The sequence below is a fragment of the Paenibacillus sp. FSL H8-0457 genome, from assembly GCF_038051935.1.
Taxonomy (GTDB): Bacteria; Bacillota; Bacilli; order Paenibacillales; family Paenibacillaceae; genus Paenibacillus_AQ; species Paenibacillus_AQ lautus_A.
Map to the genome: position 1 here is coordinate 6,547,672 of NZ_CP150293.1, position 230,686 is coordinate 6,778,357.

A 230,686-nucleotide genomic window follows, 5' to 3' on the forward strand; every position below is an offset into this window, starting at 1 on the left:
AATTTTTCTCCAGTACGGAGACGAGGAAGTTCGAATGGAGGTCTCCAACGATGGCATGGTCCAAGAGGAGGCGAAGCCGATCGCTGCGGCAGACCGTCATGGCATCGGGATAAGCGGCATGCTCGAACGAACCAAGGTGGTGGGAGGAGCGCTGGAGGTCAGAAAATCCGTGCCTTTTACCGTCATCACCCGGCTGCCTGTCTACCGGAAGCGCGAGATTATGTAACTGACATGACGGCAGCACCCTAACTTAGAAAGGATCGTGGCTATCCATGATATCCGTATTGATTGCAGATGATGACCCGTTCATTCGGGAAAGCTTGAAACTGTTGGTGGGGATGGATCCGGATATCGAAGTATCGGCTGTCGCGGAACACGGGGAGGAGGCTCTATCGTTATTGATGGACGGACTTCATGCCGACGTCGTGCTCATGGACATCCGGATGCCGGTATGCGATGGCGTGGAAGGAACCCGGCGTATTCGTGAGCGATACCCTGATGTACGGGTGCTGATGCTGACTACCTTCGATGACGATGATTATATCGTGGAGGCGCTGCGGAACGGGGCCAGCGGTTATCTGCTGAAGAACATTCCGCCCGATCGCATCATTCAGGGGATCAAAACGGTGCATGACGGTAACATGCTGATACATCCCGATATCGCCCGCAAGCTGACCGGCATGCTTCGTCCAACCCCGCAGCCGGTCCCGAGATCCGCTGAGCTGGAACAGTTCGGGCTCACCCCTGCCGAGAAAAGGGTCGTCGCCCTTATCGCGGAGGGCCTGTCCAACAAGGAAATTGCCGCGCAGCTTTACCTAAGCGAAGGCACCGTCAAAAACTACGTCACCGAAATTCTGGGCAAGCTGAATCTTCGGGATCGGACGCAAATCGCTATCTTTTATTTAAAAAAGGTGCAGGGCTAGTCCTGCCTATCCATTACATAACGGCATGAAGCTAAAAAACGGGCCCTTGTCCATATTGGACAAAGGCCCGTTTGCCGTATCACGATGAAGGGAATCCGGCTTCTTCGGAACCGCCGGACGTCTTGCTGCCGGAGGCCCCCCGCTTGCTGCGAATATGAAGTTTATTCGCCAGCAGCGTGATCAAGCTTACCGGCTTCAACCCCACTGCAATGCCATCCCTCGGGTCTGGCGCCACGATAGCTCCCAGCTGATGATGATCCCCTGCGTAGATCGCACGCTGGAGAAATTTGCTCTCCCCTTGATGGTTCTGAACCTCCAGCTTGCAGAAGGCCGGATTCTGTCGCAAGGCGCTGTGCAGCTGCTCCTTGCTGTGAATCAGCTTACCGTTCACCTTGAGGATCGTCTCCCCTGCCAAAATGCCGAGCTCGCTTGCCGGACTGTCCGGCAGCACGGCGAGAACTCGCAGTCCACGTACCGGATGCACAAACATCGGGCTGCGCTGCTGTTCTTCGTATCTGCTGTACCATACCAAGCCCTCATGCAGCAGCAGCGCCGCTAATGCGGCTACGATGGTAAGCGGCGACCACCACTCGGCCAGCAGGCTCAACGCCAGTACAATCGCTCCATAGAATATGAGACGCTTCGACGTGATCCCTGCCTTCTCCTGCGGGAGCATGCTCTGCGTCATCTCTCCGAATCCGATCACGACCGGAAGGGCCATCATGGTAAAGCCCGTACTCCAAGCATCGCCGCCAAAGAACGGTGTCCACGGCAGCACGCTGCCCCCGCCAACCGCCGGAACGAGCAGGAACAACGGCAGGGGCCAGAAGCTCTGCATATGATAGCCGCCGACAAGCTTGCCGCGCTTGCCCTCCAGAAACAGCGGGGTGGCAAATCCCGACCCTTGTAACTTTACCAGCAAAGCTTCCGCAAAATGCAGGACGGCGGACAACGCCAGCAAGGCCGGAATGTCCAAACCAAGGATCGTTGCCGTTACCTGATGAATCCAGCCTTCCGGCTGCCAATTCGGAAACCAGCCCAACACAAACTGAATGATCCCGAGCAGACCGATGGAATAGGCAAAGCATAAGTACCGGATATGAAACAGCATCAGGATCAGCGAAGTCACCCATATGCATATAATGGCTTCCAAGCTTAATGATATCCCCAAGAAGGCCACCACGATGGACACGCCGATGCCTGCCGCCAGTCCCCCTAGAAACGTACGCCAGGTCTGCAATCCCCAGGAATGCAGCTTCACATGGAACAGCTTGCGCTCCACCAATACCTGCCTCCGGTAAAACAGCATGACAAACAAAATCGAAATATAATAAAAGGGCTGCGTCAGCAGTTGTATGCCTGCATCTATCCCATACATCAGCAGTTGTTTCAATGTCTCCAACGGCTTGCCACGCTCCTTTCGGTTCCAAGATGCTTCGAAGTGTACGCTTTCTGATATCTCCAAAGAAAAAAGAAGGCTAACGTTCAGCCTTCTTACTTGTTCGACGCCTTAGCGGCGATTTCCTTCCGAACCTCGGCAATTCCGCGATTCATTTGGTTATCCTCTTTCGGATCCTGAATCTTCTCGATCAATGCCGCTTCCAATGCCTCGGCTGTAGCGCTGTTAATGATGCCGTCCGCTTTCAGCTTGTGCTTGCTCTGGAAGCTCTTGACCGCCTTCTCCGTATTCCGGTCGAAGTAACCATCCGTGCGTCCTGCCGCGTAACCAACCGCTTCAAGCATAATCTGCGCGTTCTTCACATCCGTGCTGTTCGTGTCGTACGCATAGGTTTTCTTCTTATCGATCGGCGCAACGGTAAAGTATTCAGGCTGCGACACCTTAATATCCGGCTCGATTCCCTTCTCATGGATCCAGGTACCGTTTGGCGTCAGCCATTTGGCAATGGTTACCTTGAGCAGGCTTCCGTCGCCAAACTGCTTGTCAAAGCTCGTTTGCACGGTCCCTTTTCCGAAGGAGTGCTCGCCCATCAGGGTAGCTCCGGCGGACTGCTGCAAGGCGCCTGCCAAAATCTCGGAAGCGCTGGCGCTGCCCTTGTTCATCAGCACCGTAATCGGGTACGATTTCGCCACGCCATTGGAAGGATGCTTCTCCCGCTTCTTATCCTTGTCTTCGACCTGAACGATCAGCTCGCCTTTAGGCACGAACTGCTCTGCAATGTCAATGACAACGGACAGCACGCCGCCGGGATTGTTCCGGACGTCGATCAGCAGTCCCTTCATGCCTTGGCTTTCCAGCTTCTTGAGCTCTTCCTTAAAGCGTTCGCCCGTATTCAGCGAGAATTGGGAAATCTCGATAACGCCGATTCCGCCCTTCTCCATCCGTGCCGACACGGTTTCCAGATCGACGTCATCCCGAACGATAACATACTCGATCGGCTGCTCGGATCCTGCCCGCTTGATCTGAAGGACGGCCTTGGAGCCCTTCGGACCGCGAATCTTGTTAACGGCCGCATTCAGCTCAAGGCCCTGCAAGGATTCGCCATTGACGGAAAGGATGGTATCCTTGGCCCGAATGCCGGCTTTATCCGCAGGCGATCCCTTGATCGGGGATACAACGACGACGCTGCCGTCTACGGAGGACACTTCCGCGCCAATCCCCGTGAAGGAGCCCTCAATGCTTTCTTCAAACTGGGCCGCCGTTTCTTTGCCCATATAGTTGGAATACGGATCTTCCAGCGCTTCCATCATCCCGTTGATGGCGCCGTCGATCAGCTTCGACCGATCGATATCCTTGTAATAATTGCTTTCGATGAGGTCAATCGCTGTCCCCAGTTTCTTCGCTTCAGACTGCTCCAGTCCATTCCTGTTCGCGATGCTGGCCAGCAATCCCTCGCCGCCGTCTCCGGTCTGACTTGGAGCAGGCAGCTGGGTCAAAGCCATCGTTAACAGTCCGCCGCACAGCATGGCAGCGATGACCAGAAAGACAGCCGTTCGTTTTTTCAGCAAGTACTTCACCGCCTTTGTACGTTTCAACTGCTACACACAGGGGAATCCCGTCCACCTAGTATATGATTGGCTTGCCGGGAATATTTATACAGCGGTATTGAAGGTTATATGGTTTGCGTCATCATTTCTGTTACAGATAAGGCGAAGGATTCACCGGCGATCCGTTGACCCGAACCTCAAAATGAAGATGCGGTCCCGTGCTCTGACCCGTGGAGCCTACTTCGGCAATCTTCTGCCCTCTGGACACCTTGTCGCCTTCGCTGACTTTAATGCCGCCGTTGCGGATATGACCATACAAGGTCCATACGCCGCCCCCATGATCAACAATAACACAGTTTCCGTAACCGCTCCACCACTCGGCCAAGATGACCGTGCCGCTCTCGGCTGCCCGGATCTCGGTCCCCTGCGGAACCGCGAAATCCTGACCCGTGTGCATCTTGCCAACCTCGCCCGTTACCGGATGGACGCGCGGTCCGTAACCGGAGGAGAGTCTGGCCCCGGAGACCGGTATCGCAAACGGTCCGCCGTTGCCGGTATACCCGCCGCCGCCTTTGCTGCCGCCGAGGGTTGTCGCCTTCGCTCTCTTCGCCGCCGCCGCTTTGGCAGCCGCTGCTTTACGGGCCGCTTCTTCGGCAGCAAGCTTATTCTTTTCCTTCTGCAGGTCCGAGCGCTTGCTTGCCAAGGCAACTAGCATTCTATCCTGCTCTTCGGTCAAGATGTCCGCATCCTCGATATCCTGATCGTACTGGGCCAGCAGAACGCGCTTCTCCTGTTCCTTCTCGTTCAGGATGCTCTTGCGGTCCTCCATCTGGCCGTACAGGTCCTTAGCGGTTGCGTACTGCCCTTCTAGTTCTTTCTTCTTGTCGATAACCAGCAGCTTGTCCTGCTTATGCTGTACCAGCAAATCCTGGTCCTGATCGACGATGGTCTTCAAGGAATCGGCACGCTCAATAAAATCGCTGAAGCTGGTTGCGGAGAGCAGCACATCCAGATACGATACTTGCCCATCCATATAGATGAGGCGAATCCGGGATTCCAGCAGCTTCTCGCGGGATGCGATGCGCTCCTCCGCCGCTTCAAGCTCCTTGGTCGTTGTTCTCAGCAAATCCTCCGTCTCCTCGATCTTGACGGAAATCTTCGTCAATTCATTACTGACGATGCTGATTTGCTCCATTACGTATTTCAGGTTCTTCGTCGTTTTATTCTTATAATGCTGGGCTTCTTGTTTATCATCCGCAGCCTTGCTCTTCTGCGCCCGCGCTTTCTTGACCTGCTCCTGAAGCACCCTCAGCTCTTTGTCTACATCGGCTGAAGTCTTCTTCTCGGCTTGTCCGACGGTCGGTTGGATCATAACAGTGGCCAGTAATAAGGCTGCTACTCCTGCGGCGATTTTCTTCAAGTTTCGCTCCCCATCCTTTACCTTGTTTTATACTTTCAAAAATTTACGTATCGACATGGTGCTGCCCCAAATGCCAATGACGATGCCCAGGGCCACGATGATGGTCCCGAGCAGCAGCCACAGATCTCCCAATGGAATCAGGCTCTGCGCCAGCGTCAAATCCGTCTGCGACGCGGCGTACAGGCGATTGTAGCCTATAAACAGCAGCGTAACCGTAATGATCGAGCCCAGGAGGCCGATCATGGCTCCTTCCACGAAGAACGGCCAGCGGATGAAGTTGTTGGTCGCGCCAACAAGCTTCATGATGCCGATCTCGCGGCGACGGGCCAAAATCGTTACCCGAATGGTGTTCGAAATCAGAAACATGGACATCAAGCCGAGTCCCGCTACGAAAATAAAGCCGATATTCCGCACCGTTTTCGTAATCTTGAACAAGGTTTCTACCGTGCCCTCCCCGTATTTGACCCGCAGGATCGGCTCTTCCGCATACTTCTCGTTCAACGCGGTAATCTTGTCGGCAACGAACCCGACCGTGGTCGGTTCGATAACGGAAACCTCGAATGCGTCCGGAAGCGGATTCTGGTCCGCTTCGCTGAAGCCTTCCACCCATTCGGAGCCGAGGCTTTCCTCAAGCTCCTTCATGCCCTCTTCCTTGGACACGAATTTGATGGCGTTGACTTCCGGCATGGCCTCGATCTCGCCTTTGATGGTTTCGCGCAGCTTCTCGTCCACATTGAGATTCAAGTACGTATTGATTTGCACGTTGCTATCTGCTTTATCGGCTAATGCGTTCACATTCATGACTAACAGCATGAAAACGCCCAGTATAAATAATGACACCACGATGGACGTAATCGATGCGACCGACATCCATCCATTCCGGAAAACGCTCTTCGCCCCTTCCCGCAAGTGCCGCAAGAAGGTTCTAAAATTCATACCCGTACTCTCCTCTCTGCTGGTCGCGGACGATCTGTCCGTGCTCAATCGCAAGTACGCGCTTACGCATCGTGTTCACGATATCCCTGTTGTGGGTAGCCATTACGATGGTGGTTCCCCTGAAATTGATTTCGTCCAGCAGCTGCATGATGCCCCAGGAGGTTTCCGGGTCCAGGTTGCCCGTAGGCTCGTCCGCAATAATGACGGACGGGTTGTTCACGATCGCCCTGGCGATTGCGATCCGCTGCTGCTCCCCGCCGGAGAGCTGGGAAGGCTCGCGGTTCGCCTTGGCTTTCAGGCCCACCAGATCCAGCACCTCCATAACCCGTCTCTTGATGAGACGCTGCGGCGCTTCGATAACCTCCATGGCAAAAGCTACATTTTCGTAAGCAGTCAGCTTGGGCAGCAGACGATAGTCCTGAAAAATAACCCCGATATTTCGGCGAACATAGGGGATTTTGCGCTGCTTCAGCTTCCCGATATTAAATCCGTTAACGGAAATTTGGCCTTTGGTCGGCACTTCTTCTCTATAGATAAGTTTCATGAATGTCGATTTGCCGGCACCCGACGGTCCGACAACATAGACGAATTCATTGCGGTTAATGGTAACGGAAACTCCTTGAAGCGCATGGGCGCCGCTTGGATAAGTCTTCCATACGTCCTGCATTTCGATCACTTCATCACTTCCCAATCCATAATTAGCCATTATACTTTCGACAGTTTCCATCGAATTCCTTTAAAATCCAAGAAAAATCCTCACGACATCGTCTATTGTAACAAATTTGTTACCTTTTGAGTACCCGAAAGTTTAAGCCCACCGTGACATATACATGAACAAGTGCATGTACTGCGGCCAATACGAAGTTAAGAAGGTGGTTTCAAATGAAAAAAATTCATCTCGGTCTCATCTTTGTCATCAGTATCGCTCTTCTCCTCTCCGTCGGTTTCGGTCTATTGACGATGTACGCGAACCAAAAGGAGCTGCCGAAGGGAGTCGTTCTCTCCGGCTGGCAGGTAGGGGGGCAACCCGCCGACGAGGTATTGTCCGAGCTGGAACAGCGGCTCCATGCCATGACTAGCATCAAGGTGACGCTGGAGTCGGAGGCCCTGAAAGGGCACGCGGAAAACTTCAGTCTCCAAGAAGCCGGCGTTCGGTTCAGCGCAGCCGATTTCAGGGAAGCCATCGCCAAGCTGTCCGAAGGATCGCTATGGGAACAGGTTCTTTACCGGCGGCAGTTTCAGCTGGAATGGCATATATCCACCGACTGGAATCGCGACGTATTGAAAGGGCGGTTAAACGAAGACTGGCAAAAAGAACGCTTTGGAGAGCCTGTCAACGCAGTGCGGAGCATTTCCGAAGACGATGTGGTCCGGTATACCCCGGAGAAAACCGCGTACCGCATCGATTGGCCTGCGTTCTATGAAGGGTTCAGCGCAGCGCTTCCGAACGAGTCCCACTTCACGGAACCGTATCCGGAAGAAGCCATTGCGGTGCAGCTGCCTCTTATCCGTCAAAAGCCCCCCGTTACCGTAAAGTCGCTGCAGGACGAGGGCATTGAGCGAAAAATCGTTGAATTCTCCACCGGTCTTGGATCCAGCGGGCCCGGACGCGTACATAACGTAACCGCTGCCGCCAAAGCCGTGGACGGCATGATTCTGAAGCCCGGCGATGAGTTCAATTATGCTCATATCATTGATGTTGCGAAGAAGGAGTATGGATTTGAGGAAGCTCCCGTCATCGTGAACGGCAAGCTGGTGCCCGGTATCGGGGGCGGGATCTGCCAGGTATCCAGCACAGTGTATCATGCCGCCCTGCTGATCGGGCTGGAGATCACCGAAAGGCGGAATCATTCCCTTCCGGTCAGCTACTTGCCCAAGGGACAGGACGCCACCTTTGCCGAAGGGGCGATCAACTTTCGCTTCCGAAACAATACAGGCAAGCATCTGCTGATCCTGTCCGAGGTATCGCACGGCAATTTAACGCTGAAGATGTTCGGCACCTTCCCGGAAAATACGGAATACGAACTGGTATCCACCACGATCGAAACCTTGCCTTCGCCGGAAAAGGTCATCCACAACAACTCGCTGCCGCCGGGATTGAAGCAGGTGGTTCAGAACGGAAAACCAGGTTATGTGGTAGAAACCTACCGAACCAAGAAAGTGAACGGGAAAGTCGTGGAGAACGTGAAAATATCCAAGGATACCTACCGCCCCCAGAACAGCATCGTTGCCATCAATCCGACGAACGAGGTCCCGCTGCCGGATGCGAACGAAACGCCCAAAGAGGAAGTCGTTGAGGACGGTATCAGCGCCCCGTAAATCGAAGCTGACACGAAACAGCCCGCATTCGCGAATCGAACCGCGAATACGGGCTGTTTTCCTTGCCGTTATTTTAATGTCGTGCATCGATTTTATAATAGCTTCCGATTTCCGCCTGGGCATCTGCGCTGAACGTCTCGGTATATTCCACCCGGCCGATGGAGCAGCCCTTTCCGATATGGACTCTCCTGCCCCTGACAATGGCCGCGCTCGTATTCTCCAGACGGATATCCTCGCCTTCAACCAGCTCGGCATTCAGATATCCGATCCGTGAGGAACGGAACCATTTGGCCAGCACCGTTGGAGCTACGAAGACCGTGCGGCTTCGGAGTTCGTTGACGCGCGAGGCTTGCGCAACGAGCCTCAGCGTCAATTCCCGAGCTATCACGGATCCGCTCACGCGTAGTATGCCGCGGACCGTCATCTCTTCGGCTTCCAGGTTGCCGCCAACATCCAGGGTACCGTTCACGACGCCTTTTACCGCAAACAGATCGGCTCCCGTGCTCAAGCCGCCATTGATTCCGATGCGGCTGATTCTAACGCTTCCGCCGGCATCCAAGCTTCCATTCACCCGGACGTGCTCCATCTGGACATGATGGGACACCTTCACATGGCCGTTCACTCTAGCCTGCCTTCCGAGCAGGCTTCCGTTTATGACCGCGCTCCCGTTGCAGCTTAGCAGATGGCAATCCGTGTCGCCATGAATGACGCCTTCACCGTTTATCCGAAGCTTGCCGACAATACCGCTGCCAACGACACCGTCACCCGTTATGGAAACACCGGGTCTTTCTACGGCTGTTCCGTCATGCACCATATCGCTGCCTCCTTGCCATCTATTCGGCCTATGCCCGGATGCTCGGCCCGATGTCGCCCTTAAAACCGCCGGGATGCTCTGACCTGGGCTTCCGGATGCTGCGTCAATTCATCCCGGTATTCCACTTGCCGAATCTCGCACCCTGGGCCGAGAATCACCCGGTTGCCGCGGACGATATCGGCTTCGACATGCTCTAGATCCAGAACATCGCCCTCAATAATGCGTGCCTCCAGCCGCGTTCCCCGTAATGGCAGGGACAGCATCTCCCAGAGACGCTTTCCTTTTTTGCGGATCGTGATCCGGTCTCCGACGATTTCCTGCGCAAGGCAGCGGCCCAACAGCCGAATATCCGCTGTTCCTACATGCAGGCGGCCATCGATCTTGAAGCCCCCATGAAACGTGGCCGTCTCACTCCGCACGTCACCATGGCTTCTCAAGTTTCCGGTTACATCAAGCCTCTTCGATTCGGAATCACCGTGAATGCTGCAATGCCCCCCGATAAAAATGGACCGGCTGCGCACGCCTCTCTTCACGCTCAGGCTGCCGGCTACATGCAGCTCCTCAGCGTCCACCGTCCCCTTAATGGTTCCCGAACCGTTCACGCGAATCTTGTCGGCAGCTACGTCGCCGTTCAAACTCATCGTTCCGTTGCCTGTTAATTCCCGGCAATCCAGATCTCCATTCACCTGCCCGGCACCATCGATTCGCACCTTGCCGTATTGGCCGCCGCTTGAGCTGCCGGTTCCCGTAATCTTCAGATCGGACAGTTTATCGTCATGTGGTATCATGAGCATACTCCTCCAGATTCACAAATAGGATCATCATGCTATATCTTAACTGGACACTCGCTAAACTTCTAAATCTATGCCATTGAATCCTCCACCAGATGGAGCCATAATCTCCCTCTAAGATAACACAACGCAGCGCATCATAGAACAGCCCGATGGCTGAACCTCGCCTCGGTCTGAAGACCGAGGCGTTTTATGCACGGATTCATTCCATCCGTTTCAATTCGGTCGCTGACACCGCCTTTATGCTCCTGGAGAATGGCGAAGCTTCCGAACGCAGCAGACTTTAAATCCGTTTTCGCCCGCCGCAGACGATGACTTAGATTTACTTGGAGCAAGGGAGATCGATTGTGATATGATCCTAATAGGCTCGTCATTTTGATCTCTCATTTTCAAAAATGAAAGGGGATACATAATCCATGGCTCTTATGCAATGTCACTTTTACTCGGAGGTGCTCGGTCTCAGCACGTCCATGACCGTCATTCTCCCTCAGCAAACCTCTTCACAAATCGGCATGACGAATCATGCCAAAAGCGGTCTGCATCCGACGCTCTTCCTCCTGCACGGCCTGTCCGACGACGATTCCATCTGGCTGCGCAGAACCTCCATCGAACGCTACGTGGCCGAGATGGGCATTGCCGTCGTTATGCCGCAAGTGCATCGCAGCTTCTATACGGACATGGAATACGGCGGCAAATACTGGACCTTTATCAGCCAGGAGCTGCCGACCATCGCCCGCTCCTTCTTCCCGTTATCCCACGCGAGGGAAGATAACTTCGTCGCCGGGTTGTCCATGGGCGGCTACGGGGCGTTCAAGCTTGCCCTTCGCTGTCCCGAATCCTTCGCCGCTGCTGCCAGCCTGTCGGGCGCGCTCGACATGGCGGGTCATATTAATAGGAACGAGGCTTTGTTTGAGCATCGTTTAGTCTACGGAGATCGGGACATTACCGGCACCGACAATGACCTGTTGCGGCTGCTTCAGGAAGTGGACCGCTCGGAGGGACCGAAACCGCTGCTGTATCAATGCTGCGGAACGGAAGACTTCCTCTACCAAGACAATCAAGCGTTCCGCAAAGCCTGCGAAGCAACCTCCCTGGATCTCACGTATCAGGAAGGGCCGGGCGGCCACGATTGGGGATATTGGGATACCCATATCCAGGATGTTCTGAAATGGCTTCCGTTGAAAGCCTGATGAACCCATAATATGCACGCCATGAACGAGCCAGCGGTACATTCTCGGTTCCATGGGGTGTACTGGGTGTACTTCTCTTCGTGAGAGGATTTTAGGCAATCCCTCATTCAACGGATCTCATCGTTACACAACAAAAGGTGGATCGGCAAATGTAACATTTGCCGATCCACCTTTATTTTTGCTGCGTCAGGTTTTCTGTATCCTTACTCTACATTCCCCTGACGGAGACCCAGCCATTCTTCTGTGACCTGAAGGGTCTGCACGCTGCGGTCAATCGCCGCCTTCACCTGCTCGGTTGCCGTGCCGCCGTAAACGTTACGCGCATTGACCACCGCCTCGGGTTGAAGCACGCCGTAGATGGAGTCGTCAAACAGCTCGGAGAACTGCTTGAATTCATCCAGCGTCAGGTCCAGCAGGTATTTGTTGTTCTGGATGCAGTACAATACGGTCTTGCCGATCACTTCGTGGGCCTGGCGGAAAGGAAGCCCTTTGCCGACCAGGAAGTCCGCAATATCCGTTGCATTGGAGAAGTCGGTGTTCACTGCTTCGCGCATGCGGCCTTTGTTGACCTTCATCGTGGCGATCATCGGCGCGAACAGCTGCAATGCGCCTTCCAGCGTGGCTACCGTGTCGAACATGCCCTCTTTGTCTTCCTGCATGTCCTTGTTATAAGCAAGCGGCAGCGACTTCAGCACGGTAAGCAGACCCATCAGGTTGCCGTATACCCGTCCGGTTTTGCCGCGGACAAGCTCGGGCACGTCCGGGTTCTTCTTCTGCGGCATAATGCTGCTGCCCGTGCAGAACGCATCATCCAGCTCGACGAAGTTGAACTCGGTGCTGCTCCAAAGCACCAGCTCCTCGCTCAGGCGGGACAAGTGCATCATGATGATGGAAGCATCCGAGAGGAATTCCAGGATAAAGTCGCGGTCGCTGACCGCATCCAGGCTGTTCTCGTAAACGCCGTCGAAACCGAGCTGCTCGGCCACGAAATGGCGGTCGATCGGGAACGTTGTGCCCGCAAGCGCGCCTGCCCCGAGCGGCAGCACGTTAATGCGCTTATAGCTGTCGATCAGACGGTCGATATCCCGCTGGAACATGGACACGTAAGCCATCAGATGATGCGCGAACAGAATCGGCTGCGCACGCTGAAGATGCGTATACCCCGGAATAATCGTATCCAGGTTATCCTTCGCTTGCCCGATCAACGCGGTCTGCAGCTCGTGCAGCATGCCGGTCAACGCCACGACGCGGTTGCGCAAATACAAGTGCATGTCCGTTGCCACCTGGTCGTTTCGGCTGCGGCCCGTGTGGAGCTTGCCGCCGACAGGTCCGATTTCCTCGATCAGATTCTTCTCGATGTTCATATGGATATCCTCATCCGATACGGAGAACTCGATGCTGCCCTCACGGATGCGCTCCAGCACTTTGCCCAATCCTGCCTTGATCGTCTCTACGTCTTCCGCCGGCACGATGCCGCATTTGCCCAGCATGGACACATGCGCAAGGCTTCCCTGGATGTCCTCCTCGGCCAGCTGCTTGTCAAAACCGATGGATGCCGTATATTCCTCCACCAATGCGTTGGTCTGCTTCGTAAAGCGTCCGCCCCATAACTTGCTCACAACACTTGCCCCTCTCTGATTTAAGGCAGAGGGCCGCTTCCCGCTTAAGAGGTCCCGTTCATCCCGTTGCACGAGAATCGACGGAGCTCTCCAGCATGAAAACGGCCTTCAGCCTGTTCATTACTAGTACGTCCATATCCATACGCTTATATTCGAACAATTACCGGATATAAGACATAAGGCTTCATATCATGTATCCTTCGGCCGCGTTGTTACCGCGCTCTATCCGATGCGCTTGTTCCGTTAAACGGGCCCTCAGACTGTTTTATTGATTTTGATTCACGCCGGTTGCCACTTTCAAACGCAATGCGTTCAAGCGGATAAAGCCGGTAGCATCGCCTTGATCGTAAGCTTGCGTCGGATCGGCTTCCATCGTGGCGATGTCCGGGTTGTACAGGCTCACCGGACTCTTCACGCCTGCGCCGATCACATTGCCCTTGTACAGCTTCACGCGCACCGTTCCCGTAACGTTCTTCTGGCTCTCGGTCACCAGCGCCTGCAATGCCAGACGCTCCGGCGCAAACCAGAAGCCGTTATAAACCAAGGTGCTGTAGCGGGTAATCAGGCTGTCGCGCAGGTTCATCACTTCACGGTCCATCGTGATGGACTCCATCTTGCGATGAGCGGTGAACAGGATCGTGCCGCCAGGAGTCTCATAGACGCCGCGGCTCTTCATGCCGACAAAGCGGTTCTCCACCATATCCACGCGACCGATGCCGTGCTTGCCGCCCAGCTCGTTCAGCTTCTCCATCACTTGCAGCGGGCTCATCGACTCGCCGTTCAGCGCAACGACATTCCCTTGCTCGAACGTAAGCTCGAGGTATTCCGCCTCATCCGGCGCATCCTCAGGCGATACGCTGAGCAGGTACATATCCTTGCTGTCCTCCGCGCTTGCATCGAACCAAGGATCCTCCAGCACGCCGCTCTCGTAACTGATATGGAGCAGGTTGCGGTCCATGGAGTAGGATTTCGCAGCGGATGCCGTTACCGGAATGCCGTGCGCTTCCGCGTAAGCGATCATCTCCGCGCGTCCCGGGAAGGAGTTGCGGAACTCCTCGATGCGCCAAGGCGCGATCACTTCAATGTCCGGTGCCAAGCCGGCAACGCCCAGCTCAAAACGAACCTGGTCATTCCCTTTGCCCGTAGCGCCGTGCGCAATCGCCGTCGCGCCTTCGGCACGTGCGATATCCACCATGCGTTTCGCGATCAACGGGCGCGCGATGCTGGTGCCGAGCAGGTACTGCCCTTCGTACATGGCACCCGCCTGGAACATCGGGAAGATGAAATCATTCGCAAATTCGTCGCGCAGATCGTCGATGTATACTTTGGAGGCGCCGGTCGCCAGCGCTTTTTCCTCAAGTCCGTCCAGCTCTTCCTTCTGGCCGATATCGGCCGTGAAGGCAATGATCTCCGCATCGTAGGTTTCTTTCAGCCACTTCAGAATGACGGACGTATCCAGACCGCCGGAATACGCCAGTACGATTTTTTGTTTTGCCATGGTTTAACTCCCTCTCTTTGTTACTAACAACCCTGTCCTTCATTATACTAAAGATAACGTCCATTGACGCATTTTCATATAGAATGTTCGCTGGTCATCGGCGGCTTTATGCCATCAAAGCAACCATCAAAGCCTTCTGGGCATGAAGACGGTTCTCGGCCTGATCGAAAATGACGGAATTGGCACCGTCGATCACGCCTTCGCTGACCTCTTCGCCGCGGTGGGCCGGAAGGCAGTGCAGGAACAAGTAATCAGGCTTCGCCGCTTTCACCAGCTCCTCATTCACCTGGTAGTCCGCAAAGGCGGCTTCCCGCTGTGCCTGCTCCTCTTCAAAGCCCATGCTTGCCCATACATCCGTGTAGATCACGTCCGCATCCTTCGCGGCTTCGAGCGGGTCTTGGGTAATCGTGATTTTGCCGCCCGTTTGCGCCGCGATTTCCTCGCTCAGCTTCACGATGCTGGCATCCGCCTCGTAGCCCTTCGGACTGGCCACGGCCACATGCATGCCCATCTTGGCACCGCCGATCAGGAGCGAATGCGCCATGTTGTTGCCATCGCCGATAAAGGCCATTTTGAGGCCTTTCAGCTTGCCCTTGTGCTCCAGTACCGTCTGCAAATCAGCCAGCACCTGACATGGATGCGCCATGTCGCTCAGGCCGTTGATGACCGGAATCGAAGCATATTTCGCCAGGTTGACCACGTTGTCGTGCCCGAAGGTACGGATCATCAGGCCGTCCAGATAACGGGACATCACCTGCGCCGTATCGCTGATCGGCTCGCCGCGTCCGAGCTGAATATCGTTTTTGCTCAAAAAGAGTGCATGTCCGCCCAGCTGGAACATCCCAGCCTCGAACGAAACCCGCGTCCGCGTGGACGACTTCTCAAAAATCAAGCCGATCGTCTTGCCTTTCAGCGGCTGATAGACTTCGCCGTTCTTCTGCTTGCGCTTGATCTCGATTGCCGAATCGAGCAAGAACTGAATCTCTTCCGTCGAGTATTCGTCCAGCTCGATCATATCCCGCCCTTTCAGGCTTAATTCCTTCAATTGTCCGCTAGCGGCCATATTCTTCAGTCCTCCTTAACCATGCTGTTATTGTCCGTAATGCTGCTGCACGATTCTTCTATGCTTGGCTAACCGCCGTATGTTCATGTATAAGTTCCGTAACGATCGACACCGCTTGGTCGATCTCTTGTTTCGTGACGTACAGATTCGGAAGCAGCCGGATCACGTTCGGTCCTGCCGTTACGAACAGCAGCCCGCGGCTCTGTCCTTTCAGCACCAGCTCGCCAACCGATTCGACGCATTCGATGCCGATCAGCAGGCCTTTCCCCCGGATCGCCTTCACAAAAGGATGACTGCCCAGGCTCTCATTCAGCTTCGTCATCAAATATTCTCCGGCTTCGGCCGCGCGCTGCGGCACGTCGTCCTCCAGCATCGTCTCGATGGTGGCCTGGATGACGGCGCTGGCAATCGGCGTGCCGCCAAACGTCGTGGCATGGCTTCCTGCCGTGAAGGCTTCGCGCAAGTAAGCTTTGCCCAGCATCGCGCCGACCGGGAACCCGGAGCCGAGCCCTTTGGCCACGGTGAAAATATCCGGCTCGATGCCGTAATGCTCGTGCGCAAACAGCTTGCCGGTCCGGCCCATGCCCGTTTGCACCTCGTCCACGATCAGCAGCAGTCCGTGCTTCTTGCACAGCCCGGTGACGGCTTGAAGGAATTCCGGTTCCACCGGATGCACGCCGCCCTCCGCCTGCACCATCTCGATCATGATGGCTGCGGTTTTGTCGTTAATGGCTGTTTCCAGCGCCGGAAGGTCATGCAGCGGAACGCTTTTGAAGCCTGCCGGAAGCGGAAGGAAGCCTTCCTTCACCTTATCCTGGCCGGTGGCCGTCAGCGTAGCCAGCGTCCGACCATGGAAGGACTGGGTAAACGTAATGACCTCGTAGCGTCCCGTTCCCTTCACCTTCTGATGGTAGCGGCGTGCCAGCTTAATGGCAGCTTCGTTCGCTTCGGCCCCGCTGTTGCAGAAGAAGACCGCATCCGCGCAGGTGTTGGCTGTCAGCAGCTCGGCTGCTTTTTCCTGGCCCGGAATGTGGAACAGGTTCGAGACATGCCACAATTCATCCAGCTGGGCTTTCAGCTTCTCTTTCACTTTTACCGGGGCATGGCCGAGATTCGTTACCGCCAGTCCGGCCATAAAATCAAGATACTTGTTGCCTTGATCATCCCATAGCCAGCTGCCCTCCCCTTTGACCAGGGCGATTGGGTATCTGGCGTACGTTTGGAACAACGAGCTTTCATTAGCTGCTTTGATACCGCCTGCTGCTTCTTTTCCCATAGCCTTCACACACTCCTTTGCATTTAGCATAGCTTCGTGGTTCGCATTTGAACCATCCTACGATATGAACATCCATTAAGCTTAACCGGCACTGCGAATTCAGATCATTCCTCCGATCCCTGTTGCCCACAGATTTTTATGGAATCATGCAATCAAGGATAAATTCCGTGGACAAAGGGGCCCGCTTCGCTTCTCCGGAATGATTCCGCCTTCTCCGTTGAAGTTTTTTTATTGTTCCGGTTTGAATATCAAACCGTGCCTTATTACATCCGCACGATGCGCGTGCCCAGCACTTCGCCGCCAAGCACCCGGCTCAGCACGTTCGGCTCGCTTCCGTCCACGATGACAACCTCGCTCACTTTGCCGTGAATGCAGCTGATGGCTGCTCTTACCTTCGGTATCATGCCGCCATAGATTTCGCCCGTTCCGATCATATCCTCGATCTCCTGCACCGTCACGGTCGGAAGCACCCGCTTCTCGCCGCCCGATCCCTTCATGATCCCCGGCACGTCGGTGACAACGATCATCCGGTTAACGCCCAGATGAGAAGCCACGGCACCAGCTGCGGTATCGGCATTGATGTTATAGCGCTGACCGGATGGATCCACGCCGATCGGCGCAACCACCGGCATGTACCCCATCTCCAGCACGCCGCTCAGGATCGATGACTTCACCAACGTAACGTCGCCGACCCAGCCAACCTCCGCATGGTTCGTTACCGGTTTGGCCTCGATCAGCCCGCCGTCCGAACCGGACAAGCCGATGGCAGAACCGCCTACGCTTTGAATCCGTCGTACGATCTGTTTATTGATGGTGCCCGCAAGCACCATCTCCACGACGTCCAGCACATCCTCCGTCGTCTTGCGCAGCCCGTTCACAAACTCGGTCTCGATGCCGAGTTTCTCCAGGTTGCCGGAAATTGCGGGACCGCCGCCGTGCACGATAACAGGGTTAACCCCCTTATCCTGCAGATTCTTCAAATCCTCGAAGAAGCTGTCCGGAAGGGCCGCGAGCGTGCTGCCGCCACATTTCATCACAAACGTATCCGCGCTTGAGGTTTGAACCGGCTGCGAATTCTCCTGATCGATCGTGCTCTTCATATTCATCTCCTCCGTCCTGATTTTTTGTTATCTAAGTACGATAAGCCGCATTAATGCGGACATAGTCATAGGTTAAATCACAGCCCCAAGCCGTAGCCGACCCGCTGCCGATATGCAGCTTCACGTCGATATCCACGGTGTCGCCTTGAAGGTAAGCCAGCGCCGCATCTTCGTCAAAAGGAACGGGCCTTGACTGCTCCAGCACCGAAATCGGGCCAATGGCAATATCCACCGTCTCCGGATTGACCGGACGGCCTGCGCGGCCCACCGCCGCAATGATCCGTCCCCAGTTGGCATCCGCACCGAACACCGCCGATTTGACCAGGCTGGAGCCGATGATGGTCTTGGCGATCGCTTGCGCGTCATCGTCGCTTTCGGCGCCGTTCACGCGAACCTCGATCAAGCGGGAAGCTCCCTCTCCGTCACGCGCGATCGCCTTCGCCAGCTGCTGGCACACATAGTGGAAGCCGGCTGCGAATGCATCCCAATCCGGATGCTCCGGCGTTAGCACGTCGTGCCCCGCCAGGCCGCTGGCCATCGCAACCAGCATATCGTTGGTGCTTGTATCGCCGTCCACCGTAATCATATTAAAGGTCAGGTTGGTCGTTTGGCGCAGCAGCAGCTGCAGCGCTTCCTGACCAATGACCGCATCCGTCGTCATGAATCCGAGCATGGTCGCCATGTTCGGATGAATCATCCCCGATCCCTTCGCCGTGCCGGCGATGGTTACCTTCGTGCCATTAACCTGTACGGTAACGCAGGCTTCCTTTTTTACCAGATCGGTTGTCAAAATCGCTTGGCTGAAGCTTTCAGCCCCTTCGCTTTCGCCGCTGAGCCGTGCAGGCAAGCCGGCAATACCGGAGGATACTCGGTCCATCTTCAGCAGCTCCCCGATGACACCCGTCGAAGCAACGGCCACATCGTTCACGTCCAGGCCGAATTGCGCAGCCGTATCGGCGCGCATCGTGTAAGCATCCTCTTCGCCCTGCTTGCCCGTGCAGGCATTGGCATTCCCGCTGTTCACGACAATCGCGCGAAGCTTGCCGTCCTCCAAGCTTTCACGCGTTACCTTCAGCGGTGCCGCTTGGAACAGGTTCGTCGTATAGACGGCAGCCGCCACGGCAGGCACATCGCATACAATGACGCCCAGGTCGTTACGGTCGGTCTTCTTAAGTCCACAGTGGAGCCCGGCAGCCTTGAAGCCTTGCGGCGTTACGATGCTGCCCCCATCGATAATCGCAAACGTATTCTCTCCCATGTCTGTATCCCCAGCCGCTTACGGATAAATCGGCGTAAACGTAAGTCCGAGGCTCTCCTCCCATCCCATCATCAAATTCAGGTTCTGGATCGCCTGCCCGGCCGCACCCTTCACCACATTATCAATGACCGATATAATGGTCACTCTGTTCGTACGCGCATCCACCGCAAAGCCGATATCGCAGAAATTCGACCCGCTGACTTCTTTTGTTGCAGGCCATACACCCAGATCACGGATTCTCACAAATTTACGACCCTTGAAATACTGGCGGTACAGTTCAATGAAATCCTCTTCCGTGTAAGGACCGTTCAGCGTGGCATACATGGTGCTCATGATCCCCCGCGTCATCGGTACCAGATGCGTCGTAAAGGTGACCGTGATCGGTTCGCCCGCTACCTGCGTCAAGACCTGCTCGACCTCGGGAATATGCTGATGCTTATTCACCTTGTAGGCTTTGAAGTTCTCGTTGATCTCGGCATAATGCGTCATCAGGCTCGTTCCCCGTCCTGCACCGGACACGCCGGATTTGGCGTCGATAATAAGGGATGAAGCATCGATCCAGCCCGCGCTGATGGCCGGAATCAGGCCCAGCAACGTCGCGGTCGGATAACAGCCCGGATTGGAGATGAAATCCACATCGCGAACCTCTTCGCCAAACACTTCGCAAAGGCCGTATACGGCCTTTTCCAACAGCTCCGCGCTCGGAGCCGTGTGTTTATACCACTGTTCATATACGGCTCCATCTTTCAAGCGAAAATCGCCCGAAAGATCAATGACCTTCAAGCCTGCATCCAGCAGCTCGGGTACCAGCTTGGCACTGACGCCCGAAGGCGTAGCCGCAAATACCAAGTCGGCCACTTCGGCGATTTCCGCCGGGTTAACGCCATCCAGGTTGCGTGTGATGATATTAGTCAAATGCGGAAATCCGTCCGATATCGGTACGCCTGCCGTCGATGAAGAGATTACCGATGTAATCTCAACGCGCGGGTGCGCTTGCAGCAAGCGGATCAATTCCACGCCACCGTAGCCGGTAGATCCAACAATAGCAACTCTTACTGTATTTGTGTCCGTCATATCCTCATCCCTCTCCCCAAGGAACAGCTGAAGGACCTTATGCAAGGTCCCATTCATCCATCCTTCATCTCTACGCCATGCTCTTCCGTTTCCTGCGTCAAAAGCGATATGTGCTTCCAAGGTATTCATTGACTTTATCCGTCTCATAAATATGTATTATTATACGACCGTATTCATATAAATACAATGGATTATTCAAATTTGGTCCAAACTGCTAACGGGCTCCGAGGCAATGTCTATCGAGATGGATCGAACTCTTCTTTCAGAATGGAATAGAGCTTGAGGTCCCAATGCTGCCCCTTAACCTTGATCCCCTTCCTCACCGTCCCCTCATAGGACATGCCGATCTTCTCCATTACGCGCTGAGAGCCGATATTCCCCACCAAACATCGAGCCTGCACGCGTACAAGCTCCATACGGCCGAAACCAAGCTTGAGCAGCGCGGAGGCCGCCTCGGTCATGATGCCTTGCCCCCAACAATCCCGTGCCAGTACATAACCGATCTCCGCGGCCTGCTGCTCGGGCTTCCACCATACAAAATCAACCGTCCCGACCAGTCGCCCGCTCTCCTTCAGCTCGATCCCCCACGGGGCAATATCATGCTTGGCATACTGAGCCAGTATGAATTGAATAAACCGCTTGCTGTCATCGATCGAGCGATGGGTCTCCCAAGTGACGTATTTCGCCACCTCATCGTCTGAGGCATAGGCATACATCTGATCGGCATCCTGCATCGATACTCTGCGAAGGCGCAGGCGGTCGGTTTCCAGGACCGGCAAACTGCCGTAGATCTGTTCGATTTCCATTCGTAAGTCCCCCTTACTTGTTCTATAAACTAAGACTTCACGCTCCCTATTACTTTTAACCTAATAAATATGTCTATCGACCTAAACGGTGCTTTGATATAATCCTCTTAAGGAAATATGTTCCTACAACTTAGATTCCTGGAGGTAAAACCATGATATTCAAAAGAACGACGGGCCTATTATGTCTTCTCTTACTGATCTGCCTCACGTGGCAGGCTCCTCATCCCAGTTTCGCTGCCGCTTCAACCACCCAAGCCAAAACCAAACCTGCGCCAATGTTAATCCTCAACAAGAACACGGCGGCTTATTTGAAAAAGGGAGTCATCCCGGGCTTTGGCGGCGTCCAATTCGGCATGACCCAAAATCAGATCGCTTCCAAATTGGGAAAACCTGTGAGTTCATTCTACCACTACGGCGGCGAGTTTTGGAAATTCAAAAATATTTCGTATGCCGGATTTAATTTCGAAAACCCTTATACAGGCTCTAACGGCATGTGGTGTTTGTTGATAGGTAAAGAAGGCTTCCCGAACCAAACCTTTGCAGACGTCAAAAAGCATTTAGGCAGCGCCTACGAAATGTATTATAACGACATGGAAGAGGCGTACGAGATGGTCTACACATTCGGCAAGACCCGCATCTCCTTCATGGCGGACACCTCCAAGGCAAAGATTACGCTGGTTCAGATCAGTCGTTAAAGATCCCATTACATAAAAAAAGAAGTAACCCATGTTCAGACTACGCCGTCTGTCGAATGGTTACTTCTTTCTTATAGAGAGTATGCTGACGAGCCGCGAGGCTACGCCTTAATATTGCGGAATCCTTCGCCCAATACCTCATGGGCATTGCTAATGATGACGAAGGCATTCGGATCCACCGATTGGACCACCGTTTTGAGACGGGGAATTTCGCTCTGTCCGACGACGACCATAAGGACCGTCCGGTGTTCGCCCGTATAGCCTCCCTCTGCGGTCAGCTTGGTTAAACCGCGGTCAAGGTCCTCGAGAATGGCCTTGGTAATCGGCTCCGAATAATCGGATATAATGTAGGCCACCTTGGTGAAGCTAAAGCCCAGCTCAATGGCATCAATCACCTTGCCTGTTACGTACAATCCAATCAGCGCGTATAACGCCTGCTCCAGTGAAAGCACGAGGGCTGCCGACGAGATTACGATCGCATCCAGCAGTACGACGCAGACGGAAAAGCTGAGGCCGCTGTATTTTTGCAGGAGCTGCGCCACGATAGTCAACCCGCCGGTTGACCCCCTGCCGCGATAGACCAGCCCCATGCCGATACCGACGCCGATACCGCCATAAATGGAAGCCAGAAGCGGGTTAGAGGTTGGAATCGGCCAGTCCTTGGTCAAAAAGACGAACAGCGGCAAAATCACGCTTCCCAGCAGGGAGCGGATGCCGTAGTCGCGTCCAAGCAGCCAAAAGCCAAGCACGAACAACGGAATGTTCAGCGCCCACTGCGTAAAGGCCGGTTCAATGCCGAGCCACGCTTGCGCAAGAACGGACAAACCCGACACGCCGCCCGAGGCGATGTGATTGGGCAGGAAAAACAGATTAAACGACAGCGCCATAATAAAGGAGCCGACGATAATAAAGATTGCGTCCACCGTCTGCCGGAGCGGACCGTTGATCGGAATCAAGGGTTCTCTTTTTCGTTTGTTGATCGATGGATTGCCAGCGGATTGCGCCATAGTTCTATAAATCTCTCCTCAACGTCCTTACTCGACTTCTTGCTTGATCTGGCTGCGCAAGTACCCGTCGATGAATCCATCCAGATCCCCGTCCATGACGGCTCCAATATTACCGGTCTCCACCTGTGTACGATGGTCTTTAACCATGCTGTACGGATGGAAAACATACGAACGAATCTGGCTGCCCCATGCGATGTCGGACTGCTCGCCGCGGATTTCTGCCAATTCCTTCTGCTGCTCTTCGATCTTGCGCTCATAGAGCTTGGAACGAAGCATGGTCATTGCACGCTCGCGGTTCTTGATCTGGGACCGTTCATTCTGACAGGTTACGACCACACCCGTTGGCAGGTGAGTGATCCGTACGGCCGAGTCCGTCGTATTGATATGCTGACCGCCGGCACCGCTCGCACGGTAAGTATCAATCTTCAGGTCCTCCGTGCGGATGTCCAGTTCAACCTCATCGTTAATCTCAGGAACGACGTCGCAGGACACGAAGGACGTATGCCGTCTGCCCGAAGAATCGAACGGAGAGATCCGAACCAGTCGATGGACCCCTTTTTCAGCCTTCAAATATCCGTAGGCATTATAGCCTTTGATCAACAGGGTTACGCTTTTGATTCCCGCTTCATCGCCAGGGAGATAATCCAGCGTCTCCACCTTGAAGCCGCGCTTCTCGGCCCATCGGGTGTACATGCGGTGCAGCATTTGGCCCCAGTCTTGCGACTCGGTACCACCCGCGCCGGGATGCAGCTCAAGAATCGCATTCATTTTATCGTAAGGCTGGTTCAGCAGCAGCTGAAGCTCAAATTCCTCCACGCGCCCAACCAGATCCTTGATCGTCTCACCGATCTCTCCCGCAAGGGAGTCATCGCCCTCTTCATCCGCCAGCTCGATCATCACGACGGCATCATCGTAATCCGCCTGCAGCTTCTGATATTGATCCACGGATGACTTCACGGCATTCATCTCGGCGATTAGCGCCTGAGCCTTCTCATTATCATCCCAGAAATCGGGAGCCGCCATCTTCTCCTCAAAATTCTCAATCATTTCCTGTTTGAGATCTAAGTCAAAGAGACCCCCTAAGATTGGTTAGTTTCTTGCTGATTTCACGCAGGTCCTGCTTCACACTTGGATCGATCATGAGTCCTCGTCCTTTCTTATCTACACGTAATAATTTCAGTATACCCTCTCCTCCATGGAAAACGTTCCATTTCAAGAGAAATTTACGTTGCCGTACCAGGAATTTCGCTGTTTATTCAGATAAACTCCCTTAAGCGCAGCAGGGGTATCCGGATCACCGTGGAAAAGACCACCATCACCCGGTTCATCTGCCGCTCTTAAGGGAGCCAGAAAAATCCGCGCCCATCACCTGGACGGGCTATCTATACGATTCATCGCCTTTGGGACGGATCGCTTACGCGTTCTGTCCATGGCAATGCTTGTACTTCTTGCCGCTGCCGCAAGGGCATGGGTCGTTCCGGCCGATCTGTTCAGCCACTTGGACCGGTCGCTTCTCGGCAGGTTCGCTGCTGCTGTTCGTGGAGACTTTGTTCTCGTCCACAACCGCTTGACGTTCCTGGTTCGTTGCGATTTGAGCTTTCATGATATAGGTCGCCACTTCTTCCTGGATCGTAGCGATCATCGCATTAAACATTTCGAAGCCTTCGAATTGGTATTCGCGAAGCGGATCAGTACCGCCGTATGCACGGAGGTGGATACCTTGACGCAGCTGGTCCATCGCATCGATGTGATCCATCCACTTGCTGTCTACCGCGCGCAGCACGATAACCTTCTCGAACTCGCGTACCATTTCTTCGCCGATGGCTTGCTCGCGCTCTTCGTATTTCTTCATCACGCGATCGAAGAGATACTCGGTAAGCTCTTCGGCTTCTTTGCCCCACAGATCCTCGCGGGTAACGGCACCCTCGTCCAGCAGCTTGCTGTTCACGTAGTCTGCCACTTCCTGCAATTCCCAGTTCTCCGGAATGTCATCGCTGCAGTGTGCCTGCACGACGCGGTCAATGACCGGCTTGATCATCTCTACAACGATTTGCTTGATGTCTTGGGATTCCAAGATCTCGCGGCGCTGCTTGTAGATGATCTCGCGTTGCTGGTTCATGACGTCATCGTATTGGAGAACGACTTTACGCATGTCGAAGTTGTTGCCTTCTACCCGCTTCTGCGCGGATTCAACCGCACGGGTAATCATTTTGCTCTCGATCGGCTGGTCTTCTTCGAAGCCAAGACGCTCCATCATGTTCAGCACGTTGTCCGTACCAAAACGCTTCATCAGCTCATCGCCGAGGGACAGGTAGAACTGGGTAGAACCCGGGTCACCCTGACGACCGGCACGGCCGCGCAGCTGGTTATCGATCCGGCGCGATTCGTGACGCTCCGTACCGATAATGTGAAGTCCGCCAATATCCTGCACGCCTTCGCCAAGCAAAATATCCGTTCCGCGTCCCGCCATGTTCGTCGCGATCGTTACCGATCCCGGCTGTCCGGCGCGCGAGATGATTTCCGCTTCCTCCGCATGGTATTTCGCATTCAGTACTTTATGCTGGACGCCTTTGCGCTTCAGCATTTCAGACAAACGCTCGGAGTTCTCGATGGATACCGTACCCACCAGAATCGGCTGGTTCTTTTTATGGCGTTCCACGATCTCGGTTACTACTGCCTTAAACTTGCCATCTTCGCTCTTGTAAACCACATCCGGCATGTCGACACGCTGATTCGGTTTGTTCGTAGGAATTTGAAGCACTTCAAGACCATAGATCTTCTTGAATTCTTCTTCCTCCGTCTTCGCCGTACCGGTCATGCCCGCCAGCTTGCGATACATCCGGAAGTAGTTCTGGAAGGTAATCGTTGCAAGAGTCATGCTCTCGTTCTGAACCTCAATGCCTTCCTTCGCTTCGATCGCCTGGTGGAGACCGTCGCTGTAGCGGCGTCCCGCCATCAGACGACCCGTAAATTCGTCAACGATGACCACTTCGTCGTCGGTAACAACATAATCCACATCGCGGCGCATGATCACGTTCGCTTTCAGCGCTTGTACAATGTGGTGGTTTAATGTTACGTGATTGTGGTCATACAGGTTTTCGATCCCGAAGGAACGCTCCGCAAGCGCCACGCCTTTCTCCGTCAAGGCTACGGATTTGACCTTAATGTCTACCGTATAATCCTCTTCTGCCGTCAGACGCTTCACGAACCGGTCGGCTGCAAAATACAGCTCGGTCGATTTCTGAGCTTGTCCCGAGATGATGAGCGGCGTACGCGCTTCGTCAACCAGAATCGAATCCACTTCATCAATGATACAGAAATAAAGCGGACGCTGAACCATCTGCTCTTTGTAGAGGACCATGTTGTCCCGCAGATAGTCAAAGCCGAACTCATTGTTCGTTCCATACGTAATATCGCAAGCATAGGCCTGCTGTTTATCCGGGTGCTCCATGCCGCTCAGGTTAACCCCGACCGTCATTCCCAGGAAGTTATATATTTGCGCCATCTCTTGGCTGTCACGTTGTGCCAGATAATCATTGACCGTTACAACGTGAACCCCTTTGCCAAGCAGGGCATTTAAGTAAACCGGTAGCGTACCTACAAGGGTCTTACCTTCACCGGTCTTCATCTCTGCAATTCTGCCTTCGTGGAGGGCCATCCCCCCGATCAACTGCACGTCATAGTGACGTTTGCCAAGCGTCCGTCTGGAAGCCTCGCGGACTGTCGCAAACGCTTCGGGAAGCAATTCCTCCAGCGTCTCACCTTTCTCGATCCGCGCACGGAACTCCTCGGTTTTGGCTTGCAGCTGCTCATCGGAGAGCTTCTCAAAATCCGGTTCCATTTTGTTGATTACATCGACCGTCTTCATGAGACGTTTGACATCACGCTCGTTGGTGTCGCCGAAAATCTTTTTGACAAGTCCTAGCATGGTTAACCCCTTTCGTGCAAAACAAGTGATAGAATCAACTTCATTAAATGCCAAAGGGTTAAATGATGAAATCGATTCATTGATTCCTTATGATGGTCCCATTTCATGCAGGCTAAAAAGCCCGTCCCATAAAATGAGGGTTTGCATAAATTGTAACAGTTTGTAAGGGATGCCGCAACAATATGTGCTATTACAAGAGGTGTCTGTTACGCGAAGCCTTACTGTATGAGACGCAGAGAAGCCCAAAAAAGTTGCGTGGAGCATTTCCTCGGCGCGCAGCAATGGAATTATCTTCATCCCCGAAATGAAATTCTACATCTAATGAGGAAGGAAAATCGATGTCCATTGTACGGAGTAAACAGAGGATGAAGCCTGGAGCCATCGACTGGAGCTATCGCTGAATTATCGGCTAAATGGGCTTTAATCCACCTATAGAGGAAGTTCCTAACCGTGGTTGTGTCTGGTGCTGTTTAAGGCGGCCCCCGTAGTCCACTAAATACCCTTTCATCTAAAAAAAGGTTGCACTATTCAGCATACTCCGATGGGGTTACCATCAAATGCCATCCTTTTTACGATCCTTACGCGTCTCGAAGCCTTATATCCAAATAAAGAGCCCCACCCGCTTGCACGGATGAAGGCTCATCTTACATTTCGATTTCATTTTAAAATTCGAACCGGGCCAGTTGCCTCCGCATTCCCTTAGGAATGCTGCCGCTTAAAACTCAGTCCCGCTCGATCAATCCGTACTTGCCGTCATCACGTTTGTAGACGACATTTACTTCTTGTGTGTCAATGTTGGAAAATACAAAGAAATTATGGCCTACCATGTTCATCTGCAGGATCGCTTCTTCCACGTCCATCGGCTTCATGGTAAAACGTTTCGTACGGACGACTTCGTATTCGTCCTCGTCATACTCCACTTGCTCTGCATCCACCTGACTGGTAGCCGCTGCGCCGTTCTCCGCAATGAGCGTCTTCAGTCCGCCCTCTTGCTTGATCTTGCGGTTCAGCTTGGTTTTGTGCTTGCGAATCTGACGTTCCAACTTGTCCACAACGGCGTCAATGGAAGCGTACATATCATCGCTTCGGTCTTCCGCACGAAGTACCACACCGGTAAGCGGAATGGTCACTTCCACCGTGTGCAATCCTCGAATGACACTCAGGGTGACGTATCCTTCGGAGGTGGGGGGTGCATCAAAATACTTATCTAGCCTGCTGAGTTTCTTGTCAACATAGTCTTTCAAAGCATCGGTCACTTCAATTTGTTGACCTCGGATAGTGAATTGCATTGGGCACTCCTCCTTTGCACCCTCATTATACCATTTTGTTATGGCTATGTAAAAAGACAGAATTGTGAATTTCAGCACAATATTTTTCGGAGGTCGGATACAAAAAAAAGACCCCGGAAGTTCCGGAGTCTTGGGCTAGCGAATCTCCAATTGTTAACCATCGATTACCGTTTATGTAGGTCGGCTATGCCGGGATGATTATAATTTGATTACGTTAGCTGCTTGCGGGCCACGAGCGCCTTCAACGATCTCGAATTCTACGGATTGTCCTTCTTCCAGAGTCTTGAAGCCCTCGGATTGGATCGCGGAGAAATGTACGAATACGTCGCCGCCGTCCTCAGTCTCGATGAAGCCATAACCTTTCTCTGCGTTGAACCATTTCACTTTACCTTGCATGCACTAACATTCCCTTCATTGTCAAATAAAGTGTGACACTAATTGTCCACATTTCCGACTATAGCACCCGACTTATCCAGTGTCAATTACCAAGGAAAAGGTTTTCTTTTGCAGAAAACCGGGAAAAATGTCGACTTGGCTTCACGACTGAGTTGGCGAGCGCAAATAGTCTGCGGACAAAATATGTTTATCGTTATTTAACCAGGGAGGGAGGGGGTGAAACAACTAATTGCCAATAAATCTGGTAAAGGAATCAAGCTATGGTTCGCACGCCACCGACCATCATCTGCCACTGAAAATCCGTCTCCTGGAAAAAGGAACATTCTTCAAGGAAATTGAAGAGTCTGTACCTTTTTTGCTGTATAATCAAGATATCCTGAAAAGCAAGTGAGAGCGGATGAAACGATGACTATATCTACGTCTCATCCGCTACCATCCTTTCCGCAAGCAAATCGGTGCTAAAATTTTCGGAACCTGTGCAATCCCGGATTTAGTTTAATGCTGCATTAGTTTGTTGAGAATACTCGCTTATGTTCCACCTTAAAATCGTGGAACGTGACTACTTAAATGTAACTTAAGTTTTTAAAAGTATTTTGGAGGAAATGACCTCCCCGAAAGAATGTTTGACTTAAGACCATAGAAATATAGCTCAACAGGAGGATATATGGAGAATTTGATTTCATTGTGCATGATCGTAAAAGACGAGGAAGAGGTGATTTCACGCTGTTTAGATAGCGTGCAAGGACTTGTCGATGAGATCATCATTATTGATACCGGTTCCGTTGATAATACAAAGACAGTCGCTCGAAGGTATACTAACCATGTCTATGACTTTGAATGGATCAACGATTTTTCTGCCGCCAGAAATGAATCATTACGTAATGCCACCGGAAAATGGATATTGGTACTAGATGCAGATGAATACATGAACTCATCCGATATCGAGGGATTAATAACCGACCTGCGGGCAACGCCCACTGACAAGGATTCTCTTAAGTCATTCATGCTGCCTATCCATAATTTTACCGGACAAACCGTTGATCCCTCCAGAGTAATGATCTCGCAAGGGGCTCGAATATTCGAGAATCAAAAAGGGATATACTACAGCAACCCTATTCACGAGCAACTCACCTCGGATCACCGTAAAATTACATTTAATAATCTCCCTTATCCGATCTTTCACGACGGATACACAGAAATACGAGTGGAGAATCACAACAAGACAGAGCGCAACCTGTCCATTCTAGAGTCTATGAAGACAGAAGAAAAACTTCGCGATCCTTACTTTTGTTTTATATTGGGAAATGCCTGTACGAGCGACAATCAACTGGAAAGAGCCATCCAGCTTTATCGAACAAGTATTGCTTCGAGCGCTCCTAGTCATTCATGGTATGTCCATCTGCTAGATAGCTTAATTTCCACTGAAATAAAATTAAATAATTATGTCGAGGCATACCATCTCATTCTACAGGCAATGACAGAATACCCCGAAATTTCCGATTATTATTGCCATCTTGGTATTCTTTACGAACAATTCGGGATGTTTCAACAAGCTATCCATAATTTCGAACAAGCTTTAACCCTCGCCGAAATGGCTGTCCGTCAAAATCGTCCCTATTGGAATGTTCAACCTTCCTACGGTTCTTCAGTTCCGCTGCAAATGTTGTTCAATTTGCATGTTCAATTAGGAAACAAGACGGACGCTGTTCGATACGGTGTCCAATTGCTTCAAATTCAGCCTAAAAACTATACGATTCTGCAACAAATATGGGAGCTGCTTATCCAGGCTGAGCAAGACGAAGAAGCCATTATCCGATTGTTTCAAATGGTTTATCCTAATCCTACAGCCATTGAATACGCCGCCTTATTTCTCGTTGCACTACGAACCGGCTCTCGATCGCTAAGTTCATATTATCATAAGAAACTGGTAATAGATGTTTCTCCTAATGATGCTTTGGCCTATCATTTACTACAACATGAAGAAAAACCGTTCAAACTTACGATTGAAATGAAGTTAGATGCTTCCATCGCCTTAATGGCCGCCGTTCTATATAATGATCCACAATATTTAACAGCTATTACTGAATACCGGGAGTCTGCACTAGAGCTTTGGAGCCATCACAATGCGCTTCTAGCAAGTCCGGATATTCCTCCTCAATTAACGGATGCCGCATCCGAGTTGCTTGCTAAGACACTTTTCATTTTATTAAGATATTCATATAACGACATTTATTTTCACTGGCTTCAATCGATGGCAACCGCAGATACAATTAATATACTTGCTAATCTAATGTACGAATATGGCTACTATGAACCAGCAGTTGAATTGTATGCGATTCTATTGGATAACGAGGCATTATCAAACAAAAGTATGGTTAATATTGGACAATGGCATTTTATCAGTAATAATTCTGATGATGGCTATTTGTTCGTAAATACTGCGTTTGATCATGAAGAAGATTTATCTATAATTGGCTGGGTTTTTAACTATTGTTCCAAAAACCAATATGAACAGTTTCTTAAACGATATCTCGAAACTTTTCCTAACTTTAATCTTCCATTCTTGATACAACCAGCAAAGAATTTATAGTACCACCGAACAAAGAAGATCGGGTTGAGGTATTTACCTCAACCCGATCTTCTTGTGTTGTACGTTATTAATTATAAGTATAAGTTACGGTATTGCTCTCGAGCGTGTCTGGATTTACAACCTTCACTAAAACTTCACCTGTGTTGCCGGTTGGTACTGTAACTCGAATTGTAGTCGAACTCGTGTATACGACAGTAGTCGCTTCTACAGATCCGAAATACACTTTTGGTTTATTCTTAAAGTATGTTCCATAAATGTATACGACGTTGCCTGCTTTGCCTGTTACAGAAGAGAGACTAGTAATAACTGGAGCAGCTGCGGCCGGAAGATCAGTATAAGTAAATGCAAAAGTAGCTGATTGCCCACTCGACAAGCTCACAACTAATGGCACTTGTCCCACCGTTGAGCTAGCCGGCACTGTCACTCTTAAACTAGTTGAGTTAACATAAGCAGTGGTTGCATTGACGCCATTAATACTTACGGCAGCGGATGTATCGAAATTGTTGCCGTTAACATAGATAGTCGCCCCGCCTGCACGGCTTGCACTTGCAGGAGAAATGCTAGTGATCTCAGGCAAGATTGGTAAGTACTCAAATCCGCCTGCCAATGTTTCCGTTCCGCCATCCTTATTCGTAACAGTAACATCAACAACTCCAGTCAATGCTGTCGCCGGGACTACTATTTTAAGCTGGCCCGAATTAATATAAGTTACGCTAGCATTTATACCGCCAAGGGTTACAGTTGCGCCACCACTAAAATTCTCACCGTCGATATAAGCTATATAACCACCTTTGATGGATCCTTGATTAGGGGTCACAGCTGTAATATGAGGTTCAGAGATGATCGGCATCGTATATTCATAACCCTCTGGTAATAATGCAGCTTGATCATTATTCGATACTATAATATCAACCTTCCCTGCCGTTGCAACAGCTGGTACAGTTAGGCGGAGGGTCGTTGAATTCACATAAGTCGCATTGACTTCCTTTGTACCAAACGTAACTTTAGTTACGCCATTTACGAAATTGGTGCCGTTAACATATACCGTATTCCCGCCTGTTATTAAACCAGTGTTCGGTGTTACTGATGTGATCGTAGGTGTCGGATATTCAATTGCGGTATAAGTATAGCTTTGTGATTTTGTGTACACTGCTCCTTCAGCAGTACGAACGGAAACATCTACTGTTCCTGCTGCATCGCCTGCCGGAACAGTCACTCTCAATTGAGTTGCCGATATATAAGAGGTTGATGCATCTTTTGAACCAATAACAACTTTCATACCGCTTTTAAAGTTTTTGCCGTTCACATAAATCGTATTTCCACCTGTTACCACACCATTGTCAGGTGATATCGAAACGATTTCCGGATCTGTTGATGGCGGAGCATCATAGGTAAATCCTCCTGTCACAGTAACGGTAGTTCCATCCGGATTCGTAAGCGTAACGTCAACTGGACCAGCCTCTGCGCCAATCGGCGATTTGACAGAAATTTGATCGGATCCATAATAATAGAAGAGTGGAGCCGTTTTATCGCCAAATTTCACAGTCAGGCCACTCATGAAATACTGTCCCTTAATCGAAACGATCGTTCCACCTACAAGCGGTCCATTAGCGGGAGTTATAGAAGTAATAATCGGATCAGTCTTATATTGATATTGCGCTTTCGCAACTTGATTATCCGGGTTTGTTACACTTACATCTACCATCCCTTGCTTCCCTGCAGGCACAGTTGCCGTAATTTCAGTGCTGCTGACAAAAGCTACATTTGTAGCAGCAGTAGAGCCAAATTTCACTGTTGCTCCAGACACGAAATTTTGACCTGTAATGGTAACTGTCTCACCGCCGTTCGGATGTCCGAAAGGTTCTGTTACAGCGGTTATTACTGGGGCTGGCAGTTTAACCGTAATATTAACGCTTGGAATGCTCTTCGTCCGGTTAGCTCCAGCATAATCTTTGTAAGTGATACTTGAGGTATTCAACGAAGCCGGGAAAGTGCCCGCTTTCATTTTATCGACTGGACGGATCTTGTACTTGAATGTTAATGCGCTATTTTTCAATTCATTGAATTTCCATGTCAATGTATTGCCTGTCACCGTAGGTTTGGGAATATTATCCTCGAAGGATCCAGGTACAATCTCAAAATCGTTACCAACTATATCTGTCACAGTAACATCATAAGCGCTCGCCATGCCAATTTCTTTAACGATAGCTGCATAAATCTGGTTAAGTCCTTTTGAACCAAGAACAAAGTGATGATGAGTTGCCGTTGTAGCCATATTTTTCATAAGGACGTTCGGAGCACTAGTAATAGGATCTTCGTTAGGATTCAGAAGAGCAATTGTATAGAATATAACCCCTGCATCCTTTGCAGCTTGTGCCCTCTGAAGCGCGTAATCAAACGGATCCGTGTTCTTCGGCGATTCCGTCGCCGCTCCATCCGTCATCAGTACAATTACCGGCTGAGCTTCTGTACGGTGGTCAGCCAGCAATGCGACCGCTGCATCGATTGCATTCCCTGTAGCGGTTCCTCCCCCAGAATTAATTGTATTAATATAGGATTTGGCTGCATCTTTATCCACCGTGAATGGAAATGAACTTGCGGAGGAGGAGAAATCAACAACCGCTACTCTATGCTTAGTCATATCCATCAGATCGACGAACCCTTTTGCCGCTTCTTTAGCATTCGTCATTTTGTCTTCCCCATTATTAGGGCCATACGTCGGGGCCATACTGCCCGATTTGTCAATAATAAGTACAACGTCATTAGGCATGACTACATTAGCAGGCGGAGTTCCTGTAATGTTGAGTGCAATTTCCGTTTCCTCTTGTGTTGTGATTTTTGTTGGATTTGCTGATTTGGTAACCGATACATAATCATTGATCGCAGCCTCCCCTTGTTGCGGAGCGGCGATTAATCCATATAACGCGAACCACACAGCGAAGATGATCGTGAAGCATTGTTTAAACTTCTTCATAGGCGTTTTCTCCTCTATTTAAAAAAGTAATAGCAAAAGGTTCGATGTTTACTTATTGCTGGCTATCGATAAAGTATCCCACATGCTGCCTATATTCGCCAAGATAAGTATTTTTAGACTTTCGACTCTCATTAATTCGGTTTAGTTCCATTCTCGCTGCCTGTCGTTTCTGCGCGAAGGCTTCATTATTCATCTTCTCTAATTCGATGCATTCCAGTAGAATGCTCTTATCTGACTCCGTATATGAGAAGCCTTTCATTTGAGACAACTGATCGATCTGCTCTCTTAGTTGGGCTTGATCATATTGAAGAGAATGAAGCGATTCATAGTCCGCTTCATTCTCTAGATCCAAATCGCTTATCGCTCGAGTTATGTCCCTTAATTCCAACAACAAATTCTCCGCGGCGCTCGATTTCATTGAACTCCCACCTGCTCGCCATTCGAAATTAATTTCAGGGCTTCAGCCCAAGTATCTCGAAGCTCGGTAAGAAGTTGGATGCAATCCTCTGCCGATTTAACGTCAAGCTTGACATTCGCTTCGAATAGTTTCTCATTGATATAGGTGTATAAGCTGTACAACTGCTTCGATATTTCATACTCCATGTTTAGAGTCGATTGAAGTTCATCTATAATGTTTTGCGCTTTCACGAAATTCAAGTGCTTCCCTTCCATATCATGAATCTCTATACTCTGAACAGCCAACTTTAAATACTTTATACAACCGGTATAGAGCATTAATGTGAGTTGACCCGGCGACGAAGTTTGAATTTTCGTATGCAGATAGTTGTATTGTGCCTGTAAGTTAATTTTTCTCACCTTTTTTCGTCAATGATTGCCCCAACTGAAAGCTCCTTCAATTTCTCAACAAGATCGATAAACTTCTCAGAAGGTATTTCGTGAATGACCTCTTTGTTCTTGTCCAAAATTTGGACAATTACTTGATTCGTACTTTCATGCACTTTGAATTGAAACGAGTGTTCGGTACCTTGAGCTGCCCGGTTTGCTTTGTCAATCGCATTAACGAGGGCTTGCTCACTAACCGACAAAATGGTGTTCTTGCTCTTTGACTTCAACTCTTGATACTCTCCACTAACACGAACAATTGGAACAGTTTCTTTTATCTTTGATGACTGAACTGGCTGCGCATGAGTTGTTATCTCCATTCCCTCACAGCCTTCCTTTTATGCAAATTGTTGTGCTAACCAACTAGACTGAGCATTGCTTTGCGATATCGCCTTTTCCATTGCAGCGAACATTTGATAGTAGCGATCTTCACGTTTATTAAGTTGTTCGTTTTTACGCTCGACTTGGTTATCAATTTTGTTCATTTGAGAAATCAATCCCATGCTAGTTACATTACCACCGCTTATCTTCCTCGTAACAGAGGCGACCGCTGTGTTCATTGCATCATATGCACGTTGAAATATCCCTTTTCCTTGAGGATCAGTACCTTGTGCCGAGAACAGAGAAATAACCGCTTCCGGGTTCTTCTCTACCGCTTCGCGCAGTTTGTTCTCGTCTAGGATTAGCTTACTATTCGTTTCTGATGATGCACCAACAATGTACTTAGGCGTTGTAATTCCGATCTCACTCAATGTATCAAATTCAGGATCAACTCCCGATACTACCGCCGAAGTCAAACCTTTCAAATCACTTAATGCACTTTTCAAAGCATCATCTTTACGCAGGATCCCGCTCTTTGCTTTGGTTTCCCAGTTTTTAATATCCGTTTCGCTTAACGCCGCCTTCTCTTCGGAAGTGAGCGGTTGAAAACCACGGTTCACTTTTTCTGTCAATGCCCCGCTAATGGATGAAATCGTGTCGTTATATTTGCTTACAAAGTCTTTGGCCTTGGCAATGATCTCATCCGTACTTAAACGTACCGTATTGCCATTTCCGTCAGATTTATTCCATCCACCAGAAAACCGCAAAGAAGATACCGATTCGCGCAAGGTAGAGAACTGTAAATTGAAGCTGGTATACTTCTCCACCTTCCACTCCATCGTCTGCTTCTTCTGTAATAGTTTGTTAACAGGGATTCGTTCAGCCTTCATGAGCTCTTTAATCATTGTATCGGTGTCTAGTCCTGAAGCTATTCCGCTAAGGCGTATTGGCATATGTATACCCCCTCTTGTTTATTGAATTGACCTCTAACTCTATATATCGAATGAACTTACTATAAAATTTAGATTTGCATAAAATATATCTGTTCTATTTATGTTCAGCCTCTTACAGAAAAAGAGGTCCACAAATCTCGTGGACCTCTTCCGGTATCAAGCAGAATCTTAACGAAGCAATTGCAATACGCCTTGCGGTGCTTGATTCGCTTGTGCCAGCATTGCCGTGGAAGCTTGTTGCAGGATGTTGAATTTCGTATACTTCATCATCTCTGCAGCCATATCCGTATCACGAACACGCGATTCTGCAGCTTGCAGGTTCTCGGCATTAACGCTTGTGTTGTTGAATGCATGCTCCAGACGGTTCTGGTAAGCCCCCAGCGTGGAACGAGCTGTGTTAACTGCTGTGATCGCAGCATCTACTACTCCACGTTCAGTTGCACCAGTCGCTTGGTCAGTAATGGTACCGAAAGTAAGGGCAGTAAGGTCAATACCAGACAAATCAAGAACGATTGCATCTGCGTCACTGCCAGCGCTTTGAATCGTAACATTACCAGCAGATCCGTCAAGCAGCGTAATTCCGTTGAACGAGAAGTTCGTCGCATTGCGGTTAATCTCTTCGCCTAATGCTGCATACTCAAGTTGAATAGCTGCGATATCATCGGTGCTATACGTTCCGTTGGACGCTTGAGTAGCAAGTTCCTTCATACGAGTCAGCATGTCGGAAACCTCGTTCATCGCGCCCTCAGCCGCTTGAACCATCGAAATACCGTCTTGCGTATTACGCATACCTTGATTCATGCCTTTGATTTGCGCACGCATTGTTTCAGAAATCGAAAGACCTGCAGCGTCGTCAGCAGCACGGTTAATACGGAAACCGGAAGACAATTTCTCACTGGACTTACCTTGTTGAATGTTGTTGAAGGACAGGTTGCGGTGAGAGTTCATCGCGTTAAGATTGTGGTTGATAATCATTGATTATTCCTCCTTGAAATATGGATTTCACATCCTTGTGAATTGGGCTTTTCGCCCTACAATATTTATCGGAGCTTTCTTTGGAATGTTTATAGCAAATTTCAGATTTTTTATTGTTTTTTTATTGTTTTTAATAAATTTACGTTTTTCACAGTTGCACTGGCTTCTAAATTGGTAGCCTGGACCTCTTCAGCAAGCTCTTTTCTCAAAATAGAGACTTCCGCTGGCGCGCTGATCCCTAACTTTACGCTTTCTCCATCAATGGAGGAGACAAAAATTTCAATCTCATTGTTTATTAAAATGGTTTGCCCACGCTTTCGGGAAAGTACCAGCATTATTTTTCTCCCCCTTCTCCTTGATCATCCGCGAACAATGGACTGTTCGTCTTGTACGCTGTTTGTTCATGAAACACATGCTGTAAACCGACTCTTCTGGAAACATTAATTATGAGAGGAGCCATTAGATTTATTGTAGACGCTTGCTGGGGATCCCGGATAGTAACAATAGATAACACTAAAATTTCTTCAGGTCTTTCTGTATTCAATCTTTTCTTTAACAAATCACTTAACTGTAATTCATAGTTTTTATACCATTGAAATGGGGGCGTGACAAGAAAAGATAATTCCGGATTTTCAATGCTATTTAAATAGGCAAACGGCGTTTCTTCCACTGCTTCCATGACAAAAGTGTCCAATTCATCAAACCCTAGGATGCTTCCTTGGAAGGAAACTTGAATCCCGTTAAACTGACTAAGCATTTGATCGCCTCCTATAAAAAAAGCTACAGCCTATAAGCTATAGCTTTATTTTAACTATAAAAGTCATACTCATTCACCCACATACTCAGTGAATTTTTGTTTCTCATATAAATATTAGCAACAGCCGCTTCAAAGGATGCTTGGGGACGTTGCGGCGTATATTCAATTTGCGTAACTTGATCGCTCCATTGAACATCCAGTTCAGTTGGAGCGTAATGAACGTCAACATTTGCAACAGAAGCTTGCCCATTATACTCAATGGTTGACTTCTCTTGGATTCGGTCTGCCATCATATCAGCAATCCTACTTCCCGGTTTTGTAAATTGGGCTAATCGGTTCCCTTCCTCCACAATTCGTGACACGTTGGTAAGGTACTCCTGATCCATCTGACTAAATACCATATTGCACCAGTCAAAATGATTCCCTTTCCCTAAAGCCATCCAGGCTTTTGAACTATCCACCGTCAACTTCGCTGGAGTACGTTGAATGTCCATTTTTGCCGTTTCTGTCTCGATCTTCAAATCGCCGGGGGGAGACTCGATACTTAACTTCGCTTTACTCGTCTCTATACCGATGGAAGCATAGGTTTGGCGAATTGAAAGCCTTAATAAATCCATCTTCCTACCCCCGTTTCTCTATATAATAATATTATTACCGAAGATAGTCTAGCAAGCTTATCTGCATGATCTTCGCGCTAGTTGCTAGTGATGCTTGATACACGCTTTCATCTTGCTTAAGCTTCATAATTGTTTCAGCGTAATCAGCATCTTCTACCTTTGCTTGCATAGCGGTTAGATTTATCTCCAGATCGCCTAATCGATTGAAAATAAGGTCCACCCTGTTTGTCTTGGCTCCAATCTCTGATCTCGCCTCGTTAATCTTTGATAAGCGGCTGGATAAGTTATCCAATTCTGTTCGAGCGGCAGCTTTATCATCGATAGTTAATGCAGCTTGAACTCTATTCAAAATACTGAATAGATTATCTGGGTCTGATGGTTCCCCAAATACATCCTGACCTGTAACGTTAATATTTAAGGTTGCCCCTTCTGTAAACTTATATGTGATTCCATGAAGATCTGTACCCTGAGTAGGTGCTAGAACTTTGTCGTATGGCGCTTGATCAGTTAACTGGCCATTAAAGATATACTTATCGTTAAATTTACTATTGCCTAATGAAATGAGTTGCTCGTAAATTTGTTTCAGTTCAATGTTAATTGCATCTAATCCCTCTTGGGGATTAGTTCCATTGACAGCATTAACAATTAATTCATTGGCCCTTTGAGAAATCTCATTAACTTGACCGATCACCGTATCCGTATATTCCAGCCAAGAAAGTGCCGTGTCCGCATTTTTCTGATATTGATCATTAAACGATAACTCGCTCCGATATCTTAATGAATATGTAATCCCTACAGGATCGTCAGACGGCTTATTTAGCTTCATGCCTGTAGAAAGCACATTCATATTGCCGTCCATTCTCACTAAATTCGTATTAATATTTCGGATCATTTGCAGGTTCATCATACCTGGTGTAACGCGTAAAGCCATGAACTATCGCCTCCTCTATCTACCTACAACGCCCATGCTGTTAATGATTTTATCCAGGTTTTGATCCACAGTGGTCATAAAACGGGAAGCAGCTCCATAAGAGTGCTGCAACTTGATCAGGTTCGACATTTCTTCATCCAAAGAAACTCCGCTTACCGATTGTCTTCTGGAATCAACCTGATCTACTAGCAGCTGGTTATTATCTTGTTGTCTTAAGGCTTCCCGGCTCTGTACGCCTAATTGCCCCATAACAGCCCGGTAGTAATCGTCTACGGTACCTGTCGTTATACCATTGTTACTTGCTATGGCGTTAAATGTAAACGGCCTTTCTCTGAGCTGAGACATCAATAAAGCAAGCGTATTATTACCTTTCACTACTTCATCCCCATTAGTGCCCGCAACAACTCGCAGTGAGGAAGCAATTTTATTAGGATCCTGGACAATGGCATTATTAACGCTAAACGAGGCAGCCGTGATAGGCCCACCATCCTTCGAGCTAAAGAAGTCTCCGGCAGCCTGAGCGGGTGAAGTAAATAGATACCCAAGTTTATGAAGTCCATTCAAGCCTTTGACAGTTACTGTCGTATCCGCGGTTAATGTTCTTGTAGTCCCGCTATAGGTTACACCATTTAATACGGTTCCTTCAGGAAGTACCGAACCTGCTGGAATCGTAATGCTTACATCCCCGTTAGCTATCGTATTGGCCAGCTCGTTCAATTGGTCCAAGTAATCCTTTACGATACCGTCCCTGGATTTAATGATGCCGAAAAGTTCCCCACTATTCAGAGTATTACCGGCATATGCGGTCTCTAGTTGAGCAGGGGTAACGGGAACAGCTGCATCCCCTGCAACAAGTTCAAGTCCCCCAACGGTAACCCGATAGCCCGTCTCTTCCTCTACCACAGTGACGTTAGCCATGCGAGAAAGCTCGTCGATAATGAGGTCTCTTTGATCCCTAAGATCATTGGCATTATCACGAAAACCTTCAATGCGGTTAATCTCATAATTCAGCTGCGCCACTTGAGTGGTCAGGGTATTAATATGATCTGCATTTACAGCAATCCCTTGGGTTAGATCAGCCTGCATATCCGTAATTTTCTTGCTGGTTTCGTTAAAAGCTTCTGCCATCGCCAAAGCATTTTCCCTGACAATCTTTCTTGAAGTTACGTTCTCAGGGTCTTTACTGAATTCAGACCAAGCCTTCCAAAAGTTATCAATAACCGTTGTTAACCCAGACTCAGAAGGTTCGTTAAAAATCGTTTCCAGTTTAGAGAGCGTTCCTGCTTGTACTTCCCAATCACCAAGAGAGCGATTGGCGTTCCAGTATTGTTGATCCAAAAACTGATCTCTTACACGTTTGATATAATTAACTTCGACACCTGTGCCCAGCTGGCCAGGAGATATCTGATTATACATCCCTGGCATAGCCAGCGGACGTGAAGCGATCAAGCCTACAACTTGCCGTGAGTACCCCGGAGTGCTGGCATTTGCTATGTTATGACCGGTCGTGTTCATACCTGCCATCTGAGCAAAGAGACTGCGCTTCGCGGTTTCAATCCCGTGAAATGTAGATACCATGTGTTCTCTCCTTAATAAGTGCCACGCTACGCTTTGGCATCAAAAAAATTGTTTTTATTCGAAAGAGCCGGTGGAGTGTCCGTAGGCTTCTTATAGATCATTTCCTCATCCACACCAACGATTATATTTAAAGAGAAGTCAATAAAATGCAGAGACTGCTCAAGCAACTGGGTCGTTAATTCATTCTGCCTTTTTAATATCATGGCGTTACTCAGCAAGCTATCACGGATTTGCATAAGCTCTTGCTTTTCGTTCGGATCAAATACAAGCCGCGATAGCTCGGTTACGCTTAGACTCAATTGGGAACGTATTCCCTTTTCCTGCAAGAAAAAATTCACTTGCTCCACGCGTTGCTGTTCCAGTTCGTTCATCTGTCTTAACAACCGATTTTCAATCGTCATCAGCCGAGTCAAGTTCGACGAATCATTATCAATGATTGCCTGTTGTTTCTCTTTACCGACGTCTATCATTTCAAGATGGACATCATTTAACTTCGTCATTGCTAGAATGACATTCTGTACACTCACTTGGACTCACCTGATTTATTGTAGGATTGAAAATACGGGAGTAATTTGTCTGCCAAACGATCAACCGGCACTTCATATGTGCCGTTGGTTACAGCTTCCTTCAAACGCTGGATTTTCTCCGCGCGTTCCGGATCCTGTACTTTACTCTGTGCACTCAGTTCCATCGCCTCCGGGGAGATTGATACTTCATCCTTGCGGCGTTTCTTCTTATCGATATGCTGCATCTCCCGAGATTCAATATTCCGTTGATACGAATTGATGCCGTTCACACGTCCCGATTCGTTAATCTTCACGCCCTATTCACCTCACTTAAAATAAAAGACCGATAAGCTTTACTAAGTTTATCGGCCGGATATGAAACATTGTTAATAGTTCAAAAGTTAGTATTTGCGCAGTTTATCGACTGCACTATAAGTCTCTCTGTCTTTGCGGGACCCAGGCTGATGTTCCTGGTCGCCAGCAGCCGCCTGCCTTAGCTCCCTCGTTAATCGGGTCCGGCATGACTCGCACATATTGCTCTCGCGAATCAACGTTCCGCACACTTCGCAAGGATACGCCAGGTTCGGCGCGTTCGCAATCGAGATCCGGCCTTCCTTGATAAACTTCGTAATCTGTCGCACGGATACTTCCGTAGCCTCAGATACCTCATGGATGGTTGCGCCTTTTTGCTCACGCAGGAAGGTTGCGCATTTCTCGTATTCCTTCTCAATCACTTTCATGCATTCGGGACACATTTCCCGAATATTCACCGTATATAACTTGCCGCACCGAGGGCAATTCCCCAAATTCATGCTCAACAACCTCCATGCCACATAGAACCTTTGATACCCCTAGATTACATTATCTGAGGGCTTACGTCTATCATTCGAAAGGAGAATCCACATATTTTTCCTATTTCGGTTGTTTATGAGCGGGCCCAGGTTAAACTATGAATCTCGATGGGCATTTCCAAGAAGGATTCATATCCTCGCAAAACCTGCGCGCAAGCGTTAATCGTACTCCCGGTGGTATAGATATCATCGACGAGTAATATACGAAGAGGCCCTATGATCGGTAATATCTCCTCTGGAGAACCGATATTCGCTGCGCCCCGCTTACTTATAGACCACAACACTTCAGGTGCGTGCTGTAACGCGCCAAAAACACCCTCCATATCCTTTAGCCGGTCCACCCGGCTCTTAAAACTCTGTTTATTCGTGTGACGGTTACGTTCCAGCAGCGGAGCATAAGGAGTTTTAATACTAGCGGCAAGCCCCATAGCCAGCACTTCCGCTTGATTGAACCCCCTCTCCCGCAGCCTTTCCTGGCTAACCGGAACCGAAGTAACCGCATGTATGCTCCAGGTTACACTACGAGCGTTCCGCAAACGATGATCAAGCATATAGACGTTCGCCTCTCGATGGAACATCGTATAGGCTCGCAGCAGCATCTCGACCAAAAGAGGCGCGTACCGCTCATTCCCCCTATATTTATACTGGGCCAGCCACTCCCTCATCTGCGCGTCATAGGTTACCGCACTCCGATTCAAAACAAAGCTCCGATCGTTCACGCCTAATCGAGTACAGTCAGGACAACCGATTCCCCGCCCGCATCGCAAGCATCGGGGTTTGAAAATCCATGGGATCTGCCGATAACAAGCATGGCATATGCCCGGAAGTTCCTGGTTACATGAACCCGTTTTCCCGCAAGTGAGACAGATTTCGTCAATTGGTTTTAGCAAACGATGCATGTGTCCGATCAACTGACTAAAAACGTTGGATATCAAATACAAACCTTCCTTTCTTGGTTAGATTGAAAAAAGAATGCCCCTCAGCGGATAAAAGACTGCAGAGTGGACAAACAGTACGTACATATCGCCATTGCGGCCACTGATATAACCTTTATTTCGCTTATTATTGAATGAGTTAAATGATTCAGGATTAATATTTACTTTCGCTTTGACAGCGAACTCTCGATTCGGATGTAAATTAGTCACTAAATCCCCCATGCACAGGAGCTGTTGAAGCTCTCGATCCATTACCATGTCCCCAACAGTCATCTCGGTCATCTATTATCCCGTTATGTAAGGTGGTTTGGAATTATAGGAATCTGAGAACTATGAGAAGCACTGGGAATCTAAGGGGATCTAAGAGAATCTAAGAAATCCAATAGACTATAAGAGTCTATGGAAGACTACGAGTATCCATGAGAGACGAGAATGTATGGGAGCTAAAAGTATCTATGTGAATCTATTAGATTCCATAAGGTACCATGAGATTAACATCAGGAGGACGAGAACTATAATTAACGCCCACACGCTTACTCCCAGTCACCCCTCCTATTTACCCGTCAACTCTTGAACTGTACGTAAATACCCGCCTTTACCAGCGATTCGGTTCATCGCCTTGATTTGCCGAACTGCCGAGCTTTGGCACCTGGTCCATTGCGGCGCAGCAAACACTACCCTACCTGCTGGATCATCCTTGGATCGGCCCGCACGTCCAGCCATCTGTATCAAGGCCGCTTCATCAAATAGCTCGCTATCTGCATCCAAAATAAAAACATCACTCTTAGGAACCGTTACCCCACGTTCAAGAATGGTTGTTGTCACCAGCAAGCGAATCTCGCGGTTTCTGAAGGACATCACTTTGCCCGCCCGCTCCGGGTCGATGGATGAAGTCCCTTCAATCGGCATATTGGCAATCGCCTTGCGGAGCAGTTCCAGAATAGGATCAATATGCTTGATCCGGGAAACGAACAGGAACACTTGAGCTCCGCGTCTCAGAGAGGCGCTCAGGCTGCGAACCAGGAGTGGGGAAAGCTTTTTTTCTTGAAGACAGCGGCTCACCGCAAACATTTTCAGTTTCTGAGGAACGGGTAACGGATGACCATGGAAGCGTGCGGGAACTTTCGCATGTGGCAATCGGCCCGCAGCTGCCTCTCGTTGTAGAGGTGTTGGCGGGGTGGCTGACAGATAGATATATCTCCCCCCTGGTTTGCAAGCACCCTTGGCCGCGTAATCCAGCATCGGATCGTTATGGTAGGGAAAGGCATCAATCTCGTCGATCACGACCAGATCAAAAGCTCCCCTGAATCGCAGCAGCTGATGCGTCGTTGCCAGCGTGATGCTCCCCCGCTTCCAACGCTCCGGACTTCCGCCATATAACGTGACCACCGTCTCTTGGGGAAATGCCTTGGATAACCGAGGTGCCAACTCCAGCACCACATCCCGCCTTGGCGCGGCGACCAAGACGCGCCCGTCCGCATCCAAAATGGACTGCAGCAGCGGAAAGATCATTTCGGTCTTTCCGGCACCGGTCACCGCCCAGATGAGAAACCGGGCGGCAGCCCCCGCGGAGCCCCCTGCGGGCGGCTCCGCCAAAAACCGCAGCGCAGCGCCAGCAGCGGCGCTCTGCGCTGCGCTAAGCCCCCACCGGCCCAAGGCCGCGGTGGGGGAACCCCCGGCCGTGCCCCGCCCGGCCGCCCCTGCTGTGCCATGCCGCAGCAGGGCCCAAGCGCGGCTGCGCCCCATTGCGAGGCAGGCCTCGCAATAGGCGCAAGCCGCCGAGCCGCACGCGGCGCATGCCGTGCGGCTCTTGGCCTCGCTGCCGCAACGCCGGCAGCGTAGGGCCATGGCCCGGCGGCGGAGCCAGCCGGGCCCTCTGCGCGGGGCGGGCTGTGCCAGCCCCGCTTCCAAGCGCAGGCGGCCCAACAGGACGCCAAGCTGGGCCGCAGCGCGCCAGTCGCCGGTGCCCACGGCGACCTCCCCTAGCAATGCCTCGACCTCGCCAGCAAGCAAGGCTCGTCCGGCCATGCACTCGATCAGCAGCTCAGCCTGCTGCACCAGTGCATCCCAGCCCACTAGCTCGGCTCCCTTTTCGATCAGGGAACTTAGATATGTCCCATCCAACAGTTGGGTTTCCTGCAACAAGGCGCTCCATTTCGACCTATTTCCCTCCGGCTCTTGCAGTAAAAACGGGCTTAATGCCTGATACATATATCTCAGCCAATCTGGCCTCTCCCATCGATCCATGTCTGGAATCGGCTGAAATCTCGCTTGGATTTCAACGGCCCATCCCAGTGGTACTCGAGAGGACAGCAGCACCAATAACGGTGTACCAACCCTTTCGTCCGCCTTTCTCATTCTTCCATACCACCATTGAAGATCCACCCTCATATCCAGCGAGAGATAGCATTTCCATTTCTCTGCTTCTCGAATGGCATAAATGGCAATCTGCATGACATCAACTCCAATATTGAGACGTATAAACAGCTCAAAAGATCATGTATGGATACTGGAACTTGGTAGTTCACAACATGCTTCAGTTGCTTTTCAGATCTTTTTATAAAAAATTTGGTGGATCTAATACCAGTCGGGGAAGCATTGTATGAAAGATTCGATAGAGTTCCGTGAATAACTATTTAATTAGGTTTCTTTCTCAAATACCTATCTTCCATTATCCTCAACCACTCCAAACCATTAGCCCGCACTGCTAATAGAAGATAGATTCTCAAACCCGAGTTTGAGTTAGTTCCAAATCAATATAGATGCACAATCGTCCTGATCTAACTGCAGTGACTTCCATTTCATATTTGTTTCTCTCCTCAACGCTCAGATCACCCAACTTAAACAGTTCCGTTTCACAACGCCTTTTGTCGAATACTGTCATAACTACGATTTATAAGCATCTAATCTCTACATCTTCCACCCCAATACGCCAATAAACGCAAAAAGCACACCCCTCGCTATACGCTCGGAGTGTGCTTCACGCCTTCAACAATATGAGTATCCTCCCGGGAACCAAAACAACTTGCCGATGTTTATCCCTGTACATATGGAATCTGAACAGCCTCCATCGGGTTTCTCAGATCGACCCGTATGACTTCGTCTTCATTCGGATCGACATCCGTTTCTTGTGATGCCGGATCACCGGATCTCCAAGTCCCGTACACCAGTTCAATTCCGGACAAATGAGTCAATCTCTTGACAATCTTTAACGTATCATCATACGACTGGTCATCAAGGACGGTAACGCGCACGCGCGTCCCGCTCAGCAGGGCATACCAGGAAAGGGCTCTCAAATACCATTCCACCTGCCGCTCATGGTTGGACGTGATCAGCACATAATGTCTGCGCCGCCCCGTGCCTTCACTAGCTCTTCGGAGATGACGGGCATGCACGATATGAACCAGAGCAACAGCGATCCCGTACACCGCGAGTATCCACAGCAATTGGGCAACCATGAGACTCACCTCCTTCTCTTATCAACAATATATGCTGACCAGGAAAGGACGGTGACAGTTATGTAACCGGTGCCCACACGGAACTTGTCGGGAACGGCTTATTGCCATAAGGAAGACGTTTCGACATTCCCTCTACAAGATAGTCCACCGTTCTTGCGATACCTATAAAGCCCTCGCACTTTAATCAATAACAGGCAGCGGTATAAGCAGTTCTTTATTATGTATGCTAGTTACCGAAAGAGTTCAGCCATGCTGTAAACCCCTAATGATCATAACAAAAAGGAACCGCCCTTGGCAGTTCCCTCCCTATGTAAGACGCGTCCGTGCATTCGGATCGGCGATTACAACGTCACCCAGCCATACTTGATCGAGTTGATAACCGCTTGCGTACGGTCGTCCACTTCCATCTTCTGCAGGATGCTGCTGACGTGGTTTTTTACAGTTTTTTCACTAATGAACAGGTATTCTCCAATCATCTTGTTGCTCTTGCCTTCGGCCATTAGTCTAAGCACTTCCGCTTCGCGCCTTGTCAATGGGTTGTTCTCGCCTGCCACAAACTTGACTCCAGCTTCACGCGAACCGCTCTCCGCCATCGCGCCTGCTTCGTTTACATACGTCATCCGGCGGAGCTGGTGGATCAGCTTGCCCGTTACTTTCGGATGGATAAATGCATATCCTTCATGTACCGAACGAATCGCATTAATCAGTGACTCGGCTTCCATATCCTTCAGGAGGTAACCGTTCGCTCCCTTACGGAGCGTTTCGAACACATAACTTTCGTCGTCATGAATCGACAGAATAATAACTTTGATCTCAGGAAACATTTCACGTAATTTCTCGGTCGCTTGAACGCCGTTTTCGGTCGGCATGTTGATGTCCATCAGCACGATATCCGGCTTCACTTCGTTGCAAAACTCAAGCACTTGAATGCCGTCGCCGCATTCGCCGATCACGTCAATGTCGTCCTCCATATTCAGTATGCGTTTCAGACCCTCCCTAAACAGCTGGTGGTCATCCGCTAATAATACTTTGATAATCGTGTTCTCTTTCTCCAAATGTTCCATCCGATTACTCCTTTCTCTTTTCTACGTTCGTCGGGATATGAATCACGATCTTGGTTCCTTGATTCTCGGCTGAATCGATCTCCATTCTCCCTTCGAGCAGCTCAACCCTCTCCCGCATGCCAATTAACCCAAAGTGGTCCTTGCTTTTCTGCTCCAGCAAATCGACATTGAATCCCAGGCCATTGTCCTGTACCACGATTTTGACCAATTGCGCCTGGTAGGTGATTTCAACAAGCACATAAGTCGGGTAAGCATGTTTTGCAGCATTCGAAAGTGCTTCCTGCACCAACCGGTAGATGGCCGCCTCCATCGCAGAAGAGAGACGATGCTCTTTCCCCCGTGTCTCGAAGATCGTGCGGATTTTCGATTTCTCTTCATAATCATGCACATATTTACGCAGTGTGGGGATTAATCCTAGATCATCGAGTGCCATTGGACGCAGATTGAAGATGACTTTTCGCATTTCCTCCAGGCTCGAACGCACCTGGCCCTTCAAATCTACTATTTCGTCCTGCACCATCTTAAATTCCTGCTTTGCAAGCATTCTTTCTACAATTTCCGTCCTAAGAACCAGATTCGCCAGCAATTGTGCAGGTCCATCATGAATCTCTCTGGATATGCGCTTCCGTTCCTCTTCCTGCGCCAGAATAATTTTGAGTCCAATGACCTGCCTGTTCTTCGCAGATTCGATGATTCGAGATACCTGGCCCAGCTCGCCGGACAAGTATTCCAACACCACGCCCATCTGAGATCCGATCGATTCTGCGCGCTCCACCGAGTTCTCGACATTGCGAACCCGCTTCTGCAGCTCATCTCGTCTAGCCTTCAGATACATTTCCTTCTCCCGGTAGATCATGAGGTCAAGCTGAAGCTGCGTTGCTTTCTCATACGCCTGCTTGATGTCCTCTTCCTTGTACCGGACGAAATCCCGGCTGACCTCGGTCAGCCGGATCCGGGAACGGCGGTAGTTCAGCTCCAGCTGATCCACCTTCTCTAAGGTTTCCGTCGTTTCTTTTAATGTCCGCTGCAGTTCATGATTGAGAGACGCGAGCTCCTGCCGCGACGCCTCCAATATTTCGAACATTTGGTATTTGCTGTCCTCCATCACTTTGATGGCATTTTTTATGACACGGTCGATGGCATCGGCTTGATAATCCACGCACTCTACTCCATTTCTAACGTTTCATATACATATCATACCATATCATGATTCGATCGTAACGGTCTTCGTGTTCTTGTCCCATTTTACTTTAAGGCCTAATTGCTCGGAAACGAGACGAAGAGGGACCAAAGTCCTACCGCCTTGAACCATAGGTGCCACAGCCGCCGAACTGCGTTTACCGTTGAGGATGAATTCCTTTTTGCCTACCGTCAATTCCATGAGCATGCCGCCTCTCAGAACGCCTACCCGCTGCGCGGATTGGTTCCAGGTCGCTTGCCCGCCGAAGGCGTCGAGCACATGCTTAATCGGAACATAGGTCGTTCCGTTTTTCAGGATTGGCGCGGAATCGATTGCCACTTTCGAACCATTCAGCATGAGCGATTTTTGCCCAATGGTCATGACCGCTTTACCGGTTGGAAGTCCTTCATTTCCTGACAGGGACGGCATCGTGAAGCGAATATCGTCAAAAGACACGGCCCCAGTCAAAGCACGCTCGTCCTGACCCTCTTCCACGTTCACGACATACAGACGCTTCATTTGAGCCGGGAACGCAATGTTATATCCGCTCAAATCGATGCTCAGCGTCTTCCAGCCGCTCCAATCAATCGCCTTAGCCAGATCGACGTACACGGTTTTTCCGTTATTGTCCTTGAGCTCGGCACGCAGCCAGTTCAGGCTGTTATCTCCCTCCACGTCAATCGTCATCGACGTTGCCTGTGCAGGAATCGTTTTGCCTGTCGTGCCATTCAGCTCGGCATAAGCGTACATTTTTTGTCCCAGCCCGCCTGTCATATCATAGGTTAGGTTCAAGACTTTGGAGGTTGCCTTTGTTCCGCTGCCATTTTGGATCGCTGCCGTCCCGGTAACTGCAGGCACGTTGGTCGTGAACTTCACCGGGTAATTTACATTTTCGAAGTTCTCCCACGTGCTCTCGCCTGCTGCCGACAAAATAACGACTGTGCTAAATCCGTCATAACGTGCGATGGCATAACCGACTTTCGTATTGCTGTTCACGGAGGATACGGTCAGGCGGCCGTCTTTGACACTGCCTTTGAATCCGATAAACTCCCATTTCAGCGCGCTGCTCGGAACCTCCAAGCTTTGGCCGTTGCTCGTTACGGCGGTTACCGGTACGGAAACGCTCGTTCCAGCCTGCAGCGGTGCACTGGAAACGCCTGTAGTCAGGGCAACGAGATCATCCGCACCCAGCACCTTGACTTGCATCGTCGCTTTGGTGCTGCCGCTTACCGCCGTCAGGGTCGATGTGCCCGGCTTCGTTGCTTTTATGCTTTGGCCGTTCACCGCAAGGTTGCCATTGCTGGATTTCCAGGTCGGTTTAATCGAGCCAGCCTCAATCGGATTATAGTAAGTATCATAGCCTTTGAGTTGATATGTTCCAATTTGCCCGATCAGCAGTGCGTTGCTGCCGCTTACCTTCAAGCCCTTCAAGCTGCCTTTAGGTGCCGTCGAGAACACGCCGAGTGCATTAACGATGCTTCGCTGCGTCGTTCCGTATTCCGTGTTGAAGGTCAGCTGGGTATTCATCTCGGCTAATGGTCGGTTGACCATCGTTGTCGATCCGCCGCCGTCGAGGTTCATTCCCTTCCATACGCCAACCTTCGTCATGAAATCCTGTAGCTGCTGCAGCGTCATGCCTTTGCTGTTATCGTTGCTCTCCGTGGCGATCAGGTATGCGTAACGTCCGTCTTTGGAGTAACCCACCGCCGTACGCGCACGATTGCCTCCCAGATCATTCACGTTTCTTGAAAAGGACGTCGCTTTGCCGTTATCCACCAGGATCGTATGGCCGCCAATCATCATCTGCAGATTCGTAGGATCCAGCTTTTGACCGGTCTTTTTCGATACGAGCGCATAATCCGCTTCTAACCTCTGGCCTACGGCCAGGTTGTTCTTCACGAACTCGGCTGCTGCGCCGTGCGTACGAAGAATGTAGCTTCCTTCCGGAACTGCCGTAGGTATTCCGGCCATCACCGAAATATCCGTAATGACTCCGTCGGTCACCATCACTTCGGTCGGTGTGCTAGAGCTGTTTTTCGGACGCTCGAGAGCCTTCCATGCACTTGTGTATATATAAGCTGCGTTCACATGGCTATAGTTCGATCCGGTTCCCTCCGGCGTGTATGCGGTTTTGTTCATGCCTGCCAGCGGGAATGTGGTTCCGTTCTCAGCGGTAATGCTTCCCGAAAAAGCAAATTCGTCCAGGATCGGCTTTCCGTCATTCGTTACGGCAAAAGCATACATGCCTTTAAGATCCGAAGGCGACGACATCAAAAGACCATTCGAGACCTGAGCGCCCATCGGGGCTCCTTCTCTGCCGGTGTTAAAGAAATCCCCGTTGATCGCTGCTACTGCGCCGTTTTCCTTCGCCATCCCGCCCGTGCTTTGTCTTGTTGTAAATTGATTGCCTTGCCCTGTCATGACATCCAGCTTCACATATTTGTTGTTGAGATCCACCCGGATGACATTCGCCAGCGATTTCGCGCCGGCACTGTTGGTATACTGATACTTCATCAAAACCGCGCCGGACGTAATGATTTCCTCACCCAGCTTCTTCGCTGATGTGGTTGCCGCGTATGCTACCGGGTAAGTTGATAGATTTCCTATCACCGGTATTCCGCTGCTCAGCACAGGGCCCACCCAGATGACCCCGGCCAATGTGATAATCAACCATTTCTTGCCCACGCCTGATTTTGCAGACTTCAGTGTTTTCCCCTGACTAACCATGTAATCGTAACTCTCCCATCTCTCGTTCAACACGGATGCCGAACATATAAAGTCTCTATTTAATAGACTTCATTTTTGAGGAAAAGTTACGAATTTGTTATAAAAAAAACACTTTCGCGTATCGTACACCAAGTCTTAGCAAAATTGTAGCGGCATTTTTTAGGAGCCTATGTAAATCAATCCTATGTTACTATATTTTCATCTAAAAGTAACTAGTTTGTCATAAAGTATATTCCTCTATTACCATTTATTAATCAAAAAAAGCCGACACCTATACTAGACATCAGCTTTATAATTATTGCATTTTTGTCATAAATTCAAATCCTTCTTAAGTTTCATCGCTACATCTTGAGAGGATTTTAAACACAAAAAGGCATGTGCCTTTTTTCAAAAGAAAAATGGTATGGCACATGCCTAAACTTTATATCCGGAACATATCTTAAAAATACCTTAGTTTACGCCAGCTTGTTCTTTCAGCGTTTCGGCTTTGTCAACGCGTTCCCAAGGCAGATCCAGGTCGGTACGTCCAAAATGTCCGTACGCCGCCGTTTGCTTGTAGATCGGACGACGAAGATCCAGCATGCGGATGATTCCAGCCGGACGCAGGTCAAAGTTGTTGCGCACAAGCTCAACCAGCTTCTCTTCGCTTACTTTACCTGTACCATATGTGTCGACACTGATCGACACTGGGTTAGCGACACCGATGGCGTAAGCCAATTGGATTTCGCACTTGTCCGCGAGTCCTGCGGCAACAAGGTTTTTAGCCACGTAGCGCGCCGCGTAAGCAGCGGAACGGTCGACTTTTGTAGGATCCTTACCGGAGAATGCACCGCCGCCATGACGAGCGTAGCCGCCATAGGTGTCCACGATGATTTTGCGGCCTGTCAGACCGGCATCGCCTTGAGGACCGCCGATGACGAAACGTCCGGTAGGGTTGATGAAGTATTTGGTTTCTGCGTCCAGCAATTCAGCCGGCACGACAGGAAGAATGACTTGTTCTTTAATATCCTTCTGGATTTGCTCCAGCGTTGCTTCTTCAGCATGTTGAGTCGATACCACGATCGTATCCACGCGAACCGGCGTGTTGCCGTCATACTCGATCGTCACCTGAGTTTTACCGTCCGGGCGCAGGTAATCCAGCGTACCGTCTTTACGAACCTCGGACAAACGACGAGCGATACGGTGAGACAATGCAATTGGAAGAGGCATCAATTCTGGCGTCTCGTTCGTTGCAAAACCAAACATCAGACCTTGGTCACCAGCACCGATGTTCTCGGTTTCCTTGTCCACTTGGGAAGGATCACGATTCTCCAGTGCAGCGTTTACCCCCTGTGCAATATCGGCCGATTGCTCATTCAGCGATGTCAGCACCGCGCATGTATTGGAATCAAAACCGTATTTTGCACGGGTATACCCGATTTCCTTCACGGTATTGCGTACGATGGATGGAATATCCACGTATTCAGATTTAGTGCTAATTTCACCAATGACCAAAACAAGACCAGTCGCAACGGAAACTTCACAAGCTACACGTGCGTTTGGATCGTTAGCCAAAAAAGCATCGAGTACCGCATCAGAAATCTGGTCACAGATTTTATCCGGATGTCCTTCAGTTACGGACTCAGATGTAAATAAACGTCGCCCTGTTAAAGACATGAGATCAACCTCCCATATGAATAGTATGTGATATATCAAGAGGTCCTACACAAAAAATGAACCTTTTCCGACAGGAAAAGGTTTGAAATGTACAATCCTCAACATGCATATTAACTTATTTGTTACCAGGTGTCAATCCAGTTAGTGAGCTGTTTTTCAAGGATTTTCCTGGGTTTTTCAAACGGATGTAATCAAGAATAAGTTCCGTCTTATATCGAAAAATGACTACAGTCTGCCGAAGAGGCTTTGCTCGGCGTTCTGAACCAAACGCTTCGTGATCTCTCCGCCAACGGATCCGTTCTCGCGGGATGTCAGATGCCCCCATCCAGCACGACGGCTGGAGGAACCTCCTCCGATCGCTCCAAGCTCTGAACCGAATTCCGTATCCGCTCCATACGAGCTGCTGCCATATCCCACCGGTAATCCAAACTCAGCTGCGATTTCGTATTTCATTTGCTTCAGCATTTCACGACTCTCCGGAACCACTTGACGATTACGACTGCTGCGTGCCATGAAAATACACCTCCTGTATTGGTTTTTACAGAAGTTATTATTTGTCGAGAACACAGCGTCAACACGTATAAAACGTTGTCACAACTGGCAATAATTATAAGAGGATCATACCGAACGAAAGTTAACACGTACTTGGTGGAAGAGGCAATATTAGCAGGGGCTATTGCCCCTAGTTGCTGACACTATTTAATGGTGTAACCGCCACGTACCATGACAATCAGATTGCTTGTCTGGCCTTCTTTCACCTGGATACCGCGACCTTCACGTGGGAAGGAAAGCAGATGGTTCTTAGGCGCCGTTTCGCCGTTTAACAGGTCTTTACCATCGGTAAGATCCGCAACGCCGCTAGCGACTTCTGTGTAGATCACAGCGTTGCCTGAACGCACGATGAACTCCGTTCCGGCATCGGCGATTAGAATTTTGCCTGGCTTCAATGCAACGTTCTTGACTTCATCGGCACCTTGGGATGGTTGGGTAGGATTGGTTGGGTTGGTATTCCCCCCACCACCGCCATTGAGTGCTTGCTGGATTTGTTGGTCTACGTAGCTTTTAGTGACGACCGGGTCGTCGGTGGTGCCTGGGGTGGTACTGGCGCCTGTTACTTGGAAATTCAGAAACGAACCTACAAAAATACTGCTTCCTACAATAAGCACTCCGAGTCCCATTTTGTAAGCTTTTCGCATATTATTTCTCCTTTAAAGCATGTAATAAAAAACTGCCCGGAAAGAATTCCGGACAGTTCTTTTGTAACAAAGAGATTATTACTTCTTGATGATTTCTTTGTAAATAGCGTCTGCAGCGTTGCCGTTTGCATCAACGATATATTTACCTTTTGCAACAGAAACTTGACCACCAATAGATGGATTGTATGGCTTTTCAAGTTCTACACGAACAACTTTCGCGCTAAGGTTAGTAGCACCTTTTACAGTAACTGGGTTACCGTCAACATACACTTTGAATGCATCTGGAGTGTAGTAAACTGTAACATTTTCGTTGAATTCTACATCTACATAGACAGATCCAACAACGGATGTTGCTCCAACTGCTTCTGGTACGATACCATCGCTGATAACTTTATTATCTGCGGAAGTAATTTTCGCAACTCTGTGGCCAAGGTTATCAGAACTTTGAGGAGTTTCAACAGTTGTCAGAAGTCCCAATGCCGCTGGATCCAATTTACCGTTCAATGTGAATTCCACTGTTGTTACACCGTTATCGAATGACGGCTCACCAGCAGTTCCTCTAAGGGCTCCGAAGTAGAAGTCGCTTGAAACAACAGATGTAATGTTTCCGCTAAATTCAACTTTTACTTTGTCAAGAGCAGTTGCTTTAACAGACTTCACAGGAATAGCCACGCTAGCAGAGATGTCAACCTGGAGATCTGTAAGGTAGTTTCCGTTAAGATCAGCAACGTTAACTACGCGCAATTTTGCACCATTCAAATCAGCAGGGTTAAAGTCCTTCTTAGGAATAGTCAAACGAACTGTTTCAGCATTTCTCAATGAAGGAGCTGAAGCATTTTTAGTTGGGAATGGTTTATACACATTACCAGTAACATAACTGTACTTGTTAATATCCAGAGCAGAACCGTTTCCATCTACTGCTACAGCTCTGTTGAACTGAACATCAATGTAGACGTCATCATTATCAGAAGTGCTATCTACCCATGCTCTCACAAGTTGAAGTGCATCGGAGTTAGTAACATCAACCGAAAGAGTTTGTGGTAACATTGTGTTTCCGATGGAAGCAGTATCACGAATGTTAGCTACATCCAGAGTGTATTTGCCAGCTGGCAGTTTACCAATAGACTTAACTACTACACGGTTGTTATAAACTTTGCTTCCTTTAACTTCAAAGGTAGGTACAGTAACTGGTTTACCGTTGTTGAAACCTTTGTCAGTTACAACTTCACCTTTAGAGTTTTTCAGAACGAAGTTATCTTTATTTTCGATGTCTTTTGCATTTACGTCTTTAGAGAATTCTACAGTCAAGAGGGTGGTGTTATCTACTACATCTACTTTAACATCAGTCACTGTAGGACGTGTAGTATCAAGCACTGGAGTAACTTTCGCCTCACGGTTTGCAGAATTATCACTGTAATCTCTTACGCCATCGAGGTAGATCGTGTTCTCACCCAGGCTCAACTTTTTGTTTTCAGAGCTGAAAGTAAGAATAACAACATTATCCTTGATTTCGACTTTATCAGCGGTTTTGCTGGAAGAAGTATGATAAGCCTTATCTACAGATTTAACGGACTCATTGAATTCAACTTCAACTTTAGTCAAATCTTTAGTTTTTACAGATACCACTTCTGGAGCAGTTTTATCTTCAGCTACAGTGAACTTAACATCTGTAGGGCTTACTTTGAAATTCGCAAAATCCGTTACGCCTTGAATGTTCAAAGTATGCTCGCCTACTGCAAGATCAGTAGTGATGAAAGCAACGTTAGGATAAGTGAATTTCACCCAACCAGATACTGCTTTACCATCAATTTTATAGTTAGAAATGTTGGAAGCTGTTGTAGCTTGAACCGGCTCGGAGAATACTACTTTAAATGCCTTTGTTCCGAGACCTACAACTTCAGTTACTTCTGGAAGTTGAGTATCAACCGCTCTGATTGTTACAGTTTCTTTGAAAGTTCTGGAACCGTCAGAGTTTTTCACGCCGTTGATTTCAAATTTAGCATCTTTTTGCTCAGGAAGTTTGCCACCGTCTTGAGCAATCAACAGAGATACACTGCGCTTATCAGCGGACAACTTAGCAGATTCGAAAGTTACACCAGTAACTTTGTAGTTATCTTCGTTCTCTGCAGTTTTAGCTTCAACTTCACCATCGAACTTAACAGTAAGTTCTTTGTAGTTGGTAGCAGATACGGAATCGATCTTAGTAGCTGCAGTTACAACCCAAGTTACGCTATGTGTGTAGTCGTAGTTGTTGTGGGAGAACTTAACTTCTGTAGCTGTGTTAGCTTTCAAAGCAGTTTCCAAAGTCACTTTAACAACTTCGTTGTTAGCAAGTTTGAATTCAACTACTTTGCCGTCTTCTTTAACTTCGTAAGAAACTACAGCTGGTTTTTGTTGAGCCAGGTAGATGGAGTAAGCAACGTCAACCAGTTGGGAACGGGAAGCGTTCGCTTTAGGGTTCGCTTTAGCGTCTACCAGACCAGCGTTGATTGCTGCTTGCACATAACCTTTAGCCCAGTCAGAAGCGTTGTTGTTCGTTTCAGTTGGGATGTCGAGTTTTTGTGCAGTAACGAGAACCTTCGCCATTTCTTGAACGGTGATTTTACCGTTGAAGTCGAAGATCATTTTCGTTGTGTTTTTACCTTCCATCAGACCTGCAGCGTAAACTGCTTCTACGTAAGGAGCTGGCCATTTGTCAGCTTTGTAGTTTTTGTCTTTGAAAGATGCTTTGCCTTCGATTGGCTCAAGACCCATGATACCAACCAGGACTTTAGCGAACTCAGCGCGAGTCATTTCTTTGTCCAGGCCAGCAGTTCCGTCTGGATAACCAGTGAAGATCCCTTTTTCTTTCAGTACATCAAATTTCTGTTGAGTGTTGAGTGCGTCGTCACCGAATGCAACAGAAGCAAACATGGAGAATGCCATTGCTGTAGACAGTGCTACGGATAAAATTTTCTTCATAACCTTTTTTTCTCCTCCTTGAATCATCACTTGATTATTTTCTTTAATTTGGTAGCTCTTATCACTCATTTGTCCTGCACCTCCTTTCCCGAGTTGAGCATAAATCATAAATGATGTCTGTGACGATATCACAGAATCTTGTTAACGAGAGAACACTACATACTAGAATAGATTCCTAATCCTACCTAGGTATTATACAACGAGTCCCCAACACCGTAAAGAACATTTTTCTAATTAATAGACAATCTTCTTGCATCGGATAATCTTGGTTACTTCGTTGGCTCTACATTATAAACGTTTGATTTTCCAAAAAGTTGCGGCAGTTGCAAAGTTTTTTTAAAAAATTTTTTCAAAGTTCCCCCACTTCATATAACAGGCCTTCATTTACATATTGCGACAACAAAAAAAGACGCCTTATCGGCGTCCTTTGTAGAATGCTAGCGAATCTTCATAGCGAGCTGGATAATCCGCGCGCGCATCTCCGGATTGCTGTGCAGCGTGCTGTACATCTGATCGATCTCCGCTTTATTCGTACGATATGTCTTATCATGTTTAATTGTAGTATGTGACCATTGGATCAACGCATTCTCAGCCGCTGTCATTTCGTTAAATGAATCATGAAAGCCTGTCTCAACAACGAGTCCCTCCATGACTTCCTGAGTTATCTCATCATGAGTGGCACGAGCCAGCTCAATCTTCTTCTCCATCACTTTGGCTTTTTCCTCGAACTTGGTCTTCGCCTTCATGTAGTCGAGCTGCGCTTTTGATAATATCGGCTTCATAAATTCATCTTCACCCTCTAAAAATAGTATGTGCTTCCGCTATTGTAGCGTATTCTACATGAAATTACAAAACAATAGATATTGGTAAACGGTTTCCGCGGGGCATATAACGCCCATAAGATCTTGTTAATTATGACATATATAACCTGTTCAGTAATAGCTGCGCAGGAAAAAACGAGAGCACTGCCAATAGAAATTGGGCATCGGCTCTCGTTCCTTTTGTCATGCAAATCCTAACTTATGAATAATGGATTACAGCATTTTCAGCTTGCTCATCATGCGTTTAACGACGGTTGCCGTATCGGCACGATTCAGCACCGCATCCGGGTTGAAGTTGTAAGTCGGCTTTCTCTCGCCTTCCTTCAGGCTGTTTGCAACGCCGGTCAGAATGCCGGCCTTGCTTACGGCAAGAATGGCTGGGTAGGAGTAGTTCGACTTGATATTGCCCACATCTTCGAATTGCTTCTGAAGCGCTGCTTTATCTTTTTCGATTTCACCCATCTTCAGGTTCAGTGCGCGTGCGATCATATTGGCCGCTTCCTCGCGGGTCAGCTCCATATTCGGAGCAAAGCTTCGAGGCGCAATGCCGCGGATGATCCCTTTTCTGGCTGCCGTCTCGATGTAACGGTAATCCCACTGCATGCTGTTGACGACACTTTCCTGATAAATGTCATCAAAGGTCAGCTTGTTCTTGTCGGTATCGTAATCCAACGGAATATCCAGCAGCTTCACGATAATCGTAGCAAATTCGCCGCGAGTCATCGGATCGTATACGCCGAACGCATCCTGCTTGGACGCTTTCATGTATCCTCTGGCCAGCATCAATTCGATATCGTTGCGGGCCGTCTTATGCGAGATCGCATCGGAATAGCTGTAACGCAAGGATTTAACGGCATAGTAACCGAAGCCCTTGAATGGAGCGGTAATGGTTTTCTTCTTGGCGTCTACTTTTCCGCCGATGTTGATCCAGGTTCCTTGGGACGGGTTGTACCACCAGATGCCCAGGTTGCTGGAAGCCGAATTCACCAGCGCGGAGTCGTATTTCAAGGTAATCGTACCTTTTTGGGAGAGCTCCATCCAGTTCTGCGGAATCAAGCGTTGATGGAATTCGTGCCCTTTTGCGTACGGATGCGTTGCCGCTTTTACATTGAAGTCTTCCACGTTGCTGCTGTAGGCATTAAGCGAACCTGCATCCAGCCAGTAAAGCGGAGACGCATATCCGAAATGCGCAGCCGGCGTGAAACGGAACGCATTGTTGTTATCCCCAGGAATCAGGGACAGGCGTCCGTCCATTTCTACGCCGTTCTCGATTTCGCCGATCCGGTTATAGGCTTTAATCGTACGACCATCGATCTGGTTGGCAATGCCGAACAGGATGTCATGCTCGCCGAGCAGGTTGATCGTTGGCACTTCAGCCGTAGGGCTTGATTTCGCCTGCTGAAGCACGGTGCCTTTCGGCAAGGACAGCGATACGCCGCCTTTAAACACGGACACTTTGCCGGACTTCGAAATATTGGTTTTAAACTGGGAGCCTTCCGTTGCATCGTCGGTGTACGTTACGACGAATTGGCCGTTTGTCTTTTTGGTGCCTTGTTCGATCGTGAACTTGATGGTGTTTTTGCCGTTTTTCAGGTTCTTGACTTCAAGACGGAAAATATCGCTGATTTCGGATTTCACCATTGGCGTTTTGCCAATCAGAATGGCGTCAGCTCCCTCAGCCTTGATGCTTACCTCTACAAAGTTCTGTTTCAGCACGCCTTCGTTCGGTAGTTTAGGAGACAGCACTTGGTAAGGTGCACGTTCGCGCGTGATTTCGATGGTATCGGTTGTTGTAACCGACTGATAACGCGAACCGATGCTGATTGCCTGCAAACCAACCTCTGGAAGTGCGAGCTCTTTGAACACCACGCGGGCCGAGCTGGAGTTCGCGCCATTGACAATGGTAAAGTACCGGTCGTAATCCGCCGGATTAATGGGATCCAATTGGGTCTTCAGGGCACCGCCCGAGAGAGTCCAGGTTCCTTGGTTATTTTTGGTAAATACTGCAAAGATGGTTGGCGTAGGATGACTGAGGTTCACCGTAATCTCATCCGTGTATTCCACTTCAAAGCGAAGACCCAAAGCTTTTTCATATGTGTTATACGCATTCTCAGCCGTTTCTCGGAACAATCCGTCCGGATCGGATTCCGTTGCGGAGCCAACCGGGAATGGGATCATGTTTTTGATAACCGAACGGGTATCGCTAAAATAAAGCAGGGTCAGCTTCGTCGAGATTTTCCCGCTCTTGTCGGCGACCACCAACGTATTCGGACCTGGAATCAGCTGCAGGAACGTCGTATCCATAAAGCTGAATTCCCCGTTGCCGTTCACGTTCAGATCGCGAGTGTTACCGTTCAGGGAAATCGTAAGTCCTGTAGTCCCTGTGTAGTTGACAATGCGTCCTGTCACTTGGTTGAAATCCGAGCTGTTCTTAAATACCTGGTTGTTGTACAAATTGAAAATATCAATATAAGAAGAAGACAAGAACGTCACCGGGATGACTTTGGTATCGGAAACGCCCGACCCATTGCTGACCTTGATGATCAGATTTTGCTGACCTGTCGGCAGGTTCGTGATTTTGAAAACCGTGTGGCTGTTATAGGTAAACTTCTGAGCGATCGTGCCGCCGCCCTTGCTGGACTCTATCTCGACATTGCCTGCGTTCACTTGCTCGACCATTAAATAGATCGGCAGTTCATTCAGGACGGTGTTGTTACTGCTTGGGAAAATGGATTGGGAGGTAGCCGATACCGTTCCCCCGCTCTCCGTTACGCCGTACAATTGGTACACCTGCTTGATGGTAGGCGCACTGACATCGCGGTAAGTAAAAGAATTCTTCACATCAAAGCCCGTGGTAGTATCCTTAGTGAGTACAAAATAATCCCCACTCTGAGTGATGCTGGTAGTGCCGGTCGTTGTAAAAGGATACATCAAGGTATTGCCCAGCAAGCTTGCCGCACCTACGGTTGCTGGCGAGGTCATGATCGGATTTGTGGCTCCTACCGAAAATACGGATACTTCAAGGATCGGGGGAACCGCTGGGGTACCAGCCGGAGGAGCATCCACGATCACATAACCGGAGATGACGCCGTTCACCGTACCGGTAACAACCGCCTGTCCATCGATATTTGTGCCGCCAATCTTCAGTTGATTGACAGTTATAGAACCTGTCGGATGATAAACGACCTGTCTATTGATGGTCTGGGATTTCGATTCGGAGTTCACGACGATCACCAGATCATTGACGCCCTTCTGCAGCAGGATCCCTGCGGAGTAATACGTATCGCCGCCGCCGGCATACATATTCTGCCCATTGACGGTAACACCCTTGGATCCATTCGTCGCTTTGACGGAAATGCTGACGGTCTGCGTAGTAACGACAACCGGCTTGGAAGCATTCTCTTCCAGAACGCGTCCATCACTGAGCGCTACTTCGTAAACAGCCGGTACATCGGAGAACTTCACGTAGGCCGTAGCACTCATCTGCTGGCCTTGCGTGCTCATGCCGGACACGATGATTTTGTTCACGCCTTGGTTCAGCTGCACGCTCAGGAACTCGAACGTATTCGCTGCTTCGTCCAGGATCGGCTTGACGCCGGTGCCGCCCGTGGTTGTGTCATCGAACCGTTTGATTTCATACGAGATGGTGTTCGGATTAATGCCGTTGTAGGTACCCGAAACCGAAATGGAGCTCCGGTTCTCCGGCGTTGGAGAATTCGGATCCGTACTTAGATTGGAAAAGTGAAAAAACAAGGCTCCATTTGCAGCTGAAGCCGGTAATGCCGGAATAAGGGAAAAGAACATAGCAATGGCCAATAACAGGCTTGCTATTGTACGGAAATTTTTCTTCAACGGTTGTGCCTCCTTGATCATTCGGACGTTGGCGTCCGTTTTGGGTGTTGCGTCGTTCACTGGGTCCCCTCGCTTTCACTGACAGATTGGTACTTGCGCATAGTTCATATATCGGTCCCAGACATTCAATTATTTAGAAAAAAGCACAAAAAAGCCTCACCCTTTTTGGGCGAGGCTGGCATGTCCGTACCGGACTCATAATGAAAAAGAATAAGTTCTATTTGGTGCGGCTTTCGGGATTTGCCTTCATCCGCATCCGGTTAATCAGCCCGAGAATCGGCCGTTTGGTCTTGCCGACCAGTCCGATGACTTCGGCACCGATCTGCATGAAACACATCATGACGCAGATAACCACAAACGTCACCCAGTTCGCTTCATACATGGCAGCCGACGATTGAATGACGGCCAATACGCCGAAAAACGCGGCAATGACGTAAATGATCAACACGGTCTGGCGATGGCTGAATCCAAGCTCGCGCAGGCAGTGATGCAAATGGCCCTTGTCCGGAGCAAAGATCGGTTTCTTCTGGATTTTGCGGCGAATGATCGCGAAGAACGTATCCGACAGCGGAACGCCGATAATGATCAGCGGCGTAATAAAGGATACAATCGCAATCTGCTTAAATCCAAGCAGGGACAGCATGGCCAAACTGAATCCAAGGAATAATGACCCCGTATCTCCCATGAAAATCTTTGCCGGATGGAAGTTGAAAAACAGGAAACCGATAATGCTGCCGAGGAGCAGCAGGCAGAGCAGGGCTACGGTTGTGTTGCCCATCAAGACAGCCATGACCAGGATCGTGCCGATCGCAATGCCGGATACGCCTGCTGCAAGTCCGTCAAGCCCGTCAATCAAATTAATCGCGTTCGTTACGCCGACGATCCAGAAGATCGTAAGCGGAATCGATACCCAGCTCTCTAGCATGGAGTAACGGTCCTGGAACGGTATATTTACAAAGTCCACGGTAATATTAAATCCGAATACAACTACGCAGGCAGCTGCAATCTGAGCCAAAAACTTCACTTTGGCCGAAAGTTCAAATCGATCATCCAAGGCTCCGATCAATACGATCATGGAACCGCCGATCAGAAATGCCTTCATGAAGTTGGCATCACGAGGCGACAGGCTATCCGGCAAAAAAGGAAGAACCGCAATGAGTCCAAGAATAAAAGCCAGATAAATGCCGAGTCCCCCGAGTCGGGGCATGATCCGGGTATGAACCTTGCGGGCATTAGGAACGTCAACGGCACCAATCTTAACCGCAAACTTCTTTACAAGCGGGGTTAAGAGCAGAGCGAGCGCCAGCGATACGATAAACCCGATGATGTATATCATTAACATGTAATCATTCGACCCCCAATAAAAGTCTACCGGTTGAATTATACTCCCTTCGGGTCCGAAAACCAATGCCAATTTCCGGTGATTTCCCGGATTTTACCCACAGAAATGAGCCATTTAGCTCGATTTCGTTACGTTTTCTTTCTCGCGCAGCACTTTCACTACGAATTTCGGCAGCGCAAGCATTCTTTTGTAACGGGTAGGCTCCTTCAGAAGGCGATAAAACCATTCGAGACGCAGCTTTTGGAACACCTTCGGTGCCCGCTTCAGTTTGCCGGAGATAATATCGAACGATCCCCCGACGCCCATCACGACCGGAACCTGGAGCGCCTGTTTATGCTGGGCAATCCAAGGCTCCTGGTTATCCGCACCGCGCGCCACAAACAAAATATCCGGTGAAGCCGCCCGTATCTGTTCGATGACGGCAGCATCTTCATCAGGCCCAAAAAAACCGTCCCGGTAGCCGCATATAATTGCAGCCGGATATTGCATTTGTAACCTTTCGGCAGCTTCCTGAATCACTTCGGCGGTAGTTCCAAGCAGAAAGAACTTCCATCTATAGGTTTCCCCGACCTTCAACAATTCATGTAAAAGCTCGAAGCCGGTCACGCGTCCCTCCAACGGATCGCCGCCTACACCGGCGGCCCAGACGATTCCGGTGCCGTCCGGAACGATGATTTCAGCTCTTTGCATCATCTCTTTATACTCCGGATTGTTGACGGCCGTCATCACCATGATCGGATTCGCCGTAATCACATGATGGGGCTGCCCCGACTGCACAGCCTCTGTCAGGTATTTCACCGTATCTTTCATGCTTAGCTTGGAAAACGGAATCTCGAATACCGATACGGTAGGAAATGGATAGGTCTGTTTCATGTTTATCATCCTCTATGGCGTAAATATTGGGCAATGTGGCGTGCAGGCATGGCAGCCTCGCGTTTCAGCAAGGCAATCTGCTCGCCATGCTCCGCCTTCCATGCCGCTGCATCGTCCAACAGCTTCAGCATCTGATCCTTTAATACGCTCGGGTCAAGAGATTCACTGCTTCCGACAGGCTCGCTGCCAAGCCGCCTCAAGAAGTGGTTGATTTTCGGATCATAAGAAATTCCGAGCAGCGGCACGCTCTGATTCGCGGCATAGATCAGGCTATGCAGGCGCATGCCCAATATCATATCACAACGGCTAACCTCGCGCAGCATGTCCTGCGGCTGCTTCTCATCGCGGTAGAAACTTATGGCAGAGCCGTTCTTGGAAACATCGCCCATGGCATCCGCTATAAACTGCGAAGCCTCAATATCATCCGGCTGATGAAAAGGAAGAAAGCGAAGATGCACCGGTCGTTGTTCGGCTAATGCCTTTAAACCTTCCGCTACAGCCTTCAGCTCTTTTCGTTCCGGATGCCAATACCGAACCGAAATGCCGATGACCGGAAGAGAGACCTGCGTCTCTCCGCTTGATAACGAGGATGGCTTTACAGGTTCTTCGGATGATTCGCGCTGCTCTTCTATAGAAGAAACTGGTGCAGCTTCATTCTCTTTAAACGCTGATCCCGAGTGGGAATCCAGATGGACACCCTTTCCCTCCGCCAGCGGCAACCCCATTACCGGGTCCGGCACGACGTGCACGGCTTCCCCCGATATTCCCATGGACTGAAGCAGTTCGCCCGACTGCATGTCCCGCACCGAGATATACGTGCATTTACGGAAGATCGAGCGAATCATCGGATAAAACAGTTTACGGTTCACCGGGCCAACGCCCTGGGCATAAATGAACGTCGGCTTACCGAGCCACTGCGCGATCTTGAGAACGCCCAGATAATAAGGAATGGTCTTCGGACTGGTAGCATCCTGCAGCAGGCTTCCTCCGCCGCTGATCAAACCGTCGCTGTCCTTGATCGCCTGTCGAACCTCGCCGAGCTTCATCCGATGTACCGATTTAACCCCGTAGGCAGCCGAAGTCCATTCCGGGTCAATGGAAAGCACAACGGGGTTGATATCGACCCCCGCTGCCTGTCCTTCCTGCTCTAATGCGGTCAGAATCGATTTCAGCACCGCTTCGTCACCGCTATTTTTAAATCCGTAATATCCGGAAATGACTATTGTCTTAGAAGTGGAGACCATCGTTTCCAGATCCTTTCTGCCACTTGCCATACCAATATCGCGATCAATCCGATGATCAGGCCGAGTCCAAGGCCCAATACCACCCGAATCGCCGAAATATAGAGAGGCGTGTGAATATGCGTGAATGTTCCGACCATCGACAGCTGCCCCATCACGCCGATAATGAGAAGGTATACGGCATGACGATACTTAAATGACAGGAACACGCCGAGCACCATCATCGGATGAGCAAGCAAGAATTCCTTGTTACGCGGACGTACGCCAAACGTATTTTCCAGGAATGTACGGAATGCCATTTCGATCGAAGATACAGACCCTGCATTACCTGTACGGGTGAGATAGTACCAGCCAACGATGGCCACAATCCCTGCTGCGATGACCCATGTCAACGAGATCGGTGCTTTAAGCAACTTGAGAATTGCGCTATAAGTCGATCCTCCGCGATACAGAACCACGTAGATCGCAATAAGCCCAATCGGAGCTGCAGCCAGCAAGCTCACGCCACGGAACTGATCCAGCACGAGCATATAGGTCACATTGTTCAATAACGCAACAACGATCGGTACAGCCGCAAGCGACAAAATCGAGGTTTTGACCAGCAATACGATCGAATGGGTCACTCTTCTGCCAGGACTCATGTCCGGAATGCTCTTCTGCGTTTCATTGACTTTGCGAATGGCCAATATGACGGCAACCGTTGGAGCGCTGATCGCGGCAAATAAAGCCAAGGCCTGTTCAAGCAATGTCGGCTTTAGAACATACAATCCGGCGCTGCCCACGAGCCCGATCAGGAAGGCTGCAATCGTCAAGAACGGAATGTAATAGGAAATCATGAGCGAAATCAGCGCGATGGCTCCAACGACCGCCCCAAGCTTGAAGTAACGCTGCAAGGACGAGTCGGTTACCTTAAACGGCTCTGCAGGGCCCATAGTGAAGCCATTGTCCTCTATCTGCTTGATGGCTTGGCCCGCCCCGGTCAAACTGTCAATCAGATTATCCAGCGGATGGGTAACGGAAGCCTTGGTCATATCCCGGCTCGGCTCTGCATTCAAATAGAACATCCGAATGTTACGGTCTTTGGATGCCAGGGCGAATCGGTCCCCGATAACCTCGGGCTCCAGATTAGCATCCCGCTCGCTTAAGGAATAAATACGGGTTACGTTGTAATCCGTTAAATAGGCAAGTTTCGTAAAGCCTTTTTGCGGACGCTTGATATTCTCAATCGCCACGAGGCCGATACCATGCTGGTTCAACAGCTGGCCAAAAGAATCCAGGCTTTTCATGTCGGCTTGATCATTAAAACCTCTGGCGGAATCGCCTTCAAACAGAATGCGTTTCACGCCGTTATCCGCGAAGTACGCCATCAGCTTCTCCATGTAAGCTTGGTCATACGGAAGACTGTCCGACAGACGCGGCACAATGTTAAAGCCCTTTTCCCGCAGCATGCTGATCGTAATCGGGTCTGGAGACAACGGTTTAATGACCGCATTGGAACGCGGAGTTTCCAGCACCAAACCGTCCACTGCGCGATCGAACTGCCATGATCTTACCGGAATCCCCAGTCTCGTGAACGTGTCTTGAATGATGGGTTTAATTAAAGCTGCGCTTTCCTCGTTCAGGAATGCAACATACGTAAAATTCTCGTTCGGGGAGACCGTCGTACCTGTCAGATCGGCGACCTGCTGCCCGTCATATACCGATATCCGCCGCGATTTCGCCAGCTCGTCCAGCGTGCTTTCATAAAGCGCCATACTGATCACGCCAGCGTCTTTCAGGCGATCCAGCTGCTCGGATATAAAATCCTGCGGCTTGGATTGATACACCGCGACATCCAACAAATCCCGATAATCAAACACCAACTCGACGTTCTTTGATGTTGATTCTGTTTGCAGTCGGTCATAACCTACAGGCAGGGCCGCTGCAACGCCAAGAACAACCAGAATCCACAGCCACTTGCGGGCTGCCGTGTTCCAGCGTTTCCATTTCTGAACCACGAAAGTACCTCCTCATCGAACCTGCGGGGATTTACGATGGAGGGCAACAGCAATTTGATGCCTTGCGCAACCATCGTAAATCCCCTTCGTTCTCTTCTCTCATTAAATGTATCTATGGTTAAGCGTCTACCCGGGCCATGACTTGATCCGAGAGCGATTGAATTTTGGCCTTCGCATCGGCGAGAGATTCGCCGCGCACGGCAAAATACACTTTGATCTTCGGCTCGGTGCCCGAAGGTCTCAGGCAGAACCAAGAACCGTCTTCAAGCAAATATTTTAACACGTTTTCCTTCGGCAATCCGTCCAAGCCCTCCGCATAGTCAAGGACCTGCTTAACCGATTGGCCCCCGACCTTCTGGGGCGGATTGTCGCGCCAATCGGACATCTTGGCTTGAATCTGGGCAACGCCATCCTTGCCTTTGAGCGTCCGGGATTCCAGCGTCTCGAGGAAATAACCGAACTGCTCGTAAAGCTCCTGCAGCACATCGTACAGCGTCTTGCCTTGTCCTTTATAGTAGGCGGCGGCTTCGCAAATCAGCATCGAGGCCAGCACGGCATCCTTATCGCGCGCATAGTTGCCTGCCAAATAGCCGTAACTCTCCTCATAGCCGAACAGATACGTATGGCTGCCGGACTCCTCGAACTGGGTCATTTTCTCGCCAATGTACTTGAAGCCCGTCAATGTATTCAACACGGCGGCACCATAATGCTCCGCAATCGCCGCTCCCATCTCGCTCGTAACGATGGTCTTGATGACGGCACCGTTATGGGGCAGCTTGCCCGCTTCCTTCAATTGACCCAGCAAATAGTGGATCATAATCGCGCCCGATTGATTGCCTGTCAGCACGACGTATTCACCTTGGCCGTTCTTCACGACAGCCCCCATGCGATCCGCGTCGGGATCCGTCCCGATCAAAATGTCGGCTCCTACTTCCTCGCCAAGCTTCATCGCAAGCGTGAACGCTTCACGTTCCTCCGGATTCGGAGATTTCACGGTGGAGAAATTGCCGTCCGGCTGTGCTTGCTCAGGAACGACATGGATATGCTTAAAGCCGATGTTCCGAAGCACCCGCTCGACCGGGGCTTGCCCTGTTCCGTGCAGCGGCGTAAATACGATTTTGAAATCCTCGCCAAGCTTGGACGCGATAAGCTCCCGATTCACGCTGACATCGGTCACCGTATCCACAAAAGCCTGGTCCTCCGCTTCGCCCAGCCAAACCAACAGACCCTGTGCCTCGGCATCCGCCTGCGACAGCCTCTTCACGGCGGAGAAAGAATCCACCTCCTGAATCCGGGCAATCACGTTTTCCGCTTCGTCCGGCACCAGCTGGCCGCCTTCACGGTTGTACACCTTATAACCGTTATATTCCGGCGGATTATGGCTTGCCGTGACGACAATCCCGCCGGTAGCGTCCAAGTGGCGCACGCTGAATGACAGTTGCGGCGTAGAACGCAAGGAAGGATAAAGCTTGGCTACAATCCCATTGCCGGCCAGAACCAAAGCAGCCTCCAACGCAAACTCCGGCGAGAAATGCCGGGAATCATGGGCAATGACAACGGAAGGCTTGCCTTCCGCTTCGCCGTGAGCCTCCAGAATATATTGCGCAAAGCCTTGCGTTGCGCGACCTACCGTATATTTATTCATCCGGTTGCTGCCTGCACCAATGACGCCGCGCAGACCGCCCGTTCCAAATTCCAGATCACGATAAAACCGCTCCTCCAGCTCTTTGGCATCGTGCTCGAGTGAACGCAGCTCCTGTTTCGTCTCCTCATCTACATAAGGATCATTCAACCAACGCTGTACCGTATCGATTGTTCTCTGACTCATCTCTGACATGAAAAAAAGTCTCCCTTCCTCATCCAAACAAGAATAGTCTGAAAATTACTCCTTGTCCGCGAGAGCAAACATAATTTCTCCCCCGGCCACTACGCGTCCATCCACCGTTGCGGTCGCTTTCCCTTTGCCGATCATGCCCTTCAGGCGAATGATCTCGACTTCAAGGCGCAGCGTGTCTCCCGGTACCACTTGTCCACGGAAACGGAAACCGTCAATGCCCGCCAAAAAGCCGAGCTTGCCCCGATTGCTCTCTACGTTGAGAATCGCTACAGCGCCGACTTGCGCCAAAGCTTCTACAATCAGGACTCCCGGCATAACGGCATATTCAGGGAAATGCCCAACAAAAAACGGTTCGTTGATCGTCACGTTCTTGATGCCGACCGCCCGTTTGCCATCCTCGATCTCCACGATCTTATCGACGAGCAAAAACGGGGGACGATGCGGAATAATCTCTTGGATCTGTTTGATGTTCAACATAGTATTAAATCCTCCTTATGTACGTACCCGCCAAGCATAGCGTTTGAAAAGGGGAGTTCGTTCCAGTTGCGACGCTATGCCGCTTTCTCAAGCAGCGGAAGGTATTGCCGATGGTTGTATCAAGCTTCATCTTCGAGGTTCTTTAACGAATTTCAGATCATTTGCATAAAAAGAAGGAGTTGCGGAAAAAATGATGGATATCCTTCACCGCTGCAGAAGTGAAGGTTTCAGATAAGGGGCTTTCTCCTTCGGACATTCCGTGTACGAGGAGAGGGCCCTTTTACAAGTTTTTTGGGGTCCCCGCAAAGTATTTGGAATAAGCATCGCAGCATAGGCTCCACTTTGTGGGGTTATTTTATATACATCCGTCCATTGTCATGAAATGACAAAGTTAATACGCAAGTCCCATCCCATTATACCGTTTAACCCTAAAAAAAGAAAACTCCCTTACAGGGAGTTTGGCATCTTATCAAAGACGTTGTATGTCACCCCGACCTTCGTCACGGTGCGAAAATCAAATCAAAAACATGCTTCCATGTGCCCCATTCAAACACTTCACTAAGCTCCTGATCCCCCAGGACAACATATCCGAAGACCATGCCCCCGAATAATGCCAGTACGAGCAATACAGGAATCATGATACGGACGGCGATTTTCCATCCGGATGTCTTGGAGCGTTTTTTGGCGTTTGATTCACTCATGATGCCCACCTACCCTCGCATTGTGTTGGCAAGGTTCATCATGGTATCGCTGGAACTAAGCGCGCGTGCCGTCAGCTGGTAGGCCCGCTGAACTTCCATCATCTTGGTCAATTCATCGGTCAGGTTCACGTTGGACTGCTCCACAAATCCGGACAGCACCTTGGATTTAGGAGGCTCGCCCGGAGCAGGCGGCGTCGTATCGAATACGTCGCCTTCCGCTAAACCGTTCCCTAAGACAAACAGGTTATCCCCTACAGCGACCAGTCCCTCCGGACGCTCAAGCTCAACCAGCTTCAAGGTGGCATAAGGAGCCGTACGGCCACCCGTTGGGGTCTCCACGATAATCTGACCTCTCTCATTGATGGCAACTTTCCCTTTGGCCGGAAGAGAGATCGGATTATCGTTCACGTCAAGCACAGGATAGCCTTGTGAATTGACCAGCAGCAGGTTGTTCGGATTACGGGCGTCCGGGGATACGTGGAATCCGCCTTCACGGGTATATCCGATCGCGCCGTCTCCCTGAACCGCAAACATGGCTTGCCCGTCAATCATCAGATCGAGCGGGTTGCCGGTTTCCTTCATGGCGCCCTGCTCCATGTTTGGCACAACGGAAGATAATCTCATGCCGTACCCGAGTGTATAGCCAAGCGGCGTCGCACGGCCCGTCCGGTCGAAATCCTTGTGATGGCCCTGAACCTGAGTCAGCACATCCTCAAAGGATGCCTCCTTTTTCTTATAACCAGCCGTGTTGACGTTTGCCATATTGTCCGCAATGACATCCAATCGCTGCTGGAGGGCATTCATCGACACCATGGCGCTAATCATCGAGTTGTTCATTACTTACCTCCCGTGGGCTCCCATTATTCCGGCAGCAGTGTGCTGCCTACCTGCTTACAGACGTTAGCTTAGACGCGGCCAATTTCATTGACCGCCTTCTCCAGCGTTCTGTCGTAATATTGAACGATTTTCTGATTCGTTTCATACGCGCGCAGCGCAGCGGTCAATTCCACCATCGACTGCGTTGGATCCACGTTGGACCCTTCGATGAATCCCTGTCGGACCACTCCGTTATCGGCCGGCGTCATAAAACGCACTTCACCGTCCGGATCAGCCATGCGGAACACGCCATGCCCTTCTCGAATCAGTCCATGAGGCTGGCTCACGATGCTGACGCCGAGAATGATGCCCGTCCCTCTGCCAGCGGCGTCCATGATTTCTCCTTGCTCATTCACTGTAAAGTCACTCGCCGGACCTGTCAATACAATCGGTCTGTTATTGTTATCCAGAACCTGATAGCCGCTCTCGCTCAACAGGTTGCCTTCGGGGCTGACCCGGAAGCTGCCGTTGCGGGTGTACCGGACATCTCCGTTCTCGTTCTGAACCGTGAAAAATCCTTCCGGCCGGTAAATCACCTCGCCGTTCTCATCCACGTATCTGCCCGAAGCATCAAACGGATAAGCCTGGCCCGTTGCCGGATTCTGTACCGTAAACGAGGATACCAGCGCAAAGTCCGTTGTCTTGTTCGTTTCCCGAAGCGCGCCTTCCGTATAGAGCGAAATGCTCTCCTCCGCGTATACGCCCGTGTTGAACTTGCCGAGCTTCCGTCCCGCATTCGACGACTCGTTGCCGCCGATCATCGAGACCAGAACTTCAGGGAACGAGCGCTGTACACTGTTCGTTGCCTTATAGCCTGTCGTGTTAACGTTGGCGATGTTCTGCGTCACCGTATTATGTCGCTGCTCCTGGGTCATCATCCCTGAAGCCGCTGTATATAGACCTCTTAACAATGAAGGCACTTCCCTTCCAAAATAGATCCGTGAATGGCCGCTTCGCTGACGGATTGTATTTCCAATCGCTGTTGTTTTCGGATTTCTCGTTAGAACTTCTCAAATGTTGAAATCCGAAATCAAAGGCGACCACTCCGTTTTTCCAATACAATTCCGTCCTCTTCGCTGCTGCTGCGCATGACCATTGTATACTGCAGACTTTTGTAGCTGCATCGTATGGATACAGATTTATAATCAAAAATCACGTTCCTATCATCTATATCGGAAGGTTAGAACTTTTTCTTAACGACCTTGTCCAAATTATCGAGCATAATTCCCGTTCCCTTAACCACACAGTGCATCGGATCTTCAGCGACAAGCACCGGCACCCGAAGCTCGTCCGTCAACAGCTCGTCCAATCCATGAAGCAGCGCGCCGCCGCCCGTTAGAATGACGCCGCGATCGATGATGTCCGCCGACAGCTCAGGCGGAGTACGCTCCAATACGGATTTGGCTGCGAGCACGATCGATGACACGGGATCCCACAGGGCTTCCTGCACTTCCTCTGACGACACCGTGACGGTAAACGGCAATCCCGATACCATATCGCGTCCGCGAATATCCATCTCAGCTTGTCTGCCGCCCGGACGAACCGTTCCGATCGCCATCTTCAAATCTTCTGCTGTCCGTTCCCCGATCAGCAATTTATATTTATGCTTCACGTACTTCGTGATCGCCTCGTCGAACTTGTCCCCTGCCATTTTAATCGAAGAGGCGGTGACCACATCGCCCATGGACAGGACGGCCACATCCGTGGTGCCGCCCCCGATGTCCACAACCATGTTACCGCTCGGTTGGAAAATATCCATTCCTGCGCCGATTGCCGCCGCCTTCGGTTCTTCTTCCAGGAACACATCCCTTGCGCCGCTGCGCTCAGCCGCTTCCCGGATCGCTTTCTGCTCCACCGAAGTAATGTTCGTCGGTGCACAGATCAGGATTCGGGGCCGGCTGTGCCAACTGCGCGCGCCCACGCGATCAATAAAGTACTTCAGCATCGCTTCCGTAATTTCGAAGTCGGCGATGACCCCGTCCCTCAGCGGGCGGATCGCCGTAATGTTGCCGGGAGTACGCCCGACCATGCGCCGTGCTTCCTCACCGACGGCAAGGACTCGTTTGGTGTCGGTCTCAATAGTGACAACGGAAGGTTCGTCTAACACTACCCCCTTCCCCTTTACGTGAATGAGCACGTTCGCCGTTCCGAGATCGATTCCAATATCCTTGCTCAACATCATGAAAAGCCCCCAAAGTGTTATTTTATGGTAAAAGAGTCTGTTCGCTGTACCGTACCACCCTTCGACATAATCTAGCAATCGATGATGATCTTCGGCAAAACAGGTCCCATATTTCGATCCTATACCAGCTTTTAACATATCATACTTTAGGGGAGGGATTCAACGCCAATCTAGCGACCAAAGCCCTAAAAAAATCAGGATTTTGCCGTGGCCACCGGTTCACGGTTGCTGCCGGTTTTTTTGTACTTGATCTTGGTAGCTTCTCCGCCTCTCAGATGGCGGATGGATTTGTGGTATTCGAGAATGTGCTTTACCTGATCCGCCAGGTCCGGGTTGATCTCCGGCAGACGTTCGGTTAAGTCCTTATGCACCGTGCTCTTCGACACGCCAAATTCTTTGGCTATAGTTCGAACCGTATGCCTCGTTTCCACGATACAGCGTCCGATCTTAATGGTCCGCTCTTTGATGTAATCGTGCACGCTCCCGCCTCCCTACTGTGTGGATAGTTTGGTACATTATATGAGGGGCCTGACGGGATATTCGCGGTTTCAAGTGCTGACAAGCTTACTTGGACCCATTTATTTTCTGGACATGCCGGTCGCGGACAAGCAGAGAAACTCCATAAAATAAGGCGCAGCAAGGGTTGGACTTGCCATCCGAACCCGCAGCAAAAAAAAAGACAGGATCCCAAGATCCTGCCCTCTTCAAGTGCGCGGTGGGCGCATATGACGAAGAAATGAAATTATTTTTGCGGAAGCACGCTCACAGGGTTGACCAGTTTCCCGCCCTCATACACTTCAAAGTGCACGTGGTTGCCGAGATCCTTCTCAAGCTCGCTGCGTCCGGCCGTCGCGATGGAATCGCCCTGCTTCACTTCTGCGCCTTCCTTCACTTTCACTTCGTTCAAGCTTTGGTACACGGTTTTGGTATCGCCGGATGTAATCTCAACGACGTTACCGTTGACCGGATGATTCTCGACCCGGGTCACTTTACCCGTAAGCGCGGCTCTGACTTCGAACATCGTGTCATCGGCGGCAGCCAAGTCGATTCCCAGATTCGGCGTGAAGGTGTCGTTATATTGCACCATCGCCTCTTGATGGGTCTCCGGATTCGTCTCGTCAAAGTAAGGTTTGACGATGCTCACCGCCACGTCGTCCGCTACCGGCCAGATCATCGCTTGCGCATTAGCCGTCACTTCTACAGCCTCTCCGTCATTACCTTCGGTTGCAGCAGGCTTCTCCGAGCCTTGAACCGATTCCGATACGGTTGTTGCTTCCTCTTGTGGGTTCAGCGTCTTTTGGCTGGCGTCCTGGTAGACCCACACGAGGGTTAGTATAATTGCCGCTGCTGCTAAGTATGCTGCCGGGAACACCCACCGTTTGGATAATGCTTTCTTCCACGAAGATGACGTTACCGCCGAATCTCCTTGCACAGTTTTAGGAGTTTCTTCGTGGGGTTTACTATTTTTGTTCTGTTCATTCATTTGCAATCACCTCAGTAACCATTGTTACCGGGGCCAACTCTTTTATACGTTATCTCACTATTATTTTTTTGAGAGGTTGTTCCAAAAGTCGTCTTTTGATCACGGAGTGAATCAAGGGGCAACTCGGCATCGAATCTTGAATTCAGCCGGTCCTTCCAATGCTCACGTACCCAAAACGTACGCTCCGCTTCTCAGTCCCTAGCTTTATTCAACCTTCTCGGTGTTGAAAAACAGATTTTTTGAACTTGTATTTAAAGAGAGAAGATTTGAAGTTTTGTCAAAAGAAATATTCGTATAATAGTGCTCCAGAATCGCTTTCGCTTCATATCCCTCGCGGGCCATGCCCTCTGCTCCGTATTGGCTCATGCCGACTCCGTGGCCGTTTCCGTAGGTCGTAATCTCAATCTCTCCGTCTTTCATATGAAGGGTGAATTGGCTGGACCGGAGCCCCAGCTTCTCTCTCACCTCGCGACCGGTGAACTTCTTGCCGCCGACCCGTACGCTCTCAATGCGATGGCCTTGCGTATACGAGAGCACTTTCAAAAAAGAAGAACCCCCGTCCCCGCCCGCCGATACCGGTACGGCTCCATCCGCCAGGCCAAGCTTCCCGATAAACTCCGACCTTGGCATCGTGACCGTTGTCTTGTATTTGGGCGAAATCTCTTTATCCCATGGACTCTCCACGCTGCGCAGGTAGGGAATCTCGTTCTTCCAATAATCCTCTGAATTTTCGGTATACCCGTTGCTGGTGGAGAAAAAAGAAGCCGTAATCGGCTTACCCTCATACGTCATCACCACACCCGCCGTTTCCTTAACGGCCTGCCGCAGCTTCGCCAGCTCGGCTTCCTTCCCCAGCCGACGCCATTCCTTCGTCAGCTCGTCTTGGGCGATATAGGCCTGGTGACTGACCGTGTCGGTCACCAAGGCCTTGCCGTCCGGCACGCCGCTGCGGTCGCCGGACGCCAGCCGCTGCACGATATAGGTTCGTGCAGCGATGGCCTGGGCCTTGAGCGCCTCCAGCTGGAACTCCGCCGGCATCTCGGCGGCCAGGACGCCGACGAGGTATTGTTCCAGCGGCAGCTCCTCCACGGTATCCGTCTTGGTTACATAGACGGATACCATGGGCTCTTCCGCCGCCTGCGGCTCGGCGGAAGGCAGCGGGGCCGGCCCGGGCGGCAGCGGCTCTGGTGCGTTGTTGCCGGGGGCAACCACCAGCAGAGGCAGCGCCAGCGCCAAGGCCAGCAGCCCGGCCACCGCCCAGACGGCGGGGTGCACCCGCACCCGCCGCTTCCCGGCGGCCGGGCGCCGCGCGGCAAAGCCGCGGCGCCCCCAGCGCGCAGGCCGCACACGGAACGTGCGGCCGCCGCGCGGCACGCGGCCCGATGCCGCTTGCGCGAAGCGCTGCGGCTCGGCCGCGGAGTGCGGGCCCTGCGGCATCGCCGCCGGCCCGCCGGGGGCTGGCGCGGCGCCATGCGCAGGCGCGCCGGCAGGGCGTTCGGGCGGCGGCGTCTGTGCCGCCCGCGGGCCATGGCCGGACTCGCCGAAGGCGTCCGGCCTGCTCCCCGGGCCGCGGTGCCCGCGCGGCCCTTCCTGCATATCCTCTGTATCCGGTATCGAACGACGGCTTTGTTCTTCAGTCAGCCCGCCCTTCGTCTCAAGCCCCTCAGGAAATTTCCACTTCAACACGGGAGCCGCCGATCCTTCGGACGGCACCTGATAAGGCTCAGCACTTCCTTCTTTCCGAACGTCTTTTGAATCGACCGCTCGTTTGTTCCCTGCGGTGCTCACATTCACACGAACCTTCGAATCTTTCATTGCGTTTCCCTCCTGTGCCTTTTCCCCTGGTATAGGCTCTCGTTCATGCTCCATCACGCTCTACTTATACTTATGAGATACGGGTATTTGATAGAACTATTCTAAGAGAACGGGAAAATTCATATGGATGAAGAAACGCTGAGGCTGACTGCAAGCAAGCTAGCAAAAAGTCTCCTATTGATCCGGAATCCCAACATAAGAGAAGGAGGGATAGCTGCCATGATGATGGCATACCCAAAAAAGAAGAGGCCTTGCCTCCATCGGCAAAGCCCCTTCTATGACTTAATGCGGTCTAACCTTAATGAACAGATCCAGCCTCCAGGTTATACCCAGGTTGGCTGCACTTTAAAATGTTTGGCGTCCTCTGCTTCAGTTGCCGCTTTCTTCGAAACCTTCTCCGTGCTCGGTTCCTCCGTCGAAATACGCCAGATATCCGCGCCAAGTCCGGACAGCTTCTCCGCCAAATGAACATAACCGCGATCAATATGCTGAACGCCGCCAACTTCGGTAGTCCCCTCAGAAACAAGACCGGCTAAAATCAAGGCGGCCCCTGCACGCAGATCCGTTGCCGTTACTTTGGCTCCTTTCAGCTTCGCGCCGCCGGTCACGATGGCAGAACGTCCCTCCACCTTGATCTCCGCATTCATCAATTGGAATTCGTCCACGTGCATAAAGCGGTTTTCAAATACGGTTTCGGTCACGACACTTGTACCTTCCGACACCAGCAAGAGCGCCATCATCTGCGATTGCATGTCGGTTGGGAATCCAGGGTAAGGCAAGGTTTTCACATCCACCGACTTTAACGGCTTGTCAGCGATGACGCGAATCCCGTTCTCGTCCGGCTCGACGGTGATCCCCATCTCCTCCATCTTGGAGATGACAGGGCCGAGATGATCGGCAATGGCTCCTTCCACGTATACGTCCCCGCCGGTAATCGCAGCGGCAGCCATGAAGGTGCCTGCTTCGATCCGGTCAGGAATCACGTTATGCTTCACGCCATGCATCTTCTCAACGCCTTCGATGCGGATCACGCCCGTGCCCGCACCGCGAACTTTGGCTCCCATCGCATTCAGGTAATTCGCTAAATCGACAATTTCCGGCTCTTTCGCCGCATTTTCGATAACCGTTGTCCCTTCAGCCAATGTGGCAGCCATCATAATATTTTCAGTAGCACCTACGCTGGCAACGTCCAAATAGACCTTTGCCCCGCGCAATCTGCCATTGCTCTTAGCTTCAATATATCCTTGTCCGAGGCTGATTTCCGCCCCGAGAGCTTCAAATCCTTTTAGATGCTGATCGATGGGTCTTGTGCCGATAGCACATCCCCCGGGAAGCGAAATCCGGGTTCGTCCACAACGTGCCAATAAAGGTCCCATGACCAGAAAAGACGCCCGCATCTTCCGCACCCATTCATAAGGCGCTTCACATGTCGTTATGTGCTCTGCATTCACACGTATCACTTCATCCTGATATGTAATGCCCGCACCAAGCGACTCCAATACTTTGCTGATTGTAATTACATCGTCAAGAGGAGGCGCGTCAATAATAACACTTTCCCCAACTTCCCCTAGTAGAGAGGCAGCGATGATCGGAAGAACTGAATTTTTTGCTCCGCTGACTTTGACGCTTCCGGTCAGTCTTTTGCCACCGCGGACGATAAATTTGCTCATCATGGTTTCCCTCCGCGTCCATAATTTTCCTGATTGCGTGTGTTAGTAATTAGGTGTTGCTAATTCCCTAACTTTCATCTTAACATTAGTGTTTTCCGCTAAACAAGCGATTTTTGAACTATTTATGACATCTGATACGGTGTCTACATCAGGAATCGAACAATCCATGATGCCACCTTATGAAGCATCTGTTATCCGCAGTATGGACCTACGAAAGGTACCATGACCGACCAGCACTTGTCAATGCGCAACAATTACCGGGTGAACATTATAGTCCGGAAGTCATAGCGTCCGCCCGATCCGTTTCTTGATTTAAGTGTTAACATAATAAAATGCGTTTATTCGACATCTTCTTCTGAAGCAACCTAACAGAGATATAACCATTCATACCGCAATTAAAACAGACACGTAAAAAGATTGCCGAACACATAACCATCCTACAACTCATGTCTTTAAAACAAGCTGCTCCAACACGTTATGTACCACGCCCGTCATTCGCGTTTAAAACATATATCGGATCATTTGACTCCATGTAATATAGTCAATTAGGAATTCAGCAACGAATCGTCCAAGCACCACCGCCAGCAGCAAATGCAGCAGCTTTCCCTGCGGCCCTTTCGGATGACGGACAACCAAATCCAGCTTTACTTGTTGTAATGCCCACCAAGCCAGTGCGATACAGACCAGTGAAACAACAATCGATATCAATCCGCTAACACCGACGGCACCGATTGAATTGGATAAATCCTGATTCATACTCCCTCCTCCTTCGTGAATTTGTCAGCCCTATTCAGGACCGACTCTTCTATAATACTTGGCTGGAGCCTAAGAATCCAGCACTTTCTATACGACATTTCCTCGGAAATAATAAAATTTATCGACATTGCCCAAAAACGATCAGGAACACGCCATTAGCCGAAGTCCAAAATGCTGTTCTTATCGCAATCATGAACCAATGAAACACCAGGAATGGATATAGTTTCATTCCCCATGCTCCTATTTATACTTATTATATTACAAAAAATTACCGGACCCTAACTTAGCGGCCGGTAAAGCTTCCAGCATGGTTAATTCTTGGAATGACCTTTCTCTCTTAGACGCTATATGTTGTGCTGCGACTCTATAAAAGCAAGGGTTAGATACTTGGGATATCCAACATTTCATAGAATCGCAGGCTCCATAAGCTTCATATGACACTGTTAGAGAGCTGCTTTAGCGAATTCATCCTACTATTCTGACCCTTTAAACGATGAAAAAATTAACTATAATCGACGCGATTTTCAGAAAACGGCCCTTGTTTTCCCCGCTTATCGAACTTCACAGCAACATGATTCAGATTCTCTGAAATCCTATGCTTGCTGTAAACAAAAAAACAGCTTGGCTGCAATCTTGCAGCCAAGCTGTCTTGGTTCAACGATTAGTTCCGCGTCACTTTAATCCGGTTCATCGCTCTTTGCAGAGCCAATTCCGCGCGACGATGGTCAACTTCATCTTGTCTTCCCTTCGCATGCAGGCGAGTCTCTGCTCTTTCCTTCGCGGCTTCCGCACGCTCCAGATCGATTTCTCCCGCTCTCTCTGCGCTTTCCGCCAGGATGACAATCTTATCTTTGCGGACTTCGACGAAACCGCCCTGTACCGCAAACGGGGTTCTCTCGTTGCCGATCTTCACAAAGACTGGCGCTATTTGAAGCGGCGTAACGAAGGAAATATGACCAGGCAAAATGCCCAGCTCTCCCTCGACCCCACGCACCGTAACACTGTTCACCTGCTCCGAGTAAACCAAGCGGTCCGGCGTTACGATTTCCAACAAAATGGTGCTCACTTCCATCCCTCCTCACCGTTTTCCGCAGAAAACTCGCGCAGCAGACCTCACAGTCCCACTGTGAGCACTGTTTCGGTCTGCCGATCACGGAGCGTCAGCTTACAATGTTTTTGCTTTTTCAACTGCCTCTTCAATCGTACCTACGAACAGGAAAGCGGCTTCCGGAAGGTGGTCGTGCTTGCCTTCCAGGATCTCTTTAAAGCTGCGTACGGTTTCTTTAACCGGCACATATTTACCAGGAATGCCGTTAAACTGCTCGGCAACGTGGAAAGCCTGGGAAAGGAAACGCTGAACACGACGAGCACGTCCAACGATCGCTTTATCTTCCTCGCTCAGCTCATCCATACCGAGGATTGCAATGATATCTTGAAGCTCGTTGTAGCGAGCCAAAATTTTCTTAACGCCTTGAGCCACATTGTAATGCTCTTCACCAACGATTTCCGGAGCCAAGATACGGGAGCTGGATGCCAGCGGATCTACCGCAGGATAGATACCCATCTCGGAAATTTTACGCTCCAGGTTCGTCGTTGCATCCAAGTGAGCAAACGTCGTAGCAGGAGCCGGATCCGTATAGTCATCCGCAGGTACATAGATCGCCTGGATGGATGTTACAGAACCTTTTTTCGTGGAGGTAATCCGCTCTTGCAAGCGACCCATTTCGGATGCCAGCGTTGGCTGGTAACCTACCGCGGAAGGCATACGTCCCAGGAGGGCGGATACTTCGGAACCCGCTTGAGTAAAGCGGAAGATGTTGTCGATAAAGAGAAGTACGTCTTTACCTTCTTGGTCACGGAAATATTCCGCCATCGTCAATCCGGTCAACGCTACGCGAAGACGGGCACCCGGAGGCTCGTTCATCTGTCCGAATACCATCGCGGTTTTGTTGATAACGCCGGAATCGCTCATCTCGTGGTAAAGGTCATTACCTTCACGAGTACGCTCACCTACGCCGGCAAATACGGAGATACCGCCGTGTTCTTGAGCGATGTTGTTGATCAATTCCTGGATCGCAACGGTTTTACCTACGCCGGCACCACCGAAGAGACCGATTTTACCGCCTTTTTGGTATGGAGCAAGCAAGTCGATAACTTTAATCCCCGTTTCAAGCATTTCTGCTTGCGTGGAGAGCTCATCGTATGCAGGAGCTTCACGGTGGATCGGGTTATTAACTTCGGACACTACGGCACCTGCATTATCGATCGGCTCACCCAATACGTTAAATACGCGACCGAGTGTAGCGGAACCTACAGGAACCGTGATTGGTCTGCCCAAATCCACAGCTTCGATGCCGCGAACGAGACCGTCCGTGGATGACATCGCAATACAACGAACCAGGTTATCACCCAAATGATTGGATACTTCCAAAGTCAAATCAACCGAGCGGCCGCCTTCCAACGTAGCTTCAATCTTGACAGCATTAAAAATCTCGGGAAGATGACCGCGCTCAAATTCAATGTCAACTACAGCACCTGTAATGCTGACAACGCGTCCTTTTTTCATTGATTCGTTTTCCCTCCTACCCGTTCACCTCTGGCGGTGAACGATGATCGTAAAAGCGGCTGTTCATCACATCGCCGCATATCCGTTAAATACTAAGTTAAGAATTCAAACGTGCATTATTGCTGAGCGTTGGCTCCGCCCACAATCTCGGAAATTTCCTGCGTGATGGCAGCCTGACGAGCACGGTTGTAAGTCAGGTTCAACTCGTTGATCAACTTGCTCGCATTCTTCGTTGCTGCTCCCATCGCGGTCATCTTCGCTCCAAGCTCACTTGCCTTCGCATTGAGCATTGCGCTGAAAATCAGCGTTTCCGCATATTTCGGAAGCAGAACCTCCAGCACGCCTTCCGGAGACGGCTCATACTCATAACCAGTCAGGTTCTCCCCGCCGCCAATGTTCTCCATCGGCAGAAGTTTGGAGATTTCCTGAAGCTGAGTCAAGGCATTCACGAATTGGTTATAGCACAGGTATAACTCATCAATCTGACCCAGCTCGTATTGGTGAACCGCCGCGTTAGCGATGGTCTTAATATCCGCATAGGTCGGACTGTCGGATAAATCGGTGAGCTCCTCAACAACCGGAAGTCCACGACGGCGGAAATAATCCCGTCCTTTACGTCCGATCACAAACAGGCAATACTCGTCCTTGGACTGATGGCGTTCTGCGATAAAATTCGATACTTTACGCAAAATATTGGAGTTCGAAGCACCCGCAAGACCACGGTCTGAAGTGATCACCAGATAACCGGTTTTCTTCACTTCGCGCTTCTCCAGCATCGGATGGCTGATTCCCTTGGTTCCAGCAGCGATGCTGCCAACCACTTCTTTCAGCTTCTCGGAGTATGGAAGCGCGGAGGTCGCCTTCTCTTGAGCTCTTCTCAGCTTGGCAGCAGCAACCATTTCCATCGCCTTGGTGATCTGCCTTGTGTTCTGAACACTCTTGATCTGCCGTTTAATATCACGTAATCCTCTTGCCATGTTTTCACCACCTTAAAGCTTTGGCGAAGCCAAAGCTAACTTCGTAAGCATCAGCCTAGCTTTGGCGAAGCCAAAGCTAACTTCGTAAGCAATCACCTAACTTCGGCAAAACCAAAGTTACTTCGTAAGCAATTCGCGCTTTGGCTGGGGCCAAAATTACTTCGTACGGGTAGACTAAGCTTTGGCTAGGACCAAAGCCACATCTGTTGTAAAAACCACTTTGGTCACAGCCAAAGCTACATTCCATATGATGAAAGAGGATGCCGGGCTTACCCCGGCTCCCCTCCTATTACTTGCCTGAGGAGCTTAGACCGAAGCGGCAAAGCCCTTCTTAAATTGATCGATTGCCGCTTTCAACGCGTTTTCGTTGTCGGACGTCAAATCCTTCGTATCCGTAATGGATTGAAGAATTTCCGGTTTATTGCTTCCAATAAACGCGAGGAACTCGCTCTCGAAACGACGCACGTCAGCAACCTCGATATCATCGATATATCCTTTAACGGCTGCGTACAAGCTAACCACCTGTTGTTCAACGGACAACGGCTGGTTTACGCCCTGTTTCAGGATTTCCATCAATCTTGCACCACGGTTCAAACGAGCCAAGGTTGATTTGTCCAGATCGGATCCGAACTGGGAGAACGCCTGGAGCTCACGGTATTGCGCAAGATCCAGCTTCATGCCGCCCGCAACCTTTTTCATCGCCTTGATCTGCGCGGAACCGCCGACACGGGATACCGAAATACCGACGTTAATCGCTGGGCGTTGTCCGGAGTAGAACAGCTCGGACTCCAGGAAGATCTGTCCATCCGTAATCGAAATTACGTTGGTTGGAATGTAAGCAGATACGTCAGAAGCCTGTGTTTCAATAAATGGCAGTGCGGTTAATGAACCACCACCAAGCTCATCGTTGAGCTTCGCTGCACGCTCCAGCAAACGGGAATGCAGGTAGAAAACGTCACCCGGATAAGCTTCCCGACCCGGAGGACGACGGAGGAGCAAGGACAATTCACGGTATGCTGCCGCTTGCTTCGACAAGTCATCATAGATGATGAGTGCATGCTCGCCTTTGTACATGAAGTACTCGCCCATTGCGCAGCCTGCGTATGGAGCGATGTACTGCAGCGGAGCCGGCTCGGAAGCCGAAGCCGTAACAACGATCGTGTACTCCAGCGCGCCATGACGGCGAAGAGTTTCAACAACCTGTGCTACAGTGGACTGCTTTTGCCCGATGGCTACATAAATACATTTAACGCCGCTGCCTTTTTGGTTCAGGATCGTATCGATGGCTACGGTCGTTTTACCTGTTTGGCGGTCACCGATGATCAGCTCGCGCTGACCGCGGCCGATAGGTACCATCGCGTCGATCGCTTTAATACCGGTTTGCATCGGCTCATGAACGGATTTACGGTCGATAACGCCTGGTGCACTGCTCTCAACCGGACGGAATGCAGTCGCTTCGATCGGGCCTTTGCCGTCAAGCGGCTGACCCAGCGGATTCACGACGCGTCCAAGCAGAGCTTCGCCTACAGGAACCTCCATGATACGTCCTGTACGCTTTACCTGATCGCCTTCCTTGATTTCGGAGTAAGGTCCCAGGATAACGACACCGACATTGCTCTCCTCAAGGTTCAGCGCCAGACCGAACACGCCGTTTTGGAACTCCAAAAGTTCCCCGGACATCGCGTTCTCCAGGCCGTACACGCGAGCAATACCGTCACTTACTTGAATTACCGTACCTACTTCAGAGACAGTGATATCGGATTTATATTCTTCAATTTGACTTTTGATTAAAGTACTGATTTCTTCAGGTCTGATACTCAACGTTTTCACCCCTATCTACTATGCTCGTCTATTAAAAGACTTTTCGAGACGTTCCAGCTTCCCGGCAATGCTTCCGTCATACAGCTTGTCGCCAATGACAACTTTCAGGCCGCCGAGCAAACTTTCGTCCACAACATTGGTCACGCGGATCTTCTGATGTGCTAACTGTCCGAATTCCGAAGCAACCTGTTCTTTTTCCTGATCGCTAAGCGGGTAGGTGGAGTACACAGTGGCGTCTGCCAATCCCAAGCTCGCACCTTGTATCTTTACATAACTGTTCAGCAGTTCTGCGAACATTTCTGCACGCCCTCTGTCGAGAAGCAATTCGATCGTGTTCAATACTGGCTGCGATACCTTCCCTGCCAACGCCTGGCTGATTACGTTCATTTTCACGGACTGGGGAACATTCGGCGTGGCGATGAATTTCCGGATGTCGGCATCGCCTTCAATGGCATGCACAACAGCCCGCAATTCCTCTTCCACTTCCAGACCCTTCTGCTGCTGAGCCGCCACTTCGAACAGCGCCCGCGCATACCGCTTGGCTGCTACCGTATTTTGGCTCATGGTCTGCCTCCTACCTCTTTAAGGTATTGATCCACCAGTTCTTCTTGAGCTTGGTCGTTCTTGACTTCACGTTCGATCAGCTTGGTTGCGATCTTCACGGAAACGCTGCCGATTTCGCTGCGAAGCTCTTCGACCGCTTTCTTCTTCTCATTCTCGATATCACGAACAGCTTCGGATTTCAGGCGAATCGCCTCTTCCTTAGCCTGTTCCATAATTTGCTCTGCTTGTTTGTTGCTAGTTTGTCTGGAACGCTCGATGATTTCGTGAGCATCTTGACGCGCTTGTTCCAGTGCCTTCTTCTGCTCTTCTACATATGCAGTCGCCTGCTGGCGGGTCTGTGCCGCTTCGTTCATCTGGCTCATGACCAGCTCACGACGCTGCTCCATGATGCCGAACAATTTGCTGAACGCAAACTTTTGAAGCAAGAGGTAGAGAATAACAAACGCAATAATAGTGATTACCATATTTTCCCAAATAATTGTCATTGAGGTCACTCCTTTCCATCAACACGAAGTGCGGTGCCTAACAAAACGAAGGCGCGGATGGCATCGGCCCTCCCCGCCAAACCGTTGTATTGTTATTAAGAGAACATGATCAAGAACGCGATTACAGTAGCCGCCAAAGGAATAACCTCTACGATACCAACACCGATAAACATCGTTGTTTGCAATTGACCACGTGCTTCTGGTTGACGAGCGATAGACTCAACTGTTCTGCTTACGATCATACCGTTACCCAAACCTGCGCCAAGGGCGCCCAGACCTACTGCAATAGCTGCTGCCAAAAATTCCATTGTTAAATATCCTCCTTAAAATTGTTTCAAAATTGAAATTTGGTGAAACTATAGAAAATATCTCTTTCGAAAAACACCGCTGTCACGGCGGATTCGTCCGAGTTGATCAATGCTCTTCGTGAATCGTAGTTTGCGAGATGTATACCATTGTCAAAATCGTAAAGATAAACGCCTGCAATGCACCAATGAAGATACTGAAACCTTGCCATGCGGCCATGAACGGAATGCCCCAGAAGCCGGTTTTCAGAATCACCGTGATCAGTACCTCGCCGGCAAAAATGTTGGCGTAAAGCCGGATTGCCAGAGCGATAGGTTTTGCCAGGTTCTCAATGATATTGAGCGGCAGGAAGATCGGGAACGGTTCGATGTAATGCTTCAGGTAATGCTTGCGATTCAGCTTCAGGCCCAGGTAGTTCATGAGCACGAATACAACGATCGCAAGACCGGCCGTAACGGAAATGTCCGCTGTTGGCGACTTCCACCACAATACGTGAGCATAGTGGCCATGTTCAAGTCCGAGTGTAGCCAGAATTGGCTGTCCAAAGACTGTGAAGTTCTCCGGCAAGTCGGTGATAATTGAGAACGGCAAGCCCAGCAAGTTGGCTACAAAGATGAACAGGATCAGAGTAAGCCCCAACGATATGTAAGCTTTCCCTTTCTTCAGATCCATCGCACTCGCTACGACGCCTTGCACAAATTCCACTACCCATTCCATGAAGTTTTGCAGTTTGGAAGGGTTTTCGACAGATAGATTACGTACCGCCAGCCGGCATAATACGAACACCACCACACAGGTGACAAGAAGCATTATGACCGCTGAAAGGTCAATATTCAATCCGCCAAGTTTGATAATCGGTGAATCATGCATATAATTGTTTTCACCCCTTTCCAAGTTAGCGCTGATCAATGATTGTTTCTCAAACTGAACACAATGCTGACAGGAATGGTCAACAATTGGGGTATGAACAGACCGGCGATAGCACCGCCGAGGGATACCTGTTCGAGTTTTACGGCGAAGATCACAATCAGAAGCCCGATGCACAATCTCGTAATGAAGCCGAAGTTGTACTTTTTCGGTTCCGGATCGACAGCCAATTGCGCCAGCTGCTGCACTTTCATGGAGAGGAAGCGTACATTAAACAAGCCCGCCGCCATGCCCATGATCAACCCCATAATTATCGGGCGGAATTCCGGATAGAGAGCCCATCCGAGAAACAAGGCAGACAATAAGAGTAACGATACTCTAAATACAGCGTTCACAATGGAAGTCAAATCATTCACGCCTGCGCCCCCAAAAACTTTTTAATGAGAAGAGCGATATTCAAAATCCCTACAAAGAGCCCCGAAAGCGTACCAATGGCAAGCCACACTCTGGGCCCGTCCAACTGATTCATGAGCCATCGCCCGGTAAAAAAACCGATGAGAATGTAAGCGGCAAGCAAACCGCCCGCCCCGCTAATGTATAGCGCTATCAACCAAGGGTTATCTTGACTTTTCGGATTTTTCATATGAACCTCTAATCCCAACTCATTTTACTGAATATAGCAAGAGTTTGTCAATGAATCGATTTGATGGATTTCCCGTGTAAAATCGGCGTTTTGAGCAGTCTAAATTGCGCAAAACGCCGCGGTAACCGTACAGTTCAACTGTATGCTGTCCCCTTGCCAATCAGAATACGGTAAACTATGCCTTTGTGAACATTCTGTGAAATTCCTCAGGACGCTCTTTTCGAATGCCAAAATGGTGCAAAATCGCATTGACAATTCGCTGGGAAGCTTGCCCATCCCCGTAAGGATTAGCTGCTTTGCTCATCTTGTCATAGAGCTCCTGATCGGTCAGCAGAGCCTTAATGCGTTCGTACACATTCTCTTCCTGGGTGCCTACCAGCTCCAGGGTGCCGGCTTCAATGCCCTCCGGACGTTCCGTCGTGTCCCGAAGCACCAGCGTCGGCACGCCGAAGGACGGAGCTTCCTCTTGCATGCCGCCCGAATCCGTAATGATGAAATGCGTACGTGTGTAGATATTATTCATATCCACGACATCCAGCGGTTCAATCAGCTTGATGCGCGGGTGGTTCCCCAAAATGCGGTGAGCCGGCTCTTTGACGGCAGGGCTCGGATGCACAGGGTAGACGATGGCGATATCCTCGAACTCGTCGGCAATGCGCTTCACCGCTTCAAAAATCTGACGGTGCGGCTCCCCTTGGGATTCGCGGCGGTGCGCCGTCATCAGGATCAGGCGCTTGTCCTGTGCCCAATCCAGAACCGGATGGGTATATCCTTCCCGCACCGTATACTGGAACACGTCCGTGGCGGTGTTGCCCGTCACGTAAATGCGGGATTCCGGCTTGTTCTCCTTGCGGAGATTCTCGGCAGACCAGTCCGTCGGCGCAAAGTGCAGATCGGCCAGCACGCCGGTCAGCTGACGGTTCATTTCTTCAGGATAAGGATTCAGCTTGTTCCATGTGCGAAGACCGGCCTCTACATGGCCGACCTGAATCTGCTGCAGGAAGGCTGCATAGCTGGCCAGGAACGTTGTCAGCGTGTCGCCGTGCACCAGCACGATATCCGGCTTGGCCTCGCGCAGGACAGGCTCAAGCCCCTCCAGAACGCGTACGGTGATCTCATTCAGCGTCTGACGGTCTTTCATCACGTCCAAGTCGTAGTCCGGAACAATCTTGAACACGTCAAGCACCTGATCCAGCATTTGCCGATGCTGCGCAGTTACACAAACCACCGATTCGATATGCTCCGGATGGCGCTGAAGTTCCAGAATAAGCGGCGCCATCTTGATCGCTTCGGGGCGGACCCCAAATATCGTCATCACTTTCACTTTTGACATGTTTGAAATTACCCCTCTTTGCATGCTTGTTTTTTCAAATATTCAAGTGGTACGAATGACAGGCAGGGCTCTTATTTCGTGCCGTACAGCCGATCTCCTGCATCACCCAGGCCCGGTACGATGTAGCCGTGGTCGTTGAGCCCTTCATCCAGAGCAGCAACGTAAATATCCACGTCCGGATGAGCGTCATGCACGGCCTTCACGCCTTCCGGCGCAGCCACGAGATTCATCATTTTGATCTGGGTGCAGCCGCGCTTCTTCAGCACGTCGATCGCAGCGATGGCCGATCCGCCCGTTGCCAGCATCGGATCGATGACGATCAATTCCCGCTCCGTCACGTCGGTTGGAAGCTTCGTATAATATTCCACGGGCTGAAGCGTTTCCGGGTCGCGGAACAATCCGACATGCCCTACCTTGGCAGCGGGAAGCAGCTTGACCACGCCGTCCAGCATGCCAAGACCCGCACGCAGGATCGGCACGAGGCCGAGCATCCGGCCGGAAATGACTTTCCCTTGGGTTTCGGCTACCGGCGTCTGAACAGATATCGATTCAAGGGGAACCTCCCGCGTAATTTCATAAGCCATCAAAGTCGCGACTTCATCTACCAATTCGCGAAAGTCTTTTGTGTTAGTCCGCATATCGCGTATAAATGTAAGTTTGTGTTGAATCAACGGGTGATCACAAATCACCAATTTTCCCATGTCTGGTCCCTCCGGTTTGAATGCAAATGTTATTTCAATATGGGCGTAAATACTTGTGAGCTCCATAAATCCTGTCTATTATATCATTCCCTCTAGTCAATTGACACCTGCACGAGTCATGTTTATTTCCGTGAGTTTTGACCTTATAACCGGATCTGCGTCAGCCCTGCACCTAGGTTTTCCATTTTCGCCTGTATTGATCCTCACCGCGAAGCGACCCGACCGGGAACATGCGAGCATAGCAATCTGGCCAGAATGTGACAGCTCCTAAAAGAGGACCCCACCTTCAGGTGGGGTCCTCTTATCATAGGCCTCTTATGCTGACGAAACTGTGATTAATATTTCATTTCGGCATAAAGAGGATATTGATCCGTAAGCTCAGCCACCAAACGGCCCGCTTTTTCCAGCGTTGCTTCGTCTTTAGGCTGCTTCAAGGTCATGGCAATAATCTTCGCGATTTTCACCATCGCCTGCTCATCCATGCCGCGGGAGGTTACCGCCGGCGTACCGATACGGATACCGCTCGTGACGAACGGGCTCGTCGGATCAAACGGGATGGCGTTCTTGTTGACGGTAATCCCGATGGAATCCAGCACCTTCTCTGCGTCTTTGCCGGTGATGTCCAGATTGCGGGTATCGACCAGCATCAGATGGTTATCGGTTCCGCCGGAAACGATGTTCAGGCCTTCCTCGATCAGGGTGTCAGCCAGCACTTTCGCGTTCTTCACGACGTTCTCTGCATACGTCTTGAAGGACGGATCCAATGCTTCGCCAAGCGCAACGGCCTTGGAAGCAATGACATGCATGAGCGGTCCGCCCTGGGAGCCTGGGAACACCGCTTTGTCGATCGCCTGTGCCCATGCCTTCTTGCACAGAATCATGCCGCCGCGAGGTCCGCGAAGGGTCTTGTGCGTCGTGGTGGTTACGAAATGGGCATGCGGAACCGGATTCGGGTGAAGACCCGCGGCAACGAGACCCGCAATATGAGCCATATCGACCATGAACAATGCGCCTACGTCGTTCGCGATGGCAGCAAGCTTCTCGAAATCAATGATGCGAGGATATGCACTTGCACCCGCCACGATCAGACGAGGACGGTGTTTGAAAGCCGCTTTGCGGACTTCGTCGTAATCGATAAGGAACGTGTCTTCCTGCACGCCGTATGCAACGAAATTGTACAGAAGGCCGGACGCGTTAACCGGGCTTCCGTGAGTCAAATGGCCGCCGTGGGCCAGGTTCATGCCGAGCACGGTATCTCCAGGCTTGAGCGCAGCCAAATACACCGCCATGTTCGCTTGGGCGCCGGAGTGCGGCTGAACGTTGGCATGCTCGGCACCGAACAATTCCTTCGCGCGGTCGCGGGCGATATCCTCCACGATATCCACTCGCTCACAGCCGCCGTAATAACGCTTGCCAGGGTAGCCTTCCGCATATTTATTCGTCAGCACCGTCCCCATGGCTTCCATAACCGCTTCGCTGACGATGTTCTCGGAGGCAATCAGCTCAATGTTGCTGCGTTGACGCTTCAGTTCCAAATCCATCGCTTCCAATACAGCCGGGTCATTCTTCCGCAAATGTTCCATCATGTTCATATCCTCCCATAATCAATCGTTATTTTCTCTTGCCAAGTCAAGACTACAAGTTTACCTAATGACTAAAGCGAGCTCTCATTCGAATCAATCGCACATTGTGGAATCATCCCGCTGCTCAAGCCGGTACACGGCGCGTTCCCCACCGATCAGCTTCGGCCGGGTGTAAGCCGCCGTTACGCGCGCATCGCCGATATAACGCTCGCTCGGCCTGAACGGAACCGCCACTCTCCGCAAATGCATGCCGATCAGCGTCTCGCCGATATCGACACCCGCATGGGCCTCAATGGATTCCGCAAGGCAGGGCTCCTTCATACTCCGATACGCCGCCGAGGCCATGGAGCCTCCCGCCCCCGGAATCGGTACAGCCGCCACTTCCGTCAGGCGCAGCTCTTCAAGCAGTCCCCGCTCCATGACTAGCGCCCGGTTCAAATGCTCACAGCATTGATAGGCTACAGCGAAGCCGAATTCCGCTTGAACCTCGGCAATGCCCTGAAGAAGCTGCTGCGCCGTTTCAAGAGCGCCGCCTGTGCCGATCCGGCGTCCGACCACTTCACTGGTGCTGGCTCCGATGACCAGCACCTTGCCCGGTCCTAAGGCTGCCGCTTCGGCCAGCTCGCGGACGATCCGCGCCGTCTGTTCGCTCAAGGAAACCTTGGAGATATCCGTCATGTCACAGTCCTCCCGATGAATTTTTTCACAGAAGATGCTTCATTCCATACGCAATAACCGCAGCAGCTTTACGCGTCGACCTATCGCGATTCGCTCTTCAGGTAACGCTCCTCGATGGCCTTGATCTTGTTTACGCGGCCGACATGACGTTCGCCCTGGCTGAAATCCGTTGTCAGCCATGCGCTGACGATCTCGGCAGCAAGCCCGGGGCCGACGACGCGCTCGCCCAGCGCAATCACGTTGCTGTCATTATGCTCACGCGTGGCTTTGGCCGAAAATACATCATGCGTCAGCGCGCAGCGGATGCCCGGCACCTTGTTGGCGGCAATGCTCATGCCGATTCCCGTTCCGCAGATCAGGATGCCCCGATCCGCTTCACCCGAGACCACCTTCTCGCACACCGGAAGCGCGTAATCGGGATAATCCACGGAATCGGAACAGCCGCAGCCAAGATCCTCCACCTCGTGTCCAAGACCCCGAATGACCTCCACGATCTCCTCTTTCAGACGAATGCCGGCATGATCGGTACCCAATGCAATTTTCATCTATGAAAAACCCCCTCGAATGTTCGCTTTTGCGTTTTAGCTTGTTTCATTATAACCCAAACTCCACGCAAAAGACGAAAAAAGAGCAGTCGGCGCACGTATTGTGCTCCAAATGCTCTTTGCCCAGGCGACCGGCCGTATATTCCGATGCTCCATCGTGGTTTCATCCACTTCGTCGCCAGTTACATCGGATTCATGTTTTTCACCTTCATCTTAAAGCAATACCCTGCGAAAGGCAAGCGGCTTTTTTAGCCATATTGAGCCCGGATCCAGATTTACTCTTCGCTTCCGTGGAAGCCGATCCTATTTATGCTGATCCGCTTCCAGCTTGTCCAGCAGGCGGAAGAGCGCCGTCCGAATCTCCGCCGCCGTCGCCTCGTACTCCTCCCGCGAGCCGCCGAAGGGATCGGAGATATCGAAGCTCGGAATGCGCTGGCGCAGCTCGATCAGACGCTCCCGGTCGCGGTCGCTGACATCGCGGCCCAGCGATCTGGCCAGCTCGAGCGTTGCGTACAGGCTGTCCTGCTCCCGCAGATCATCCAGCACCCGCCGGTCATCCTCCACAAATTCCTTCAGCGTGTGCATCTTGTCGGCGGCATGCGGGAACTGCCGAATCGCATACTGCTTATGCGACTGGGTCAGCGTCAGAATCAGGTCTGCCCATTCCACCAGATTCGGAGTCAGCGGCTTAGATACCAAGCGATCTTGAATATCCTGATCCCGCAGTATCGATTCCGCATGACGGGATACCGGCATGCCGTCTACGGCCGAGACGCCGGCGGATTGCGTTTCCAGCGGAATGCCCCGCTGTTTGGCGAGCTTGCGCAGCATCCCTTCCGCCATTGGGCTGCGGCACGTATTCCCCGTGCAGACAAACAATATATTTTTCACGGTCCCGTACCTCCCCGTTGTAGGTTGTTTTGGGATTATTGTAACAAATATTGCGTCAAAAGATAAACATCACGCCAAAGATGATCAAAATCAGTCCGCCCAGCATTTCACCGTACTCTCCCAGCTTGTTGCTCACCTGACGGCCGAGCAGCAGGCCGAGAATGGACAGCAAACCGCCAACGACGCCGAAGGAGATCACGATCAGCAGCACATCATCCACGAACATTCCAAGCGAAACGCCTACCGAGAAGGAGTCGATGCTGACGCTGAGCGAAAACAGCAGCATGCCGAAGAACGCGGTAGGATGAATGCGCTGACCTTCCCCGCCCCGCCAAGCATTATACAGCATATGTCCACCCAGCAGGAGAAGCAGCCCGCCGGCCGCAAACCCTGTGACGTGCCCCAGCAGCATGCCTACATAGCGGCCGGCAAACAAGCCCGCCAGCGGCATAAGCATGTGAAACAATGCGATCATGAAGCTGATGCCCAGCATATGGCCTAAACGCATGCCGCCTCTCATTCCGACTCCGATGCCAAGCGAAAATGCGTCTAGCCCGAGTGCAACCGCCATCAGCAGAATCGCCGCAAGCTGTCCCGATTGGACAGACGCCTCCAACATCCCCATTCCCCCAAGTCCCATGGTCTTGTACACCATATGCGGACAAGGGGGAAATCATGCTAAAACCGTTCAATCGGCATCGGCATTGACGTGGATGATGTGATGTCCCGCGGCCTTCAGCAGCCGGTTCATGACGGCTGCGCCAAGCCCCTGCTCCGGGCACGCTTCGGCCAGGATGAAGGTCGCGCCTTCTTCATCGAAGCGGCGCAGGCCGGCGTACAGCCGGCGGGCCGCTTCCTCCGGCGCGGCCAGGCTGCCGAGCGAGACGGCAACGTCCGCGCGGTAGTGACCGATGTGCTCGTCGAACGACAGCACGCCGGTCACCTCCCCGCGCCGGGCCGCCGCCTCGAGCTCGGCCGCGATGCGTGCCGACACCGCGTCGGCACGCGGGCCCTGCACCACGCACATCGCACCCTTCGGTGCGTAGTGCGTGTACTTCATGCCCGGCGAGCGCGGCGCCGGGCTCTCCGCCTCCCCGGCGGCGCGCTGCAGCGCCGGGTCCTGGCGCACGCTTGCCGCCACCGCGGCAAGCTGCTCGGCCGTGACGCCGCCCGGGCGGAGCACCGTGACGGCACCGTCTTCGCCGACCTGCACCACCGTCGACTCGACGCCCACCCCGGCCGGGCCGCCGTCGAGCACGCCGTCGATCGCCCCCGCCAGATCCTCCAGCACATGGCTGGCCAGCGTCGGGCTTGGCCGGCCGGAGCGATTCGCGCTCGGTGCGGCGAGCGGACAACCGGCGGCGCTGATCAGAGCCAGCGCCACGCGGTGATCCGGCATCCGCACGGCAACCGTATCGAGCCCGGCCGTCACGCGAGGCGATACGGCGCCCGGTTTCACGGGCAGCACCAGCGACAGCGGTCCGGGCCAGAACGACGCCATCAGCGCCCGCTCCGTCTCGTTCACCTGTTGGACCAAGCCGTCAAGCTGAGCCAGCTCCGAGATATGCACGATTAATGGATTGTCCGATGGCCGACCCTTGGCGGCGAAGATGCGCTCGACCGCCTCCGTATTGCCGGCGTCAGCACCAAGTCCGTACACCGTTTCCGTCGGAAAAGCCACCGTACCGCCCTGTGCAAGCACCTGTCCTGCTTCGTGCAGCGCCTGCTTCGCTTCCTTCTCGGACCCGAGGTTCTCCTTGGAGAGGGAGCTTAAGACGTGCCACACTTTGGTTGGTTTCGATGCAGCATTCCGGGAGCCTTGTTCCCGCTGCAGGTTGCGTTCCTTGCCATTCCCGTTCTGTTCCATACCTATCCCAAGCTTTCTGTATATGAAATATATAAACACCCAAACTCGTTTTGCCTATGATCCAAAAGAAAAAGCGCTTCTCGTTCTTCAGTCCCGTGCCGGTTCCCATTCAAACCAGTCGCGCCAAAGAGAAAGCACTCTTCTTCATCCAAGTTTATCATACCCGATCCGTATTGGAAATCCATACGCGGGATCATCCTAGAACAAGCTTGCCACCCAATTCCAGAGGCCCAGGAACATATCCCACAGGAAGAAGCGGACCTCAGGCTTGCTTTCGCTTGCCTTCTTCGGCGCTTCCTCCGGAGAAGCGTCGCCCGCATCGGCGGACACCGTTTGGATCCCCGTCTCTACAGGCTGGGCTGCCGCATCCCCGCTGCCGCCGTCAATGAAACAAAGCGGCGGGAACAGGACGCACCACCAGTTTTGTCCTTGGCCTTCGCCTAACGTAATCCGCAGCGCATCGTAATCGCCCGCCGGATACACCGTGCCCCCGTACAATTTGGTCGGGAACGGCACGACGCCAAGCTCTACATGGTAATTGTAGGTGATTCCTCTTTTTCTCAGCTCTTCACCCACCAGCTGACGGATTTCCGGAAGATGCTGCCGGGTTAATGCCTTGGCGTCTTCCAGGCTTTGCGGGTTCTCCAGCTGCAGGACCCAGAGCTGCATTTGCTCAACGACCGCGTCACGAATCTCTCTTTTGACGAGCTGATCGGACGGATTATCTGAATTCGCGAGAATGCGAAGCCGTATCGATTCTTGAGGGATCGGACCGCCGACAACGGAAGCATCGATCTGCTGTCCCTCCCAAGCCATGATGACCATAAACATGCAGGATAAGAGCACAACCATTTTTTTTACGATAATACGGAGGGTTTCACTATAATTTGTCATCTCGGACAACCGCCTCTCTATGAACGAAACTCTATGATGCTATCAGTATGTCCGCCTGAAAAAGATATAAACGTGGAATCTAGCAAATCGAAAAAAATTCATAGATTGGCGCATCACGACTTTGACAAAAAAAGATGCCGTCCCCATGGGAACGGCATCTTCTCATACCAATGACGATTCGGTTTTGGTTATATTCATAATAACTGCACCCAGACCGCGGCGAAGTTCCACCCGACCATCATCTAAGCCTGCTGCTTAGCGGCCGCCGGGCGATAAGCATGCGGATCCGGCATATCTTCCTCCACTTCCTGACCATGCAGCTTGACGCTCATGGCGACCCCGAGACTCGCCATGCTAATCACAAGGGACGTTCCCCCGTAACTGATGAAGGGCAGCGTAATCCCCGTCAGCGGCATCAAACCGATAAACATCCCGATATTCTCGAAGATCTGATATAAAAACATGGCCACGATTCCTATGATTAGAAACGGTCCCGCTCGCTCCCGGGATTCCAGGGAGATCAGGATCAGCCGATGGATCAGGATGAAATACAACAGCAGCAGGACGGAGGAACCGATAAAACCGAACTCCTCGGCAATCTGCACAAAGATGGAGTCGGAGTACGCATAAGGCACTCGGCCCGACTGTATCGACGACCCCTGCATGTAGCCTTCGCCGCTCATGCCGCCAGAGGCGATGGCAAGCTTCGCATTCGTCGTATGATAACTGGCCTTGGCGGTCGCTTTCTCCGGATACAGCCACGGATCAATCCGTTCCACCCAGTGCGGCTTCAGTATTTTCGATTCCAGCAGTTCATCATGATAATGAATGTAAGCCTGGGCGCCGCCGAAGGCCACTCCTGCCACCAATACAAGCCCGATCAGCGCATGGGAGAACTTGACGTTCCCGATCCATAGCAGTCCCAGCAAAATGATGACATAGCTAAGCGCGTTCCCCAGGTCATTCTGAGCCATGACGAGCACGAAAGGCACGAACGCCAACAGTCCGATCGGAACGACGTCCTTCCAGAAGGACAGCAGCGGTTTGTTTTTTCGCACCAATACAAAAGAAAGAAATATGATCAGGATCAGCTTGAACAATTCAGCAGGCTGTATACTTAAACTGCCAATGTAAATCCAGCCTTGGGCGCCGTTAATATCCTTACCGATAAACATCACGAGGACCAGCACGGCTAGACCGCCTAAGTATATATATTTGGCATATTTAATCAGTAGCCGGTAATCCAGCAGGCTAATTCCGAAAAAAGCCATGAAGCCGACAATGTAAAAAGCAATCATGCGGATATGAGAGCCTTCGAACTTGGTGTCGACGGTCGTGCTGTATATGGACGTAATGCTGATACCCATCATCAAAACCAGTACGAAAACAATAACGTAATCCATCTTCTTGAATTTCTGAAGCATGCTTTGATCCCCCTGTGCCCGGAGACACGAACCCCCGGTTTGCCTATACAGGCATATAACGATTATTCGAAAAGAAAGTTTGCCTTTGCCTTATCGTCGTTGATACTCATCATTCCATAAACCCAAATCTGAAGGTGGCATTACGGTCAAGATTTTCAGGGATCCTGCCATGCAAGCCCCTAATGAATTATTCTAAAAGATTTTCACCCCTAACACAATTCATGATCCTCTTTCCAGAATACCGGAGAAAAACAAAAGAGATGCTGCTTTCGATAGCATCTCTCCGATTCTAAACCCTAATCACCCGCGTTAAGCCTGTTTGGTTGGCGCGGAACGGTATGTTTGCGGATTCGGCATATCCTCCTCCACTTCCTGTCCGTGCAGCTTCACGCTCATGGCAACCCCGAGGCACGCCATATTAATGATGAGCGATGTTCCGCCGTAACTGATGAAAGGCAAGGTGATTCCCGTCAAAGGCATCAACCCGATAAACATGCCGATGTTCTCAAAGATTTGGTACAGCAGCATGGCAACGATGCCGATGATCAGAAACGGACCCGCTTTTTCCCGGCTTTCCAGCGAAATCAGGATCATCCTGTGAATGAGTATGAAATATAACAGCAACAGAACGGATGAGCCGATAAAGCCGTATTCCTCCGCAATTTGCACAAAAATCGAATCCGAATACGTATAAGGTACGCGCGAAGATTGCACGGAGCTGCCTTCCAAGTACCCCTCTCCGCTCATACCGCCTGAAGCAATGGCCAGCTTTGCATTGTTCGTATGATAACTTGCCTTCGCGGTAGCTTTTTCGGGCACCAGCCATGGATCGATCCGTTCCATCCAATGACCGCGGCTCTCCATGATTTTCGATTCTTTAATCTCATCATGAAAGTGAATGTAGGCCTGTGCTCCGCCAAAGGCAATGCCTGCTACCAGCAGCAGACCGATCAGCGCGTGCGAAAACTTCACGTTGCCGATCCATAACAACCCGAGCAGTATGACAATATAACTGAGTCCGTTCCCCAGGTCATTCTGAACCATGACGATGGCAAACGGAATGAACGTCAGAAAACCAATCGGTACGATATCCCGCCAGAAAGACAGCCTCGATTTGTCCTTGCGAATAAGGACATAGGTAATAAATATGATCAATACCAGCTTAAATAATTCGGCAGGCTGAATATCCACGATGCCGAGATTGATCCAGCCCGTGGCATTATTTTTGGTTTGACCGATGAAGGAGGGCAGCAACAGCGTGATTAACCCTCCGATATAGATGTGCAGCGCATATTTATTCCATATTCGATAATCAATCAAACTAAGCCCGAAGAAAGCCGCGAAACCGAGGATATAAAATACTGCCATTTTAATATGGTGACCCTCGAACCCGGCGGTATCGAACGTGGCGCTATATATCGACGTGATGCTGACGACCATTAGCATCAGCAGCACAAACACAATGACAAAATCTATCTTCTTGAACTTCTGAAGCATGCTTTCGGTCCCCCTGTGCCCGGAGCCCGTAAACCCCGATGTACCCATTCAGGCAGAATAACCATCTGTTCGAACAAACCAACGTTCATTCTGCAGCCCATCCTCTATTTTAAAAGAAATCGGACCCGAATACAATTAACGGAAAATTCCCAGAACATGCCGGTCAATCCCCGCCAAATCGGGTACCGTGACGATTTCCTCCCAGTATCCTGCCTTCCGCAGCAGTTCCGCTACATCCCCGGCCTGGCCCATGCCCAGCTCAAAAGCGATCAGGCGCGGCGGCGCCGATAGAAAGGGCAGCTGCGCCATCATGATCCGGTACGGATTCAATCCGTCCGGCCCGCCATCCAGAGCCGTGCGCGGTTCATAGTCCCGGACTTCCGGCTGCAGCTCTTCGATATCCTCCGCCGGAATGTACGGCGGATTGGAGACAAGGATGTCCGGCCCCATGCCGGCGAACGGCTCCAGCAGGTTCCCCTGCCGGAACTCAACCTGGGCGCCCAGCTTCTTCGCGTTCCGCGCGGCAACCTCTAGCGCATCGGGCGAAATATCGCTCGCAAACACATCCCATCCCTTTGACTGCAAAGCCAACGTGATGGCGATGGCCCCGCTGCCGGTGCCGATGTCGACGACCTTCAGCCCTCCATCCGGTTGCGGGGTAAGCTCCTGTCCGTACTTCAGCACCGCTTCCACGAGCAGCTCCGTTTCGGGGCGCGGAATAAGAACCGCCGGCGTGACGTCGAACGGCCGGCCGTAAAACTCCTGTTCGCCGATAATGTACTGCGCCGGAACGCCCTCCGCTTTGCGAGTGATTGCTTCTTCCAAAGCGAGGCGGCGGCCCTCAGGAAACGGATCCGTGAGCGCCATGTAATATGAGGTTCCCGACAGTCCGAGCACATGCTCCAGCAGCAGCTGCGCATTCCGCTGCGGCTCCATCACCCGCATGCGGTCTAAAAAAGAAGAAGCCTCCACAAAGGCTTCCCTGATGCTGCGCTTCGGCGTCAATTCAAATATCGTCCGCTTCAAAGCGTTATACTCCTTTTTCCATCGCTTCAGCCTGCTCCGCAAGGGTCAGCGCCGAAACGATCTCTTCAATCTCCCCGTTCATCACTTGATCCAGCTTGTGAACGGTAAGTCCGATCCGATGGTCGGTCACGCGGCTTTGCGGGAAGTTGTACGTCCGGATCCGCTCGCTGCGGTCACCGGTGCCGACTTTGCTCTTGCGCTCCCCGGCGTACTTCGCTTCTTCCTCTTGACGCATCATATCGAAGATACGGGCGCGAAGCACCTGCAGCGCCTTCTCCTTGTTGGAGTTCTGCGATTTGCCGTCTTGGCATGTAGCCACGATGCCGGTCGGAATATGCGTTACGCGCACCGCCGACTTGGTGGTGTTAACGGACTGACCGCCTGCGCCGCTGGAGCAGAAGGTGTCCACGCGGATATCCTTGTCATGAATCTCGATATCCACTTCTTCCGCCTCCGGCATAACCGCCACGGTGGATGTTGAGGTATGGATGCGGCCTCCGGACTCCGTGGTCGGAATACGCTGCACACGGTGAGCGCCGCTCTCGAATTTCATTTTGCTGTATGCGCCGCGGCCGTTGATCATGAAGATGACTTCCTTGAATCCGCCCAGGTCGTTCGTGTTGACGTCCATCAGTTCAACCTTCCAGCCCTGGGTATCGGCATAACGGGTATACATCCGGTACAGGTCAGAAGCGAATAGCGCCGCCTCGTCGCCACCGGCCGCGCCGCGAATCTCGATGATGACGTTCTTGTCATCGTTCGGGTCCTTCGGCAGCAGCAGGATTCGAATTCTCTCCGCCAGCTCTTGCTCGCGCTGGGTGAGCTCCTCGATCTCCATTTTCACCATTTCGCGCATCTCGTCGTCCATCTTTTCGCCCTGCATGGTTTTGGCAGCTTCGAGTTCTTCAATGACGTTTTTATATTCAACATAAGCCTCATAAGCAGGCTGTAAATCGGATTGTTCTTTGGAATAATCCCTGAGCTTCTTGGAGTCATTAGCGACATCGGGATCGCACAACAGCTCGCTCAACTTCTCATAACGGTCCGCAAGGGATTGTAATCGGTCCAACAAAGGAATTCACCTCTCTAAGATATATTCCTGAAGATATGCCATTTTGCACTCCGTTTCGTATGACTCATGAAGTGTAAACGACTTTTTATTTTACCATGAAACGACACGTTTGACTAGCAGGCATTTGACCGAAGAAAGAGTTCTCGCCTTTCCGATCGCTTCAAAAAAACCACGGTCCCATGCACAAAGCGTCATGGAGCCATGGCCTTTGAAACCTTCATCGATTACACGTTAAAACGGAAGTGCATAACGTCGCCGTCGTTCACGACATACTCTTTGCCCTCCAGACGAAGCTGTCCGCGCTCTTTCGCGCCGTTCATCGAGCCAGCGGCAACCAGGTCATCGTATGCGACGACTTCCGCACGAATGAAGCCGCGCTCGAAGTCGGTATGGATGACGCCGGCCGCTTGCGGCGCTTTGGTTCCCTTGCGGATCGTCCAGGCACGCACTTCCTGCACGCCGGCCGTAAAGTAGGTATACAATCCCAAAAGACTGTATGCCGCCTTGATCAGACGGTTCAAACCGGACTCTTCCAGTCCCAGCTCCTCAAGGAACATCGCTTTGTCCTCGCCTTCTAGCTCGGCGATCTCAGCCTCAACCTTCGCGCTGATCGGCACCACGATCGCGTTCTCCGCGGCCGCGAAATCGCGAACCTGCTGCACGTATGGATTGCTGTCGGCTTCCGCAACGCCGTCTTCGCTCAGGTTCGCCGCGTATAATACCGGCTTCAGCGTCAGCAGGTGCAAATCGCGCACGATCAATTTCTCATCGTCGCTCAGCTCCACGCTGCGTGCGGGCTGATCGTTGTATAGGGCTTCTTTCAGGCGCTCCAGCAGCTCCACTTCCTGAGCATACTGCTTGTTGCCGCCCTTCATGTTCTTCTTCGCACGGTCGATCCGCTTCTCGACGCTGTCGAGATCCGCAAGGATCAGCTCCAGATTGATCGTCTGGATGTCGCTGACCGGGTTCACTTTACCGTCAACGTGGGTAATGTTCTCGTCTTCAAAGCAGCGGACTACATGAACGATTGCATCCACTTCCCGAATATGGGCCAGAAACTTGTTCCCAAGACCTTCCCCTTTGCTCGCGCCGCGAACCAGGCCGGCGATGTCGACGAATTCGAAAGCGGTCGGCACCGTCTTGTTCGGCTGAACCAGTTCCGTCAATTTGTCAAGGCGCTCATCCGGCACTTCCACGACGCCGACGTTAGGATCAATCGTACAGAACGGGTAATTGGCCGACTCGGCGCCCGCTTGCGTAATCGCATTAAACAATGTAGATTTGCCGACGTTCGGCAAACCGACGATTCCAGCTTTTAAAGCCATTTATGTGACAACTCCTTATCAGGTTTACTCTTATTTATAAGTATACAAGGCTTGGGTTCCATTCGCCGAAGCCCCTATCACCAGCTAAACAATCTTATTAATTATAGCAGATACCCCATAGACTTCAACACGAATATACTGCCATCGTCGAGCCCCGGTTCTGGCGGTATTCTCCCCTGTTTAGGCACGAATCAGCCGCCTGGTGGACTTCAGGGCTTCGATATTCCCCGCGCCGATGCCGAACATGGCCGTCCGCAGCTCCAACTCCACCTGAGCAAGCCGCTGATCGAGCGCTTCAACCGAATCGACCGCCGAGCCCAGGAGTCCGCGGCCAAAGCCTGCCAGATCGGCGCCCAGAGCAAGCGCTTTGGCCGCATCGACGCCGCTTTGCAGCCCGCCGCTTCCGATCAGCGCACAGTCCGGCGCGGCTTCGCGCACCTCCGCGATGCAGTCCGCGGTAGGATTGCCCCACCCGGCAAAAGCCTCGGCCGCGGCGCGGCGAACCGGATCCGGGCTGCGGAATTTCTCGACCTGGCTCCACGAGGTGCCGCCCGCACCGGCCACGTCGATGAACGCCGCCCCGACGTCCAGCAAAGTCCGCGCCGTTTCGCCGTCGATTCCCCAGCCCACTTCTTTAATCCCGACCGGTATCGAAAGCGTGCGGCACAAATCCTCGATACGCCCCAGCAGACGGCCGAACCGGGTGTTCCCTTCCGGCTGAAACACCTCTTGCAGCCCGTTTAGATGGAGAACCAGCATATCCGCACCCGCGATATCCACCGCCCGCTGACAATCGTCAAGGCCAAAGCCATAGTTCAGCTGCACCGCTCCTAGGTTGGCGATCACCGGCACGCTCGGCGCGCTCTCGCGCACGCGGAATGTCGATGCAAGCTCCTCCTTCTCCACCGCAGCCCGCACGGAGCCGACACCAAGCGCCCAGCCGCGCCGTTCCGCCGCTTCCGCAAGACGCATATTGATCTCTCCGGTGGCCTTGCTTCCGCCGGTCATGGAGCTGATCAAAAATGGCGTGCGTACGGAAAAATCAAGAAACGTCGTGTCCAGCTTAATCTCTCCAAAGTCGATCTCCGGCAGTGCGGCGTGACGAAAACGGTAACGTTCAAAGCCGGTGGTTACCCCCACGGAGCCCACTTCTTCGTCCAGACATAATCGAACATGCTCGATCTTCCGCTCGCCGGTGGGCACTTCCGGCATCAGTCTGCCCCCAAATCTTCCTGATCCTCCGCCTGAAACGGTTGCAGGTTTGCCCGCAGTCTGTTCATGTTCTGAGTTCATTCCGTGCCTCCTTATCCGATTCACTCATCCTTAATAAAGCCGTATCTAAAGCATATCATTGACGTCGCAGGTTGTCCCAGCTGCATGATATGTACATCCTTTGACAATTTTAATACCGATGTTCTCACGATCTCACGTATGTTCGAAACCCAGCAACCTTCCCAAATAGCATTCTGCCCCGGCTTCCCGGGATCATCCCCAAACGCGGTGCTTGCCGAATTGCAATAACTGGAGTGCGTCAGGGCAGCACTTTCATGTTAATTAACCTTATACGACCTACGAGAAAAGATAGGAGGATGGGTGATCTTGGACTTCCGCCATTTGTTCCTTAACCGCAATTCAGCTGAACCACTTGCACCGGGTCCAGGCACGCAGCCCCTGCCAGAAAACCCTCATGCCAAGAGCTCACGAATGCGAAAAACAATATTCATGGGTCTTGTCCTTCTCATGCTATGGCTTATCGGCGTAATGATCTATCAGACTCATAAACCTCTTCCGAATGGAATCTCCTATGAAAGTCCAGTCTACCAGAGCGACGTGAGGATGTGGATCGACCTGACCTATCCCGGACCGGACGGCCAGCCTGTCCACGATCAAGAAATCGGACCGCGCATCGGCCAAATTATCGACGAATCGCGAAAATTCCTGGTGATCGATATGTTTCTGTTCAACGGATATGCCCATAAGGACCAAACATTCCCGAAAGTCAGCGAAGAGCTTGCCCGTCGCCTGGTTACCCATAAGAAGAACCATCCCGATATGGATATATTCTTTATCACCGACGAAGTGAATACCGGGTACGGCTCCTATACGCCGCCGGAGCTCGAGTCTATGAAGGCAGCAGGCATTCATGTGATTGTAACCGATGTCGACCGGCTGCGGGACTCCACGCCCGCTTATTCCGCCGTATGGCGCACGTTCATTCAGTGGTTCGGCCAGTCCGGCAAAGGCACGCTCCCCAATCTGATGGCAACCGAAGCACCCGATATCACCGTTCGCTCCTATTTGAAGCTGCTGAATGTGAAAGCCAATCACCGCAAAGTCGTGATCAGCGAGAACACCGCGCTGGTGACTTCGGCCAACATGCATGACGCCAGCGCCTTCCACTCGAACATCGCCTTCGAAACGAGCGGGGATATCATCGGCGATATGCTTGCGGCGGAGCAAGCCGCCGTTAACCTTACAAGCCCGATCAAGCTGCCGGAACACAAGCCCGGCTCCAAGCCGGCGGTGCAGCCTTCAGGTCAACCCAACGGCGTCGATGTTCGTTATTTGACGGAAGGAAAAATCTATAAATATGTGTTGGAGGGCATTGAGCAGTCGCAGCCCGGGGACACGCTTTGGATGGGGATGTTCTACCTGGCCGACAGTAAAGTCATGGAACGGCTTCTGCATGCCTCGGACCGAGGCGTTGATATCCGTCTCATTCTGGATCCGAACCAGAACGCCTTCGGCCGGGACAAAATCGGCATCCCCAACCGTCCGGCTGCAGCCGAGCTCATCCAGAAATCCCAAGGAAAAATATCCATTCGCTGGTACAACACCGGCACCGAACAGTACCATACCAAGCTCATGTACATTGCCAAACCGACAGGCAAATCGATTATTACCGGCGGGTCAACCAATTTCACCCAGCGGAATCTGGACGATCTGAATTTGGAGAACAATCTGTGGATCGCTGCCCCTCAGAATCATCCGCTCACCCGGGATTTGGACCGTTACTTTCATCGGATATGGTTCAACGAAGATGCCCAGTTCAGTCTGGACGTCGACGCTTACTTGGGAAAGACCACATGGATGAAGGACATCCTGTTTAAATTGCAAAAAAGCTTGGGTTTCACTACCTTTTAAAATTTTTACAAATAGAAGAAACGAACAGGCTTAGGGATACGGCCGGTCCCGGCTTCTTCCGCTGCGTTTACAACAGGGGGGACATCAGCCGGGCAGCGGATTCAAGCAGCCGTGTCATGATTCTCTTTTTGCGGGTATGATGGCGGTCGTACACGATGGCGGATTCCAGGTCATGCTCGAAATCGGATACCAGCTTGCTTACGCTGTCCGTGTGTACGAGCAATGCATTGACTTCAAAATTAAGATGGAAGCTCCGCATGTCCATATTGGCCGTTCCGATGGTAGCCACCTCGCCGTCGACGATCAGCAGCTTGGAGTGCATGAACCCTTTTTCGTATTCATAGACCCTTACCCCAACATCCAGCAGGGCCGGGAAATAGGAATGGGACGCGAGGAAGGGCAGCCACTTGTCCGGCTTTGACGGAAACAGAATGCGCACGTCAAGACCCGATAAGGCGGCAACCCTGAGCGCGGTAAGAATGTCCTCATCCGGTATAAAATAAGGCGTAGCAAGCCACACCGACTTACGAGCCGACACAATCATGGAGAAAAAAATGTTCTTGAGGGCTCTCCGTTCATTATCCGGACCGCTTGCGATAATCTGTACGGCGCCGCTGCGGTTCTCCAGCAAATCCGGGGAATAATAGATCGGCTCGTTCGGCTGCTCCCCCGTCATATACTGCCAATCCTGCAAAAATACAACCTGGAGAGTTCGGACCGCTTCTCCCCGGACTAGCATATGGGTGTCGCGCCAGAAACCGAATGCTTTGCTGCGGCTTAAATACTCATCTCCCACATTCAAGCCGCCAACGAACCCGACGCTGCCGTCGATCACGACGATTTTGCGATGATTGCGGTAATTCACGCGGCTCGTGAAGAAGATCGTCTTGGGACTGCCGAACACAGCCACCTGCACGCCCGCATCCCGCATCTCCTGCAGGAAGGAAGGCGGCAGCTGCAGGCTGCCGACGGCGTCCACCATAAATCGCACGGCAATCCCTTGCCTCGCCTTCCGTATCAAAATTTCCTGGATCTGCGTTCCGATCGCATCCGGGCGGTAAATGTAATATTCCATATGAATATGGTGCGCCGCTTGCTCCAGCTCCGCAATCAATGCCGCAAAGGTCTCTTCCCCATCGGTCAGCACCTTCGTGTCGCTTGAGAACGAAATCGGCGTGCGCGCAAGCCGGGTGGACAGCTGAAGCAGCTGCTGCACTTCCGGCTTGAAGCAGGAGACGTCGGGGGTGTTCTTGCGCAGGACCTCGCTGGTGTAGACCAGGCCGTCCTTCCTCGCCTTTTTATCGTATTTTCTCCGTTTGAAATAGTTCTGTCCAAACAAAAAATAAAAAACGAGCCCGACGATGGGGACAAGCGCCAGCAGCAGGATCCAGGCCATGGTGCTGGAAGGATGGCGATTCTCCATAAAAATCATGAATCCGATGGATACGACGGTCAGCGTAGAGAATATCCCGATAACCGTCCCTGTCGTCTTCCCGAAATAATGCATGCCAAAATAATAAAACGCGAACAATAGCGCGGTGATCAGTACAGCCTCTATTCCCTTTCTCATATCCATTTACCCCTTGTTCTTCATCGTTTCTGTCTCTGTATGCACGATGCTGGTCACACATATTCTACATGATCTCCCCCAGGAACTAAAGACTGTTCTCCTTGGGTCGGCAAGGGCCCGATGTCCCAGAAAAAAGAGATTGACAATGCTGACGCCATTTGATAGAAATATAACTAACGATCGTTAGTTAGGAGGAATTCAATGAGTGCCGCCGACATTAAACAGTCCGCTCTTGCCCACTTTGCCAAAAACGGTTACGAAGGGGCATCGCTAAAACATATCGCCGACGATTGCGGTATCAAGAAACCGTCGATATACGCCCATTTTTCGAGTAAGAAGGATTTGTTTCTGCAAGTGCTCCAGGACGTATTCCATCGTCAGGAGGAAATGATGGTAGCCTATTTCCTTGACCATTCCGATTGGCCGCTGGAGCAGCAGCTGCACGGATTTCTTGAGAATCGTCTCCAAGCTTATCAAATGGATGACGAGGTCCAGTTCTTCATGCGGATGGCCTTCTTCCCGCCTAGCACGCTGTATGACGAAGTGATGGCGATGGTGTATCCGCTGCTGGATCAACAGGAGCAGAACCTGTCGAAGCTGCTTGCCGCGGGCTGCCCGGAGCAGGGCCGCATCATCCGTCATCCGCGCAATGCGGCGATAGCCTTTATGACCTTGGTGGACGGGATCCATCTGGAAACCGTGTACGGCGGGGAAGAACGGGCCTCAAGACGCCTTACAGCTGCTTGGCCTGTGTATTGGTTAGGGGTAACGAAGCAAAGATATAACCACAAGAGTTAAATCCTGATGGAATGACGCATCCTAAGCAGGAAGTTGTAGTCGAAAGAATTTGTAATGTAAGGTTACCGTTCTTTTCATAAAAGGAGTGACAAACATAATGAATCGCACCTGGGGTTACGTGCTGCTGGCTGGATTGGTTGAAATCATATGGGTGATGGGGTTGAAGCATTCCTCCAACATCTGGGAATGGCTTGGGACCTTGGCCGCCATCGCAGCGAGCTTCTATCTTATTATCGAGGCGGCCAAAAGGCTGCCGGTCGGAACCGTATATGCCGTCTTTACGGGGATCGGCACCGCCGGAACGGTCGCGTCCGAAATGCTGTTCTTCGGAGAGCCGTTTAAACTGGTCAAGGTGCTTCTGATCTGCGTGCTGCTTGCCGGCGTCATCGGCCTTAAGCTTGTTACGGCTGATCACGCCGAACCGGAGGTGAGTAAATAATGGCTTGGATTGCGCTTATATTTGCCGGATTATTCGAAATCGGCGGCGTCATCGGCATCAAAGGCGTGTCGGATCGCAAAGGCTGGCGTTATGTACTGATTTTGGCCTTATCTTTCGCCGCCAGCTTCTCCCTCCTCTCCTACGCCATGACCGAGCTGCCCATGGGGACCGCTTATGCGATCTGGACGGGGATCGGTACGGCCGGCGGGGCCTTGACCGGCATGTTTCTGTTCGGGGAACCCAAGGAATGGCGGAGAGTGCTGTTTATCGCCATGATCCTGTGCTCGGCCGTGGGCCTGAAATTGATCAGCTAATATTTTTTCAAGAAAAATCGCAAGTTTTCAGAACCTAACGAAAAGGACGACCGTAGTAAAGTTGAAACGGTCGTTCTTTTTTGTATATAATAGTTCTTGACCTTATGGTCAATCCAAGAACCGACAAGTTCTTAAGCGAGGTGAGCTATTGATTGGCTGATAAAACGGCAGAAAAACGACAGCAAATTCTCATCACTGCGATGCAGCTGTTTTCCGCGAAGGGCTCTTCGGTTACCTCCATGCAGGAAATCGCCGAAGTATGCGGGATGTCGAAAGGCAGCCTCTATCTTCATTTCAAGTCCAAAGAGGAATTGGAAAAGAGCATTTACGAGCATATCGCAGGCCGGATCAAAGACGAGATTCTCCGGGTCGATCACGATCCGCTGCTAGCGCCTAAGGAACAGCTGCGTAAACAGACGGAAGTGCTTCTGATCCATTTTCTAGAGATCCGGGAATTTCTCCTGAAGCAAATCCATGATCAGATGCCGGGAAAACCGCCTTTTGACAAGGAAAACATGCGACTGGAGATGCTTGCTGCATTGCAGTGGTTTAACAATAAGCTGAAAACCATTTATGGACCGGACGTTGAGCCGTATACGATTGAGATCGGCATGTTTATGGCCAGCATGCTGGGCTCGTATATCCGTTTTCTGTTCATGCCGGAATTCCATTTGAACGTGGGAATCACGGCAGATCACCAGATCCAGCTGCTCGATGATATCGTAGCCAGCATTCTTCGCAGACGGCCGGAGCCGCTGATCCCGATGGAGGCGGTTGGCCAATTGGGCCAATTATGCCAGACCGACGTTCCCAAACAGCGCCATCCGCTGATCGTCATTAAGGCAATGAAAAGCGAGCTGAAGAAGGTTCAGGCCGAGCCGGAAGAGCGGGAAGATGCGATGGAATCCCTCAATATTATGGAGAAAGAGCTGCTTGGTCTCCAGCCCAGCCGGGCCGTTCTGAAAGGAATGCTTGCTAACTTGGAGGGGATCGAGGAAATCGAAGCATTGTATACGGAGCTCAAGGGCACCATTTCGACTGTGCTTGAAAGCTATCTTACGCCCGGCGGCATGATGCAGGGGAATTCGTTCAAATTAGAGACATAGAGTTTGGAGAGGAGAGAGAATCGCCTAATGAAAGGAATTATCAATTTCTCGCTGCGCAACAAGTTTGCGATCTGGCTGCTGACCATCATCGTCAGCTTCGGTGGATTGTACGGCGGACTGACGATGAAGCAAGAAACCATTCCGGATATTAACGTTCCGTTCTTGAGTGTCACCGCCATCTATCCTGGTGCATCTCCCGAAGGCGTTGTGGAGGATGTAACCAAACCGCTCGAGACGAGACTCCGCAATATCGACGGCGTCAAAACCGTAACCTCCACTTCCATGGAGAATGCAGCGAATGTCATGGTTGAGTTTGATTATGGTAGTGATCTGGACAACGCTACGGCGGCTGTTCGCGAAGCCATCAACGAGGTAAAGCTGCCTGACGACGCCCAGAAACCTACCATATCCAAATTCAGCATGAGCTCCATGCCGGTTGTCTCGTTAAGCATTGCTAACAAGGACAACATGGAATTGGATGAATTGACCCGCATCACGGAGAATGACATCGTTCCCGAGCTGGAGGATTTGGACGGGGTTGCTTCCATCCAAGTAGCCGGCCAATTCGTGAATGAGGTACAGCTTAAGTTTAACCAGGACAAAATGAGCGAGCTTGGCCTGACCGAGGATACCGTCAAAGGTATCGTGCAAGGTTCGGCGCTGTACGCTCCGCTCGGCATGTTCGAAATGGAAAAGTCCCAAAAAGCCGTTGCCGTTGATGGCGGCATCATCGGCATCGACGATCTGAAGAATATCGCCATTCCGGTCATTCCGGGTGGCGGCGGGGCGGATGCGTCTGCCGGCGCCGGTGCTCCGAATGCTGGTGCAGGCCAGCAGCAACAGCCGCCTGGCGATGCTGCTGGGGCCGGTCAGCAAGCCGTGCCTGGCGCTGAAGCCGGTGCTGGTGCTGGTGCTGGCGCTGGTGGACAAAATAGTGCTCCTGGTATGCCAGCCGGCATTCCAACCGTCAAACTGAGCGAGATTGCCAAAATTGAAGTGATCGGCTCCTCGGAATCCATCTCCCGCACCAACGGGAAGGAATCGATCGGTATCCAAATCGTAAAAGCAAACGATGCCAACACGGTTGACGTCGTGAACCAGGTCAAAGACAAGGCCGAAGAATTGAGAGGCCTGTATCCTGGCATGGATCTGACGATCATGCTGGACCAAGGAAAGCCGATTGAGGACTCTGTCCATACGATGCTTTCCAAGGCATTATTCGGTGCGTTGTTCGCCGTTCTGATCATTATGGTCTTCCTGCGCAACATCCGTTCGACGATTATTTCGATCATTTCGATCCCGCTGTCCTTGCTGATTGCGGTTCTGTGCCTGAAGCAAATGGATATCACCTTGAACATGATGTCGCTCGGTGCCATGACCGTTGCCATCGGCCGGGTTGTCGATGACTCCATCGTGGTTATCGAGAATATTTACCGGCGCATGTCCCTCTCGACCGAGAAATTGAAGGGCCGAGAGCTCATCAGCGCCGCTACGCGCGAAATGTTTGTGCCGATCATGTCCTCCACCATCGTGACCATCGCGGTATTCCTGCCGCTTACATTGGTCAGCGGCATGGTAGGAGAGCTGTTCATGCCGTTTGCATTGACGATGGTCTTTGCCCTGCTTGCTTCCCTGGTCGTGGCGATTACGCTCGTACCTGCCATGGCGCACAGCCTGTTCCGCAAAGGCTTGAAGAACACACATGATCATGAAGAGAAGCCGGGTGCCATGGCCCGCGGCTATCGCTCCATCTTGAAATGGACCTTGAATCACAAAGCGATTACCTTCCTGGCAGCCATCGTGCTGCTCGTTGGAAGCTTGTTCTTGACCAAGTACCTGGGCGTAAGCTTTATTCCGGAACAGGAAGACAAATACGCGATGGTCACCTATTCACCTGAGCCTGGCGTAATGCTGGAGGATGTTGAGGATCGAGCCTTAAAAGCCGAGAAGCTGATCCTGGATCAACCAGGCGTGCAATCGATGCAATACTCCATCGGCGGAAGCAATCCGCTGGGCATGGGCTCCGCCAATTCAGGATTGTTCTACGTTATGTATGATCCGGACACGAAAAACTTCGAAGACGTCAAAAAGACGCTCATCGAAGATCTTGCCAAGGAAGTGCCGGACGGCACTTGGTCCAATATGGACATGGCAGCCGGCGGCTTTGGCGGCAGCCAGCTGACGGTGAACGTCTTCGGCGACTCGCTGGAGCAGATCAAGCCGGTGGCCGATCAAATCGCAGAGCTTGCGAACAAGGATACCGCGACGTTTGAAAATGCGAAAACCAGCTTGTCCGAAGCGTTTGAGCAGTACACGCTGGTAGCCGATCAAGAGAAGCTCAGCTCACTGGGCCTGACGGCCGGACAGCTGGCCATGAAGCTGGCCCCGGTACGGGAACGTCCGGTCTTGACCGAAGTCAAGATCGAAGACAAAACCTACAATGTTTATATTGAAGCGGACAGCAAAACCTATAAGAGCATTAAGGAAATCGAGAACGAAACCGTGACCTCTCCGCTTGGCATTGAAGTACCGATCAAGGATGTGGCCAAGGTGGAAAAAGGAACCACTCCGGATTCCATTACGCGCATCGACGGTAAAATGGTTGTGAGTGTCACAGCCGACATCCTGTCCAGCGATGTAGGCTCGGCTTCGACCAACCTGGAGACCGAAGTGAACAAGCTTGAGCTTCCAGACGGCGTGTCCGTCCAATTCGGAGGCGTCACCGAGCAAATTAACGAAACCTTCGGACAGCTCGGGCTTGCGATGCTGGCGGCCATCGCTATCGTATACTTTGTACTCGTGGTTACGTTTGGCGGGGGACTCGCTCCATTCGCCATCCTGTTCTCGCTGCCGTTCATTGTCATCGGCGCTATCATAGGCCTGCTCGTCACGGGCGAAACACTGAACGTGTCTGCACTGATGGGCGTGCTCATGCTGATTGGTATCGTTGTGACAAACGCGATCGTGTTGATCGACCGCGTGATCCATATGGAACGCGAAGGAATGAGCACGCGCGAAGCCCTGCTCGAAGCCGGCGCTACCCGCCTTCGTCCGATTCTGATGACGGCACTGGCAACCATCGGCGCGCTCCTTCCTCTCGTATTCGGCTGGGAGAGCAGCGCAGGCATCATCTCGAAAGGACTCGGCATCACGGTTATCGGCGGCCTGATCAGTTCGACGCTGCTGACGCTCGTGGTTGTACCTATCGTGTACGAATTCCTGATGAAGTTCAGCAAGAAGAGAATCGAAGATTAATTAGATTAAAATACCAAACGCCCCGGCCTCCTGCATTAGGAGACCGGGGCGTTGTTCTGTCTGGTGACGATGATTATGATGCTGGCGCTAATGCACCAGCATGACTTCCTTGGAATGCTTCCAGGTCTTCAGCATGTTCAGATCCTGTGCGAGGAATTCCTCCAGCAGGCTGAATAACGACTGGTATAGCGGACTTTGCGTGGACCCCTTCAGGTCCTTGCATAGGGATGGCACCCATGACATCAGATGCTCCTCCAAAAATTTCTCTTGTACCTCCATTAATTGCAACATGCTATCTTCACAATACGTATTGTTCAGCATACGGTCATGAAGCAGTGTCATAAATTCCAGTTCAATGGCTATATGATCGTCCGCTTCGCCATGCAGTTTATTAAAGGCAACACCGGCGGATGCATAACACTCAGCCAAATCCTGAGCGCATCCATCCTTCGTATAATGGGATTCCACCGCCTGGCGAGGTTTGGACAGCTGAAGCAGACGACGGTATTCCGCCCCCTCATATTCGCAAATCCGAACCAATTCCTCAGGCGAGCGTCCGCATAAATATTTCATCAGTTCCGTACCGGCCTTCGAACACTCCGCCGCCTTGCTAATTCCGCTCCCGCGGCTCCATTCCGCAATCATAGACAAGCTGGGCCAATTTCCCAAAAAATCAATCAGCAGCTCGTAGACCGTCCCCCGGTTTTCAAGCCACCTGTGACAGACGTCAGGCACCTCCAAAGTTTGAACAGGTGATATCGCCATATCGAACCTCCTATTGGTAACCTTTCTTGTTGGATGTGATATCCTTGACAGTATATCTTAGATGAACGTCTAATGAAAGCAGTTTGAAATGATTTCCGAAAATTTCGGAAAAATCAGGAAACTTTCGGAAATCTAGAATGTCACTACTCGCTTTCAAGGGGAGAAAGCTTTGGTCCACAGGTTCAATATACCTGATTTAGAAAGCGTTTTCTGTGATACTTCTCACAAATCCTTGAACTTATCCGCGCAGCTTGTCCGGCTGACATGACCCTTACAATGCATTGACTCCTGTTCGGGGAATGGCTACAATGTGACCATGCACGCTAGTAAAAGGGGGATTTCCATGATCGAACCGCTTAAAGATTCCTTCGGTCGTGTCCATGATTATATTCGAATCTCGGTGACGGATCGGTGCAATCTTCGTTGTGTATATTGTATGCCGGAAGAAGGGATGGAATTCCAACCTCACGATCAGATTATGAGCTATGAAGAGATCGCCTCGATCATGCGCGTTCTGGCCCCCATGGGCGTCTCCAAAGTACGCCTTACCGGCGGCGAGCCGCTTGTGCGCAAGGATCTGGAAACCTTGGTCCATCAGATTGCTTCCATTGAAGGAATTCAAGATATATCCCTCACCACCAACGGGATCATGCTCCCATCCAAGGCCCGCCTGCTGAAGGAAGCGGGACTCACCCGCATCAACATCAGCCTGGATTCGCTTCAGGAAGAGCGTTACGCTCGCATCACGCGCGGCGGCCAGGTGCATAAAGTGCTGGAAGGCATTGAAGCCGCTTATGAAGCCGGCCTGAATCCGATCAAGCTGAACATGGTGTTAATGAAGGGCTTCAATGAGGACGAGATTCGCGACTTTATCGCCCTGACGCTTGATCGTCCCCTTCATGTCCGCTTTATTGAATACATGCCGATCGGCCAAGCATCCGATACCTGGCGGGATTCGTACCTGCCGCTGAGCCGGGTATCCGAAGTGTGCCAAGAGGCCGGCTGGGCCATTCAAGAAGAGCAGGGCCCTTCCGGCAACGGTCCTTCACGCAATATGAAGGTGGTTGGAGCAACGGGAACGTTCGGTTTGATCCATCCGGTCAGCGATCATTTCTGCGATTCCTGCAACCGGCTCAGGCTGACGGCCGACGGCCATATCAAGGCTTGCCTATATTGGTCGGACGAATTTAACGTGCGCCGCGTCATCGATGACCCTTCGGCGGTGGCGAACCTGTTCCGCAAAGCGCTCGGCGCCAAGCCGCTGAATCATGAAATGGCGCTCGCGCTGGAGAAAAAGGCCCAAAGCCATACTCCTACGGCCCGGCGCATGTCGCAGATCGGCGGATGAGCTTCTGCTCAGCGCATGAGAGCAGAATCAGCATAACCAAAGCAAACCGCCTTTATATACTAGAAAGCCCCGCCAAGCATTCGAATGGCGGGGCTATTTTTATAGGATGCGTGCAGGGGACGATCATTCTTCCGTATTCAGCAGACCGCCTGCGGCCTCGTAATCCCCGGGCGTGTTCATGTTAAATAAGATTCGGCGCGGATCAAGGCCGCTGACCTCCGCTAATTCCTCCTCATTCGCAAAGACGGCATTCAGCTCCTGCACCCACTCCACCATGCGGAGCTGCCCCCGGATCAGCCTGCGCTCAAGGCTTTCCGCGGTCTCTCTGCGATACGCTGCCAGCAGCGGGTGCATCCTTCCTTCCACGACCGGGATTACGGCCTCAGCCGTGTCCTGCTTGTTCGCCAGATCCAGCAGCCCCTGGAGAAACCGCTCGTGGATATAAGGCATATCGCAAGCTGCGACCAGATTCCATGTGCTCCGGGAAGACTTCAGGGCGGCGTGAAGGCCCGCCATCGGACCTTGTCCGACATAGAGGTCGGGGACGCATTCCAAGCCGAGGAATTGATAAGATTCCGGGTCATTGGTAGACAGGATCACCCTTCCGCTGACTTTGTCCAGCGCGCGGACCGTCCGTTCAATCAAACTCATCCCCTCCATGGGCAGCAGCGCCTTGTTTCTCCCCATTCTCCGGGAGGCTCCTCCAGCAAGGGCGATTCCCGTCACTTGACCCGATGGCAGACGAACATCTTGGGAGTGAACGCTCATATGCTCCACCAGCCTTTCTTCAAGTTATAAAAAATCGGATTCAGTTTATAGGTTAATATCCAGAATAATGGAAAATCATTTAAAAGATGGTTTGTATCCCTTTTCAATGCGTGATACATTGAAAGGAAAGCGGCTTTTTTTCTTATACCGCGATTATGGATTGTATTCGGTTTGAAAGGAATGACCTACTTGCGGAATATGGACAATGCTCAACCTTCGCTGACATCGCTCAAGCTGTTCAACTTCTTCATTTACGGAACCATGGTCATCTTCACCGGTTTCTTCCAGTTGTATTTGCAAGATATCGGCATGAGCAAAATCGAAATCGGCAGCCTGATGGCGATTGCGCCATTTGTGTCCATCTTCGCCAATCCGTTCTGGGGATTCTGGAGTGACCGGGCGGCCAACATCAAACGCGTGCTGCTGATCATGATGACCGGTACACTGCTGCTGGTTCAGCTTGTTTTTCAGGCGAATACCTATGCAATGATATACATGACGATGATTTTCTTTTATTTTTTTCAGACGCCGATGTTCTCGCAGACAAATTCGCTGATTCTGACCTATATTGATGGAACTCAGCAAAAATTCGGCTCGTTCCGGCTGTGGGGCTCGCTCGGATGGGCGCTGACGGCCATCGCTGCCGGGCCTGTCATCGACCGGCTCGGGTCGGGACGCATCGCCATCGTGTTCTCGATCATGCTGCTGGTGGCGGCCGTGTTCATGTTTACGCTGCCCTCCATTCAGAAAACGGCGGCATCGGCATCGGTCAGCCTCAGGGGGCTCAGCAGGCTGTTCCTGAACTCCTATTTTGTCTGGTTCATCCTGTTAGGCATCATGGTATCCATCCCGAACACGGCGAACAATACCTTTATGTCCCTATACATTCTGGAGCTGGGCGGGACCAAGCAGACGGTCGGCCTCGCCATCTTCTTCTCATCGATATTCGAAGTGCTGATCTTCATTCTGTTTGACCGCTTCCTGAAGCGGAAAATCAACGTCCTGGTCGGCTGCCTGACGATTGTCAGCCTGCTCTTCGCGCTCCGCTGGCTGCTTATGGCCGAAGCCAACAGCCCGCTGGAGGTCGCCTTCATCCAGCTGCTGCACTGCGTTACCTTCGGCGGCTACTTCTATGTCGGCGTTCAGCTGACGATGCTGTTTGTTCCGACGCCGTACCGCGCCTCCGGCCAAGCGATCTATACCTTAAGCTGGAGCGGCATATCCGGTGTCATCGGCGGCCTTGCCGGCGGCTGGATGTTCCAGAACTTCGGAGCGCAGGCCATGTACCGGACCGGTACGATGCTTGCCATCGTGGGTGCCATCGGCTTTGGCTGGATGTGGTATAACCTGCGCAGGCACGGATACCAGCCGCTGCACCCGGACGATCCCGAAGACGACGAGATCGAGGAGTACGCTGCGAGTTAACACGAAGTTATCTCCCGTACGATTTCACTTCCAAGATGATATCACCGTAAATATAACAAGACTCGAATGAATCCTGGAACGGAATCTTCGAGTCTTGTTTACGTTTAGGGGCCAGGTCGACCTGATCAGCACCTACCCGTGCCTTTTTTTATTCTCTGGCTTGTTTAGTTCTTCGGAAGCTGGAACGAGCTCTTCAGGGAAACCACGCGGTTAAATACCGGACGTCCTGGCTGCGAATACTTCGAGTCGACGTTGAAATATCCGTGGCGGAAGAACTGGAACTTGTCCTGCGGCGCTGCATCCTTCATATTCGGCTCCACGAAGCCTTGCACGATTTGCAGCGAATTTGGATTGATGTCGTCCAAGAAGGACTTCTCGGCAGCTGCCTCCTCCGCTTCGCCTGCAACCTCGTGTACCAATTCCGCTTCTTCGTCTTCGTCCTTGAACAGCGGCTCGAACAGACGGAATTCGGCAGGCACGGCCTGCGTGGCCTCCACCCAGTGAATCGTCCCCTTCACCTTGCGTCCGGTAAAGCCGCTGCCGCTCTTCGTCTCCGGATCGTATGTGCAGTGAATTTCGACGACCTTGCCGTTCTCGTCTTTGATCACGTCATTGCACTTGATGAAATACGCATGCTTCAACCGGACCTCATTGCCCGGGAACAAGCGGAAATATTTGCTCGGCGGATCTTCCATGAAATCCTCTTGCTCAATATAAATCTCGCGCGAGAACGGAATCTGGCGGATCCCCATCTCCGGATTCTCCGTGTTGTTCTCGGCGTCCAGCCATTCGACCTGACCTTCAGGGTAGTTCGTAATAACCACCTTCAGCGGGTCCAGCACGGCCATCGTGCGGGGCGCCTTCAGCTTCAGGTCTTCACGGATAAAGTGCTCCATCACTTGGCGGTCCACCGTGCCGTAAGCCTTCGAGATTCCCGTCTCGAACACGAAATTGCGAATGGCTTCCGGCGTATAGCCCAGACGGCGAAGTCCGGAGATCGTCGGCATGCGCGGATCGTCCCAGCCGTCTACAATGTTCTCGTCTACGAGCTGCTTCAGCTTGCGTTTGCTGGTTACCGTCTGCACCACGTTCAGACGCCCGAATTCGTACTGACGCGGCGTGCTGTCCATCTCGCATTCCGCCACGACCCAATCATAGAACGGGCGCTGATCTTCAAACTCCAGGGAGCACAGGGAATGCGTAACCCCTTCGATGGCATCCTCCAGCGGATGGGCAAAAGCATACATCGGATAGATGCACCACTTATCCCCTGTATTGTGATGATGCGCGTGGGAGATCCGGTAGATGACCGGATCCCGCAGATTGATATTCGGGGAAGCCATATCGATCTTGGCGCGCAGCACGCGTTCACCGTTGGCGAATTCCCCTTTGCGCATCCGCTCGAACAGATCCAGGTTCTCTTCCACGCTGCGGTCCCGGTATGGACTGTTCTGTCCAGGCTCGGTCAAGGTTCCGCGCGTTTGGCGGATTTGGTCAGCGGACTGGTCGTCCACGTAAGCCTTCCCTTTCTTAATCAGCAGCACCGCGCGATTGTACATCTCTTCAAAATAATCGGACGCGAACCGCAGCTCTTCCCAATCGAAGCCAAGCCACTTCACGTCTTCCTTGATGGAGTTCACGTACTCGATGTCTTCCTTCACCGGGTTCGTGTCATCAAACCGCAAGTGTGTCCGTCCGCCGAATTCATCGGCCAGCGTAAAATTGATCCAAATGGCCTTGGCATGTCCAATATGCAGGTAACCGTTCGGCTCCGGCGGGAAACGGGTAACGATCTCCTTGACTTTACCGGACTTCAGGTCTTCGGTAATAACATTCTTTATAAAATTGGAGGGGGTGCCCCGATGGTTCTCCACGTTGATCAACCTTTCGTCCTGTAATTTCTGTCTATCTCCTGTATAAACGTGTTTCTCTTAAATATACCTGTAATGACGCGATTGTTCAAGGAATTCGGCACTCCCGCGCAGTAAGCCTGCGACTGGGGACAGGGGGGCCGGCAGGCAATAACTACAAGTCCTCAACCTGTTTGCAGAGGCTCCTCCCTTAGCCGGATATAGCAGCGAAAATCATTTTGACGGGGGCTTTTTAATAGGGTAGCATGGAGAGAAAAACAGTGTTTGAAGGAGGCCGGCCATCATCTTATGAAGCCCAGCAAATTTCCAAAAGAACAGCGCGAACAGCTGATTGAATTGGTGCAGGAATACTTTGAAACGGAACGCGGCGAAACCCTCGGAAATCTGGCCGCAGAGAGTGTTCTTGATTTTTTCGTGGAGACCTTGGGGCCTCATCTATACAATCAAGCGCTCAGCGACTGCCGAACGGTTGTCAATCAGCGCATGATTTCCCTGGAAGAAGATATTTACGCATTGGAGCAAAAAGTGAAGCGAACTCGTTAGAGGCACATATACTTTATACTTCGCAATGGAGAACAAAGGAGATACCGTATGTTTGGATACACATTGGACGATCATGTTGAATTGCGCCCGCTTGCCATCGAACATGCACGGGCGATGTTCGAGATTACCGACCGGTCGCGTGACCGTCTTCGCAAGTGGCTTCCGTGGGTGGATGCCGTCACCGAGGTTAACGATACCCTCAACTATATCAAGGGTGCCATGAAGCAAGCAGCCGACAATGGCGGCTTCTCGGCAGGCATCTGGGTGCGCGAGGAGCTGGCGGGCACGATCTCGTTTCACGAGATCGATTGGAACAATCGCTCGGTCGGCATCGGCTACTGGCTGGATCAGCATTTTACGGGGCAAGGCCTGATGACAAGCGCGTGCCGCGCGTTCACGGATCACGCGCTGATGCGCATGGGCCTGAACCGGGTGGAGATTCGATGCGCAACGGCTAACCATCGCAGCCGGGCGATTCCGGAACGTCTGGGCTTTGTCCTTGAGGGAGTCATACGGGAAGCCGAGAAGCTGCCCCAAGGCTATGTCAACCATGCGGTCTACGGCATGATTCAGAGCGAATGGAAGCGGATGAGGTAACGCATACGGTTTAGCTTCGCCGGTACTGGCATTTTCTATAATTCCAATAAAAAAAACGGCTTGTATCCTACCAAAAGGACGCAAGCCGTTTTTGTTGTCCGTATGTGTTCTAGAACGCGGGCTAACCTTGGCTTAGAGCTTGGCAAGAGTCCGCGCGACTTCAATCCTGATGGCTTCGAAGGGTCGCCAGCCATGTCCCGAATTGCGACTTCAAGCTTGAGGCGAGTTCGTCGATCTCCAGCATGCGCTCAAGCCCTTGTTCATCCTTTCGCCCGTCCTTCATCATGCGAAGCACTTCCAGCACCGTGATGCCGGAAGCTTGGGAATCAAGCCGGGTAACGGGGGAGTCTGCGCTGATGCTTCCTTCCTCGAGCACGCGGAAATAAAAACCGCTGTAACCCGTGTTCAGCACCCTTGCCGGCATGTCCTTGACGCCATGCTTTTGCGACAGCTTAAAGCAGGGATATCGGGGCTGGCTGACCTGCAGTACCGCCTCCCCTACCCGGTATACGTCTCCGATGCGGACTTCATCCTCCAGCAGCCCTCGCAGCGTCAGATTTTCGCCGAATGCGGCATACGGCATCGGTTTGCCCAAGGACCGTTCCCAATACGGATAATGCTCCGAAGGATACGCGCACACCGCCTTATCCAAGCCGCCGTGATTGATGAGATCGGCTTGCCCGTCCCCTTCGAAATTCAATGAACTTAGAAACAAGGAGCCTTCCACAGGCTGCTTATAAATTCCGGTAGACAGGTCCTTCCCCTGGTAATCCACCGTTACAGGCTTTCCCACATTCAGCGATACAATGCCCATGGTCATGGAAAAACAACCTCCGCTATCTTTCTTTTCATCTACTATATGCAATCGGGTATGCCCTTGTCCAGAAGCCGTTTCAGTGGGAGGACCCCAAAAACAAAAAGGCCAACCAGAACTCTCTGGTTGACCTAATCATACGAACAACCCGGCAAAACCGCCGGACTGTTCAAGCCTATGATCTCATCTCTTTCGCATCCGTGAACCGGACCAGGGTGATATCCTGAGGGGAATCATGATAAGAAGTAACACATTAAAATATCATCAACGTAACGTCCATCCACGTAGAACTCCCGAATCAGCCGCCCCTCTTCCTTAAACCCGCAGTTTCTGTAAAAGGAGAGCGCGCCCGGGTTGCTGGACAGCACCCGCAGCCTCAGCTTCGCAATGCCTTCCACCCGCGCCATATCCTTCGCCGCCTCGATCAGCCGCTGTCCGATGCCCTGCCGCTGATGGGCAGGGTGGACCGCGATGTTCAGCTCGAGCACATGGCGATTGCTGTTAAGGCCTGTGGGCGAACGGAAGCCGACGTAACCGCACAGCTCCCCTTCATGCAGCGCAACAAGCTGCGTGCCTGGCGGGCACTGCAGAAGATAATGGTCCCGCGAGCTCCATTTCAGGGGCTCCGGGGCCGTATTGCGATCCCATACCAGTTCGTCGAGTTCCATAAGCGCAGCGGCATCCTTCATTTCCGAGAACCGGATGGTCACTGTCTCTTGACGGGTCTTCATCGACATCCCTCGCTTCGATAACCATTCCCTATATTATAACAGACCGGTTCGGTTCCTGCAGACGAGTTTCACGGGTTACGATTTATTGTTCATGATCGCCGCCGTAAATATCCACGACGCAGCCTTGTTCGTCATTTCCGGTCAACCGCTTGAAATCTTCGCCCGAGATGCGAACGCCTCCCAAGCGGTAGCGGTTCTGAATCGTATTCGCGGATACATCCTGCCCGTTAATCGTGACACGGGTCTGCTCGGTGCCATCCATATGATAAACGAATGTTACCGGGACGCCGTCATAGTTGAATTGGAACTCCAAACCATCCAGCGCCTTCGGCAGAACCGGGTCGATCACCAGGTCGCCTCCGGCTTCGCGGATGCCCAGCGCATTGGAGATCAGCTGATTCATGTAGATCCCCGGACCGCTGGAATAAATCCGCCATCCCCCTTTGACAGGTATGTCTCCGCTGCGCAGCGCATCAAACGATTCCTGGGCTTCGTAGCGCGTGTTGAACTTTCCGTCCGAGCTGCTGAAATAAGCATTGCTCTGGCGCAGCTCCGCATTCGGCACCACCTCGGTGATGCCGATCGGGTTGATGCGCTCAAGCCCGCTCCAAACCTCGCTGCTCTTGCCGAGCTTGGCCATGGCTTCGACAAAGCGGATATGCGCATGCACATATTGAAGGCCAACCTCCCGGCCGAAATTCGCCGCTTGCTCCGCCCGCTTAAAGTGCGTGCTGACGCCGCCGGCATATACCGCCGGGCGGTTCATCAGCCTTACGCCGTCCGGACAGAACAGCTGCTCCCGAATAATCTCATAATGGCTGGCCGCCTGCTCCGGGGTCAACAGCTCGCTGATCATGCTGCGGGTCATCGGCAGCAGGCGGTACTGGATCCCCGTTTCCTGATCGGAAGGATGCAGCAGGAATCTGCTCTGCTCCTTGCTCTCCATATAGACAAAGCCCGGAATGACTTCGGAATTCAGGATATAGGTATTGAAATCCCGCTGAATTCCTTCAGCGAGTTCCCCCATCGCACCCGACATCGCTTGATCCACGCTTTCCATGACGCGGGAGAACTGGTTCAAGGTCTGATACGTCAAGGCGACCGTCCAGCTGCTGACCATGAACTGCTTCAACTGGGCGTTAGCCGGCTGCAGCGTATCGTCCCAGTCCCCGTCCCCATACGAAGACAGATGGGTACCATGAAGGAAATGCTCCTGAATATAGGCTATTTGCTTCTTCACGTGTTCAAGCACGGTGTACGTCCGCTCCGTAAAATCGAAGCTGTGCTTTCTCGTGTAAGGAACGGCCGACTCCAGGATGCTGTAATCGTTGGTAACGGCCAAATAATCGCCCAGCACCTTCAGCGGCCATACGATGATGTCGCCGTGGCTCTCTTCCTGCTGGATATGGGCATACTTATCAAACATGAACCACTGCGGCCAGTTTCCGTCATCCTCATATTGGTGGGAATACACCTCAAGCAGGATGTCGCGGACCTGCTCGTATTTATGCGTGGCCATGAAGTATTCCACGGGCCCCTGGCATACATCGCGCGTTCCCCACGCCGCACCGCCGTACTGTTCCAACCCGTGCGGCACCGAATAATGGACGAGCATATTGTGCGTATACCACCAGGCAAGCGCATTGACTTTGAATAAGCCGTCATCCTGCCCGTTGTTCAAGCTCAGATGGAACCCGTTCATAACGGATGCGTAAAACGAACGATAGTTTGCAATCTCCTCATCCGCATTCCGCGCCTCGATTGGAGCATCCGCTGCATCAAGGCTGCCTTGCACCGTCATGGCCCACTCGACACTCTCGGCGAGCTCAAGCACCGTTAAGGAAGCGCTCCCTGGCGCGATGTTGCTTGCCAGACAGGTTTCGTCCGTCACCTGCATATCGGCTCCCGTCACCCCAAGCCGATAATGCAGATCCTTGTACACGGACGCGCTCAGCGAAGCCGAGTCGGCACGGAACGTGAGGACGCCGTCTTCCTGGACCACATGATACGGCACTTCATATTCGTTGACATCCATCGTCATCTGCATGGTCACCAGATAACGGTAGGCTCTTCCGCTTTCGGAACGGACCTGAAGCGTAACCTCCGGTGCCGCGGCGGACGTGAAGTTCGTGATGATCAGCTTGTCGTTTTCGGTTTTGTAATACCAGCGTACATAGTTAAAACCGATCTCGAACACGGACGGCATCGTCAAGAGGCGGTACTGTCCGTCCATCTCGACATAGATCCGCTGTCCGGAAGTCTTGGGCACGTTCAGCGCGTTCCGCGCATGACTCATCATTTTGTTAAAGTTCGTGTTTCCCGTCACCAGCTGGGAATTAAACACGCCATACATGTAGGAGGTGGTCGTGATGACCGGGCTGCCCAGCTTGACGTTGTTGCCGCTCATCAAGATATGGCCGTGCGGACGCTCCACGCGAAGCTCCTTCTCCTTCAAGACGATATGCTCATAGGTGTCCGTGAAGAACGAAAGCAGCGTTTCCCCGTCTCTCTCCTCTTGGCGGCGTACAGGATACAGTGCGTTCAGTTCGTCTGCCGTCAGCGGCACGGTCTGCAGAGGTTCGCCGAAGCGGTCGGAACGTTCCATCTGCGGCAGCTTATTGCCCGTATCGGTCAAACGGCGTGCTTCCGCCTGCTGCCAGGCGGCCTGGAGCTCCTCCTGGTATTCGAGCGCAGTGACGGCATCCGGATGATCCTCCTTAAACAAACCGTAGAATACGAACCGGGCCGTCCCGTTCAACGTTACGCGAGGGGACTGCAGAGCCGTATAGGCAAACTCGTATTGATATACCTCATTCGGGAGGTTCTCTTTGAATAAAGCCTCTGCCCGATTCGTCTCTTTATAGGAAAGACCGAAGAACTGAAAGCCGTCCGTGGCATACCCGACCGCCGATGTCAGCGATCCCTGCTGAAGATAAGGGAATGCGCCACCCTGCGGCTGATTTTGGCGGGAGCACACGACATAACCCCGATCTTCCTGACGGAACACGGCATGGTCGATGTATTGGGACAGGTACGCTTCATTGTTTCGAACGGCGCCCGGAAGGGCAATCCCGATATCCTGCCCGTAGACGACGTCGGCTTGTATTCCTTCCCCTTGGAGTTCGATGTCCCAAAACCACGCACCGGCATCCGTTGGGGTAAACCGTATCGTATAGACCACTCCCTTGACGCTGCCTTCCCACATCATCCGGTTATCCGCATGCGTGACCACGCTTCGGGAATGCACCCCGAGCATGGGAACGGCCTCGATGCCGTCTTCGGTATGGATTCTCAGAAACAAATTGTTGAGGGCGCCGTCAATCGAATTGGAGAGCAGTTGATTGATCATCGTCGTGCCGTAAGCAGCTTGATAAAGATCCCCGCTCGGCAAAAAGGTAAACGTCAATTCTCCCGCCTGGAGTACAACTTTCGCATCGTTCATTACATGATTGGCTGTCACAAGTTTCACTTCCTATTCTGCATAAATGATGTTGGTCGCGTTATTTCCGAAGCCGAAAACGTCTGATCTCCGTATCCCGGCTATTCCTTCCGACCATGAGGTCGAACTCGCCGGCATCGCTCGTGAAGGACAGGTCCGAATGGTGATAACGCAGCTGTTCTTCGGTCAGGATAAAGGTGATTTCCTGTCGTTCTCCCGGCTGCAGCAGCACCTTGCGGAAATCCTTCAGTTCCCGGACCGGTCTGACGACCTCGCCGGAACAGTCGCGGACGTACAGCTGGACGACTTCTTCCCCGGCCATATCGCCGGCATTCGTAACAGATACTTTGATCTCAAGCGGCTGTTCCGAAGACATCTCTTCCGCTGAAAGCTCCATGTTTCCGTATTCGAATTCGGTATAGCTTAGGCCGAATCCAAAGGGCAGCAGCGGCTCATTCGGAATGTCCAAATACTGCGATACATAGCGCACCTGCGCATCCGGCGCACCCTTCGGCCGCCCGGTATTATAATGGTTGTAATAGACCGGCACCTGTCCGACGGAATAAGGGAACGACATGCTGAGACGGCCGGAAGGATTGATCTCGCCCGTCAGCAGCGAAGCGATGGCCGCCCCGCCTTCGCTTCCCGGGAACCAGGCTTCCAGCACGGCATCGGCCTCATTCAGCACGCCGTGCAAATCCAGCGGGCGGCCGTTGAACAAGACGGCTGCCATCGGCTTCCCCAGCGTTTTCAAATGGCAGATCAATTCGAGCTGCGGCTGCGGCAGCGTGATAAACCCGCGGCTGCCGGCTTCGCCGCTCATCTCGGAATCCTCGCCCAGTGCCAGCACGATCACATCGGCTCCCTTCGCGGTTCCCATCGCCTCTTCCAGCTGCTGACCGGTCATAGCGCTCACGCTGCAGCCCGCGGCCACCGTCAGCGCACCGGAAGGCAGCTTGGACCGCAGTCCCTGCTCCAGCGTGACGGCATCTTCTTTAGCGCCTGTCCAGGACCATGGGCCGAGTATGTCGCCGCTGGCAGCGAACGGGCCGATCAAGGCTACGCGCTGACCGCCTCTCAGCGGCAGCAGGGAGTCGTTCTTCAGGAGCACGCAGGATTTCGCGGCGGCTTCACGGGCCGCCTGACGGTGCTCCTCGCAGAACACGATCTCCCGTTCGGCTTGCGGGTCGGCTCCCCGCACAGGACGCTCGAACAGTCCAAGACGCTTTTTCAATGACAGAATGCGCAGCACCGCTTCATCGATCAGGCTCTCATCCACCCGTCCATCGCGTACCATTTGCGGCAAATGATGCACGTAGCTGGAGGTCATCATCTCGATGTCCACGCCAGCCTCGATGGCTCTTAACGCTGCTTCTGCCTCGTCCTCGGCAACTCCGTGAGGGATCAGCTCTTTGACCGCTCCCCAGTCGGAAATCAACACGCCGTCAAATCCCCATTCGCGACGCAGTAAATCGCGCATCAGCCGCTTATTGCCTGTAGCCGGTATGCCATCGACGGTATTAAAGGCGGTCATGACCATCTCGACTCCCTCATCCAGCGCGGCCTTGTACGCAGGCAAGTAATACTCCCGGAGCTGGCGCTCGGACATATCCACCGTGTTGTAATCGCGGCCGCCTTCACCGGCTCCATAGGCGGCAAAATGCTTCACGCACGCGGCCAGCCGGTTTACATCGCCACTGAAGTCGTCGCCTTGAAAACCTCTGACAAACGCTCTTGCAAATTCACTGTTCAGATAGGGATCTTCACCGGTCGACTCCATCACGCGTCCCCAGCGCGGATCGCGCACAAGGTCCACCATCGGCGCAAATGTCACGTGGAGGCCGGATACCGCTGCTTCGCGCGCGGCGATTTCTGCGCTCCGCTCCGCAAGGACAGGGTCCCACGAGCTTCCCATGGCCAGCGGCACCGGGAAGATCGTTTTGAAGCCGTGTACGATATCGGCCATCATGAGCAGCGGAATTTTTAATCGATTTTTGCGCATATGCGCTTCTTGGACGGCTATCACTTCCTCCGCCCCCGCCAAGCCCAGCACCGAGCCTGCATTGCTTACGATCTCATCGGTGATGCCCAGCGACTCCATCGGTCCTGTAATTTGCCCCGATTCTTGAGCTCCTTCGAAAAAAGGGACGGCCAGTTGTATAAGCTGCGCAATTTTTTCCTCCAGCGTCATCTGCTCGACCAGAGAAGTCAGTTGTTGATCTGCCATTTCCCATCCTCCTATGTCTTAACCTTCACGATCTAGTCAATTCGAAACGTTTTGATTCTTGCTCAAACCATGAAATATATTCATAAAACCTTATAGTTAATAGGATTATATACCTATACATCCATTGTTTAAAAAGCGAGAAAATCAGCCTGTGTCTGTGATATAATCGAAACGTTTCAATAAAAACGGACGAAAAAATCAGGGCAGTGGCAGCCAATCCAGCACACGCTGAATTTTACGGTCCCAATATCCCCATTCATGTCCGCCCGGTTCTTCCTCGTATGTCATCGGAATCCCCAGACTGTCCGCATATCGTCTAAACGTTTGGTTATCATGATATAAAAAGTCTTCCGTTCCGCAGCACTGATACAGCATCGGTTTGTTACCCCCATATGCTGCGAATTCCGAAGCTAAATACAGCAAGTCGTCCCGGCTTCCCCGCAATCGGTCGACGCTTCCGAACAGGGTACGGATTTCGTGTTCCTGGAAGCCCGGTCCTGCAGCCCGGCTGGCGAGATCCAGCCCTCCCGACAGGCTTGCGCCGGCCGCATAACGCTCCGGATAACTCATGGCCAGCTTAAATGCGCCATACCCGCCCATGGAAATTCCGGCGACAAAGGTATCTTCCCTGCGTCCGGACACCGGAAAGAACGACTGAACCAGCTGCGGAAGCTCTTCGCTCAGGAAGGTAAAGTAAGACGGACCGTTGGCCATGTCCATATAATAGCTTCGTCCGACTCCCGGCATCACGAGTGCGATGCCTTTATCCTCGGCGTACCGCTCGATGGACGATCTGCGCATCCATTCGGTCTGGTCCGCGCCGCGGCCGTGAAGCAAATAAAGCACCGGCAGCTTCGAAGAAGAACCGTATGGCATCAGCGCGGCTTGCGGTATAAAAACCTCGATGCCGGTAGACAGCTGTAGTGTTTCGGAATAAAAATCACACGTGATCCATGCCAAGTTCCTCATCTCCGATCCGGTAACATTAACTTTCTACTTTGCTCTTCCCTGCAGATGCACGCTCCATCATTTCCGTTGTCAGCATGTACGACTGCTTTACGGATTCGCCGCCCAATATCTGAAACAGCAGATGGGCTGCAAGCGATCCCGCTTCGCTCTTGGGCTGCCTGATGGTCGTCAGCGGCGGATTCACGTATTCGGCTAATTGGATATCGTCGAACCCGATGACGGACACATCATCCGGCACCGAAATTCCGCTTTCCTCGAATGCCTTCAGCCCTCCGATGGCCATCTCGTCGTTGCCGTAAAATACGGCCGTTGGGAGCGACCCCTGCATAATCATCATCTTGGTGGCATTGTAACCACCCTCGCGCACAAAGTTGCCGCTAAGGCGCCACTTCGACTGCTCCTCCAGCCCCGCCTCCGCGAGTGCCCTTAAATACCCTTGATAACGCAAATGATTATCGTACGAGTCCGAGGAACCGCTAATATAGGCTACGTGCCGATGTCCGTTCTCCAGCAGGTAACGCGTAGCCGTGTATCCTCCCTGCTCCCCGTCGACCAGCACATTGACCAGGAATTCGCTGCATAATGGACGATCCATCACGACGATCGGAAATTGAGGCCCGGAGGTCTCGATTAGAACTTCATCGCGAATATTGGGCGCGAGAATGATGGCACCGTCGGCCCTCTTCTCCCGCAAAAATTTAACCGCCGTCGAATCCCTGCCGCCCATCGAGCTGCAGGCTATCAGATCATACCCGTTGGTCAAAGCAACTTCCTGCACGCTTCGGATCAACTCGGAATAATAGGGCCCGGATAAATCCGTCAGAATTAGAGCGATGGTCTTGGTGCGGCTCCGCTTCAAATCCATGGCAAATCCGTTCTTCCGATAATTCAGCTGTCTTGCTGCCTCGAGCACCTTTGATCTTGTCTTGGAACTCACTCTGCTGTCGCCACTTAACGCGTATGAAGCCGTCGACAAGGCGACTCCAGCGAGCTTTGCCACATCCTTTATCGTTGCCATTTCCTTTCGCCCCTTCTACTACTTAAAAACTCTATACTATCTTATTTCATGCCAGAGATCGTATATCCTTCAATAATATGTTTTTGGAAGAAAGAAAATACGATGATGATCGGAACAACCATAAATGCAGCACCTGCCATTTGCAGACCGAAATCGGATCCATGCTGTCCTTTCAGAAGCTGCAAACCTACCGAAAGCGTATAAAGCTTTTGGTCGTTTGCCATAATGAGAGGCCACAAGAAGCTGTTCCAGGCGCCGATGAAGGCTAATATTCCCTGCACCGCAAATACCGGCTTCGTGATCGGAACGATCAAACGGAAGAAAATCCGCAGCTCTCCCGCGCCATCCAGTCTTGATGCCTCGATCAGATCCGTCGGGATCGTCGACATGAACTGACGGAACAGGAAAATACCGAAAGCGCCGACCAAACCGGGGAGCACGATACCCGCCATCGTATTGGTCAAGCCCATGGCGTTAATCAGCAGATACACCGGAATCATGGTCACCTGTCCCGGAATCATCATCGTGGCGAGCACGAGATAAAACAATTTTTTGTTGCCCGGAAACTCAAACTTGGCGAATGCATATCCTGCAAGCGCGTTGAGGAACAGACCCACAAAGGACCAGAACACAATAATAAGCGTATTTTTGAGGTAAACCATAAAGTCCAGCTTCGTAAATAAATCCACATAATTTTTCATGGTAAATTCTTTGGGCAATAACGTCGGCGGAACCGCCGTAAATTCATTCTCCGGCTTGAACGAGGACGTGATCATCCAGATAAACGGGATCATCATCAGCAGTCCCCCTGCAATGAGCAGCACCGTCATGACCGTCTTTTCTATTCTTTTCGCTGCCATACCCTAAAGCCTCCTTCAGTTACGATACGGAACATCGCTTGCATCTTAATACTCGACATCTTTTTTCTTGACTGCGAATTGCGCGATCGTCACAACAATGATAATGAAGAAGAGCACAAACGATCCTGCGGCCGCATAACCGAAATTACTGAGCTGGAAGCCATTGTTGTATATGAAAAGGGCCATCGACATCGTGGAATTCAGCGGTCCGCCCTTGGTCATAACCAGCGGCTCTTCGAAGAACTGAATCCAGCCGATCAGCGTTGTAATGGTGACAAAGAAGGTCGCAAAGCTGAGCAGCGGAACGGTGATGTACAACAGCTTCTTCCACTTGCTCGCGCCATCGATCTCCGCCGCTTCATAATAGGAACGCGGAATGCCTTGAAGGGCGGCAAGGAATATAATCATGTTAAGACCGATCGATTTCCATACAGCCAGAAGGATCAGCGATAACTTGGCAAGCGTGGGATCATTCAGCCACTGCTGCGCGGGAATACCAAACCAGGATAACATATGGTTAAAGAGGCCATAATGGCTGTTATAGAGGTAACCCCAAACAACCGCGACCGCCACAATATTCGTAATGGAAGGCATGTAATAAACAACGCGGAACGTCTTGAACAGCCATCCCGTGCCATAGTTAAGCAGCAATGCAGCGCCCATGGCAAGCATAACGACAAGCGGAACTCCGATAATAACATAGAACATGGTGTTAAACATGGATTTCAGGAAAACCGGATCTTTAAATACGTTCATGAAGTTATCGAAGCCGACGGCTTCAATATTGGAGTAATTGGCGAGACCCGCCAGGTCGATGTTCGTGAAGCTGATGACAAGCGCAATGATGATCGGAATGATTGAGAACGTCAGAAGCAGCACCAGCGCGGGCGCAATAAACATATAAGGGTACTTATAGCGGTTAAAGCGCTTGATAAAGTTCTGCAATGTCATTCACCTCCTGCAAATATGGGTTTCGATGATACGCTATGGAAGCAGTCAGGCTTGTTTCATCATCGTCTGAAGAAACAAGCCGGGCTGCGTTACACGCTTTTGTTATTTGGATAGAATTTCGGTAGCCTTCGCGTTCAACTGATCCATTTCGGTCTTGATGTCCGCACCGCCCACCGTGATTCTTTCAAAGGCACCGATGGCTTCTTGGGAAACCGCATCCCACTCTTTGATGAACGGAACAGGTCTGGCGTTCTCAAGCTGTTTTCCGAATGTAGCGAAGATCGGATCTTCAAAGCGTTTGTCTTCCCATGCGCTCTTAATGGCAGGCAAGTTTTTGGATACATCGTAGTTGGTCAGCTGCGATTCTTGTTCGCTCATGAAGGAGATGAATTTAACGGCTTCATCTGCATTTTTGGTGCTGCTGAATACGGACATGTTAGCTCCGCCAAGGAACGATGCGTTGTTTTCTTTTGCAGGAAGGGTTGTGGTCGCCCATTTACCCTCAATCTCAGGCGCTTTATCCTTCACGCCTTGAATCATCCAAGGACCGCTGATGAACATCGGGAACTGTCCGTCCTTAAATGCGGCAAACAGATCCAAATCGCTCGCAAGCGGCGTCATGCCCGTGTCGTAGAAGCTCTTCAGGTATTCCATGGCTCCCATGAATTCCGGCTCGTTGAAATGAGGCTTGCGGTTCTCGTCGATCATAGCGCTTCCATTCTGCCAAGCAAACATGGACAGGTAGTTCATATCTTTGGCATCGATGGTGATCGCGTAATTGCCATTGCCTCTGGCTGCCAGTTTCTGGCCGGCATCCTTCATCTCATCCCAAGTCTTAGGACCTTCAGGATAGCCTACTTCAGCAAGAATATCGGTACGGTAGAACAATACGCGTGTTTCCACGTACCACGGAATGCCGACAACCTTGTCGTCGTAACTCATCGTTTGAACGGCACCGTCGAAATAATTCTCCGGCTTCAAATTCGGATATTGCTCAAGGTACGGCGTCAAGTCAAGCAAAGCGCCGGCTTGCGCGAATTCAGGGATCCAGGTTGTGCCCATCTGCACGACGTCCGGGCCGCTCTTCGAAGCAACCGCCGTCAACAGCTTGTCATGCGCGCTTCCCCAAGGAATGGATTGAACGCTTACCTTCACGCCGGGATTCTTCTCTTCGTATTGCTTAATCAAGGTTTCGTCCGTTTCGTCACCCATCAACCAGACTTTCAGTTCCTTCTTGCCACCGCCTTCGCTGCCTCCGTCTGCTTTCTCAGACCCGCCCGAGCATCCGGCTAATACGACCGAGAACACCAGCAATGCTGCCAACGTCCACAATATTGATTTTTTTCTCATTCTACATTCACCCCGTTTTTAATGTTTACCAGCATGCGAAACGTAATGCAAAACTTAAATTGAAAGCACTTACTTCGAAACGTTTCGATTTTATTCGAAAAAATAAAGACGCCGGATAAAGGCTATTTCTATAATCCTAATGTCTCTTCATTCCCCCTATGGAGCACCTTTCCATGGTTATCCTTAGGATAATCATGCTCTTGTGTAAACAAAATAAGAAGATTTCTTGCTTGATAACTTCAAAAAACGCATTTCGTTTTGAAACGTTTCGACACGTTCATTATAGCTCCCCCTGAGAGCGATTTCAATATCCTTTTTATTTTTTTTGTAAGGTGTTTCTTTGACAACGGCTGTAAGCTATGAACCGCAGGCAAAAAAGCAGCAGGCTCCGAAGCATGCCTGCTGCTTAATATGATTCTGCCGTGATCCGTCACTTTTTAAGTGCGCTAAGCGTTAAGTTGGCGTTCCTTCTTGTCATGACGGTCACGGCCCAGCCCCCAGTCCCTGCTAAGCCGGGCATGCACCGCAAACGACAGGAATGACAATACGGCAACTCCCGCGGCCAACCACGCCACCGGAGTCAGCCCGCCGCCGTCATACATCGTTCCCATGGCATAAGGCCCGATCACCCGGCCAGCGGCTCCCATGCCGCCGGTCACGCCGATATAGAACGGAGCGGCTTGTCCCGCGCGTTCCGAAATAAAAGCCGGGATCGCTGGCGAAATGAGCATTTCGCCCAATGTGGCCAGCACCATCGCAAGGATCATGCCCGGATAGCTGTGCATCGCCACGATGACGACATAAGCCGCCAGGTAGAACAAGGCGCTCGCGGTCATCTGGCTGCTCTCCGTGCGGGCCGCCCATCGCTTGATGGCATTGGTCAGCGGCTGGGCGGCAAAGATCAGGATCCCGTTCAGCGTCCACAAATAACCGTAAGCCGTCTTGGACATCCCCTCCGAGATGATAAACGGAGACACGCCCGTGTTCCAGATGGAATTGCCGAACCATAGGAACAGCGAGCCCAGTCCCATAAAGAGATAGATGCGGGTGTCCCCAAGCAGTGCCCAAGCGCCGGGCCCCGCCGGAAGCGGACTCTTGGGCTGCGGATGATGCGACCCGTCGGACGCACCCGTTCCGCCCAGCTTCGTCAGGTAAGACAGGAAGAAAATCGCAAAGCCGAAGGACGTGACGCCGTTTAAGACAAAGCTTAAATGATACGATATCTCCGCCAGGAACCCGCTCATGGCCGTTCCCAAGGCTACGCCGATATTATTGGCAACATAGATGACGTTAAACAATTCGCCCCGCCGATCGGCAAACCGGAAGCCGATAAAGGCCTGGATGGCCGGCATCGATACGGCGTTGCAGAATCCGATGAAGCCCATCATCGCGATGAACAAGCCCCATAATCCGTTAATGAACGGGAGGGTGAACAATCCGAGGGCGTTCAGCAGGAGCGAGCCTACGATCAGCTTCTTCACCCCGACCCGGTGATATAACGCGCCGCCAAGGAGCTGACCCGCGATGCCCCCCATGGACTGAATCAAGATGACAAAGCCCGCATCCTGCATGCTGCGTCCCAGCTCGTCGAATACGTACATCGTTGTCAGCGGCCACATCAAGGAGCCGCCTGCGGAGGCAACGAGACTTGCAACAAGAAAACCTTTTACTTCCTTAGGGTACTGCTCCAACCATTTCATGTTTATTATCTCCCAGCAGCCTCGCAGCAGTATATTTACGCATAAAACCTAAAATAGCCCCACAAAGTGGAGCCTATGCTCCGATGCTTATTCCAAATACTTTGCGGGGACCCCAAAAAACTTTATAAATTCTAATATATTAAAAAAAAGCCCATGCGGGCTTTTATAAATTCTTCTTAAAGGAAAGAGGCAAAGGCCTTCTATTTTGATACTCCTATAACCTGAATGAATGCACAATGCTTGTCATTTCTTATCGCCCAAATCCTAGTATCGCTTGAGAGATCCATTTTTAGCAAGCACACTCATTGACGCTTTACCTTAACAGCGAACAGGCGCTAAAAAGCGGATCCCCGCTTCACGAGGAACCGCTCTGGTCCGGGGCTCCCGTCTATCCCCCTCTCTTATCCGGGTTAGCATTTCTCGCTCTTGCAGGTATGCGTATTTGAACCGAGGTCCCGATTCCGACTTTGCTGAAGATGGACACGCCGTACTCGCTCCCGTAATGCAGCTTCACCCGCTGATCAATGTTGCGGATGCCGCAGCCCGTATGGCTGTTATCACGGGGATCGAATATCTCCTGTATTCGCTCCTGCTTCATGCCTAGACCATCATCTATGATCCGGTACAGAATATCGTCGCCTTCCTTGTGAACCGAAATCCGAATATGAATGCGATCTCCACTCCAAGCATGCTTCAGCACATTCTCAATAAAGGGCTGGAGGATCAGCTTAATGGTCTCGTAAGGCCATATATTCGTTTCGATATCAAAAGTGACTTCCATGCGCTGGCCATATTTTACCTTCTGGATGTCCAGATACGCGTTCGCCTGTTCCACCTCCACCGCTACCGGAATCAGCGTCTTCCCCGAATTTAAGGTAAGGCGATAGAATTGGGCCAGCTCCACCACCATCTTCTGCAGCTTCTCGTTCTCCCCGAACTTGGCCAGCTGGTTGATCGATGACAACGTGTTGTACAGAAAATGTGGGTTGATCTGAGTCTGCAGCATCTCAAGCTCCGCCTCTTTCTTCTGGATCTGGGTCAGATAGACCTTATTAATCAGCGCTTCAAAATCTTCTCCCATCTCATTCAAGGCATTGGCGATTTGGGAAAACTCTCCCTTCCCCTTATCCGGCATGCGCTTATGCAGATCTCCTTCCCGGAAGGAGTTGAGCACCGATACAATTTTATTGATCCGCTTGGAGAAATAGCGCGAAATAATAAAGCCGGCTCCGATTAATAATGCTACGCACAGCAAGCAGATCGTAATGAAATACGTCCGAACCCGCACGGCTTCCTGTTCAATGATCGTCAGCGGCACATGGGCAATGATTTTCCAGTCCAGCTGCGGAAGACGCTCCTCGATGGTGAGGTATTCCGGATCCGGAAAGCCGCCAGGGGAGACGTATCGGTTCGTACCGGCGATGCTCGCCGTTCCGCCTTTATTCAGCAGCTTGCCCGAAGTAAAGACAGCCTCCCCCGCACCATCCAGCACAATCAACTCGCTGCCCGCGCCCAGCTTCTTGAAGTTCACGCTGTCGAACAACTCGCTCTTGCGAACGCTAAAGCGCATAATGCCCACTTCGGCGATCGCCAGCGGATTGTTCATATCGACGATTCGGCGAATCAGCGATATTCTGCCGTCACGCTCATCCTCTTCCACCTGCTTCCACAGCATGGTCTCGTTATACTGCTCAGCCGGAATGTCCCGATACCACGCCGTGTCCACGATGCGGCTCATATGATAGATATCCGCCGTTTGCTCGTTGAAGTCGCGGGTGCTGTCGTCACGCCATACCTTGTATCTTTCATTCACGGACTCATTATGAAAATAAACGGACATCCTCAAGTTCAAGCCGATCGCCTTCGAGGCGCTTTCCAGCTTGGGAATGATCACCTGATTCATCCGGTTGTAGCCCTCGACGCCTTCTTCAAACGAACGCAGACTAAGCACCAGAGTGCGGTTATCGTACAGCGTCGCCGAGGTCTGAACGATATCGTTCATTTTGTAGGTCACATTGTCCTTTATCTGCAGCAGCGTCCCTTGAATGTTCAAGCGGGTCTGCTTGCGCATGGAAGCATCGTACATCGAATGGGAGACGTAAAAGTTCACGGCCACCAGAATCAGGATGAACAAGATATAGGACAGCATGAGTTTTAAACCGATCGGCACGTATCTCGCGCTTGCTTTCTTCTCCCGGACCGATTGCATCATGGACCTCCTTAATCCTCCCGCTTCCGGAATTCGAGAGGGGTCATGCCGTATCGCTCCTTGAACTGCCTGCTGAAATAGGGGAGATACCGATACCCTACCTGATCGGCCACTTCGTATATTTTCAGACCCGGCTGCTTCAGCAGCTCTTGCGCCTTCTCCATACGCAGCTGCACCAACAGCTCGTTAAAGGTGCTCCCCGATTTCTCCTTGATCAGAAAGCCGATATGGCTCGGGGAAAAAGAAAAATGCTGGGCGATATCCTTAATGGTGATATTCTCGCTCATTCGTTCACGGATGGTATGAATCACGTTACGGATGAATTTGCTGTCCTTCGAGTTGTTTTTTTCATACAGCCGTTCGGAAATTTCGAATATCCGCTGCACAAACCAAGAACGGATATCGTTGATGGTGTCGAATTGCATCAAGATATCCAAATGGTGGATCTCCATGCCGAGCAGCTCGAACAGATCCTCGTTCCGGCTGCTGAGATACTGATCCAGGCGCCAAATGATGTAATTGGACATGTTGTGAACCGAGAAGCGGGAACGCAGATTCGTAATGGAGCCGAACAGCCCCTCTACTTCGTCGCAGATGCGGACGAGCTCATAGCCTTCCATCGCGGCAAGCAGCTTGTTCATGTGCGCATCCAGCATTCTGGAATCCAGCATGCCCGGCTCCGCGCGCACATCCTCGTATTTGATCAGGCTGCCCTTGCCGAGGAACATCTTCCCTTCTACGGCTTCGATCGCCTGCCGATACGATGACTGAAGCTCCTCCATCGCATATGCCAGCCCGCTGATGCCCGTAGTAATGGAGGCCGGCGTCAGCTGCTGGATGGCGTCATATACCTTATGTACGGTCGGCTCGACGGCCTCGTCCTCCAGCAGCAGCGCCACTCGCTGGGAAGACAGCTTGCAGTAAGGCACGATGCCTTGCCTCGCGATCACATCGTGAATCTGCTGCAGAAATATGCGCGAGACTTCCCGCTGCGAGGTGAAGCTCCCTCCCTGCCTCCACAGTAGATTATCCAATTCCATCACCACGACGCGAATGGGCCAGTTCATGCGGTCCAGCCCGCAGGAAACCGTCAGCTTGGATAACGATTCGTTGTCCTCCGTCTCTTCCTCCCGGAGCAGACGAATGAGCAAATCGCTCTTCACGATCGGAATCATTCGCTGGTAAGCCATCTCCACCTCGCGCTGCTTGGTCTCATCGTCCAAATCCCGCTTTACCTTGAGCAGGGAGGTGACCAATTCGCTGTCGTTCATCGGCTTTAGGACATAGCTGTAGGCTTTCAAGGACATGGCCTGCTGAACGTAGCTGAATTCCTGATACCCGCTCACAAATATAATGCGCATGTTGGGCCTGCGCTCAAGTGCAATGCGCGCCAGCTCCAGTCCCGACATATAGGGCATGTTCACGTCGCTGACCAATATATCGATGGGCTCTTCCTCCATGATTTCGCAGGCAGCCAGCGCATTGTTTACGCTCCCCCTCACTTCCATGCCCAGATCAGACCAGGGAATAAAGCGTTTCATGCCCTCCAGATCAAGCTCTTCGTCATCCACTAACAGGACCTTATACATAGCCATCCCTCCATCCGTTTGCCGATGATCACCAAAGCAGAGAGATCCCAAAGGATCTCCTGGAAATCCCTTGGGATAGATATACTCGATTTTCTTTGTGAACACCGATAGGTTATTCCTGATTCATCTTCTTCAGGTTCTCCTGCCACCTTGCCGTCCGCCATTCCAACAGCTTGCCGTAACCGATCGCCATGAGATCCTCATTACCCTGATCGAGGATTTTATCCACATCCTCATCACTTTTCGCCATGACCGAATTGGCATAAATCTCGAGGAACAATTCATCCACCGAGGTTTGGATGATGCCTTCCTCGGACTCCGGCGGCGGATTCAGGTTCACGAACTCCGTCACGTTATATTGGGTCGGCCAGGTGATCGTCTGCTGATACTTCGTTCTCCAGTCCTGCTCTTCAAACGGCAGCTCAGCCATGTATTTGTATTTGGCCGGGTCGATGTAACTGGTATTGCCGACAAACATGATCGGTTCGTTCTTCGTCTGAATATCGGCTACCTCTGCCGGGTCGTAGTCCGCTGTAAAGTTCGGTTTCCCTTCTTCATCGAAGCCCTCCCAGTTGTCGCCCTCGGGGCCGAAGAACTGAAGGTTCATGCCCTCCGGACCGGTGTACCAATCCAGGAAGGCGAAGATGGCTTCCGGATCCTTGGCAGCCGTCGTAATGTAAGCGGCATTCCAGCCAAAGCTGGTATAGGTGCCCGGATAGATCTTGTTCTTATCCAGACCCGGCTTGTGGATCGGCCAGATCATGAAATATCCGCCGTCCGGATCCTCCTTGATAAGCTCAGGCTGCGCGTCTCCCGCCATCGTGGTCGGACTGGAGCCGGCAAATACGGCAACCCGGCCGGTCATTACCTTCTCCAGCACCTGATCCTCCGTCTGGGTAAAGGCATCCTGGGAAATCAGCTTCTCGCGGTACAGCTTGGCGATGTACTTCTGTGCCTCGCGAAACACCGGGTCGGTGAACACCGAGGTGAGCTTGCCGTCCTTCGGCACGGCGCGCATGGAGCTGTTCAGGTAGGTATACAGCGTGCCTTCGCCGAACGCCGTGTAGAGCACGCCCAAACCCTGCATATCTCTTGCACGATGCGGTTCAAACGGAATCACGCTGCTGCCGTACTTTTCCTTCACTTTGACCAGGTAGTTATAGAGATCGTCCGTCGTTTCCAGCGGGGGAGCGCCCAATTCGTCGTATATTTTCTTGTTGACCACATATCCCGCATTGCCCGCCGGCCTTGACGTGTACCAGTTCGGGAACATATACAGCTTGCCGTCGTCGTGGCGAAGCATGTTCAAATTATCGCCCATCCACGTCTTCAAGTTCGGGTACTTATCCAGATAGTCGTCAAAAGCGACCAGCTTTCCTGCCTCGCGGAGCCTCTCCAGATCCGGGTGATTGCGATCCGTCCAGATCATGTCGGGGAGCTGATCGGAGGCCATCAGGGCGCTCAGCTTCTGCGTATGGGCACCGGCCGCCGCGATCATGCTGATCTTAACGCCCTTGTTCTCGCTCAGCCATTTGCCCGCCGGCGTACTCTCCCATGCAGGGAAATTCGTGTTTTCATAGTGGGCATAGGCCGTGAATTCAAGCGGCTTCTCCCCCAGCACCCATTTTCCGTCAGGATTTCCCGGCTGCTCTGCCTTCGGTGTTCCCCCGTTATCGGTTTGGGCCATCTTCGGCGTCGTCTCAGGCGATGCGCCGCTTGTGCCGGACTTGCCGCTGCAGCCCGTGAGCGCAGCGGTCAGTACCAGCATGACCGATAACGTCAGCAGCATGGGTCTTGACTTTTTTTTCATAAACCTAACCCCTCTCCATTTAACTTCTAATGCACTTCAAGCCGTCAACCTGTTCCTTATATGTCCAAAGCGGATCTTCCGCCCTAAACCAAAACCGATTATTCCTTAAGGGAACCGACCAGCACCCCTTTGACAAAATACTTCTGCAGGAAGGGATACACCATGATAATGGGCATCGTAACCACGATCATGATCGCCATCTGCAACGATTTGGACGTGATCTGTTTCGTCTTCTCCATCAGGGCGATGGAGCTGGTATCCAGCAGCGCGGTCTGCTCGCTCACGATATTGGCATTCAGCGTCTCCCGCAGGATCGTCTGGATGGGCATCAGGTTGCCGTTCGTGATATAGATGCTCGGCAGGAACCAGTCGTTCCAATGCGCCACCGCCGTCAGCAAAGCCAGCGTAGCGATGACCGGACCCGAAAGCGGGAGAATGATCCGAAAGAAGATGCCCCAGGTGCTGCAGCCATCAATATGAGCGGACTCCTCAAGCCCGTTCGGAAGCCCCTTGAAGAACGTCCGAAAGATGATCATGTTCCACACGCTGATCAGCGAAGGAATGATAAAGACCAGGAAGGAATCCATCAGACCGAGCGAGCGGATCAGCAGATAGGTTGGAATCAGGCCTCCGCCGAAATACATCGTGAAGACAAAGAACACCATGTAAAATCCCCTGCCGATCAAGTAAGTCCGCGTCATGCCGTAGGCTAGAAGGGCTGTCATGAAGATGGAGGCCACCGTACCGATGACCGCCCGGCTGATTGATACGGCAAATCCGTTCAGCAGCCGGCTGTCGCCCAAAATAATTTCGTAATTCTGCAGGGTAAACTCCCGGGGCCAGAAGGTAATGCCACCCTTGGCGGTATCGACCCCCACATTGAACGATACAACGATGGCATTCCAGAACGGGTAGAATGCTGAAAAAGCAAGTAAGGATAACAGACTATAAATGATGACCAGCATCATTCGGTCGCTAAAGCTGAGTCTTTTTAACATACAGGGCCCCCTACCATAAACTATTGCCGGACCTTCGGGCAATGTAATTGGCGATGGTGAGCAGCCCGATACTGATAATGGCTTTGAACAATCCGATGGCCACGCCGTAGGAATAACGGTGACTGCCGATCCCTACGCGGTATACGTAAGTGTCGATAACGTCCGATACCGGCCTCAGAACGGGATTGGTCGCCAGCAGCAAAATATCTTCGAAGCCGGCATTGAGCAGGTTGCCGATGGCCAGAATCATGAAGATGACCACAACCGGCAGGATGGAAGGCAGGGTGATGAGATAAATTTGCTTGAACTTACTCGCCCCATCCATATCCGCAGCCTCATACAGATGCGGATCTACGCTTGCGATGGCGGCCAAATACACGATGGAACCGAATCCGATCTCCTTCCAAACGTTGGCCGAGATGAGAATCGACAGGAAATACTCCTTGAGGGACAGGAAGTTGATAGGCTCCTGAATCGTGCCGATTTTTTGAAGGAGCATGTTGACGCTTCCGTTCTCCGTTGCCAGCAGGGCCGTCGTGAGACCCGCTACGATAACCCAGCTCATAAAATGCGGCAGGTAGGTAATCGTCTGAACGACCCGCTTGAAGAACATGTGACGGACTTCGTTCAGCATCAGAGCGAGAATGATCGGAGCCGGAAAGCCGATAAGAAATTTCAATAAACTGATCACGATCGTGTTGCGGATCAAGCGTTCGAATTCCGGCGCGGCAAAAAAAGCTTCAAAGTGCTTGAATCCGACCCAGGGATTCTCCCAAATTCGCGAGCCCGTAAACAGGTTGTAGTCCATAAAACCTGTCAGCACCCCGTACATGGGCAGATAAGAAAAGATCAGGACGAGGATGATGCCCGGAATGACCATCAGCTGGGCATCCCATTGCTTCATCAAGCGCCTCAGGAAGCTCCGGCTGTAAACCTTACCTTTCGAAGACAGCCCTTCAGGCTGCGGTTTCGGTGCGGTTGGGGACATATTCTTCCTCCCATCTATCTAAATTCATTCGTGCTTTTAGCATTTGCCCCGTTCACATGAACTGGTGGGCCGATTACCGCTATGCTGCGGGCTTAAGGACATTCTACCTTTGACAAATGTGTGAAACTATATAACAAACACGCGATTTTTGATACTTCGGACGGATTCTGGCTATTGACAGTTCCGCAAAAAGTATAAGAAATGCCGGCAATGAAAAAGGCCTGTAAGATCCGGGGATCTTACAGGCCTTTTTGTTTCACGTGCACTATACAAAAAAGAAGCCCCCTGAGGGGGCCTCTTCTGCGTCATCTGTCCTTGGGCCATCCGTCTGCCTAGGATGGGTCTATCGCTTTATTGCTTCCGCTTCACCTCGACCACCGTCGAGAAGAAGGTAGCCCCTCCACCCAAGTCGGACAGCCTGTCCGGCGTAAGGGCATTGGCGCGCTGCTTGCGGCCCTCGCCTTCCCACCACAGGCCTTGGCTGACTACGGTGCCCGGCAGCATTTTATCCGTCACCTTCGCCCGGACTTCATAGGTTCCGCGGTCATTATATACGATGACCATCTCGCCGTCCTGGAGCCCGCGTTCCTCCGCATCCGCCGGGTGAATCTGCAGGGCCGGCTCCTTCTCCAGCTTCTGATGCTTCTCCACGTTCGCAAAGGTCGAGTTCAGGAAGTTATGGTTCGGCGGCGAAATGAACATGAGCGGGTATTGGTGCCCGCGGCCGCGCCTTACCCCGTCATATCCTTCCTTCAGCGGCACGTAGGTCGGAAGGGGCGGCAGACCTGCTTCCTCCAGCTGCGCAGAGTATAACTCGATGCGTCCCGAAGGTGTCGGCAAACGATCCAGATACGTGTCAAGCGGCGTCATATCGAGCTTCACATGGCGGTGTTCCCTCAGCTTGTCCAGCGTGACGCTGTTTAGATAAGGGTTATCCGGGAAGTCGAGCGCTCTTGCGATCATCTCTTCCTCGGTCTCATGAAAAGCCGGTTCCTGGAATCCCATAGCCCGTCCCAGCAAGGAGAACAGCTCTACGTTGCCCTTGCTTTCCCCAAGTGCCGGAATGACCGGCTCCTGCAGCTGAACGTACTGATGCCAGTAGGAAGCGTACAGGTCCGTATTCTCGAACGAGGAGGTTGCCGGGAGCACGATATCGGCATACTTGGCCGTATCCGTCATAAACAGGTCATGCACAACCGTAAACAGATCTTCCCGTGCAAACCCTTCCCTGACCCGCTCGGTATCGGGAGCCACAACCAGCGGATTGCTGCAATAAACGAAGAGCGACTTAATCGGCTGTTCGGTCATGGCAAGCGCTTCGCCGATCCGGTTCATGTTAATCGTGCGCGCTTCGGGATTCGGCCGGAGATCGGGACGCTCAAGCGCGTCGCTATCCATGCTGTTATAACCGCCGTTCGACTTGGCGGCCCCTCCGCCCCGCTTCAGCCATTGTCCGGTCAAAGCGGGAAGCGCGGCAATGCTGCGCACCGTCAAGCCGCCGTTGTCGTGATGCTGAAGACCGTTGCCGATATGGATGTAGGAGGTATCGGCCCGGCCGTAGAGCTCGGCCAATTTCTCGATATCCTCGATCGAGATGCCGGTAATGGAAGAAACGTGCTCCGACGTGTATTCTTTGACGTGCTCGCGCAAGGCTTCATGACCAATCGTATACTTGCGGAGGAATTCCTCATTTATCATGCCGTCACGGAACATGATGTGCATGAGGCCGACGGCCAGCGCCGCATCCGTGCCTGGATACAGCGGAATGAACCAGTCGGCCCATTGCCCCGTCTGGTTCTTGTGGACATCGATCACAACGACCTTGGCACCGGCTTTGCGCGCTTTCTCTGCAATCACCATCTGGTGCATATTGGTGCTGACGATGTTGCCGCCCCAGACGAGGATGACGTCGGCTCGTACGGTGTCCTCCGGAACGGTTCCCCCATTAAACCCCATCACGGATTTCCAGCCCTCATTGCCCGCGGAATTGCAGATCGACTGCTTCAGGCGGCTGGCACCCAACCTGTTGAAGAATCTGCGGTCCATGCCGTCGACGCTCAATATCCCCATATTGCCGTAGAAGCTGTAGGGCAGGATGCTCTCGGAGCCGTATTCCTCGATCAAGCCCTTATAGCGTCCGGCAATCTCCTGAATGGCTTCGTCCCAGCTGATCCGCTCGAAGGCGCCCTCACCCTTGGGACCTACCCTTCGCAGCGGATAGAGCACGCGTTCCGGATGGTACACCCGGTGTGCCATATTACGGACTTTATTGCAGATGGCTCCCTGCGTAATCGGATGCTCCGGATTACCGGTCACCTTGACGATTTTTCCGTTCTCTTTATGCAGCAGCAGGCCGCATGTATCGGGACAATCCAACGGACATACCGCCGGAAATACGCCGTTTTCCTGATGAATCATCGCTTGAGTCATTTCGTACTTCCCCCTTATGCTCGGCTGCATCATATCCCTTTATCTTAAAAGAAAATCGGGGTTCCAGTAAAGTCATACATTTTTTTCTAATCAGGTGATTCACTTTTCTCCCCCCCGGGTATATTCCTATCAAGAGCAAAGAAGAGTAACCCAGACCCTTTCTCTTCCTTGCCGAATCATGGACCACTCCCAAAAAAATTCGCCATGCCAGTGTCTCCTCCCCCGAGACCGGCATGGCGAATTTGTTTATATGGCATCCTCCCAGTGACCGATGTTCCCCGCGACTAACCTTCCATATTATAGAAACTCGTGATTTTCGCAGAAAACATGCAAAATAAAAAGCCTGTCAAAGCCACGTCTTTATGTAAGCGCTTATCTGTCATTTTTTATAAATAATTCTGTTCGAATGATCGTTGGAGGATGTTTTACAAACGATTGGAGCAGGCGTAATATACTATTCAGCTTCGAAAACATTCTTCATATTCACATGACATTCGCTTAATTTCCATGATGGAAAGCGGGGGAACCAACCGTATGGAGGGATACCTATAGGATCCTTCAACCATACTATGGGGTGAATCCTGATGCGTCGCGTACGTACGCCGCGATGGAATCAGGTAGGGCGACTCTCACCGCCCGAATCCGACAGCTAACCTCGTCAGCGTTGATCGGGAGGGTTGTGAACTTGTGATCAAACACAGGGTTCTAACCTGTGTTTTTTGTTTGCCAAAAATCAGCATAGGAATGGTGACCGTTCCTATGTCCAGCATATAAAAAACACCGATAGAAGTCCGTTCAGGGAGCTTCTACCATGAACTTAATCTTAAGCGGCGGTGAAAAACAACCATGTTATCCTCAATCAAGCGCTTCCTCATCGGAAGACCGCTTAAATCAACGGAATTAGGCGAACAAAAGCTGAATAAAACCAAGGCGCTGGCCATCCTGTCATCCGATGCGCTATCGTCCGTGGCCTATGGCCCGGAACAAATCCTCATTGTGTTGATGACCGTCGGGGCAGCTGCCTATTGGTATTCCATACCGATTGCCGTCGGCGTCCTGGTCTTATTGCTGGCACTTATCCTGTCGTACAGACAAATTATTTTCTCCTATCCGCACGGCGGCGGCGCATATGTCGTGTCCAAACGGAATTTGGGCATGTACCCGGGGCTGGTGGCCGGCGGTTCCTTGCTCGTGGACTATATCCTGACGGTTGCGGTCAGCGTGTCGGCCGGGACGGATGCGATCACGTCGGCTTTTCCGGAATTGCACGCCTATAATCTGCCGATCTCTATCGTGTTCGTTCTATGCTTGACCGTATTGAATTTAAGAGGAGTTACGGAGTCGGCCTCCATATTGGCTTATCCGGTTTACCTGTTCGTGCTTGCGTTATTTATCCTGATCGGGGTAGGGATATTCAACATTGCCACAGGCCATGCGTCTCCGGAGCTTCATACGCCGATCGGCACGCCCGTAGCCGGGCTGAGCTTGTTCCTGCTCCTGCGCGCATTTGCCTCGGGCAGCTCCGCCCTGACCGGCGTGGAGGCGATTTCCAATGCCATTCCGAATTTCAAAGACCCGGCCCCGAATAACGCCGCCAAAACTCTGGTGGCGATGGGATCGCTGCTGGCCCTGTTATTTTCGGGCATCGTTTTCCTGGCTTATTACTATGGGGTCAGTCCCAGCGAACAAGTCACGGTCGTTTCCCAAATTGCCGAGCATACCTTCGGGCGAAATGCGCTTTATTACTTCATACAAGGGACAACGGCCTTAATTCTGATCCTCGCCGCCAACACGGGGTATTCCGCTTTTCCCCTGCTGGCCGTCAATCTGGCGAAGGATAAGTTCATTCCTAGAATGTTCACCGTCCGCGGCGACCGTCTGGGATACTCGAACGGAATCATTATTCTTGGATTTTTCTCCATTCTGCTGCTGCTGGCTTTTGAAGGCAAAACCGAGCATCTGATTCCGCTGTATGCCGTCGGCGTGTTTATCCCGTTTACCCTCTCCCAGACCGGGATGATGGTGAAATGGATTCGCGAAAAGCCCGAAGGCTGGATCGTCAAGCTGATCATTAACACCACCGGCGCATGCATCAGCTTTATCGTGACCATGATCTTCTTCTTTACGAAATTCGCCCAGGTGTGGTCCGTCCTGATATTCCTGCCGCTGATCATCTGGATTTTCACCCGGATCCGCAAGCATTACGAGGCGGTAGCGGACCAGCTCCGGATTACGACCTGCGAGCCGGTTAAGCCGATTGAGGGGAATGTCATCATCCTGCCTGTGGCAGGAATCACGCATGTGGTGGAGAACTCGCTGAATTACGCCAAATCGCTGGGAGCGGGCCAAATCATCGCGGTGTACGTGCCGTTCGAGCGGGAGGAGGAAGTCGCCTTCCAGGAAAAATGGAAAAAGTGGCAGCCGGACATCCGGCTGGTGACGCTGCACTCGCCTTATCGGAGCATCATTCAGCCGCTGACGAAATTCATCGATACCGTGCAGCGCAAGGCCAGCGAATCCGACTATCAGGTTACCGTCGTCATTCCGCAGTTCATCCCCAAGAAGGGCTGGCATAATTTCCTGCACAATCAATCCAGCCTGCTCATCCGGGCACATCTCCTGTATCGGAGAGACGTGATCATCACGACGGTTCCCTACCATTTAAAAAAATAGCGGGCTTGTTCCCTGCTTGATTCATTACTGGGAACAGCCTCGCCCATCACGACAAAAAAACTGCGATCAACCGCTGCCTTTCATCAAGGACGGTTGAACGCAGCTTTTTTTGCCCAGACGCTTGCCAGGCCTCCGGCATTAGGAAACGTTCTGCGCGGAATGAACCTGTTGAGGGGAGCTAGCCGATGGCACAGGCGTCTGCTCGCCGCGCGGAGCGGCTGCGGCTTGATTCTCCTGCTTTAAATAAACGGTTCCGTATGTCGCTCCCACAAATAACGCGCCGCCAACGAAATTGCCCAGCCATACCGGAATGAAGTTCATCAGATACTCGCCCCAGCTGTAATAGCCTTCAAAAATCGCGGCCGGGATGAGAAACATGTTGGCCACCACGTGCTGAAACCCGATGGCGACAAACGCCATGGTCGGAAACCAGATCCCGAGAATTTTGCCGCTCATCTGATCCGATCCGTAGGACAGCCATACGGCGAGGGCTACGAGCCAGTTGCACCCGATGCCCGACAGGAAGGCTTGCAGGAAGCTGTCGTCCAGCTTATGCCCGGCCATATCCACCAGTTTCTCCAGGTAAACGCCGCTGCCTGTCATACCGGTCACATGTCCGAAGAAGTAAGCGACGAATAACGCTCCCAACATATTGCTGACCGTGACAAGCGCTAAATTCCGCATCATCTCCTTCGTGGAAATTCGCCGCTTGAATCTGGCCAAGGACACGGCCATCATGTTGCCCGTCAGCAGCTCCCCGCCTGCAAGCAGGACAAGAATCAATCCGACGGGGAATACCGCAGCGCCTATAAAACCGGCAATCCCTCCCCATTCTGGAGACGCTCCGGCAATCACGCGTATGTCAAGCAAAAAGCCGAGCGCAATAAATGCCCCCGCAAGGAATCCTAATATCATCACGTTTATGGCGGAGTTATGCGCTTTTTTTACCCCGTTCTCCACGGTAATCTCCGCAATGCGCTCAGGTTTATGGTAAGCCATGGTCACTCCCTCATTTCTTCCGCATCCGCCTTGTCTACCTATCCGAATGCAGCTCATGATATTCGTGTTATCGTTACCAACATTGTAACGCAGCTTCTTTGGCAAGAACGTGAATTATATCACGATTGTGTCCTAAGGGACGGACAGGTACAGATGTGATGTTCCGTATGCCTTGATCTGCTGACCACGCTGCAGCGAATAACATGGATCGGATTCGGTGTGGCCATTTAAGCGATATATGGATATAGGCACAGCACCTTGTCCATGGGTGGAGCTTCGGATCAGCTTTAGCGGGGTGACTGCCTTTCGCTTCCTTCGAGGAATCGCATATGCCGAAAAAGCGGTGCCCGGGTTTCTCCCCGGCACCGCTCTTTTGGATTGTCTTTACCAGTACGAAGCCCGTTCGCGCTTGATACCATTCTGCCAGATTCGGCTTAAATGTATAGATTTTTACTCACCCGCTAGGCTTTGGCCGCAGTCTCTACCCTGACAGGCGCCTCCGTTTCCTGCACCGGCACCTTGGCGATCGGCAGCTTCATGCTGATGAACGACGACAGCAGGAAGAGCGCGCCTGCCGTGAAATACACCACGACAATGGAGGTTACCGACATATACCAGCCCGTCAGCCCGGAGCCAATGAGCAGCATGCCGGTAAATATCGGCGTCATCACGCCGTTCAGCCGGCCAATGAATTTCTCTTCCACCTGCTGCATCATCACCGCCATCAGGACCGTCTGGGCCATGGCCATCAGCACCCCGGTGACGAAGCGCATCGAGCCGGTCAGGATCGGCCACTGGGACAGCACCTCGACAAAGGTCGAGAGTCCAAGGAAGGCCAGCCCCGCAAACAGCAAGTAGGAACCTTTCACTTTGCCTGCAATCACCGCTGCGATCACACCGCCGATCAACATGCCCAAGCCCTCAAGCGCGGTGAACCACTGGACGCTGGACATCTCCAGCTGAAGACGCTCGGTGATGACGAAGATGTCGAGCGGCTGTACGAGTCCGCTGCCCAGCGCCAACAAAACGTAGACTACCAGCAGCACCTTCAACAGCCGGCTGGAACCGATGTAGGCGAAGCCTGCCTTCATGTCCTTCACGAACGAACCGGCTGATTCCGAGTCCTTGGAAGGTTCGTCCACGGTGGAAGGCAGAAAGGCCAACACGATCGCCGAAGCGCCGAACAGAATCAGCAAGCTGATTAAAGAGGCCTGCAATCCAAATGCTTGATAAATCGTCGTGCCTACCATAGGTCCCAAAATGATAAACAGCGACATCGAGGTCTGGGATAACGCCGTGGCCGCGGGCACATGCTCATCCGGCAAACACCGCTTGATGATCTTCATGGACGATGGCTGCGAGAATTGCGATACGACGGCCGAGACCAGCGTCACCGCAAACACGGCCTGCCAATATCCCGCATACACAACAAACAAAATAAGCAGAATGGATATGAAGCTTAAAATATCCCCCCATATCATCGTTCGCTTGGGACGCCAACGGTCAGCCAGTACGCCGCCAACCATGGAAATCACGAAGATCGGCGCGTATTCAATCACGGTCAGCAGCGATACGGCGACCGGGTCATGGTTGCTCTGCTCCATAATAAAGAACAACAGCGCCATATTGCGGATCCAGATCCCGATATTTTGCATAAAATCAGATACCATCAACAGCACGAACGCGCGGTTGCCAAACAAATGCTTCATACTCCATCCCCCTGTTAAAACCGACTATTCGGTTTATTTATAATTGCGAAAACGCCCTTTCCTGTTAGCTAAGAAAAGCGTTTTCGATAAATCCTCCTACCGCACCGTACGTTATGAACCTTCACCCGATAACACACCGTTCAAAAAGTACATCACGCTCTTGCGGTACAGCTGCCTTAATTCCTCCTGGGACCGTTCGAAGTACGAAACCGACAACCCGTCCAGCAGCGATCCGAAAATAACGGCTATTTCGTCGATATTCTCTGCCGCTATGCGTCCCTCGTCCGCTCCCTCTGCCAGAATTTCGCGGTAGAGCATACGCGGACCTTGCAGTATCGCCAGCATTTCGCCCACAATCGTCTTATTTTCCGGCTGGTTGATATAGAATTCCTCCGCGATTTTGGTGAGCGGATTCTGGAAGTCGTCAACCATGTGATCGGCGATCCCGTACAGCTTCTCCTCAAAGCTGGCATAACCGGCTTTTTTGTCGTCCCAGGCTTCCATCCATTCCCGATTCTGTTTTGTCAGCAGCTTGACGAATAAATCTTCCTTGCTCTCGAAGTGATAATAGATGCTTCCCTTGCTGGCCCCCGTATACTTGACCAGTTCATCCATTGACGTTGCCGCATATCCCCGCTGGATGAACAGCTCCTTGGCTTTATCCAGAATCAAATCCCGCTTTCGCTGCGCTTTTTCTGATGACATCGGCGTTAGCACTCCTTGCGTTGGATTCAACAGTCCGCATCAACCAGCGGAAATCCGTGATCCGTAATAAAAAATGTATTCTGTCATGAATGAACTTCATCCCTCGTTAAAAAACCGACTGTACGGTTTAATCATACTGAAAACCTCCTCCCATGTAAAGGACGCTCTTCCGAATGCAACGAAAAAAGGACTTTGCCGAAGCAAAATCCTTGTCCATCTCGCATATTCCAAAATAACAACATGCGATGTATTGCTGCATTATTCCACTGCCCAAATGGCTCTTCCTTCTTTCATCGGATCGCCGTAACTCAGCTGCAACCCCTGAACGTCCTGCTTCACCTCGTACGGAATCTCGCCCGTCAGCTCGCCGCCCGGAGGAATGGTGCCGTCCAGCATCTTCACGTCATCCGTTATAGGAACCGTATAGTTAAGATCGCTTGAATCCGTCATGGAAAAAGACAGTGCCGAAGAGATGACCAACGGCTCCAGGCCGTTGTTCTTCACGGTAATGTCGACCACCTTAAACGTATGGCCGGGCTGGGGCTTCAAGTACTCGTCGCCTTCGGAGTCGCGTACGCCGTTCAGCGTGATGACCGCGCCGTGATAATCGACCGTATCGCCTACTGCGGCAGGCTCATCGATCGGTTTCGTCTCTCCATCGGCAGGTTGACCCTCCCCTTGGGATGGTTCTGCCGGCGGTTCCTCTTCAGCCGCCCCCGTCTGATCCGTTTCCTCGCTATCCACGACAGCCGGCGGAGTCTCTGCCGGCGGGTCCGCCTGATTGCTGGAACAAGCAGCCGTCAGCAGCATGGAGAACAACACAGCCGAGACCAGCATTATTTTTTTATTCATACTTTATCCTACCTCCTGAAAGTCGATATCGATATGTCCGGATATTTTCCAATTCGCTGTCAAAATCCATATTCCTTCTAAAACAAGAAAAAGACCCCCGAATCAGGGGGTCTTCGTTATTGCCTGGAATGAATTAAGCGTGTACCGGCGCTTTGGTCTCCACCGCCGGCAGAGCCTGCAGGCCGGCCGTGTTAAGGAAATTCCACGGCTTGTTGTAATGCGGCTGGAAGAAGAAATCGATGAAGGCCAGCTGGTCTATCGTCATGCGGTTCTGGATGCACACCGACAGGGTGTTGATGGACTGCGTCATGTCCGCCTTGGAGATCACCTGTGCACCGAGCATCCGGCGGCTTTCCTGTTCATACACCACCTTCAGCGTAACTTCCTCGAAGGTAGGCATGAACTCCGGACGGTAATGGTCCGTAATGGTGACCGTATCCACCTTCAAACCTTCATCCTTGGCCGCTCCCTCGGTTAATCCCGTCGAGGCAATGTTGTGTTCGTATATTTTCAATCCGGACGTACCCTGGGTTCCCATATATGGCGTTGTGGGCTGCACCAAATTCCGTGCAACGAGCGTACCCATCCGGACAGCGTTGGTCGCCAGCGGAATGTACATCATTTTACCCGTCGGGTTATAGAGCACCGAGCAGCAATCGCCCGCTGCATAGACATCCTGCTTGCTGCTTTGCATATATTGGTCCACGACGATGGCGCCGTTCTTCAGCATATCGACCTGCCCCTTCAGCAGCTCCGTATTCGGTCGGAAACCGATGCAGAGAATGACCAGATCCGTGTCGATCTCCCCTTTGTCGGTGATGACCTTATTCACCTTGCCATCCTGGCCTTGGAAGGACGTCACGGTCTGCCCCATGGCCATCTCGATTCCTTTTTCACGGAACGATTCCTCGATCTTGCCGCTGAACTCAGGGTCCAGGTATTTGTTCAGAATCCGATCGGCACTGTCGATCAAAGTTACCTGCTTGCCGTTCTGTTGGAAGGCCTCCACCAGCTCCACGCCGATGTAACCGGCGCCGACAACGGTAATATGTTTGGCTCCTTGCGCTTTATCAATGATCGCGTTGGAATGATCGTAGTTTTTGCAGAGCAAAATATTATTCAAATCGATGCCTTCAAGCTTCGGTACGATCGGCCAGGATCCGGTGGTAACAATCAGTTTGTCATAGGTATCTTCAAACGTATCTTCCGTGGCCAGATTGCGGACCTTTAAGGTTTTCCGGTCCGTATCCACCGAGATGATCTCATGCTTCATCTTGGTTTCGACACCAAGCTCGTCGAGTTTCTGCGGCGAAGAATAGAACAACCCGTCCGGATCCTTCACAACGCCCCCGACGTAAAGCGCAATGCCGCACGACAGGAATGAGATGTTATCATTGCGTTCGTAAACGGTAATCTGTGCATCGGGATAAAGCTTGGCGGTATTCACGATGGCGGACGTTCCTGCATGGGTACAACCGATAACTGCAACTTTCATGGTTTTTCCTCCTCCAAGTATGAAGCTTTATATTGGTTTAAGATGAGCATTTTTGCCTGGATTCATGCTTGGTAACGCTTGTTGAGCATGAACGGGTGACTGGTAATACTGATTGTGAATAATTTCACTTCATGACCTTATTATAATGTGATTTATTTCACAGTTCAATAGGCGAATTGCGTTATTCACATATTGTTCATAATTTCACATAGTGGGAATGATGAATGATCTTGACTCCAAGATTAATGTCTTGATGCCACCGAATAAGGCGAGATCGAGAATATGGGTACGGGATCCGGGGAAGCTAAAAGGGGCCCGCTTGCCAACATTCTCGAGATACCGGAATAGGTTTTTCTTATTAATAACGGATTATTCCCTTTTTGAAACAATCTGCTGCGGGTAATGTTGTGCAGGAGGTGCTTTATCATGACAACCGTATTTGTTGCCGGAGCCCATGGAAAGACCGGGACACGGATCGCGAAGCTTCTCGCCGAGAAGGGGTATCAAGTCCGCGGCCTGATCCCCGATGAGATTCATAAACGGAAGATGGAGCAGGAGGGTGCCGAGGGAATTGTCGGTGATTTGACGCAGTCTTATTCCGATGGTTTAAGGGACGTAGACGCCGTCATCTGCGCAGTTGGCGCCGGGGTAACGGAAGATCCGCAGGAGACGGATCATGTCGGCACCGTGAGGCTGATCGAGCAGTGCGTGCTTCTAGGAATCAATCGCTTCATTATGATTAGCTGCATGGAGACCAAGCACCCGGAGCACTTCTCCGAACTAAAGCCCTATTTGCTTGCCAAACATAAAGCTGAGACCATTCTTGAAGAAAGCACGCTGACTCACACGATCATAAGGGCCGGCGAGTTAACGGATGACGCTCCTGCCGGCAGGGTTCAGGCACATCCCGATCTCCGGGAAACCGGATCCATATCCCGTCAAGATGTCGCTCAAGCAGCCGTGCTGTGTCTCTCCACGCCAGAGACGGAACTTAAGGCGTTCGATCTGATTCAAGGTGATCATCCCATACAAGATGCCTTGAAGGGTCTTGATTCGGGCTGAATGGACGAAATGGCGAGGGATTTCCCATAAAAAAACAGGACTGTTTCTCCTCCGGGGCAAATCCCCCGACGAAACAGCCCTGTTATGTGCTCATTACTTCCTGGCATTAACCCAGCAGGGATTCAATGGCGCCCTTCATGGATTCAGGCGATTCCTTCGGCTCAAACCGCTGGACCACCTTGCCTGCGCGGTCCACCAGGAACTTCGTAAAATTCCAAGCGATCTCTCCGCCTTCATTCGGTCCGGGCTGCTCCGATTTCAGATACTGAAATAACGGATGAGCATGCTCCCCATTCACGTCAATCTTCTGGAAAACCGGAAAGTTCACGCCATAGTTCAATTGACAGAACGATTCAGCCTCTTCGCTCGTACCCGGCTCCTGTCCGCCAAACTGATTGCACGGAAAGCCAAGAACCTGAAGCCCTTGCTGGCCGTATTGGTCGTACAGCTGTTGAAGCTCTCCATATTGCGGCGTTAGGCCGCATTGGCTTGCCGTATTCGCGATGATCAAGACCTTGCCCGAATACTGATCGAGCGAGACTTCCTGCCCCTTGGTATTGGTTGCATGATATTCATAAACTGACATCCTCGAATCTCCTCTCCAGCTTGTATTGATTGAATCGCTTGCTTCCAAGCTTCTCAGCCTGGCCCATCTTCTTACATCATACCGAATATACGCCCCTAAACCAAATTTTCGGTTCCAATGCCTCTACCCCGCCATCCGTAAATCCATTATGATAAACGTATATCCGCTTCAAGCAAGAGCTACATAGACTCATGACAGCTGTTTAGTCAGCAAGTCAGCAGGGTAATGATTTAGGGTTTGGTAAAATATTGCATGATCCCGCATTTCAACAACAGTAAGCGAGGAAAAGAAATGAAATTGTATCCCGAAATGTTCTTGTCTCCATGGCATCTCATCGTCGTTGTCCTGGCCCTGATTGCCTTCATCGGATTGATCAAAGGGGGGTATGACCGAAGGACCGTGCTTCGCAGCACAGGGCTGTCGACGCTGGTTTTCTATTTTATTCTGACGATCCCCATTGGCCTGATCACCCAGGAATCGCTATACAAAGAAGAAACGATGCTAACCGACCTGGATCAGAACTTTGAGGACAAGAAGGCAGATTCCCAGCTGCAGAGCTTGAAAGACTACGTCGTACTTCACGTTGGAGCGTATAAAAATGAGGATGATGCCGACATCGTCGTCTATGCCGGCAATTATCATGAAAGCCAAACGTTCAACGGTCATATTACCTTGTTCGTGTACGACAAGAACGATGAGGAAGTCTTCACCGAGATGTACAGGGACATCACCCTCACCCCCGGCGAGAAGAAAAAGCTGGACACCTCTTTTACCAGCCAGCCCATGGATACCTACAGGTACCGATACGAAACGCACCCCCAAATGTGAAGGGTGCGTTTCTTTCATTTTCGTATTAGGTTGATAGCCGGTCTCCAGACTCGAACCCTGGCTTTTCGGTTTCCGTAAGAGGCTGGTACGGCCCCGGCATCGGCGGAAGATTCTTCGCATCCCGCCCTTTGCGCACATACCGGATTCCCAAATAGAAGAGAGCCGCCACAGGCAGCGACAGCATGGCTATCGCAAGGAGCATGCTGGACATTTGGTAGGAAGGATCGGTCTCGATCTCCGAGAAGTCCAGAAACATAAACGATATAAAAGTAACCAGCGAGAACATGATGATCTGTAACCAGCGCATCCATTTCACCAGGAAGAAGAACAGGATCGCCGACAGCGCAACAAGAAGAATGGGGTACAGCGGCTGTTCCGGGTCCGCGTTACCCAGCTCCGCCTGGCGCGTCAGCCAAAAACCGACGGCGAACTGAACCGGGAAAACCAGCCAAGCAAGCAAACCGGTTCCACGAAAAGCCGATCTTCGCTTTTGCAGCGCTTCTTCGTATTCGAGGAGCTTCATCTCGTATTCCAGCTGATCCAGTTCCTCCTCCGTCAGCTCCCTGTCTTCCTCCTCGTTCTCCTGTACCAGGCGATCCAGATACGGACGGAATTGTCGCTCGATATTCCCGTCAAATTCGGCACGCTCTAAATCCTCGTCTTCGCGAAGCAATGACGCCACCGATTCATCCCCCAAATCTTGGATGATAACGGATGTCAGATATAAAGGAATCCCTCGTCTGCCGACGACCTCCAGCCATCGGTTCGCCTCCATCGGATCCGTGAAAGGAACGGCCACTGCCCGTTCAGCCGTCCCTTCCCCAGCAACAAGGTACATGATGGGCATTAACTCCGCCATAGGCACCGACTCGGTCATTTTGCTGTTTTTATAGGCATAACTGAATTGAAAAATATATCGCCCGTAATATATTTCCTTTACGTCGCCAATCCGAAGGCTCCCCTTCAAGGAGTCTTTCGTCTCGGGATTCCATCGCTCATATTCAATGTGGTCTTCGTATAACAAATATTCGTCCAGATGCGTATTATTCCAGATATGCCCTTTCAGACTCTTGGATAGTCGAATCACCATAAAGATACCGGCGGGTATAGCCGCCAGACTCATCCACGTCCAGACGTTGGCCCAGAAGTACAGCAGAATCAAAGGCCCCATCGTAAACGCCAGGCCCAGCAAAATGCCCAGCACATGCATTTCGAACGTAAGCACCCAATAAAAAGGCTGCATTTTGGGTTTTCTCTGCTCATGAATCACCAGAGACATTCAGGCAGCGCCTCCTCCTTTATTCTTTCGATGTTACCCAATCCAACAGATGGAATAAAGACATTGGAAATCATATTATGTATAAAGCCTAATATCAAGCCCTTCATCCTATAGTTATGTTCATTCCTGCCTTCGAACCAAAAAAACCTTCCCCGGCAAGTCGGCCGGGGAAGGAGCCTCATCTCACGCTTCGCCTTATTGAGCCGTACGGTTTTGAGCCAGCTTAACCAGCAGATGAGCCAGCTGATGCTGCTCCGCTTGCGTTCCGACCTTCCATAATTCCTGAAGAAGTTTCTCCTCGGAATTGCGGGGCTCCTCGTTAGCGGCGAGGTATCCGGCTACCTTCTCTGCCGCCTGCGCCAGCTGCTCTTCATTCAAGCCAATGCTCTCGGCAAGCTGAATTCGTTTGTTCAAATAGGATTGAAAGGCATCGAAGTCAGCCAGGATCCGTTCCTTCTCCTTGTCGTCAATCCGGTCCATAGCGTCATCGACCTTACTCACATCCAGCTCACCGTTCTTGTTCACCACATGATTATGTTCAGACATGGTAACGCCTCCTTGTCATTGACTGGGTAACGATCTCTACTTAAACGTGATCCTTCGGATTGAAACAGAGGACTTCCTAAAATTTACCTTGAACTCCCTAGCGGCTCCGACCGCCACGTCGTCCACCGCTTTGGCCTCTGGCAGCGCGGCCTTCGGAGGATCGGGTTCCGCCTTGTCCGCCGCGGCCGGCGAGATTCCCCCGCCCCTCGGTTCTGGACGGTCCGCGGCTGCTGCCTCGTGCTCCGGCTTGCGGTCCGCGGCCCTCGCCTGCACGACCGCCTTCACGCGCGCCGCTGCCTCGGCCTCCGGCCGCCGATGGTCCTCGACCCTCTCCGGTACGGCCTCCTGTCCGGCCCGAATCGCGGTCATCCCTGCGCGATGATCCTGCCCTTCCCCTACCCTGCTCGTTACCGCGGCTACGCCCGGAACCCGTGCCCCGATCGGCACGGCTTCTGCCTTGGCCACGTTCATTATCGGATTCAAGTGACGAGACATTTCTTGCTTTCTTCGGTCGGCCCGTATCCCTGCCCGAGCCGCCAGAGCTTTCCCGAAGGCTTCCGGCGGCAGAGTCATAGCGTACTCGCTTCAACCGCTGGGAGATCCCTTCTTCGATGCGCTGCAGATCATTAAGGTCTTTTCCGGCCGCAAACGTGATGGCCATACCGCTACCCCCCGCCCGTCCGGTCCGGCCGATACGATGGATGTAACTTTCAACATCATGGGGCATATCGTAGTTAAAGACATGGGTAACGCCTTCGACGTCCAGCCCCCTCGCGGCAACATCCGTTGCAACGAGCAGCTGCAGCTTGGCTTCCCGGAATCGCTTCATTACCGCTTCCCGTTTCGCCTGGGACAGATCCCCGTGCAGCTCGTCCGATTGATAGCCATGGGCCAACAGCGCCTCGTTCAACGTGGTGGCTCTGCGCTTCGTCCGGCAGAAGATGATCGCGAGGAAGGGATTATGCTCTTCGATCATTGCGCGTAAGGCATCCTGCTTGGAGCGGTCCGTACACTCGACCACCACCTGCTGGATCTGCTCCAGCGGGATCGGGGAAGCCCCCTTAATCACGATATCGACAGGTTGATTCATATAATTGCCGGCAAGCTGCTTCACGCCGGCAGGCATCGTCGCCGAGAAGAGCATCGTTTGGCGCCGATACGGAAGCGCATGGATCAGCGCCTCCACCTCATCCAGGAAGCCCATATGCAGCATCTGGTCGGCTTCGTCCAGCACCAGCTGCTTCACGCCGCCAAGCTCTAACGTGCCCCGGCGCAAATGATCCAGCAGCCGGCCCGGCGTACCGATGATCAATTGGCGTCCGCCTTCAAGCTTGCGCAGCTGTTTCTCCACGTCCTGCCCGCCATAGACCGCCAGAATTTTGATGCCGTCCGGCTCTCCTGCCGTCAGCTTCTTGGCTTCTTCCGTAATTTGCAATGCCAATTCCCGTGTCGGCGCAACGATGAGCGCCTGCGGGTACGCCCGCTTGGGATCGATATGCTGCAGAATCGGCAGCATGAAAGCCAGCGTCTTGCCTGTGCCGGTCTTCGCCCGGGCAATGACGTCCTTTCCCTGCAGCAGCAGCGGAATGCTCTCTTGCTGTACCGGAGTCGGTTCCATAATTCCCTGCTCCTTCAGTTTTCGTACTCTTTGTTCGTCAATGCCCAGCTGTTGAAAGTTCGGCAAACGTTCCACCTCATTTAATTTATTTAGCATCTTATGGTCTCAATCCATTCGATTCAGCAAACAAAACCAACATATTTTCATTACAAAAATCCCAACAAAAGGCCGATACCATTCGTTCTTAGAAGAACAGGGCGCTTCCCTTATGTGTCCAGTGAATGAAGATATGGTTTGAATCCATTCACTATTTTCGCCAGAAAACTGACAAACGACCCTGACTTTGGTAATGTCAATGATATAGAAATCCAGTATACACCAGCGAGGAGGTGTCCCCGATATGCATATCCTACAGCTCATCCTGACAGCCTTGATCTTGATGATCCTATTCGGCCTTATCAATCTAATGATGAATTATATTTCAAGACGCGACGGGGAGCCCATCGTTCCCTTCCGGAAGAAGCTGTGGCTCATTCCGCTGTTGTCGGCCTTTATCATTATGCCATTGGAGCTCTTTTCCATGCTGTATGCCCAGTGGTTCCCCATGCCCGATCCTTCAAGAACAGGCGAAACGCTTGCATACGACGGCCAAGGCGTGCTGCTCGGCTTTTCGCTTTTCGTCCTGGTCGGGTTCCTGATCTTCGAAGGTCTCATACATCCATTGGTCATCGCCCTGCTGCGGCTTCTGCTTCGCAAGGATACCTCCATCTATATGAAACAGGCAGTGACGGTCGTGACCGATACGATGTTGCTGTACATAGCCTCTCTGATCGTGCCCGCCATTCCCGTGGAGGGCTGGCTGCAATCGTTGGTCATCGCCGTATTTTTCCATCTCATAGAGTGGATCCTGATCGGTGTCCAGGCCTGGATGCAGCAGCGCAAACGGACAAGAGCCGAATCGGCAGGCTAGAACCTGCCGGATTTGAATATGGCGTACAGCAGCCATGCCACCATCAGCAGGGCTACGATGAATCCGACTTCAATCACCGGGAAGCTCCATATCATCATCGGCTCCCGGCTGAGCGACGATCCGATAATCAGCCCTACCATGATGATGCTGAAAGCCAGAAGCACGATGCTGAAGGACAGCCGGTTACTGATCTGATCCAACTTGCGCATCAGCATTTTCAGTTCCGGAACGCTGATCTCCACCCGCAGTTTCCCTTTGCTGATCAGGGCCGACAGCTGCCGGGCTTGACCGGGCAGATCGAGCAAACTCTCGGCAAGCCCCGCCACCCCATCCAGCACCTTCCTGCTGATCCGGCGGGTATTGTACCGCTTCTTCAGCAGCTTCCTTCCGAAAGGCTCCGCCATATCGATAATGCTCAGGCTCGGGTCCAACATCTCGATGACCCCTTCCAGGGTCAGCAATGATTTGCCAAGAAGCGTCATATCGGGAGGCAGCATAATCTGGTGCCGCTGGGCAACGGCAAACAGATCGGTCAATGCCTTGCCGATGCGCACTTGAGCAAAAGGCACGTCATAATACTCTTCCCGCAGACGGTCCATATCCGACCGCAGCGCATCCATATCGCAATCGTCCGGAATCAAACCCATTCTGGAAATCGCCCGGATCATCCCTTCCGAATTCCGCCGCATCAATGCAATAATGAGTCCTGACAGATGATCCTTCATATCTTCGCTGAGGTGACCCACCAGCCCGAAATCCAGAAAGACCAGCTTGCCGTCCTCCCTGACGAGCAGGTTCCCCGGATGAGGGTCGGCATGAAAGAAGCCCTCAATAAAAATCTGCTGCAGCATGCCGTCGGTCAGATGCTCGGCGATCGCCTTGAGATCATGCCCCTTGGCCACAATCTCCTGCCTGCGGCTTAAGGTAATACCCTCGGCATACTCCATCATCAACACCTTCGATGACGTATAATCCCAATAAATCCGCGGAATATGGACAAATTCCTGCTCCGTCATCCGGGATGCGATCTTCTCCGCATTCCGGGCTTCATGGCTGTAATCCAGCTCCGCCATCATCGCTCTGGCAAACTCATCAACGATTCGATCCACGCGGTACTGCTTCACCCATTCCCAATGGCGCTCGGCAATCGAAATTAAATCCCGCAGGATTTCCAAGTCGCGGCCGATCATGCGGGCCACGCCCGGACGCTGAACCTTGATCGCTACAAGCTCTCCGGATTTCAGCCTCCCGGCGTGAACCTGGCCGATTGAGGCGGCAGCCAGCGGCTTGTCCCCAAACTCACTCAACACGTCGTCGATCGGCATGCCCCATTCTTGTTCAATCAGCTCCCGTGCGCTGGCGGAAGGGAACGGAGGCACCCGTTCCTGCAGCTTGACCAATTCCTGGATAATGTGGTCTGGCAGCAGGTCCGATCGGGTACTCGCCAATTGGCCCAGCTTCACAAAGGCAGGCCCCAGATCCTCCAGCACTCGCCGAATGCGTTCCCCAAGCGTAATCGTCTCCGGCTGCTCCTTGGAGCTCCAGCGGACAGGCAGCGACAGAACATGGAACAGTCCCATCTCCTCCACCATATAGCCAAAGCCATGACGCATGAGCGCCATGGCGATTTCCCGGTAACGTCCGGCATGTCGAATTCGGACCGCCATCTATTCCTGCCGCGATCCTTCCAGCTCTACAACCTTCTTCTCCAGAGCGGCAATGCGCTGTTCCAGGCTGGCGACATCGCTCTCTTTGGGAACATCCAGATCGGACAACACGCGCTGCACCTGCTCATAAATATATGACTTGATCTGGGATTGCTCCTCTTCGCCGCGCTCGACGAGGCGGTTCACCAGCGCTTTGGATTCCGCAGGAGCCAGCTCCCCGCGTTTGACCAGATCATCCACGATTTTCTCTACTTTTTCCTTGCTGACCACGGTAAGGCCCAATCCTAACGAGATGGCTTTCTTAAAAAGATCACTCACGATATATCCCTCCCGGTCGTTGTCTGGTTCCATTATAACCTTTAACGCTGGCAAAAACATCTATCCTTGGACTTGCTTTCTAAGTATCGAGAAGCTCCCTTATCAATTTCCCCTGATTTTACATGAAATATGAGGGCCAACCGGATGGGACGGCGGGAATGCACTGAAGCCATGACAAAAAAAAGCGAACAGCCGGGTTAAACCCCGTGCTGTTCGCTGATACTGCTATCCTACGCAGATGAAGAACGGTTTAATCGTCATCCCGATCATCATGGTCCCAATCATCATGGTCATCGTGGTCGTCATCGTCATGGTCGTCGTATTTCTCGTATTCTGCCTTGATCACTTTGCCGCTGACCGCGTTGATCTCAACCTCGGACGAGCCTTTGGCCGTCTTCACTTCGACGTCATACACCCACCGGCCGTCATCGTGGTCCAGATCAACCTCTACGGCTGTCCCGCTCTTGACGTGTTTGACAGCGATCGCGGATGCCTTGCCGGCACCGATCAGATTCCCCGGAATGCTGTCACGGTCATCATCGTCATCATCCCGATCTACTATTACGCCAAGGGATTTGCCTGTGTAGGCATCAATCCATACATCGACATCCCGGTTGCTCTGTTGAATCTCAACATCATACACCAACTTGCCCTTTTTACGGTCAATGTCAATGCTCTCCACTTTACCGTTGGCAGCAGCGAGTGCCAATTGTTCGGCTTTTTCCATTCCAATGAGCTGCTTCTGTTGTTTGGCCGCTGCTTGGGTTCCTGCCGGCGTTGTTTGTCCTGATCCTGCAGCCTGCACGGCGCTATAGCCGTATACTCCACTTGCCGCGATCGCTACGGACAGCGCGCCTGCCCACAATGTTCTTTTGTTCATCATCTTACGCCTCCTCAAACTCTCTGTGTGATCTCTACAAACCCAATATACCGTCTCAACATGAGAGCTTTCGGAGAGAAAGATTAGAAAACGATGAGAAAATGCAAATAGGCCTCTAATCTATTCATCGTCATCCTCGTCATCCCAAGTCACCGTCATGATCTTGCCGGTAATCGCGTGGACCTGAATGGTCGCCTCACGCCCATCTTCCCGCTCGATCTCGACCAGATAGTAACGGCTGCTCTTGCTCTCGCGATATTCCACGTCTTCTACCGTTCCCGGTACCTTCTCTAAAGAAAGCTTGATCGCGTACTCTTTGGTGATCATCGTTGCAGGCGGCTCCGCAGTTCCGCTTTCACCATCCGCTGATCCCTTCTCGCCATTCTCAGCGGGCTCCGCAGGAGTCGTGCTTGGATTGTCGGTCGGCTGCTTGGTTTCGCCGGGCTCCGGCTCTGGCTTCGCTGGCGCTTTGTCCAGCTGCTTGATGGACACGATATCGCCTTGACGGGCATCCACCGTCATCTCATACCTTCCGGAATTGGACTCCAGCTCCATCCGGTACATCTCCCCATCCAGCGTTGCCTTTGTAATCTCACCGTCCGGATATTGTTTCAATACTCCGCTTACGGCTTCCTCCTGCGACATCGCCTCCGTCGAACGGGTAAACGGACTCCATACCGCATTCACGATGATCATGACGGCCACCACGATAATGACGCCCAGCAGCACACTCACTTTTTTACGCATTGAATCACCTCGCAACCCATTCGGTCTTTACCGTCAGTATAGCGCAGCATGGTTAGAATTCGATGAGAAAACGGTGGGCTGCTGACGGTTATTTCGATTTTTGGAGCCGAATGGTGGCCGTTGTGCCCACGCCGGGCAGGCTTTCCAGCTCCAGCTCAGCAGAGATGGCCTCCGCGATATCCTTGGCCAACGACAATCCAAGGCCGGCTCCCCCGCCCCGGCGGGTACGAGCTTCGTCCACCCGGTAGAAACGGTCGAAGACGTGCTCTAGCTCTTCTTTGGCAATGCCGATTCCGCGGTCGATGACCCGGATATATACCTCCGACGGCTTTCTGCCCACCTGGATGACGATATGTTCGTCACTGTATTTGCGTGCATTATCCAGCAGAATGAACAAGAGCTGCTTGAGCCTGCGGCTGTCCGTCCAGCCCAGAACCTCGCTGTCGGCTTCAACCTCGACCGTGCGGTTATAGGCATCGCGAAATGCGCGAGCGGAAGACTCCGATAATGCTGCGAGATCCACCTGCTCCATCTCGACCTGCCATTGGTCCTGGTTGCGGGCAAGCAGCAGCAGCTGCTCCGTCATCTCCTTCATCCGGATCGCTTCCGAATGGATCGCTTCAACGGACTCCATGAACAGCTCCGGCCGATCCAGGCCTCGCCGCTTCAACAAACTGGCGTAACTCTCGATGATGGTGAGCGGTGTTTTTAACTCATGGGAAGCGTTGGACACGAATTGTTCCTGCCTCGCATGGTTGCTCTCCAGCAGCGTGATCATGTCATTGAACGCAGCCCCCATCTCCACCAGCTCATCCTTGGATGTTTCCTTCAGCTCGATCCGACGGAACCTTCCGCTCTGCCGAATCTCCCGCATCGTACGGATTAAGGCCGTAATCGGCTGCACGATTAAACGCCCCAATATCCGCGTCGAAATGATGACCGGAACCAAAGCGATCGCGGTTACGGCCACCAGCACAATGCGCAGCACCTGCAGCGTCTCCATCGTAGCGGCAAGGCTGCGGGAAATTTGGATGTTGTATACCGCCCCGTCGCTCCAAATGACAGGCAGGGACACCAGCACATAACGCATTCCTTCATATCGGATCTGCTCGACCTGCTTATTGGCGTTATAAGGCAGCTTCAGCTCATCCATATCCTCGCCGGAGGAGGTCACGTAAGGAGACTTGGCCTTGCTGTCAGCCGGGACGAATTGAATCTTTCCGTCAGCCGGGACATAACTTCGCAGCAGATCGTCAATGGGAATGGTCGCGGCAGAATGCGCAATGCTTCTGACGATGCTTCCCGCCTCGGCTTCCGCCTGCTCCAGCTGGCTGTCCACCGTCATTTTGCTGAACACGTAATACACGGATAAATTCATGACAATCAGGATGGCGGCCATCAGCACCGACGAATAGAGATGGATTTTGCTGCTCAGCTTCATAGGGTTTCTTTCAGCACGTAGCCGACGCCGCGAACGGTGTGGATGAGCTCTTGCCTGCCGCCATGATCGATTTTCTTGCGGACGTAACGTATGTATACATCAACGACGTTGGTATCGCCGTAATAATCGTACCCCCACACGGCAGCAAGAATCTGCTCGCGGTTCAGCACCTGCCGCTTGTTCTTCAGCAAATAGACGAGCAAGTCAAATTCACGCGGCGTCAGATCGATCCTTCTGCCGTCGCGAATCACTTCCCGCGTGCCTTCATTCAATTTCAAATCCGCGGCCGTAAGCCACTCCCCAGCCGGTTCCTCTTCCGGATGAGGCTTTCCTTGAAGCCGTAGTGCAGCACGAATCCGAGCCAGCAGCTCTTCGATCTGAAACGGCTTCGTAATATAATCATTGGCTCCAAGATCCAGCCCCGATACCTTATCTTCAACGGAGCTCTTCGCCGTAAGCAGCAGCACGGCCGTATGGGAATCATGGGCACGAATCCGCCGCAGCAGCTCGATGCCGCTCATACCCGGAAGCATGACATCCAGCAGAATGAGATCCACCTCCTGGCTGCGGTATGCCTCAAGCGCATCCAGCCCGTTATCCGCCTTGGTGACCTGGTATCCTTCACTCTCCAGCTCGATTTCAAGCAAACGGGATATTTTCGCTTCATCCTCAACAATTAGTATCTTCCCGCTCACGCGCGTCCCTCCTGCCCGATCATTTCGAAATGCCTTAACCCGGAACGCGCGCCGCCCACTTGGCCGCTTGCGTAATCATTAAACGCAGCTGAGGCTGGAGAAAGGACGGCTCATGATGGCCCGGCATCAAGAAGACCACGCGTCCAATGCCATACGTATGGCACCAGGCGGCAGGCCACTGCTTGCCTTCGTACTCATAATGCAGCAGCACGGTTTTTTCCGTGAACGGACTGAATACGAACCGGTAAGGCTCCTCGTCCAGCACAAACGGCTCAACGCCCTCCGTAATATCGTGATCGGTCTCCCCCGGAACGAAATACAGCTTCTCCATCGGCGGGTGCCCGTCAAAACGGGCGCCAATCAGCTGCGCCAGCTCATAACGGTTTGCCAAGGTAACGCCATTATGAATCACGAGCAAGCCGCCGCCTCCGCTAACGTAGGACAGCAGGCCTGCGGTCTGCCGCGGCGAAACCCGCTCGTCCCACAAGTCGCTATAGGCGATGCAGAGCTCGTAAGGGTAGAGATTGCTTTCATGAAGCATTTTATGGTTTTCCGTGCACTGCACGGTGAACATGTCGTTCAGCAGATGCGTGATCTGTTTGTCTATGCCTTGCAGCGGATGAAACTTCGGGTGCGTGTAGCTGCCGAGCAGCAATGCTTTTCTCTTATCCATCGGTCATCCTCCTATTTACTACTCAATATTTCACATGAACCTGAGGAACATGCATCGACGAGCTGGAATGGATCGAAATCCTTAGCTTCGTTACGTTATATCATGACATTATTCTTGATTTTGAGCAAAATAACGGCCAAGCGTCACCATCATGCTGCCCATTCGCTCTTCCTCGGGAACCACCATGCGTTCAATGCCTTCCTCCCGGAGTCCCTGAGCCGTCACCTTGCCGACAGCCGCCGCCACGACCGGTCCGCGGAACGCCTCCAGCATGGCTTCCAGCTTGCCATGGGCACGAGCATAATCCGCAAGAAAACGAAACTGTGGCGCACTTGTAAAAGCAACCGCATGAACCTTGCCGCCAACGATTTCGTCAACGAGCAGGGAAATATCCTCCTCCAGCGGCGGAATGTGCTTATAAGGCAGAATCTGCTGCACCTCCGCTCCCCGTTGCTGAAGCCAATCGACCAGCTTAGGCGCAGACTCGCCATGCAGCTGCAGAATGACGCGTTGACCCGACAAGTCATGCGGCGCAAGCGACCGGATCAGTCCGGACGTGCTGCCGTCATCGTCTCTGACGACCGGTGCCAAACCGCGTTTTTTCAGAGCATTCGCGGTCTTGTACCCTCTTGCCGCAATCGAGGTGCGCTCCAGCGTTTCATTCAATGTATCCAACAGGCCCATCTGCTCGGCCGTATCGTAAATGGCCTCCAGGCCGATTCCCGTCGTAAAAATCGCCCACGGCGCAGGCGCCTCGAGCCAAGCTTCGATGGAACGCCGGAGCACTTCATCATCCAAAAATACCGTCCCCTGCGCCGGGCGAAGCACCGCCGTGCCTCCCATCTTCTCCACCAGCTTGGCCATGTCCGCCGCTTTGCGCGGGCCTGCCAAGGCTACAACCCGATCTTTCATATGCTGTGCCATGATATATGCCTCACTCTCTTAAATTCTAGCTTATGCAACCTTCATGCCGTATAGCTTCTAGCAGCTGACTCCAGTATAAAGGCCATGTTCCCATAGATAAAGCCACTAAGGTCTTATTCTTCCAAAAAGCCCCCCTTTCCTGCCGCATGCAAAAAAGCAGCAAAGGAATAGTCGTTCCTTTGCTGCTCCACTTATATATTTCAGTGGATGAAAAAAAGAGGCACCCATTTATGCGGGTACCTCTTTTGGCCGGCGACCATGGATCGCCGTCTATATAAAGGCCTTCCATCCTGCACAGCGGAAACCGGATGGCGGGCTCTTATATGCTTGCATCGTGTTACTTCGGCTGACCGGCCGGAATGAATCCGCTCAGGTCTACGCCAAGCCCTGCGGCAAGTCTTGCGCCATATTCGGCGTCTGCACGGTAAAAATTGCATACGGCACGGAGCTGGATGTCGGATTTGACCTGGCTCAGGTCATCAACCAGATTGCGAAGCAGATGATCCTTCTGCTGCTCCGTAAACGAACGGTACAATTCGCCGGCTTGGGTGAAGTCATCCGTTTTCTCGATGCGCTGGCGAACGACATGACCGGTCAGCGGAGCTTCGCTCTCATTAACGGACGGATCTTCCACAGGGCCCGTTGTATAGCTGTTCGGTTCATAGTTCACCGGCGACGGATCTTGATTCACGTTCATCAAGCCGTCGCGTTGATGATTGCGCACAGGGGCATACGGGCAGTTGATCGGGATCTGCAAATAATTGGCGCCCAGACGATGACGCTGCGTATCCGGGTAAGAGAATAACCGGCCCTGCAGCAATTTATCCTCGGACGGCTCAATGCCAGGCACCAATGCGCTTGGGGAGAAAGCCGCCTGCTCCACCTCGGCGAAGAAATTCTGCGGGTTACGGTTCAGGGTCATCGTACCCACGGTTATGAACGGGAAACGATCCTCCGGCCAAGTCTTGGTCGGATCCAGGGGATCAAAGGACAAATCATCCATTTCTTCCGGAGACATCAGCTGCACCTGCAGGCGCCATTTCGGGAAATTCCCGTTAGCGATGTGTTCGCGAAGATCACGGGTGGCATGATTGAAGTCCTTGCCCTGCACCGCGCCCACTTCGTCTGCATTCAGCGTGTTGATGCCTTGCACGGATTCCCATTTGTATTTAATGTAGGTCACTTTGCCTTCGCTGTTCACCCACTTGAACGCATGGACGCTGAAGCCGTCCAACTCGCGATAGTTCGCCGGCGTGCCATGATCCGAGAACAGCCAGGTCATCATATGGGTGGATTCCGGAGACAGCGTCATAAAATCCCAATACCGGCCGGGCTCTTGAATGTTGCTCTCCGGCGAAGGCTTCAAGGAATGCACCATATCGGGGAATTTGATCGCGTCCCGAATGAAGAAGACCGGGAGATGATTGCCTACAATGTCATAGTTCCCTTCCTCCGTATAGAACTTCACGGCGAATCCGCGCGGATCACGTGCCGTTTCGGGCGACCCGGTTCCATGGATAACCGTGGAGAACCGGACGAACACGGGGGTTTCCTGACCGATTTCCTGCAGGAATGCCGCTTTGGTATACGGCTTCATGTCATGCTCGACCACAAATACGCCGTGGGCACCTGCTCCGCGTGCATGAACGACGCGCTCCGGAATCCGTTCACGGTCGAAGTGGGCGATTTTTTCGATCAGATGATAATCCTCAAGCAGTGTCGGCCCGCGGCGGCCCGCCGTTTTGGAATTTTGGTTATCTCCTACGGGAGCACCTTGGTTGGTTGTCAATCTATCCATCTATGAACCCTCCATCATTTCTATAATTGATTTTAGACTGAATCTAAATTTATGAAATGATTGTATCATCGGAGGTTCCCTCGGATCATGATTGTCGCGTGAGCGTTATGTGACCCTTCCATGAGCCTTATATGAAGTTCGGATGAATCATTGCGACAATCGCGTATGAACAAAAAAAGGGAGGGGATTAATCCGCCAGGCGGTATCCCACTCCTCTAACCGTTGCGATATAGCGCGGGGCACCCGCGTTGTCGTTCAGCTTCTTGCGCAAGCTTTTGATGTGGACGTCCACCACGTTGCTGCCGCCCATAAAATCGGTATCCCAAATTTTGCACATCAGGTCCTCACGCGTGCATACGGCCCCTTCGCTGTCCAGCAGCAGCATCAGCAGATGATACTCCGTCTTGGTCAAGTGAATCGGGGTGCTGCCGCGATGGATGGTCATTTTATCCCGGTCGATCGACAAATCTTTATAGATCAGGCCCCGCATGACCTCTTCTCCACCCGACAAACCCGCTGCCGGGGAGAACAAGCGAATCGTCCGCTGCACCTGATACATCATCGTATCTTTGGAACGGGCCGGCCATACCATCAGCTCTTCATCCAACAGGCTTGATCCTGCATTGCTCATGAGCTCCTCGCCTACAAGATACAGGATCGGAATCGTGGTATGTTCCGGCAGCAGAAGCTCCTTCTCCTTGTTGAACGCCGCCATATTCCGGCAGCCCGTCATGTCGGCGATAATCAGTCCCGTGTTCAGGGCAGACTGCAGTCGCGGTTCCCATTTACGGAACATCATGACCTCGAAGCAGTTCTCCGTCAAGGTTATGAACATTTCGTTCACGCGCCCCGGAGAACGGCTGATCAATGCGGCCCGCAGCGTGGTGGGACAAGCATCTCCAATCGCCATCGGCGTCGTGGGACGCACATACAGATTGCCGGATTGGAAATCCGGAAACGCATAGACTTTCCCGAGCTCCGTCATTTCTTCCGTTTGATTTGACATTCTGGACACACCCCCCCGAATACGACGTGAGCATGATGGATAACGTAGTTGGTTTCACCGGCTACCGTAGCAGCCCAATCCTCTGGCACCTCCGTCATGACCTCGTCCACTTTGCCGCAGACTTCACAAATAATATGCTGGTGCTCGTCGGTACGGGCATCGTATCGACTCGCGCTCTCGCCCAGCTTCAATTCCCGGATCAGCTGTTTATCCGTCAAGTAACGCAGGGAATTATAAACGGTCCCGTACGCGAGATTATATCCTTTCTCCACCAGCCGGTTCATGATATCCGCAGCAGTCGGATGATCATGCGATTCCCGAAGGACATCGTACACCGCTTGGCGTTGCGTCGTCAGATTTAAAGATTTCAAGGTATTCACCCTTTTAATTTATTTTTAGATCAAGTATAAATCTTATTCGCCTCAAGGTCAACATCCCGCACCAAAAACGCTGCTGGTAATCTTTAAGATTTCTTTAGATTCAATTAAAAATTACTTTAGTTTGTCTGGCTAGACTTAGAACATACATAAATGAGACGCATAACCAGTCAAAGGAGACGATAGAGCGCCATGGAATCCATAACCAAGCATCCCCGCAAAGCACCTCCAGCCCCTGAAACATCCCGGCAGCAAACCGGCACGCTTCGGCATCAACGTGCGAACCGCCGCAAGGGACGCGCGAAATTAAGTCTGTTGCTGCTGCTGTTCGGCGTCATTCTGATAGCCGTGTTCATAGCGAGGGTATTTATCCCCCCTCCCATCAAAGCGAGCTCGGCCATCCTGATTCATGCGGACACGGGCCGCGTGCTCTATGCGATGCATGCCGATCTCCCCCTTCCTCCCGCAAGCATGTCCAAGATGATGACCGAGCTGCTGGTGCTGGATGCTGTTCGTTCCGGGCAGCATGCCTGGGACGAGAACGTGCCGGTCAGCCGATATGCCGCAGAGGTACCCGGTTCGGCCATCGGCATGCATGAAGGCGAACGTTACACGCTGAAGCAGCTGTTCGAAGCACTCATCATCCATTCGGCCAATGATGCGGCCGTTGCTATTGCGGAGCACCTCGGCGGGTCGGAGGCCCGATTCGTGGAGACCATGAATGCCCGGGCGAAGGAAATCGGCCTCTCTGACCGCACCGTATTCGCCAATGCTTCCGGTTTGCCTGCGGCCGACCTGGTTCCTTTTGCCGAGGCTGCCTCCGAAGGGGACACCGTCATGACGGCCCGGGACTCGGCCATGCTCGCCAGATGGCTGGTGAACAAACACCCGGATCTGCTTGAGGTAACCAGCCAGCGGGATTTGCCCATCCCGCAGAAGGAACTCTCCCTGCACACCACGAATCTCATGCTGCCCGGCGAGCCGCATGCTTACCAAGGCAATGACGGCTTTAAGACCGGGTATACGGCCTCGGCCGGATATTGCTTCACGGGAACCGCGTCACGGGGCGGAAACCGGCTGATTTCCGTCGTGATGGGAACCGGGGACGCCGATCAGCGGTTTACGGAAACCCGGAAGCTGATGGATTACGGATTCGATCGCCAAGGCATCCTTTCGAATCTCGTATCCGGCCTTTTTAAATAGCTATTGTGCAGGTACTCCCTATTTTTGAAGGCAAAGCTGCACTTTATGCGGTTGATTTAGGGTACACTGTTCCTAAAGGAATCATAGTTTTCATGGGAGATGTACGGGAGGATATCAATGAGAAGCGTATTAATCGTAGATGACGATAAAGAAATATCCGGGCTGATCTCCATTTATCTGGAGAATGAGGGATACCGCGTAATCCAAGCCCACGACGGGGAAGAAGCCCTGCAGGCCATGACCTCGAACAACGGAATGATAGATCTCGTGATTCTGGACGTCATGATGCCCAAGCTGAACGGGATCGACACCTGCCGCAGAATCCGGGAAACCTCGTCCATTCCCATTCTGATGCTGAGCGCGAAGAGCGAGGATATGGATAAAATACTGGGGCTCATGACAGGCGCGGATGATTATATGATTAAACCGTTCAATCCGCTGGAACTGACGACGCGAGTCAAAACGCTGCTGCGGCGCTCCACCCAGTACAACGTGGACCTTCACCAGGGGGACAGCGACCGGATCCGGATCGACGGGCTCGACATTAACCGGACAACGCACGAAGTAACGGCCAATGGCCATGCGATCTCCCTGACGGCCAGGGAATTCGAGATTTTGTACTTGCTTGCCCGTCAGCCGGGGAGAATCTTTAGCGCCGAGGATATCTTCCAGCAGGTCTGGAAGGAAAAATATTACGTCTCCAACAATACGGTCATGGTTCATATCAGCAACCTGCGGGACAAGCTCGAGAAGGAACTCGGTTATAAACTCATCCAAACGGTATGGGGCGTCGGGTACAAAATCCATGCGTAAGCTGCAGTGGAAGATCATCACGTTGTTCTTCGCCAGCGGTGCCTTGACCTTGTCCATATTGTTCATCGCACAGCAGATCATGCGATTGATCGGCCGGGAGTATTGGAAGGAGCCCTGGGTAGACACCCTTTTCAGAGTGGAACGCACGCTGTCGAGTTTCTTCGGCTTTCCGGTCGTCCCGACGATCATCGGCATCGTGCTGTTTATCTGCATGGTGCTTCTCTTAAGTCAAGGCACCATTCGCCAAATCAATCAATTGATGCAGGGGACGCAGCGTTTGGCGAAGGGCGAGTTGGACCAGGCGATCATCGTTAGCTCGAACGACGAGCTGGGGCAGATGGCCGTGCAAATCAATCAAATGGCCCAGCAGCTCAAGCTGTCGCTGGCAGAGGAGCGGATGGCGGTCCAGTCCAAAAACGAGCTCATCAGCAACGTATCGCATGATCTGCGCACCCCGCTCACCTCCATCATCGGGTACTTGCGGCTGGTCAACGAAGACCATTACAAGGATGAGGTCGAACTCCGCTATTACACCGATATCGCCTACGATAAATCGCTGCGTCTGGGCGGCCTCGTGAATGATTTGTTTGAGTACACCCGGATGGGGTATTCCCCGATTAACCGTGTGGACATCAATTTGGTTGAGCTGCTTGCCCAATTGGCCGTGGACTTTTCATTGACCGGGCAGCATGAAGGAGTACAGGTCGTGTTTACGCCTGCCGTGGAGAAAATCATGATCTCATCGGACGGGGATAAGCTGATGCGCACCTTCGAGAATCTGCTGTCCAATGCGGTAAGGCACGGACGGGAGGCCGGGCGTGTGGATTTAAAAGTATCGCAGGATCCCAAGTTTGCCATCGTGCAGGTGATCAACTACGGTCCTCCGATTCCCCAGCATGCCATCCCCCACTTGTTCGAGCGGTTTTACCGGGCAGATGAATCGCGGACCGATCAAACCGGCGGCTCGGGGCTTGGCCTGGCCATCGTAAAAACCATCGTCGATGCCCATCATGGCACGATCCAGGTGACCAGTACGACAGAGTTGACGATGTTCGAGGTTCGCCTACCATTGCAGGTCCCAGAAAATTAACAAAAATTACGTTTATCATTCGACATACAATTCCATTTTCCGATAAAATAGGGGTGAATGTCTTCATCGCTCTGTCGTTCCTACCGCAGGGTACGTGAAAGGAATGATCCCCTATGACCAATATACTATTTACCAATTTTTGTATATTCGTAACGTTCTTATACTTATCCGGACTGCTGTCCCAAAAATATGTCGCAGGTGTCGTGGTGCCCTCCTTCACCGTCAAGATCAACGCCGGGCTGCTCTTTGGCATCTATGGGATCATTTTAATGTACTACTCGTTCCCCATCGACCCGCGGTTTTTTGCCGATTTGCGGCATCTGGCCATTATGGTGATCGCCACCTACCTGGGATGGCTTCCGTCCTTGATTGCCGGCATGCTGATTGCACTTGGACGGCTGATCCTGTTCGGCATGTCCGCTTCCTCGGCCATTGCAGGTGCGGGCATGCTGCTGATCAGCGTCGTCTGCGGGATCCTCTCCCGCACCCATTGGAATCGTCTGAGCAAAATGCTGCTAATGAGCCTATCCAGCATGTTGGTCATCTTGTTCATTATGTGGATGAACATCCCGAACCATCAAAAGGTGTTTACCGTCTTCACGCAGCAGCTCGTCATATCGGTGCTGGCCACGGTGGTCATCTACATGCTGACCGAGTATATCAACACCTCGAATAAACTGTTCCTGCAGATGAAAAAGAACGCGGAAACGGATTACCTGACCAGCCTGCACAATTTGCGCCAGTTCGAGCAGCTGTTGTCGGAACGCTTCCTCGAAGCCCAGCATTTCAGCGAGCGGCTGGGTGTCCTGGTCGTGGACATCGATCATTTCAAACAAATAAACGACACCTACGGCCATGCGGCCGGAGATGTCGTTTTGCAGCAGCTCAGCAAAGTGCTGAGGGATCATTCCCGTTCTTTTGATGAGGTATCCCGCAACGGCGGGGAGGAATTCTCGGTACTGGTCCCGGAAGCCACCATCGACGAGACGGCCGCGATCGCGGAACGAATCCGAGCCGCGGTAGAGGACCACGTCTTCACCCTCGAAGACGGAGCCAAGCTTCGAATCACCGTGTCCATCGGCGCTGCCGTGCACCCCGATACGATCCGGTCCAAAAATGCCAAGGAGCTGCTCCAGCAAGCGGACCGCGAGCTGTACCGCGCCAAGGAAAGCGGGCGCAACCGCGTATGCTCCGCACCCGAAATCAATGACCTGATTCTCTCCTAATTCGGATCCGCCTTCAGGATGTCCTCGATGACAGCCACCGTATCCGAGGACAATTTCATACCGGAAGCCTTCACGTTTTCTTCCACCTGCTCCGGACGGCTGGCGCCCACCAGCGCGCTGGCTACGTTGTTCTGGCGCAGAATCCAGGCCAAGGCCAATTGGCCGACGGTCATGTCCAGCTCGCTTGCGACAAGGCCCAGCGCATGCACTTTCTGTATGCGGTCTTCGTTTATTTTGAGCCGGTCGGCTCCAAGCTTCGACGCGCGGCTGTTCTCCGGCACGTCCTGCTTCGAGGCGTACTTGCCGGTCAGAAGCCCTTGAGCGAGCGGGGAGTATACGACCTGTCCAATCCCCTTCTTCTCGCCAAGCGGGATAATCTCCTCCTCGATCTTGCGCTCGAACATGTTATACAGCGGCTGATTCACCACGATGCGGTCCAGTAAATACCGATCCGCAACGGCTAAGGCCGCTTCCATCTGGGCCGCCGTCCACATACTGACGCCGACATAGAGCACCTTGCCTTGGCGGACAAGATCATCCAGCGCGCGAAGCGTCTCCTCAAGCGGCGTTTCCTCATGATATCGATGGCAGTAGTAGATGTCGATGTAATCGGTGCCCAGCCGCTTTAGACTGGCATCGCACTGCTCTTTGATATGCTTGCGGGACAGCCCCTGATCATTCGGGCCGTCTCCCATCTTGCCGAACACCTTTGTGGCCAGCACATAGGATTCCCTCGGAAATGCCCTTAACGTCTCGCCCACGACGACTTCGGCCGCTCCTTGAGCATAGACGTTCGCCGTATCGAAAAAATTGACGCCGAGTCCATAGGCGGTCTGAATCGACTTGACCGCATTTTCCCGTTCCACGTATCCCCCGTAGGTCAGCCAGCTCCCGAGACTGATATCGCTAACCTTCAGTCCGCTTCCGCCCAATCTTCTGAATTCCATATGTGAAACCTCCTTCATACAAGATAGATGCTTATCCTTATTGTAACATCTTCCTGTACGATAAACAGATATCCCCCGCCTAGCGTTTGTAGCCGGTAGACTTTATTTTTACCTTGACCGATACATTAAATTTGGCATGCGGATAAATGGCAGCCCACTCCTCCATCTCCGTCCGGTTGTTCCAATGCGTGCCGCCATACCGGAGGCCGAAACCCAACGGATCCAGTCCTGTTTTTTGGATTTTCTCCAGAACGTTTTTGACCGCTTGAGATAATTCCTTGTTGAATTGCGCTTCGATGTTGTCCAGATCCCTCGGATCCAGCTGCGCGGGATCCTCTTTCTCCTCCAATATCGCCGTGATCCTTATCTTATAATCAATCGTTTCTTCCCCCCGTTTATCCGTTACGATCTTGTATCTGGCCCGGGTTCTGTCCGTGTTCACTTCAAGCAACTTGCCGCCAATCTTCGTTCCGAAATTCGTGCTTAAATTCCGGAGGTCCAGCAGATTATACAGCCTGGTTTCATCCGGGGTCAGGATGTACTTCACTTTGTTCTTGTCCATCAAGGCTACTTTATCGATATTCAGAACCTGGTCTTCGGTCGTTTCCACGACGGGCATAACCGGGTCCTCCCCCTCCTCCAACATTCGGCGGCTCAGATCGAAGGAATAGGTCTTCGAGATAAAAGGGGATTCGGTGCCATCCTCGCTGAGCGCCAGAAATATGGCGTTCCCGGCGATCCGCTCCGTGGGGGGTTCCGCTTTCAATACGGCTTCTGCGGTAGGAACGGCAACAGCCGGATACATGAGCAGCTGCATGTCCCGTCTCCGAACGGTCCAGTCCTGGATTTTGCTGATATCTGTCCGCGCGAAAGCCTCGCCGTACATCACACCCTTGCAATGTCCGAAGTCAAGCTCCTTATCCACCTTGGATTTGACCTCCCGGATCGCCTCCGCAATGCTTGTCGATTCCTGCGTAATGAGCAGGGATTTTTTGTCCCCGGTCTTCGGATCACCCGAAGGAATGGCGATTTTGAAGCTGAAACGGTGCATTTCGGGATTTTTCTCCGAGACATCGATCCCTATGGATACTACGAATAGCCTGAGATCGATATCCCGAAATTCGCAGCCCGACAGAAACAAAAAAGAGCAGCACATGAGACAGAGCAGCCCTCGTTTCAGGCCATTCATGCTCTCTTCCTCCTTTTCTTCCATACCGCATAGATTAACATGGCAATAAGCAGGAACTCGCCCCCAAACCGAACGTCCAGGAATACGATCGCCATATCGTTCAATATGTATTGATTCACAATTAACGACGTTCCGAAGGTAATAAGGGAAAAGAGCAACAGGACCCACCATTCGACTTTTCGCTTTTTATCTATCGATTTGCCCTGATCCCCCGTTAAACCGAAGCCCCCCAGGATCAATTCCTTGCCAACATGCCAGTGTATGATGGAATTCACGAGGGAAAGGCACATATAGGCCACGTAGAAGACGTAAATCATCCGTTCAACGATGAAATAACGAATCCGGAGTGCGTCTATCGTCGAAAAGGCCGGATACACGTGTCCTCCGGCTCCTGCGGCTCCCAATATCCCGATGGGCGCAAACATCGAAACGAGAAGGGTCAGTATGCTGACTACCACGATCGCCCAAATATGGCGGACTCGGAATCGGTGAAAGATCCGGTTGAATACCACCATGTTCACGTACCCCGTAAAAATATAGGTTGCTGCCGCAACCGTCCCGTAATTAGGTAAATTCCAGGCATAGGTAATGATCTGCCTCACGGCATCCCAGCTGAAATACGGATTGCTGAAGACGCGCCATGACATATAAGCAATCAGGGGAACGGTGATGTACAAAATCATTTCCAACCCGTAAAGAATCGACTCGGAATCGAGCCTGGCGCTAAGCGCCACAACCACCAGAAAGCCCATCAGAACGATATAGGGAGACACGTCCGGACTGATGTAACGGTTGGTAATATCCACGAAGCTGGTCAAGGTAATGACGCTGGAGAAATACCACGCAAGTCCGTATAACACAAGCAGGATGCCGGATATCCCTTTCGGCATCACCGATTGGAAAATCTCCGGCAGCCCTTGTCCCGGAAATTTCTGAATCAGTTTGATGAAGCCGAACATAATCAGGGTCCCGATCGGGATGGATACGAGGATCGACATCATCGCACCGTCAAAGCGATCCGTAATCAAGATGCGGGGGACATAATTAATCAGGTTGATGGTTGCGTTGAGCAGGAAGAGGTAATAAAAATATTTGTTTCTAACCACTTCGCTGGTCCCCTTTCTTGTTCCGATCCACGGCGAACATCTTCAAGTAAGGTTTGCCGAAGGAACGTAGGCTCGTGAGGTACATGATCATGGCCACCACACCCAGCACGATGCCAACCAAGCCGAAGAAGGTCGCAAGCACGATGAACAGATACTTCGTAACGCGGATGCCGGAGCTCATCATCGTGATCGGGATGACGAAGTTGGTAATGGCAACCGCGGACACCAGAATGATCATGATGTTGCTGACCAGTCCGGCCTCCGTAGCGGCGGTTCCCAGAATGAGACCCCCGACCGTGGTTGCTGTCTGGCCAATCGCTTTGGGCAGCCGAACGCTGGCCTCCGTCAGAAATTCCATCGCGAGCAGCATAAAGATCACTTCGAAGAAGGACGGGTACGGTACCGTGGCCCGGCTTCCTGCAATGAGAAGCGTAACTTGCATCCTCAATATTTCCGGGTTATACGAAGTGAATGCCACGTATAGACTTGGCATCAGCACGGTTACAAACAAGGCGATATACCGAATGGCCTTGAGAAACCAGCCGATCGGAGGAAGCTGGATTTTATCGTCCATCGCGGTAAAGAAATCATTGAATATGGCCGGCAGCAGAAGGGCATACCCCGTTGAATCCATCAACACGGCGATCTTTCCCTGCGATATATTCAGGACAGTCCGGTCTGGGCGCTCGGTCAGCATCAGCGTCGGATACAACCGAAATCGGGGGTGCATCGTGTGTCTCTCGATTTCGGATGCCGACTGCACAATATCCGCTTTGAGCTCGGACAGTCGCTTTTTAAGCTCCTGCAGCACCGTTTCTTCCACTTTGAGCGCATCGTACATAATGATGATCCGGGTCTGCGATATTTTGCCGACGGTCATGAATTCCGTCTTCAAATCGGTGGTTTGGTATCGATGGCGAACCAGGTTCAGGTTCACCTCGATATTCTCCGTAAACGAATCATCGGGTCCCTGAATGACGTTCTCCGTACTGGCTGGTTGGATAAAACTGGCATTAACCAAGACAGCGTCAAAAAGCAGCACGGTGTCCCGTATGAATATGGCAACGCAGCCCCTCAGTATATTGCGGAGCAATTCCTGTTCATCTTTCGGCTCCGTGCTCGATGGAAAGGAGCGGATGAATTGCTCGTATAAGTCCAAGGAATTCAGCTCATAAAAGCGATTAATCAAATTATCGTTGATCATGGCAGGATCGCACATGCTCTTTAAATAGACCAGCAGCGCGTGTTCATCCTCGTTCTTCAGCTCGCGCTGCTCGATATCACCGATGCGGTTTAGCTGCTCCTTCAGGCAGTTCTTGGCTTGGTCCGCGTTAAGATACTGTTCGCTGGTCATGATACCATCCCCCATTTTCTTATATTTCCGAGAACTCCCTCTTGTTTCCCTAGGTTCTGCACAAATGTCCCAAAATATTTACATTCCTCCAGAAAACTTCGAAGAGCATCATTCCGAGCAGCATAGTTTCTAATCATTCCCATGTGGTAATAATGAAGACAAGAGACTGAGTTTATGGGGGATACCCATAGTAACCAAGGAGGAATCGTGAATGAACCCATCCAATTCATCGCATCAGGAACTGCCGCAATTTCCGGAGTCGCTGTGGGTAGCGACAACCGATCTGCCTGCCTTTCCCCGCTTGGCCGAAGATATTGAGACGGATGTGGCCGTAGTCGGGGCCGGCATAACCGGCATCACGACCGCTTATCTGCTGGCCAAGGCAGGTAAAGATGTCGTGCTGATCGAGGCAGGGCAAATCCTGAACGGGACCACCGGCCATACAACAGCCAAAGTCACAGCCCAGCACGGGCTGATTTATCATGAATTCCTGAATCATTTCGGGGATGAGAAGACAAGGCTCTATTACGAAGGGAATCGGGAAGCGATTGAATTCATTAGGGACATTGTTGGCGGAGACGAGGAGAAGTTTGGGCTGAAGCTGGAGGATGCCTATATTTACGCTCAAACGGAAGACAAATACCTCTCCAAGCTGGAGGACGAAATCAAAGCCTACGAGAAGCTCGGCATTCCGGGAGAATGGCAGGAAAGCCTTCCTCTGCCTATGCCCGTCCGTGGAGCGATCAAGATGCCGGGGCAATATCAGTTCCATCCCCTGCAATATCTTAAGCATCTGACGGAACAATTCCTGAAGCTCGGTGGACGAATCTATGAGAATACGACCATGGATGAAAAAGTCGAAACCGACGGACCGATCACGCTGCTCACCAAACGGGGCGGCCACCGGATTACTTGCAACCACGCCGTATCCGCGTCTCATTTTCCGTTCTATGACGGGAAAGGGCTGTTCTTCACGCGGCTGCATGTGGAACGTTCCTATGCGGTTGCCGTCAAACCCGAAACCGCTTATCCCGGCGGGATGTTCTTGAGCGTGGATCAGCCGACCCGTTCCCTGCGGTCGGCTACCTATAACGGCGAGGAGTTGGTTATCGTCGGCGGCGAGAACCATCCGACGGGCCGGAGCATTTGCACCCATCAGCATTACGAGAACCTGGAGCTTTTTGCAGGAAATCTGTTGGGCGCTTCCGCCATTCCTTATCGCTGGTCGACCCAGGACCTGATCACGCTGGACAACATGCCTTATATCGGGCCGATCACGTCCAATCAGGACCGGATCTTTGTCGCGACAGGCTTTCGGAAATGGGGGATGACAACGGGAACATTGGCGGCAAAGATCATTTGCGATCAAATACTGGAGAAAGATAACCGTTATGCCGACGTCTTTAACCCGTCCCGTTTCAAGGCAGACCCGAGCATCAAAACATTCGTCGCGCAAAATGCCATGGTTGCGAAGGATTTCGTTGCCGGCAAGTTCGAAATGGCCCACGCCGATATTACCGAGCTGAAGCCAGGCGAAGGCGCCGTCGTCCGCCATAACGGGCAGCGTGCCGGGGCCTACAAGGATGATCAAGGAAACCTCTATCTTGTGGATACCACCTGTACCCATCTCGGCTGCGAGGTGGAATGGAACGAGGGCGAACGCTCTTGGGATTGCCCTTGCCACGGATCACGCTTCCGCCATAACGGCGAGGTGCTGGAAGGACCGGCTATTGAGCCGTTGAAGCAATTGGACCCGGAGAGCTGATCCTTAGCCCACCGATCCTTAAGAGGACCCCAAACAAAAAAGAAGTGAAGCCACCGGGCTTCACTTCTTTTTATACATCACCTGCGAAATTAGTATTCCCTGAAAGATTCGGACGACAAGTCTCTAAAGATTTATTCTTTCATTCAAAAAGGCACCCTGACGGGTGCCTGTGTCTTGATATGGCGAAGATGCTCTTTGCACGACAGCCTAAGCGATTTCCGGCGCCAGCTCCTCGCGGTATGCCGCAAGCGACTGATCCACGATGACCTGTATGAAATTGGGATCGATATCCTGGATCCAAGGCATGGCGTTATTCCAAGCATTTTCCTCGATTTGAAGCGCGAGCTGCCTCTGATCCCATTCATCCACCGTTTGATCCATCCGGTCGCACAGCTCTGTCAGGGTCATGTCCATTGAATGGCCCAGCTCATGTGCGAATACCACCGCAAAATAGGCATGGAACGGCTCAAGCGTGCCAAACAGCTGCAAGCACTGCTGGCGTATGACTTCGGTATACATCGTCACGCTGTGCGAATGCATCACATATTTTCCGCCGATTAACCGGCCCCCTGGAAAATACGCCTCCATCTCCACGGTGACACTGCTGCCCGACCGACGTAGAAGCTCTTGCGTAATTCGGTTCAGTTCGGACTTATTCAATAATGATCATGGCTCCCTTTAAAGATATAAACATAAACATCATTATAAAAGAACCATATGAAATTGCAATATCAAATATGCCTGCCGGCTTACTCCGAGCCTGTCAAAAACCTTAAGCGGCGCGGCTTGACGGATACGGCCGCAGGCGTCTCCATATTATCTCCCCATCCGTGTCGGCCTTCATGGGCTCATCCGTTATCAGCTTGATTGAAGCGGCCCTCACATACGAGATGCTCTCGTTGGCCGGCTTCCACTCCCCCTCGACTTTACGGCTCAGCAGCTCTTTTAATAGGGGTAATCCGGCTTCGCGAATGATGAGCACATCCAGCAAACCGTCCGTCAACGAATCGAATGTAAAAGGCAGCGGGCGGATTCCCAAGTATCGGCCATTCGATATGTAAATCATAATCGCTTCACCTTCACTGGAATGGCCGTCATATTCCATCCTGTAGGAGAACGGCTCGGCCGATCGCACGGTTTGCAGCATGCTGATGAAATAACTGAGCCTGCCAAGCGCTCCTTTCAGATCCGGGTTGATGTTCTCGGAAGTGGCCGTTATGAGCCCGACGCCAAAAAAATTCGTAAACACCCTGTCATGCGCCATGCCGATATCCAATGCGCGGACTTGTCCCTTCATTAATGCTTGAGCTGCCAATGTCAGCTCAACCGGCAGATTCATGGAGCGGGCAAAGTCGTTGCAGGTCCCCACGGGCAGAATCCCGATAAGGGGCGGTTGTTCCAGCGCGGCAATGCCGTTCACGCACTCATGGACCGACCCGTCTCCCCCCATAACCAGGATGAGCTCATACGCCTCCCCCTGCTCCCTGCACACGGCTTCCCCTTCTCCCGGCGCCGAGGTCTGAAACAATACCAGCTCCTTGATGCCTTCCGCCAGTATCGGGATGACAGCCGCAAGCTGCTGCAGGGTCTCCTGCTGACCCGCACTGCGGTTATACACCAACAAAACCCGATGATACATCATTCCCGCCTCCCTCTGATCCGTGCCTGATTGGCTTGCTTCTATTATTACCCTTTGTTATGAAGCGATTAATCAACAAAAAGAAGACCCGCTTCGCAATGAAGTGCACCCCTTAGAATAGACATTGGAAAAAACCCTTGGTTATTCCGATGAATTCTAAGGGGTGTATTTTTGTGGTAATGAAAGGACAAAAGTTAAAGCAATATTCAAAAGAGGTCAAATTAGAAGCGATTCGACTTCATGTAGAAGAGAAGTGGACTTATCGGCAAATCAACGAACACCTTGGTATTCAAGACAAAGACCGAATGAAGCGGTGGATGCGAAAATATCGGGAACAAGGCGAGTTTGGATTGTTGGATCAGCGAGGACGACGAAAAGAATATATGGATCAAGATCGGTATGTCCAAAAGCTCAAACGGGAGAATGAAATGCTAAAAAAGTGCTTGGAAATCTGGATCCAGGAGGAAAGGAAGAACGCTTTACGCTCATCGAGCAAGCAGCGATTCCAAGGCAAGTAGCTGAACTATGCCAGCTCTTTCGTGTCTCTAGAAGTGGTTACTACGCCTATTTGAAGCGAAAAGGGAACGACCGAGATGCCGAGGCGAAACGGCTAATCCGTGAAGCGTACAATCGCTACGAAGGAAAGTATGGCTACCGGCAGCTCCAATTGTTCTTGTGGCAGGATGACGGTGTATGGATGAACCATAAGAAAGTGCTGCGGCTGATGCAAAAACTCGGGCTTCAAGCGAACATTCGCCCTAAACGCCGCTTTAACACGACATACCAAGCTGGAGAACGTGTGTCGGAGAATCTGCTGAAGCGAGACTTTACGGCAGAAAAACCGAACCAGAAATGGGTGACAGATGTGACGCAATACCGGGTGGGCGAGCGATGGCTGTATCTTTCGGCAGTTAAAGACTTATTCAACAATGAGATTGTAGCGTACCAACTCAGCCAACGTAACGACAATGAACTGGTTCTACGGACGTTTGCAAAAGCGTTTGCCAAGCAAAAAGACGTGACCGGATTGGTCGTTCACAGCGACCAAGGTTTCCAGTACACGTCTTACGCTTACCACGACATGCTGCCAAAGGTTGGCGCCCAAATCAGCATGTCTCGCCGGGGCAATTGCCTAGACAACGCCTCCATGGAGAGCTTCTTCTCGCATCTCAAAACGGAAGGACTCTATCCCTATGATATCCGAAATTTGACGGAGGCACAAAGGCGAATTGAGAAATACATACGGTTTTATAACCGAGAGCGACCACAGCGGAAACTAAAGAAACTGACGCCGGTAGAGTACCGACGCCAGTTTGCAGCCTAGGTGTTTTTTTTAATGTCTACTAAATGGGGTCTTGACCACAATCGAAGGGGTCTTCTTGTCATAGCTTTCCTTGCCTCGTTATCCGGCTTCATGCTGTTCGCTGAATTGGCTGTTGTACAGGTCTGCGTAGAAGCCGCCTTGGGACAGCAGCTCTTCATGGGTTCCCTGCTCGATGATGCTGCCCTTGTTCATGACCAGAATCAGGTCGGCATCCCGGATCGTGGACAACCGATGAGCGATGACAAAGCTGGTCCGGTCCTTCATCAGCTCATTCATCGCTTTCTGGATATAAAGCTCCGTCCGCGTATCCACGCTGCTGGTGGCCTCATCAAGGATGAGAATCGACGGGTTGGCGAGAATGGCCCGCGCAATCGTCAGAAGCTGCTTCTGTCCTTGCGAAATGTTGGAGGCTTCCTCGTTCAGAACGGTATCGTAGCCTTCCGGGAGCGTCCGGATGAAATGATCCGCGTGAGCCGCTTCCGCCGCCCGGATGATCTCTTGTTCCGTGGCGCCTTCCCGTCCGTATCCGATATTATCCCGGATCGTTCCGTTAAAGAGCCAGGTATCCTGCAGTACCATCCCGAACAGGCTGCGCAGTTCACTGCGCCGAAGAGCCGTAATATCCGTGCCGTCTATCGTAATCTTTCCCTGATTCAGCTCATAGAACCGCATCAGCAGATTGATGAGCGTGGTCTTCCCTGCACCGGTCGGTCCGACGATGGCGACCGTTTGACCGTGCTTCACATCCACATTCATATCTTCGATGAGAAGCTGGTCTGCTTTATAGCCGAAACTCACATTCTCGAAGGTCACGTCGCCAAGCGGCTTCTTGAGCGCTGCCGGAGCTGTATGCTCCGACACCTCTTCTTCCTCATCCAGCACTTCGAATACGCGCTCTGCCGAGGCTATAGTAGATTGAATGACGTTTGCGATGTTCGCAAGCTGAGTAATCGGCTGCGTAAATTGGCGCGAATATTGAATGAAGGCCTGAATATCCCCAATCTCAATCGCTCTGCGGGTAACCAGTACACCGCCGACAACGCTGACGATCACATATCCGATATTGCCGACAAAGCTCATGAGCGGCATGATGGTGCCCGATATAAACTGGGCTCTCCACCCGGCATCATAGAGTTTGTCGTTAACCTCGTCGAATTGCTCCATGGACTGCCGTTCCCGGCCGAAAGCCTTCACCACTTTATGGCCGGTGTACATTTCCTCCACATGCCCGTTCAGCTCACCCAAATGCTTCTGCTGAGCCACAAAATGCTTCTGCGAGCGCTTGGCAACCACAATCGTGACCACCACGCTAAGCGGCAAGGTCAGAATAACCACCAACGTCAGCAGCGGGCTGATCGTGAGCATCATGACGATGACGCCGACCAGCGTCACCACGGAAGTAATCATCTGGGTCAAGCTCTGCTGAAGCGTGCCGCTGATATTGTCCATATCGTTGGTCACCCGGCTCAGCGTTTCCCCATGCGTGCGGGCGTCGAAATATTTCAGCGGCAGGCGGCCGAGTTTGTTGTACACGTCCTTGCGCAAATCATAAACGGTACGCTGGGCCACGCCGGCCATGACATACTGCTGGATGTACGCAAACAGCGAGCTTAAGAGATATAAGCCTGCAAGCCAGAGCATGATCGTCCGAATGGCGTCAAAATCGATCCCGGCACCCGGCACGCCTTGCATCTTGGCCATGAAACCTTTGAACAGGATCGTGGTGGCATCCCCCAATATTTTCGGGCTCACGATGCTGAATATCGTACTGAGGATAGCTGCGATCAGAACGATCAGCAGCTTGCCGGTATGCGGCTTGAGATATCGCGTTAACCGACGAAACGTGCCTTTGAAGTCCTTGGCTTTCTCCCCTGCCATCCCGGGCCCGTGCGGGCCGCCGCCAAAGGGACCGCCCGGTCCCCGGGGATGTCCTCCCCGTTTCTTCTCACTCATGCGATCTCCTCCTCTGACAGCTGCGAGGTGACGATTTCGCGGTACACATCGCTGGAAGCCATGAGCTCCTCATGCGTGCCGATGCCGGCAATGCGTCCCTCGTCCAGCACGATAATCCGATCGGCGTCCATGACGGTGCTGACCCGCTGAGCGACGATCAGAACGGTGGCGTCCGTCGTTTCCTCGCGAAGCGCTGCGCGAAGATTGGCGTCCGTCTTGAAATCCAGCGCCGAGAAGCTGTCGTCAAACACATAAATCTCGGGTCTGCGAACCAGTGCCCTTGCAATCGAGAGCCGCTGCTTCTGGCCGCCGGATACGTTGCTGCCGCCCTGCGAAATCTCGGCATCGTAACCGCCTTCCATGGAGGAGATAAAGTCGGCGGCCTGGGCAACCTTCGCTGCATGCCGGATCTCCTCGTCCGTTGCATCCTCTTTGCCGTAGCGGATATTCTCCGCGATGGTTCCAGTGAAGAGCAGCGCCTTCTGCGGCACGAATCCGATCCGGTTCCGCAGATCCTCCTGCATCATGTCGCGGATATCGGTCCCATTGACGAGAATCCGTCCCGACGTCACGTCATAGAAACGCGGGATCAGGCTGATCAGGGTGGATTTGCCCGAGCCGGTTCCGCCGATGATCGCCGTAACTTCACCCGGCCCGGCATGGAAGGAGATATCGGATATGGCGGGCTCCTCCGCGCCAGGGTAATAGAAGGTCACATCCTGAAATTCGATCGATCCCTGCTGCACGCTCGCAGCGCGCGGCTGTTTCGGATCGTGGATCTCAGGCATCATGTTCAACACCTCATTGATCCGGACCGCCGATGCCTGTGCACGCGGAATCATGACAAACATGACGGATAGCATGATCAGCGAGAACATGATCATCATCGCGTATTGAAGAAACGCCATGAGGTCGCCGACCTTCATATGTTCGGCGTCTATGCGGTGGGCTCCGAACCAGACAATCGCCAGTGTGGCAAAGTTCATGACCAGCATCATGACGGGCATCATCGCCCCCATGATTTTATTGACTTTGATCGAAGTGGCCGTCAGGTCCTCGTTCGCGTCGTTAAAGCGGACGGTTTCATGGTCCATCCGGTTGAAGGAGCGGATGACCCGGATTCCGGTCAGATTCTCCCGCAGCACGCGGCTCAGCGTATCGATCTTTACCTGAATCGCTTTGAAGAGCGGTATGCCTTTTTTGGCGATGAGGAAAATAGCCAGTGCCAGAATCGGCAGGACGATCAGAAGCACCGTAGTCAGTCCCGGGTCTCTTGATACGGCCATCACAATGCCCCCGATACACATCATCGGTGCTATCGCCATCATGCGCAGGATCATGATCGTGACCTGCTGTACCTGCGTAATATCGTTCGTTGTACGGGTAATCAGGGATGCCGTACCAATCTTATCGAATTCCTGCAGCGTGAAGTTCTCCACATGGGAGAAGACGCGTCCCCGAACAATTTTCCCGAATCCCGTAGCGGATTTGGATGCCAAATAACTCGCGGCAATAGAGCACACCATGCCCCCTGCTGCTACCAAGAGCATAAAGCCGCCCACACGCCAAATGTAAGGCACATCTCCCTCAACGATGCCATAATCCACGATGTCCGCCATCAAGGTCGGCAAGTACAGATCAGACAGACATTGGAAAAATGTGAACAGCAGGACAAAAATGACCGCGGTCCGGTACGGTTTCATGTAGTGAAACAGTTTTAACAAATCCCCCACCCCTACTCGTTGTCTGAAGTCGTTTCATTCGTTTTGCGTTTTTGCTCGTGAAAATGATATACCTTCGTTAACAGCTCCGTCAGTTTGACGCTGTCCTCTTCTCCCAGAAAATCCACCAGCTCGTTAAAGCTGTTCTTGACGTTCTGATAGGTTTGCTGGACAACGCGGTTCCCTTCCTCCGTCAGCTGCACGCGGACCGCTCGCCGATCCTGGGCATCCATCACCCGCTCCACCAGCCCCTTGCTCTCCAGTGCATTAATGAATTGCGTGATCGTCGGTGACGTAACATTCATCATGCTGCTGATTTCGGACACTTTCATGCCGGGACCAGCAGGCTCGATATGATGTTTGAGTCCCATCAGAACGCGAATCTCACCTGGCGTATACCCTGAAATCAAGTGCTGATCCCACTCCTGCTTGTGGAACATGCGTATGCTGTACAAGAGCCTGCCGGCAACGCTGTCCTCCCGCCTGCCGCCCTTCATGCATGGTCCTTCCCGCGAATGTTGGTCCTCGTTGCCGTTCATTTCTTTATGTAAATCTGGATGTTGATCCTCTGCCATGGTCCACCTCTTTTCGGCAACAGCTCGAATAAATAGATAGATTGCCTATTTATTTGGTTACCTAACTATATACCCGGAAGATGACCGAAGTCAAATCGACTCCGGCCTTCCCTTAGCCTCAATTATTCATCATCGTACAGCTGCTGATACGCCCCTTTGCGGCCTCGGTCGTTCTTGCGGGACGACTTGCCCGAGCTCTTGTTTTGACGGCGGGTGCTTATCCTCTCTTTACGGGCGATATGGGCCAGCTCCCGCTCCGTTTTCTTGTAATTCGCATATCGTTTAGCATCCAGAGTTCCGTCCTGCAGTGCTTCCCGAACCGCACAGCCTGCCTCCGTTTCATGACGGCAATCATGGAACCGGCACTGCTGCGCCAGCGCGGAAATATCCGCGAAGGTCGCCTCGAACCCTTCTTCCGAATCCCACAGCTGCAGCTCCCGCATGCCCGGCGTATCCACCATGATCGCACCTCCCGGCAGCACGAAAAGCTCCCGGTGCGTCGTGGTGTGCCGTCCTCTTGCGTCCTCTTCGCGTATCCCTTGAACCCGCTGCATTTCCTGGCCGGACAGCCAGTTCAGCAGCGTCGATTTGCCGGCACCGGAGGTACCCGTTATGGCCACCGTTTTCCCTTGCACCAGATACTCCCCAAGCTGCTCCTTCCCTAGATCCATCAAAGAGCTTACCGCATGGACCGGCACGCCTGGAGCAACCGCCTCTACCTCCGCGACGTACGCTTCCGGCGATTCGCATAGGTCCGCCTTGGTGAGCAGCACGACCGGTGCGGCTCCGCTCTCCCAGACCGCAATCAGATAGCGTTCAATCCGGCGAACATTAAAATCTTTGTTGAGCGCGTTAATGATAAACACGGTATCCATGTTGGCCGCAATGATCTGCTCATCCGGCACGCTTCCTGCCTCCCTGCGCGTGACGGCGGATTGGCGGGGCAGCAGATGATGAATGACGGCACGGGCTTCGCCCTGCAGCGGCTCCACCATGACCCAATCGCCGACTGCGGGAAAGTCGCTTTTGCTGCCCGCTTCGTATTCATACTTGCCTGTGACAATGGCCGTCTGCTCACCCTCTTGGGTGATAATGCGGTACTGCTTCGAGAATTGGGCCGTAATGCGGGCCGGAACCAGCGCCTTGTCCTGCTTCGGGATCTGAGCGGCCATCAAACGCCAATGTTCATTCCATCCATAGGCTTGCAACGTTGTCATGTCTTGTTTCGTCAAATTCGTGATATCCCCTTATCGTTGTTGGATTGGTTGTTAACAAATGATCAAACACAAAAAAAACCGCAGATTTGTATCCGCGGCTGATCTGAAACTATGCAGGAAGAAGGCATCGATCCTCGGCGGCCAAACCGCCAAAGATCATACCGGAGCCTTGCATAGACACAAAAAACCCGCAGGATACCAAGCACGGTCTCCTGCGGGTTCTTAGGTACGGAGATGAAGACATGTTAAACCCAATGCCTTACACCCCGGTTACCATTAGAATTTCCCGTCCAAAGAGACCAACGTCAATGCGACCCATCCACTATGCATCATAACCATTTGACATCAGCCTCCTTCAGCTTAATTAATATATCCGTATTATAGGGGTCGTATTTCCAGGTGTCAACATCCCATGAAAAAATTAGATGCGCCTGTAATGCCTCCACTCCTCCGGCAGCAGCATTCCGTACTGTCGATTCAGAAAGCGGTCATCGACGAGCGTCAGCGTCCCGCTGTCCTGCTCGGATCGGATCAAGCGCCCTCCGGCCTGCAGCACTTTGTTCATGCCGGGGTACACGTAGGCGTAATCGTATCCCCTCTTGCCGGTACGATCAAAATAATCCTTGATGATATCATTCTCGAAGGAAAGCTGCGGCAATCCTACGCCGATGACCACGACGCTCGAAAGCCGTTCTCCCTTCAAATCGATGCCTTCGGAGAAAATACCGCCCATCACGGCAAAGCCGATCAGCGGATCTTCAGCATCCGCCTGGAATGCATTCAGGAACGCCTCCCGCTCCTCCTCGCTCATTCCATGCCCCTGGAGCAAGGTACGGGCTTCCGGGTTCATTCTGGCAAACGCCTCATGAATATCCTGCATGTAGGGATAGGACGGCAGGAAGATCAAGGTATTTGCCGGTTTTTCCTGAACCAGTGCACTCAGCATCCGAACGATGGCCTCGCTATTGCGCTCCCGATCCTTGAATCTCGTCGATAACGGCATAATCCGAACATCCAATTGCTCGGAAGAGAAGGGCGAGGGAATCGAGAGGCTGTAATCCTCTTCCTCGGCTCCGAGCATGTCGCGGTAATATCCGAGCGGCATGAGTGTTGCTGAGAAAAATACGCTAGAGCGGTAGTTTTTACCCGCCTGCTGGAGCAAATAAGAGGGGTCCAGGCAAAACAGCTTGAGAAACACCTCGCTCCCGCTCATCTCCGCATACGTGACAAAGCGGTCGTCATACAGCTTGGAGATGCGCAGATACCCCTGCACGGCAAAATAACATTCCAAAAGCGCATCGGCCTCATCCCCGCTCTTGCCGGTCATCAGTTCGGCCTCTGCCTGGAGCGAGAAATCCTCCAGCAGCTCGACCATCATCTCCGGCTGCTGGGACCCGACGATCCGCTCTTCCTCCTCGCTGACCTTGCGCAGCACCTTAAAGCGGTTATTCACCCGCTTCGCCGTGTTGTAAAGCCCGGGATTGCTCTCTTTGTACGCCCTTTGCAGCTCCAGGAACGCGGACTTATTCAGCTCGGCCGAGAACATCCCCCGCGCCCGGTCGACCAGGTTGTGCGCCTCGTCAATGAGCAGCACGCTGCGCTTCTTCACGTCCTCCGGCATCCGCTTGAAGGAGACGCGCGGGTCGAACACGTAGTTGTAATCGCAGATGACGGCATCGGCGGCGTACGCGGCATCCAGCGAGAATTCAAACGGGCATACCGTATGCTTGCGGGCATACTCTTCAACGACGGGCCTCGTGATCAACGTTTCATTCGAGAGCAAATCCAGTATGGCGTCATTAATCCGATCATAGTAGCCCTCCGAGAACGCGCAGCCCATCTGGCTGCAGCCTTCCGCTTCGCTGAAACAGATCTTGTCCTTCGCCGTCAGCGTAACCGTATGCATGCAGAGCCCTTGACGCTCCATGCGCGCCATGGCTTCCTCCGCGGTGGTTCGGGTAATCGTCTTGGCCGTCAGGTAAAAAATCCGGGATAACAGGCCCTCGCCGATCGCTTTGACCGAAGGAAACAGCGTGGATATGGTTTTGCCGATGCCCGTAGGGGCTTTGGCAAACAATCTTCGTCCTTCCCCGATGCTTTTATACACGGCTCCGGCCAGCTTCCGCTGTCCCTCGCGGTAGGCGGGAAAAGGAAACTTCAGTTCGCGGATGCTCCGGTCCCTCCGCTCGCCATGCTCCCGCAGCAGGTTGGCGTAAGGCGCGTAGGCCGCCACAACCTCGAGCACAAAGGATTCCAGCTGAGCGAAGCTCCATTCCTGCACGAACTGCTTCCGCTCTCCGCTCGGGACCTGGAAGTAGGTCAGTCTCACGGCCATCGCCGGAATTTCATGCAACTTCGCGTACATATAGGCATACATTTTGGCCTGAGCCCAATGAACCGGGTACGTATGCTCCGTAATCTCGCCCAAATCGCCGGAGGTCGACTTGATCTCGTCGATCATGATCCGCTCGTCCTCTTGAATCAGGCCGTCGCAGCGACCTTCCACCACAAACAGCAGATCCTCGTAAGGAATCTCCGCTTCAAGCTGAACTTCCTTCTGATCGTTCTCGCCATAATCGCGCTGTACCTGTTGATGCGCACGGGTTCCCTCGGTCAGGGACGTCGCCGTGCGAAAACCGGAGGTAATGCTGCCGCTGCGAAAGACATATTCCACCAGCGGCCTGACGGATATTTGGATAGTATGAGGCATGATGGTCTCCTTCGTTCATGTTCTATATGAAGGGTATTATACCAAACATTCGTTCCGGAATGCGAAGCATCCGCGGGCATTCGATAACAAAAAAAGCGTGCAGACGGCCTCCTGGCAGGATGGCGTCTGCACGCTGTAAGCATATGCGGCATATGCTTACGGGGATTTCTTTTGCATCTGATCGAGGCTCTTGAACTCGTAGCCCCGGTTCCTTGCTTCGTCAATGATCCGTCCCAGCGCCTCCGTGTTGTCCTTGGAGATGGAGTGCAGCAGGATTACGGCGCCGGGGTGGAGCTGCGCGGTCACTTTATCGTAAGCATACTGCGCGCCGCGCTGGGACTTCACGTCCCAATCCATATACGCGAGCGACCAGAAGACATTGGTGTACCCCAGCTGCTTGCTGGTCGCCAGGGACCGCTCATCGAAGATGCCGCGGGGCGTGCGCAAATATTTCATGTCCGGCTGGCCGGTGATGCGCATAACCTCCTTCTTCACCCGTTCCAGCTCCTCGGTCAGCTTCTCTGCCGAGATTGTGGTCACGTCCGGATGATTCCAGGAATGGTTGCCGATAATATGGCCTTCCGCCGTCATCCGTTTCAGCAGATCTTCCTGTGTCTTCACATAATGTCCGGTCACGAAAAAGGTGGCAGGCACCTTCTTTTCTTTAAGCGTATCCAGAATACGGGAGGTATACCCGTTCTCATACCCGTTATCAAACGTAAGATAAAGCTCCTTCTGCTCGGCATCGCCCATGAAGACGGCATCGTATTTTTGCAGAAGCTCCTTGAAGCCCTCCTCATTGATCGAGGGCAGCTGGCCGTTGACGCTTTTCTTAAATCCAAAGTGAAACGGACCGCTTCCGCCTGCCAAAGCTGCTCCGGAGATGGACAGCATCACCGCCAAGCTCACAAGAAGCATAAGGGCCGGCCGAAGGATACCACGTTTCTTCATATCCGTTCTCTCTCCTTCATTGTTGTGATATGGATCGACTCCCCTGATGAAAGACGTACCAAGGGTGGTATCACCTAATATCCCACAAATCGGAGAAAACTATGTGTCAATCCAGGACAGTCCTAGTTTCGGATGGGGCGGCATGTTTACGTGATCTTGATCAACCGGCCCTTCTGATGGCTCTGCAGCGCATATTCGATCATCCGAATGACATTGCGGGCTTCTTCAGGCTGGACAGGCAGCGAACCGCCTTTAAGGATTGCTTCGGCCAATCCCTGGTAAAAAGCTTGATAGCGTCCCGGCAGCGTCTCAATCTCCCCTTGCACCGCCAACCCGCTCAGCTCGGTAGCCAACTCCCCGTATTGGTCCGGCTGGTCTTCGCCCCAGCCCGCGTCTCCGGGATGCATGCCCTGCTTCAGCTGGCCTTCCTGCGGATCCATTCCATATTTCAGGAAGCTTCCCTTATCGCCATGCAGCTCGAATTTCGGCCCTGCCTGCCGTACCAGCGAACCGGAATGCAGAATGACGCGAAACGTCTTATAACCCAGCACCAAATGAAAATAATCATGGGCTTTGGACCCTTTGCGCTCCGTTCTCAAGTCCGCCCAGAGCGTCTCCGGCAGGCCGAACAGGAACAGCGCCTGATCAATCAAATGCGAACCTAAGTCATACAAGATCCCGGATCCGGCAATCGCTTGCTCCCTCCACCGCTCCGACTGAACTTCCGGACGGTAGCGGCTGAACTGCGACTGATAGATGGAAAGCTTGCCTAAGGCTCCCGTCTCCAGCAGATTGCGGACGGTCAGAAAATCATTGTCCCAGCGGCGGTTGTGGTACACCGTCAGCAGCACGCCCTTCTGCTTGGCCAGATCAATCAGCTCGTCCGCTTCGGCGGATGTTACGGTAAACGGCTTCTCGACGACCACATGCTTTCCGGCCTCGATAGCTAACCGGGTATATTCATAATGCGTTGCATTCGGACTCGTAATGATGACAACATCGATATCCGGAATGGACAAGAGCTCATCCACGCTGTCGACAACGGCCGTATCGGGCATATCCTGGTGGACCTTGTCCGGATCCGATGATACAACCGTGTGCACCCTGTAATCCGGCACGCTTCTAAGGATAGGTGCATGAAACACCGACCCGGACAGGCCGTAGCCGATGATTCCCGCTTGTATTGCCATAACGCAAGCCTCCTCTTCCCATGGTTCTATGATGATTCGATATGTATCGCTTGGTTTCCTTGCAACATCTTAACATTCCGCAAATATTTTACAACCTTATAAGGGAAAGCCGCCTGCACGTCATTCTTGTGCAGGCGGCTTCGCCATTCCGTGCTGTCCGCGTTTGCGGGACGGCGTCTCTAAGGCCGGCAAAGCATCAATAAGGGTCTGCCTCGTGGCCCATACGGTTTGCATCCTCTACGGCCTGCTCCCGGACGGTCTCGTTCGAGCCCTTCCTTGCCTGCTCGAGTCCTTCCCGCACTCGGCGCCCATAGTCCTCGTCCGCATTCGTGAAATATTCCACCATCTTGTCTTGAATCCGTATATCGCATTGGATCAGCGCACCCACGAGGTTGTTGATCAGGTCGTTTCGCTCCCAATCCTCAAACGCTCTGTACGTATCCCCGGCCTGCTTGAAATCCAGCGTGCGATCCAGCTTCTGCCGCACGAGGTTGGCATCGTAATGCGGCTGATGCGGCTTCGCCGTCTGCGATGCTTCCACCAGCCCATCCGTCATGGACGGCTCGTAATCGACATGCGGGCTTTGGCCAGGCGCCTTATCCACGAAAAAGGACATCTGCCCGCCCCGCTGATTGGTAGCGACCCGTTTCTTCGGCGCATTGATCGGCAGCTGCAGGTAGTTCGTGCCTACGCGGTGCCGCTGGGTATCCGAGTAGGAGAAGGTACGCCCCTGAAGCAGCTTGTCGTCCGAGAAATCAAGCCCGTCAACCAGCACGCCCGTGCCGAAGGCCGCCTGCTCCACTTCGTTGTAGTAGTTCTCCGGATTTTTGTTCAGCACCATTTTGCCTACCTTCAGGAATGGGAATTGATCCTCCGGCCACAGCTTCGTCGGATCCAGCGGATCGAATTCCAGCTCGGGATGCTCGTCGTCGCTCATAATCTGCACGCACAGCTCCCACTCCGGGTAATCCCCGCGTTCAATGGCTTCGTACAGATCCTGCGTCGCATGGCTGTCATTCATGCCCTGAATCTTGTTCGCTTCTTCCTGCGTAAGATTCTTGATCCCCTGCTTCAGCGGCTCCCAATGATATTTGACGAGCACGCCGGTACCTTCTGCATTGACCCATTTATATGTATTCACACCGGAGCCCTGCATTTGGCGGTAGTTGGCCGGGATGCCCCAAGGGGAATACACAAACGTGATCATATGCGTCGCTTCCGGGGAACGGGAAACGAAATCGAACATGCCTACGGGACCCGGAACGTTGGATACCGGATCCGGCTTGAACGCGTGGACCATATCCGGAAATTTGAGCGGATCGCGGATAAAGAATATTTTCAGGTTGTTGCCGACCAGATCCCAGTTGCCCTCCTCGGTGTAGAATTTCACGGCAAACCCGCGCGGATCCCGAAGCGTTTCAGGCGAGCCGGAACCGTGGATTACGGTTGAGAACCGGACAAACACCGGCGTGCGCTTGCCTTCAACCTGGAACAGCTTGGCCCGGGTATACTTCGAAACGGGCTCATCGCCCACCTTCCCGTACGCTTCGAAGTAACCGTGCGCTCCCGCACCCCGTGCATGCACAACGCGCTCCGGAATGCGCTCCCGGTCAAAATGCGTGATTTTCTCCAAAAAATGATAGTTCTCCAGGGTCATCGGCCCCCGATTCCCGACCGTTCTCACATTCTGATTATCCGAAATAGGATGTCCCTGCCGGTTGGTCAGCGTATCCTCCCGCTCCGTCTCGCCGCGGTTCTGCGCAAAGTCTTCCCGTCCCTGGTTCGTTCCATTATTACCATCATGCTCTTGGCCACTCACGACTGTCATTCCTCCTTGGATATAAGGCTTGTAAATTGGTTCTATTACTATGGATATTATGTCCAAGGCGTGAAAATGTATGAAAAGCCCTTCATTTTATAACAAACTTAATCATGCTCGCCCAGTAGGGAACGCGTAAAGCTGATCCATTCCCTGACGGCAAAGGACAGGTAGCGGTCTTTCCTCCAGATCATCCCGAGCTGCCACGGGATCGATGGATTGTCCAGCGGCAATATCGTCACCCGCGAAGAATCGATCTCTTTGCATATCGTTTCGGGAAGCAGCGCGATCCCCAGATTGGCGGCAACCATGCCGCTGATGAGATCCCACTGCGAGCTTTCATAGACCACCCGCGGCTCGAAGCCGGCGCTGACGCATTCGCGGATAATCCGGTCATGGAGCGTAAAGTCTTCCCGGAACAACACAAACGCCTCGTCAGCAAGCTCACTCAGGTGTACATGCTCCCTTCCGGCCAACCGATGGGATGGATGGAGTAGCAGATTCAGCTTCTCTTTCACGAAGGAATAATAGTGGAATACGTCTTCATTGACAGGCAGCACGGCGACGCCGATGTCCGTCTGGCCGCTCTCCACGTCCGCCTCCACCTTCTTGGCGCCGTCCTCGATCAGCTGAATGGTAATCTTCGGATATTCCCGGTGGAACTGCCCGATTACTTCGGGAAAAAAGCTTGAGCCCACCATGGGCGGAAGCCCGATGCGCAGATGGCCGCGCTTCAGGTTCATGAGATCTTCCAGTTCGGCCGATACCCGCTGGAAGGATTCCACCATCTGCTGGGCCTGCTGATACATGATTTGGCCGGCGTCGGTCAGCTCAATCCGTTTGCCCTGACGATAGAACAAGGTAACGCCCCACTCGTCCTCCATGTTGCGAATCGTTTTGCTGATCGTCGGCTGCGTAATGTACAGCTTCTCTGCGGCCTTGGTGAAGCTCTGGTTCCTCGCTACCTCAAGAAAATACTCCAGGTGCCGTATGTCCATTCCCGATGCTCCCTTCATTTTTGGCTATGTATAGATAAATGGAATACTTATCATTCGATATATGCATTTTACCTATGAAAATTATCGTTGTAAAATTTCAATACCAATGAAAATAAGGAGGCCGGTCATGGTCAACATGTTGAAAGGAACGCTTCAAGTGGCCGGATTCATGCTTCTTTCCTTAGGGATGGATCAACTGGCCGCCTGGCTGAATATCGGAATTCCGGGCAGCATTCTCGGAATCGTGGTTGTGTTTATCCTTCTCGAAACCAAGATCCTCCGTCTGGAGTGGATCGAGCTCGGCGCCAATTGGCTTCTCGCCGAACTGCTGCTGTTCTTTATCCCCGCCGCGGTCGGGATCATGAAATATTTCCCGATGCTGGAAGCCGAAGGGCTCCAGATTCTGGCCGTTGTTTTGTTCAGCACCGTCATCGTGATGGTAAGCTCTGGGCTGACGGCCGGCTTCATCTCATCCAGAAAGGGGCGTAAAACGCCATGAACATCCTGCTGACCGTCATCCTCGGCCTGCTGTTAACGATCGGGATTTACGGGGGAGCCAAAAGGCTGTATCGCCGCCTGCCGAAGGTTTATTTATCGCCGCTCCTGATCACGCCGGTGCTGATTGTTGTGATATTGACACAAACGGGCGTATCCTATGAATCATACAATGAAGGTGCGCAGTGGATCAGCAAGCTGCTCGGACCGGCCACGATCGCTTTTGCCGTGCCGCTGTACAAGAACTTCCAAACCCTGAAGAAACACGCGGCCGAGATTATGCTCAGCGTGCTGACGGGATCGGTGCTGGCCATGTTATCTTCCGCGTTTCTCGCAAAATGGATGCACCTGAACAGTTCTCTGGCTACCAGCCTGGTGCCGCGCTCCATTACGACGCCTATCGCCATGAACGTATCCGAGGTGATCGGGGGCGTGCCGAACATGACCGCCGTCTTCGTCATTATGACCGGGATTCTCGGGTCCATGATCGGACCCGCCATCATGCGGATCTTCCGGATCCGGGGCGATATCGCGAGAGGGGTTCTGTTTGGGACCAGCGCCCACGGAACCGGCACCTCCAAAGCATTCGAATTCAGTTCCCTCTCGGGAACCATATCCAGCATTTCGATGATCGTCGCCGCGCTCTTCACCCTCGGAACCGCACCGCTGATCATGTCCTTTCTTTATTAATATTTGCTAAAACTCTGACAAAACCGGCAATGACCGGTTTTTTCGTTGTCTTTTTGTGTTGTTATAGGAAATTTCGGGACTTACTTTAACTCTTTGACAACCTCCTCCGAAGAGGTCATAATAAATTCTGTTCATTAGTTTTGTTAAATAAATGGTATACGGAACGTAAATCTACAGTAAGAATAACGTCTATGTATTCTTAAAAACGAATAGCCGCCGAAGTTTTGCGAACAGGTCTGTGGCGGCCCTGAAAGGAAGGCGATACAGGTGTTCTCCACCTCGCGGTTTCGGTTAACGATTACGAAGCCATTTATATTTTTCTCTGTTATTATGCTGCTCAAAAGCTACCTGGCCTGGACGGTCATTTTTGATGATGTCATGCCATGGAAACCGCTGATTACGGAAATTCCCTTTATCTGGCTTGTGTTCAGCTTGATCGAATGGGTTGCTTCCAAGCGAAAGCTGACGGCTTATATGAGCGTTAATCTGCTGCTGACCGCCATCTTCTTTGCAGCCATTATGTATTATAAATATTACGGTGTCATCGTTACCTATCACGCGTTAGAGCAGGTGAACCAGGTAACGGCGGTGAGCAACAGCGTATTCTCCTTGATGGACCCTTACTATCTGCTGATCTTTACGGATATCATCGTGATGTTTGTTCTGTTGTGGCGCAGCGACCGCGTTAAAAATTGGAAGACTCGGCATGCGAAAAAAGAAAAACGCAAAATTATCCCGATTGTTTTTGTTGTCTCTTTAATGCTGTGCCTGTTCCAGATCATGCCGAACCGCGCAAGCATGAACGAAATCGTGAAGGCGCAGGAAATGGGGATTCTGAACTACGAGGCCTACACGATTTTCCAACAGGAGAATAAAGAGCTCGTGGATGCCAAAACCATTACCCAGGATAAAGTCAACGCATTGAAAGGCCTGGAAGCGTCCGATAAGGAGGCCCTGCTCACAGGTGTCGCCAAAGGCAAGAATCTGATCATCATCCAGATGGAGTCCTTCCAGAAGTTCTTGGTCGACCTCAAGATTGACGGCAAGGAAATTACGCCTAACATCAACAAGCTGGCCCGCGAGAGCAATTACTTTCCGAACTTCTACCAGAATGTCGGTCAAGGCAATACCTCGGATGCCGAGTTTGTTGTGAATACTTCCTTCTACATTCCGCCGCGGGGTGCGGCTACGCAGCATTATGCGGACAGGGTTCTGCCAAGCCTGCCGAGACTGCTGCAAGGGGAAGGATATGATACGGCGACCTTCCACACCAACGTCGTGGAGTTCTGGAACCGCGGGGAGCTGTACAAGGCGCTCGGTTTCAACCGTTATTACGATAAAGCGTTCTTCGGTGAAGACGATAAGCTGTTCTTCGGCGCTTCGGATGACGCTCTGTACTCCAAAACGGCCGCCGAGCTGAAGAAAATGAACGATGCCGGTAAACCTTTCTATACCCAGGTCATTTCCATGTCGGCTCACCATCCGTTCACGATTCCTGAGGATAAATATCGGATGACCCTGCCGGAGCGGTATGAAGGCACCTTTGTCGGCGACTACATCCGTTCCCAGAATTATGCCGATGACGCACTCGGCAAATTCATCGAGCAGCTGAAGAAAGACGGCGTATGGGATAACAGCTTGATCGTTCTCTACGGCGATCATCTTGGACTGCCGATTTACTCCCTGGACCACAAGGATAAAGAGCTGATGCACGAAATTTACGGCCGCGAATATACCTCCGGAGATATGATCAACATTCCGCTTATCATCCATGGCGAGGGAATTCAGCCCGAAGTGAAGGAGCAGGTCGGCGGACAAATCGACCTCTTGCCGACGGTGGCCAACCTGCTGGGCGTATCGATGGACCATCAGCTACATTTTGGCCAGGATCTGCTCAATCACACCGATAATAATTTGCTGCCGGAGCGGTATTACCTGCCTTCGGGCACGTTCATCAACAATACGACCCTGTACATTCCGGGCATCGGCTTTGAGGACGGAACCAAGCATCCGCTTCCGAATTCGGACGTGAAGAAGACCCAGGCTACCAAGGAAGAATTCGAACGCGCGCTGAAGCTGCTTCATCTGTCCGACAGCTATATCAGACAACAGCCATACCATAAATAGTCCGTTGCAGCATGGGACAACTCTCCGGAAATCTTGGAGGGTTGTCTTTTTTTGTATGCCTGGCGATCATCCGAAACCCTTGATATATAAGGATTTATATAGCCGATTGCGACTGTTATTTGACATAGTGGCTTACTTTTTCTTATGATTAATAGCAATATACCTTGTTTTGAAGACCGCGTTCGTGGTGAAATTACGTACAACTACTCAAATCACTTCATATTCATACGCTGACAATTAAGCCATATATTTTTTAGAGCAAATCGATTACGAATTGTAGGAGTGACGATCCGACTTGGACCCCATACGAAGGATAAACAGAATTATATGTTCCACACTTGGCTTACTGCTGATTGCTTCCGTTTGTAATGTTCCCCTGGTGGACATCACCGATTCCGCTGCGGCGACGCAGGGAATGGAAGCCTCTGAAGGCACTCTGCCAGCGCCGACGCCGGTACCTAAAAGTCCGGAACCCGTTCGGTTGATGCTGGAGTCACAACGCCATGTGTCTCTGCTTTCCTTGCATAACGTTACATGCAACACGGATACCGATATGTTTCTCCTCCTCAAGCACATGAAGCTAGAACCTTTAAAATTCCGGTCGAATTACGTTGACAGCCATGCATAGTAATTGATGGTTATTAAAAAACTAATTCGGATCAGATAAAAAAGGATGTGTTTTGTTTGGACGACAATATAGGCTTAAATTTATTCTTAGTCGCTGTGCTTATCGCAGCTACCGCTTTTTTCGTTATGACGGAATTTGCTATCATAAGACTTCGTCCCAGCCGGGTAGACCAATTGGTGATGGAAGGGCGCAAAGGTGCTCTCGCCGTCAAAAAGGTAACATCGAATCTCGACGGATATCTGTCCGCGTGTCAGCTCGGGATTACCATCACGGCGCTCGGTCTCGGCTGGCTCGGGGAACCGACCATCGAGAAGATTCTGCACCCGGTGTTTGACAGCCTTTCGATTCCTGCGGCGATCGCTTCGCTGATCTCTTTCTTGCTTGCATTTATTATCATGACTTACATTCACGTCGTAATCGGCGAACTTGCACCGAAAACGATCGCTATCAATAAGGCTGAAGCCGTGTCGTTCCTGTGTGCGACGCCGATTATCTGGTTTAACCGCATTATGTATCCATTCATCTGGCTCTTGAACGGATCTGCCAACAAGATTGTCCGTCTGTTCGGCATGCACCCTGCCAGTGAACATGAGGAGGCTCACTCCGAAGAAGAACTCCGCATGATTCTGAGCGACAGTTATGAGAGCGGAAAGATTAACCAAGCCGAATACGGTTATGTAAGCCGAATTTTTGCTTTTGATGATATGCTTGCCAAAGAGATTATGGTACCCCGTACCGATATGATCTGTCTGTATGTTGACAAGCCGCTTGCCGCCAACCTGCAGATTATCAAGCGCGAGCAGTACACCCGGTTCCCGGTTGTTCGCGGAGACAAGGATCAGATCGTCGGCATGGTGAACACCAAACAGTTCTTCCTGGAGTTCGATGACAATTCCAATATCGACTTGACCAAGCTGATTCATCCGGCCATGACGGTATCCGAAGCGATTCCGATCAAGAAGCTGCTTCGAAAAATGCAGCAGGAAGGCACACATATGGCCATCCTGATCGACGAATACGGCGGTACGTCCGGGATGATCACCATCGAGGATATTTTGGAGGAGATCGTCGGCGAGATCCGCGACGAATTCGACGAAGATGAAGAGCGCGAGCTGACCCAGCCTGAGCCGAACCGCATCATCGCAGACGGCAAGGTATCCATTAACCGGATCAACGACCTGCTTCATACGGACCTGAGCACCGATGACCTGGATACGATCGGCGGCTGGCTGTACGGTCATAACTCCGAACTCGCCAAAGGCGATACGTGGAGGTACAATGACCTGACGTTCACCGTCATCGAGAAGAAGACCCACCGTTACACGAAGCTGCAAATCGTCAAAGAAACGCCTGAAGAAGCGGCGGAAGAAGCCTCTGCCGTTGCAGCGGCCAGCGAAAGCAACGAATAGATAACAGGATGACCAAGCCGCCATGCAGCCCTTACCGGGTATGCATGGCGGCTTTTGGTTTGGCGGGATCGCATTTTAACACTTTAATAAGTTATAACTCTGCTGTAATATAGAAATTATCTAATTTCTAACGTATTGGGGGCAGCAAGTCATGAATCGTCAAATCGCCATCATCGGAAGCAGCGGCGGCAATCTGTACAATCTCGGCGGCAAAGACCCGCGCAAGCTGCTGGATGAGATCTTGATGCAGATGGAGAGTGCAGGCCTGTCTTGCGGGGCCCTGCAGTTTATCGCTGCCCAGGTCTCCATGGACGCAGCCAAGGATACGACGCCTGCGGCTCTTTACAGCTGGAGCTCTTCCCAAGGAGAGCCCATCATTGTCGCTGAAGGCACCCTTCAGCAGGTCAATCAGGCGGCCGAGCGGCTGGACCGGGAGATTGCCGAGCAGATTGAACTCGGCGAAATTGACGGCATCATCGTCATGAGCGCCGATCCGGAGGGCAGCAACCGGCATGCCATTGAGGCCGCTGCCAAATTCCGCCTCCCGGTGACGGGTACGGGTGGTACCTCCATGGCCATCATCCAAACCAAAGGCGCACATGTCATTGCCGCTTCCGGCACAACCGGAACAACCAACAGAACCCGCGCGGTCACCTTTGTCACTTCCCTCAGCAAGCATTGGCGGCTTACGTACCGGCCGGTCATCGGGAATGCGTCCGCAAATATCCATGCGGTGTCCGGCAGCTCGTCTCCATGGCGAAGAATCAATATTCGGGGCATCATGATGGCGTCTCTCCCCGGTTTCATCGGCATGGCCCTGATCCTGGCGGTCAGCAAAATCCCGGGGTTATCTTCGTTGACCGAAGTGTTTGACCTGCTGATCAAGGCGCTGCCGGTCATCGTTGCCGTCATTGCAGCCAAACAGGTCTCCGAGTTGGACGAGGTGTCCATCGTGGCGGGCATCGTGGCAGGCGTTCTGTCCGTCGAAGGAGGCATTATCGGCGGCATCATCGGCGGGATCGGCGCAGGCATTATCGTCCATTACATATTCCGTCAATGCGTGGAGTGGCGTTTCCCCGCTACGACGGTCAACATTGTTGCCGGCGGCGTGTCGGGACTGATTGCCGGTTTGTTGGTCTACTTCCTGATTGCGCCGATTGCGCTGAGCGCAGGGCAAGGCATCCGCTTCCTGATCGAGACGCTTGTCTCCTGGAGTCCCGCCATGGCCGGATTGATTGCCGGCCTGCTGATCTGGCCCGCCATCATCGGCGGCGTCTATCATGCGGCCATCCTGCCGATTGTGCTGCTGGAGATGGAAACAACCAGCAACAGCTTCCTCGGCGCGGTCGATATGGTCGGCTTGGTGATGGTATCCGCAGGCATCACGCTAGCCAATATTATCGCTCCGCGGGATAAGGGAGAAGCCGCCGTCGCAGCCCCCGGATTCGCCATCAACATGGGGTTTGGCACCTTCGTTGAAGCCGCCTATCCGTTCATGTTTTCGAACAAGCTTGTATTTGCCGGAGCGATTGCCTCGGCTGGACTTGGCGGCATGCTCGTCGGTTTGTTCGGGGTCCGGGGGACGGCCTATGTGCCCTCCTTCATCGGGCCCATTACATCGAATAACACGATGGGCTTCCTGATCTCGATGGCAGCCAGCCTGCTCTGTTCGTTCCTGATCACCTTCTTCGTTAACAAGTTGTCGGGTTACCGGGATGCCAGGAATACCGTGAGCATGTAATGCGAAGCCGGTTCAACCCTATGCATTGGTGCTTCTCCATGACATAAGAAGCCAGCCCCACAATAAAAGGACGGATCAAGCGCATCAGCTTGATCCGTCCTTTTATCATGCATGCTATCTGCCTCCCCCATCGGCTTCCCCATAATGGCGTCAATACCGGATCATTGCGGTGCTGGATTCCTTGCTGACAGCTGCAGGCCAGCCTGAATCAAGGTTCCTAAAGAGCTTACATTCGCAGGCTTGTCCTTATTTTCTTACGAAAACGGGCTAACCAATGGATCGGAAAAAGAGTCTATATAGTAGATAGGCTCCCCATTCGGCTTCCTAACACCCATTCGATATGCAAGGAGGTTATGACGATCGAGAAATTCAGAAGGATATCGCTCTTCGCGCTGACCAGCGTCCTGTTAGCCGCTTCCCTCATCTGGCAGGGCGAGCAAGCAGCCGCTAACGAAGCGGAAGGCTATTACGTAAACGTCGGCGGCACCCATATAAAGGACGTCCATGTTCGCAAAGGCAAGGCGTACGTTCCGCTCAAATCCTTAGCCGATGCAATGGGATACGAAATCTCGTATACGCTGCAGGAGGAGCTGGACAACTTTCATCAATATGACCTGAAAGCGGCAAGCGGTCCCCCAGTATCGGTATGGGGAAACGACAGCTGGGGATATACGATCGTACGGCGGGCTACGCAAGAGATGAGCGTGAACGATATCGACATTTATAAACCGGCGAGGCTGTGTGCCGAAGAATCGGACCACTGCAAGCTGGACAAGAGCAAGTACGACGGTCCCCTGTTCATAAAGAACACCCTCTACGTCCCTGTCCGCGACATGGCCAAGGCCTTGAACTTAAAGCTGACCATGACGAAGACGCCGAAAGGACGCAGCATCCAGCTGTCCCTGCATTAACGAAGGCTCCCTTCACATGTTGGATCATGATTCATCAACAAGAAGCCAGGCGGAGTTATCCACTCCGCCTGGCTTCTGAATCTAGAATCGATTTTATACTCCTGCAAAATTCCTCATTCCAGCCCCCTGATCTCGATGTCTTCCGCGGACGTAATGTCCGAAATGTCGAACACCCTGAAGCTGTAAGTACTGGTTTTCCCCTTCATATAATCGATATCCTGCTCCACCTTCTTTACGCTCTCCGCCGTCTTCAAATCCGCAGCATAATAATCGATGGCAAGATCCGTCTCCCCCGGCACCGTCACCGAAGGCAGCCGCCGAATCAGCTCCAGCACCCGTTCCTTCTCCTGCGCCAGACTATCCGCCGTCAAATCCGCGAATACGATCAATCTGATGTTCTGACTGACATCACCCTCGGCGCTATTCGCCAGTTGGCTATAATCACGCTCTAGTGTTTCGGCACCGGCGTTCACATACGCCTCCCCAAACGCCTGGCCCGGATAAAGCTCATCCAGCAGAGGTTTCAGCCGGTCCCTCAGCTGCTGTCCCCAGAGCCGGTTCAGGTAGGTATCATTCGATATGACGGGAGGGCTGGCTTCATTACTGCTCAGCGTAAATTCAAGCTCTGGCGCCTGCTCCGGATGAGCCGTAAGATGATACGAGCCTATGGCCCAGGTATAATCCACGTCCGTGACCTTAAAGGGTTCGTTGTACTTCTGTTCCAGATAGGACTCCGCCGCTTCCTGAACCTCGCGTTTCTCTGCAGCCGTCTTCATGAACGGGGCGGATCCCCAGGTGTACCCGGCGTAAATCGACCCTGCGAACAAGGCCAGTCCGATGATCGTCCGCACGACGATTTTCCAAGGGGAGGCGAGCTGACGCCGCCGCTTCTCGTCGAACATCGGTTTCCTTGGCGATCGGTAGCTGAAGTAGATGACCGGTATGATCAAACCTATAATATGAATCCCAATTGCTAGCGGACCGATAATCAAGCCCAAGTATCCCAGTGTCATGAAAAAAATAAACAAAGCCGCTCCCTGCAGCGCCATGAGCAGCATTCCGCCTATGATCATGCCCGGCGTCCCGATATAAAACATCCCGAGCCCGGTGCATATCAGAGAGAGCAGCGTAGCCATCCATTGATGTTTCTTCAAGTTATCATCCATCCTTCTTACGTTTGTTTGTGAAGTATTGTCAGATGCTGTCACCATATTATAACCGCTGCGAAGCCGGAGATAAACGATTGAAGCACTTTCGCGGCAGACGAGCGGCGTTCCGTGATGTTTTTCTTGCGATGATCGAATGCGTTCGGCTCGGTGGGTAACAATCTCTAATCAACAAAAGCCCACTTCACCGTGGTGAAATGGGCCCTTGGTTCAACGGGAAACCTGCCTAGAAATAAAGCTCAAAAGAAAACTCCCCTATTCCTTCGGATGTATCATTTCTTCCGGACGGACGATCCGGTCAAAATCCTCTCCGCTAAGCAGACCGCTTGCCAGCGCCGCTTCGCGAAGCGTTGTCCCTTCTTTATGCGCACGTTTCGCGATGGCGGCGGCATTCTCGTATCCGATATGCGGATTCAGCGCCGTCACCAGCATTAGCGACCGCTCCATGTTCGCGCGGATCACGTCAAGATTGGCTTCGATGCCGATGGCGCAATTCTGGTCGAACGAATCCATGGCATCCGCCAGCAGACGCACGGACTGCAAGAAATTATAAATGATGACCGGCTTGAAGACGTTCAGCTCAAAATTGCCCTGGCTTGCCGCAAAACCGATCGTGGCATCGTTGCCCATCACTTGGCAGACCACCATCGTCAGCGCTTCGCTCTGGGTTGGATTTACTTTCCCCGGCATGATGGAGCTTCCCGGTTCGTTGGCAGGGATCGTGAGCTCACCGATGCCGGAACGGGGACCGCTTGCCAGCCAGCGAACATCGTTGGCGATCTTCATCAGATCGGCAGCCAGCGCCTTCAGCGCCCCATGGGCAAATACGATCTCGTCATGGCTGGTCAGCGAATGGAACTTGTTGCTGGCGGACGTGTAGCTTTTTCCGATCTGCAGGCTGATTTCGGCCGCCGTCATTTCTCCGAATTTCGGATGCGCGTTAATGCCGGTACCCACGGCGGTGCCGCCAATAGCCAGCTCGCGCAGCGGTTCTACGGCCGAAGCCAGCATCAATTCGCACTTCTCCAGCATCCGGTGCCAGCCGCTGATTTCCTGTCCGAGCGTCAGCGGCGTTGCATCCTGAAGGTGCGTACGGCCGATTTTGATCAGGTCCTTATATTCATCGCTTTTCTTCTCGAACGTTTTCTTCAAACGGCGGAGCGCAGGCATCACCTGATCTTCCATGGCCACGACCGCAGCCATGTGCATCGCCGTCGGAAACGTATCGTTGGAGCTTTGGGATTTGTTGACGTCATCGTTGGGATGAACGCGCAGCGTGCTGTCTTTTCGCTCGAGCAGCTGATTGGCCCGATTCGCAATGACTTCGTTCACGTTCATGTTGGACTGCGTGCCGCTGCCGGTCTGCCAAACCACCAGCGGAAAATGCTCATCCCACTTGCCGTCCACGATCTCATCGGCCGCGGTTGTGATCGCATCCACCTTATCTGCATCCAGCTTGCCGAGCTTGCCGTTGACGATGGCCGCGCTCTTCTTCAATATCGCGAACGCCCGAATGATCTCCTTCGGCATCGTTTCGGTTCCTATCCGGAAATTCTCGGAACTGCGCTGTGTCTGCGCTGCCCATAACTTATCCGCAGGCACTTTAATCTCACCCAGGGTATCCTTCTCAATACGATAATCCATCCCAACTTCCTCCTTTGGTCTCCTTGAATGCTGCCATGCCCTGAACGAGAGCCCTTCCACCATGGAAGAGCCCGATCCTCGGGTTCAATCGCATAGCATAAAGCGCTTTATATTCCATCTCTCCTATTATGACACAGACTTGCCCAATAAAAAAATATACGCGATGAAGGCTGCGGCTGTTGTTCTCTAAGTCTCAGCCCGGCTGCCTTCCGGGCTCGCGGTCGTTTACGGGCATATGACTTGTAACGAACGGCCATCACCGTTCCGTTCGCCGTCCTTATTCAGGCTAAGTCAATCATCTCCCTGCCTTATAACAGCCACTCGAACCAGCGCGCATGCCCATCCGTGCGTGCCGTCGTAAACTTGCTCGGCACGCCCCCGAGGATATAATCGGCATGCAGATCCTCATCCTGCATATTGTTGTAGACGTGCACAATATCGCGCTTGCTTCCAATCTCGCTCAGATGCCGCAGCAATATTTGCTTGGACGCCTCCGGAATCTGGTTGGCCACATGCGTATGAAACACGCAGATCACGGCCTCTTCCGGAATCTCCTTCACGATGTCAGGCAGCAGCACCGTCCCATCCCCCTCCCGGAAACGTACGTCTGACTGCTGCTTCAACGCCTCCGCCGCATGCTCCAGCATGGACACCCGATCGTGATTGCCCGGCCAAATCAAAGCTCGCAGCCATAAGAAATGTTCCGGGTTCCGTACGTCATTCACATGCAGATCGATCCCCATCCGGTAAACAACCGGCGGACTGGAGGCCGGCAGGAACGGTTTGCGGTCTCCCCTGATCTCCGATGTAATGCGCACCTTCGATTCCGTAAGGCCGTAACTCGCCGTGTCTCCATAGGAATAACTGTATTGATCCCACAGCAGCTGCAATCCGGCACTCGTTCCAAGCTCCACCAGGGCAAGCGGCTTCCGGACCTTGTCATAAATGGAGCAGAACACCGGATACAGGTACGCGCAGCGACGGACTTCGTTCGTCTGTACCCGTTTGCGCTTCAGGATTCCGATAATGGCTGCTTCATGCTCCAGCACGAATGCCCGGAAATGGGGATAACAGGAGGCCATCTCCTTCGGGTGCTCCGCAAGGCCGGGGTAATACGCCCTCAGCTCCGGACCCTCGCCCTGAAGCAGCAAGTATTGAACCGCTCCGAACAGCATATTGGGCACGGGCTGGCCGGACGGAACCAACGCAGCGACCTGCAGCACCTCTTCATCATCGGCAATATGCCGGGCCAAATACTCATAGAACACGCTGGAACCCGGACATTCCCGCTCAGCAAAATGACGAAATACGTTCACCAACCGTTTCGAATCCACCCTATACCACACCCCTAACGTTGTAATGAACCCTTGATCCTGCTTAAGACTAATGTTACATCTTTCCAGAAGCCGCGTGGATTCCGATCTTTTATCGGACTTATAAGAAAAAAGAACGCAACAAAAAGAAGAACCAACCTCCTGAAAGGCCGGTTCTTCTGCTGGTAAATCGCCTCAGCTGTCTATACCGCCGGACGATCCAAACGGTACAAGTTCCGATACCGCGGATATCGCTCCATCAGCTCATCATGGGTGCCCCGCATAACGATTCGACCGTCTTCCATGAAGAGGATCTCATCCATGCGCTCCACGCCGACCAGATGATGCGTCACCCAAATCAAGGTGCGGTCCTGCAGGCTGGCGAATATGGTGGACAGCAGTTCCCGCTCGGTCTTGGGATCCAGCCCGACCGTGGGCTCATCCAGAATGACAACAGGCGTCCTCTGCAGCAGGATTCGGGCCAAAGCCACGCGCTGGCGCTCTCCTCCGGAGAAACGCTGCCCGGCTTCCTGCATGCGGGTGCCAAGTCCTTCCGGAAGGGAGGCTACCAGCGGTTCAATCCGTGCCATGGCGGCGGCGTCCCGGATTTCAGCCTCCGTGGCGTCCGGGGATCCAAGCCTAATATTGTTCGCAAGCGTTGTGTCGAACAAGTGCGGACTCTGGTTCAATACCGAAATGACGGAAGAGATCTCATCGCCGAAACGCGCAGACTCCACGCCGCCTAGGGTAAGGCTTCCTCCCGATGGCGCCAGTACGCCCTGGATCAGCTGCAGCAGGGTAGATTTGCCGGCACCGGAGCGTCCGATGACGGCTACCTTGGCGCCGGGAGCAATATCCAGCGACACATCGGTTAATGCAGACGCCTCCCTGTCCACGCCGGATGGTTCCAGCCCCGATGGGCCGTCTGCCCCCTGATCATAGCGGAAGCTGACGCCGTCCGCCTTCACATGAACGCCGCGGCTTATGATGGATTCCACCTCTGCCTTATCCAGCATCTGCGGCAGGTCCTGCCGCCCTTCGGAGGCATCCGCGCTTTCAATCGCCCGGAGCCTTGCGACCGATTGGCCGTACTGCGGAATCCGCTCAACGGCTTCGGACACCGGCAGGAATGCATCCATTAACGGGAACACAACCAGCACAAAAGCCGCGATCAGCGTAACGTCGATGGCACCGTCCGCATACTGCCGTCCCGACCAATACACCACCGAGACCACCGTCACGGCAACCACGCCTTGACCGATAAAGGCGCGCAAGCGCGACCAGCGCTTAAGCGAGCGGTCGGTCCGGTCCACCTCGGCTTCATCCGCCTCATAACCGGTCAGGAATTCCGCCTGCCGGCCGCTGACGTACCATTCATGAATGCCCAGCACCGCGTCGGTCAGCTTCCGGTAGAGGTGGCTGCGGGCCTGTTTCACTTCCCGATTCTTCCGTTTGGTGAGCAGCAGCGAGATCAGCGGCAGCACCAGAATCAGCACCGCTATATACAGTGCGAGCAGAAGGGCGAATGCCGGATCAAACTGGCCGACGGCCAGAATGACCCCGGCATATAACACAAGCGCAACAATCGATGGAAAGACCGTCCGGATGTAGACGTCCTGCAAATACTCGATATCATCGGACAGCACGCCCAGCAGATCCCCGGTGCGATACCGGGAGGATAAACGGAGGGCTTGCGGTTCCAGAATGCGGTACAGCCGAAGCCTCATGCGGGACAGGATGCGAAGAATCGTATCATGCCCCACCAGGCGCTCCACGTAATGGATCACCGCCCGTCCGATGCCGAAGGTGCGAACCCCTACGGTCGGCACGTACACCATCAGGATGTTTTCCGGACGCAGGGCGGATTTGGAGATCAAATAACCGGATGTGAACATGAGCATCCCGGCAAACAAAATGGTGAGCACGCCCAGCGTGACAATGAGCAAAAAGCGCCAGAAATTTGCCGTTACATAGGGTCGAAACCACGATTCCTGCTTCATTGTACTCCCTCCATCTGCGATGTCATCAGTCCGTAATAGACGCCCTGTCGTGCCATAAGCTCCTCATGGGTTCCCGTTTCCGCAACGCGCCCCTGGTGCAGAACGATGATATAATCCATATCCTGCATCCAGTGAAGCCTGTGCGTCGCCAGAAATACCCATTTGTCTTGAAAAAGGGACAGCATCGTCTCCTTCAGCTCGTATTCCGTCTCAATATCCAGATGCGCCGTCGGCTCATCCAGCAGCAGAACCTGCCGGCCGCCGAGCAGCGCCCTGGCCAAAGCCACGCGTTGTGCCTGGCCGCCGCTCAAAGCGCGTCCGCCGCCGCCGATCATCTCCGCAAGTCCGCCCGGCAAGCTTTTTACCAGCTCCGACAGACCAGCCGCCTGTACCGCCGCCTCCACTTGAGCCCTGGACGCCTCCGGCGCGTAAAAGCGCACGTTCTCCTCCAAGGTTGCCCCGAACAAATACGGCTGCTGCGGCATATAGGTGACCTCCGACCGCCACTCGCGTCGGTTCGATTCTTCAAGCATCATGCCATTCAGCGCTACCGCTCCGGATGTTGGCGCCATGAAGCCGCCTAACAGCTCGATCAGCGTGGATTTGCCGGCTCCGCTCTCCCCGACGATGCCGATCTTGCGTTGTCCCGGTATTCGGAAGGTGACGTCCTCCAATGACGCCGGCCCTTGTTCTTCGTGTCTGAGACCGATACCGGAGAGCTCCAGCACGCTGCCCTTTTCCCATCGGAATGGTGGCTGCGGTCTGCGGCTGGGATCCGAGAAATTATTTTGAATTTTAAATGTTAGGCCCGTTGGGGTCCGTTTCATCGTTTCTGCCGCCGGGGTTTTAAGCACGCCCGTTGGCTCAAATAGACCCGTTCCGCTGACCGAACTCTCCGCAGCAACAGGACCCGTGCTTCCGTCCGAACGCCCCTTCCGGGCTTCCCGGATGATGGATTGCATCGCTTCCCCTGCCTGCTTGCCGTCCAGCGTGGCGTGGAAGTCGGCTCCGACCATGCGTACCGGCAAGAAATACTCCGGTGCCAGGATCAGGATGAGCAGCGCGGGCAGCAGCTCCAGGCTGCCGTTAATGAGGCGCAGGCCCAGGTTGACCGCAACCGACGCCACGGACAGCATCGTAAAGAAATCCAGCGCAAAAGAGGACAGAAACGCCACGCGCAGCGTCCGCATGGTAGCTGCACGATACCCCTCGCTGACCTGCTGTATGCTCGCGCCGTGCTTGCGGCTCTGTCCCAGAAACTTCAGGGTGGTCAGCCCTCTCAGCGAATCCACGAAATGATTGGACAGCATCCGGTAGGAATCCAGCTGCCGCTCGGTCTGCTTTCTCGCGGCAAGTCCCACGAGAATGAGAAACACGATCAGGATCGGCATGGTCACCAGCAGAATGATGCCCGAGATCCGGTCCGTCATGAAAACGTACAGCCATACCAGCGCCGGGGTAATGCCCGCCCCCATCATGCGAGGTATGGTCAGCTCCGCATATTTGCGGAACTTGCCGATGCCCTCCAGCACAAGCGTAACCACATTGCCTGTTCCTTCCGACCGGACAAAGGACGGCCCGTTCCGAAACAGCTCCTCCAGCAGCTGCTTTCTCAGGCTCGTGCCCGTCTCCTCGGCAAAGCGCTGCGCGATTCCTTGCTGCACGACCGAGATCCCGTGGCGTGCCAGAAATGCAAGCAGGAACAAGGCAATGGTCTCCCCCTGCTCCTGCAGCGTTGATCCCGCAAACAGGGCGGATACGGCTTCCGCCAGCCATTTGGCTTGCAGAAGGATGGCCATGCTCTGTGCCAGGGTACATGCGGCGACAAAGAAGAATACCGTCTTGGCGCCTTTGTATCCCAGCAGATCTTTTCCCATCAGTACTCCAGATGCTCCTTCTCATGTACCCGTTTGTGGAAAACGAAGTAACTCCAAATTTGATAGCCCAAAACAAACGGCAGCAGCGATACGGCCACAATCGTCATGATCTTGAGGGAATACGGTCCGGAGGCCGCATTATAAATGGTCAGGTCAAATGCAGCATTGATGGAGCTGACCATCACGCGCGGGAACAAGCCCACGAACACGGACGTTACCAAGAGTGCGATGACCGCGCCGGTCATCCCGAAAGCCCAGCCGTCCCGCTTGACGTTCATGAAATATCCGCCCAGCAGGAATGCAAGCAGGGCCAGCACCAGCAGGACGGTTAACGCCACGCCGCGCTTCTCGAAGATATCGGTCATGAAATACGTCATCACCCCGAACGCCACGAACAGGGCCGCAACAGGAATCAGAAGTCTCCGGGCCATGCGGCGCGCCCGTTCCTGGAGATCCCCCAGCGTGCGCAGCGTCGTGAACATCAAGCCATGCAGCAGGCAGAGCATCACCATCGTCAACCCGCCGACCACGGTATAGAGATTCACGACATCGAAGAATCCGGCATGCAGCTGCATCTCTTCGTTAATCGGAAGCCCCTGGATCAGGCAGGCAAACACTACGCCGAGCAGGAATGGCGGAAGCACGCTTCCGGTGAAGATCGCTCCGTCCCATACCCGTTTCCAGCGGACATCGCCCACCTTGCCGCGGAATTCAAATGCCACGCCGCGCCCGATCAAGGCCAGCAGAAGAAAGACAAGCGGAATGTAGAACCCGCTGAACAGCGTGGCATACCAGTTCGGGAAGGCCGCGAACATCGCGCCGCCCGCCGTCAGCAGCCAGACCTCGTTGGCGTCCCAGAACGGGCCGATCGAGTTGATCAGCACCCGGCGCTGGGTATCGTTTTTGGCCAGCAGCTGCGTGGACATCCCGACTCCGAAATCGAAGCCCTCCAAGAAGAAGAACCCGATAAACAACACGGCGACGAGCACAAACCACAGTTCGTTAAGAGACAGCATTGTAGTCCTCCTTATTAAACGGATCGCTTGCGTGGTGATCGTCTTCCTCCGCCGCATACGGTCCTTTCTTAATGACTTTGATGAACAGATAGGCCATCACGGCTGCCAGCACCGCATAAATGGCGGTAAACATGATGAGCGAGAACAGGATCGAGCCTGCGCTTACGTTCGGCGAAACGCTGTTCTCCGTGGTGATCAGCCCGAATACCGTCCAAGGCTGGCGGCCGATCTCCGTCATGATCCATCCCGACGTGTTGGCGATGAACGGCAGGGAAATGCCAAACAGCATCAGTCTGAGGAACCATTTGCCGGCCTTCTCGACTTTTTTGCGCAGCATCAGCCACGCTCCGTACAATCCCATGAGGATCATGACGCTGCCGGCGGCCACCATAATCCGGAAGCTCCAGAAGGTGGTGCGGACCGGCGGAATATAGTCTCCAGGACCGTATTCCTGCTCGTATTGGGCTTGCAGCTCCTTCATTCCGATGACTTCGCCGGAAAATTTGCTGTAGGACAAGAAGCTGAGCAGATACGGGATTTTGAATTCCATCGTGTTCTCCTGCTTATCCGGATCGATGGCGGCGATGACCGTCCAAGGCGCGGGATCGTCGCTCGTTTCCCACAAGCTCTCGGCGGCGGCCATCTTCATCGGCTGCGTATCCACCAGATACTGCGCCTGCTGGTGGCCGAATACCGCAACCAGAATGGAGGTGATGAGACCCACCACGATGGCGATGTGGAATGATTTTTTGAAGAAATCCAAATCCTGCTTCTTCAGCAGTTTATACGCACTTACCCCCGCTACCAGGAAAGCCCCGGTTGCCAACGCACCGAAGATCGTGTGCGGGAATTCCACCAGCAGCTGACCGTTCGTGATCAGCGCGAAGAAATCGTTCATCTCCGCCCGTCCATTGTTGATCTCAAAACCGACCGGACGCTGCATGAACGAGTTCGCTGCCAGGATCCAGAAGGCGGACATCAGGGTGCCGAAGGACACCAGCCAGATGCTGAGCAGATGGACCTTCTTGGATAACCGGTCCCACCCGAATATCCATAGCCCGATAAACGTCGACTCAAGGAAAAACGCCAGCAGGGCTTCGATCGCAAGCGGTGCGCCGAACACGTCCCCGACAAAGCGCGAGTAATCCGACCAGTTCATCCCGAACTGGAATTCCTGCAGAATCCCTGTCACAACCCCGACCGCAAAGTTGATCAGGAACAGCTTTCCCCAGAACTTGGCCATTTTCTTGTAGACTTCCTGGCCCTTGACAACATACATCGTCTCCATGATGGCGATCAGAAACGCCAATCCGATGGATAACGGTACGAAAATAAAGTGAAAAATGGTTGTCGATGCGAATTGAATTCGCGCCAGCATAACCGGATCCATAAAAGATACCCCTTCCTTTAGCTCACGTGATCACTTCAAATTTGATTCTTTTTGTATTGTCGCAGACCGCGTCCTAAAGGATTGTGATAAACATCACAATATAATGGCCGAAATAGGTGAAAAAGTTATCAATTTGTGACGAAAATCACTAAGTAGGCAATGGATTATGTGAGGATTATCCATGGGAGCGTGGCTTGCACTTCCACTCACAGGCTAAGCCCAGTATTTACGCACCAAAAAAGCAGGTTAGCCATGTAGGCCAACCTGCTTTAATGTATGTGCCACCTTATTGAACCGGACCGATCTCCGTCTCGATGAGCTTGAATTCCGTCACGTCCGCAATCCCGCGATTGGTAATGCGGATCTCCGGAATGACCGGAAGCGCAATGAGCGAGAACGTCATGAACGGCGCATGGATGGAGCAGCCGAGCTGTTTCCACGCTTCCTCCAGGGCAGCGACTTCCTCGGCCACGACCTCGACTGGACGGTCCGCCAGCAAGCCCGCAATCGGCATCGCCACCTTCGCCAGCACCTGGCCGTTCTGCACCACGATCATGCCGCCTCCGCATGCTGCCAGCTCGTTCGCCGCAAGCGCCATATCCTCGGCGTTCGTGCCCATCACAAGCAGGTTGTGGCTATCGTGCGCCACCGTGGAAGCAACCGCGCCGGACTGTAGTGCGAAGCCGCTCGCAAAGCCGAGCGAGATTTGCCCGGTTGCGCCGTGGCGCTCGATGCATGCCAGCTGAACCACGTCTTGGCCCAGGTCCGGCTGGATGACGCCCTGCTCCACGGCGAGCACCGCGGTCATTTTGGCGGTACGGGCACTGTTCTCGATGACGCGCACCACGTTCACTTCCGTACGCGCCGCATCGAACTTGCTGCGCAGCAAAAAGTCGTCGGCGGTAAGCGAACGCTGCAGCCGAACCGATTGAAAGGCCTTTTCCGGATACGAATACGCCGGGAACGCCTTCACAAGACGGCCGTTCTCCGCGACCACTTCGCCGTCCGTGATCACCACCGAAGGCACCATGCTCTTCAGATCGTCAATGAGCAAAATATCAGCCGTTTTGCCTGGTGAAATGCTGCCGAGCTCCATATCCATGCCGAAATATCGAGCCACGTTGATCGTGCCCATCTGGATCGCCGTAACCGGGTCCACGCCCTCCTCCATGGCGCGGCGGACCACATGGTTCATATGGCCGAGCCGCAGCAGCGTCTGCGGATACACATCATCCGTGACCAAGGAGATATTGTCGGTACGCACCTTGTCCTCCGTTACCACCTTAATCACTTCCTTCACATCCTGCCAAGCCGAACCTTCGCGGATCATCAGATGCATACCGAGGCGAACCTTTTCCAAAGCCTGCTCTCTCGTTACCGTCTCATGATCGGAGCTGACGCCGGTTGCCAGATAGGCTTGTAGCATCCGGTCGTCCTCGGCCGGAAAATGCCCCGTCACCGTCTTGCCCGCACGCAGCGTGGCTTCGATCTCTCCGCTCATGGTCGGATCGCCGTATACGACGCCCGGGAAGTTCATCACTTCGCCAAGCCCCGCGACGCCGGGCCAGGTCAGCCCTTCCTCGATATCGGCTACGCCCAACTGCGCCCCGGCATCCTCCAGATCGAACGTCGCCGGTACGCAGGAAGGAATGGTGGTGAACACCTTCATCGGCAGCTGCTGCCCTTCCTCGTGCATCCAGCGCACGCCCTCCATGCCGAACACGTTGGCGATCTCATGGGGATCCATATAAACCCCGGTCGTTCCCGTAACGATGGCCGCTTTGGCAAACTCCGTTACGGTCAGCATCGTGCTCTCCACATGCATATGGCCGTCCAGCAGACCCGGCGAGATGAAGCGCCCATTCGCTTCGATCACCTGCGTCCCCTCTCCGATCGTATGATCGGCGCTGCCGATATAAGCGATGCGCCCGCACGCCATCGCCACGTCTATCCGTTCCTGAAGCTCGCCCGTAAACACATTGACCAGCGTGCCGTTTTTGATGACCAGATCGGCTGGCTCTTGTCCTAAAGCAACCTTCCCCAGCTGCCGGCTGACCTCGTATCGTTTCTGTCTCTGGATTGAACTCATGATGATTGCACGCTCCCCTTTTTTTAGATATCAGAAAGTATAAACTCGGAAGCTTGTGACTTCCTAATCTCGCAATAAAAACTTCTTCTTACTGCAGTCGTCGGTAGACGTTTTTCTTATAATGAACCTGTAAAAGCACAAAATCGATCTTGCGTAACACGCCAAACAACCCGGACAGCGTATCTGCCCGGGTTGCCTGCAACTATATCCATTGAGGAAGAGAAGTCCGTGCGGCAGCCATGCATTGCTAATAGTCTGCACATCACCCCATCCGTTAAAACGTGCTTAGATCCCATTTCAGGCGATCTTGCAGCCCGGCTTCGATGTTTATGAAAAGCCGGGCTTGGGGAGCGGATTCTCAACCTTCATGTAGTCAAGTCATTTACGGTAACCTGGTAGAAACGCCTGGGCCCTATTCCCCGGCATATACATCAAGATTTGATTTTGAACCATGACCCATTCAATTCTTTGGTCGTTTCATTTGTTGTATGAATTATAATCCTCCTGCCCGAGAAGTCAAGCCATTGGAAGGAACTGCACATCGCCCCTACTACCCGATCACGCCAATTTCCGTCCCATTCTCTGCACGCGCTCGAGCCATTGGCTTCTTGCCGTCTCGGGCATTTTGCGAAGCTGGGTAATGTTCGTGGCACGGACGGTGCCCACGCCGCAGAACTTCAGAATGGAATGCTTCATCATCTGATGTCCCGGCTGTCCGAGATAGAACCGGTAGTAAACGTACGGCGAATCCATCGTGACGATCAGACGAGCCGTCTTCCCTTTGAGCAGCTGCTCCGGCAAAGGCGAGTTCCGGCGGTACTTAAAGGCGAATCCGGGGAGAAAAACCCTATCGATGAACCCTTTGAGCAGCGCCGGCATGCCGCCCCACCAATTCGGGTACACAAACACCAGATGGTCCGCCCAGGCAATCAGCTCCTGTGCTTCTTGCAGATCGGGCTCGAGCGGTTGCTTGCCCTTATAACCGCCGGACAGGTTCAGGTCAAACTCCATCTCCGCAAGCACCAGCTGCCGCACCTCCGCACCGGATTCGGCCGCCCCTCTCGCATAGGCCTCTGCCAGCTGACGGCCATAGCTGTTTTCAATGGGATTGCCTTGGATGATTAAAATCTTTTTCATATGCGTCTTCCCCCTCATAATTTGGTTAACAATCACTAACCTGATATCAAAAAGAAAAGGTCACGCCTGACCTTTTCCCAAACCGGTTAATGCCAATAAATGCGCCGTCACTTCAGATGCCAGCGGCGACAGCGGTTCTTCCAGCTCCCCCTGCATCGTGGAAATCGCAAGCTGACTGAATGCACCGATGATCAGCACAGCGGTTAACCGCGTATTCTGCGGCGGAATATCCCGCTGCAGCACCGCTTGCTCGAGCAGCTCCTCCAAAGCATCAAGCGGCTGCCGTCCCCTGCTCTTGACCACCTCCGTAAACAGCTCGTGATGCTGGGACAATAGCAGCAAGCCGTATTTATCTTCGTCATACGATTCCAATACGCGGGTTACGAGAGCCGATAGCCTCATTGCAAACGGTCCGGGCCGGGTAGCGTACTCATCCACCAAGCGCGTATAACTGCCGCAATATTCGTTGAACGCCTCCGCGGCAACGGCATCCTTATTCGTAAAATGCTTATAAATCGCCGCGTCCGTCACGCCTGCCGCCGCGCCGATCTCCTTCACCGATACGCCGTCCACGCCCTTCTCGGCAAAGAGCTTCATGGCTGCCTGCAAAATTTCCTTCTTCTTGCTGTCGAAATGAGGTTTCTTTTTCATGCTCATATCATAAGTGAACACTAACCAAATTGCAATAAGAGGCACAAAAAAGGCCCCCCAAGACTTAGGGCGCCTCTCTTCGTGCGTACTCTTTACGTTTCGTATATATCGCTAAAGACGCATGCCCGTCTTGGGCTTGGCCCTCCTATCCAAGCTAAACCCCCGCTTCGATGGGAGCGGCCTTTACCTTGTTGCTGTACAGCAGCATGAGCGGAATGCTGATGACAAATGCGCCGGCCACAAGCAGGAACGGTATTCTCGGATCGATGCCGTACGCCCAGCCGCCAATGATGCCGGAAGGCGAAATGACGATGAGGATGAGCACCTGGAGCAGCGCGAATATTTTGGCGCGGTTCTCGTCGTCGATGGCATTGGCCACCGCCGTCTCCAGATACGGATATGTCATCATCGTGCCGAATGCGGCAATGACGGTGCTCAGGCTCAGCACCAGCAGATCTCCTTGCGGTGCAAACACCAGCATGACATTGGACAATACCGAGATGACAAAGCCCCATACCATCGTCCGGTGCACGTGCCGCTCCCCGATCCGGGGCATGATCCACCGCATGAATATCAGCATAATGACGGAGGAGAAGGCTGGAAAAACGGAGATCAGGCCGCTGCCCAAATGCAAATATTCCACCATGAAGATGGAGACGTAGGTTGTCTTCACCGTCATCTGAAAATTAAACAGGATATAAACGCCGAAGATCATCAGCAGCAGCGGGTTTCCCAGCATGCTCTTCATCACCTGGACATAGTCGGACATCCCTTCCCGCAGGCCCATCGCCTTCGTTTCCTTCATTTTGCGGTACCCGATCTCCGTCTCCCTTGTCGCATAATGGCGTCCGATGAACTGGATCGTCATCAGGATGCAGGCAAGGACGAACATGATGCGCACCCCGGGCACAAGCGAGAAATGATACACCAGCAGCCCGCCGAGCGGTGCAAACAATCCGCCGACGACGCTAATCAGCTGCAGCAGCGTAAAGACATAGGTACGCTCCTTCGGCGCCGTATCCTCCACCAGCAAACAGTAAAAGGCGGTATGCGGCACCTTCTGAAAGCCGTTGATGACGGCGGCGATCACAAAAAACCAGAAGTTCTGGGAGACTGCCCAGAGCAGCGTGGCCACGCTCCAGCTCAGCACGTCGAAGTAAAGGAGCGCTTTTTTTCGGCCCAAACGGTCCGTTAAATACCCGCTGAGAAACGAGGACAGCACCTGCACAAGCAGACCGATCGAGGTAATCCAGCCGATCCCCGTCTCGGTTACCCCCAGTTGGTACATGTAGATGGAGGTGTACGTCGTGAACATGCTGTAAGGGATTAGAAACAGCGGCTCGTAGACGAGACAGCCCCGCGCATTGCCGGTCAATTGCCGAAACGAAGTTGAACCCATAATATCCTCCGGACATGAAGTATAATCGTTGCCTAGCCATTATAGCGCACCCGGGGCGGGAGCAGGATAGGAAAGTTGCAGGATTTTTGAAGCGATTGGGAATCTGCGGATCCAAGCCCCAGGCTACGCTACCCGCGCGAACTCGGCCCCTCATCTTCTTGCGCCGCAGCCTCAGGCAAAAGAACGGTAATGGTGGTTCCCCTGCCCACCTCCGACCATACGCTTACACGGCCCCGATGCGCCTCGACAATCGCTTTCGCAATGCTCATCCCGAGTCCCGAGCCGTCCATGCTCTCTTCGGTATTCGTTCCCCGGTAGTAACGCTCGAACAGATTGCAGCGGGTTTCCTCGTCCATTCCCACGCCTTGGTCCGCAACCACGATCGCCGCGCCGCGGGGACGCCTTTCCACCCGGACCTCAACATTTACCCCATCCGGATTATGCTTCACGGCATTCGTGATCAGGTTATCCATTAACCGCTGCAGCCACTTGGCATTGCCGTCGACGGGCAGCGCCTCTTCGCCGCCGATATAGTTGAACTTGGCATCTAGCGTGGCATCATTGACGTATTTCAGCACGCAGCGGCGCACCAGCTCATTCAGGTCAAGCCGGGTCCGCTCCTGAGGGCGGATTTCGCTTCTCAGACGGAAGACGAGCGAGAAATCGTTGATCAGCTCCAGCATGTAGTCGCCTTTCTCCCGGATCACGGTTCCCATCTCTCGCAATTCCTCCTGGCTCCAATCCTGCGGTGCATTCTCAAGCATATAGCCGTACCCTTGAATGGAAGACAACGGCGTACGCAAATCATGCGATATCCCGGACATCCATTCTTCCCGATTTCGATCCAGCCGCTCCCGTTCCCGTTCGGTTTCGGCCAGCTGCTCCGCCATTTTATAAAAGGAATGGATGACTTCCTTGTACAGCTTGTAGCGCATGCGCAGCTTTCCACTCTTGCGGAATACCCGCTTCCGGTCCTTCGGCGTCAGCACTTCCTCATAAGCTCCGCTGCCCATCCGCTCGAACCATCCGGTAAACAGCAGCAGCGGACGGCTGTACCGGTATCCATGCCATATCGCCACTCCAAGCGACAGCACAAGCACGCAGATCATCGTCCAGAGCGCCACGCGGATCAGCTCGTTCATCATTGGCCGTTTCTCCAGCGCCCCGTCCTGAGGCGTGTGATATACCCAGGTGTTGCCGCTGTCCGCATCGCGGTAAACCGCGATATGCGTGGAATACGTGCCCGGCTGCTCCTGCATGGTGATGATCTCCAGCGGGTGGTAGCTCGCCTTATTGTCGGAACCCGTCCCAATCGCTTGGACAACGCGTCCGTCCCGATCAATCACATGCAAATAACCGCCTAGATCGGCCAATTCGCGTCCCAACTCGGCCTCATCCTCCGGTCTCACCTTTCCGCCGTCCTGAAAACGGGCAACCCATTCCCGAAGATGATCCGAGCTCTCATCGATGCGTCCGATCAGAAACAATAGCGGCTCCTCATAGGTCAGATCCATCTGCCAATCCATCGTGTACTCGCCGAGGCGGCGTTTCTCCTTGATCTCAAGCAAGGTGCTCACCGAGTACGCCAACGGAACATCCGAAGCCGTGTTCGTGGAGTGAATCACGTTTCCCTCCATATCCACCACCTGAAGCCACATGTCCTTCTCCTGGAGCAGAAGCTTCCAATATTCCTCCAGCTGCACCTCGCCATTCTCCGTCACCGTCTCGGTCACGATGCTGTTCAAGACGCCTGTCGGAAAGTTGCGCTTGATCTCATCGTCGCTGATATGTTTGATCAGGAAGAATAAGAGCACGATTAGAAAGCAAAACATAAACGCCGAGAATGCAATTAATTGGTATGTAAAATGGAAGGCAAGCCTTCTGCGCAGCCTCATCGCGCTTTCTCCTTGATCAGCTTGTAGCCAAGCCCCCGGACCGTCAGCAGATACTGCGGGTTGCTCGGATCCTCCTCGATGCGCTCGCGGATGCGGCGGATATGCACCATGACGGTGTTGTCCTCGCCCATGCCGTCGATGCCCCACACCGCTTCGTACAGCTGCGACTTGGAGAATACGACCCCGGGATGCTTGCAAAAATACAGCAGCAGCTGAAAGACCTGCGCCGGACAAGGCACGGGCTCTCCCAGCACCGTCAGTTCGCCTGCGGATTCGTCGACTTTGAACCGGCCGAAATCCCATGCGCGCTGAATCGCCTGCTGCTCTGCCGCAGCAGCCGGTCCAAAGCCGCCCCGGCGCAGACGCGCCTTGATCCTTGCAGCGATCTCCAGCGGATTAAAGGGCTTGGTGACATAATCGTCCCCGCCCATCGCAAAACCGGTCAGCACATCCAGATCCGACGCCTTGGCCGTCAGGAACAGGATGTGCGGACTGCCATAGGAACGGATCTGCGGACAGAGGTCAAATCCCGTGCCGTCCGGCAGCATGACATCCAGCAGCACGATATCCGCTCCGTGCGCAGCGATTTCGCTGAGCGCTTCCTTGCAGCTGGAAGCCGTGTATATTCGGTTAAAGCCTTCCTTGCGCAGCACCATCTGCAGCATTTTCACAATGGAAGGTTCGTCGTCTACGATTAGAATTCGCGTTTGATCCATTTTATCCTCACCCGACATTTATGCTAGCACAGCAACCTTAACAGGAGTTAAACAAATGCTGGAAGTGTTAAGAAAAAGTTAGGATGCCGTTTCCGAGTTATTTCGTTTGGAGCTTTATACTTGGTGTCAGAGGTGATTGACATGAATTCAAATAAACGTTCGACCGCCGTGGATGCGATTCGCGGCTTGAGCTTGCTCGGCATCCTGATGGCCAATATGCTTATTTTCCAGTACGGCATGTTCGGCAAAGACGAGCTGCATTTCTTCCAGCCTTCCACGCTGGACCTGATCAGCCATGACATGCTCAAGGTATTCGTAGAGGGCAGCTTCATGCCTATCTTTACGTTCCTGTTCGGCTACAGCATGATCAAGATGCGGGAAAGCCTGATCGGCAAGGGGCTTAAATACGGACGCAGCTTCTTCCGCAGGTCGGTTCTTCTGATCGTACTCGGCCTGCTGCATTCCATATTCATCTGGGAAGGCGATATTCTGCTGTTCTATGGGGGGATCGGCCTCTTCCTGGTGCTGTTTGTGAAACGGAAGGCCAAAACGATTTTGATCTGGGGCATTCTCTTGCTCGCGCTGATGGCCGTCTTGGGGTACGGCTCCATGGAGCCTGCGGCAGGCGAAGCGGAGCGCATGGAGAACTATGTGAAGCAGTCCATCGAAGTCTACGGCAGCGGCACGTATAGCGAGATCCTAAACTTCCGGTCAACCGAGGAAATGCCCATCGACCTCCCGGACTGGCTGATGCTGCTGGTGATCCTGATTGCCCCTCTCATGAGCGCGCCGATGTTCCTGTTTGGCATGGTCGCCGCGAAACGCGGGCGCTTCCTCCATCCGTCCATGGAGATCAAGCTGTATTTAAGATGGTCGCTGCTCATTCCGGTCGGGCTTGGACTGAAAACCGCAGGCGTTATGCTCGAATCCACGAACAACTGGAGCGGCGTCCTGATGATGCTCGGCGGCCCCCTGCTCGCGCTAGGGTATCTCCACCTGTTCGCGTCCTTATACGCCTTCTCGTCCAAACAATCGGTGGTGATCCGGGCGTTCGAAGCGGTGGGGCGAATGTCGTTAACGAACTATCTGACGCAAAGCGTTGTATGCGTATTGATATTTTACGGTTTCGGATTGGGCATGTTCGGCAAACTCGGCGTGCTGCAGGGAGCGCTGCTGGCGATCCTCATCTATGCCGTACTGGCAACGGCCAGCCTGCTCTGGTTGAAACGGTTCCGCAGCGGACCGGTTGAACGGCTGCTCCGTATAGGCACCTACTGGTCGTGGAGCGGAAGGGCAAAACCTAAAGCGGCCGCCCCGGCTTCCGCCGTACCTGCGGCAGAGCTCCCTGCTGAAGGTCCCCCCGCGACCTGAGTTTTCCTTCTCTTCGGGCATGAAGCCAGGGTTATCCCGGTCCCCTGAGATGAAATCGGTTCTTTCGTTCATGTATAATGGACGTACAAGAAAGAACAAGACATGTCGGGAATTATTCCGCTCATAAACCGAAGGAGGATCACGTATATGCTGGTTGTTACAAACTCGATCAAGGTCAAACCGGGCTTCGGACAAGAAATCGCGCAGCGCTTCGCTGAAGCGAAGGGCGTTCAGGAGATTGAAGGATTCGTGCGGATGGAAGTATGGCATGAAGCCAAGGAAGGCGCAGAGGCCGAGGAACTGAAGATCTCTACGGTATGGGAAGACGAGGAGGCGTTCAAGCGCTGGACTTCCAGCGAATCGTTCCGGCAATCCCACGGTCAGGGCCGCAACGAGAATATTTTGGGTGCATCCTTGAACAAATACGAGCTGCTGATCAGTCACAAGAAGTAAGCGAGACGTTGGATCCGGCAGCCGGATTCAGGCTGTCTTTAGACCCCTGCGAACAAGATGCAGCCCGGGCATTGGCCCGGCTGGATCTTTTTTTTGCGTATAATTGACCGTTTGGCATCCATTCCGCAAGCTGACGGATTCGCGGCAAAGCTCCCCACGGGGAAGTTATTCGTTAAACGTTAATCCCGGCAGCAATTCGGGGTTATGGGAGCGTCCCAGCTCCACCATGTACGCGTTCAGTTCGGGCAGCTCCGGGCCTGCCAATATATACGACTCCCCATCCACCTCAAACTCGCTAGCCACGCGAATCTGCTGCTCGCCCTGCACGACATCCATAAAGAACAGAAACCCCGGTTCCTCGTTACCCGCCATCCGTTTGGCTTGAAGGGCATCCACCCGCTTCATGATCGGCTCAATGTCCTGTTCCTGGTCGAGCACCATCCGCGTGCCATCCCCATACACGACTTGAATGGCTTTTACCTTCGCTGCGTCCAGCTTCATCAGTTTCTTGACCGAATACAGTCGTTGGTCCGCGGATCCGGTATCCTCGTTAATTCCGCTGCAGCCGGCGATACCCAGAACAACGAGCATTCCCACCATGATCAACACGAGTTTACTGGACATCCTTCATCCCCCCAATACGAAAATCTCACAATCCCTACCCGTTCAGAGTCTTCAAAATCTTCAAATAGGATCACAACGAAATGGTTATATTAAGCACGATCAGGCAAGCAACATTCTATATGAAAGGAGTCTATATCCTATGGAAAGCACGCATGATTTCGTGGAAAAAATGAACGAGAACGCGGAGAAAGCCCGTCGCAACAAAGAGAATCACGGCAAAGGAACGCCAAGCGACAAGCTGCCAACCAAACAGCACGGCACCAAGAAATAGAATGACGTTTACCGCGATCCTCCTAGGATCGCGGCTTTAGATGCCGGGGCGCTCCCGCGGTATTGTTACCCGTGTCGCACCTCTTGCTACATATGGATTACAGGCCTTCGGAAGCCTGCTTCAGCAAGGAAGCCAGTGTAGCATAGTCGACCTGCTGCCCGGCCGATATTTTGATGGTCTTCCGCTCAGGCGGCCCCTCGAACAGCGTCTCGGGCCATTCCAGCCCTTCCGCATTGAAAATCGTAAAGCTCACGGCGCTCTTCGCGACGCTGATCACCGCCGCGTATTTTCCATTTTTCAGAAAATGCGGTTTTTTATATTGAAGCCGTTCCGCGACGTCCGGGATCGTATTGTGCACGAGCTCCCGAAGCCTCTCGCTGACTTCGACCTTCCAGGTATCGCTGATGGCTGCCATGTAATCCGTTACCTCTTGATTCATCTTATTGGCTCCTTCTGTATCGTAGTATGGTATTTTTCAAATGTATATGGATTTCCGTTTCGGATTGCTGCTTCCGGCAGCTCTAGTGCTTAGGCCTGATGAACCATCTGCCAAGTCATGCCGTACCGGTCTACCACCTCGCCGTAATAGGCTCCCCAAGGCTGCAGGGCAAAAGGATACTTCTCGGTCCCCCCGTCGCTGAGATGGCGGTAAGCAGCGCGGGCGTCTTCCTCGTTATCAAACGTGATGGCCAGCCCCATGTTCGTGCTCTTGCCGGTTTCTTGAAAAGCGTCGGAGAGAATCAGCTGATTGCCGCCGGCCAGCGTTAACGACATATGCATGACTTTATCCTGATGGGCTTCGGGTATTCCCGGCATGTCTTTGAATGTAGTCAATAAACCGATCTCTCCGCCAATCGCCTGCATATAGAATTCGGCCTGGCCTCTTGCATCCTCGGAAATAATAAAAGGTACCATTTGTGCTTGCATGTTCATCTTCCTCTCGGTTCGATTTTTTTTGTTTTATATCTTAATGACGAACGGGATTTGACGTAATCGACACGACTTTCACATTTTTTTCGGATTTTTTTATAAAATGCTGCCAAAGCGTATCTCAAGGGGCCGCTCGCAGGCATTCTGCCGCACGATCAAGGAGCAACGCCCGTTCCCTCTGATTATCCGTCAGCGATGCGGCCAGCTTGAACTCCGCGCAGGCTTCGTCCAGGCGACCCAGCTTAAAGAGCAAGTCACCCCTCACGCTCGGGAGAAGATGATACCCCTTCAAGGCAGGCTCGCTTCGCAAAACGTCCACGATCTCAAGCCCGATCTCCGGGCCGAAAGCCATGGAGAGGGCCACGGCCCGGTTCAATTCCACGATCGGCGAGGGAGAAACCTGCGCCAATGCCTCGTACAGCGCGGAGATCCGAATCCAGTCGGTCTCTTCGGCACTGGGCGCACCGGCATGACATGCGGAGATGGCTGCCTGAATAGCGTAAGGACCGGTCATTCCACCCAACCGCTCGATTCGCTCCAGAGCGGCAAAACCGCGCCGGATCAATAAATAATCCCATAATGCCCGATTCTGGTCCATGAGCAGCACAGGTTCGCCCTGCGCATTGACCCGTGACTTGAACCGGGAGGACTGAAATTCCATCAACGCGACCAATCCGTGCACCTCGGCCTCCGTCGGCGCGATCTCCGCCAGCACCCGTCCGATCCGAAGCGCTTCCTGGCACAGCAGCGGACGAATCCACTGGCTGCCCGATGAGGCGGCGTATCCCTCATTAAACATGAGGTAGATGACCTCGAGGACTGATGCTAATCGCTGCTTCAGTTCGGTTCCCTGGGGAATCTCGAATGCAACCCGGGTCGCGGACAGCGTCCGTTTGGCACGAACGATTCGCTGCGCGATCGTCGGTTCCGGCACAAGATAAGCGCGGGCGATCTCCGCTGTCGTCAACCCGCCGAGCAGACGCAGCGTCAGGGCTACGCGGGCCTCGGGGGACAGAACCGGATGGCAGGTCATAAAGATCAGCCGCAGAAGATCGTCGTTCACTTCTCCCGCCTCCGGCACCTCCATTTCCGAATCCATCCGGGAATCCATTTCGCGTCCCAACAGCTCATACTTCCGATCGCGCACCTTATTCCGGCGCAGCAGGTCCAGCGCTTTGCGCTTTGCCGCGGTCATAAGCCATCCGCCGGGGTTATCCGGTATTCCGTCATTCGGCCATCGTTCCAGCGCTGCAATGAGCGCATCCTGAGCCAGATCCTCGGCGAGGCCGATGTCACGGACCATCCGGGTCAGGTAGCCAATGATTTTGGAAGATTCGATTCTCCAGATGGCCTCGATCGTACGATGGGTATCGGCCGCCGACATTACGGATTCTGCCTTTGGATGTGTTCGCGCATTTCATATTGTTTGGCCTGCGCTTCCGGGTCCTGCGTCAGCTCTGTCGGTTCGAATACCTGACGGAGCTCGATCTGCCCCGCGCCGAAGCCGTGCGGATCGGGCATGCGTTTGGCCCACTCGATCGCCTCTTCTCTCGTTTTCACTTCGATCAAGGTGTACCCCGCGATCAGTTCCTTCGCTTCCGTAAAGGGACCATCGGTGATTTTCGGCTTGCCTCCCGGCTCCGGATAAGAAATCCGGATGGCGCCCGAGCTTGGATGGAGCCCATCCGCAGCAAGCAGCACGCCCGCCCTCGCCAGCTCCATGTTGTACCTCATCATGGCATCCAATTGCTCTGCGCTTGGCAGCACGCCTGCCTCGGAATCCTCGGTTGCTTTCACGATCATCATAAATCTCATGTTTCTTCCCCTCCTGGTTGTCGTTGCTTTCGCTTAAATTTTTCGTCCTATGTTTAACCAACGAATAGAGTTTCCCCTAATCGACAAACGCTTCACATTTTTCAATAAAAAAAATAATAGGTAACAACCATTTCGTTATAGGACCGTGTATTCCTGTTGAAAACATTCGGCTCCACGAAAAAAAGACCGATCAAGACAAACGCTTGATTGGTCGATGGAGGGGCGATGATCCTTATCCAAGCCCGTTCCTATGGCAGGCAGTTCATCCCATGGACTTCGCCCGCTCCCGATACGTCTTATTTTTTGCCCGATTGCCGCAGGCCTTCATTGAGCACCACTTGCCCGTTCCCGGCCTGGAGCGGTCAACGAATACCCACTGGCAATCCGCGGCTGTGCACACTCTCAATCTGTTCCACACGTTGTTCTCACGAAGCCGGAATACCAGAATCAGCAGCCGGGCCAAGCCCCCTCTTCCTTGTGCATCCACTGGCTCAATGGCGTCAGAGGCTTCACTGAAGCTATAGGCGAACCGGAATCGGCCGGCTGCACGGTTTAACGCTTGGAAGCTAGCTTCCTTGTGGTCATGTATATTATTCGGAATGGCTGCCCTTAAGCCGCCCCGCAGATCGCGGGCCAAAGCCAGATCCTCTTCGGATACGGCGTCCTGTTTCAGAATAAAGCCGTTTTTTAACAGCCATGTACGCAGATCGTCCACGGTAGAAAGCAGCTCCAAACCCGGGTCCCCCTCATACCGCATCCGTTTATCATGGGTGTTGATAAAATCGGCGATGATTTCGAGCTGCTCAAATTCATTTCCCACAACAAACAAACCTCCTATTGATTTCCCTATAACAAACCAGTAAAGTGTATTTATCGGTTAGCTAACCATTTATAATATTTTAATGGTCATCACATTAAAAGAAAGCACCCCTGCTCCATTTTTATCTATTCTGCTGCAAGTCTGCTGGTATCAGTATACCAGACTCCCATTCTTCCTAAGAGGTGAAGCGAATGAATATCCAACCGTTTTCTTTTCAAATCGAGTCCGCCGAAATCGACGATTTATATCGGCGCCTGGACATGACCCGGTGGCCTGACGAAATCCCCGGCGGAAATTGGAATTATGGCATCCCCCTTGATTTCATGAAGGACATGGTCGCCTACTGGAGGCATGAATTCGATTGGGGAGCCTTCCGGCGCTCCATTCAGGCTTATCCGAATTATATCGCCCAAATCGATGGAATCGATATTCACTTTATACATATCAAAGGCAGCGGCGAACACTCCGTCCCGCTCCTCATTGCTCATGGTTGGCCGAGCTCCTTCTATGAAATGCTGGAACTTATCCCATATCTTATGAATCCTGGGCAATTCGGCGGTCATGCGGAAATTTCCTTTGACGTTGTCATACCGTCTATCCCGGGCCATGGGTTCTCCGGCATTCCTCTGCGTCCGGGCTTTGAGGACCGTCAGGCCGGGGAACTGCTCATGAAATTAATGACAGGGCTTGGTTATGAACGATTCGGCGCACATGGCTACGATATCGGTGCCAGCATCCTCGGACTTATGTGTCTTGACCATCCCGACCGGTTCATCGGCTATCATACCACCTCGCCTGGGAACCCAAGTCCCTATGCGGATTCGTCTTCCACGCTGTCCGACGAGGAGACCGCGTTCCTCGAATATCAGAAGCAATGGGAACGCGAGGAGGGCGCTTACGCCCATATCCTGGGCACACGTCCGCAGACCGCGGCCTATGGTTTGCATGATTCGCCCGTAGCGCTGGCCGCGTTCATTCTGGAAAAATGGCACTACTGGACCTCTCCCGAGGATGATAACGTCTTGCAGCATTTCAGCAAGGAGCAGCTCATGGCCAACGTCTCCATTTACTGGCTGACCCAGAACATCAATGCCT

Annotated in this window: 199 protein-coding genes and 3 riboswitches (2 of these 202 running past the window's edge); of the genes, 39 read left to right on the forward strand and 160 right to left on the reverse strand. The window is 52.4% G+C overall.

Annotated features, from left to right (window positions below; all coding sequences use genetic code 11):
- Positions 1-226, forward strand: the 3' portion of a protein-coding gene (locus MHI43_RS29605; protein WP_235201623.1) for a histidine kinase. The gene continues 935 nt to the left of window position 1, outside the view; only the last 226 of its 1,161 coding nucleotides appear in the window; its start codon lies beyond the left edge, outside the window; its stop codon occupies positions 224-226.
- A 46-nt stretch (positions 227-272) separates the two neighbouring features.
- The gene (locus MHI43_RS29610; protein ID WP_015737689.1) at positions 273-923 is read left to right on the forward strand and encodes a response regulator transcription factor; all 651 of its coding nucleotides are present in this window, start codon (positions 273-275) and stop codon (positions 921-923) included.
- Positions 924-1,002: 79 nt separating this feature from the next.
- Here the strand turns inward: MHI43_RS29610 and MHI43_RS29615 are convergent, their stop codons facing one another.
- From MHI43_RS29615 to ftsE, 5 genes are all read right to left on the reverse strand, one after another.
- Positions 1,003-2,325, reverse strand: a complete 1,323-nt coding sequence (locus MHI43_RS29615) for a PDZ domain-containing protein (RefSeq protein ID WP_015737690.1) — start codon at positions 2,323-2,325, stop codon at positions 1,003-1,005.
- A gap of 92 nt (positions 2,326-2,417) precedes the next feature.
- A complete protein-coding gene (locus tag MHI43_RS29620; protein WP_015737691.1) occupies positions 2,418-3,890 on the reverse strand; it encodes a S41 family peptidase in 1,473 nt (490 codons plus the stop codon).
- Between the two features lie 130 nt (positions 3,891-4,020).
- Complete coding sequence (locus MHI43_RS29625) at positions 4,021-5,289, reverse strand: M23 family metallopeptidase (RefSeq protein WP_015737692.1); 1,269 nt, start codon at positions 5,287-5,289, stop codon at positions 4,021-4,023.
- Positions 5,290-5,316: 27 nt separating this feature from the next.
- Positions 5,317-6,225 (reverse strand): permease-like cell division protein FtsX, encoded by a 909-nt coding sequence (gene ftsX, locus MHI43_RS29630; protein ID WP_015737693.1) that lies wholly within the window; start codon positions 6,223-6,225, stop codon positions 5,317-5,319.
- A complete protein-coding gene (ftsE, locus tag MHI43_RS29635; RefSeq protein WP_015737694.1) occupies positions 6,215-6,901 on the reverse strand; it encodes a cell division ATP-binding protein FtsE in 687 nt (228 codons plus the stop codon). Before ftsE ends, ftsX begins: the two co-directional genes overlap by 11 nt.
- Positions 6,902-7,107: 206 nt before the next feature.
- Between ftsE and MHI43_RS29640 the strand changes: the two genes are divergently transcribed.
- The gene (locus MHI43_RS29640; protein WP_015737695.1) at positions 7,108-8,544 is read left to right on the forward strand and encodes a VanW family protein; all 1,437 of its coding nucleotides are present in this window, start codon (positions 7,108-7,110) and stop codon (positions 8,542-8,544) included.
- 73 nt (positions 8,545-8,617) lie between these two features.
- Here MHI43_RS29640 and MHI43_RS29645 read toward each other — a convergent pair whose 3' ends face one another.
- Together MHI43_RS29645 and MHI43_RS29650 are read right to left on the reverse strand one after the other, a co-directional pair.
- The gene (locus MHI43_RS29645) at positions 8,618-9,358 is read right to left on the reverse strand and encodes a hypothetical protein (RefSeq protein ID WP_036660314.1); all 741 of its coding nucleotides are present in this window, start codon (positions 9,356-9,358) and stop codon (positions 8,618-8,620) included.
- 59 nt (positions 9,359-9,417) lie between these two features.
- Positions 9,418-10,146: a polymer-forming cytoskeletal protein gene (locus MHI43_RS29650; protein WP_015737697.1), complete on the reverse strand. Its 729-nt coding sequence runs from the start codon at positions 10,144-10,146 to the stop codon at positions 9,418-9,420.
- Between the two features lie 155 nt (positions 10,147-10,301).
- On the opposite strand from MHI43_RS29650, the gene MHI43_RS29655 reads away from it, so the two are divergent.
- A complete protein-coding gene (locus MHI43_RS29655) occupies positions 10,302-10,436 on the forward strand; it encodes a hypothetical protein (RefSeq protein WP_341283194.1) in 135 nt (44 codons plus the stop codon).
- A 129-nt stretch (positions 10,437-10,565) separates the two neighbouring features.
- The gene (locus tag MHI43_RS29660) at positions 10,566-11,339 is read left to right on the forward strand and encodes an alpha/beta hydrolase family protein (RefSeq protein WP_015737698.1); all 774 of its coding nucleotides are present in this window, start codon (positions 10,566-10,568) and stop codon (positions 11,337-11,339) included.
- Between the two features lie 203 nt (positions 11,340-11,542).
- Here MHI43_RS29660 and argH read toward each other — a convergent pair whose 3' ends face one another.
- From argH to MHI43_RS29700, 8 genes are all read right to left on the reverse strand, one after another.
- Positions 11,543-12,958, reverse strand: a complete 1,416-nt coding sequence (argH, locus tag MHI43_RS29665; protein ID WP_015737699.1) for an argininosuccinate lyase — start codon at positions 12,956-12,958, stop codon at positions 11,543-11,545.
- A 265-nt stretch (positions 12,959-13,223) separates the two neighbouring features.
- Positions 13,224-14,456: an argininosuccinate synthase gene (locus MHI43_RS29670; protein WP_015737700.1), complete on the reverse strand. Its 1,233-nt coding sequence runs from the start codon at positions 14,454-14,456 to the stop codon at positions 13,224-13,226.
- Between the two features lie 106 nt (positions 14,457-14,562).
- Positions 14,563-15,519 carry an ornithine carbamoyltransferase gene (gene argF, locus MHI43_RS29675; RefSeq protein WP_009594235.1) on the reverse strand — a complete coding sequence of 319 codons (957 nt, stop codon included), beginning with the start codon at positions 15,517-15,519 and terminating at the stop codon, positions 14,563-14,565.
- Between the two features lie 58 nt (positions 15,520-15,577).
- Positions 15,578-16,795: an acetylornithine transaminase gene (locus MHI43_RS29680; protein ID WP_036660315.1), complete on the reverse strand. Its 1,218-nt coding sequence runs from the start codon at positions 16,793-16,795 to the stop codon at positions 15,578-15,580.
- Positions 16,796-17,058: 263 nt separating this feature from the next.
- Positions 17,059-17,895, reverse strand: coding sequence for an acetylglutamate kinase (gene argB / locus MHI43_RS29685; RefSeq protein ID WP_036660318.1), 837 nt, complete (start codon positions 17,893-17,895; stop codon positions 17,059-17,061).
- Positions 17,896-17,926: 31 nt separating this feature from the next.
- The gene (argJ, locus tag MHI43_RS29690; RefSeq protein WP_036660319.1) at positions 17,927-19,153 is read right to left on the reverse strand and encodes a bifunctional glutamate N-acetyltransferase/amino-acid acetyltransferase ArgJ; all 1,227 of its coding nucleotides are present in this window, start codon (positions 19,151-19,153) and stop codon (positions 17,927-17,929) included.
- Between the two features lie 18 nt (positions 19,154-19,171).
- Positions 19,172-20,227, reverse strand: a complete 1,056-nt coding sequence (gene argC, locus MHI43_RS29695; RefSeq protein ID WP_036660361.1) for an N-acetyl-gamma-glutamyl-phosphate reductase — start codon at positions 20,225-20,227, stop codon at positions 19,172-19,174.
- A 236-nt stretch (positions 20,228-20,463) separates the two neighbouring features.
- Positions 20,464-21,033 carry a GNAT family protein gene (locus MHI43_RS29700; RefSeq protein WP_015737705.1) on the reverse strand — a complete coding sequence of 190 codons (570 nt, stop codon included), beginning with the start codon at positions 21,031-21,033 and terminating at the stop codon, positions 20,464-20,466.
- Between the two features lie 152 nt (positions 21,034-21,185).
- On the opposite strand from MHI43_RS29700, the gene MHI43_RS29705 reads away from it, so the two are divergent.
- Positions 21,186-21,728 carry a hypothetical protein gene (locus MHI43_RS29705; RefSeq protein ID WP_036660320.1) on the forward strand — a complete coding sequence of 181 codons (543 nt, stop codon included), beginning with the start codon at positions 21,186-21,188 and terminating at the stop codon, positions 21,726-21,728.
- Between the two features lie 101 nt (positions 21,729-21,829).
- Here the strand turns inward: MHI43_RS29705 and MHI43_RS29710 are convergent, their stop codons facing one another.
- From MHI43_RS29710 to MHI43_RS29730, 5 genes are all read right to left on the reverse strand, one after another.
- Positions 21,830-22,735 carry a YitT family protein gene (locus tag MHI43_RS29710; RefSeq protein ID WP_036660321.1) on the reverse strand — a complete coding sequence of 302 codons (906 nt, stop codon included), beginning with the start codon at positions 22,733-22,735 and terminating at the stop codon, positions 21,830-21,832.
- Positions 22,736-22,762: 27 nt separating this feature from the next.
- Positions 22,763-23,876 (reverse strand): peptide chain release factor 2 gene (prfB, locus tag MHI43_RS29715; RefSeq protein WP_155989834.1). Its coding sequence is split into 2 segments (ribosomal slippage): positions 22,763-23,803 and positions 23,805-23,876, totalling 1,113 coding nucleotides; the frame shifts between segments, so codons are not numbered across the junction.
- 273 nt (positions 23,877-24,149) lie between these two features.
- The gene (secA, locus tag MHI43_RS29720; protein WP_036660323.1) at positions 24,150-26,663 is read right to left on the reverse strand and encodes a preprotein translocase subunit SecA; all 2,514 of its coding nucleotides are present in this window, start codon (positions 26,661-26,663) and stop codon (positions 24,150-24,152) included.
- Between the two features lie 722 nt (positions 26,664-27,385).
- On the reverse strand, positions 27,386-27,952 hold the full coding sequence (gene raiA, locus MHI43_RS29725) for a ribosome-associated translation inhibitor RaiA (protein WP_009594286.1): 567 nt from the start codon (positions 27,950-27,952) through the stop codon (positions 27,386-27,388).
- Positions 27,953-28,150: 198 nt separating this feature from the next.
- Positions 28,151-28,348 carry a cold shock domain-containing protein gene (locus tag MHI43_RS29730; RefSeq protein WP_009594275.1) on the reverse strand — a complete coding sequence of 66 codons (198 nt, stop codon included), beginning with the start codon at positions 28,346-28,348 and terminating at the stop codon, positions 28,151-28,153.
- Between the two features lie 688 nt (positions 28,349-29,036).
- On the opposite strand from MHI43_RS29730, the gene MHI43_RS29735 reads away from it, so the two are divergent.
- Positions 29,037-30,938, forward strand: coding sequence for a glycosyltransferase (locus tag MHI43_RS29735; RefSeq protein ID WP_341283195.1), 1,902 nt, complete (start codon positions 29,037-29,039; stop codon positions 30,936-30,938).
- 67 nt (positions 30,939-31,005) lie between these two features.
- Here the strand turns inward: MHI43_RS29735 and MHI43_RS29740 are convergent, their stop codons facing one another.
- From MHI43_RS29740 to fni, 66 genes are all read right to left on the reverse strand, one after another.
- Positions 31,006-33,912: an IPT/TIG domain-containing protein gene (locus MHI43_RS29740; RefSeq protein WP_015737712.1), complete on the reverse strand. Its 2,907-nt coding sequence runs from the start codon at positions 33,910-33,912 to the stop codon at positions 31,006-31,008.
- A gap of 52 nt (positions 33,913-33,964) precedes the next feature.
- On the reverse strand, positions 33,965-34,330 hold the full coding sequence (locus tag MHI43_RS29745) for a hypothetical protein (protein WP_015737713.1): 366 nt from the start codon (positions 34,328-34,330) through the stop codon (positions 33,965-33,967).
- Positions 34,327-34,647, reverse strand: coding sequence for a flagellar export chaperone FliS (fliS, locus tag MHI43_RS29750; RefSeq protein WP_235201625.1), 321 nt, complete (start codon positions 34,645-34,647; stop codon positions 34,327-34,329). The genes MHI43_RS29745 and fliS overlap by 4 nt, the downstream gene beginning before the upstream one ends.
- A gap of 77 nt (positions 34,648-34,724) precedes the next feature.
- On the reverse strand, positions 34,725-35,075 hold the full coding sequence (locus MHI43_RS29755) for a flagellar protein FlaG (protein WP_015737715.1): 351 nt from the start codon (positions 35,073-35,075) through the stop codon (positions 34,725-34,727).
- Positions 35,076-35,093: 18 nt separating this feature from the next.
- The gene (gene fliD / locus MHI43_RS29760; protein ID WP_015737716.1) at positions 35,094-36,029 is read right to left on the reverse strand and encodes a flagellar filament capping protein FliD; all 936 of its coding nucleotides are present in this window, start codon (positions 36,027-36,029) and stop codon (positions 35,094-35,096) included.
- A gap of 168 nt (positions 36,030-36,197) precedes the next feature.
- The gene (locus MHI43_RS29765; RefSeq protein WP_015737717.1) at positions 36,198-37,004 is read right to left on the reverse strand and encodes a flagellin; all 807 of its coding nucleotides are present in this window, start codon (positions 37,002-37,004) and stop codon (positions 36,198-36,200) included.
- Between the two features lie 110 nt (positions 37,005-37,114).
- Positions 37,115-37,339 (reverse strand): carbon storage regulator CsrA, encoded by a 225-nt coding sequence (gene csrA, locus MHI43_RS29770; protein ID WP_015737718.1) that lies wholly within the window; start codon positions 37,337-37,339, stop codon positions 37,115-37,117.
- The gene (locus tag MHI43_RS29775; protein ID WP_015737719.1) at positions 37,339-37,761 is read right to left on the reverse strand and encodes a flagellar assembly protein FliW; all 423 of its coding nucleotides are present in this window, start codon (positions 37,759-37,761) and stop codon (positions 37,339-37,341) included. Before MHI43_RS29775 ends, csrA begins: the two co-directional genes overlap by 1 nt.
- A 50-nt stretch (positions 37,762-37,811) precedes the next feature.
- Positions 37,812-38,378, reverse strand: coding sequence for a DUF6470 family protein (locus MHI43_RS29780; protein ID WP_015737720.1), 567 nt, complete (start codon positions 38,376-38,378; stop codon positions 37,812-37,814).
- Positions 38,379-38,412: 34 nt separating this feature from the next.
- The gene (gene flgL / locus MHI43_RS29785) at positions 38,413-39,309 is read right to left on the reverse strand and encodes a flagellar hook-associated protein FlgL (RefSeq protein ID WP_015737721.1); all 897 of its coding nucleotides are present in this window, start codon (positions 39,307-39,309) and stop codon (positions 38,413-38,415) included.
- Between the two features lie 15 nt (positions 39,310-39,324).
- A complete protein-coding gene (flgK, locus tag MHI43_RS29790; protein ID WP_015737722.1) occupies positions 39,325-40,887 on the reverse strand; it encodes a flagellar hook-associated protein FlgK in 1,563 nt (520 codons plus the stop codon).
- Positions 40,888-40,913: 26 nt separating this feature from the next.
- The gene (locus MHI43_RS29795) at positions 40,914-41,414 is read right to left on the reverse strand and encodes a flagellar protein FlgN (protein ID WP_015737723.1); all 501 of its coding nucleotides are present in this window, start codon (positions 41,412-41,414) and stop codon (positions 40,914-40,916) included.
- Positions 41,411-41,707, reverse strand: coding sequence for a flagellar biosynthesis anti-sigma factor FlgM (gene flgM, locus MHI43_RS29800; protein WP_015737724.1), 297 nt, complete (start codon positions 41,705-41,707; stop codon positions 41,411-41,413). Before flgM ends, MHI43_RS29795 begins: the two co-directional genes overlap by 4 nt.
- Positions 41,708-41,794: 87 nt before the next feature.
- Positions 41,795-42,205 (reverse strand): TIGR03826 family flagellar region protein, encoded by a 411-nt coding sequence (locus tag MHI43_RS29805; protein WP_009594229.1) that lies wholly within the window; start codon positions 42,203-42,205, stop codon positions 41,795-41,797.
- Between the two features lie 113 nt (positions 42,206-42,318).
- Positions 42,319-42,963, reverse strand: a complete 645-nt coding sequence (locus tag MHI43_RS29810) for a ComF family protein (RefSeq protein WP_341283196.1) — start codon at positions 42,961-42,963, stop codon at positions 42,319-42,321.
- A gap of 768 nt (positions 42,964-43,731) precedes the next feature.
- A complete protein-coding gene (locus MHI43_RS29815) occupies positions 43,732-45,633 on the reverse strand; it encodes a helicase-related protein (RefSeq protein ID WP_341283197.1) in 1,902 nt (633 codons plus the stop codon).
- A 581-nt stretch (positions 45,634-46,214) separates the two neighbouring features.
- Positions 46,215-46,637, reverse strand: a complete 423-nt coding sequence (locus MHI43_RS29820; protein ID WP_015737728.1) for a hypothetical protein — start codon at positions 46,635-46,637, stop codon at positions 46,215-46,217.
- A 341-nt stretch (positions 46,638-46,978) separates the two neighbouring features.
- On the reverse strand, positions 46,979-47,701 hold the full coding sequence (locus tag MHI43_RS29825; protein ID WP_009594205.1) for a response regulator transcription factor: 723 nt from the start codon (positions 47,699-47,701) through the stop codon (positions 46,979-46,981).
- A gap of 4 nt (positions 47,702-47,705) precedes the next feature.
- Positions 47,706-48,860, reverse strand: coding sequence for a sensor histidine kinase (locus MHI43_RS29830; protein ID WP_009594214.1), 1,155 nt, complete (start codon positions 48,858-48,860; stop codon positions 47,706-47,708).
- Between the two features lie 45 nt (positions 48,861-48,905).
- A complete protein-coding gene (locus MHI43_RS29835; RefSeq protein WP_036660326.1) occupies positions 48,906-51,608 on the reverse strand; it encodes a stalk domain-containing protein in 2,703 nt (900 codons plus the stop codon).
- A gap of 450 nt (positions 51,609-52,058) precedes the next feature.
- Positions 52,059-53,264, reverse strand: coding sequence for a methionine adenosyltransferase (gene metK, locus MHI43_RS29840; protein WP_036660328.1), 1,206 nt, complete (start codon positions 53,262-53,264; stop codon positions 52,059-52,061).
- Between the two features lie 225 nt (positions 53,265-53,489).
- Positions 53,490-53,777 (reverse strand): alpha/beta-type small acid-soluble spore protein, encoded by a 288-nt coding sequence (locus MHI43_RS29845; RefSeq protein ID WP_015737730.1) that lies wholly within the window; start codon positions 53,775-53,777, stop codon positions 53,490-53,492.
- Positions 53,778-53,959: 182 nt separating this feature from the next.
- Positions 53,960-54,460, reverse strand: coding sequence for a hypothetical protein (locus MHI43_RS29850; RefSeq protein ID WP_036660329.1), 501 nt, complete (start codon positions 54,458-54,460; stop codon positions 53,960-53,962).
- A gap of 78 nt (positions 54,461-54,538) precedes the next feature.
- Positions 54,539-57,490: an S-layer homology domain-containing protein gene (locus MHI43_RS29855; RefSeq protein ID WP_036660332.1), complete on the reverse strand. Its 2,952-nt coding sequence runs from the start codon at positions 57,488-57,490 to the stop codon at positions 54,539-54,541.
- Positions 57,491-57,858: 368 nt separating this feature from the next.
- Positions 57,859-58,203: a hypothetical protein gene (locus tag MHI43_RS29860; RefSeq protein ID WP_009594240.1), complete on the reverse strand. Its 345-nt coding sequence runs from the start codon at positions 58,201-58,203 to the stop codon at positions 57,859-57,861.
- A gap of 252 nt (positions 58,204-58,455) precedes the next feature.
- A complete protein-coding gene (locus MHI43_RS29865; protein WP_036660333.1) occupies positions 58,456-62,094 on the reverse strand; it encodes an S-layer homology domain-containing protein in 3,639 nt (1,212 codons plus the stop codon).
- Between the two features lie 217 nt (positions 62,095-62,311).
- A complete protein-coding gene (locus tag MHI43_RS29870; RefSeq protein WP_009594254.1) occupies positions 62,312-63,436 on the reverse strand; it encodes an MraY family glycosyltransferase in 1,125 nt (374 codons plus the stop codon).
- Positions 63,437-63,550: 114 nt separating this feature from the next.
- Positions 63,551-64,309: a WecB/TagA/CpsF family glycosyltransferase gene (locus MHI43_RS29875; RefSeq protein ID WP_036660336.1), complete on the reverse strand. Its 759-nt coding sequence runs from the start codon at positions 64,307-64,309 to the stop codon at positions 63,551-63,553.
- 5 nt (positions 64,310-64,314) lie between these two features.
- Positions 64,315-65,553, reverse strand: a complete 1,239-nt coding sequence (csaB, locus tag MHI43_RS29880; protein ID WP_036660338.1) for a polysaccharide pyruvyl transferase CsaB — start codon at positions 65,551-65,553, stop codon at positions 64,315-64,317.
- Positions 65,529-67,547 (reverse strand): DUF5693 family protein, encoded by a 2,019-nt coding sequence (locus MHI43_RS29885; protein ID WP_036660341.1) that lies wholly within the window; start codon positions 67,545-67,547, stop codon positions 65,529-65,531. The genes csaB and MHI43_RS29885 overlap by 25 nt, the downstream gene beginning before the upstream one ends.
- Before the next feature lie 118 nt (positions 67,548-67,665).
- Complete coding sequence (locus MHI43_RS29890) at positions 67,666-69,384, reverse strand: phospho-sugar mutase (protein WP_036660343.1); 1,719 nt, start codon at positions 69,382-69,384, stop codon at positions 67,666-67,668.
- A 45-nt stretch (positions 69,385-69,429) separates the two neighbouring features.
- Positions 69,430-69,861, reverse strand: a complete 432-nt coding sequence (fabZ, locus tag MHI43_RS29895; protein WP_036660346.1) for a 3-hydroxyacyl-ACP dehydratase FabZ — start codon at positions 69,859-69,861, stop codon at positions 69,430-69,432.
- Positions 69,862-70,361: 500 nt separating this feature from the next.
- Positions 70,362-70,562 (reverse strand): DNA-directed RNA polymerase subunit beta, encoded by a 201-nt coding sequence (locus MHI43_RS29900; protein ID WP_009594210.1) that lies wholly within the window; start codon positions 70,560-70,562, stop codon positions 70,362-70,364.
- 9 nt (positions 70,563-70,571) lie between these two features.
- Positions 70,572-71,399 (reverse strand): flagellar hook-basal body protein, encoded by an 828-nt coding sequence (locus MHI43_RS29905; protein ID WP_015737739.1) that lies wholly within the window; start codon positions 71,397-71,399, stop codon positions 70,572-70,574.
- Positions 71,400-71,467: 68 nt separating this feature from the next.
- Positions 71,468-72,349, reverse strand: a complete 882-nt coding sequence (locus tag MHI43_RS29910) for a flagellar hook-basal body protein (RefSeq protein ID WP_036660349.1) — start codon at positions 72,347-72,349, stop codon at positions 71,468-71,470.
- Positions 72,350-72,618: 269 nt separating this feature from the next.
- Positions 72,619-73,617 carry a rod shape-determining protein gene (locus tag MHI43_RS29915; protein WP_036660372.1) on the reverse strand — a complete coding sequence of 333 codons (999 nt, stop codon included), beginning with the start codon at positions 73,615-73,617 and terminating at the stop codon, positions 72,619-72,621.
- Positions 73,618-73,814: 197 nt separating this feature from the next.
- Entirely contained in the window at positions 73,815-74,099 is a 285-nt protein-coding gene (gene spoIIID, locus MHI43_RS29920) for a sporulation transcriptional regulator SpoIIID (protein ID WP_009594246.1), read from the reverse strand.
- Positions 74,100-74,362: 263 nt separating this feature from the next.
- Positions 74,363-75,103 (reverse strand): M23 family metallopeptidase, encoded by a 741-nt coding sequence (locus MHI43_RS29925; protein ID WP_015737742.1) that lies wholly within the window; start codon positions 75,101-75,103, stop codon positions 74,363-74,365.
- A gap of 204 nt (positions 75,104-75,307) precedes the next feature.
- Entirely contained in the window at positions 75,308-76,918 is a 1,611-nt protein-coding gene (spoIID, locus tag MHI43_RS29930) for a stage II sporulation protein D (RefSeq protein WP_341283198.1), read from the reverse strand.
- Positions 76,919-77,241: 323 nt separating this feature from the next.
- Positions 77,242-78,588 (reverse strand): UDP-N-acetylglucosamine 1-carboxyvinyltransferase, encoded by a 1,347-nt coding sequence (murA, locus tag MHI43_RS29935; protein ID WP_176502510.1) that lies wholly within the window; start codon positions 78,586-78,588, stop codon positions 77,242-77,244.
- Positions 78,589-79,089: 501 nt separating this feature from the next.
- A complete protein-coding gene (locus MHI43_RS29940; protein ID WP_009590551.1) occupies positions 79,090-79,344 on the reverse strand; it encodes a DUF1146 family protein in 255 nt (84 codons plus the stop codon).
- Between the two features lie 661 nt (positions 79,345-80,005).
- Positions 80,006-80,410: a F0F1 ATP synthase subunit epsilon gene (locus MHI43_RS29945; RefSeq protein WP_015737745.1), complete on the reverse strand. Its 405-nt coding sequence runs from the start codon at positions 80,408-80,410 to the stop codon at positions 80,006-80,008.
- 99 nt (positions 80,411-80,509) lie between these two features.
- Positions 80,510-81,910, reverse strand: coding sequence for a F0F1 ATP synthase subunit beta (gene atpD, locus MHI43_RS29950; protein ID WP_009590553.1), 1,401 nt, complete (start codon positions 81,908-81,910; stop codon positions 80,510-80,512).
- A gap of 116 nt (positions 81,911-82,026) precedes the next feature.
- Positions 82,027-82,887: an ATP synthase F1 subunit gamma gene (atpG, locus tag MHI43_RS29955; protein WP_009590544.1), complete on the reverse strand. Its 861-nt coding sequence runs from the start codon at positions 82,885-82,887 to the stop codon at positions 82,027-82,029.
- 306 nt (positions 82,888-83,193) lie between these two features.
- Positions 83,194-84,708 carry a F0F1 ATP synthase subunit alpha gene (gene atpA / locus MHI43_RS29960; RefSeq protein WP_015737746.1) on the reverse strand — a complete coding sequence of 505 codons (1,515 nt, stop codon included), beginning with the start codon at positions 84,706-84,708 and terminating at the stop codon, positions 83,194-83,196.
- A gap of 18 nt (positions 84,709-84,726) precedes the next feature.
- Positions 84,727-85,272: a F0F1 ATP synthase subunit delta gene (locus MHI43_RS29965; protein WP_036662091.1), complete on the reverse strand. Its 546-nt coding sequence runs from the start codon at positions 85,270-85,272 to the stop codon at positions 84,727-84,729.
- Positions 85,269-85,757 (reverse strand): F0F1 ATP synthase subunit B, encoded by a 489-nt coding sequence (atpF, locus tag MHI43_RS29970; protein ID WP_036662089.1) that lies wholly within the window; start codon positions 85,755-85,757, stop codon positions 85,269-85,271. Before atpF ends, MHI43_RS29965 begins: the two co-directional genes overlap by 4 nt.
- A gap of 95 nt (positions 85,758-85,852) precedes the next feature.
- Positions 85,853-86,065, reverse strand: a complete 213-nt coding sequence (gene atpE / locus MHI43_RS29975) for a F0F1 ATP synthase subunit C (protein WP_007128780.1) — start codon at positions 86,063-86,065, stop codon at positions 85,853-85,855.
- 106 nt (positions 86,066-86,171) lie between these two features.
- Complete coding sequence (gene atpB / locus MHI43_RS29980) at positions 86,172-86,933, reverse strand: F0F1 ATP synthase subunit A (protein WP_009590537.1); 762 nt, start codon at positions 86,931-86,933, stop codon at positions 86,172-86,174.
- 35 nt (positions 86,934-86,968) lie between these two features.
- Positions 86,969-87,346 carry an ATP synthase subunit I gene (locus MHI43_RS29985; protein ID WP_015737749.1) on the reverse strand — a complete coding sequence of 126 codons (378 nt, stop codon included), beginning with the start codon at positions 87,344-87,346 and terminating at the stop codon, positions 86,969-86,971.
- Positions 87,343-87,573: an AtpZ/AtpI family protein gene (locus tag MHI43_RS29990; protein WP_009590543.1), complete on the reverse strand. Its 231-nt coding sequence runs from the start codon at positions 87,571-87,573 to the stop codon at positions 87,343-87,345. Before MHI43_RS29990 ends, MHI43_RS29985 begins: the two co-directional genes overlap by 4 nt.
- Before the next feature lie 175 nt (positions 87,574-87,748).
- Positions 87,749-88,906, reverse strand: a complete 1,158-nt coding sequence (wecB, locus tag MHI43_RS29995; RefSeq protein ID WP_015737750.1) for a UDP-N-acetylglucosamine 2-epimerase (non-hydrolyzing) — start codon at positions 88,904-88,906, stop codon at positions 87,749-87,751.
- Between the two features lie 71 nt (positions 88,907-88,977).
- Positions 88,978-89,607: a uracil phosphoribosyltransferase gene (gene upp / locus MHI43_RS30000; protein ID WP_006213103.1), complete on the reverse strand. Its 630-nt coding sequence runs from the start codon at positions 89,605-89,607 to the stop codon at positions 88,978-88,980.
- Between the two features lie 335 nt (positions 89,608-89,942).
- Complete coding sequence (glyA, locus tag MHI43_RS30005) at positions 89,943-91,193, reverse strand: serine hydroxymethyltransferase (RefSeq protein WP_009590552.1); 1,251 nt, start codon at positions 91,191-91,193, stop codon at positions 89,943-89,945.
- Between the two features lie 90 nt (positions 91,194-91,283).
- Positions 91,284-91,868, reverse strand: coding sequence for a TIGR01440 family protein (locus MHI43_RS30010; protein ID WP_015737751.1), 585 nt, complete (start codon positions 91,866-91,868; stop codon positions 91,284-91,286).
- A gap of 80 nt (positions 91,869-91,948) precedes the next feature.
- Positions 91,949-92,413, reverse strand: coding sequence for a ribose 5-phosphate isomerase B (gene rpiB, locus MHI43_RS30015; protein WP_009590548.1), 465 nt, complete (start codon positions 92,411-92,413; stop codon positions 91,949-91,951).
- A 114-nt stretch (positions 92,414-92,527) separates the two neighbouring features.
- Positions 92,528-92,609, reverse strand: a riboswitch (ZMP/ZTP riboswitch).
- Positions 92,610-92,716: 107 nt separating this feature from the next.
- Positions 92,717-93,304 (reverse strand): low molecular weight protein arginine phosphatase, encoded by a 588-nt coding sequence (locus MHI43_RS30020; protein ID WP_036662086.1) that lies wholly within the window; start codon positions 93,302-93,304, stop codon positions 92,717-92,719.
- 55 nt (positions 93,305-93,359) lie between these two features.
- Complete coding sequence (locus tag MHI43_RS30025) at positions 93,360-93,923, reverse strand: manganese efflux pump (RefSeq protein ID WP_036662084.1); 564 nt, start codon at positions 93,921-93,923, stop codon at positions 93,360-93,362.
- Positions 93,924-93,992: 69 nt separating this feature from the next.
- Positions 93,993-95,171 (reverse strand): L-threonylcarbamoyladenylate synthase, encoded by a 1,179-nt coding sequence (locus tag MHI43_RS30030; protein ID WP_036662083.1) that lies wholly within the window; start codon positions 95,169-95,171, stop codon positions 93,993-93,995.
- Between the two features lie 198 nt (positions 95,172-95,369).
- Complete coding sequence (gene spoIIR / locus MHI43_RS30035; protein ID WP_036662079.1) at positions 95,370-96,065, reverse strand: stage II sporulation protein R; 696 nt, start codon at positions 96,063-96,065, stop codon at positions 95,370-95,372.
- 242 nt (positions 96,066-96,307) lie between these two features.
- Positions 96,308-97,489, reverse strand: coding sequence for an FtsW/RodA/SpoVE family cell cycle protein (locus tag MHI43_RS30040; RefSeq protein ID WP_009594539.1), 1,182 nt, complete (start codon positions 97,487-97,489; stop codon positions 96,308-96,310).
- A gap of 309 nt (positions 97,490-97,798) precedes the next feature.
- A complete protein-coding gene (locus MHI43_RS30045; protein ID WP_036662077.1) occupies positions 97,799-98,986 on the reverse strand; it encodes an FtsW/RodA/SpoVE family cell cycle protein in 1,188 nt (395 codons plus the stop codon).
- A gap of 135 nt (positions 98,987-99,121) precedes the next feature.
- Entirely contained in the window at positions 99,122-100,012 is an 891-nt protein-coding gene (prmC, locus tag MHI43_RS30050; protein WP_015737757.1) for a peptide chain release factor N(5)-glutamine methyltransferase, read from the reverse strand.
- 4 nt (positions 100,013-100,016) lie between these two features.
- Positions 100,017-101,084, reverse strand: coding sequence for a peptide chain release factor 1 (gene prfA, locus MHI43_RS30055; protein ID WP_015737758.1), 1,068 nt, complete (start codon positions 101,082-101,084; stop codon positions 100,017-100,019).
- Between the two features lie 224 nt (positions 101,085-101,308).
- A complete protein-coding gene (gene ychF / locus MHI43_RS30060; protein ID WP_015737759.1) occupies positions 101,309-102,409 on the reverse strand; it encodes a redox-regulated ATPase YchF in 1,101 nt (366 codons plus the stop codon).
- Between the two features lie 180 nt (positions 102,410-102,589).
- A complete protein-coding gene (gene fni / locus MHI43_RS30065) occupies positions 102,590-103,702 on the reverse strand; it encodes a type 2 isopentenyl-diphosphate Delta-isomerase (RefSeq protein WP_036662076.1) in 1,113 nt (370 codons plus the stop codon).
- A 411-nt stretch (positions 103,703-104,113) separates the two neighbouring features.
- On the opposite strand from fni, the gene MHI43_RS30070 reads away from it, so the two are divergent.
- Positions 104,114-105,553: a phospholipase D family protein gene (locus MHI43_RS30070; RefSeq protein ID WP_051425329.1), complete on the forward strand. Its 1,440-nt coding sequence runs from the start codon at positions 104,114-104,116 to the stop codon at positions 105,551-105,553.
- Positions 105,554-105,620: 67 nt separating this feature from the next.
- On the opposite strand, the gene cls is transcribed toward MHI43_RS30070, so the two are convergent.
- Entirely contained in the window at positions 105,621-107,123 is a 1,503-nt protein-coding gene (gene cls / locus MHI43_RS30075; protein ID WP_036662074.1) for a cardiolipin synthase, read from the reverse strand.
- A gap of 201 nt (positions 107,124-107,324) precedes the next feature.
- Here cls and MHI43_RS30080 point away from each other — a divergent pair, with 201 nt between their 5' ends.
- The 5 genes from MHI43_RS30080 to MHI43_RS30100 all read left to right on the forward strand — a co-directional run bounded on the left by MHI43_RS30080 (position 107,325) and on the right by MHI43_RS30100 (position 113,035).
- Positions 107,325-107,921 carry a TetR/AcrR family transcriptional regulator gene (locus MHI43_RS30080; protein WP_036662072.1) on the forward strand — a complete coding sequence of 199 codons (597 nt, stop codon included), beginning with the start codon at positions 107,325-107,327 and terminating at the stop codon, positions 107,919-107,921.
- Between the two features lie 97 nt (positions 107,922-108,018).
- Positions 108,019-108,360: a multidrug efflux SMR transporter gene (locus tag MHI43_RS30085; RefSeq protein ID WP_036662071.1), complete on the forward strand. Its 342-nt coding sequence runs from the start codon at positions 108,019-108,021 to the stop codon at positions 108,358-108,360.
- Positions 108,360-108,674 carry a multidrug efflux SMR transporter gene (locus MHI43_RS30090; protein WP_009594524.1) on the forward strand — a complete coding sequence of 105 codons (315 nt, stop codon included), beginning with the start codon at positions 108,360-108,362 and terminating at the stop codon, positions 108,672-108,674. Before MHI43_RS30085 ends, MHI43_RS30090 begins: the two co-directional genes overlap by 1 nt.
- A gap of 152 nt (positions 108,675-108,826) precedes the next feature.
- Positions 108,827-109,780, forward strand: a complete 954-nt coding sequence (locus tag MHI43_RS30095) for a TetR/AcrR family transcriptional regulator (RefSeq protein ID WP_015737766.1) — start codon at positions 108,827-108,829, stop codon at positions 109,778-109,780.
- A gap of 27 nt (positions 109,781-109,807) precedes the next feature.
- Positions 109,808-113,035, forward strand: coding sequence for an efflux RND transporter permease subunit (locus MHI43_RS30100; RefSeq protein ID WP_036662068.1), 3,228 nt, complete (start codon positions 109,808-109,810; stop codon positions 113,033-113,035).
- An 87-nt stretch (positions 113,036-113,122) separates the two neighbouring features.
- On the opposite strand, the gene MHI43_RS30105 is transcribed toward MHI43_RS30100, so the two are convergent.
- A complete protein-coding gene (locus tag MHI43_RS30105) occupies positions 113,123-113,800 on the reverse strand; it encodes a molecular chaperone TorD family protein (RefSeq protein WP_036662067.1) in 678 nt (225 codons plus the stop codon).
- 343 nt (positions 113,801-114,143) lie between these two features.
- Between MHI43_RS30105 and moaA the strand changes: the two genes are divergently transcribed.
- Positions 114,144-115,148 carry a GTP 3',8-cyclase MoaA gene (gene moaA, locus MHI43_RS30110; protein ID WP_036662065.1) on the forward strand — a complete coding sequence of 335 codons (1,005 nt, stop codon included), beginning with the start codon at positions 114,144-114,146 and terminating at the stop codon, positions 115,146-115,148.
- A gap of 123 nt (positions 115,149-115,271) precedes the next feature.
- Here the strand turns inward: moaA and MHI43_RS30115 are convergent, their stop codons facing one another.
- The gene (locus MHI43_RS30115; RefSeq protein ID WP_341283199.1) at positions 115,272-115,835 is read right to left on the reverse strand and encodes a molybdenum cofactor guanylyltransferase; all 564 of its coding nucleotides are present in this window, start codon (positions 115,833-115,835) and stop codon (positions 115,272-115,274) included.
- A gap of 279 nt (positions 115,836-116,114) precedes the next feature.
- Here MHI43_RS30115 and MHI43_RS30120 point away from each other — a divergent pair, with 279 nt between their 5' ends.
- Positions 116,115-117,341 (forward strand): MFS transporter, encoded by a 1,227-nt coding sequence (locus MHI43_RS30120; RefSeq protein ID WP_085982523.1) that lies wholly within the window; start codon positions 116,115-116,117, stop codon positions 117,339-117,341.
- 164 nt (positions 117,342-117,505) lie between these two features.
- Here MHI43_RS30120 and MHI43_RS30125 read toward each other — a convergent pair whose 3' ends face one another.
- Complete coding sequence (locus MHI43_RS30125; protein WP_036662064.1) at positions 117,506-119,224, reverse strand: glutamine--tRNA ligase/YqeY domain fusion protein; 1,719 nt, start codon at positions 119,222-119,224, stop codon at positions 117,506-117,508.
- 276 nt (positions 119,225-119,500) lie between these two features.
- Between MHI43_RS30125 and MHI43_RS30130 the strand changes: the two genes are divergently transcribed.
- Both MHI43_RS30130 and MHI43_RS30135 read left to right on the forward strand, forming a co-directional pair.
- Positions 119,501-119,755 carry a DUF2164 domain-containing protein gene (locus MHI43_RS30130; protein ID WP_036662061.1) on the forward strand — a complete coding sequence of 85 codons (255 nt, stop codon included), beginning with the start codon at positions 119,501-119,503 and terminating at the stop codon, positions 119,753-119,755.
- Positions 119,756-119,803: 48 nt separating this feature from the next.
- Positions 119,804-120,352, forward strand: a complete 549-nt coding sequence (locus tag MHI43_RS30135; protein ID WP_009594522.1) for a GNAT family protein — start codon at positions 119,804-119,806, stop codon at positions 120,350-120,352.
- A gap of 160 nt (positions 120,353-120,512) precedes the next feature.
- Here MHI43_RS30135 and MHI43_RS30140 read toward each other — a convergent pair whose 3' ends face one another.
- From MHI43_RS30140 to MHI43_RS30215, 16 genes are all read right to left on the reverse strand, one after another.
- Positions 120,513-121,172: an MOSC domain-containing protein gene (locus tag MHI43_RS30140; protein WP_015737773.1), complete on the reverse strand. Its 660-nt coding sequence runs from the start codon at positions 121,170-121,172 to the stop codon at positions 120,513-120,515.
- A 227-nt stretch (positions 121,173-121,399) separates the two neighbouring features.
- Positions 121,400-121,897, reverse strand: a complete 498-nt coding sequence (locus tag MHI43_RS30145; protein WP_015737774.1) for a GNAT family N-acetyltransferase — start codon at positions 121,895-121,897, stop codon at positions 121,400-121,402.
- Between the two features lie 82 nt (positions 121,898-121,979).
- Positions 121,980-125,339: a cellobiose phosphorylase gene (locus MHI43_RS30150; protein ID WP_341283200.1), complete on the reverse strand. Its 3,360-nt coding sequence runs from the start codon at positions 125,337-125,339 to the stop codon at positions 121,980-121,982.
- Positions 125,340-125,397: 58 nt separating this feature from the next.
- A complete protein-coding gene (locus tag MHI43_RS30155; RefSeq protein ID WP_036662057.1) occupies positions 125,398-127,563 on the reverse strand; it encodes a glycoside hydrolase family 3 N-terminal domain-containing protein in 2,166 nt (721 codons plus the stop codon).
- A 198-nt stretch (positions 127,564-127,761) separates the two neighbouring features.
- Positions 127,762-128,523 carry an alpha/beta hydrolase family protein gene (locus tag MHI43_RS30160; RefSeq protein WP_015737777.1) on the reverse strand — a complete coding sequence of 254 codons (762 nt, stop codon included), beginning with the start codon at positions 128,521-128,523 and terminating at the stop codon, positions 127,762-127,764.
- Positions 128,524-128,548: 25 nt separating this feature from the next.
- Positions 128,549-129,550, reverse strand: coding sequence for a LacI family DNA-binding transcriptional regulator (locus tag MHI43_RS30165; RefSeq protein WP_009594543.1), 1,002 nt, complete (start codon positions 129,548-129,550; stop codon positions 128,549-128,551).
- Positions 129,551-129,591: 41 nt separating this feature from the next.
- Positions 129,592-130,410 (reverse strand): carbohydrate ABC transporter permease, encoded by an 819-nt coding sequence (locus tag MHI43_RS30170; protein WP_009594477.1) that lies wholly within the window; start codon positions 130,408-130,410, stop codon positions 129,592-129,594.
- Between the two features lie 45 nt (positions 130,411-130,455).
- Positions 130,456-131,355: a sugar ABC transporter permease gene (locus MHI43_RS30175; RefSeq protein WP_015737778.1), complete on the reverse strand. Its 900-nt coding sequence runs from the start codon at positions 131,353-131,355 to the stop codon at positions 130,456-130,458.
- Positions 131,356-131,463: 108 nt separating this feature from the next.
- Positions 131,464-132,711, reverse strand: coding sequence for a sugar ABC transporter substrate-binding protein (locus MHI43_RS30180; protein ID WP_009594526.1), 1,248 nt, complete (start codon positions 132,709-132,711; stop codon positions 131,464-131,466).
- A gap of 446 nt (positions 132,712-133,157) precedes the next feature.
- A complete protein-coding gene (locus MHI43_RS30185; protein ID WP_036662055.1) occupies positions 133,158-134,411 on the reverse strand; it encodes an MFS transporter in 1,254 nt (417 codons plus the stop codon).
- Positions 134,412-134,799: 388 nt separating this feature from the next.
- Entirely contained in the window at positions 134,800-136,620 is a 1,821-nt protein-coding gene (locus tag MHI43_RS30190; protein WP_036662053.1) for a sensor histidine kinase, read from the reverse strand.
- Between the two features lie 11 nt (positions 136,621-136,631).
- Positions 136,632-138,209, reverse strand: coding sequence for a response regulator (locus MHI43_RS30195; RefSeq protein ID WP_015737782.1), 1,578 nt, complete (start codon positions 138,207-138,209; stop codon positions 136,632-136,634).
- 112 nt (positions 138,210-138,321) lie between these two features.
- Positions 138,322-140,019: an extracellular solute-binding protein gene (locus MHI43_RS30200; RefSeq protein ID WP_036662051.1), complete on the reverse strand. Its 1,698-nt coding sequence runs from the start codon at positions 140,017-140,019 to the stop codon at positions 138,322-138,324.
- A 98-nt stretch (positions 140,020-140,117) separates the two neighbouring features.
- Positions 140,118-141,017 (reverse strand): carbohydrate ABC transporter permease, encoded by a 900-nt coding sequence (locus MHI43_RS30205; RefSeq protein ID WP_015737784.1) that lies wholly within the window; start codon positions 141,015-141,017, stop codon positions 140,118-140,120.
- Positions 141,018-141,027: 10 nt separating this feature from the next.
- Positions 141,028-142,005, reverse strand: coding sequence for an ABC transporter permease subunit (locus tag MHI43_RS30210; protein WP_015737785.1), 978 nt, complete (start codon positions 142,003-142,005; stop codon positions 141,028-141,030).
- A gap of 351 nt (positions 142,006-142,356) precedes the next feature.
- The gene (locus MHI43_RS30215; protein WP_081746287.1) at positions 142,357-144,435 is read right to left on the reverse strand and encodes a molybdopterin oxidoreductase family protein; all 2,079 of its coding nucleotides are present in this window, start codon (positions 144,433-144,435) and stop codon (positions 142,357-142,359) included.
- A gap of 485 nt (positions 144,436-144,920) precedes the next feature.
- A riboswitch (cyclic di-AMP (ydaO/yuaA leader) is annotated at positions 144,921-145,115 on the forward strand.
- A 166-nt stretch (positions 145,116-145,281) separates the two neighbouring features.
- Here MHI43_RS30215 and MHI43_RS30220 point away from each other — a divergent pair.
- Positions 145,282-147,108 (forward strand): APC family permease, encoded by a 1,827-nt coding sequence (locus tag MHI43_RS30220; RefSeq protein ID WP_036662047.1) that lies wholly within the window; start codon positions 145,282-145,284, stop codon positions 147,106-147,108.
- Between the two features lie 138 nt (positions 147,109-147,246).
- On the opposite strand, the gene MHI43_RS30225 is transcribed toward MHI43_RS30220, so the two are convergent.
- The 5 genes from MHI43_RS30225 to MHI43_RS30245 all read right to left on the reverse strand — a co-directional run bounded on the left by MHI43_RS30225 (position 147,247) and on the right by MHI43_RS30245 (position 152,868).
- Positions 147,247-148,107: a formate/nitrite transporter family protein gene (locus tag MHI43_RS30225; RefSeq protein ID WP_015737788.1), complete on the reverse strand. Its 861-nt coding sequence runs from the start codon at positions 148,105-148,107 to the stop codon at positions 147,247-147,249.
- A 461-nt stretch (positions 148,108-148,568) separates the two neighbouring features.
- Entirely contained in the window at positions 148,569-149,816 is a 1,248-nt protein-coding gene (locus MHI43_RS30230) for an MFS transporter (RefSeq protein WP_015737789.1), read from the reverse strand.
- Positions 149,817-149,927: 111 nt separating this feature from the next.
- Positions 149,928-150,521, reverse strand: coding sequence for a TetR/AcrR family transcriptional regulator (locus MHI43_RS30235; protein WP_015737790.1), 594 nt, complete (start codon positions 150,519-150,521; stop codon positions 149,928-149,930).
- 258 nt (positions 150,522-150,779) lie between these two features.
- Positions 150,780-151,373: a DUF4352 domain-containing protein gene (locus MHI43_RS30240; RefSeq protein ID WP_015737791.1), complete on the reverse strand. Its 594-nt coding sequence runs from the start codon at positions 151,371-151,373 to the stop codon at positions 150,780-150,782.
- A gap of 133 nt (positions 151,374-151,506) precedes the next feature.
- On the reverse strand, positions 151,507-152,868 hold the full coding sequence (locus MHI43_RS30245; protein WP_036662044.1) for an FAD-dependent oxidoreductase: 1,362 nt from the start codon (positions 152,866-152,868) through the stop codon (positions 151,507-151,509).
- A gap of 426 nt (positions 152,869-153,294) precedes the next feature.
- Between MHI43_RS30245 and MHI43_RS30250 the strand changes: the two genes are divergently transcribed.
- Positions 153,295-153,930, forward strand: coding sequence for an SDR family oxidoreductase (locus tag MHI43_RS30250; RefSeq protein WP_036662043.1), 636 nt, complete (start codon positions 153,295-153,297; stop codon positions 153,928-153,930).
- 106 nt (positions 153,931-154,036) lie between these two features.
- Here MHI43_RS30250 and MHI43_RS30255 read toward each other — a convergent pair whose 3' ends face one another.
- Positions 154,037-154,516: a glutathione peroxidase gene (locus MHI43_RS30255; protein WP_015737794.1), complete on the reverse strand. Its 480-nt coding sequence runs from the start codon at positions 154,514-154,516 to the stop codon at positions 154,037-154,039.
- A 252-nt stretch (positions 154,517-154,768) separates the two neighbouring features.
- On the opposite strand from MHI43_RS30255, the gene MHI43_RS30260 reads away from it, so the two are divergent.
- Positions 154,769-155,344 carry a hypothetical protein gene (locus tag MHI43_RS30260; RefSeq protein WP_341283201.1) on the forward strand — a complete coding sequence of 192 codons (576 nt, stop codon included), beginning with the start codon at positions 154,769-154,771 and terminating at the stop codon, positions 155,342-155,344.
- 25 nt (positions 155,345-155,369) lie between these two features.
- Here MHI43_RS30260 and MHI43_RS30265 read toward each other — a convergent pair whose 3' ends face one another.
- The 3 genes from MHI43_RS30265 to MHI43_RS30275 form a co-directional block, all read right to left on the reverse strand.
- Entirely contained in the window at positions 155,370-156,623 is a 1,254-nt protein-coding gene (locus MHI43_RS30265) for a membrane protein (protein ID WP_036662040.1), read from the reverse strand.
- 195 nt (positions 156,624-156,818) lie between these two features.
- Positions 156,819-157,169, reverse strand: coding sequence for a DUF3243 domain-containing protein (locus MHI43_RS30270; RefSeq protein ID WP_015737797.1), 351 nt, complete (start codon positions 157,167-157,169; stop codon positions 156,819-156,821).
- A 97-nt stretch (positions 157,170-157,266) separates the two neighbouring features.
- Positions 157,267-158,883 carry a DEAD/DEAH box helicase gene (locus MHI43_RS30275; RefSeq protein WP_036662038.1) on the reverse strand — a complete coding sequence of 539 codons (1,617 nt, stop codon included), beginning with the start codon at positions 158,881-158,883 and terminating at the stop codon, positions 157,267-157,269.
- 244 nt (positions 158,884-159,127) lie between these two features.
- Between MHI43_RS30275 and MHI43_RS30280 the strand changes: the two genes are divergently transcribed.
- Positions 159,128-159,697, forward strand: a complete 570-nt coding sequence (locus MHI43_RS30280) for a hypothetical protein (protein WP_015737799.1) — start codon at positions 159,128-159,130, stop codon at positions 159,695-159,697.
- Here the strand turns inward: MHI43_RS30280 and MHI43_RS30285 are convergent.
- The 11 genes from MHI43_RS30285 to MHI43_RS30335 all read right to left on the reverse strand — a co-directional run bounded on the left by MHI43_RS30285 (position 159,694) and on the right by MHI43_RS30335 (position 170,217).
- A complete protein-coding gene (locus MHI43_RS30285; protein WP_036662036.1) occupies positions 159,694-161,364 on the reverse strand; it encodes an AarF/ABC1/UbiB kinase family protein in 1,671 nt (556 codons plus the stop codon). The genes MHI43_RS30280 and MHI43_RS30285 overlap by 4 nt on opposite strands.
- Positions 161,365-161,682 carry a phasin family protein gene (locus tag MHI43_RS30290; protein ID WP_009590344.1) on the reverse strand — a complete coding sequence of 106 codons (318 nt, stop codon included), beginning with the start codon at positions 161,680-161,682 and terminating at the stop codon, positions 161,365-161,367.
- Between the two features lie 250 nt (positions 161,683-161,932).
- Positions 161,933-162,562 carry a PepSY domain-containing protein gene (locus MHI43_RS30295; protein WP_036662096.1) on the reverse strand — a complete coding sequence of 210 codons (630 nt, stop codon included), beginning with the start codon at positions 162,560-162,562 and terminating at the stop codon, positions 161,933-161,935.
- 120 nt (positions 162,563-162,682) lie between these two features.
- Positions 162,683-163,309, reverse strand: a complete 627-nt coding sequence (locus MHI43_RS30300) for a PepSY domain-containing protein (RefSeq protein WP_036662034.1) — start codon at positions 163,307-163,309, stop codon at positions 162,683-162,685.
- 88 nt (positions 163,310-163,397) lie between these two features.
- A complete protein-coding gene (locus MHI43_RS30305; protein WP_036662032.1) occupies positions 163,398-164,750 on the reverse strand; it encodes a HAMP domain-containing sensor histidine kinase in 1,353 nt (450 codons plus the stop codon).
- Positions 164,747-165,445 carry a response regulator transcription factor gene (locus tag MHI43_RS30310; protein WP_036662029.1) on the reverse strand — a complete coding sequence of 233 codons (699 nt, stop codon included), beginning with the start codon at positions 165,443-165,445 and terminating at the stop codon, positions 164,747-164,749. The genes MHI43_RS30305 and MHI43_RS30310 overlap by 4 nt, the downstream gene beginning before the upstream one ends.
- A gap of 34 nt (positions 165,446-165,479) precedes the next feature.
- Positions 165,480-166,118, reverse strand: coding sequence for a ThuA domain-containing protein (locus MHI43_RS30315; protein WP_009590348.1), 639 nt, complete (start codon positions 166,116-166,118; stop codon positions 165,480-165,482).
- Between the two features lie 108 nt (positions 166,119-166,226).
- A complete protein-coding gene (locus MHI43_RS30320; protein WP_036662027.1) occupies positions 166,227-167,042 on the reverse strand; it encodes a uroporphyrinogen-III synthase in 816 nt (271 codons plus the stop codon).
- Positions 167,043-167,379: 337 nt separating this feature from the next.
- Positions 167,380-168,840: a catalase gene (locus MHI43_RS30325; RefSeq protein WP_036662024.1), complete on the reverse strand. Its 1,461-nt coding sequence runs from the start codon at positions 168,838-168,840 to the stop codon at positions 167,380-167,382.
- Positions 168,841-169,027: 187 nt separating this feature from the next.
- Entirely contained in the window at positions 169,028-169,846 is an 819-nt protein-coding gene (locus MHI43_RS30330) for a winged helix-turn-helix domain-containing protein (protein WP_009590363.1), read from the reverse strand.
- Positions 169,822-170,217: a transcriptional repressor gene (locus tag MHI43_RS30335; protein ID WP_009590342.1), complete on the reverse strand. Its 396-nt coding sequence runs from the start codon at positions 170,215-170,217 to the stop codon at positions 169,822-169,824. Before MHI43_RS30335 ends, MHI43_RS30330 begins: the two co-directional genes overlap by 25 nt.
- A gap of 198 nt (positions 170,218-170,415) precedes the next feature.
- Between MHI43_RS30335 and MHI43_RS30340 the strand changes: the two genes are divergently transcribed.
- The 4 genes from MHI43_RS30340 to MHI43_RS30355 all read left to right on the forward strand — a co-directional run bounded on the left by MHI43_RS30340 (position 170,416) and on the right by MHI43_RS30355 (position 174,555).
- The gene (locus MHI43_RS30340) at positions 170,416-171,426 is read left to right on the forward strand and encodes a D-alanyl-D-alanine carboxypeptidase family protein (RefSeq protein WP_036662021.1); all 1,011 of its coding nucleotides are present in this window, start codon (positions 170,416-170,418) and stop codon (positions 171,424-171,426) included.
- A 117-nt stretch (positions 171,427-171,543) separates the two neighbouring features.
- Complete coding sequence (locus tag MHI43_RS30345; protein ID WP_036662019.1) at positions 171,544-172,239, forward strand: response regulator transcription factor; 696 nt, start codon at positions 171,544-171,546, stop codon at positions 172,237-172,239.
- Positions 172,232-173,329: a HAMP domain-containing sensor histidine kinase gene (locus MHI43_RS30350; protein ID WP_036662017.1), complete on the forward strand. Its 1,098-nt coding sequence runs from the start codon at positions 172,232-172,234 to the stop codon at positions 173,327-173,329. Before MHI43_RS30345 ends, MHI43_RS30350 begins: the two co-directional genes overlap by 8 nt.
- A gap of 113 nt (positions 173,330-173,442) precedes the next feature.
- Positions 173,443-174,555 carry a diguanylate cyclase gene (locus MHI43_RS30355; protein WP_036662016.1) on the forward strand — a complete coding sequence of 371 codons (1,113 nt, stop codon included), beginning with the start codon at positions 173,443-173,445 and terminating at the stop codon, positions 174,553-174,555.
- On the opposite strand, the gene MHI43_RS30360 is transcribed toward MHI43_RS30355, so the two are convergent.
- From MHI43_RS30360 to MHI43_RS30375, 4 genes are all read right to left on the reverse strand, one after another.
- Complete coding sequence (locus MHI43_RS30360) at positions 174,552-175,502, reverse strand: aldo/keto reductase family protein (protein ID WP_036662015.1); 951 nt, start codon at positions 175,500-175,502, stop codon at positions 174,552-174,554. The genes MHI43_RS30355 and MHI43_RS30360 overlap by 4 nt on opposite strands.
- Positions 175,503-175,581: 79 nt before the next feature.
- Positions 175,582-176,691 carry a Ger(x)C family spore germination protein gene (locus tag MHI43_RS30365; protein ID WP_015737813.1) on the reverse strand — a complete coding sequence of 370 codons (1,110 nt, stop codon included), beginning with the start codon at positions 176,689-176,691 and terminating at the stop codon, positions 175,582-175,584.
- On the reverse strand, positions 176,688-177,797 hold the full coding sequence (locus MHI43_RS30370; RefSeq protein WP_015737814.1) for a GerAB/ArcD/ProY family transporter: 1,110 nt from the start codon (positions 177,795-177,797) through the stop codon (positions 176,688-176,690). The genes MHI43_RS30365 and MHI43_RS30370 overlap by 4 nt, the downstream gene beginning before the upstream one ends.
- Positions 177,790-179,151 (reverse strand): spore germination protein, encoded by a 1,362-nt coding sequence (locus tag MHI43_RS30375; RefSeq protein ID WP_015737815.1) that lies wholly within the window; start codon positions 179,149-179,151, stop codon positions 177,790-177,792. Before MHI43_RS30375 ends, MHI43_RS30370 begins: the two co-directional genes overlap by 8 nt.
- 211 nt (positions 179,152-179,362) lie before the next feature.
- Between MHI43_RS30375 and MHI43_RS30380 the strand changes: the two genes are divergently transcribed.
- Positions 179,363-180,916: an FAD-dependent oxidoreductase gene (locus MHI43_RS30380; RefSeq protein WP_015737816.1), complete on the forward strand. Its 1,554-nt coding sequence runs from the start codon at positions 179,363-179,365 to the stop codon at positions 180,914-180,916.
- A 207-nt stretch (positions 180,917-181,123) separates the two neighbouring features.
- Here the strand turns inward: MHI43_RS30380 and MHI43_RS30385 are convergent, their stop codons facing one another.
- Positions 181,124-181,576, reverse strand: coding sequence for a hypothetical protein (locus MHI43_RS30385; RefSeq protein ID WP_015737817.1), 453 nt, complete (start codon positions 181,574-181,576; stop codon positions 181,124-181,126).
- A gap of 112 nt (positions 181,577-181,688) precedes the next feature.
- Positions 181,689-182,555: a diacylglycerol kinase family protein gene (locus MHI43_RS30390; protein WP_341283202.1), complete on the reverse strand. Its 867-nt coding sequence runs from the start codon at positions 182,553-182,555 to the stop codon at positions 181,689-181,691.
- Positions 182,556-182,734: 179 nt separating this feature from the next.
- Here MHI43_RS30390 and MHI43_RS30395 point away from each other — a divergent pair, with 179 nt between their 5' ends.
- On the forward strand, positions 182,735-183,073 hold the full coding sequence (locus tag MHI43_RS30395) for a helix-turn-helix domain-containing protein (protein WP_235201830.1): 339 nt from the start codon (positions 182,735-182,737) through the stop codon (positions 183,071-183,073).
- Positions 182,995-183,879 (forward strand): IS3 family transposase, encoded by an 885-nt coding sequence (locus tag MHI43_RS30400; protein ID WP_155989900.1) that lies wholly within the window; start codon positions 182,995-182,997, stop codon positions 183,877-183,879. Before MHI43_RS30395 ends, MHI43_RS30400 begins: the two co-directional genes overlap by 79 nt.
- A gap of 78 nt (positions 183,880-183,957) precedes the next feature.
- Here MHI43_RS30400 and MHI43_RS30405 read toward each other — a convergent pair whose 3' ends face one another.
- The 5 genes from MHI43_RS30405 to MHI43_RS30425 form a co-directional block, all read right to left on the reverse strand.
- Positions 183,958-185,832, reverse strand: a complete 1,875-nt coding sequence (locus tag MHI43_RS30405; RefSeq protein WP_036659279.1) for an ABC transporter ATP-binding protein — start codon at positions 185,830-185,832, stop codon at positions 183,958-183,960.
- Positions 185,829-187,556 (reverse strand): ABC transporter ATP-binding protein, encoded by a 1,728-nt coding sequence (locus MHI43_RS30410; protein WP_036659281.1) that lies wholly within the window; start codon positions 187,554-187,556, stop codon positions 185,829-185,831. The genes MHI43_RS30405 and MHI43_RS30410 overlap by 4 nt, the downstream gene beginning before the upstream one ends.
- 11 nt (positions 187,557-187,567) lie before the next feature.
- On the reverse strand, positions 187,568-188,128 hold the full coding sequence (locus MHI43_RS30415; protein WP_015737821.1) for a MarR family transcriptional regulator: 561 nt from the start codon (positions 188,126-188,128) through the stop codon (positions 187,568-187,570).
- A gap of 122 nt (positions 188,129-188,250) precedes the next feature.
- Positions 188,251-189,345: a ribosome small subunit-dependent GTPase A gene (gene rsgA, locus MHI43_RS30420; RefSeq protein WP_036659590.1), complete on the reverse strand. Its 1,095-nt coding sequence runs from the start codon at positions 189,343-189,345 to the stop codon at positions 188,251-188,253.
- Positions 189,346-189,766: 421 nt separating this feature from the next.
- Positions 189,767-192,055, reverse strand: a complete 2,289-nt coding sequence (locus tag MHI43_RS30425) for an ATP-dependent DNA helicase (protein ID WP_015737823.1) — start codon at positions 192,053-192,055, stop codon at positions 189,767-189,769.
- Here MHI43_RS30425 and MHI43_RS30430 point away from each other — a divergent pair.
- Positions 192,054-192,194 (forward strand): hypothetical protein, encoded by a 141-nt coding sequence (locus MHI43_RS30430; RefSeq protein ID WP_155989813.1) that lies wholly within the window; start codon positions 192,054-192,056, stop codon positions 192,192-192,194. The two genes, MHI43_RS30425 and MHI43_RS30430, sit on opposite strands and share 2 nt — an antisense overlap.
- A gap of 17 nt (positions 192,195-192,211) precedes the next feature.
- Here the strand turns inward: MHI43_RS30430 and pdaA are convergent, their stop codons facing one another.
- The 4 genes from pdaA to MHI43_RS30450 all read right to left on the reverse strand — a co-directional run bounded on the left by pdaA (position 192,212) and on the right by MHI43_RS30450 (position 197,013).
- Positions 192,212-193,006 carry a delta-lactam-biosynthetic de-N-acetylase gene (gene pdaA / locus MHI43_RS30435; RefSeq protein WP_015737825.1) on the reverse strand — a complete coding sequence of 265 codons (795 nt, stop codon included), beginning with the start codon at positions 193,004-193,006 and terminating at the stop codon, positions 192,212-192,214.
- 146 nt (positions 193,007-193,152) lie between these two features.
- Positions 193,153-194,196, reverse strand: coding sequence for an oxidoreductase (locus MHI43_RS30440; protein WP_015737826.1), 1,044 nt, complete (start codon positions 194,194-194,196; stop codon positions 193,153-193,155).
- Between the two features lie 196 nt (positions 194,197-194,392).
- The gene (locus MHI43_RS30445; protein WP_235201594.1) at positions 194,393-196,024 is read right to left on the reverse strand and encodes a catalase; all 1,632 of its coding nucleotides are present in this window, start codon (positions 196,022-196,024) and stop codon (positions 194,393-194,395) included.
- Positions 196,025-196,122: 98 nt separating this feature from the next.
- Positions 196,123-197,013, reverse strand: coding sequence for a LysR family transcriptional regulator (locus MHI43_RS30450; RefSeq protein ID WP_015737828.1), 891 nt, complete (start codon positions 197,011-197,013; stop codon positions 196,123-196,125).
- Positions 197,014-197,140: 127 nt separating this feature from the next.
- Here MHI43_RS30450 and MHI43_RS30455 point away from each other — a divergent pair, with 127 nt between their 5' ends.
- The 6 genes from MHI43_RS30455 to MHI43_RS30480 all read left to right on the forward strand — a co-directional run bounded on the left by MHI43_RS30455 (position 197,141) and on the right by MHI43_RS30480 (position 205,014).
- A complete protein-coding gene (locus tag MHI43_RS30455; RefSeq protein WP_009590362.1) occupies positions 197,141-197,512 on the forward strand; it encodes a CidA/LrgA family holin-like protein in 372 nt (123 codons plus the stop codon).
- Positions 197,509-198,198 (forward strand): CidB/LrgB family autolysis modulator, encoded by a 690-nt coding sequence (locus MHI43_RS30460; RefSeq protein WP_036659285.1) that lies wholly within the window; start codon positions 197,509-197,511, stop codon positions 198,196-198,198. Before MHI43_RS30455 ends, MHI43_RS30460 begins: the two co-directional genes overlap by 4 nt.
- Before the next feature lie 267 nt (positions 198,199-198,465).
- The gene (locus MHI43_RS30465) at positions 198,466-200,325 is read left to right on the forward strand and encodes an LTA synthase family protein (protein WP_036659287.1); all 1,860 of its coding nucleotides are present in this window, start codon (positions 198,466-198,468) and stop codon (positions 200,323-200,325) included.
- Between the two features lie 684 nt (positions 200,326-201,009).
- Positions 201,010-202,362 (forward strand): hemolysin family protein, encoded by a 1,353-nt coding sequence (locus MHI43_RS30470; RefSeq protein ID WP_015737831.1) that lies wholly within the window; start codon positions 201,010-201,012, stop codon positions 202,360-202,362.
- Positions 202,363-202,513: 151 nt separating this feature from the next.
- The gene (locus tag MHI43_RS30475; RefSeq protein WP_036659289.1) at positions 202,514-204,103 is read left to right on the forward strand and encodes a PTS sugar transporter; all 1,590 of its coding nucleotides are present in this window, start codon (positions 202,514-202,516) and stop codon (positions 204,101-204,103) included.
- 353 nt (positions 204,104-204,456) lie between these two features.
- Positions 204,457-205,014 (forward strand): hypothetical protein, encoded by a 558-nt coding sequence (locus tag MHI43_RS30480; protein WP_015737834.1) that lies wholly within the window; start codon positions 204,457-204,459, stop codon positions 205,012-205,014.
- A gap of 113 nt (positions 205,015-205,127) precedes the next feature.
- On the opposite strand, the gene MHI43_RS30485 is transcribed toward MHI43_RS30480, so the two are convergent.
- The 13 genes from MHI43_RS30485 to MHI43_RS30545 form a co-directional block, all read right to left on the reverse strand.
- A complete protein-coding gene (locus MHI43_RS30485) occupies positions 205,128-206,168 on the reverse strand; it encodes a hypothetical protein (protein WP_036659290.1) in 1,041 nt (346 codons plus the stop codon).
- 267 nt (positions 206,169-206,435) lie between these two features.
- On the reverse strand, positions 206,436-207,824 hold the full coding sequence (gene fumC / locus MHI43_RS30490) for a class II fumarate hydratase (RefSeq protein WP_015737836.1): 1,389 nt from the start codon (positions 207,822-207,824) through the stop codon (positions 206,436-206,438).
- Between the two features lie 308 nt (positions 207,825-208,132).
- Positions 208,133-209,158, reverse strand: a complete 1,026-nt coding sequence (locus MHI43_RS30495; protein ID WP_036659291.1) for a DUF2332 domain-containing protein — start codon at positions 209,156-209,158, stop codon at positions 208,133-208,135.
- Between the two features lie 182 nt (positions 209,159-209,340).
- On the reverse strand, positions 209,341-211,137 hold the full coding sequence (gene cydC / locus MHI43_RS30500; protein ID WP_036659295.1) for a thiol reductant ABC exporter subunit CydC: 1,797 nt from the start codon (positions 211,135-211,137) through the stop codon (positions 209,341-209,343).
- Positions 211,134-213,014 (reverse strand): thiol reductant ABC exporter subunit CydD, encoded by a 1,881-nt coding sequence (gene cydD, locus MHI43_RS30505; RefSeq protein WP_036659296.1) that lies wholly within the window; start codon positions 213,012-213,014, stop codon positions 211,134-211,136. The genes cydC and cydD overlap by 4 nt, the downstream gene beginning before the upstream one ends.
- Entirely contained in the window at positions 213,014-214,030 is a 1,017-nt protein-coding gene (cydB, locus tag MHI43_RS30510) for a cytochrome d ubiquinol oxidase subunit II (RefSeq protein ID WP_009590373.1), read from the reverse strand. The genes cydD and cydB overlap by 1 nt, the downstream gene beginning before the upstream one ends.
- A complete protein-coding gene (locus MHI43_RS30515; RefSeq protein WP_036659298.1) occupies positions 214,017-215,420 on the reverse strand; it encodes a cytochrome ubiquinol oxidase subunit I in 1,404 nt (467 codons plus the stop codon). The genes cydB and MHI43_RS30515 overlap by 14 nt, the downstream gene beginning before the upstream one ends.
- A gap of 286 nt (positions 215,421-215,706) precedes the next feature.
- Positions 215,707-217,509: an adenine deaminase gene (ade, locus tag MHI43_RS30520; RefSeq protein WP_015737842.1), complete on the reverse strand. Its 1,803-nt coding sequence runs from the start codon at positions 217,507-217,509 to the stop codon at positions 215,707-215,709.
- 350 nt (positions 217,510-217,859) lie between these two features.
- A riboswitch (purine riboswitch) is annotated at positions 217,860-217,961 on the reverse strand.
- Positions 217,962-218,067: 106 nt separating this feature from the next.
- Entirely contained in the window at positions 218,068-218,646 is a 579-nt protein-coding gene (locus MHI43_RS30525; protein WP_036659300.1) for an NAD(P)H-dependent oxidoreductase, read from the reverse strand.
- A gap of 60 nt (positions 218,647-218,706) precedes the next feature.
- A complete protein-coding gene (locus MHI43_RS30530) occupies positions 218,707-219,297 on the reverse strand; it encodes a TetR/AcrR family transcriptional regulator (RefSeq protein WP_186326503.1) in 591 nt (196 codons plus the stop codon).
- A gap of 154 nt (positions 219,298-219,451) precedes the next feature.
- Positions 219,452-220,696, reverse strand: coding sequence for an MFS transporter (locus MHI43_RS30535; RefSeq protein WP_015737845.1), 1,245 nt, complete (start codon positions 220,694-220,696; stop codon positions 219,452-219,454).
- A gap of 128 nt (positions 220,697-220,824) precedes the next feature.
- Positions 220,825-222,591: a HAMP domain-containing sensor histidine kinase gene (locus MHI43_RS30540; protein WP_036659301.1), complete on the reverse strand. Its 1,767-nt coding sequence runs from the start codon at positions 222,589-222,591 to the stop codon at positions 220,825-220,827.
- The gene (locus MHI43_RS30545; RefSeq protein ID WP_015737847.1) at positions 222,588-223,307 is read right to left on the reverse strand and encodes a response regulator transcription factor; all 720 of its coding nucleotides are present in this window, start codon (positions 223,305-223,307) and stop codon (positions 222,588-222,590) included. The genes MHI43_RS30540 and MHI43_RS30545 overlap by 4 nt, the downstream gene beginning before the upstream one ends.
- A 141-nt stretch (positions 223,308-223,448) precedes the next feature.
- Between MHI43_RS30545 and MHI43_RS30550 the strand changes: the two genes are divergently transcribed.
- Together MHI43_RS30550 and MHI43_RS30555 are read left to right on the forward strand one after the other, a co-directional pair.
- On the forward strand, positions 223,449-224,678 hold the full coding sequence (locus MHI43_RS30550) for a DUF418 domain-containing protein (RefSeq protein WP_036659593.1): 1,230 nt from the start codon (positions 223,449-223,451) through the stop codon (positions 224,676-224,678).
- Positions 224,679-224,825: 147 nt separating this feature from the next.
- Positions 224,826-225,131: an antibiotic biosynthesis monooxygenase gene (locus tag MHI43_RS30555; protein WP_036659302.1), complete on the forward strand. Its 306-nt coding sequence runs from the start codon at positions 224,826-224,828 to the stop codon at positions 225,129-225,131.
- A 165-nt stretch (positions 225,132-225,296) separates the two neighbouring features.
- Here the strand turns inward: MHI43_RS30555 and MHI43_RS30560 are convergent, their stop codons facing one another.
- Entirely contained in the window at positions 225,297-225,755 is a 459-nt protein-coding gene (locus MHI43_RS30560; protein WP_036659303.1) for a hypothetical protein, read from the reverse strand.
- A gap of 139 nt (positions 225,756-225,894) precedes the next feature.
- On the opposite strand from MHI43_RS30560, the gene MHI43_RS30565 reads away from it, so the two are divergent.
- Positions 225,895-226,026 (forward strand): DUF4023 domain-containing protein, encoded by a 132-nt coding sequence (locus tag MHI43_RS30565; RefSeq protein WP_009590359.1) that lies wholly within the window; start codon positions 225,895-225,897, stop codon positions 226,024-226,026.
- Between the two features lie 97 nt (positions 226,027-226,123).
- Here MHI43_RS30565 and MHI43_RS30570 read toward each other — a convergent pair whose 3' ends face one another.
- From MHI43_RS30570 to MHI43_RS30590, 5 genes are all read right to left on the reverse strand, one after another.
- A complete protein-coding gene (locus tag MHI43_RS30570) occupies positions 226,124-226,465 on the reverse strand; it encodes a DUF1801 domain-containing protein (RefSeq protein WP_036659305.1) in 342 nt (113 codons plus the stop codon).
- An 89-nt stretch (positions 226,466-226,554) separates the two neighbouring features.
- Positions 226,555-226,953, reverse strand: a complete 399-nt coding sequence (locus MHI43_RS30575; RefSeq protein WP_036659307.1) for a VOC family protein — start codon at positions 226,951-226,953, stop codon at positions 226,555-226,557.
- Positions 226,954-227,077: 124 nt separating this feature from the next.
- Positions 227,078-228,340, reverse strand: a complete 1,263-nt coding sequence (locus MHI43_RS30580; protein WP_036659308.1) for an RNA polymerase sigma factor — start codon at positions 228,338-228,340, stop codon at positions 227,078-227,080.
- Positions 228,340-228,771 (reverse strand): YciI family protein, encoded by a 432-nt coding sequence (locus tag MHI43_RS30585; protein WP_009590355.1) that lies wholly within the window; start codon positions 228,769-228,771, stop codon positions 228,340-228,342. The genes MHI43_RS30580 and MHI43_RS30585 overlap by 1 nt, the downstream gene beginning before the upstream one ends.
- Before the next feature lie 262 nt (positions 228,772-229,033).
- Positions 229,034-229,591, reverse strand: coding sequence for a CGNR zinc finger domain-containing protein (locus MHI43_RS30590; protein ID WP_036659309.1), 558 nt, complete (start codon positions 229,589-229,591; stop codon positions 229,034-229,036).
- A gap of 191 nt (positions 229,592-229,782) precedes the next feature.
- Between MHI43_RS30590 and MHI43_RS30595 the strand changes: the two genes are divergently transcribed.
- On the forward strand, positions 229,783-230,686 hold the 5' portion of the coding sequence (locus MHI43_RS30595) for an epoxide hydrolase family protein (RefSeq protein WP_036659310.1). Its footprint extends 266 nt past the window's final position; only the first 904 of its 1,170 coding nucleotides appear in the window; its start codon is at positions 229,783-229,785; the stop codon falls past the right edge of the window.

Bases quoted from the DNA above. Each gene is read 5' to 3' on its own strand.
- MHI43_RS29610 (WP_015737689.1), top strand. From the start codon at position 273: ATGATATCCGTATTGATTGCAGATGATGACCCGTTCATTCGGGAAAGC.
- ftsX (WP_015737693.1), bottom strand. From the start codon at position 6,225: ATGAATTTTAGAACCTTCTTGCGGCACTTGCGGGAAGGGGCGAAGAGC.
- MHI43_RS29640 (WP_015737695.1), top strand. From the start codon at position 7,108: ATGAAAAAAATTCATCTCGGTCTCATCTTTGTCATCAGTATCGCTCTT.
- MHI43_RS29645 (WP_036660314.1), bottom strand. From the start codon at position 9,358: ATGGTGCATGACGGAACAGCCGTAGAAAGACCCGGTGTTTCCATAACG.
- MHI43_RS29650 (WP_015737697.1), bottom strand. From the start codon at position 10,146: ATGATACCACATGACGATAAACTGTCCGATCTGAAGATTACGGGAACC.
- MHI43_RS29655 (WP_341283194.1), top strand. From the start codon at position 10,302: ATGGCTGAACCTCGCCTCGGTCTGAAGACCGAGGCGTTTTATGCACGG.
- MHI43_RS29660 (WP_015737698.1), top strand. From the start codon at position 10,566: ATGGCTCTTATGCAATGTCACTTTTACTCGGAGGTGCTCGGTCTCAGC.
- MHI43_RS29670 (WP_015737700.1), bottom strand. From the start codon at position 14,456: ATGGCAAAACAAAAAATCGTACTGGCGTATTCCGGCGGTCTGGATACG.
- argF (WP_009594235.1), bottom strand. From the start codon at position 15,519: ATGGCCGCTAGCGGACAATTGAAGGAATTAAGCCTGAAAGGGCGGGAT.
- MHI43_RS29680 (WP_036660315.1), bottom strand. From the start codon at position 16,795: ATGGGAAAAGAAGCAGCAGGCGGTATCAAAGCAGCTAATGAAAGCTCG.
- argB (WP_036660318.1), bottom strand. From the start codon at position 17,895: ATGAAGAGCACGATCGATCAGGAGAATTCGCAGCCGGTTCAAACCTCA.
- argJ (WP_036660319.1), bottom strand. From the start codon at position 19,153: ATGGGAGAGAATACGTTTGCGATTATCGATGGGGGCAGCATCGTAACG.
- argC (WP_036660361.1), bottom strand. From the start codon at position 20,227: ATGACGGACACAAATACAGTAAGAGTTGCTATTGTTGGATCTACCGGC.
- MHI43_RS29700 (WP_015737705.1), bottom strand. From the start codon at position 21,033: ATGGAAATCGAACAGATCTACGGCAGTTTGCCGGTCCTGGAAACCGAC.
- MHI43_RS29705 (WP_036660320.1), top strand. From the start codon at position 21,186: ATGATATTCAAAAGAACGACGGGCCTATTATGTCTTCTCTTACTGATC.
- MHI43_RS29710 (WP_036660321.1), bottom strand. From the start codon at position 22,735: ATGGCGCAATCCGCTGGCAATCCATCGATCAACAAACGAAAAAGAGAA.
- secA (WP_036660323.1), bottom strand. From the start codon at position 26,663: ATGCTAGGACTTGTCAAAAAGATTTTCGGCGACACCAACGAGCGTGAT.
- raiA (WP_009594286.1), bottom strand. From the start codon at position 27,952: ATGCAATTCACTATCCGAGGTCAACAAATTGAAGTGACCGATGCTTTG.
- MHI43_RS29730 (WP_009594275.1), bottom strand. From the start codon at position 28,348: ATGCAAGGTAAAGTGAAATGGTTCAACGCAGAGAAAGGTTATGGCTTC.
- MHI43_RS29735 (WP_341283195.1), top strand. From the start codon at position 29,037: ATGATCGTAAAAGACGAGGAAGAGGTGATTTCACGCTGTTTAGATAGC.
- MHI43_RS29740 (WP_015737712.1), bottom strand. From the start codon at position 33,912: ATGAAGAAGTTTAAACAATGCTTCACGATCATCTTCGCTGTGTGGTTC.
- MHI43_RS29745 (WP_015737713.1), bottom strand. From the start codon at position 34,330: ATGAAATCGAGCGCCGCGGAGAATTTGTTGTTGGAATTAAGGGACATA.
- fliS (WP_235201625.1), bottom strand. From the start codon at position 34,647: ATGCTCTATACCGGTTGTATAAAGTATTTAAAGTTGGCTGTTCAGAGT.
- MHI43_RS29755 (WP_015737715.1), bottom strand. From the start codon at position 35,075: ATGGAGATAACAACTCATGCGCAGCCAGTTCAGTCATCAAAGATAAAA.
- fliD (WP_015737716.1), bottom strand. From the start codon at position 36,029: ATGCCAATACGCCTTAGCGGAATAGCTTCAGGACTAGACACCGATACA.
- MHI43_RS29765 (WP_015737717.1), bottom strand. From the start codon at position 37,004: ATGATTATCAACCACAATCTTAACGCGATGAACTCTCACCGCAACCTG.
- csrA (WP_015737718.1), bottom strand. From the start codon at position 37,339: ATGCTGGTACTTTCCCGAAAGCGTGGGCAAACCATTTTAATAAACAAT.
- MHI43_RS29775 (WP_015737719.1), bottom strand. From the start codon at position 37,761: ATGCTTAGTCAGTTTAACGGGATTCAAGTTTCCTTCCAAGGAAGCATC.
- MHI43_RS29780 (WP_015737720.1), bottom strand. From the start codon at position 38,378: ATGGATTTATTAAGGCTTTCAATTCGCCAAACCTATGCTTCCATCGGT.
- flgL (WP_015737721.1), bottom strand. From the start codon at position 39,309: ATGGCTTTACGCGTTACACCAGGTATGATGAACCTGCAAATGATCCGA.
- flgK (WP_015737722.1), bottom strand. From the start codon at position 40,887: ATGGTATCTACATTTCACGGGATTGAAACCGCGAAGCGCAGTCTCTTT.
- MHI43_RS29805 (WP_009594229.1), bottom strand. From the start codon at position 42,205: ATGAATTTGGGGAATTGCCCTCGGTGCGGCAAGTTATATACGGTGAAT.
- MHI43_RS29815 (WP_341283197.1), bottom strand. From the start codon at position 45,633: ATGCAGATTGCCATTTATGCCATTCGAGAAGCAGAGAAATGGAAATGC.
- MHI43_RS29820 (WP_015737728.1), bottom strand. From the start codon at position 46,637: ATGGTTGCCCAATTGCTGTGGATACTCGCGGTGTACGGGATCGCTGTT.
- MHI43_RS29825 (WP_009594205.1), bottom strand. From the start codon at position 47,701: ATGGAACATTTGGAGAAAGAGAACACGATTATCAAAGTATTATTAGCG.
- MHI43_RS29835 (WP_036660326.1), bottom strand. From the start codon at position 51,608: ATGGTTAGTCAGGGGAAAACACTGAAGTCTGCAAAATCAGGCGTGGGC.
- metK (WP_036660328.1), bottom strand. From the start codon at position 53,264: ATGTCTTTAACAGGGCGACGTTTATTTACATCTGAGTCCGTAACTGAA.
- MHI43_RS29845 (WP_015737730.1), bottom strand. From the start codon at position 53,777: ATGGCACGCAGCAGTCGTAATCGTCAAGTGGTTCCGGAGAGTCGTGAA.
- MHI43_RS29850 (WP_036660329.1), bottom strand. From the start codon at position 54,460: ATGCGAAAAGCTTACAAAATGGGACTCGGAGTGCTTATTGTAGGAAGC.
- MHI43_RS29855 (WP_036660332.1), bottom strand. From the start codon at position 57,490: ATGAGTGATAAGAGCTACCAAATTAAAGAAAATAATCAAGTGATGATT.
- MHI43_RS29860 (WP_009594240.1), bottom strand. From the start codon at position 58,203: ATGAAGCCGATATTATCAAAAGCGCAGCTCGACTACATGAAGGCGAAG.
- MHI43_RS29870 (WP_009594254.1), bottom strand. From the start codon at position 63,436: ATGTTAATGATATACATCATCGGGTTTATCGTATCGCTGGCGCTCGCT.
- MHI43_RS29875 (WP_036660336.1), bottom strand. From the start codon at position 64,309: ATGAAACAGACCTATCCATTTCCTACCGTATCGGTATTCGAGATTCCG.
- csaB (WP_036660338.1), bottom strand. From the start codon at position 65,553: ATGGTCTCCACTTCTAAGACAATAGTCATTTCCGGATATTACGGATTT.
- MHI43_RS29890 (WP_036660343.1), bottom strand. From the start codon at position 69,384: ATGTCAGAGATGAGTCAGAGAACAATCGATACGGTACAGCGTTGGTTG.
- fabZ (WP_036660346.1), bottom strand. From the start codon at position 69,861: ATGTTGAACATCAAACAGATCCAAGAGATTATTCCGCATCGTCCCCCG.
- MHI43_RS29900 (WP_009594210.1), bottom strand. From the start codon at position 70,562: ATGAGTGAATCAAACGCCAAAAAACGCTCCAAGACATCCGGATGGAAA.
- MHI43_RS29905 (WP_015737739.1), bottom strand. From the start codon at position 71,399: ATGAACAACTCGATGATTAGCGCCATGGTGTCGATGAATGCCCTCCAG.
- MHI43_RS29915 (WP_036660372.1), bottom strand. From the start codon at position 73,617: ATGTTGAGCAAGGATATTGGAATCGATCTCGGAACGGCGAACGTGCTC.
- MHI43_RS29925 (WP_015737742.1), bottom strand. From the start codon at position 75,103: ATGAATGAACAGAACAAAAATAGTAAACCCCACGAAGAAACTCCTAAA.
- spoIID (WP_341283198.1), bottom strand. From the start codon at position 76,918: ATGAAAGATTCGAAGGTTCGTGTGAATGTGAGCACCGCAGGGAACAAA.
- murA (WP_176502510.1), bottom strand. From the start codon at position 78,588: ATGAGCAAATTTATCGTCCGCGGTGGCAAAAGACTGACCGGAAGCGTC.
- MHI43_RS29940 (WP_009590551.1), bottom strand. From the start codon at position 79,344: ATGAATCAGGATTTATCCAATTCAATCGGTGCCGTCGGTGTTAGCGGA.
- atpD (WP_009590553.1), bottom strand. From the start codon at position 81,910: ATGAAAAAAGGACGCGTTGTCAGCATTACAGGTGCTGTAGTTGACATT.
- atpG (WP_009590544.1), bottom strand. From the start codon at position 82,887: ATGGCAAGAGGATTACGTGATATTAAACGGCAGATCAAGAGTGTTCAG.
- MHI43_RS29965 (WP_036662091.1), bottom strand. From the start codon at position 85,272: ATGAGCCAAAATACGGTAGCAGCCAAGCGGTATGCGCGGGCGCTGTTC.
- atpF (WP_036662089.1), bottom strand. From the start codon at position 85,757: ATGACAATTATTTGGGAAAATATGGTAATCACTATTATTGCGTTTGTT.
- atpE (WP_007128780.1), bottom strand. From the start codon at position 86,065: ATGGAATTTTTGGCAGCAGCTATTGCAGTAGGTCTGGGCGCCCTTGGC.
- atpB (WP_009590537.1), bottom strand. From the start codon at position 86,933: ATGCATGATTCACCGATTATCAAACTTGGCGGATTGAATATTGACCTT.
- MHI43_RS29990 (WP_009590543.1), bottom strand. From the start codon at position 87,573: ATGAAAAATCCGAAAAGTCAAGATAACCCTTGGTTGATAGCGCTATAC.
- wecB (WP_015737750.1), bottom strand. From the start codon at position 88,906: ATGTCAAAAGTGAAAGTGATGACGATATTTGGGGTCCGCCCCGAAGCG.
- upp (WP_006213103.1), bottom strand. From the start codon at position 89,607: ATGGGAAAATTGGTGATTTGTGATCACCCGTTGATTCAACACAAACTT.
- glyA (WP_009590552.1), bottom strand. From the start codon at position 91,193: ATGATGGAACATTTGCGGAAGAATGACCCGGCTGTATTGGAAGCGATG.
- MHI43_RS30010 (WP_015737751.1), bottom strand. From the start codon at position 91,868: ATGACGGATATCTCCAAGGTTTCCTTGAGCGAACAGACGGCGCGGATC.
- rpiB (WP_009590548.1), bottom strand. From the start codon at position 92,413: ATGAAAATTGCATTGGGTACCGATCATGCCGGCATTCGTCTGAAAGAG.
- MHI43_RS30025 (WP_036662084.1), bottom strand. From the start codon at position 93,923: ATGTTGGAGGCGTCTGTCCAATCGGGACAGCTTGCGGCGATTCTGCTG.
- MHI43_RS30030 (WP_036662083.1), bottom strand. From the start codon at position 95,171: ATGGAACAGAACGGGAATGGCAAGGAACGCAACCTGCAGCGGGAACAA.
- spoIIR (WP_036662079.1), bottom strand. From the start codon at position 96,065: ATGACAAATTATAGTGAAACCCTCCGTATTATCGTAAAAAAAATGGTT.
- MHI43_RS30040 (WP_009594539.1), bottom strand. From the start codon at position 97,489: ATGCTTCAGAAATTCAAGAAGATGGATTACGTTATTGTTTTCGTACTG.
- MHI43_RS30045 (WP_036662077.1), bottom strand. From the start codon at position 98,986: ATGCTTCAGAAGTTCAAGAAGATAGATTTTGTCATTGTGTTTGTGCTG.
- ychF (WP_015737759.1), bottom strand. From the start codon at position 102,409: ATGGCTTTAAAAGCTGGAATCGTCGGTTTGCCGAACGTCGGCAAATCT.
- fni (WP_036662076.1), bottom strand. From the start codon at position 103,702: ATGAACTCAGAACATGAACAGACTGCGGGCAAACCTGCAACCGTTTCA.
- MHI43_RS30070 (WP_051425329.1), top strand. From the start codon at position 104,114: ATGCGAAAAACAATATTCATGGGTCTTGTCCTTCTCATGCTATGGCTT.
- cls (WP_036662074.1), bottom strand. From the start codon at position 107,123: ATGAGAAAGGGAATAGAGGCTGTACTGATCACCGCGCTATTGTTCGCG.
- MHI43_RS30080 (WP_036662072.1), top strand. From the start codon at position 107,325: ATGAGTGCCGCCGACATTAAACAGTCCGCTCTTGCCCACTTTGCCAAA.
- MHI43_RS30085 (WP_036662071.1), top strand. From the start codon at position 108,019: ATGAATCGCACCTGGGGTTACGTGCTGCTGGCTGGATTGGTTGAAATC.
- MHI43_RS30090 (WP_009594524.1), top strand. From the start codon at position 108,360: ATGGCTTGGATTGCGCTTATATTTGCCGGATTATTCGAAATCGGCGGC.
- MHI43_RS30100 (WP_036662068.1), top strand. From the start codon at position 109,808: ATGAAAGGAATTATCAATTTCTCGCTGCGCAACAAGTTTGCGATCTGG.
- MHI43_RS30105 (WP_036662067.1), bottom strand. From the start codon at position 113,800: ATGGCGATATCACCTGTTCAAACTTTGGAGGTGCCTGACGTCTGTCAC.
- moaA (WP_036662065.1), top strand. From the start codon at position 114,144: ATGATCGAACCGCTTAAAGATTCCTTCGGTCGTGTCCATGATTATATT.
- MHI43_RS30115 (WP_341283199.1), bottom strand. From the start codon at position 115,835: ATGGGGAGAAACAAGGCGCTGCTGCCCATGGAGGGGATGAGTTTGATT.
- MHI43_RS30120 (WP_085982523.1), top strand. From the start codon at position 116,115: ATGGACAATGCTCAACCTTCGCTGACATCGCTCAAGCTGTTCAACTTC.
- MHI43_RS30130 (WP_036662061.1), top strand. From the start codon at position 119,501: ATGAAGCCCAGCAAATTTCCAAAAGAACAGCGCGAACAGCTGATTGAA.
- MHI43_RS30135 (WP_009594522.1), top strand. From the start codon at position 119,804: ATGTTTGGATACACATTGGACGATCATGTTGAATTGCGCCCGCTTGCC.
- MHI43_RS30140 (WP_015737773.1), bottom strand. From the start codon at position 121,172: ATGACCATGGGCATTGTATCGCTGAATGTGGGAAAGCCTGTAACGGTG.
- MHI43_RS30145 (WP_015737774.1), bottom strand. From the start codon at position 121,897: ATGAAGACCCGTCAAGAGACAGTGACCATCCGGTTCTCGGAAATGAAG.
- MHI43_RS30150 (WP_341283200.1), bottom strand. From the start codon at position 125,339: ATGAACGATGCGAAAGTTGTACTCCAGGCGGGAGAATTGACGTTTACC.
- MHI43_RS30155 (WP_036662057.1), bottom strand. From the start codon at position 127,563: ATGGCAGATCAACAACTGACTTCTCTGGTCGAGCAGATGACGCTGGAG.
- MHI43_RS30165 (WP_009594543.1), bottom strand. From the start codon at position 129,550: ATGGCAACGATAAAGGATGTGGCAAAGCTCGCTGGAGTCGCCTTGTCG.
- MHI43_RS30170 (WP_009594477.1), bottom strand. From the start codon at position 130,410: ATGGCAGCGAAAAGAATAGAAAAGACGGTCATGACGGTGCTGCTCATT.
- MHI43_RS30180 (WP_009594526.1), bottom strand. From the start codon at position 132,711: ATGAGAAAAAAATCAATATTGTGGACGTTGGCAGCATTGCTGGTGTTC.
- MHI43_RS30185 (WP_036662055.1), bottom strand. From the start codon at position 134,411: ATGAAATGGTTGGAGCAGTACCCTAAGGAAGTAAAAGGTTTTCTTGTT.
- MHI43_RS30190 (WP_036662053.1), bottom strand. From the start codon at position 136,620: ATGCAATCGGTCCGGGAGAAGAAAGCAAGCGCGAGATACGTGCCGATC.
- MHI43_RS30195 (WP_015737782.1), bottom strand. From the start codon at position 138,209: ATGTATAAGGTCCTGTTAGTGGATGACGAAGAGCTTGATCTGGAGGGC.
- MHI43_RS30200 (WP_036662051.1), bottom strand. From the start codon at position 140,019: ATGAAAAAAAAGTCAAGACCCATGCTGCTGACGTTATCGGTCATGCTG.
- MHI43_RS30205 (WP_015737784.1), bottom strand. From the start codon at position 141,017: ATGTTAAAAAGACTCAGCTTTAGCGACCGAATGATGCTGGTCATCATT.
- MHI43_RS30210 (WP_015737785.1), bottom strand. From the start codon at position 142,005: ATGTCCCCAACCGCACCGAAACCGCAGCCTGAAGGGCTGTCTTCGAAA.
- MHI43_RS30215 (WP_081746287.1), bottom strand. From the start codon at position 144,435: ATGACTCAAGCGATGATTCATCAGGAAAACGGCGTATTTCCGGCGGTA.
- MHI43_RS30220 (WP_036662047.1), top strand. From the start codon at position 145,282: ATGTTATCCTCAATCAAGCGCTTCCTCATCGGAAGACCGCTTAAATCA.
- MHI43_RS30225 (WP_015737788.1), bottom strand. From the start codon at position 148,107: ATGGCTTACCATAAACCTGAGCGCATTGCGGAGATTACCGTGGAGAAC.
- MHI43_RS30230 (WP_015737789.1), bottom strand. From the start codon at position 149,816: ATGAAGCATTTGTTTGGCAACCGCGCGTTCGTGCTGTTGATGGTATCT.
- MHI43_RS30235 (WP_015737790.1), bottom strand. From the start codon at position 150,521: ATGTCATCAGAAAAAGCGCAGCGAAAGCGGGATTTGATTCTGGATAAA.
- MHI43_RS30240 (WP_015737791.1), bottom strand. From the start codon at position 151,373: ATGAATAAAAAAATAATGCTGGTCTCGGCTGTGTTGTTCTCCATGCTG.
- MHI43_RS30245 (WP_036662044.1), bottom strand. From the start codon at position 152,868: ATGAAAGTTGCAGTTATCGGTTGTACCCATGCAGGAACGTCCGCCATC.
- MHI43_RS30250 (WP_036662043.1), top strand. From the start codon at position 153,295: ATGACAACCGTATTTGTTGCCGGAGCCCATGGAAAGACCGGGACACGG.
- MHI43_RS30255 (WP_015737794.1), bottom strand. From the start codon at position 154,516: ATGTCAGTTTATGAATATCATGCAACCAATACCAAGGGGCAGGAAGTC.
- MHI43_RS30260 (WP_341283201.1), top strand. From the start codon at position 154,769: ATGATCCCGCATTTCAACAACAGTAAGCGAGGAAAAGAAATGAAATTG.
- MHI43_RS30265 (WP_036662040.1), bottom strand. From the start codon at position 156,623: ATGTCTCTGGTGATTCATGAGCAGAGAAAACCCAAAATGCAGCCTTTT.
- MHI43_RS30270 (WP_015737797.1), bottom strand. From the start codon at position 157,169: ATGTCTGAACATAATCATGTGGTGAACAAGAACGGTGAGCTGGATGTG.
- MHI43_RS30275 (WP_036662038.1), bottom strand. From the start codon at position 158,883: ATGCTAAATAAATTAAATGAGGTGGAACGTTTGCCGAACTTTCAACAG.
- MHI43_RS30280 (WP_015737799.1), top strand. From the start codon at position 159,128: ATGCATATCCTACAGCTCATCCTGACAGCCTTGATCTTGATGATCCTA.
- MHI43_RS30285 (WP_036662036.1), bottom strand. From the start codon at position 161,364: ATGGCGGTCCGAATTCGACATGCCGGACGTTACCGGGAAATCGCCATG.
- MHI43_RS30295 (WP_036662096.1), bottom strand. From the start codon at position 162,562: ATGAACAAAAGAACATTGTGGGCAGGCGCGCTGTCCGTAGCGATCGCG.
- MHI43_RS30300 (WP_036662034.1), bottom strand. From the start codon at position 163,309: ATGCGTAAAAAAGTGAGTGTGCTGCTGGGCGTCATTATCGTGGTGGCC.
- MHI43_RS30305 (WP_036662032.1), bottom strand. From the start codon at position 164,750: ATGAAGCTGAGCAGCAAAATCCATCTCTATTCGTCGGTGCTGATGGCC.
- MHI43_RS30315 (WP_009590348.1), bottom strand. From the start codon at position 166,118: ATGGATAAGAGAAAAGCATTGCTGCTCGGCAGCTACACGCACCCGAAG.
- MHI43_RS30320 (WP_036662027.1), bottom strand. From the start codon at position 167,042: ATGGCACAGCATATGAAAGATCGGGTTGTAGCCTTGGCAGGCCCGCGC.
- MHI43_RS30325 (WP_036662024.1), bottom strand. From the start codon at position 168,840: ATGGATAGATTGACAACCAACCAAGGTGCTCCCGTAGGAGATAACCAA.
- MHI43_RS30330 (WP_009590363.1), bottom strand. From the start codon at position 169,846: ATGTCAAATCAAACGGAAGAAATGACGGAGCTCGGGAAAGTCTATGCG.
- MHI43_RS30340 (WP_036662021.1), top strand. From the start codon at position 170,416: ATGGAATCCATAACCAAGCATCCCCGCAAAGCACCTCCAGCCCCTGAA.
- MHI43_RS30345 (WP_036662019.1), top strand. From the start codon at position 171,544: ATGAGAAGCGTATTAATCGTAGATGACGATAAAGAAATATCCGGGCTG.
- MHI43_RS30350 (WP_036662017.1), top strand. From the start codon at position 172,232: ATGCGTAAGCTGCAGTGGAAGATCATCACGTTGTTCTTCGCCAGCGGT.
- MHI43_RS30355 (WP_036662016.1), top strand. From the start codon at position 173,443: ATGACCAATATACTATTTACCAATTTTTGTATATTCGTAACGTTCTTA.
- MHI43_RS30360 (WP_036662015.1), bottom strand. From the start codon at position 175,502: ATGGAATTCAGAAGATTGGGCGGAAGCGGACTGAAGGTTAGCGATATC.
- MHI43_RS30365 (WP_015737813.1), bottom strand. From the start codon at position 176,691: ATGAATGGCCTGAAACGAGGGCTGCTCTGTCTCATGTGCTGCTCTTTT.
- MHI43_RS30375 (WP_015737815.1), bottom strand. From the start codon at position 179,151: ATGACCAGCGAACAGTATCTTAACGCGGACCAAGCCAAGAACTGCCTG.
- MHI43_RS30380 (WP_015737816.1), top strand. From the start codon at position 179,363: ATGAACCCATCCAATTCATCGCATCAGGAACTGCCGCAATTTCCGGAG.
- MHI43_RS30390 (WP_341283202.1), bottom strand. From the start codon at position 182,555: ATGTATCATCGGGTTTTGTTGGTGTATAACCGCAGTGCGGGTCAGCAG.
- MHI43_RS30395 (WP_235201830.1), top strand. From the start codon at position 182,735: ATGAAAGGACAAAAGTTAAAGCAATATTCAAAAGAGGTCAAATTAGAA.
- MHI43_RS30405 (WP_036659279.1), bottom strand. From the start codon at position 185,832: ATGAGTGAGAAGAAACGGGGAGGACATCCCCGGGGACCGGGCGGTCCC.
- MHI43_RS30415 (WP_015737821.1), bottom strand. From the start codon at position 188,128: ATGGCAGAGGATCAACATCCAGATTTACATAAAGAAATGAACGGCAAC.
- rsgA (WP_036659590.1), bottom strand. From the start codon at position 189,345: ATGACAACGTTGCAAGCCTATGGATGGAATGAACATTGGCGTTTGATG.
- MHI43_RS30430 (WP_155989813.1), top strand. From the start codon at position 192,054: ATGATGGTCTCCTTCGTTCATGTTCTATATGAAGGGTATTATACCAAA.
- MHI43_RS30425 (WP_015737823.1), bottom strand. From the start codon at position 192,055: ATGCCTCATACTATCCAAATATCCGTCAGGCCGCTGGTGGAATATGTC.
- pdaA (WP_015737825.1), bottom strand. From the start codon at position 193,006: ATGAAGAAACGTGGTATCCTTCGGCCGGCCCTTATGCTTCTTGTGAGC.
- MHI43_RS30440 (WP_015737826.1), bottom strand. From the start codon at position 194,196: ATGGCAATACAAGCGGGAATCATCGGCTACGGCCTGTCCGGGTCGGTG.
- MHI43_RS30445 (WP_235201594.1), bottom strand. From the start codon at position 196,024: ATGACAGTCGTGAGTGGCCAAGAGCATGATGGTAATAATGGAACGAAC.
- MHI43_RS30450 (WP_015737828.1), bottom strand. From the start codon at position 197,013: ATGGACATACGGCACCTGGAGTATTTTCTTGAGGTAGCGAGGAACCAG.
- MHI43_RS30455 (WP_009590362.1), top strand. From the start codon at position 197,141: ATGGTCAACATGTTGAAAGGAACGCTTCAAGTGGCCGGATTCATGCTT.
- MHI43_RS30460 (WP_036659285.1), top strand. From the start codon at position 197,509: ATGAACATCCTGCTGACCGTCATCCTCGGCCTGCTGTTAACGATCGGG.
- MHI43_RS30475 (WP_036659289.1), top strand. From the start codon at position 202,514: ATGAATCGTCAAATCGCCATCATCGGAAGCAGCGGCGGCAATCTGTAC.
- MHI43_RS30480 (WP_015737834.1), top strand. From the start codon at position 204,457: ATGACGATCGAGAAATTCAGAAGGATATCGCTCTTCGCGCTGACCAGC.
- fumC (WP_015737836.1), bottom strand. From the start codon at position 207,824: ATGGATTATCGTATTGAGAAGGATACCCTGGGTGAGATTAAAGTGCCT.
- cydC (WP_036659295.1), bottom strand. From the start codon at position 211,137: ATGAAGCAGGAATCGTGGTTTCGACCCTATGTAACGGCAAATTTCTGG.
- cydD (WP_036659296.1), bottom strand. From the start codon at position 213,014: ATGGGAAAAGATCTGCTGGGATACAAAGGCGCCAAGACGGTATTCTTC.
- cydB (WP_009590373.1), bottom strand. From the start codon at position 214,030: ATGCTGTCTCTTAACGAACTGTGGTTTGTGCTCGTCGCCGTGTTGTTT.
- MHI43_RS30515 (WP_036659298.1), bottom strand. From the start codon at position 215,420: ATGGATCCGGTTATGCTGGCGCGAATTCAATTCGCATCGACAACCATT.
- ade (WP_015737842.1), bottom strand. From the start codon at position 217,509: ATGAGTTCAATCCAGAGACAGAAACGATACGAGGTCAGCCGGCAGCTG.
- MHI43_RS30525 (WP_036659300.1), bottom strand. From the start codon at position 218,646: ATGAAAAAGATTTTAATCATCCAAGGCAATCCCATTGAAAACAGCTAT.
- MHI43_RS30530 (WP_186326503.1), bottom strand. From the start codon at position 219,297: ATGAAAAAGAAACCTCATTTCGACAGCAAGAAGAAGGAAATTTTGCAG.
- MHI43_RS30535 (WP_015737845.1), bottom strand. From the start codon at position 220,696: ATGGGTTCAACTTCGTTTCGGCAATTGACCGGCAATGCGCGGGGCTGT.
- MHI43_RS30540 (WP_036659301.1), bottom strand. From the start codon at position 222,591: ATGAGGCTGCGCAGAAGGCTTGCCTTCCATTTTACATACCAATTAATT.
- MHI43_RS30545 (WP_015737847.1), bottom strand. From the start codon at position 223,307: ATGGATCAAACGCGAATTCTAATCGTAGACGACGAACCTTCCATTGTG.
- MHI43_RS30550 (WP_036659593.1), top strand. From the start codon at position 223,449: ATGAATTCAAATAAACGTTCGACCGCCGTGGATGCGATTCGCGGCTTG.
- MHI43_RS30555 (WP_036659302.1), top strand. From the start codon at position 224,826: ATGCTGGTTGTTACAAACTCGATCAAGGTCAAACCGGGCTTCGGACAA.
- MHI43_RS30560 (WP_036659303.1), bottom strand. From the start codon at position 225,755: ATGTCCAGTAAACTCGTGTTGATCATGGTGGGAATGCTCGTTGTTCTG.
- MHI43_RS30565 (WP_009590359.1), top strand. From the start codon at position 225,895: ATGGAAAGCACGCATGATTTCGTGGAAAAAATGAACGAGAACGCGGAG.
- MHI43_RS30570 (WP_036659305.1), bottom strand. From the start codon at position 226,465: ATGAATCAAGAGGTAACGGATTACATGGCAGCCATCAGCGATACCTGG.
- MHI43_RS30575 (WP_036659307.1), bottom strand. From the start codon at position 226,953: ATGCAAGCACAAATGGTACCTTTTATTATTTCCGAGGATGCAAGAGGC.
- MHI43_RS30580 (WP_036659308.1), bottom strand. From the start codon at position 228,340: ATGTCGGCGGCCGATACCCATCGTACGATCGAGGCCATCTGGAGAATC.
- MHI43_RS30585 (WP_009590355.1), bottom strand. From the start codon at position 228,771: ATGAGATTTATGATGATCGTGAAAGCAACCGAGGATTCCGAGGCAGGC.